General features: G+C 43.1%; 156 protein-coding genes and 1 riboswitch. Of the genes, 78 read left to right on the top strand and 78 right to left on the bottom strand.

Translation table 11 applies throughout. From position 1 onward, the window contains the following. Window positions 1-104: 104 nt before the first annotated feature. From AC0J2F_RS12265 to AC0J2F_RS12310, 10 genes are all read right to left on the bottom strand, one after another. Window positions 105-968, bottom strand: a complete 864-nt coding sequence (locus tag AC0J2F_RS12265; protein ID WP_374960112.1) for a TolB family protein — start codon at window positions 966-968, stop codon at window positions 105-107. Window positions 969-1,058: 90 nt separating this feature from the next. Further along, complete coding sequence (locus AC0J2F_RS12270) at window positions 1,059-2,870, bottom strand: acyl-CoA dehydrogenase family protein (RefSeq protein WP_473007898.1); 1,812 nt, start codon at window positions 2,868-2,870, stop codon at window positions 1,059-1,061. Between the two features lie 7 nt (window positions 2,871-2,877). Further along, the gene (locus tag AC0J2F_RS12275) at window positions 2,878-4,068 is read right to left on the bottom strand and encodes an acetyl-CoA C-acyltransferase (protein ID WP_473007899.1); all 1,191 of its coding nucleotides are present in this window, start codon (window positions 4,066-4,068) and stop codon (window positions 2,878-2,880) included. Window positions 4,069-4,112: 44 nt separating this feature from the next. Beyond that, complete coding sequence (locus tag AC0J2F_RS12280) at window positions 4,113-4,460, bottom strand: four helix bundle protein (RefSeq protein WP_473007900.1); 348 nt, start codon at window positions 4,458-4,460, stop codon at window positions 4,113-4,115. A 38-nt stretch (window positions 4,461-4,498) separates the two neighbouring features. Next, entirely contained in the window at window positions 4,499-6,907 is a 2,409-nt protein-coding gene (locus AC0J2F_RS12285; RefSeq protein WP_473007901.1) for a 3-hydroxyacyl-CoA dehydrogenase/enoyl-CoA hydratase family protein, read from the bottom strand. A gap of 1 nt (window position 6,908) precedes the next feature. Beyond that, a complete protein-coding gene (locus tag AC0J2F_RS12290; protein WP_473007902.1) occupies window positions 6,909-7,361 on the bottom strand; it encodes a MarR family winged helix-turn-helix transcriptional regulator in 453 nt (150 codons plus the stop codon). 93 nt (window positions 7,362-7,454) lie between these two features. Further along, a complete protein-coding gene (locus tag AC0J2F_RS12295) occupies window positions 7,455-9,230 on the bottom strand; it encodes an AMP-dependent synthetase/ligase (RefSeq protein ID WP_473007903.1) in 1,776 nt (591 codons plus the stop codon). A gap of 118 nt (window positions 9,231-9,348) precedes the next feature. Next, window positions 9,349-13,020, bottom strand: coding sequence for a phosphoribosylformylglycinamidine synthase (purL, locus tag AC0J2F_RS12300; protein WP_473007904.1), 3,672 nt, complete (start codon window positions 13,018-13,020; stop codon window positions 9,349-9,351). Between the two features lie 80 nt (window positions 13,021-13,100). After that, complete coding sequence (locus AC0J2F_RS12305; RefSeq protein WP_473007905.1) at window positions 13,101-14,141, bottom strand: endonuclease; 1,041 nt, start codon at window positions 14,139-14,141, stop codon at window positions 13,101-13,103. 1 nt (window position 14,142) lies between these two features. Next, the gene (locus AC0J2F_RS12310) at window positions 14,143-15,354 is read right to left on the bottom strand and encodes an RsmB/NOP family class I SAM-dependent RNA methyltransferase (protein ID WP_473009391.1); all 1,212 of its coding nucleotides are present in this window, start codon (window positions 15,352-15,354) and stop codon (window positions 14,143-14,145) included. A 125-nt stretch (window positions 15,355-15,479) separates the two neighbouring features. Between AC0J2F_RS12310 and AC0J2F_RS12315 the strand changes: the two genes are divergently transcribed. Beyond that, window positions 15,480-16,526: a WD40/YVTN/BNR-like repeat-containing protein gene (locus AC0J2F_RS12315; RefSeq protein WP_473007906.1), complete on the top strand. Its 1,047-nt coding sequence runs from the start codon at window positions 15,480-15,482 to the stop codon at window positions 16,524-16,526. 27 nt (window positions 16,527-16,553) lie between these two features. Here AC0J2F_RS12315 and AC0J2F_RS12320 read toward each other — a convergent pair whose 3' ends face one another. The 5 genes from AC0J2F_RS12320 to AC0J2F_RS12340 all read right to left on the bottom strand — a co-directional run bounded on the left by AC0J2F_RS12320 (window position 16,554) and on the right by AC0J2F_RS12340 (window position 22,267). After that, window positions 16,554-17,000, bottom strand: a complete 447-nt coding sequence (locus AC0J2F_RS12320) for a Spy/CpxP family protein refolding chaperone (RefSeq protein ID WP_087522845.1) — start codon at window positions 16,998-17,000, stop codon at window positions 16,554-16,556. A gap of 24 nt (window positions 17,001-17,024) precedes the next feature. Continuing rightward, window positions 17,025-17,573: a hypothetical protein gene (locus AC0J2F_RS12325; protein ID WP_473007907.1), complete on the bottom strand. Its 549-nt coding sequence runs from the start codon at window positions 17,571-17,573 to the stop codon at window positions 17,025-17,027. 15 nt (window positions 17,574-17,588) lie between these two features. Continuing rightward, window positions 17,589-18,131 (bottom strand): RNA polymerase sigma factor, encoded by a 543-nt coding sequence (locus tag AC0J2F_RS12330; RefSeq protein WP_087522843.1) that lies wholly within the window; start codon window positions 18,129-18,131, stop codon window positions 17,589-17,591. Between the two features lie 573 nt (window positions 18,132-18,704). After that, window positions 18,705-20,546, bottom strand: coding sequence for an ABC transporter ATP-binding protein (locus AC0J2F_RS12335; RefSeq protein ID WP_374958185.1), 1,842 nt, complete (start codon window positions 20,544-20,546; stop codon window positions 18,705-18,707). Further along, a complete protein-coding gene (locus AC0J2F_RS12340) occupies window positions 20,546-22,267 on the bottom strand; it encodes a phospho-sugar mutase (protein ID WP_473007908.1) in 1,722 nt (573 codons plus the stop codon). Before AC0J2F_RS12340 ends, AC0J2F_RS12335 begins: the two co-directional genes overlap by 1 nt. A gap of 170 nt (window positions 22,268-22,437) precedes the next feature. Between AC0J2F_RS12340 and AC0J2F_RS12345 the strand changes: the two genes are divergently transcribed. Together AC0J2F_RS12345 and AC0J2F_RS12350 are read left to right on the top strand one after the other, a co-directional pair. Then, complete coding sequence (locus AC0J2F_RS12345; RefSeq protein WP_473007909.1) at window positions 22,438-23,406, top strand: hypothetical protein; 969 nt, start codon at window positions 22,438-22,440, stop codon at window positions 23,404-23,406. A 40-nt stretch (window positions 23,407-23,446) separates the two neighbouring features. Next, window positions 23,447-26,080, top strand: a complete 2,634-nt coding sequence (locus AC0J2F_RS12350) for a T9SS type B sorting domain-containing protein (RefSeq protein WP_473007910.1) — start codon at window positions 23,447-23,449, stop codon at window positions 26,078-26,080. Here AC0J2F_RS12350 and AC0J2F_RS12355 read toward each other — a convergent pair. Both AC0J2F_RS12355 and AC0J2F_RS12360 read right to left on the bottom strand, forming a co-directional pair. After that, the gene (locus AC0J2F_RS12355; RefSeq protein ID WP_473007911.1) at window positions 26,077-27,018 is read right to left on the bottom strand and encodes a glycosyltransferase family 2 protein; all 942 of its coding nucleotides are present in this window, start codon (window positions 27,016-27,018) and stop codon (window positions 26,077-26,079) included. The two genes, AC0J2F_RS12350 and AC0J2F_RS12355, sit on opposite strands and share 4 nt — an antisense overlap. Window positions 27,019-27,027: 9 nt before the next feature. Then, window positions 27,028-27,555 (bottom strand): DUF4199 domain-containing protein, encoded by a 528-nt coding sequence (locus AC0J2F_RS12360; protein ID WP_087522838.1) that lies wholly within the window; start codon window positions 27,553-27,555, stop codon window positions 27,028-27,030. 164 nt (window positions 27,556-27,719) lie between these two features. Between AC0J2F_RS12360 and AC0J2F_RS12365 the strand changes: the two genes are divergently transcribed. Beyond that, a complete protein-coding gene (locus AC0J2F_RS12365) occupies window positions 27,720-27,971 on the top strand; it encodes a type B 50S ribosomal protein L31 (protein WP_374958180.1) in 252 nt (83 codons plus the stop codon). An 81-nt stretch (window positions 27,972-28,052) separates the two neighbouring features. Further along, window positions 28,053-29,231 carry a GlmU family protein gene (locus AC0J2F_RS12370; RefSeq protein WP_473007912.1) on the top strand — a complete coding sequence of 393 codons (1,179 nt, stop codon included), beginning with the start codon at window positions 28,053-28,055 and terminating at the stop codon, window positions 29,229-29,231. Window positions 29,232-29,472: 241 nt separating this feature from the next. On the opposite strand, the gene AC0J2F_RS12375 is transcribed toward AC0J2F_RS12370, so the two are convergent. Further along, the gene (locus AC0J2F_RS12375) at window positions 29,473-31,089 is read right to left on the bottom strand and encodes an ABC transporter substrate-binding protein (protein WP_473007913.1); all 1,617 of its coding nucleotides are present in this window, start codon (window positions 31,087-31,089) and stop codon (window positions 29,473-29,475) included. Window positions 31,090-31,179: 90 nt separating this feature from the next. Here AC0J2F_RS12375 and mtaB point away from each other — a divergent pair, with 90 nt between their 5' ends. Next, a complete protein-coding gene (gene mtaB / locus AC0J2F_RS12380) occupies window positions 31,180-32,532 on the top strand; it encodes a tRNA (N(6)-L-threonylcarbamoyladenosine(37)-C(2))-methylthiotransferase MtaB (protein WP_473007914.1) in 1,353 nt (450 codons plus the stop codon). Here mtaB and AC0J2F_RS12385 read toward each other — a convergent pair. Continuing rightward, on the bottom strand, window positions 32,529-32,828 hold the full coding sequence (locus AC0J2F_RS12385) for a GNAT family N-acetyltransferase (RefSeq protein WP_087522833.1): 300 nt from the start codon (window positions 32,826-32,828) through the stop codon (window positions 32,529-32,531). The two genes, mtaB and AC0J2F_RS12385, sit on opposite strands and share 4 nt — an antisense overlap. Window positions 32,829-33,087: 259 nt before the next feature. Between AC0J2F_RS12385 and AC0J2F_RS12390 the strand changes: the two genes are divergently transcribed. Then, window positions 33,088-33,753, top strand: a complete 666-nt coding sequence (locus AC0J2F_RS12390; RefSeq protein WP_473007915.1) for an alpha/beta hydrolase — start codon at window positions 33,088-33,090, stop codon at window positions 33,751-33,753. A 57-nt stretch (window positions 33,754-33,810) separates the two neighbouring features. Continuing rightward, a complete protein-coding gene (locus AC0J2F_RS12395; RefSeq protein ID WP_473007916.1) occupies window positions 33,811-34,743 on the top strand; it encodes a lytic transglycosylase domain-containing protein in 933 nt (310 codons plus the stop codon). On the opposite strand, the gene AC0J2F_RS12400 is transcribed toward AC0J2F_RS12395, so the two are convergent. From AC0J2F_RS12400 to AC0J2F_RS12410, 3 genes are all read right to left on the bottom strand, one after another. Beyond that, on the bottom strand, window positions 34,744-35,445 hold the full coding sequence (locus AC0J2F_RS12400; protein WP_473007917.1) for a TlpA family protein disulfide reductase: 702 nt from the start codon (window positions 35,443-35,445) through the stop codon (window positions 34,744-34,746). A gap of 91 nt (window positions 35,446-35,536) precedes the next feature. Continuing rightward, window positions 35,537-36,094 carry a DUF2892 domain-containing protein gene (locus tag AC0J2F_RS12405; protein WP_374960121.1) on the bottom strand — a complete coding sequence of 186 codons (558 nt, stop codon included), beginning with the start codon at window positions 36,092-36,094 and terminating at the stop codon, window positions 35,537-35,539. Further along, a complete protein-coding gene (locus AC0J2F_RS12410; protein WP_473007918.1) occupies window positions 36,094-36,981 on the bottom strand; it encodes a DUF6263 family protein in 888 nt (295 codons plus the stop codon). The genes AC0J2F_RS12405 and AC0J2F_RS12410 overlap by 1 nt, the downstream gene beginning before the upstream one ends. 155 nt (window positions 36,982-37,136) lie before the next feature. On the opposite strand from AC0J2F_RS12410, the gene rpmH reads away from it, so the two are divergent. The 7 genes from rpmH (at window position 37,137) to AC0J2F_RS12445 (ending at window position 43,349) form a co-directional block, all read left to right on the top strand. Next, complete coding sequence (rpmH, locus tag AC0J2F_RS12415; RefSeq protein WP_087522827.1) at window positions 37,137-37,295, top strand: 50S ribosomal protein L34; 159 nt, start codon at window positions 37,137-37,139, stop codon at window positions 37,293-37,295. A gap of 105 nt (window positions 37,296-37,400) precedes the next feature. Then, window positions 37,401-40,253, top strand: coding sequence for a carbamoyl-phosphate synthase large subunit (carB, locus tag AC0J2F_RS12420; RefSeq protein ID WP_473007919.1), 2,853 nt, complete (start codon window positions 37,401-37,403; stop codon window positions 40,251-40,253). Window positions 40,254-40,567: 314 nt separating this feature from the next. After that, a complete protein-coding gene (locus tag AC0J2F_RS12425; protein WP_473007920.1) occupies window positions 40,568-41,134 on the top strand; it encodes a T9SS type A sorting domain-containing protein in 567 nt (188 codons plus the stop codon). Between the two features lie 19 nt (window positions 41,135-41,153). After that, window positions 41,154-41,522, top strand: coding sequence for a hypothetical protein (locus tag AC0J2F_RS12430; RefSeq protein WP_473007921.1), 369 nt, complete (start codon window positions 41,154-41,156; stop codon window positions 41,520-41,522). 6 nt (window positions 41,523-41,528) lie between these two features. Next, complete coding sequence (locus AC0J2F_RS12435; RefSeq protein ID WP_473007922.1) at window positions 41,529-42,080, top strand: YceI family protein; 552 nt, start codon at window positions 41,529-41,531, stop codon at window positions 42,078-42,080. 2 nt (window positions 42,081-42,082) lie between these two features. Continuing rightward, the gene (locus tag AC0J2F_RS12440) at window positions 42,083-42,454 is read left to right on the top strand and encodes an OB-fold protein (protein ID WP_473007923.1); all 372 of its coding nucleotides are present in this window, start codon (window positions 42,083-42,085) and stop codon (window positions 42,452-42,454) included. A 1-nt stretch (window position 42,455) separates the two neighbouring features. Next, complete coding sequence (locus AC0J2F_RS12445) at window positions 42,456-43,349, top strand: DUF5777 family beta-barrel protein (RefSeq protein ID WP_473007924.1); 894 nt, start codon at window positions 42,456-42,458, stop codon at window positions 43,347-43,349. A 12-nt stretch (window positions 43,350-43,361) separates the two neighbouring features. Here AC0J2F_RS12445 and AC0J2F_RS12450 read toward each other — a convergent pair whose 3' ends face one another. From AC0J2F_RS12450 to AC0J2F_RS12470, 5 genes are all read right to left on the bottom strand, one after another. Next, window positions 43,362-43,586 carry a hypothetical protein gene (locus tag AC0J2F_RS12450; protein ID WP_473007925.1) on the bottom strand — a complete coding sequence of 75 codons (225 nt, stop codon included), beginning with the start codon at window positions 43,584-43,586 and terminating at the stop codon, window positions 43,362-43,364. After that, complete coding sequence (locus AC0J2F_RS12455; RefSeq protein ID WP_473007926.1) at window positions 43,573-44,901, bottom strand: DNA recombination protein RmuC; 1,329 nt, start codon at window positions 44,899-44,901, stop codon at window positions 43,573-43,575. Before AC0J2F_RS12455 ends, AC0J2F_RS12450 begins: the two co-directional genes overlap by 14 nt. A 75-nt stretch (window positions 44,902-44,976) precedes the next feature. Next, entirely contained in the window at window positions 44,977-45,759 is a 783-nt protein-coding gene (locus tag AC0J2F_RS12460) for an ABC transporter ATP-binding protein (protein ID WP_473007927.1), read from the bottom strand. After that, complete coding sequence (locus tag AC0J2F_RS12465) at window positions 45,759-46,787, bottom strand: FecCD family ABC transporter permease (RefSeq protein ID WP_473007928.1); 1,029 nt, start codon at window positions 46,785-46,787, stop codon at window positions 45,759-45,761. The genes AC0J2F_RS12460 and AC0J2F_RS12465 overlap by 1 nt, the downstream gene beginning before the upstream one ends. A 1-nt stretch (window position 46,788) precedes the next feature. Continuing rightward, window positions 46,789-47,940: an ABC transporter substrate-binding protein gene (locus AC0J2F_RS12470; protein ID WP_473007929.1), complete on the bottom strand. Its 1,152-nt coding sequence runs from the start codon at window positions 47,938-47,940 to the stop codon at window positions 46,789-46,791. Between the two features lie 54 nt (window positions 47,941-47,994). After that, window positions 47,995-48,195, top strand: a riboswitch (cobalamin riboswitch). A gap of 96 nt (window positions 48,196-48,291) precedes the next feature. Here AC0J2F_RS12470 and AC0J2F_RS12475 point away from each other — a divergent pair. Continuing rightward, window positions 48,292-50,220 (top strand): TonB-dependent receptor plug domain-containing protein, encoded by a 1,929-nt coding sequence (locus AC0J2F_RS12475; protein ID WP_473007930.1) that lies wholly within the window; start codon window positions 48,292-48,294, stop codon window positions 50,218-50,220. Window position 50,221: 1 nt separating this feature from the next. Here AC0J2F_RS12475 and AC0J2F_RS12480 read toward each other — a convergent pair whose 3' ends face one another. After that, window positions 50,222-51,691, bottom strand: a complete 1,470-nt coding sequence (locus AC0J2F_RS12480; protein ID WP_473007931.1) for a S41 family peptidase — start codon at window positions 51,689-51,691, stop codon at window positions 50,222-50,224. A gap of 179 nt (window positions 51,692-51,870) precedes the next feature. Between AC0J2F_RS12480 and AC0J2F_RS12485 the strand changes: the two genes are divergently transcribed. From AC0J2F_RS12485 to AC0J2F_RS12500, 4 genes are read left to right on the top strand one after another with little or no spacing between them, the layout of a single operon-like run. Then, window positions 51,871-52,380 (top strand): RNA polymerase sigma factor, encoded by a 510-nt coding sequence (locus AC0J2F_RS12485; protein WP_374958396.1) that lies wholly within the window; start codon window positions 51,871-51,873, stop codon window positions 52,378-52,380. After that, the gene (locus tag AC0J2F_RS12490; RefSeq protein ID WP_473007932.1) at window positions 52,367-52,813 is read left to right on the top strand and encodes a hypothetical protein; all 447 of its coding nucleotides are present in this window, start codon (window positions 52,367-52,369) and stop codon (window positions 52,811-52,813) included. Before AC0J2F_RS12485 ends, AC0J2F_RS12490 begins: the two co-directional genes overlap by 14 nt. Window positions 52,814-52,837: 24 nt before the next feature. Continuing rightward, window positions 52,838-53,371, top strand: coding sequence for a DUF4252 domain-containing protein (locus tag AC0J2F_RS12495; protein WP_473007933.1), 534 nt, complete (start codon window positions 52,838-52,840; stop codon window positions 53,369-53,371). A gap of 5 nt (window positions 53,372-53,376) precedes the next feature. Further along, window positions 53,377-54,030, top strand: coding sequence for a DUF4252 domain-containing protein (locus AC0J2F_RS12500; RefSeq protein ID WP_473007934.1), 654 nt, complete (start codon window positions 53,377-53,379; stop codon window positions 54,028-54,030). A 24-nt stretch (window positions 54,031-54,054) separates the two neighbouring features. Here AC0J2F_RS12500 and purB read toward each other — a convergent pair whose 3' ends face one another. Both purB and AC0J2F_RS12510 read right to left on the bottom strand, forming a co-directional pair. Then, window positions 54,055-55,398, bottom strand: coding sequence for an adenylosuccinate lyase (gene purB, locus AC0J2F_RS12505; protein WP_473007935.1), 1,344 nt, complete (start codon window positions 55,396-55,398; stop codon window positions 54,055-54,057). A gap of 52 nt (window positions 55,399-55,450) precedes the next feature. Continuing rightward, window positions 55,451-56,032, bottom strand: a complete 582-nt coding sequence (locus tag AC0J2F_RS12510) for an adenylosuccinate lyase (protein WP_374959632.1) — start codon at window positions 56,030-56,032, stop codon at window positions 55,451-55,453. 33 nt (window positions 56,033-56,065) lie between these two features. On the opposite strand from AC0J2F_RS12510, the gene AC0J2F_RS12515 reads away from it, so the two are divergent. Next, window positions 56,066-56,539: a heme-binding domain-containing protein gene (locus AC0J2F_RS12515; protein WP_473007936.1), complete on the top strand. Its 474-nt coding sequence runs from the start codon at window positions 56,066-56,068 to the stop codon at window positions 56,537-56,539. Here the strand turns inward: AC0J2F_RS12515 and AC0J2F_RS12520 are convergent. Next, window positions 56,514-57,185 carry an SIR2 family NAD-dependent protein deacylase gene (locus AC0J2F_RS12520; RefSeq protein ID WP_473007937.1) on the bottom strand — a complete coding sequence of 224 codons (672 nt, stop codon included), beginning with the start codon at window positions 57,183-57,185 and terminating at the stop codon, window positions 56,514-56,516. The two genes, AC0J2F_RS12515 and AC0J2F_RS12520, sit on opposite strands and share 26 nt — an antisense overlap. Window positions 57,186-57,225: 40 nt before the next feature. On the opposite strand from AC0J2F_RS12520, the gene AC0J2F_RS12525 reads away from it, so the two are divergent. The 3 genes from AC0J2F_RS12525 to AC0J2F_RS12535 are packed head-to-tail and all read left to right on the top strand — an operon-like array spanning window position 57,226 to window position 58,438. Then, window positions 57,226-57,888, top strand: a complete 663-nt coding sequence (locus tag AC0J2F_RS12525; RefSeq protein WP_473007938.1) for a TrmH family RNA methyltransferase — start codon at window positions 57,226-57,228, stop codon at window positions 57,886-57,888. 29 nt (window positions 57,889-57,917) lie between these two features. Continuing rightward, window positions 57,918-58,070 (top strand): hypothetical protein, encoded by a 153-nt coding sequence (locus tag AC0J2F_RS12530; RefSeq protein WP_374959628.1) that lies wholly within the window; start codon window positions 57,918-57,920, stop codon window positions 58,068-58,070. Then, window positions 58,067-58,438 (top strand): VOC family protein, encoded by a 372-nt coding sequence (locus AC0J2F_RS12535; protein ID WP_374959627.1) that lies wholly within the window; start codon window positions 58,067-58,069, stop codon window positions 58,436-58,438. Before AC0J2F_RS12530 ends, AC0J2F_RS12535 begins: the two co-directional genes overlap by 4 nt. Before the next feature lie 59 nt (window positions 58,439-58,497). Here AC0J2F_RS12535 and AC0J2F_RS12540 read toward each other — a convergent pair whose 3' ends face one another. From AC0J2F_RS12540 to AC0J2F_RS12595, 12 genes are all read right to left on the bottom strand, one after another. After that, window positions 58,498-58,689 carry a cold-shock protein gene (locus tag AC0J2F_RS12540; protein ID WP_087522800.1) on the bottom strand — a complete coding sequence of 64 codons (192 nt, stop codon included), beginning with the start codon at window positions 58,687-58,689 and terminating at the stop codon, window positions 58,498-58,500. Between the two features lie 113 nt (window positions 58,690-58,802). Beyond that, window positions 58,803-59,465, bottom strand: coding sequence for a PAQR family membrane homeostasis protein TrhA (gene trhA / locus AC0J2F_RS12545; protein WP_473007939.1), 663 nt, complete (start codon window positions 59,463-59,465; stop codon window positions 58,803-58,805). Window position 59,466: 1 nt separating this feature from the next. Further along, the gene (locus AC0J2F_RS12550) at window positions 59,467-60,963 is read right to left on the bottom strand and encodes a S10 family peptidase (RefSeq protein ID WP_473007940.1); all 1,497 of its coding nucleotides are present in this window, start codon (window positions 60,961-60,963) and stop codon (window positions 59,467-59,469) included. 10 nt (window positions 60,964-60,973) lie between these two features. Next, the gene (gene acs / locus AC0J2F_RS12555; protein WP_473009393.1) at window positions 60,974-62,911 is read right to left on the bottom strand and encodes an acetate--CoA ligase; all 1,938 of its coding nucleotides are present in this window, start codon (window positions 62,909-62,911) and stop codon (window positions 60,974-60,976) included. A 33-nt stretch (window positions 62,912-62,944) separates the two neighbouring features. Further along, window positions 62,945-64,720, bottom strand: a complete 1,776-nt coding sequence (locus AC0J2F_RS12560) for a sodium:solute symporter family protein (protein ID WP_374959623.1) — start codon at window positions 64,718-64,720, stop codon at window positions 62,945-62,947. 3 nt (window positions 64,721-64,723) lie between these two features. Further along, window positions 64,724-64,981, bottom strand: a complete 258-nt coding sequence (locus AC0J2F_RS12565; protein ID WP_473007941.1) for a DUF4212 domain-containing protein — start codon at window positions 64,979-64,981, stop codon at window positions 64,724-64,726. A gap of 36 nt (window positions 64,982-65,017) precedes the next feature. After that, window positions 65,018-65,566 carry a YfiT family bacillithiol transferase gene (locus AC0J2F_RS12570; protein ID WP_473007942.1) on the bottom strand — a complete coding sequence of 183 codons (549 nt, stop codon included), beginning with the start codon at window positions 65,564-65,566 and terminating at the stop codon, window positions 65,018-65,020. A gap of 4 nt (window positions 65,567-65,570) precedes the next feature. Beyond that, window positions 65,571-66,860 (bottom strand): cryptochrome/photolyase family protein, encoded by a 1,290-nt coding sequence (locus AC0J2F_RS12575; RefSeq protein ID WP_374959620.1) that lies wholly within the window; start codon window positions 66,858-66,860, stop codon window positions 65,571-65,573. Window positions 66,861-66,866: 6 nt separating this feature from the next. Next, window positions 66,867-67,655, bottom strand: coding sequence for a class I SAM-dependent methyltransferase (locus tag AC0J2F_RS12580; RefSeq protein ID WP_374959619.1), 789 nt, complete (start codon window positions 67,653-67,655; stop codon window positions 66,867-66,869). Window position 67,656: 1 nt separating this feature from the next. After that, window positions 67,657-68,562: an aldo/keto reductase gene (locus AC0J2F_RS12585; RefSeq protein WP_473007943.1), complete on the bottom strand. Its 906-nt coding sequence runs from the start codon at window positions 68,560-68,562 to the stop codon at window positions 67,657-67,659. 62 nt (window positions 68,563-68,624) lie between these two features. Beyond that, entirely contained in the window at window positions 68,625-69,542 is a 918-nt protein-coding gene (locus AC0J2F_RS12590; RefSeq protein ID WP_473007944.1) for a septum formation inhibitor Maf, read from the bottom strand. A gap of 46 nt (window positions 69,543-69,588) precedes the next feature. Beyond that, complete coding sequence (locus AC0J2F_RS12595; RefSeq protein ID WP_473007945.1) at window positions 69,589-70,236, bottom strand: alpha/beta hydrolase; 648 nt, start codon at window positions 70,234-70,236, stop codon at window positions 69,589-69,591. 40 nt (window positions 70,237-70,276) lie between these two features. Between AC0J2F_RS12595 and AC0J2F_RS12600 the strand changes: the two genes are divergently transcribed. From AC0J2F_RS12600 to menD, 3 genes are all read left to right on the top strand, one after another. Then, on the top strand, window positions 70,277-70,699 hold the full coding sequence (locus AC0J2F_RS12600; RefSeq protein WP_087522787.1) for a PaaI family thioesterase: 423 nt from the start codon (window positions 70,277-70,279) through the stop codon (window positions 70,697-70,699). 92 nt (window positions 70,700-70,791) lie between these two features. After that, window positions 70,792-71,778, top strand: coding sequence for a chorismate-binding protein (locus tag AC0J2F_RS12605; protein WP_473007946.1), 987 nt, complete (start codon window positions 70,792-70,794; stop codon window positions 71,776-71,778). 1 nt (window position 71,779) lies between these two features. Beyond that, complete coding sequence (gene menD, locus AC0J2F_RS12610) at window positions 71,780-73,477, top strand: 2-succinyl-5-enolpyruvyl-6-hydroxy-3-cyclohexene-1-carboxylic-acid synthase (RefSeq protein ID WP_473007948.1); 1,698 nt, start codon at window positions 71,780-71,782, stop codon at window positions 73,475-73,477. On the opposite strand, the gene AC0J2F_RS12615 is transcribed toward menD, so the two are convergent. Further along, window positions 73,438-73,866 carry a hypothetical protein gene (locus AC0J2F_RS12615; RefSeq protein ID WP_473007949.1) on the bottom strand — a complete coding sequence of 143 codons (429 nt, stop codon included), beginning with the start codon at window positions 73,864-73,866 and terminating at the stop codon, window positions 73,438-73,440. The genes menD and AC0J2F_RS12615 overlap by 40 nt on opposite strands. 90 nt (window positions 73,867-73,956) lie before the next feature. Between AC0J2F_RS12615 and AC0J2F_RS12620 the strand changes: the two genes are divergently transcribed. Next, window positions 73,957-74,784: a CvfB family protein gene (locus AC0J2F_RS12620; protein WP_473007950.1), complete on the top strand. Its 828-nt coding sequence runs from the start codon at window positions 73,957-73,959 to the stop codon at window positions 74,782-74,784. Here AC0J2F_RS12620 and AC0J2F_RS12625 read toward each other — a convergent pair. The 3 genes from AC0J2F_RS12625 to AC0J2F_RS12635 form a co-directional block, all read right to left on the bottom strand. Then, entirely contained in the window at window positions 74,777-75,187 is a 411-nt protein-coding gene (locus AC0J2F_RS12625) for a hypothetical protein (RefSeq protein WP_157663386.1), read from the bottom strand. The genes AC0J2F_RS12620 and AC0J2F_RS12625 overlap by 8 nt on opposite strands. Before the next feature lie 100 nt (window positions 75,188-75,287). Beyond that, window positions 75,288-75,713, bottom strand: coding sequence for a hypothetical protein (locus tag AC0J2F_RS12630; RefSeq protein WP_473007951.1), 426 nt, complete (start codon window positions 75,711-75,713; stop codon window positions 75,288-75,290). Between the two features lie 113 nt (window positions 75,714-75,826). Continuing rightward, complete coding sequence (locus AC0J2F_RS12635) at window positions 75,827-76,951, bottom strand: C1 family peptidase (protein ID WP_473007952.1); 1,125 nt, start codon at window positions 76,949-76,951, stop codon at window positions 75,827-75,829. 63 nt (window positions 76,952-77,014) lie between these two features. Between AC0J2F_RS12635 and AC0J2F_RS12640 the strand changes: the two genes are divergently transcribed. The 3 genes from AC0J2F_RS12640 (at window position 77,015) to AC0J2F_RS12650 (ending at window position 79,911) form a co-directional block, all read left to right on the top strand. After that, the gene (locus AC0J2F_RS12640) at window positions 77,015-77,854 is read left to right on the top strand and encodes a 1,4-dihydroxy-2-naphthoyl-CoA synthase (RefSeq protein WP_087522779.1); all 840 of its coding nucleotides are present in this window, start codon (window positions 77,015-77,017) and stop codon (window positions 77,852-77,854) included. 252 nt (window positions 77,855-78,106) lie between these two features. Further along, window positions 78,107-79,075 (top strand): 3-oxoacyl-ACP synthase III family protein, encoded by a 969-nt coding sequence (locus AC0J2F_RS12645; RefSeq protein WP_473007953.1) that lies wholly within the window; start codon window positions 78,107-78,109, stop codon window positions 79,073-79,075. A gap of 11 nt (window positions 79,076-79,086) precedes the next feature. Then, window positions 79,087-79,911, top strand: coding sequence for an SDR family oxidoreductase (locus AC0J2F_RS12650; protein WP_473007954.1), 825 nt, complete (start codon window positions 79,087-79,089; stop codon window positions 79,909-79,911). Here AC0J2F_RS12650 and asnB read toward each other — a convergent pair. From asnB to AC0J2F_RS12695, 9 genes are all read right to left on the bottom strand, one after another. Continuing rightward, window positions 79,908-81,572, bottom strand: a complete 1,665-nt coding sequence (asnB, locus tag AC0J2F_RS12655; protein WP_473007955.1) for an asparagine synthase B — start codon at window positions 81,570-81,572, stop codon at window positions 79,908-79,910. The two genes, AC0J2F_RS12650 and asnB, sit on opposite strands and share 4 nt — an antisense overlap. A gap of 232 nt (window positions 81,573-81,804) precedes the next feature. After that, entirely contained in the window at window positions 81,805-84,216 is a 2,412-nt protein-coding gene (locus tag AC0J2F_RS12660; RefSeq protein WP_473007956.1) for an alpha-ketoacid dehydrogenase subunit alpha/beta, read from the bottom strand. A 173-nt stretch (window positions 84,217-84,389) separates the two neighbouring features. Beyond that, window positions 84,390-87,209 (bottom strand): gluzincin family metallopeptidase, encoded by a 2,820-nt coding sequence (locus tag AC0J2F_RS12665; protein ID WP_473007957.1) that lies wholly within the window; start codon window positions 87,207-87,209, stop codon window positions 84,390-84,392. Continuing rightward, window positions 87,209-88,444: a hypothetical protein gene (locus tag AC0J2F_RS12670; protein WP_473007958.1), complete on the bottom strand. Its 1,236-nt coding sequence runs from the start codon at window positions 88,442-88,444 to the stop codon at window positions 87,209-87,211. Before AC0J2F_RS12670 ends, AC0J2F_RS12665 begins: the two co-directional genes overlap by 1 nt. A gap of 30 nt (window positions 88,445-88,474) precedes the next feature. Beyond that, the gene (locus AC0J2F_RS12675; RefSeq protein ID WP_473007959.1) at window positions 88,475-89,164 is read right to left on the bottom strand and encodes an LOG family protein; all 690 of its coding nucleotides are present in this window, start codon (window positions 89,162-89,164) and stop codon (window positions 88,475-88,477) included. Between the two features lie 14 nt (window positions 89,165-89,178). After that, window positions 89,179-92,022, bottom strand: coding sequence for an excinuclease ABC subunit UvrA (uvrA, locus tag AC0J2F_RS12680; protein WP_473007960.1), 2,844 nt, complete (start codon window positions 92,020-92,022; stop codon window positions 89,179-89,181). Between the two features lie 56 nt (window positions 92,023-92,078). Continuing rightward, window positions 92,079-93,098 (bottom strand): hypothetical protein, encoded by a 1,020-nt coding sequence (locus AC0J2F_RS12685; protein WP_473007961.1) that lies wholly within the window; start codon window positions 93,096-93,098, stop codon window positions 92,079-92,081. A gap of 281 nt (window positions 93,099-93,379) precedes the next feature. Next, window positions 93,380-95,089 carry a gamma-glutamyltransferase gene (gene ggt / locus AC0J2F_RS12690; protein ID WP_473007962.1) on the bottom strand — a complete coding sequence of 570 codons (1,710 nt, stop codon included), beginning with the start codon at window positions 95,087-95,089 and terminating at the stop codon, window positions 93,380-93,382. Then, window positions 95,086-95,670: an acyl carrier protein phosphodiesterase gene (locus AC0J2F_RS12695; RefSeq protein WP_374959356.1), complete on the bottom strand. Its 585-nt coding sequence runs from the start codon at window positions 95,668-95,670 to the stop codon at window positions 95,086-95,088. The genes ggt and AC0J2F_RS12695 overlap by 4 nt, the downstream gene beginning before the upstream one ends. A 70-nt stretch (window positions 95,671-95,740) precedes the next feature. Here AC0J2F_RS12695 and glmM point away from each other — a divergent pair, with 70 nt between their 5' ends. Beyond that, on the top strand, window positions 95,741-97,129 hold the full coding sequence (gene glmM, locus AC0J2F_RS12700; RefSeq protein WP_374958121.1) for a phosphoglucosamine mutase: 1,389 nt from the start codon (window positions 95,741-95,743) through the stop codon (window positions 97,127-97,129). On the opposite strand, the gene AC0J2F_RS12705 is transcribed toward glmM, so the two are convergent. Further along, window positions 97,126-97,995: a lysophospholipid acyltransferase family protein gene (locus tag AC0J2F_RS12705; protein WP_374959355.1), complete on the bottom strand. Its 870-nt coding sequence runs from the start codon at window positions 97,993-97,995 to the stop codon at window positions 97,126-97,128. The genes glmM and AC0J2F_RS12705 overlap by 4 nt on opposite strands. Before the next feature lie 62 nt (window positions 97,996-98,057). On the opposite strand from AC0J2F_RS12705, the gene AC0J2F_RS12710 reads away from it, so the two are divergent. After that, window positions 98,058-98,705 (top strand): rhomboid family intramembrane serine protease, encoded by a 648-nt coding sequence (locus tag AC0J2F_RS12710; RefSeq protein WP_087522766.1) that lies wholly within the window; start codon window positions 98,058-98,060, stop codon window positions 98,703-98,705. Between the two features lie 32 nt (window positions 98,706-98,737). Then, window positions 98,738-99,394 (top strand): SIMPL domain-containing protein, encoded by a 657-nt coding sequence (locus AC0J2F_RS12715; RefSeq protein ID WP_473007963.1) that lies wholly within the window; start codon window positions 98,738-98,740, stop codon window positions 99,392-99,394. Here AC0J2F_RS12715 and AC0J2F_RS12720 read toward each other — a convergent pair. After that, window positions 99,391-100,506: a redoxin domain-containing protein gene (locus AC0J2F_RS12720; RefSeq protein WP_473007964.1), complete on the bottom strand. Its 1,116-nt coding sequence runs from the start codon at window positions 100,504-100,506 to the stop codon at window positions 99,391-99,393. The two genes, AC0J2F_RS12715 and AC0J2F_RS12720, sit on opposite strands and share 4 nt — an antisense overlap. Before the next feature lie 123 nt (window positions 100,507-100,629). Here AC0J2F_RS12720 and AC0J2F_RS12725 point away from each other — a divergent pair, with 123 nt between their 5' ends. Next, a complete protein-coding gene (locus AC0J2F_RS12725; RefSeq protein ID WP_473007965.1) occupies window positions 100,630-103,002 on the top strand; it encodes a GAF domain-containing protein in 2,373 nt (790 codons plus the stop codon). Here the strand turns inward: AC0J2F_RS12725 and AC0J2F_RS12730 are convergent. Next, window positions 102,999-104,207, bottom strand: a complete 1,209-nt coding sequence (locus AC0J2F_RS12730) for a Pycsar system effector family protein (RefSeq protein ID WP_473007966.1) — start codon at window positions 104,205-104,207, stop codon at window positions 102,999-103,001. The two genes, AC0J2F_RS12725 and AC0J2F_RS12730, sit on opposite strands and share 4 nt — an antisense overlap. 44 nt (window positions 104,208-104,251) lie before the next feature. Between AC0J2F_RS12730 and AC0J2F_RS12735 the strand changes: the two genes are divergently transcribed. After that, entirely contained in the window at window positions 104,252-107,953 is a 3,702-nt protein-coding gene (locus AC0J2F_RS12735; RefSeq protein ID WP_473007967.1) for a metallophosphoesterase, read from the top strand. 8 nt (window positions 107,954-107,961) lie between these two features. On the opposite strand, the gene AC0J2F_RS12740 is transcribed toward AC0J2F_RS12735, so the two are convergent. Further along, complete coding sequence (locus AC0J2F_RS12740; RefSeq protein WP_473007968.1) at window positions 107,962-108,798, bottom strand: hypothetical protein; 837 nt, start codon at window positions 108,796-108,798, stop codon at window positions 107,962-107,964. Window positions 108,799-108,953: 155 nt separating this feature from the next. On the opposite strand from AC0J2F_RS12740, the gene AC0J2F_RS12745 reads away from it, so the two are divergent. The 32 genes from AC0J2F_RS12745 to AC0J2F_RS12900 all read left to right on the top strand — a co-directional run bounded on the left by AC0J2F_RS12745 (window position 108,954) and on the right by AC0J2F_RS12900 (window position 142,964). Further along, on the top strand, window positions 108,954-111,395 hold the full coding sequence (locus AC0J2F_RS12745) for an SLBB domain-containing protein (protein WP_473007969.1): 2,442 nt from the start codon (window positions 108,954-108,956) through the stop codon (window positions 111,393-111,395). 10 nt (window positions 111,396-111,405) lie between these two features. Next, window positions 111,406-112,491: a Wzz/FepE/Etk N-terminal domain-containing protein gene (locus AC0J2F_RS12750; RefSeq protein ID WP_473007970.1), complete on the top strand. Its 1,086-nt coding sequence runs from the start codon at window positions 111,406-111,408 to the stop codon at window positions 112,489-112,491. Window positions 112,492-112,499: 8 nt separating this feature from the next. After that, entirely contained in the window at window positions 112,500-113,294 is a 795-nt protein-coding gene (cysQ, locus tag AC0J2F_RS12755; RefSeq protein WP_473007971.1) for a 3'(2'),5'-bisphosphate nucleotidase CysQ, read from the top strand. Window positions 113,295-113,297: 3 nt separating this feature from the next. Continuing rightward, window positions 113,298-113,753: a DUF2061 domain-containing protein gene (locus tag AC0J2F_RS12760; protein ID WP_087522756.1), complete on the top strand. Its 456-nt coding sequence runs from the start codon at window positions 113,298-113,300 to the stop codon at window positions 113,751-113,753. A 2-nt stretch (window positions 113,754-113,755) separates the two neighbouring features. After that, on the top strand, window positions 113,756-114,355 hold the full coding sequence (cysC, locus tag AC0J2F_RS12765) for an adenylyl-sulfate kinase (RefSeq protein ID WP_473007972.1): 600 nt from the start codon (window positions 113,756-113,758) through the stop codon (window positions 114,353-114,355). Window position 114,356: 1 nt separating this feature from the next. Further along, window positions 114,357-115,262 (top strand): sulfate adenylyltransferase subunit CysD, encoded by a 906-nt coding sequence (gene cysD / locus AC0J2F_RS12770; protein ID WP_473007973.1) that lies wholly within the window; start codon window positions 114,357-114,359, stop codon window positions 115,260-115,262. A gap of 11 nt (window positions 115,263-115,273) precedes the next feature. Beyond that, the gene (gene cysN, locus AC0J2F_RS12775) at window positions 115,274-116,530 is read left to right on the top strand and encodes a sulfate adenylyltransferase subunit CysN (RefSeq protein ID WP_473007974.1); all 1,257 of its coding nucleotides are present in this window, start codon (window positions 115,274-115,276) and stop codon (window positions 116,528-116,530) included. 167 nt (window positions 116,531-116,697) lie between these two features. Then, entirely contained in the window at window positions 116,698-117,888 is a 1,191-nt protein-coding gene (locus AC0J2F_RS12780; RefSeq protein WP_473007975.1) for an MATE family efflux transporter, read from the top strand. Window positions 117,889-118,367: 479 nt separating this feature from the next. Then, window positions 118,368-119,663: an oligosaccharide repeat unit polymerase gene (locus tag AC0J2F_RS12785; protein WP_473007976.1), complete on the top strand. Its 1,296-nt coding sequence runs from the start codon at window positions 118,368-118,370 to the stop codon at window positions 119,661-119,663. A gap of 330 nt (window positions 119,664-119,993) precedes the next feature. Continuing rightward, window positions 119,994-120,932 (top strand): hypothetical protein, encoded by a 939-nt coding sequence (locus AC0J2F_RS12790; protein ID WP_473007977.1) that lies wholly within the window; start codon window positions 119,994-119,996, stop codon window positions 120,930-120,932. A gap of 158 nt (window positions 120,933-121,090) precedes the next feature. After that, window positions 121,091-121,858 carry a polysaccharide deacetylase family protein gene (locus tag AC0J2F_RS12795; RefSeq protein ID WP_473007978.1) on the top strand — a complete coding sequence of 256 codons (768 nt, stop codon included), beginning with the start codon at window positions 121,091-121,093 and terminating at the stop codon, window positions 121,856-121,858. Between the two features lie 93 nt (window positions 121,859-121,951). Further along, the gene (locus AC0J2F_RS12800) at window positions 121,952-122,974 is read left to right on the top strand and encodes a glycosyltransferase (protein WP_473007979.1); all 1,023 of its coding nucleotides are present in this window, start codon (window positions 121,952-121,954) and stop codon (window positions 122,972-122,974) included. Beyond that, the gene (locus tag AC0J2F_RS12805) at window positions 122,971-123,717 is read left to right on the top strand and encodes a sulfotransferase (RefSeq protein ID WP_473007980.1); all 747 of its coding nucleotides are present in this window, start codon (window positions 122,971-122,973) and stop codon (window positions 123,715-123,717) included. Before AC0J2F_RS12800 ends, AC0J2F_RS12805 begins: the two co-directional genes overlap by 4 nt. Further along, window positions 123,707-124,354: a sulfotransferase family 2 domain-containing protein gene (locus AC0J2F_RS12810; RefSeq protein ID WP_473007981.1), complete on the top strand. Its 648-nt coding sequence runs from the start codon at window positions 123,707-123,709 to the stop codon at window positions 124,352-124,354. The genes AC0J2F_RS12805 and AC0J2F_RS12810 overlap by 11 nt, the downstream gene beginning before the upstream one ends. After that, window positions 124,351-125,055, top strand: coding sequence for a sulfotransferase family 2 domain-containing protein (locus AC0J2F_RS12815; RefSeq protein ID WP_473007982.1), 705 nt, complete (start codon window positions 124,351-124,353; stop codon window positions 125,053-125,055). Before AC0J2F_RS12810 ends, AC0J2F_RS12815 begins: the two co-directional genes overlap by 4 nt. A gap of 9 nt (window positions 125,056-125,064) precedes the next feature. Next, entirely contained in the window at window positions 125,065-125,754 is a 690-nt protein-coding gene (locus AC0J2F_RS12820; RefSeq protein ID WP_473007983.1) for a sulfotransferase family 2 domain-containing protein, read from the top strand. 105 nt (window positions 125,755-125,859) lie between these two features. Continuing rightward, window positions 125,860-127,350: a lipopolysaccharide biosynthesis protein gene (locus AC0J2F_RS12825; RefSeq protein WP_473007984.1), complete on the top strand. Its 1,491-nt coding sequence runs from the start codon at window positions 125,860-125,862 to the stop codon at window positions 127,348-127,350. Window positions 127,351-127,353: 3 nt separating this feature from the next. After that, complete coding sequence (locus tag AC0J2F_RS12830) at window positions 127,354-128,370, top strand: glycosyltransferase (protein WP_473007985.1); 1,017 nt, start codon at window positions 127,354-127,356, stop codon at window positions 128,368-128,370. A gap of 77 nt (window positions 128,371-128,447) precedes the next feature. Then, window positions 128,448-129,536 (top strand): glycosyltransferase, encoded by a 1,089-nt coding sequence (locus AC0J2F_RS12835; protein ID WP_473007986.1) that lies wholly within the window; start codon window positions 128,448-128,450, stop codon window positions 129,534-129,536. 2 nt (window positions 129,537-129,538) lie between these two features. Beyond that, on the top strand, window positions 129,539-130,555 hold the full coding sequence (locus tag AC0J2F_RS12840; RefSeq protein WP_473007987.1) for a polysaccharide biosynthesis protein: 1,017 nt from the start codon (window positions 129,539-129,541) through the stop codon (window positions 130,553-130,555). Then, window positions 130,552-131,673, top strand: a complete 1,122-nt coding sequence (locus AC0J2F_RS12845; RefSeq protein ID WP_473007988.1) for a polysaccharide biosynthesis C-terminal domain-containing protein — start codon at window positions 130,552-130,554, stop codon at window positions 131,671-131,673. The genes AC0J2F_RS12840 and AC0J2F_RS12845 overlap by 4 nt, the downstream gene beginning before the upstream one ends. Before the next feature lie 54 nt (window positions 131,674-131,727). Then, a complete protein-coding gene (wecB, locus tag AC0J2F_RS12850; protein WP_473007989.1) occupies window positions 131,728-132,870 on the top strand; it encodes a non-hydrolyzing UDP-N-acetylglucosamine 2-epimerase in 1,143 nt (380 codons plus the stop codon). Then, window positions 132,871-134,085 (top strand): glycosyltransferase family 4 protein, encoded by a 1,215-nt coding sequence (locus AC0J2F_RS12855; RefSeq protein ID WP_473007990.1) that lies wholly within the window; start codon window positions 132,871-132,873, stop codon window positions 134,083-134,085. It begins immediately after the preceding gene. After that, window positions 134,072-134,683: a sugar transferase gene (locus AC0J2F_RS12860; RefSeq protein WP_473007991.1), complete on the top strand. Its 612-nt coding sequence runs from the start codon at window positions 134,072-134,074 to the stop codon at window positions 134,681-134,683. Before AC0J2F_RS12855 ends, AC0J2F_RS12860 begins: the two co-directional genes overlap by 14 nt. A 47-nt stretch (window positions 134,684-134,730) precedes the next feature. Then, window positions 134,731-135,735, top strand: coding sequence for a 3-oxoacyl-ACP synthase III family protein (locus AC0J2F_RS12865; RefSeq protein WP_473007992.1), 1,005 nt, complete (start codon window positions 134,731-134,733; stop codon window positions 135,733-135,735). 14 nt (window positions 135,736-135,749) lie between these two features. After that, complete coding sequence (locus tag AC0J2F_RS12870; protein WP_473007993.1) at window positions 135,750-135,980, top strand: acyl carrier protein; 231 nt, start codon at window positions 135,750-135,752, stop codon at window positions 135,978-135,980. A 2-nt stretch (window positions 135,981-135,982) separates the two neighbouring features. Continuing rightward, on the top strand, window positions 135,983-137,029 hold the full coding sequence (locus tag AC0J2F_RS12875; RefSeq protein ID WP_473007994.1) for a ketoacyl-ACP synthase III: 1,047 nt from the start codon (window positions 135,983-135,985) through the stop codon (window positions 137,027-137,029). Further along, on the top strand, window positions 137,029-137,778 hold the full coding sequence (locus tag AC0J2F_RS12880) for an SDR family NAD(P)-dependent oxidoreductase (protein ID WP_473007995.1): 750 nt from the start codon (window positions 137,029-137,031) through the stop codon (window positions 137,776-137,778). Before AC0J2F_RS12875 ends, AC0J2F_RS12880 begins: the two co-directional genes overlap by 1 nt. Next, window positions 137,759-138,406 (top strand): PglD-related sugar-binding protein, encoded by a 648-nt coding sequence (locus AC0J2F_RS12885; protein WP_473007996.1) that lies wholly within the window; start codon window positions 137,759-137,761, stop codon window positions 138,404-138,406. The genes AC0J2F_RS12880 and AC0J2F_RS12885 overlap by 20 nt, the downstream gene beginning before the upstream one ends. Before the next feature lie 2 nt (window positions 138,407-138,408). Beyond that, window positions 138,409-139,542: a DegT/DnrJ/EryC1/StrS family aminotransferase gene (locus AC0J2F_RS12890; RefSeq protein ID WP_473007997.1), complete on the top strand. Its 1,134-nt coding sequence runs from the start codon at window positions 138,409-138,411 to the stop codon at window positions 139,540-139,542. Window positions 139,543-139,558: 16 nt separating this feature from the next. Beyond that, on the top strand, window positions 139,559-141,595 hold the full coding sequence (locus AC0J2F_RS12895; protein WP_473007998.1) for a polysaccharide biosynthesis protein: 2,037 nt from the start codon (window positions 139,559-139,561) through the stop codon (window positions 141,593-141,595). A 10-nt stretch (window positions 141,596-141,605) separates the two neighbouring features. Then, window positions 141,606-142,964 (top strand): hypothetical protein, encoded by a 1,359-nt coding sequence (locus AC0J2F_RS12900; RefSeq protein WP_473007999.1) that lies wholly within the window; start codon window positions 141,606-141,608, stop codon window positions 142,962-142,964. A gap of 105 nt (window positions 142,965-143,069) precedes the next feature. Here the strand turns inward: AC0J2F_RS12900 and AC0J2F_RS12905 are convergent, their stop codons facing one another. Both AC0J2F_RS12905 and AC0J2F_RS12910 read right to left on the bottom strand, forming a co-directional pair. Then, the gene (locus AC0J2F_RS12905; protein WP_473008000.1) at window positions 143,070-143,561 is read right to left on the bottom strand and encodes a hypothetical protein; all 492 of its coding nucleotides are present in this window, start codon (window positions 143,559-143,561) and stop codon (window positions 143,070-143,072) included. Window positions 143,562-143,596: 35 nt separating this feature from the next. Next, complete coding sequence (locus AC0J2F_RS12910) at window positions 143,597-145,381, bottom strand: hypothetical protein (protein WP_473008001.1); 1,785 nt, start codon at window positions 145,379-145,381, stop codon at window positions 143,597-143,599. 128 nt (window positions 145,382-145,509) lie between these two features. Between AC0J2F_RS12910 and AC0J2F_RS12915 the strand changes: the two genes are divergently transcribed. The 3 genes from AC0J2F_RS12915 to AC0J2F_RS12925 are packed head-to-tail and all read left to right on the top strand — an operon-like array spanning window position 145,510 to window position 149,466. Continuing rightward, window positions 145,510-146,034 carry an RNA polymerase sigma factor gene (locus AC0J2F_RS12915; protein WP_198356495.1) on the top strand — a complete coding sequence of 175 codons (525 nt, stop codon included), beginning with the start codon at window positions 145,510-145,512 and terminating at the stop codon, window positions 146,032-146,034. A 50-nt stretch (window positions 146,035-146,084) separates the two neighbouring features. Then, window positions 146,085-146,975, top strand: coding sequence for a FecR family protein (locus AC0J2F_RS12920; RefSeq protein ID WP_473008002.1), 891 nt, complete (start codon window positions 146,085-146,087; stop codon window positions 146,973-146,975). Continuing rightward, window positions 146,968-149,466, top strand: a complete 2,499-nt coding sequence (locus AC0J2F_RS12925) for a TonB-dependent receptor (RefSeq protein ID WP_473008003.1) — start codon at window positions 146,968-146,970, stop codon at window positions 149,464-149,466. Before AC0J2F_RS12920 ends, AC0J2F_RS12925 begins: the two co-directional genes overlap by 8 nt. On the opposite strand, the gene AC0J2F_RS12930 is transcribed toward AC0J2F_RS12925, so the two are convergent. Next, entirely contained in the window at window positions 149,463-150,200 is a 738-nt protein-coding gene (locus AC0J2F_RS12930; protein ID WP_473008004.1) for an energy transducer TonB, read from the bottom strand. The two genes, AC0J2F_RS12925 and AC0J2F_RS12930, sit on opposite strands and share 4 nt — an antisense overlap. 703 nt (window positions 150,201-150,903) lie before the next feature. Between AC0J2F_RS12930 and AC0J2F_RS12935 the strand changes: the two genes are divergently transcribed. Beyond that, complete coding sequence (locus tag AC0J2F_RS12935; RefSeq protein WP_473008005.1) at window positions 150,904-151,698, top strand: type IV toxin-antitoxin system AbiEi family antitoxin domain-containing protein; 795 nt, start codon at window positions 150,904-150,906, stop codon at window positions 151,696-151,698. Next, on the top strand, window positions 151,695-152,486 hold the full coding sequence (locus AC0J2F_RS12940) for a nucleotidyl transferase AbiEii/AbiGii toxin family protein (protein ID WP_473008006.1): 792 nt from the start codon (window positions 151,695-151,697) through the stop codon (window positions 152,484-152,486). Before AC0J2F_RS12935 ends, AC0J2F_RS12940 begins: the two co-directional genes overlap by 4 nt. Here AC0J2F_RS12940 and AC0J2F_RS12945 read toward each other — a convergent pair. From AC0J2F_RS12945 to mnmE, 5 genes are all read right to left on the bottom strand, one after another. Continuing rightward, the gene (locus AC0J2F_RS12945) at window positions 152,479-153,258 is read right to left on the bottom strand and encodes a DUF3987 domain-containing protein (RefSeq protein ID WP_473008007.1); all 780 of its coding nucleotides are present in this window, start codon (window positions 153,256-153,258) and stop codon (window positions 152,479-152,481) included. The genes AC0J2F_RS12940 and AC0J2F_RS12945 overlap by 8 nt on opposite strands. After that, window positions 153,255-153,605: a helix-turn-helix domain-containing protein gene (locus AC0J2F_RS12950; protein WP_473008008.1), complete on the bottom strand. Its 351-nt coding sequence runs from the start codon at window positions 153,603-153,605 to the stop codon at window positions 153,255-153,257. Before AC0J2F_RS12950 ends, AC0J2F_RS12945 begins: the two co-directional genes overlap by 4 nt. A 279-nt stretch (window positions 153,606-153,884) precedes the next feature. After that, window positions 153,885-154,844 carry a tyrosine-type recombinase/integrase gene (locus AC0J2F_RS12955; protein WP_473008009.1) on the bottom strand — a complete coding sequence of 320 codons (960 nt, stop codon included), beginning with the start codon at window positions 154,842-154,844 and terminating at the stop codon, window positions 153,885-153,887. 184 nt (window positions 154,845-155,028) lie between these two features. After that, on the bottom strand, window positions 155,029-155,226 hold the full coding sequence (locus AC0J2F_RS12960; RefSeq protein WP_473008010.1) for a helix-turn-helix domain-containing protein: 198 nt from the start codon (window positions 155,224-155,226) through the stop codon (window positions 155,029-155,031). Window positions 155,227-155,646: 420 nt separating this feature from the next. Then, complete coding sequence (gene mnmE / locus AC0J2F_RS12965) at window positions 155,647-157,062, bottom strand: tRNA uridine-5-carboxymethylaminomethyl(34) synthesis GTPase MnmE (protein WP_473008011.1); 1,416 nt, start codon at window positions 157,060-157,062, stop codon at window positions 155,647-155,649. 206 nt (window positions 157,063-157,268) lie between these two features. Between mnmE and AC0J2F_RS12970 the strand changes: the two genes are divergently transcribed. Then, window positions 157,269-157,631, top strand: a complete 363-nt coding sequence (locus tag AC0J2F_RS12970) for a DUF4870 domain-containing protein (RefSeq protein WP_473008012.1) — start codon at window positions 157,269-157,271, stop codon at window positions 157,629-157,631. Between the two features lie 70 nt (window positions 157,632-157,701). Here the strand turns inward: AC0J2F_RS12970 and dnaN are convergent, their stop codons facing one another. From dnaN to AC0J2F_RS12985, 3 genes are all read right to left on the bottom strand, one after another. Then, the gene (gene dnaN, locus AC0J2F_RS12975; RefSeq protein WP_473008013.1) at window positions 157,702-158,820 is read right to left on the bottom strand and encodes a DNA polymerase III subunit beta; all 1,119 of its coding nucleotides are present in this window, start codon (window positions 158,818-158,820) and stop codon (window positions 157,702-157,704) included. A 97-nt stretch (window positions 158,821-158,917) separates the two neighbouring features. Continuing rightward, entirely contained in the window at window positions 158,918-161,323 is a 2,406-nt protein-coding gene (gldG, locus tag AC0J2F_RS12980) for a gliding motility-associated ABC transporter substrate-binding protein GldG (protein WP_473008014.1), read from the bottom strand. 3 nt (window positions 161,324-161,326) lie between these two features. Further along, on the bottom strand, window positions 161,327-162,157 hold the full coding sequence (locus AC0J2F_RS12985) for an SAM hydrolase/SAM-dependent halogenase family protein (RefSeq protein ID WP_473008015.1): 831 nt from the start codon (window positions 162,155-162,157) through the stop codon (window positions 161,327-161,329). Window positions 162,158-162,268: 111 nt separating this feature from the next. Here AC0J2F_RS12985 and AC0J2F_RS12990 point away from each other — a divergent pair, with 111 nt between their 5' ends. Together AC0J2F_RS12990 and AC0J2F_RS12995 are read left to right on the top strand one after the other, a co-directional pair. Further along, entirely contained in the window at window positions 162,269-163,222 is a 954-nt protein-coding gene (locus AC0J2F_RS12990; RefSeq protein ID WP_473008016.1) for a PhoH family protein, read from the top strand. A gap of 1 nt (window position 163,223) precedes the next feature. Next, a complete protein-coding gene (locus AC0J2F_RS12995) occupies window positions 163,224-164,174 on the top strand; it encodes a phosphoribosylaminoimidazolesuccinocarboxamide synthase (protein ID WP_473008017.1) in 951 nt (316 codons plus the stop codon). Here AC0J2F_RS12995 and AC0J2F_RS13000 read toward each other — a convergent pair. Together AC0J2F_RS13000 and AC0J2F_RS13005 are read right to left on the bottom strand one after the other, a co-directional pair. Beyond that, window positions 164,171-164,542 (bottom strand): DUF1304 domain-containing protein, encoded by a 372-nt coding sequence (locus tag AC0J2F_RS13000; protein ID WP_473008018.1) that lies wholly within the window; start codon window positions 164,540-164,542, stop codon window positions 164,171-164,173. The genes AC0J2F_RS12995 and AC0J2F_RS13000 overlap by 4 nt on opposite strands. A gap of 1 nt (window position 164,543) precedes the next feature. Continuing rightward, complete coding sequence (locus AC0J2F_RS13005; protein ID WP_473008019.1) at window positions 164,544-165,809, bottom strand: acyloxyacyl hydrolase; 1,266 nt, start codon at window positions 165,807-165,809, stop codon at window positions 164,544-164,546. A 112-nt stretch (window positions 165,810-165,921) separates the two neighbouring features. Here AC0J2F_RS13005 and AC0J2F_RS13010 point away from each other — a divergent pair, with 112 nt between their 5' ends. Next, on the top strand, window positions 165,922-167,292 hold the full coding sequence (locus AC0J2F_RS13010) for an alanine/glycine:cation symporter family protein (RefSeq protein ID WP_473008020.1): 1,371 nt from the start codon (window positions 165,922-165,924) through the stop codon (window positions 167,290-167,292). On the opposite strand, the gene AC0J2F_RS13015 is transcribed toward AC0J2F_RS13010, so the two are convergent. From AC0J2F_RS13015 to AC0J2F_RS13035, 5 genes are all read right to left on the bottom strand, one after another. Continuing rightward, window positions 167,289-168,167, bottom strand: coding sequence for a hypothetical protein (locus AC0J2F_RS13015; RefSeq protein WP_473008021.1), 879 nt, complete (start codon window positions 168,165-168,167; stop codon window positions 167,289-167,291). The genes AC0J2F_RS13010 and AC0J2F_RS13015 overlap by 4 nt on opposite strands. Window positions 168,168-168,219: 52 nt before the next feature. Further along, entirely contained in the window at window positions 168,220-169,026 is an 807-nt protein-coding gene (locus tag AC0J2F_RS13020) for an MBOAT family O-acyltransferase (protein ID WP_473008022.1), read from the bottom strand. 21 nt (window positions 169,027-169,047) lie between these two features. After that, complete coding sequence (locus tag AC0J2F_RS13025; RefSeq protein WP_473008023.1) at window positions 169,048-169,650, bottom strand: MBOAT family O-acyltransferase; 603 nt, start codon at window positions 169,648-169,650, stop codon at window positions 169,048-169,050. 222 nt (window positions 169,651-169,872) lie between these two features. After that, window positions 169,873-171,249, bottom strand: a complete 1,377-nt coding sequence (locus AC0J2F_RS13030; protein WP_473008024.1) for a hypothetical protein — start codon at window positions 171,247-171,249, stop codon at window positions 169,873-169,875. A gap of 154 nt (window positions 171,250-171,403) precedes the next feature. Continuing rightward, window positions 171,404-172,489, bottom strand: a complete 1,086-nt coding sequence (locus AC0J2F_RS13035; RefSeq protein WP_473008025.1) for a M42 family metallopeptidase — start codon at window positions 172,487-172,489, stop codon at window positions 171,404-171,406. A 98-nt stretch (window positions 172,490-172,587) separates the two neighbouring features. On the opposite strand from AC0J2F_RS13035, the gene AC0J2F_RS13040 reads away from it, so the two are divergent. Continuing rightward, window positions 172,588-173,280: a DUF4294 domain-containing protein gene (locus AC0J2F_RS13040; protein WP_473008026.1), complete on the top strand. Its 693-nt coding sequence runs from the start codon at window positions 172,588-172,590 to the stop codon at window positions 173,278-173,280. Window positions 173,281-173,615 lie beyond the last annotated feature (335 nt).

The raw sequence follows: 173,615 nt of genomic DNA on the forward strand, positions 1-173,615 counted from the left end.
TAGTACTATTGAAAGCAATTTTTGGCACATAGCTAGTCTGATCGATGTCTACATCAAAAGTGTATCAATCCATCAGAAGCAAAGTAAACGGTGATAATTATTTACTAATTAGGAATTCCTACCAAGGCTATTTTATTGCCCGAAGGATTTACGGCAATACGACTAATATCAGTTATTACGCTAGCATCGAGATCTGCTAATTTCACCCAATCCTTTTTGTCAAAGGTGTCATAGACGAACAAACTGCTCTTAGAGCCGACTACTATTCTAGAATCGTCTAGCCAGGCGTAGTCATTCACGCCTATAGGCAATTGGGTTACAAAGAAACTCTCTAAGGTCTCCATGTCTAACAGATAGACATCTTGCTGATCTTGTTCGTTGGTCACCGTGTAACTCACAGAGTTTTGTCCAGGAACTTTATGAAAACTGCGCCCTACATCTTTGAGTAGGGTGTAGGTCTTGGCTTCGTCCAGCTTGTGTACAAAGAGGTTGAGCGACTCGTCTTCTATATAACAGCCAACGATCTGATTGGCATCAAAAAAGGTGTAATAGGCGACCATTAGATCTGGGATCAGTACTGTAGAATCGCCCATCTTATCATAGATATACAAACGCTGCAAGCCTGTAGTATCTAGGCGAACAGCTGCTATCCCACGCCCGTCTGGGGTGAGTTGCGGGGAATATTCTCCCCCGGCACGAGAACCGCCGGCTAGCATTTTTCTGCCTGTGCGCGAGTGCATCTGAAAGATGTCTGTTTGCCCGTCATTGTTGCCTGCAAATAGTAGCAAATGATCGGTGCCAAAACTCGGCTGATTGTCATAACCAGGGTCATTGGACAGATTGGTCAGTCCGCTGATAGTGGTTTTTTCTTCGTCGGAGTCGATATTGGCAATAAATACGTCTGGGTTGGTCTGGGAAAAAGCAACAGTAGTGCTTAGAATGGCCAGTAGGTTTAGTATGCGATTCATAAGTGTTGTTTGGATAAAGATAGCAAAAACAAGGCCAAAAAAAAGCCGCCCGGACAGGGGCGGCTTACTTACAATAATTAAAACCCTAATTTAAAAACTGTAATCGTTTGCTTTAGATACTGTAGCGGCGATCTGCTTGCGCAGGGCAACTACATTCGGGTTGTTCTGGTATTTGGTAAAACGCTTGAGTCCCATAAGCATCATGCGTTGTTCGTCACCTTCGGCAAAGGAGATGATTCCTTCTTTAGCCTTGTCATTAACCACATTAACTGCATCGTAAAGATACAATTGGGTCATCGCGATCTGATCTTTTTGAGCGTCTGCTCCAAAGCGAGCGATATTCTTTTCGGTGCGCAATACTGCGGATTCTGCCATATAGATCTCGATCAAGATATCTGCAGCAGCCATTAGTAGTTGCTGATGCTCTTCTAGCTGCGGTCCGAATTTCTGTACGGCTGCTCCGGCAACCATAAGGAATACCTTTTTAAGTTTAACGATCATAGCCTTTTCTTCGCTCATAGGAGCGCTGAAGTCTGGTGTTTCGAACGAGGGAATGCCAGTCAATTCGTCGGCAACAGCCATGGCTGGGTTCAAAAGGTCTACATGGCCTTTCATAGCCTTTTTAACCAACATACCCACAGCCAACATACGGTTGATCTCGTTAGTACCCTCATAGATACGAGAAATACGCGCATCTCGCCAAGCAGATTCCATTGGTGTATCGGCGCTAAAGCCCATCCCTCCAAAGACTTGAATACCTTCATCGGTACAATTTTGAACATCTTCAGAAACAGCTACTTTTAAGATAGAACACTCAATAGCGAATTCTTCTACTCCTTTAAGCTCTGCCTCTTGATGGGTATTGCCATCTTCCAAGCGGATGTTGATACGGTTCTCGATATCTTTAGCAGCACGGTAGCAGGCAGATTCGCCTACATAGCAGCTAGTTGCCATATTGGCGATCTTTGCCTGAATAGCTCCGAAGTTGATAATAGGAGTCTTGAACTGAACACGCTCGTTGGCATATTTAACAGCTTCTCCAATAACGCGGCGCTGCGCATCCAAACAAGCAGCGGCTAATTTGATTCGGCCCACATTCAAGGCGTTCATAGCGATCTTGAAACCGTCTCCACGCTTAGACAACATATTCTCTACAGGCACTTTGGTCTCGTTAAAGAATACCTGACGGGTAGAGGAGGAGTGGATTCCGAGCTTGTGCTCTTCTTCACCTAGTGTCATTCCGTTTGGATTCTCCGGATCGTATTCTACGATAAAACCGGTGATGTTCTTATCGTCTTCAATACGTGCAAAAACAATGAAAGTAGAAGCAAAACCGGCATTAGAGATCCACATTTTCTGACCCGAGATTAGGTAATGGGTGCCGTCTTCTGACAATACGGCTTTGGTTTTACCAGAGTTGGCATCAGAACCGGCTCCTGGCTCTGTCAAACAGTAGGCGCCAAAAACTTCTCCCATGGCCAACTGAGGCACGTATTTTTGTTTTTGCTCTTCGGTTCCGTATAAAGTGATCGGCATGGTGCCAATACCTGTATGGGCTCCAAAGGCCGTAGCTATAGAGCCTGTAGCACCAGAAATATAATCACATACCAACATGGTAGATACAAAGCCCATCCCGAGACCACCGTATTCTTCCGGTACGGCTACCCCTAAGAAACCAAGTTCTCCTGCTTTACGCATGATCTCTTCGGTTAAGGCGTAGTCTTTCTTTTCAAACTTTTCTTTATGTGGCCAGATCTCGCGATCTACAAATTCCTTTACAGATTCTTTCATCATCTGTTGCTCCTCAGAAAAATCTTCTGGAGTGAACACATCCTGGCTAGCGGTCTCTTTTACGATAAACTGACCTCCGCGGATAATATCTTTCTTGTCAACTGTTTCCATGCCTTTTTTAGTTTAAAAATTCGTAAATACCTGCAGCACCTTGGCCAGTTCCCACACACATGGTCACCATGCCGTACTTGCCTTTCATATCGCGTTTGCGCATTTCATCAAAGAGTTGCACGCTGAGTTTTGCTCCTGTACATCCTAGTGGGTGTCCTAGCGATATAGCACCACCGTTCACATTGATGATCTCTTGATTCAAGCCCAGTTCGCGAATTACCGCTAAGGACTGAGAAGCAAAGGCTTCATTGAGTTCAATAAGATCAATGTCTTCTTGCTTTAAGCCCGCTTGCTTTAAGGCCTTTGGAATAGCCTTAACCGGGCCGATACCCATAATTCTAGGCTCAACACCAGCAGCGGCGAAATTCACCATGCGGGCAATAGGTTCCAGATTTAGTTCTTTAACCATTTCCTCGCTCATAACCATCACAAAAGCGGCACCGTCACTCATTTGAGAAGAGTTACCGGCTGTCACGCTTCCGCCATCCGCAAATACAGGACGTAGTTTGCTTAAAACTGCTAAAGAAGTATCGGCTCGCGGCCCTTCATCTTTGCTAACCGTATAGGTCTTGGTCTCTTTCTTGCCTGCAGCGTTTACAAAAGTGTGGTTCACTTCTATAGGAACTATTTGATCGTCAAAGCGACCTTCTGCCTGTGCTTTCAATGCCTTTTGGTGCGAGTTGTATGCAAATTCATCTTGGTCTTCGCGAGATACTTTAAACTGATCGGCCACAGCTTCTGCAGTTAATCCCATGCCCCAATAATAATCTTCATTGCCACTCTTGGCCAAGTTGTAGTCTGGGGTAGGTTTGTAACCACCCATCGGAATATAACTCATGCTCTCAGCACCTCCGGCTATGATACAATCTGCCATTCCACTTTGGATCTTGGCTGTTGCCATAGCGATGGTTTCAATCCCAGATGCACAGTAACGGTTTACAGTCACTCCAGGAACATCTTCAATCTTTAATCCCATCAAAGAGATCAAACGCGCCATGTTCAAGCCTTGTTCTGCCTCAGGCATCGCGTTCCCAACGATCACGTCGTCAATGCGGGTTTTGTCAAGTTCTGGCAGCTCCTTGATCATGTATGCAATCGTCTCTGCTGCCAGCTCGTCCGGACGCTTAAATCGGAACAATCCGCGAGGCGCTTTCCCCACGGCTGTTCTATATGCTTTTACTATATATGCTGTTTTCATCTTAATTAAGTATCTAGTAAGAGGTAATTAGTATTTAGATCAACTCAAAGTTTGCTTTGTAACTTATAATTCATCTTTTGAATTTCACTAATCCGCTCCTTTAATTGATCCGTTGTTTCTGTATTAATTAACTTTAGGTTTTTTACAATTTCAAGCTGAGTTTGTAGTTCGTATGATGAACCATGGGCCATGCTCAAAAAGTGCTTAAATTCCTTATTTGAATTTCTGCCAGCTCCTTCGGCTATATTTGATGCAATCGATACTGCGGATCGCTTCATTTGAGCACTTAGGCCATATTGTTCGTCTTTCGGTAAATTAAACATCATGTCATAGACTTGCGTAGCAAGCTCTAAAGCTTTCCTCCATATTTTTAAATTCTCAAGACTGTTCATCAATTTGCTACTTTAGACTGAGTACTAAATACCAAGTACTAATTTCTAAGCGGTTTACCCTTTTTCAACATATGCTCAATGCGCTCTAAGGTCTTGCGCTCTGTACATAGAGATAGGAAAGCTTCGCGCTCCAAATCGAGTAGGTATTGCTCACTCACATGTTGTGGTTCTGATAGGTCACCTCCGGCCATAACGTAGGCCAGTTTGTTGGCTATCTTCTTGTCGTGTTCGCTGATGTAGCGTCCAGCTTCCATAGAATCTGTACCAACTAAGAACATACCTAGGGCTTGTTTACCGAGTACTTTTATGTCTGTGCGTTGGATAGGTTTAGTGTAACCGCGGTCTGCCATCAAGCGTGCGTAGGCCTTAGCTGTAGCCAGTTGACGGTCTTTGTTCACCACAACAATATCTTTTCCTTTTTGAAGGATACCAGTGTCATAGGCTTCGTAAGCAGAAGTTGCTACCTTGGCCATTCCAATGGTCAAGAAGTACTCCTGAAGTACGTTGAGTTCCACATCATTCTTGTGGAAGGTATCTGCGGCGCGCAAGGTCATTTCCTTACTTCCACCACCACCAGGGATCACTCCAACACCAAACTCTACAAGTCCAATGTAGGTCTCTGCGGCTGCAACCACCATATCGGCGTGTAGCGAAAGTTCACAACCTCCACCCAGGGTCATTCCGTGAGGAGCAACTACCGTTGGAATAGAAGAGTAGCGCATGCGCATTACTGTATCTTGAAAGTATTTTATGGCGGCGTTAAGTTCGTCGTATTCTTGCTCCACAGCCATCATAAAGATCATTCCAATGTTGGCGCCTACAGAGAAATTCGCGGCTTGGTTTCCTACTACCAATCCGTCAAAATCCTTTTCCGCTAGGTCTACAGCCTTGTTAAGTCCGGCTAAAACATCGCCACCAATGGTGTTCATCTTGCTTTGGAATTCTACATTAAGGATTCCATCGCCCAGATCTTCTACAACAACGCCGCTGTTTTTAAAGACCTCTTTAGATTTTCTGATGTTATCCAGAATGATAAAGGCATCTTGTCCAGGGATCTTTTCTTGTCCTTTTTTATCACGATCGTAGCAGTAAGTAGCTCCATCTACTACAGTGTAAAAGGATTTGCTTCCGCTGTCACGCATTTCCTGAACCCAGGCAGCAGCCTCTAATCCTTCTGCTGCTATGAATTCTAAGCCTTTGTCAACGCCTATGGCATCCCAGATCTGGAAAGGACCGTGTTCCCAACCAAAACCGGCTTTCATGGCGTCATCAATATTATAAAGCTGATCGGTGATCTCTGGAATACGGTGAGATACGTAAGCAAAAAGCGCAGCCAAGGTCTTGCGATAGAATTCGCCAGCCTTGTCCTTTCCGCCTACTAATACTGGCCAGCGATCGATAACTTTGTCTATACTTTTGGTAAGTTCTAGCGTGCCAAAGGCAGCGCGTTTTTTAGCGCGGTATTCCAAACTGTCTAGATCTAAAGATAAGATCTCACTAGAGCCGTCCTCTTTCTTTACTTTTTTGTAGAAACCTTGTCCCGACTTGCTTCCCAACCACTGGTTTTCCATCATAGTGTTGATGAAATCCGGTAAAACGAAAAGCGACTTGCGCTCATCCTCTGGGCAGTTTTCGGCAATTCCGTTAGCTACATGAACTAAGGTGTCTAGTCCAACAACGTCAACCGTTCTGAAGGTTGCAGATTTTGGGCGACCAATTACGGGGCCACTCAATTTGTCTACTTCTTCTATGGTCAAGCCCATTTCTTTAACCATATGGAACAAGCTCATAATGCTAAAGATCCCAATACGGTTACCAATAAAGGCTGGCGTGTCCTTGGCTACAACGGAGGTTTTCCCCAAGAATTGCTCACCATAACCGTTCAAGAAATCTAAGACCTCTGGTTTGGTCTTTGGTCCAGGGATGATTTCGAATAGCTTTAAGTATCGCGCCGGGTTAAAGAAGTGCGTTCCGCAGAAATGCGCTTGAAAATCCTCACTGCGCCCTTCGCTCATGAATTTAATTGGAATACCAGAAGTATTGGAAGTAATAAGCGTTCCTGGCTTTCTGTGTTTTTCCAGATTCTCAAAGACTTGCTTTTTAATATCTAAGCGTTCTACCACCACTTCGATGATCCAGTCTACCTGGCCTACTTTAGCAATATCATCTTCTAGGTTTCCTGTGGTAATGCGGCTTGCAAAGTCTTTGTGGTAAAGTGGTGCTGGCTTAGATTTAATAGCCTTGGTCAGAGCATCATTTACCATGCGGTTTCTAACCACTTTGTCTTCTAAGGTCAAACCTTTGGCTTGTTCCTTTTCGCTCAGTTCTCTGGGAACTATGTCTAAAAGCAATACTTCAACTCCAATGTTGGCAAAATGACAAGCGATGCCGCTTCCCATGATCCCGGAGCCTATGACTGCTACTTTATTAATGGTTCGTTTTGCCATTTTAGGATACAATTTTTTTCTCGTTGTATATTTTTTTTGATTGAATGAGTTCCAAAATATTATTTGCGACTCTCATAAAGGTTGCAAAATCTTCCTTGCTTACCGTCTCTTTGACAGCCTCGTCAAAAGTGATAACAACTTGCTTGGAATATTCACGCATTTCTCGCCCGAATTCGGTAAGGTGTATCAATACGCCGCGTCCGTCCAGAGGGTTAGGTCTGCGTTCAATTAGGCCCTTTTCTTCCATGGTCTTTAAGGTGCGAGATAAACTCGTTGCTTCCATACCCATTTTAGGCCCTAAGGCGGTAGATGGAGTGCCTTCTTCCGGATCTATGCTGATGAGTGCAAAACCTGTAGCCATGGTTGATCCTTTTTTACTTGCTTCTTCGTTATACATTTTTGCAACTGCCATCCAAGTAGCGCGCAAAATATAGTCTATGGTTTTTTCCTTCATAGTGGAGGGTTAACTCCTCCAAAGATATATAAATTTATTATGCATGCATAATAAATTTATAAAAAAGTGCTCCCGTTAAGGGAGCGCTCTTTTTTAGTGTCCGTAGATCTTGTTATACAGATCCATGTATTTCTCTTTGATGATCTTGCGACGCATTTTCATAGTAGGAGTGAGGTGACCGTCTTCGATGCTCCAAACGTCTGGAGTCAATTCGAATTTCTTGATCATTTCCCACTTCCCGAAACGCTCGTTGTATCTGTCCACCTCTTTTTGAATGCGTTTGATCAAAACTTCTTCTTTGATCAAGGTAGCACGGTCAGATGGTAAGCCTTTTTCTTTGCGCTCATTCCAGTCTGCAATAAACTCAAAGTTAGGCTGAATCAGTGCCGCTGGCATTTTTTCACCATCTCCAATAACCATGATCTGCTCAATAAAGCGCGATTGCTTCATCACGTTTTCAATTAACTGCGGAGCTATGTATTTTCCACCCGAAGTTTTGAACATCTCTTTCTTGCGATCGGTGATCTTTAAGAATCCATCTGCATCTATCTCTCCAATATCTCCAGTGTGGAAATACCCATCTTTTAAAACTTCTGCACTTTTCTCAGGATCTTTGTAATAACCCATCATTACCTGAGGGCCTTTAACTAAGATCTCTCCATCTTCTGCGATCTTCACTTCGGTATCTGGAAGCATTTTTCCTACTGTTCCGATTCTGAGTCCGCCATTACGCATATCGTTTACAGATACTACCGGAGAGGTCTCTGTTAAGCCATAACCCTCAAAAACAGGACAACCCGCTGCGTTGAATACACGCGCCAAACGCGGCTGTAGTGCAGCAGAACCAGAGGCGATAGCCTGGAGGTTTCCTCCTAAAGCTTCTTGCCATTTACTGAAGATCAATTTTCTGGCGATCTTGAGTTTAAATTCGTAAAAGGCTCCATTTTGACCGTAAGGTTTCCATTTAAGTCCTAAAGAAACTGCCCAGAAGAATAACTTCTTTTTAATTCCGGTCAGGTCTGTTCCTTTGGCGATGATCTTGTCGTATACTTTTTCTAGCAGTCGAGGAACCGCGGTCATTACTTGCGGCTTAACTTCTTTTAAGTTGTCGCTGATGGTTTCTAAGGATTCTGCAAAGTAGATCCCCGTACCTGTATATTGGTACATATACATCAGCATTCGTTCGTAAATATGGCAGACTGGTAAAAAGCTCAACGCTTTGGCAGATCCTTCTATGATAGGTAGTCGCGTTGCACTGTTAATGGCATTGCTCACTATATTGCTGTGACTTAGCATAACTCCTTTAGGCCTTCCTGTGGTACCAGAGGTGTATATTAAGGTGGCTAGGTCAGATTCTTTAACGGCGTCCATACGTTTTTGAACTTCGTTTTGGTTGGAGTCCTCTGCTCCGAGCTCCAAAACCTTGGTCCAATTGTCGCAGCCATCAATGCTGTCGAAAGAATATACCCCTTGCAGTGAAGGAACCTGATCTTTGATCTTGTTGATCTTATCTAAGACCTCTTGACAAGAAACAAAACAGTATTTGGATTCACTGTGATTTAAAACATAAGCGTAATCATCCTCAGAAATGGTTGGATAAATAGGTACATCTTGTGCTCCAAGTTGTAATATGCCTATATCGCAGATATTCCATTCGGTGCGGTTGGTCATGGAGATCAAGGCTACTTTATCTCCGGTGTCTACGCCCAACCGCAACAAGCCTCGGCTAATGGCATTGGCTTTATCTATATATTCTTGAGTAGATGTACTAGTCCAGGTGCCTGCGTATTTGGTTACTAGCGCATCCTCACGCGGCAGGTTTTCTAATTGATAATAGGGGAAGTCAAAGAGTCGTTTAATTTCTGTCATAGTTCGATTCTGCTAGATTTTTTGCAAAATACGAAAAAATACACCCATTTTTTGTCAATCGTATAAATGAGGTATTCGCTACTATGTCTTAATTGACGATCTCCTAAAAACTAGGGAATTAGCCCTCCATATTTTGTTCTAACCACAGACGAGCATTGACAAAGGCCTGTAACCAAGGCGTTACTTTGTCGTCCCGATATGCTGGGTAATGACCCCAGTTCCACGGAAAAGTAGAACGCTCCAAGTGTGGCATCATGACCAAGTGACGACCGCTGTCGTCACACATCATAGCTGTGTTGTAGTCTGAACCGTTCGGGTTTGCAGGCAAACCTTCATAACCGTATTTGGCTACAATATTATAGGCAGATTCTGCTTTGGGTAAAGAGAACTTTCCTTCGCCGTGCGCAGCCCAGATTCCCAGTGTGCTGCCCGCGAGTCCGGCAAGCATTACCGACGGATTCTCTTGAATGGTTACCGAGGTAAAACTGCATTCGAATTTCCCGGTCTCGTTATGAAGCATTTTTGGTTTTTCGTCGTGATCTGGATTAATCACTCCCAACTCAACAAACAACTGACAGCCGTTACAAACACCTAACGACAGGGTGTCTTTGCGGGCAAAGAAGTTATCTAGTGCAGATTTGGCCTTTTCATTGTACAAGAAGGCTCCCGCCCAACCTTTGGCAGAACCAAGTACATCACTGTTGGAGAATCCTCCCACAGCACCGATGAATTGAATATCTTCTAAGGTTTCGCGTCCGCTGATCAGGTCGGTCATATGAACGTCCTTAACGTCAAAACCAGCCAAATACATGGCATTGGCCATTTCGCGCTCACTGTTAGAACCTTTTTCTCTGATGATGGCTGCTTTGATACGAGGCTTCGCCGGATCGATCTCCGGAATCGCTCCGGTAAAATCCGTCGGAAACTCAAAGCGCAAGGGTTGATTCTTGTAGTTGTCAAAGCGCGCTTTGGCATTATCTGTACCACTTTGCTGTCTGTCTAACAAATATGAAGTCTCATACCAAGCGTCGCGTAGCTCATCAATATCAAAAAGCAGTGAATCACCTTTGAAATTTAAAGTTAGTGCAGCGGTTTGATTAACCGCTCCGAGATTTACAAATGAAACACCAGCGGCGTTCAGGGCGTTTTCCACAGTAGCGTCTTGTACCGCTTGAATGACCACGCCGCAGTTCTCAGCGAACAAGGCCGTGGTAAAATCAGCAGCGTTCAAACTGCTTAGGTCTAGCGCAGCTCCTAAGTCACGATCGGCAAAACACATTTCTGCCAGTGTAGTTATAAGCCCTCCGGAGCCAATATCGTGCCCGGCTGCGATCTGATTCGCTCTGATAAGTTCTTGTAGGGTATTGAAAGCTGTTTTTACATAATTGGCATCGGAGACATCAGCTGGAGTCTTGCCTAAGGCAGAACGCGTTTGTGCAAAAGAGGAACCGCCCAAAGCCGCTGCATTTTTAGAAAAGTCTATATAGTAAATACTTCCTGCATTTTTCTGCAATACGGGCTCCACCACTTTAGTGATATCATCACAATGTCCCGCAGCAGAGATGATCACCGTACCTGGTGACAAAACTTCACGATCCTTGTATTTCTGCTTCATAGAAAGCGAATCCTTACCAGTAGGCACGTTGATCCCTAATTCGATGGCAAAGTCAGAGACGGCCTTCACGGCCTCATACAAGCGTGCATCTTCACCCGGATTGTTACAGGGCCACATCCAGTTGGCGGAGAGTGAAACCCCACTCAAGCCATCCTTAATTGGTGCCCAGAGTATGTTGGTAAGAGACTCTGTAATAGCATTACGACTGCCTGCAGCCGGATCAAGTAAACCGCTAACGGGGGAATGTCCTATGGCTGTTGCCACACCTTCCTTGCCTTTGTAATCTAAGGCCATTACACCACAGTTGTTCAACGGCAATTGCAATGGGCCAGCACATTGTTGCTTGGCAACACGTCCGCTTACACAGCGGTCCACTTTGTTGGTCAACCAATCTTTACAGGCTACCGCTTCTAGGCGCATCAATTCAAAGACATATTGTTTAAGGGTGGCCGGGTCGTATTTGATTGCGTCAAAATCTTGGGCAATACGCTGGTCCTCCATGATAGTTTTTGGCGAGCTACCAAACATATCACTCAACATGAAGTCCATTGGTTTTTCTCCGGATTTGCTCCCTTCGAATTTAAAGCGATGGTCATCTGTGACCTTTCCTACCTTATACATTGGAGAACGCTCACGATCTGCTACTTGCTTTAAGATCTCTGCATCTTCACTGCCAATGACCAAGCCCATACGTTCTTGAGACTCATTCCCAATAAGTTCTTTGGCCGACAGCGTAGGATCTCCAACAGGCAAGGCGTCCAAGTCGATATGACCTCCTGTTTCTTCAACCAATTCAGAAAGACAGTTCAAGTGACCTCCAGCACCGTGATCGTGAATTGAGATTATAGGGTTGTTCTTACTTTCTATCATACCGCGAATAGCATTTGCTGCTCGCTTTTGCATCTCAGGATTAGAGCGCTGAATGGCGTTGAGTTCTATCCCACTGCTAAATGCTCCTGTATCTGCGGAAGAAACCGCTGCACCACCCATTCCAATGCGGTAATTCTCTCCACCTAGTATTACAATCTCATCGTCTTTAGCCGGAGTTGCCTTGATGGCTTGTGATCTTTTACCATAACCAATACCTCCGGCAAGCATGATCACCTTGTCAAAACCCAGAGTACGAGCATCTTCTTCATGCTCAAACGTCAGGACAGACCCGGCAATAAGGGGTTGTCCAAATTTGTTTCCAAAGTCCGAAGCTCCGTTGGAAGCTTTTATAAGAATGTCTAGCGGAGTTTGGTAAAGCCAATCTCTGGCGTCTATTTTTTGTTCCCAGGGACGAGTTTCGTTTAGACGAGAATAAGCTGTCATATATACAGCGGTCCCAGCCAGAGGCAAAGAACCTTGTCCACCTGCTAAACGGTCGCGGATCTCTCCGCCGCTACCTGTTGCAGCTCCGTTAAAAGGCTCTACAGTAGTTGGAAAGTTATGTGTCTCTGCTTTGAGCGAGATCACGGATTCAAAATCTTCTTGTTGGTAGTAGGAAGGAACCTCCGGACGCTCTGGTGCGAACTGCGTTACTTCAGGCCCTTCTATAAAAGCCACATTGTCTTTGTAGGCCGATACAATTTTGTTAGGATGCGTTTCTGAGGTCTTCTTGATAAGTTTAAAGAGACTGCTGTCTTGTTCTACTCCGTCGATAACGAAAGTCCCGTTAAAGATCTTGTGGCGGCAGTGTTCACTGTTTACTTGAGAAAAACCAAAGACCTCACTATCTGTTAGGGGTCTACCCAAGCGTTCGGCCAGTTGCTCCAAGTATTCAATCTCATCATCGCTTAAGGCCAAGCCCTCACTGGCATTAAAGCCCGCAATGTCAGTTATGTTCATTATTGGTTCCGGCGCAATATCAATGGTGAAAAGCTCTTGGTTTAGACCGCTGAACTTTTGGCTCAGCATAGGGTCGAAGTCGGCGAAATCTGCACTAACAGCTTCGTATTGCTCAATACGAATTATTCCACTAATGCCCATGTTTTGGGTGATCTCTACAGCGTTGGTACTCCACGGACTTACCATGGCTGCTCTAGGACCAATAAAAATTCCAGAAACAGATTCGCCCTCGATCGGTGATCGGTTGCCAAAAAGCCAGGTTAATTTTTGCAGGTCAGATTCTTGAAAGTCAGAAGTAGCTTGGACGGCGAAAACGGTGGTAGCATCGCCAAAAAAATGAATCATAATACGGCCGGATTAACGTACAATTGCAATGCAAAGGTACGTCAATTCCAGAAAATTTTTCCCCTCTAAATCAAGAAGATTTAGCGAATAATTAACCGTTTTACTAACTGTTTTTCGGCTTCGGTGATCTGTACCAAATAAAGTCCAGAACTTAGTTTAGAAACATCCAGTATTTCTCCTTGAAATTGATGTGCTTCTAGCAGTAGTTGACCGGTCACGCTGTAGATCTTAACACTATCTATATCTAGGCTTGTGCTGATGTTGAGTTGTCCGTTAACGTTTGGGTTAGGGTAGAGGGCAAAGGCATCCGCAGTAAAAGAAGCTGTAGCCAATAGGCCCCAACGGTCTTCTGCAGTATCACCACCCCAAATTATGGTAGCCAGCACTGGGTTGTCTATAAATGGATTTCTGTTTCCGTAGGCTGTTTCTAGATAATCGTTGCGCTGATCTTCATAAAAACTTACCGGATCTTCTACATTCCACTGTAAAAAGAGTTGCAGCATATCTGTGCTGCCTTGCGTGGGGCCAGTTCCCATCAGAGCAGGCAAACAACGATTTCCGTAACGGGTATACATATACATCATCATACGAGCAACATCACCTTTCCACTCGTCTCCAGGGTACCAGTTGCCTCCGCCAATAACTCCAGCGTTTCCGCTACTATCTCCGAACCTGCGATTGCCTTTGTTGTTATTCATTTGCTGATCTGATGCGCGTAGATTATGCGGATCGGCTCCGATCCCAGTTGTGGAATTATCAACAGATCCCATGGTTGGGTCGGCGTTAGATCGAGCAAATACGTGTTCTCTGTTATATTCACATTCCATTCCGCCGAACAAGCTCTTGGAACGAGTTCTGTCGGTAGTACAGCTTCCGTCGCTATCGTTATAACCGTAGATCAGTAAAACTTGGCTGCTATTAGATGGATTTTCGTCTGTGAACAGTAGGGCATCTCTAGCATCGGCATAATCGAAAGTGCTACTGGCATTACTTATCTTGTCTTGTAACTCCGTGTAAAGTGCCTCTCCGGTCAAGGTGAGATTGACATCGTCATAATACGGTTGTTGCCCAAGAACAAGTTGAGTAAGACTAAAAAATAATAGGCTTAAGTAAAACTTCATTTTAATTAGATTTGCTAAGTAGACACATATAGAAACCATCATATCCGGTTTCACTAGGCCATAGCGTTCGTTCTTCTTCTTTTTTAAAAACAGCTCCAGCCTCTGAGGCCAGGAATTTTTCTACTTGTAGTCCATTCTCTGCAGGTAAAATAGAACAGGTCGCGTAGACCAATTTACCACCGTCTTTTACCATGCGCGAATAGCGGGCCAAGATATCGGCTTGTAGTTCCTGGATCTCTTCCATAAACTGCGGACTTAGTTTCCACTTGCTGTCGGGATTGCGTCTTAAAACACCCAAACCACTACACGGAGCGTCAATGAGCACGCGATCTGCAGTGCCGTAAAGCTTCTTAATGACCTTAGGTGAGTCAATGAATCTGGTTTCAACATTGTGAGCTCCGGCTCGTTTTGCTCGACGCTTGCATTCGGCTAATTTAAAATCGTAAATGTCGGTGGCAATGATCTGACCTTTATTTTCCATGAGCGCCGCCAAGTGTAAAGTCTTGCCTCCAGCGCCAGCACAGGCGTCAACTACGCGCATCCCAGGTTTTACATCCAATAATGGGGCTACTTGCTGCGATGAAATATCTTGTACTTCGAACCATCCTTCTTTAAAAATAGGTAATGAGAAAACATTGGTACGCTCTGCTAAGATGAGCGCATCTGGACAAACTTTGCTGCTTTTGCTGCTTATCTCAGCATCTTCTAAGGCATCTTTAAGCCTAGTTTTATTGGTCTTAAGGGTGTTTGCTCTAAGGACTACCTCGGCTTGCTCATTTAAAGCGTGAATTTCCTTTTCCCACTTGCCGCCGAGCTGTTCAAGCCCCATGGCATCTAGCCAATCAGGGATGGACTCTCTGTAAGCGCGTTGGCTTTTGAGTTCGTCGAATTTTCCTCGGATGCGTCTAACCGGAGTTCCTTCAAATTGAGGCCAGTTGGGTAAAGTGTGTCCTTTATGTACAGTCCAAACCGCGAAAAGCCTGTAGAGATCTTCTCTGGAATAAGGTCCTTTTACATCGGCCGCTTTGGCATAAAGCCTTTGCCAGCGTACTATGTCATATGTGGTTTCGGCGATAAAACCTCTATCTCTAGCACCCCAGCGCTTGTCGCGTTTAAGGGTTTGCTTAAGGACTTTATCGGCTTGTTTTTGCTCGTTAAAGATCAGTTTCAAACTGTCTAAGGTGGCAAAAACCAGGTTTCTATGGAATCGAATGGGTGTATTCATTATCGCTGCAAAAGTAGCCTTATTTGTTTAGAACCAACTAAAGCCAAGGCTAAATTATCATTATGCTTCTTGCCGTTGCTTTCTTTTATATTTGTAGGCAAATTAAATCACGTATGTTACGCTCTTGGCTGTTTACTTGCTCCCTAATTTTAGGATTTTATTCTTGTACCGATTCTCTTGCTCCTGAATTCACAGAAATCGAGGCCACTGCCGTATTTAGGGATAGTATCAGTATCCGAGCCATCGCTGCTGTAAACGATTCTACAGTCTGGTTTGCAGCCAATAATGGTAAGATAGGTGTGATAGAAGGACAGATCCCAAAATTGGCCAGTGTGAGCTATCAGGATTCTCTTTTGGCCTTTAGATCTATAGCAAGAACCAAGGATGCTGTTTTTGTACTTTCTATTGGCAACCCGGCTGTTTTATATAAAATTGGAGTAGAGGGGACCAATCCTACTTTTATAGAAGATGTTTACACAGAGACTCATCCCAATGTGTTTTATGACGCTATGGCCTTTTGGGACGATCAGAATGGTATCGCTATGGGCGACCCTACTGATGGCTGCCTTTCGGTAATTCTAACCACAGACGGCGGTGATAGTTGGACCAAGGTTCCTTGCGATCGTCTGCCAGCGACAGAAGAAGGAGAAGCGGCATTCGCGGCTAGCAATTCCAATATTGCCGTTTTTGGGAATTCGGCCTGGTTGGTCTCCGGAGGAAAACGCGCCCGAGTTTTCAAAACCACAGATCGTGGGCAAACTTGGAAAGTCTATGAAACGCCTATTATAGAAGGCCAGGCGATGACAGGCATCTATTCCGTCGCATTTCAAGACGCCAAGAACGGGATCATCTTTGGTGGAAATTGGGACGCAAAGGAAGACAATGGTGGTAATAAGGCAATAACCACAGATGGCGGCAAGACCTGGAACTTGATCAGTGATCAGGCTGGTCCAGGATATCGTTCCTGCGTTCGTTATTTGCCAAATACCAAAGGGCAGGGGATAGTGGCAGTTGGAATTCCCGGGGTTTCCTATTCTAATGATGGAGGTGAATCTTGGGTAGAACTAACTAAGGAGTCTTATTACAACATCCAATTTGTTAACGATAGTACAGCCTTTGCCAGCGGTTATGGCAAGATAGATAAACTCGTCTTTAAATAAAAAAGCGAACCCGAAGGCTCGCTCATCTTAATTCTTTCTGCGTCTTTGCATGGCTTGCAGGAGTCTGCGTTTGAATTCCTCTTCGGCTCGTTTTAGCTTTAGTATTTGCTGCGGAGTTACCACTCCTTTGAGTTGCGCGACCAGGTTCTTGCGCTCGTCCAGCATGCTTTGCTCCCAAGACATTAGATTTTCTATTAGATCCCAAGCCTCGGAATCTGAAACTGCACCTCCGTTAAGACGCACTTTCATAAGCGCCTCTCTTTGCTGCCGTCTGATGCTTTCCATACGCTTCTCTGAGGCGTTATAGATGGGCCAGAACTTTTGTGCCTGCTCTGGGGTCAAGTCCAGATTGTTGGTTATAAAAGCTGTTTTTTGAGCCTCAATTTCCCCGGGGTTTGGCCGTTGCCGTTGGGCATCCGCAGAAAACCCTATAAGCATAAAGCTCAATAATAATATGTAGTAGAATTTTTTCATGTTTGTCTGTTTTGGCTCAAGGGCTTATTCCTCGTAAGTCGTAATTAAATCAATATCGTCTAGATTTTCCAATAAATAGGTCTCAATAGATTCGTCAGAAAGTTGTTGTTCGCTGAACAAGCTGGTCTCTAGATCTTCTTCTGAGACAAAATCCATTAATTCTGCATCTGTAAAGGCAATGGCGTCACTATTGGCATAGGCTACCAATAACTGGGGATCCACTTGATCTAAGGCCAAAGTGTTTTCGTTATTCCCATTACCGTTGCCAATCAAATTGACTACTAAAACTACCACTGCGGCAACAGAGGCCACCGCGTAAAGTGTTCTTTTACCAAAAAGCGAAATGACTTTAGTCTGCTTTTCTGACAGCTGTTGCTTGATACTAGGTTCAAGTTGGTCAAAATACCCATCCGGAGCAATAAAGCCAGCAGTCGGGATTAGTGCTCGCAGCTCCTCTTCGGCTATACGAGCTTGCACAGCAGCTTCAAAGCCTTCAAAGTAGCCTTCTGGTACACCAAAATTTGGTTCGATATTTTTATTGTCCAAGTTCATGTTCTTATTGCTATGACTCAACAGCGTATTAAAGGTTTAATCGCTTTTAAGCTCAGCGGTAATTTTTTTAACGGCGATATGATAAGAGCTTTTCAAGGCTCCCACGGAGGTGCCTAATATCTCGGACATATCGTCGTATTTCATATCGTCAAAATACTTCATATTAAAAACCAACTGCTGCTTTTGCGGCAGCTTGGCAATTGCTTCCTGTAATTTAAGCTGAATTTCGTTGCCTTCAAAATACGGGTCGGCGGCTAAATTAGCCACCGCCAATTGCTGTACCTCTTCGTTGCCAATTTCCATCCGACGGGCTTTCTTATTTATAAAGGTAATCGCCTCGTTAGTCGCTATGCGATACATCCAAGTGTAGAGCTTACTCTCGCCTTTAAAATTCTCTATACTGCGGTATACTTTAATAAAAGTGTTTTGTAGTACATCGTCTGCGTCGTCATGAGAATATACCATCTTTCTAATATGCCAGTACAACCTTTCTTTATAGGTAGACATCAGTGTACTGAAAGCGGCTTCCCGAGTCTCGGGAGCTTTCAACTGATCAACTAAACTAGATTCGGCTATCAATGGTAGTGGTTTTTCCTTAAGACCATAAGGTATCAAAAAGGTTTAATCTGCTCCTCAAATTTTTCTTTTTAAGGTCAAATATGCTGCTAAATTGGGTTAATGCTTCAGTTGGAATTAAGGGATTCACATAAAAAATCAGATAAAACGTTAAAAAATATCGATAAAAAGCGATAAAAATTTTTTTGTAGGAAAAATATGTATACATTAGCGCTCAAGAACATTCTTCTGTTCACTAAATGTAGCCCCAACTACTTTAGTTATTTTACGAAAACGGGCTTACCGCGGGGGTTTGCCCGTTTTTATTTGTGGTTGTTACATCTTCATTGTGTGGCTCAAGCATCGAATGTAATTGTAGGAAAAATTAGTTTATACAAATTATAATATCGATGAAATGCATAAAAAACAGATAAAAAGCATATTTTTTTTGGAAATGTCATTTCAGTAATATACTTTTACTTCGTTGTTAATTAAATCATACTGCTGCTGTGAGCCCCAAATACGGCAGTAGTCAAAAAAAAGCAGATCAGTCGATCTGCTTTTTTTTGCCTGAATATTTAGAAGTTGAATATCATTTTAGGCATTCAACGATTGCATACTCACTAAGCTATGGTAAATACCTTTTTTGGCTAGTAGTGTTTCGTGCGTGCCTTGTTCTGCAATTTCTCCTTTCTGCATTACCACAATAAGGTCTGCATTCTGTATGGTTGATAATCGGTGTGCAATGACGATAGAGGTTCGATTCTTCATCATGTTTTCTAAAGCATCTTGCACCAGACGTTCAGATTCGGTATCTAAGGCTGAGGTGGCCTCGTCCAATACCATAATTGGAGGATTCTTAAGAACCGCTCTGGCTATGCTCAGGCGTTGTTTTTGCCCTCCGGAGAGTTTGTTGCCAGAATCTCCAATATTGGTTTCTATGCCCTGTGGTAGGTCTTTGACAAATTCCCATGCATTGGCAACCTCTAAAGCTTTGAGAACTTCCTGTTCGGTTGCATCTGGTTTCCCAAGTAGAAGGTTGTTCTTAATGGTATCATTAAAGAGGATGGAATCTTGCGTAACTAGTCCCATAAGCCCTCGGAGTGAAGACTTTGTAATGTCTCGAATATCACTGCCATCTACGCTGATACTGCCTTTGTTTACGTCGTAAAAACGAGTTACCAAATTCGCAATGGTGGATTTTCCACTCCCTGATTGCCCTACCAAGGCAACACTTTGGCCTTTTTTAACCTGCAGGGAGAAATCTTTTAAGACATATTCATCTTCGTATTTAAAGGAGACCTTGTCTATATTGATCTCGGAATCAAAGTTTTCTTTCTGCCTTGCGTTGGGTTTGTCCTCCAGACTAGAATCGGTATTGAGTATTTCTAAGACGCGTTGTGCAGCAGCATTACCGCGTTTCACACTATAACTTGCCTTGCTGATAGCTTTTGCAGGGGTCAAAATATTATAGGCCAATCCCATATAGGCAATAAAGGAGCTGCCGTCTAGGGTCCCATCTACCAAAACCATACGCCCACCAAACCACAACAAAATTGCGATCACAAAGATCCCCAAGAACTCCGAAGTAGGAGAGGCGAAATTCTGACGGTTTAGCAGTTTGTTGGAAAAGTTGTAAAAACGCAGAGTAGAGGCTTGGAATTTCTTGTTAAAAGCGCCTTCGCCATTAAATCCTTTGATAACTTTTAAGCCGCCCAAGGTTTCTTCTATAATGGAAAGAAAGGTTCCTTGTTCTGCCTGTACACGGTCGGATTTGCGTTTTAAGGACTTCCCGATTCTAGAAATGATGAATCCTGAAATAGGAATAAAGACAAATACAAAAATGGTAAGCTTGCCGCTTATGAGCAGCATAGTGATAATAGTGAATACTATGGTCAATGGTTCTCGTACTATCAATTCCAATATAGATAGGAACGAATGCTGTATCTCTTGGACATCGTTAGAGATACGCGCAATAGTGTCTCCTTTGCGTTTTTCCGAATAAAAGGCTATTGGTAAACGCGTGATCTTATCGAAGAGCGCATTTCGCAAATCTTTCAGCACCCCGTTTCTCAAAAAAGTGATGAAGTACATGGCCAAATAGTTGAAAATGTTCTTAAAGAAGAACATCACGATCACCAGACCGATCACCAAGATCAGTGCCTTAGAGGCGTCATCTTGGGCGTATTGATCAACCTGAAAGGCCATATACTGTTTAAAGTAATCCATAGTGTCTGGCAAGCCAGTCCACTCAGGTGCTTTAACTGCACCCGCTTCCCCTTCGATTACCTCGTTTTTAAAAAGGACATCGAGCATAGGGATCAGGGTCACAAAAGAAAGGGCGCTGAATAGGGCGTAAAAGACATTACAAACTATGTTCCCAAGAGCGTAACGCTTGTAGGGACGCGCAAAAGAAATGATCTGTTTAAAATAATGCACTAGCGCAGGTTGAATTGTTCTGCAATGCGGTCCATTTTATTAAGCAGGGCCGCCTGCGTTTTTCTGTAATCTCCTTCCCAAGGTGCATTGGCACTTAGGTAGAATTTAATTTTTGGTTCGGTGCCACTTGGGCGAGCAGCCACTTTAGTGCCTTGTTTGGTCCAATAGATAAGCACATTGGATTTTGGCATGTTTATCGCGGTTTGCGATCCGTCTGGGTGGGTGCTGATGCTGTTTTGGTAGTCGTCAATGCGAACCACAGCCTCTCCCACTATCTCTTTAAGCGGAGTCTCTCTTAGTGATCTCATCATGGCTTGGATCTCTTCTGCTCCCGACTTGCCTGGTTTTACAAACGATATAAGTTCTTCCTGATACACACCGTATTTCTTGTAGAGTTCTACAGCGTAGTCGAGCAGTGTTTCTCCCTTGGCTTTTTGTTGCGCTGCAATCTCGCAGGCCAACAAACTGGCGGTAACGGCATCCTTATCGCGAACAAAATCCCCAACCATGAATCCAAAACTCTCTTCGCCACCACCGATCAGGTTTTTCTCGGGCATATCTTTGACCATTTTGGCTATCCATTTAAAACCGGTCAGTCCCAACTGGCAAGAAAGCCCAAAGTCGTCTGCCAAAACACCCATCATTGGTGTTGACACTATGGTAGATGCGATATAATCTTCTGATTGGATCCCACTGTTTGCTGCTTTTTGTGCTAACAAGAAATGTGTTTTTATGACCATGGCCTGATTTCCATTCAGTATGGTCATTTTTCCATGCTCATCTCTAACTGCAATTCCCAAACGGTCGGAGTCTGGGTCCGTCCCGATGACCATGTCAGCACCGGTATCTTCTGCAATTTGTATAGCCATAGAAAGTGCCTCAGGCTCTTCCGGATTAGGAGAGACCACAGTAGGGAAGTCTCCGTCTGGTGTTGCCTGCGCCTCTACAATTTGCGTTTGTGAATAGCCAGCACGCTTCAGCACTTCTGGGATCACGGTAACCGAGGTTCCGTGTAAAGGTGTAAAGACCACTTTCAATGCTGCACGCTGCTCCGGATTTGTATCTTTCATTCCGTTAGCTAGGGAAGCTTTTATAAAGGCTTCGTCCAGCTCGGAATCTATTTTATGGATCAGCGCTGAATTTCCATCGAACTGAATGTCTGTGTAGGCTAGTTGGTTGATCACTGCTATGATCTCTTTATCTTGAGGAGGCACCAGTTGACCGCCGTCTTGCCAGTACACTTTGTAACCGTTGTATTCCGGTGGATTGTGGGAAGCGGTTAGTACAATTCCGCAGTGACAATTCAGATGCTTAACAGCGAAAGAAAGCTCCGGAGTAGGGCGTAGATCAGAAAACAGATAAACTGTTATACCGTTGGCCGAAAAGACATTTGCTACTTCTGCAGCCAGGCTTTTACTATTATGACGGCAATCATAGGCAATGGCAACTTTCAGATCTTCACCTGGGAAAACCTGCTTTAAATATTGTGATAGGCCTTGGGTGTTCTTTCCCAAGGTATATTTGTTGATCCGATTATCTCCAGGACCCATAATGCCGCGCATGCCTCCGGTTCCGAATTCGAGATTCTTGTAAAAGGAATCTTCCACACCTTTCGGATCGTTGGCGATCATGTCCTTGATCTCTTGTTGGGTGCTCTGGTCAAAAAATGGAACCAACCATTGGTTTACGCGCTCTAAAATTTCTGGTGCTATATAAATCATCAGTCTGAATTATTGACAAAGGTACATATTTCGCCTTCTCAGGCCTGCTTTTTTAGAAAAGCTTATAAGTCTTTTCAGATCGTTTATAAGGGGTAAATAGAGTAAACGTCTATCGGATTTACCAAAAATAATACAATCGCGGCTTATTTTCGAATACCAACTTCTGATCAATGAAAAAATTGCTATTTCTTTTCCTTAGTGGTCTGCTTTGTGTGCAATGTTCTGACGACGACAAGGCTATAGACCGAGTTTTTGAAGGCGTCACCTACGGTTCCTTTTTACGTACGGTAGATTTTGTCCAAGCGGTTTTTAATATAGACAAGCCAGAAAGTCGTTTCACAGCTATTGTAGAACAGCAGGATTTTGAAGACGGCGGCCTGCTTAAGGAGATCGAGGTCTATGCTCAGTATACCGACCGGGATTCTGACAATGGAAGCATAGCCGATTCCGAAGTATTTCTAGATCTTATCAAGAAAGAAGACATAGACAGTGGCCCTGTGGGTTTACCCAGATTCAATCTGGAATACAGTCTTAACGAGGTTTTGGAGGCTTTATCGGTTCCTGTATCGGCTACTAGTTGCGGAGATCAGATAGTACTGCGCCTATTGATCCGTCTGCAAGACGACAGAACCTTTACCGTAGGTAGTGGGGCTTCTTGTATCATTGCGTTTGAAACTTATTTCAGTTCTCCATATCGCTATGCCATTCCTTTGGTAAGACCTATAGCCGATGATCTTTTTACAGGAACGTATTGGTATTCCAGCGTCAAGGACGGACCTTTTGGCCCGACATTTGGCCCACCACACTTGGTAGAGATCACAGCCGGACCTAGTCAAAATGTGCGCAAGATCCAGTTTCCCGGACCGCCGGAATCGCCTACCAATGGCCGTCCGAGGAGTTTTTACTTCACTGTGGGTTGCAATGAATCTTTTTTCTGGGAGAATCAGCTCAGAAAGCTCAATGCCAATTGCAGTGAATTGGCCAATGACATTCTATTGGGTCCAGATGTGGATTACGCTCCCTTGAGTCCTTTAGAAGATGCGGTATTTGAACTCTGGCTTGTTGAAGGTTATTTGGGCTTTGACGGCAGTACGGGCGTGGGGACAGTTCCGGCTAGAATCCGACTAGACAAACAATAAAAACGAATCTGATCCTTATCTTTAACCAAAAATTGCACCCTTGAGACAACTGCTATACCTCATTCTGTTACTGCTGATGGGTACTGCTTACGGACAACGTGAAGCGGCCAATTGGTTCTTTGGCAGTAATGCAGGTTTAGACTTTAACAGCGGTTCTCCTGTCCCGCGATTGGACGGAGTTTTGAATACTGTTGAGGGCTGTGAGACCATCTCAACTCCAGAGGGAACTTTGTTGTTCTACACTGAGGGTCGCAATGTATGGAACCGTTTACACGAGGTCATGCCCAATGGAGAAGATCTCGATGGCAGTTTCTCTGCTACGCAGTCGGCGCTCGTGATTCCGCAGCCGGGATCCACAGAGATCTATTATGTATTTACCTCTGATGTTGTACAGGCCTATCAAGACGGCGGAAATGGAAACGGATTCAACTACTCCATAGTAGATATGAGCCTCTCTGGAGGTTTGGGCGACGTGACCGATAAGAATGTGAATCTTTTGCCGCAGGGCTCTGAAAAGATAACAGGTGTACGGGCAGCAGATGGTGAGAATTATTGGGTTATTACTCATTATGAGAATAGGTTTTACGCCTATTTTGTAGACGATACCGGCTTGAATCCAACCCCAGTAATCTCTACTATAGGGCCTAATATAAACGATTTCAATAACATCCGCGGAGCTATGAAAAGCTCTCCAGACGGGAAGCAACTGGCCATTGCTCACGCCATATTTCAACCTGCCTTTACCGGGCAATTCTTGCTTTACGACTTTGATACCGAAACTGGGGTGGTGAGTAATGAGGTGGTTTTAGGGACTGATCTGGTCTTTTACGGGGTAGAGTTTTCTGCGGATTCTTCCAAGCTATATGCGAGTGGAAAGACAATCAATTCAGATACAGGAGCCACGGAGAATATCAATATCATCCAATTCGACCTGACCGATCCTGACGTTTTGGGTTCCCGCTTTCTGATAGCTGATATTCCAAATCCTTTTATCAGTGATCTGGCTGGTACCTTGCAGATCGCCATCGATAAAAAGATCTACCATTCAATACCTAACAACAACCTTTCGGTTATCCGTACGCCAAATTTTCCGCGTTTGGACAGTGATTTTAGACTATTTGATACCGATCTGGGCGGACGTTCTACCAAATTTGGTCTGCCGCCATTTATTCAATCGTTCTTTGAAAGTATTGTTGAGATCGAGAATTTCTGCTTGGGCGATGCCACTGAGTTCACCATAACGGCAGACGATCCAATAGTCGCAGTGAACTGGGATTTCGGAGATCCGGCTAGTGGTGCAGACAACACATCTACCTTACTTAACCCTACACACGTTTTTACTGGTCCTGGAGTTTATACAGTGACTTTAGATGTCGAATACGAGACCAGACCCACCCAGCGCTATATTGAATTTGTCGAGATAGGGGATGCTCCCATCGTGAACTCAGGAGTGCAATTGGTACAATGTGATATCGATGGGGTGGACGACGGCATCTCACAATTCAATCTCAATGAGGCTTTAATGGAGCTCGTCGGGGACCCTAGAGGATTTACCGTGAACTTCTTTAGAACATTAGCAGATGCCGAGAACAATGAGAATGCACTGCCAGAAATTGGCTATGAGAATGAATTCAATGGGCAAGTAGTCTACGTACGAGTATTTGAGAATGCGCTTTGTTTCGCCATTGCAGAAGTAACACTTATTGTAGAGCCCATGGCTTATGCGGGCGATATTACTTTAGTGGCATGTAACCGTAGCGACAATCCAGATTTTGAGGCGATTGTTGACCTGGTAGATTTTGAGGCCCAATTGTTAGCGCTTTATCCCGGAGCAGACATTAGTTTTTACGATACCAGAGATGATGCGCTTTTGGAGCTTAATCCACTGGTAGATCAGGTCCAATTTACGGCCTTTGATACCGAACTAGCCGTTTATTACCGCATAGAATACAATAATGACTGCGCCTTTATTGGTCGAATACTACCCGATATTAGACCCGTGCCAGAAGCTCAAGATATTAGCTTAGAGATCTGCCCAGATGAAGATGAGGTGATCTTGGATCCTGGAGATTACGCAGCTTATTTGTGGGAAAACGGAGAGACCACAAGAACCATTGCGGTGAGTGAACCAGGACCTTATGTGGTCGATGTTTTCAATGGGGTAGGATGCAATACGACCATTACGATTAATGTAGTGGCTATTCCTGTTCCTTCGGAGATCAATGTCGTTGTGGTTGATTTTCAAGACTCGAACACTATAACTATAGAGATCATAGAAGAAGGTCCTTGGCAATATCAGTTAGATGGAAGTCTGTTGCAGTCAGGCAATGTATTTACTAATGTTTTGGCAGGGCCAAGACGTATAGCTGTCTATGCGGAAGATTGTCTTATCTACGAAGAAGAAATCTTTGTCGGAGGTGCACCGAACTACTTTACTCCAAATGGCGATGGTTTCCACGATTCTTGGCATATCTTCAATGCCTTAGAGTTTCCAGGGGCCAATATCAAGATATACGACCGTTACGGTAAGATCCTTAGAAATTTAAGACACGATCAAGCTGGTTGGGACGGCACCTATCGAGGTAATCCTATGCCGTCTAGTGATTATTGGTATATGATTGAATTGCCAGATGGACGTAATGCCAGAGGACACTTTTCGTTAATACGCCGTTAGAGTGTTTCGCTTATGTAGTAGCGTTCGCGTTTGTCGCGGTTACGCAGCACCATTTCTCCAATAAAACCAGCCATAAAGAACTGGGTTCCCATGATCATGGCTGTCAGGGCTAAATAAAACTGAGGTCGCTCGGTGATCAGTCTCCCCGTTTTATTTAAAAACAATTTGTCAATTCCCAAGTAGAGGCTAAACAAAAAACCAATCAGCAGCATTAAAGCTCCGATAGCGCCAAAGAAATGCATCGGGCGTTTCCCGAAGCGCGAGAGAAACCAAATGGTTATTAGGTCTAAAAAGCCGTAAATAAAGCGCTCTATACCAAACTTAGTGGTTCCGTATTTGCGAGCTTGATGCTTCACTACTTTCTCTCCGATCTTTTTAAAGCCTGCATTTTTTGCCAGAACCGGAATATAGCGATGCATTTCTCCCGTGACTTCTATGGTCTTGGTTACCGTGTTTCGGTAAGCTTTTAATCCGCAGTTAAAATCATGCAGTTTAACCCCAGAGGTCTTGCGAGCAGCAAAATTGAAAAGTTTAGAAGGTAGATTTTTGGTTACGGTATTGTCATAGCGCTTTTTTTTCCAACCAGAGACCAGGTCATAGCCTTCGTCTTTTATCATGGCTACGAGTTCCGGGATCTCTTCTGGATTGTCTTGCAGGTCTGCATCCATAGTAATGACAATGTCTCCTACAGCAGCTTTAAAACCTGCATGCAAGGCCTGTGATTTCCCGTAATTTTGCAAGAAGCGGATCCCTTTTACATTGGGATCTTTTTGCTGAAGTTCTCTTATAGTGTCCCAAGAGCCGTCTGTGCTTCCGTCGTCTATAAAGAGAATTTCATAAGAAAAACGATTGGACTGCATCACTGATGCAATCCAATCGTGTAATTCTGGTAACGATTCTTTCTCGTTAAGTAAAGGTATTACTACCGATAAGGTCATATGCTGTACTTATGCCATTGGGTTGTTGCGCTTCATAATCAATCCTGCGATCAGCGAAGTAATGAATCCCATGAAAAGTGTACCAACCAAGCTTATGGTCACCATGATCCATGGCTGCGTAAAGTTTCTGGTCATTTCCATGGCTGCATCCATTTGATCCTGTGGCATGTCTGGTTGACGCTCTAGCATTTGCGTTTGCGCATTTTCAACAACTTTATTAATGAAATCCGGTTCAACAACCGTGATAAAGACATACATCCAAATTGCCCCGATAATGGCCGCAATCAAAGTAACGCCCATACCGCTTTTTAATGCTTCTCCTAGGCTCATGTAGCCTTCATTTTGTTTTAGGAAAGCCTTGAGGCCAAGCACAATAGCTGCGATCATCACCGCAAAGCCCAATACAGTAGACCACCAAGGGCGATCCATATAGGTATTGGTGACATAGGTCAATACGCCGATAACAATAGAACCAAGACCCCATAGGGCACCGTAGTTCAAGGCAATGTTTTTAACCGAAGGTTGTGGATTTTCCATACGTAGAAGTGTTTAGTTTGGTTGGTTAGTACACAAAGATAAGAATTCGTTACATTTATAAATCTTTTCTTGAGGGCATTAAAAAATAAAAAAGAATGCTTGTACATTGATAAAAGATGATTAAATTTGCAACCTCAAAAATGTGAAGTTTTAAGAAGATTAAGATGAAAAAAGGAGTTCACCCAGAAAATTACAGATTTGTCGCTTTTAAGGACATGTCAAACGACGATGTTTTTATTACCAAATCTACAGCCAATACCAAAGAGACTATCGAGGTAGACGGAAAAGAGTACCCATTGGTGAAGTTGGAGATTTCTAGAACTTCACACCCTTACTATACTGGTAAGTCTAAATTGGTAGATACCGCTGGTCGTATTGACAAGTTCAAGAACAAATACGCCAAGTTCAAAAAATAAGTATACGTTATTATTTTGCAGAGAGCCTTCGAGAGATCGGAGGCTTTTTTTTTGTTAGTTTTACGACTATAAACAAGCACTATGAACTACATTCTCTTTGACGGTTCCGTTCGCGAGCAATTGTTGCCTTTTACCTATACGCGTCCTGTGGCGGATATCCGAGTTGGGATACTCACTATACGGGAAAAGTGGGAGCTTCTATTGGGCTACACTACTACAACGGTTACAGAAGATTATCTCTCGGATAAGTTCCCGATGGTAGAGATGGAAGAGAATATTCTGATCAATGGTTCTTTCTTGCCGTCAGATAATTTAGCGTTGATCGTTAAAGGCCTAGAGCCTGGTCAAGCTTTGTTTTATGAGGATGAACCCTTAGCTTTTTATGCTAAAGAGGGTGAAGAAGTGGATTTTAATGCTGCGGAGGTGATCCAATACAGTTATGACGATGTGATCCGCATTGCGAATACTTGGGATATCTTCAAATATAATGGAGAGGCAATTGCCCGAGATTTCATCTGGCTTACTAAAGACAAGGTTTCTGCGCCAATAGAAGCAGGAGTTCATGTCATTGGAGAAAAAGATCAAGTTTTTATTGAGCCTGGAGCCAAAGTATATCTCGCTTCGTTAAACACTACGGCAGGGCCAATTTACATTGGTAAAGATGCTGAGGTTATGGAAGCCTGCGCGATCCGAGGTCCTTTTGCGCTATGTGAACAAGCAACTTTAAAAATGGGCGCTAAGATTTACGGAGGAACAACTGTAGGACCTCATTGCAAGGTAGGAGGCGAGGTGAATAATTCTGTGATTTTTGCTTACAGTAATAAAGGGCATGACGGCTTTTTGGGCAACTCTGTGTTAGGTGAATGGTGTAATATGGGCGCAGATTCAAACAACTCCAATTTAAAGAACAACTACGCGCCAGTGCGCCTTTGGGATTACAGCACAGAGGGATTTGCCAAAACTGGTTTGCAGTTTTGCGGTCTTATGATGGGCGACCATTCCAAATGCGGAATTAACACTATGTTCAATACCGGAACAGTAATAGGTGTGAGTGCCAATATTTACGGGGGTGGCTTTCCGAGAAACTTTATACCCAGTTACAGTTGGGGTGGAGCTTCGGGTATGGTGACCTACAAGACCACTAAAGCCTTTGAAACGGCCAAAGCTATGATGGGACGGCGTGATGTGGAATTTACCCAAGAAGATCAAAAGATCATGGAGCATGTCTTTGAGCAGTCAGCTAAATGGCGCCGCGATTAGTCTAAATTAGCTTAGAATTTTACATCTGGTCATTTGCTGCTTAGGAAGTGTTTGCCTAAAGGGTATGCTATTGTGCAAATTAATTGCAGTGTAAATTCATAAAGCTGTGGCAGACCAATTTTTTTGATGCTTTTAGATGTCTTAATTTTAATTGGGGCGGGGATGGAATCCCCCTAAATTTTCACTATACCAGGAGATTTCGAGAATTAAAATTTATGCTCGTTCAGAGGTTAGAAATCCCTCATTCGGATTTTTTCTTCACTCTTTTCAACACCAAGAAATTCTGTGGATTAATCCCAAGACCTTCTACATCCTTACTCACAAATCGCAGTGCCATATCATAATACAGTGGGACAACGGGCGCTTCTTGCATTATTATAGCGTCTAGTTGTTTGTAGAGGAGCTTGCGCTCTGCAATGTCAGAAACATTTAAAGCAGCCTGGTAAATGCTGTCAAAAGCCTCACTTTTAAAGTGTGTGTAATTGGGGCCGTTTGGAGTGAAATTCTTACTGTAAAAAAGCGAGAGGTAGTTCTCAGCATCCGGATAGTCAGCTATCCAGCTAGCTCTAAAGATATCGAGTTCTCCGCTGGACTTCATCTGCCTCAAGGTGGAGGGAGTCATTACCTCTATAGCTACTGAGATCCCGATCTTTTCCAATTCGCGCTGAATGTATTCGCAAAAGTCTAAGTACTGACTGTTAGTGCCAATACTTATCTTCGGCTGACTGTCTCCGCTTTCTTTTTTATATTGTTTCAGCAGTTCAAGGGCCTTTTCAGGGTTGTAAGAATAGCCAATACTATCATTATAACCTGGTAATCCTTGTGGAATAAAGCCATGTTCTGCTGGTATACCCACACCATTGCGCAAATAGGTGATCATCTTTTGGCGGTCAAAACCGTAATTAATGGCTTGGCGCAGGCTTTTGTATTGCAGAATACTAGTAGTATCTCCCAAGAAAAGACCCAAATATTCTGTATTTAGAAATGGGCTCTTTAAAAGTTTTACTTCGGATTGATATTTCTCTCTTAGTTTCCCATCCGCAGTGAGAATCTCATCCTTATACGAATTGTCTAAACTGTTCACCATATCTAATTTCCCTTGAACGAATTGAAGGAATTCACTTTGCTTATCAGGTAAGAATGTAATTGCAACAGCCTCAAGATAAGGCAGTTTCTCTCCTTGCTCATCGGTTTCAAAATACCTAGGATTCTTTCTGAGCACAAGTTTCACATTCTCTTCCCAAAGCTTAAAGGCAAAAGGGCCAGTGCCAATAGGATGCTTTCTAAAATCATTCTGATAGCGTTTTATCGCCTCCTTAGGAACTACAGAAAAATAGCGCATCCCCAACATGCCTAAAAAAGGAGGGAAGGCTTCTTTGAGCTTAATGGTCAAGGTGGAATCGTTGACCGCCTTCACTTCCTCGACAGGATTCATAACCCAGCGACCAGGAGAAGCGATCTTAGGGTCGATCAATCGATTAAAACTATATACAAAATCCGCCGCAACCACCGCTCTGGTCCCTTGTACTCCAAAGGCCTCGTCTTCATGAAAATACACATCCTTACGCAGCTTAAAACTGTAAGTGTATGTACTGTCGTTATAGGTCCAAGACGCTGCAATATCGGGTTGTACATTAAGCGCATCGTCTAGTTGAACCAGGCCGTTAAAGAGTTGGTTGGCGGGCCAGATATTGGCTGGGTTTCGAGCAAAAGCAGGATCTAAGGAAGAAACATTGCTATGCTCATTGTATCGAAAGACCAGGTGATCACGTGCTGCATCGGTTTCGTTGGAGCAGCTCAATGTGCTTATAATCAGCAATAAAAACCCAAAAACATATAGTGACGATACCCTCGCCATAAATTTTAAGTTCCTGTAATTAAGTTGTAATTTTGCCCGCTGAATGTGCTTATGCATATACTGGTAAAGATAATAAAATAGCCTGTTGATTTGTCCTTAAAAGTCGCACATAAAAACAAACCGAAAGTCGCTTTCCACACCTTGGGGTGCAAACTGAATTTTTCAGAAACCTCCACCATTGCTCGTGGATTTGTTCAAGAAGGCTTTGAGCGCGTGGAGTTCGATCAGCCGGCAGACATCTATGTTATCAATACCTGTTCGGTCACAGAGAATGCAGACAAGCGCTTTAAGACCATTGTAAAGCAGGCCCAAAAGGTCAACCCTGATGCTTTTGTTGCTGCAATTGGGTGTTACGCTCAGTTGAAACCGCAAGAATTGGCGGATGTCAATGGGGTAGATCTCGTATTAGGTGCTACAGAGAAGTTCAAATTGCTCGATTACATCAATGACCTGAGTAAAAATGATTATGGACAAGTACATTCTTGTGAGATAAACGAGGCCGACTTTTATGTGGGTTCTTATGCTATAGGTGACAGAACCCGTGCTTTTTTAAAGGTGCAAGACGGTTGCGACTATAAGTGTACCTATTGTACCATTCCACTGGCTCGTGGGATTTCTCGTAGTGACACTTTAGAGAATGTGTTAAAGAATGCTGCGGAGATCGCTGCCAAAGGGATCAAAGAGATAGTACTTACTGGAGTGAACGTAGGCGATTACGGCAAGGGCGAGTTTGGTAATAAAAAGCACGAGCACACTTTTTTGGAGTTGGTTCAGGCCTTAGATAAAGTGCCTGGAATACACCGTTTGCGAATTTCATCTATTGAGCCAAATCTGCTTAAAAACGAGACCATAGATTTTGTGGCCAGTTCCAATAGCTTTGTTCCGCATTTTCACATTCCTCTACAGAGCGGAAGCGATGCCTTGCTCAAGCGCATGAAACGCCGTTATTTAACTGCACTTTACTGCGAACGCATTGCTAGAATTCGTTCGGTTATGCCCGATGCTTGTATAGGAGTAGATGTCATTGTAGGCTTTCCTGGGGAAACCGAGGAGCATTTTTTAGAGACCTACAATTATCTGAATGCTTTAGACATATCTTATTTACACGTTTTTACTTATTCAGAACGCGATAATACAGAAGCAGCTGCTATGGCCGATCCAGTACCTCAAAAGGTTCGAGCTAAGCGTTCAAGAATGCTCAGAGGACTCTCGGTAAAAAAGCGCAGAGCCTTTTACGAATCACAGCTCGGTACAGCGCGTACAGTGTTGTTTGAAGGAGAAAACAAGTCAGGATATATACATGGCTTTACAGAGAACTACGTAAAGGTTCGTATGCCTTGGGACCCTGCTTTGGTCAATACCTTGCATCAGGTCACCTTGACCGAAATAGACGAGGAGGGCTTTGTTCGTTTTGAAAAATTACAGGCCGCGGGTGCACTCTAAATAGAGATACCAACCGGTAGCAAGTCTTTGTATATTCTTCTGTTCTTACGCATAAAAGCCGCAATTTCTGGACTGGTAGGTACTAGGCGGATATTGCGATCTTCTACTTCTTGAAAAACAGCTTTGATGAAAATATCGCGAAAGCCTTGTTCTTCCATATCTTCAGGCATGAAGTATTTGGTAAGGAATATCTTTCTTTCTTGCAGAGAGTATTCGATTCGCGCCATATTGTCGCCAACCTGTAGTTCGAATTGTCTTAGGAATTCATTATCGTTGATCTCTACGTCTTCTATCATCTTTCAATTTTTTTAGTTACCAGATGCTTTCACTGAATGCCTTGAGGCTCAGTACAGAACAACATAAGTAAGTCTGGATTGGGTGCAGCTTGGACTCCTAGTTCGTTTTCTCCTGATTGTTAATTAGTTAACTTGCAATCCAGAAGGTGCCAAATCTGTTGCAAAAGCAAGCAAATCTCAACAGAAATATTGCTAATTTTACCTCGCAAAGTTACGAAATTTCTTTATTTCTAGCTTGATTTTTAACGAGAAACATCGCATGTCGCAACCTCCAATTAGCTTGTATTTCATTCCGGGAATGGCAGCCGGCCCAGAAATCTTTGAACGAATACATTTACCCGGAGATCAATTCCAAACCACAATATTGGAGTGGATGATTCCCGATGAGGAGGAAAGCTTGCAGCAGTATGCCAAAAGAATGGCCCAGCGGGTCACAACCCCTAAGTGCTATTTAGTTGGGGTGTCCTTTGGAGGTGTGGTGGCGCAGGAAATGAAAGCCTTTTTGCCTGAGGCTAAAGTGATTGTTATTTCGAGTGTCAAGACTAAAGGCGAAATGCCAACCCGATTCCTCTTTGCTAAAAAAAGTCGGTTATATCAAATGCTGCCCACAGGTTTGGTGGTAAACACAAAGAATCTAACACGTTTTGCCATTGGGCCGCGTTCTAAAAAGCGTCTGCAACTTTACGACATCTATCTTTCGGTCAGAAATAAAAAATACCTGGATTGGGCCATTAAGATGATGATCTGCTGGCCACGGGTAGAAGCGGATCCAGAAGTGCTACACATACACGGAGACAAGGATATTGTTTTTCCAATAAAGAACATTAATCAGGCCTTTGTTATTAAAGGCGGAACCCACGCAATGATCATCTATAAAGCCAAGGCTGTTACTGCTGCTTTGCTCAAGCTGTTAAAGCCGTTGTAAATATTGCGCTAGCCGGCTGTATTTGCTATATTTAATGTGGGATTAAAAGAGTGAACCATGAAGAAGTATTACAAAGTATTAACCCTGATTCTAGTGGTCTGCTGTGCAGGCCTAATGATCAATGCGGTGCAAAATGCCCCAACAGATGAAAATCTGGAGGTTAAGATCGTTAACGATTACAATATCTACGCCCTGCCTTTACCGGATGAAATGAGTTTTGCAGGAGAAACTGTGCCTTTAAATGATCCGGATATACGAGAACGCATGGATAGAGAACTCTTAGTCAATACCTATTGGCAATCCAATGGACTTTTGATCATGAAACGGGCACGCCGATATTTTCCGATCATTGAACCCTTATTGGCCAAATATGGCCTGCCAGACGATTTTAAATACTTAGCTGTAGCAGAGAGTGCTTTGCAGAATAACAGTTCTCCCGCAGGAGCAGCTGGTTTTTGGCACTTTTTAAAGAGCACTGGGCGCGAATACGGCCTGGAGATTAACGATTATGTAGACGAGCGATACAATCTGGAGTTGGCGACTAAAGTGGCCGCAGAATATCTTATAAAGTCCAAAGAGCGTTTTGGCAGCTGGACCCTTGCCGCTGCAGCATACAACGCCGGTAATGCCGGAATAAGCAAACAACAGAAACGACAAGAGGCTTTTGGAAGTTATTACGACCTCTTGCTCAACGACGAAACCAGCCGGTATCTGTTCAGAATATTAGCCTTTAAAGAGATAATGAGCAATCCGAAGAAATACGGTTTCAACTTTAGAGAGCAAGATCTGTATCAGCCCATACCAACCTATGAGGTAGAGGTTGATACCGCCATTACTGATATGCCCGCTTTTGCTAAAAAGTTCAACATCAACTACAAGATTCTCAAATTGCACAACCCTTGGCTGCGTGATACTTATTTAAAAAATGCTTCGGGTAAAAAATACAACATAACGATTCCTAAAGAAGGGGTGTACAGTATGGGGCAATAATCAGTTTTGACCTAGTAAATACTTGAGGTAAGGCGCTTCTTCTTCGGTGAACAGCAAAGAGATTCCCTCTAAGAAGGCATCGTAGTTCAACGAATAAGAAACCTCGTATTCTTCAGCATAAGGATGTAACACGCCACGCCGAACATCTAAGATCTGTTTTGACGAGGAAATAAAGAAAGAGGTGGGAAACCCAAGACTGTGTTTCATGCTAATGATAACGTGGTCATGGATGTTTTCGGTCTCGTCAATATAGACCACGTCTATCTTGGAGTGGTACCCTTTGGCCACTGTTTTCACCTGGTCTTTCGAATTCCAAAACAAGATTACAAAATCTATATATGGATGATAAGCCTCTACTACCTTGTTCAAGGCAGGAATCTCTCCAGCCCCTGGAGTACACCAAGAAGCATAGGTCATTAAAAAAACTGGTTTTTTATACTCGTGAAAGGACACCGTTTTGCCAGAGAGCTTCTTGAACTTAAAGTTGTCCATATAGCTCTTGTTGACCACATTGCGTACTAAAGAATCAAATAGGAACTCTCCGCGTTCGTAGTCTTTCACGGCATAGGCATTATCTGCATTATTGGCGTATTGTTTGAGGTGTTCTTTGACCTTGTAAGAAAAGAGGCGTCTGGGGTCTATCCCTTGCGAGAAGGCCTGTACACAACACAATAAGAGCACTAGGTGTAGTAGTTTCACCATAGGCAGATAGGGGTAGATTCAGCAGGGAAATTAAACAAAAATGCTTGATTTCCAAATTTTTAGCTGAATAAAAGTAGTAATTTTCTTACACCTATCGGCGTCTGCCGCCACGCTGAAACTGCTGTCTGGGTTGTCCCCCCTTCTTCATTTGTTGCTGCATCATCTTAAGTTGATCGGACAACATATTGTGCTTGTCGAGCTTTTTTGCTTCGGACAAAAGGGCTTGTGCTTCACGTCTGCGGTTCTTGGCCATCGCGATTCCTGCAAGATTCATCTTAGCTACAGCCAGATCGGTATTCAGATTCAGGCCAAGACTTACGGCCTTTTTAAAGTATTTCTCAGCCTCGTTCATATTGGTCTGAGAAACCATCATACCATTGAGGTAGTTGTAGTACCCCTGTTGTTTGCGCACCAAGGCACTTTCGGGGTTCTTTATACGATCTAACCACTTCTTGGCCCCAGGGAAGTCTTGCTTACGCAATCTTAAAAAGGCAAGAAGGATCAACTCGTTCTTAAAGTAAAGGAATACAAAAACTCCGGCTAGCAGGATCAACATGATCCCGTTACCGATGTAATCTTCTGTGATCTGCCAAACGGCTAGGGCCACTAGAGCTGTGGCCAGTACTAATTTGATATACTTATTAAACATTAGTTTATGGTATAGTCAGTAATGGTTGTAATCGTTGTCGGAATCGATTGATCTCCAAGAGCTGTAGCAAAAGATTCTCCATCTGCTACAGATTCTGAATGGTAGCTGGTCATAAAGCCGTGAGCCGAATCCACAACAACGGTTGTATTTTGGGTTCCCTCACATTGGATTTTAGTGGTTCCTGAATCAATATTCATTTGAATATCAGCCTTACCCACAATATTGGCAATATTACGATTGAAGGATTCCAAAGTCCAAACGTGCTGCGCTTTTAGGTCGCCATCGATTTCTGTTTCCCAGGTATCTCCTTTGCTTTTTTTGCTTTCTGGATAGATATAAGTGAATTGTTCAAATCCGGCAGCGATCTTTTGACCACCGTATTCTTTTTCCATGCCTTCACGCATCGCGGCCAATTGCGATTCATCTGTGATGCCCGATTTCTTCAACATATTATCGATCAAGGCATCACCACCAGTGATGTCAATGATACGTCCAGTCTTAAGCATCTCAAAAGTCATTGGAACCTTGAGTAATCCTCTAAAGATGGATTGCGTTAAATCGTTTTCATCATAATCCTCAGAAGAAGTGTCTACCGATAGCATAGGTCCCATGGTCTCGGAACGCATTTCATAAGCAAAATTGATAAACTCAAACTCGATCATGTAGGAATTCTTATTTACTTCCACAACGGTGAGTAGGAATTCTGCACTTATATCATTAACAAGCTCAACTTCCATACCTGTGATGCTCTGCTTAATGGTTTGAATGGATTTCTGGGTCAGGTTGAATTGATCCCCTTTCTTAAGATTGTATCCCAATTTTTGTTGTCCAAATGCCGTGGCAGCCGAAATAAGTAACAAGAACAGGGATGTTTTAAAGAATTTCATTACACGAGGTATTAGGGTGCAAAGAAACTAATTTTTTAAGGAAAAAAAGTTTTTCAACTAGCCTTTGTGAAAGAAAAAAATGATTGTATATTTGCAGCCGACTTTGAAACAGGTCACAAAAACACATTTCAAGAAGATACTAAAGGAAACAGACGATGAAAAGAACTTTTCAGCCATCGAAACGTAAAAGAAGAAACAAGCACGGGTTTAGAGAGCGCATGGCGTCTGTAAATGGCCGTAAGGTATTGGCCTCAAGACGTGCAAAGGGCCGTAAGAAATTGACCGTGTCTTCTGAACCACGTCACAAAAAATAATGTTGATAATCTGTATATAAAAAGGTGTTGTTTCTTTAAACAGCACCTTTTTTTTGTGCCTATATAGCTGTAATTTTATACGATTTTTAAACCCGCCGAGAATCCATGCCAAAAAACGAAAAAATCAAATCCATTCTTATCATAGGTTCCGGGCCGATCATCATCGGACAGGCCTGTGAATTTGACTATTCAGGATCCCAAGCGCTTCGTTCACTACGCGAAGACGGAATCGAAACTATTCTTATCAATTCCAATCCGGCAACCATCATGACCGACCCTTCTATGGCGGATCATGTTTATCTATTGCCGCTTAACACCAAATCCATTGTAAAAATCTTAAAGGAGCATCCGCAGATCGATGCTGTTTTGCCAACTATGGGAGGACAGACAGCTTTGAACTTGTGTATAGAGGCCGACGAAAAGGGGATATGGGAAGACTTCGATGTGGACATCATTGGGGTGAATATAGACGCGATCAATATTACAGAAGATCGTGAGAAGTTCCGCAACCTGATGGAAGAGATTGGTGTTGGTATGGCACCGCAAGAAACAGCAACCTCGTATCTGAGAGGAAAGGAGATCGCCCAAGAATTCGGATTCCCTCTGTGTATCAGAGCGTCCTTTACTTTAGGAGGAGCAGGGGCGTCTATCGTATACAACGAGGACGAATTTGACGAAGCCTTAACGCGAGGGCTAGAGATATCACCCATCCACGAAGTGATGATAGACAAAGCCATGATGGGTTGGAAGGAATACGAATTGGAGTTGCTTAGAGACAGCAACGACAACGTGGTGATTATTTGTACCATAGAGAACATGGACCCGATGGGAATCCATACAGGAGACTCGATAACTGTGGCGCCGGCCATGACGCTTTCTGACAGAACATACCAAAAGATGCGTGATATGGCTATCCATATGATGCGTTCTATCGGTGATTTTGCCGGAGGTTGTAATGTGCAGTTTGCCGTTAGTCCAGACGATGAAGAAGAGATCATTGCCATTGAGATCAACCCAAGGGTATCGCGCTCTTCTGCTTTGGCATCTAAAGCAACAGGATATCCTATTGCAAAGATCGCGGCGAAGTTGGCCATGGGTTATCATTTGGATGAATTAGAGAACCAGATCACCAAAACTACCTCGGCATTATTTGAGCCAACCTTGGATTATGTGATCGTAAAGATCCCACGTTGGAATTTTGATAAGTTCGAAGGATCTGACCGTACACTAGGTCTACAGATGAAGGCTGTAGGTGAGGTGATGGGCATTGGGCGTTCTTTCCAAGAAGCGTTGCACAAGGCCACGCAGTCGCTCGAGATCAAAAGAAATGGTTTAGGAGCAGACGGAAAGGGCTATACCAATTATGATCAGATAATTGACAAATTGACCCATGCCAGTTGGGACCGTGTCTTTGTGATCTACGATGCCATCCAATTGGGAATCCCTCTTAAACGGATTCACGAGATCACTAAGATCGATATGTGGTTCTTAAAGCAATACGAGGAATTATATCACTTAGAGAAGGAGATATCCAATTACACCATAGACACGCTGAGCCGAGACTTGCTGTTAGAGGCCAAGCAAAAAGGTTACGGAGACCGTCAGATAGCGCATATGTTGGGCTGTTTGGAAAGCGAGGTTTATAACAAGCGCGAAGAGCTCAATGTACGTCGCGTGTATAAGTTGGTAGATACTTGTGCTGCGGAATTCCAAGCCCAAACGCCTTATTATTATTCGACCTTCGAGAATACAATGACCTCGCCAGACGGGGAGACCTATGTAGAGAATGACAGTCCGGCCACCGATAGAAAGAAGATCATCGTATTGGGTTCTGGACCTAACCGTATCGGGCAAGGGATTGAGTTCGATTACTGCTGTGTACACGGAGTGCTTGCGGCTTCTGAGGCCGGTTATGAGACGATCATGATCAACTGTAACCCAGAGACCGTATCTACGGATTTCGATGTTGCAGACAAGCTTTATTTTGAGCCGGTATTCTGGGAACACATCTACGATATAATCCGTCACGAGAAGCCAGAAGGTGTGATCGTGCAGCTCGGAGGACAAACAGCCTTGAAGCTAGCCGAAAAGCTAGATCGATACGGGGTAAAGATCATGGGAACCAGTTATCAATCTCTAGATCTAGCCGAAGATCGCGGAAGCTTCTCCACTTTATTAAAAGAGAACAATATTCCTTATCCGAAATTTGGTGTTGCTGAGACTGCAGATGAAGCACTAGACCTGGCAGATGAGTTAGATTTCCCATTATTGGTGCGTCCGTCTTATGTATTAGGAGGGCAAGGAATGAAGATCGTTATCAACAAGCAAGATCTGGAAGCCCACGTGGTAGATTTGTTGCGTAAGATCCCAAACAACAAACTACTACTGGATCATTATCTGGATGGAGCGATAGAGGCAGAAGCTGATGCCATTTGCGACGGAGAGAACGTCTACATCATTGGTATTATGGAGCATATTGAGCCTTGCGGGATTCACTCCGGAGACTCCAATGCGACATTGCCACCGTTCAATTTGGGCGAGTTTGTGATGCAGCAGATCAAAGACCACACGAAAAAAATCGCTTTGGCGCTTAACACTGTAGGTTTGATCAACATTCAATTCGCCATTAAGGACGACCAAGTGTATATCATTGAAGCGAATCCACGTGCATCTAGAACGGTTCCTTTTATCGCCAAAGCTTATGGTGAGCCCTATGTGAACTATGCAACCAAGATCATGTTGGGCGATAAGAAGGTGACCGATTTTGAGTTCAATCCGCAGTTAGAAGGTTATGCCATAAAGCAACCAGTATTCTCATTCAACAAATTCCCGAATGTGAACAAACAACTCGGACCAGAGATGAAGAGTACGGGAGAATCAATCTTGTTCATTGAGAGTCTTAAAGACGATGAGTTCTACGAGCTTTACTCCAGACGCAAAATGTACTTGAGTAAGTAGGTAGTATTAACACAGAACAACAAGGTGTGGTCTAAAGATCACACCTTTTTTGTTTAACTATTTTTTGTCTGAGTAAAACGAAAAATTCGGCCATTGAGACAAGTAAAACCTCATCTTTAAAATTATTTTCATTTTTTTTAGATCTAACATTGTAGTTGTAAAATATTGATAATCAATTTTATGTGTTGTATTTAATTGATTGTTCCATGAGCTGTTTTTAGTAGTCCTTGTCTTTTTAGGTAGGAATTTATAGGATGCGGGTGTTGTATTAACGACAACTAAAACGTTAAACAATTTTCTAAAAAAGACTACCTATGAAAACTATTTTACTTGCCTTTATTACCTTTTTGACTTTTAATCTTCAAGCGCAAACCACGCACAATATCAATTGGTTTATTGGAGCTGATCCAGGGACACTCGTGATCGAAGCTGGAGATACCGTCAATTGGATCTGGACCGATGGTGCTCCTCACACAGTAACCTCTATGCCAGGAAGTACAGACACCTTTGACAGTGGCGTGCTTCCGAGTGGTTCTACCTTTTCTCGTGAGTTTCCAAATGTCGGGACAAACCCGTATCAATGTGATGTTCACCCCAGTATGAACGGTGTTATCGAGGTTGGAGCCTTAAGCGTGGACGACAATGAGATCATCAATCTTGAGTTCTATCCAAACCCTGTTAAGGATTGGCTTTTTATTGACTCGCCAGTAGGGATGGAGCGTGCTCAACTCTTTGATATTAACGGGAAACTGCTCATGGATGCACCGCTAAACAACCATAACCGGACCAGCATTTTTATGGGGGTGTTCAAATCTGGGTTGTATTTTGTACGTATTCAAACTGAGGAGGGTTCTCAGTCCTTGCGAATCGTTCTTCAGTAAAAAAAAGCAATCTGAAGTGATGACTAAATTAATTCCAATATTCGTCTTGGGTGTTTTGCTTTGGGGATGCAGCAACAACACTCAGGACGATTTGGAACCCATTATTCCGGAGGTAGAAGCAGAAGAGCAAGTCACCTATAGCGATGTCAAATTTATTCTCGACAACAGCTGCGTGGTTTGTCACAGCAATCCCCCTCAGAATGGAGCACCAATGTCCCTAGATTCTTATTTGGCTGCTCGAGATGCTGTCCTGAACCGCGGCCTCTTAGACAGAGTGAGCAGGGAAGAAGGAGCCGATGGCTTGATGCCCCTTGGAGGGCCTCGCTTGCCACAGCAGACCATAGACCTATTGATCCAATGGAGCGAGGACGGCTTGCTCGAAAACTAACACCCGATGAGTCATAGAAATTATTTGGCAGCAACCTTGTTCCTGCTATGTAGCAGTATTGGTATCGCTCAAAAGTTTGGAACTAAAGCAGGAAGCATTGCCTTTGAGGCCTCTGTGCCTTCTTTTGAGCCTGTTGCAGCTACGCACAGTAGCGTGAGCGCTGTATTGAACTCAGACAACGGTCAATTGGCCGTATTGGCCTTAGTAACAGGCTTTCGATTCGATATTGCCCTGATGGAAGAACACTTCAACGAGAACTATATGGAATCCGAAGTATATCCTAAAGCTATCCTTAGAGGTCAGATCAAAGACTTTGATGTTAAGGCTATTGGTATTGGTAATACGGCCTTTCAATTCAGCGGTTCTTTAGAGATCCACGGAGTGGTGCAGCCTTTTGAAACAGAACTACAGTTTTCCAAAACAGACCAAGACCTGCTATTGTCGGCTCGTTTTGCCTTAAAACCAGAAGATTTTAACATAGAAATCCCAAAGATCGTTGCCAAAAAAATAGCCGACGAGGTCTGGGTGGCTGTGCAACTGCAACTTAAATCCATTTAATCATGAAGCGTAAATTATGGATCATTGCGGCTTTGGTCTTGGCTGTAGTCGCTGTATTAGGATATAATTATCTCTATCAGGATCACCGAGATATTCAACAAGAGGCAGCTATATTTAAGGGAACCGCTTCTGAATTAAAGACCTTATTGACAGGCAGCGAAGATACCTTGACCAACACTACGGTAGAACTGCGAGGCTATGTGACCGCTGTAGAACTAGACGGTTTGGTTTTGTCCAATTCCGTGTATTGTAAGCTGGACAGTATTCCTGAGCTTACGCTACAAGAAAATTTAATCATTAAAGGGCGTGTCTTAGGTTACGATTCCCTTTTCGAGCTGGTCAGTATGGATCAGTGTAAAATCATCAACGACTAAAATGAAAAACTTTCTCAACGTATTCTTAGCCCTATTGGTTTGCTGCGGATCTGCCTTTGCACAAGACGATCTTCTTGCAGAGCTAGAGGCCGAAATAGACAGTAGACAAGCTGTCACCGCTGCATTTAAAGGTTTGAAGATCGTCAACTTCGAATCGACTAAACTGGCAGGGCACAAGGACTTTTATTTTATTGTTTCACACCGTTTCGGAACGGTCAAAAATGGGATCGACGATCTTTTTGGCTTGGATCAGGCGGTGACGCAGCTCAAGTTCATATACGGTTTAAGGCCTTGGCTAAATTTGGGCTTTGCACGTAGTTCCTTGCAAAAGACTTACGGACTGCATGCCAAATATAGATTGCTTCAGCAAGAGCAAAATGGCCTGCCGTTCACTTTGGTGGGATACAACTTGGTCACTGTGAACACTGCTTTAGATAAAGATCTGTTCAATAATTTAGAGTTTTCAGATCGACTGACATATACCTCACAATTGTTGCTCTCTTCCAAACTCAACGAACGACTTTCTGTGCTTTTGGCTCCCACCTATTTGCACGAGAACTTAGCGACTCGCAGCACTGCCATTAGTGGTAATGGAACTCCTCAGTTCTTTGATGAAGATAACGACCAGTTCGCCCTCGGCTTTGGAGCCCGCTATAAATTGAGCCCCCGATGGAGTCTGAATGCAGATTATGGTTGGCATTTGAATAGAAACTCAAATTCAAGTTTTAGGAATCCACTTTCTATAGGAGTTGATTTGGAAACTGGTGGCCATGTGTTCCAGCTGCATTTTACCAATGCGCAAGCCATGTTCGAAGACGGCTTTCTAATACGTGGTGCGGGAGATTGGTCCGACGGTGATTTTTTCTTCGGATTTAATTTGAGTCGGGTGTTTTAAAAAGCTTGGCCCTTATTTGAAGTTACCTGCCCTGTACTCGCTCCATTTTCGGTAGACCACATAGCTCAAGCAGGCGGCAATGATTAAAGACAAAATACCAAAAAAGGTCACTGCCCCGGAATAAGAGTCGATCACGGACTGTTTGGGCTTTTCAAAGAAAGCACTAATGCCTGCCCACCAGGTTACTATAGAGAATACACCATAGCCAATAATCTCCATTAACTTAATCAGTTTCATCAGTGTCGGCGCGTTTCAGTAGATTTTCGTTCAGGTGCTTGGTCTGTTTTATTCCGAGTTTTTTGAGTTTTTCTACTCGGGTGATCAAATTGCCGCGGCCCGTTAATTTTTTCATGCTGGTCTCGTAGGTTCCAGTGGCGGTTTGCAATTGTTTTCCAACCTTGAGCAGATCGTCTGTTAGGTTGACAAACTGATCGTACAGCGCTCCAGCTTGTTTAGCGATCTCCAAAGCATTTTGCTGCTGCTTTTCATTATTCCACATGCTATCTATAGTGCGTAGCGTAGCCAATAGGGTAGTTGGAGTTACTATTACGATATTCTTTTCGAAAGCCCAATTGTAGAGTTGTGGCTCGGCTTGCGTGGCTATGGCAAAAGCGGGCTCGATAGGCACAAATAACAAGACAAAATCAGGACTTTCTATCTGATACAAATTCTGATAGTTCTTCTCACTTAGTTGGTCTACATGTCGTTTTAAAGAGGCAATATGCTCTTTAAGTAAAGCAGGTCGCTGAGCTTCATCGTCTTCGCTGGCGAATCGCTCATAGGCGGTAAGGGTTACCTTAGAATCTATGATCATTTTTTTACCTTCTGGCAGGTGAATGATCACATCCGGTAAGACGCGCTTCCCGTCTTCTGTGGTAAAACTCGATTGTACGGAATATTCTCTGTCTTTTTCTAAACCTGATTTTTCCAAGACGCGCTCCAAGACCAATTCTCCCCAATTTCCTTGTATTTTACTGTCTCCTTTAAGGGCTTTGGTAAGGTTGGTCGCCTCTTTACTCATTTGCTCGTTGAGTTCCATCAGGCCTTTGATCTGCTGCTTTAGCTCCGTGTGCTTAACTATATTCTCTTTGTTGGAATCTTCTACTTTCTTTTCAAAGGTTTTGAGCTTTTCTTGCAGCGGATTCAAAATATTCTCAATGCTCTCTTTATTTCTATGGGTGAGCTTTTTAGAGCTTTCATCAAAGATCTTGTTGGCCAAATTCTCAAATTCCTTGGTGAATTTTTCTTGCAATTTGGTCATTTCTTCTTGCTGCTCCTGACTGCGCTGTTTGAGGTGATCATAGGCCGCATTCTGTTTGGTGAGTTCCCGCCCTAAGAATTCCTTTTCTTCGCGGAGGGCTTCTTTTTCGTTCAAGGCGCGTTTAAATTGCTCATCGAGTTTTTCGATCTGCAAGTGCTCCTGATGCAAACGCTCTTGCAAGGCGGAAGAGCGAGCTTTGAACTTGAGTCGAGCCAATAAATTGCCTATAAATGCACCAAAAAACATGCACAAAATGGCTAAGAATACAAATAAGAGTACTTCGCTTGTCATAATTAGGTTAAAGATAGGGAAGCCAACGGAACTATCTGAATTTTTATGCTTCGGAATCCGACAATTTATGAATCCTTATTTGTTGAGGAAAAAACGCTTGGACTCCACATCGAATCGGACCGTCTCCTTAGGGAATAGGGACTCCAATACCCCCGAGGTCAACACTTTTTCTCGGCTATAGGACGCTATGCGCTTGTCTTTTACCAACAAGATACTATCGCAAAGATCCAAGGCCTGCTCTAAATCGTGAGTGGCGTATAGTACTGTTTTGCCTTCTCTTGCCAACTGGAGCATCAGTTTTAACATATTGAACTTATGATGCAAGTCCAAATGGGTGGTGGGTTCATCCAGAATTATGATAGGAGTGTCTTGAGCAATAGCTCGTGCCAGTAGTGCGCGTTGCAATTGGCCGTCGCTAAGCTGATAACACTTTTTGTCTTTTAAGGCTATCAGGTCTGTTTTCTCTAAGCCATCGGCTATAGCTTCTTTGTCTAATGCCGTCAGTTTGCCTAGCCAATTGGTGTACGGATGCCTACCCAATGCCACCAGTTCATAACAACTCAAATTAAGCGAAACTGGAGATTTGGTAAGCACAACACTCAGCATTTTTGCCCGGGCTTCCATAGTCAGCTTATGCGCCGATTCACCCTGAATTTTGAATTCGCCGCTTAAGGGATTTAAGGCTCCGCTCAAAGTTTTTATCAGTGTTGATTTTCCTGAACCATTAATGCCTATTAATCCATAAAGTGAAGCAGGCTCAAGCTTTAAAGTGATGGAATCGGCTACCACTAGAGCCTTATTCCCTTTCCCATAGCCTATGCTAAGATCTTCTATTTCTATCGCTAGTTGTTTTGCCATTAGAAGAGAAGTTTACGTTTTCGAACCAATAACCAGATTACCACCGGAGCACCAAATAAGGAGGTTACTGCATTGATCGGTAAGGTAAGTTCGCTATATGGCAATTGCGCAATGGAATCGCAGATCAGCATTAATATTGCTCCAGAGAGACCCACTGCCGGCAGCAGTATTCTATGATCCGAAGTATTTAAAAAGAGCCTGGTCAAATGTGGAACGGCCAAGCCGACAAAGGCGATGGGACCTGCAAAAGCGGTTATAGCTCCAGCCAAGATACAGGTCGCCAAAATGATCCAAAGCGTAGCTCGCTTTAAATGAACTCCAATACTTTGCGCATACTGAGGCCCTAGTAAAAGTGCGTTTAGGGCTTTGATGTTCGCTACACTCAAGAGACTCCCAAGTCCAAAGAATAAAGCGAGTATTCCTATGCTATTCCAAGAGTTTCCGCCTAAACTCCCAAAAGACCAAAACACATAGCGTTGTAGGTCTTCTGCCGGACTAAAATAGGCCATAACAGCCACGACAGCCGCTGTTAAACTGCCAAACATAAGTCCAATGATCAATATGGCCATTGTGTCCTTAACCCGCGTACTTACCGCCATAACTGCTAACAGCACCAAGAAGCTTCCCAAACTGGCAGCTGCTACAACTCCCCAACTTTTAAAAGCTAGTCCTGCTATAGATCCTCCGAAGACACCAGCTCCTAAAACCAAAAGGGCAACTCCTAAACTCGCTCCACTAGAGATCCCTAGAACAAACGGTCCTGCTAAAGGGTTGCGAAATAGCGTTTGCATGAGCAAGCCAGCAATAGCTAAACCACTGCCTACCATTAGTGCTGTTAAGGCTTTAGGTAAACGATAGTTTAAAACGATATAATCCCAACTGCTGGCGGCCGTCTCACCACCGCTCAATATCTGTAAAGTGTCCTTAAATGGGATAGCCACAGAACCCAGACTTACATTGAGTACAAGACAAAGCAGACACAACAAAGCGCCTAGAAAAAAGAACCTAAAAGCTGGCTTTGTATTCATTCTATTCGAGCTTGCTAAAAAAATACAATTCGTGCTCAGGCAGTAATTCCGGATGTAAAATCCGTATCAGATCTTTCAGAACCAGGTCGGGTCTATTAGGCGCTAGTTCATAATAGATAACCCCTCCGGTGGGACCTTTATTGGTGGTAAAACTATAGACCTTACTAGCTTTGAAAGCAGTAAACTCGGCATAAACTGCATTGGCCTCGGCCATTTGAGTTAACGAGGTGAATTGGCCCGGTCCTATCCAAAAAGCTGCGTCTTGTGATTTTTCTAAAACCGATTCTATACTCAGCGATAAACTCCCTTTCCCTTTGGTGTCTGCGTAGCGGTAATCTGCTTTGGCATCTCTTAGAAATTGCGCGGCCCAACTCTGTCCATTGGGCAGATACCAAACGTCTTTATACATGGCTCCGCTTAAAACAGATGGCGCATCCGATTGATGCTGCGCCAGGGCTTTAACACGGGTGTATTCTTCGGCTATTTTGTTGAAGGCAGTTGTGGCCTGCTCATTCTTATCTAGCAATGCGCCAAAGAATTTAAGCCATTCAGCTTTTCCTAACGGATCTTGCTCTACCCAATCTCCGTTGTATACCACTGGGATTCCGGCCTCCTGAACACGATCTAGCGTTTTGTTATCTCCATCCACACCAAAACCAACAACCACATCTGGTGCGGCTTCGATAAGAAGTTCTAGATTGAGCTGCTGTGTTCCACCCAATTCCTTAACCTTACCGGCGTCTATTAAGGCTCTAGTCTTTGGGCTAGAGACATAATCTGTTTGCGGAAACCCTAATAGTAGTTCTTCTGCATTTAATGCTTCTAGAGACGGAATATGCGTAGTAGAGGTCACCACCAAACTTTTCACGGGAACTTTTATGATGGCGTCAAAATCGGCTGCTGCGTCTTCCAAAGGTCTGGCCTGCTCAGAGTAGAGTAAGTATCTAAAAGTTTTATCGGCTTCAGGCCAGGGGTTATCTACTTCTAAAATACTGTAGTCGGAATAGTGATATAGACGAAAACCCGTGGCATGAGTCACGCTGTTCTCAATTTGCTGCCTGTTAGTGATCTCTTCCGATTGCTCAGAAGAGGATTCGTTTTTACAGGCTAAAAGAAAACATACTGCCAGCAGCAGGGTAAGGGTTTTGCGCATGCTCAAAAATAATATTATTTGGCCTTTTGACCGCTTGCAGGATTTAATTTGTTTAATTTCGCCCCCGTATTGGGTGAACATATTCGTTAGCGAATTGTTCTTAAAAGGGAATCTTGTGAAAGTCAAGAACTGTTCCCGCAACTGTAAGCGATGCCTTTGGCATTAGGAGGTTGATAAAAAGCCACTGTCTTTTAAGAGATGGGAAGGCCAACATCCGCAGCAAGTCAGGAGACCTGCCCGAGACAATCAAATAACGTTAAACTTTCGGGATAAAAGTTTTGCATGCAGTATCGGCTTGTTCGAGGCCGAACTAACTTGCCACATCTTTTATTCCAGTAAACATCTTTAAAAATGAAGAAGATTCTTTGTATTACTGGAATGGTGTTGGGATTGTCTACCCTTGGATTCTCACAGTCTACGGGCCGACAAAATTCTCTGGACACTGTTTATTTAGATTCAAAAACCCCTTTGGTCTCTGCCAATAGCGGAAAAATCATCAGTAGCATTACTGCGGAGCAGATCGCGCTAACTCCCAACAGCTCGGTTGCACAAATACTCAACCGCATATCGGGTATTGAGATCAACGGTAGTAGATCCAATGGTGGGCAAAACCTCGGTTATTTTGTACGCGGTGGCAGGAACCGCCAGGTCGTAGTGCTTATAGATGGGGTACAGGTCAATGATCCATCTCAGATTGCCAATGATTTTGACTTGCGGCTGCTTCCCGCCTCCGGATTTGAAAAAATAGAAGTGCTCAAAGGGGCTTCCAGTGTTTTATATGGCTCCGGAGCAGCTACTGCAGTTATATCCTTGACCTCTAAGAAGAACAGCGACAAGGTATTCGGTTTACAAGCCAGCACGAGTTTGGCCACTGAGAATTCTAGTGAGCGCAGCGGTTTTGGAGTTCAGGCTTTTAACAATTCCGCTCGTATGGGTGGAACATACAAAGGGTGGTCATACCAAATGCAGCTTGATCATCAATCGCGCACAGGACTTTCTGCAGTTGCAGCACCAGAAGGCGAACCGGCCTTTGATAACGACCCGTTCAATTCTTATTCGGCAACAGCAAGCCTTGGCTATGACTTTAATAATGGATTGCGCATTTCTAGAAGTTTTAGCCAGGCACGATTTAAGGCAGCTTTTGACAATTTTGACTATACCGACGCAAACAATTTAAGTACGACCGAACTGCAGCAGCTCCGCGGAAATTTAACTTATAGTTACCCAAAGGGACGCGTAGTGGTCAACGATGCCTATAGCTGGACAGATCGTGAGATAGCGTCATCGTTCCCGTCGCGATTTGACAGTCGTTTCTTTGCAGTAGATGGTTATTGGAATCACCGGTGGAACAAACAGTTCAGCACAGTAGTGGGGGGCAACGGGCAATTCAGTGATTTCAATTCTTTTTCTATTCCTTTTGGCGCTTCGGACTTTAACCAGGATTTCGACGGTCAAACGGCCGATTTCGATATCATTGATCCGTATTTAAATGTGGTCTATCAAAGTGATTTTGGCTTGAATATCAACGCAGGAGTGCGTTTAAATACACACAGCAATTACGACAATGCTGTGGTGTATCACATCAATCCGTCGTTTACAAAGAAATTGGGAGACCTAGATGCCAAAGTTATGGCCAGCTACAGTACTGCTTATATCACCCCAAGCTTATTCCAGCTGTTCGATCCAAGTTTCGGAAATCTGGAATTGGACCCTGAGAACAACCGAACCCTTGAAGCAGGTCTAGCTGTTGGAAAAACAGATTCCTTTAATCTCAGTGTAGTTTATTTCAACCGCTTGGAAGAAGACTTTATTGACTTTGTTACGGTGGACCCGGATCTGTTTATTTTCCAATATCAGAATATCACAGAAGGCTTTAGCGCCAGTGGAATAGAGGTAGAAGGACAGTTCCAGACCGGGAAAGTTCGCTTTAATGCCAATTATACTTACACTAAACCCGACGAACGCTTTAGTCTGCGTATTCCGGAGCATAAATTAAATGCCAATTTAAACGTGCAATGGACTCAGACGTTTAACTCCGGATTGCAATATCAGTACAATGCAGCTCGTGAAGATGCATTTTTCAATTCCGTGAGTTTTGAGAACGAGGCTGTGACCCTTGACGCCTTTGGAATTCTAGATTGGTATGGACAAATTCGTCTAAATGAAGCTATTGGATTCATCGCGCGAGTAAACAACCTACTCAACCAGGAGTATGAAGAACTCTTCCGCTTTCAGACCTTGGGCAGAAATTTTAGCTTGGGTATGAATATAAACTTATAGCCTATCGAAAGTTACCTGTGGCCCCCGGTAAGGGCAGGTCATAGATCAACTCGTCGAAATGAGGCAATTGTTCTTTGCGGCCTGAAACTTCTTGAAGTTCTGGGCCGCTTGTTTTTGGTGCTGCCCCAAATCCTGCTCCAGTGATCTGAAACAATGCTTCTGCCAATAAGGGTTCGTTGACATCACCTAGGGTGCCGAGATTGGTGTAATCTTCTGGCAATAAGGTATCTGGAGCCAAGCCGTCGAAATAATCGGTAACTCCATTGGCGTTAACAGATTTCAAGATCAAGGGCTGCATGGCATAAGTGTGATCTGGATTAGCTCCGGCACGACCAAAGTTCTCTGAATCGTAAAGGGTAGTGGACGCCGTAAATTTCCCAGTAGTGGTTCCTCCAATCTGCACTACATTGATCCATGGGTCTAAGCCGTTGATGACCAATTCACTTGCGGAAGCCGAGCGTCTTGTAGTCAAGACATAGACTTGGTTTAAATTCAAACTATTCAGCGCCGATCCATTGCGAGTCTCGTTGATAAAACGGTTGATCAAACGTTCTGGGTCATTGGCATCAAAAAAGGCTTGATTGTCGCTGTTCCATTCTTCTGTGGTAAAGATCTCCCCTGTAAATTGGCCCGTAATCAGGCTCGAAAGTGTAATGGCCGTTAGCACAGAACCACCGGGGTTATAGCGCAGATCCAGCACCAAGTCCGTGATCCCATCCGCAGCAAACTGTCCAAAGGCATCGTTAAGCTGTTCATCGAAATTGGAGGTAAAGCCGTTATACATCAAATAGCCAATATTCTGTCCACTTACGTTAAGCGTCTCTGCAATTAAGATTGGATTTTCGGTGTATTCTACCTTGGTAAGGTCAACGCTTTCTCCTGTTGGCGTAACGGTATCTCCGTCAAAAGTGGCTAAACCTATGGTATAGCTGTCTGGAGCCAGCAATGTTCTGAAATTGTCGTTATTGAGCTGTTGGCCATCTACTGTATTAAAGATAACGCCTCGGGTCAAACCTGCTGCTTCCGCACTAGTGCCTGGCAAAACGTAGCGCACATAGCCAAACACCTCAAATTCACTCCCTGGATAGAACACCAGACCATATTCCATACCGTTGTTTTTGGTAACACCTTGGAACTGCTGCTCCAGTGTGATATAATCGTCTACCAAGAAACTGAACCTATCTATAACCCCTGGTTGATAGATCAGATCGTCAAAAATGGCTTCAGGACTCGGATACGAACCCGTAAATGCGGATTTTTCTTCGACCGTTGCAAAACGATCGTTGGCCAGATTGGGAACATCGTCTTTATATAGATAGAAGGCGTTAAGGCCGTTCCAAATAAAATCATTGATGGTAAAGGCAACATTGCCGTTGTTATTTCCGGTCAGGTTGTCGTCCTGATCCTCGAAACAGGCGGCTGTGGCAAACAGAAGGGCTGTCGCCACAGTAAGTAGGAATATTTTTCGCATAGCTTTTTATATAAAGGCAACATGAATTATGCCATGATACTTTTAAGTTGGGAAAAAATCTTTTCCCTTGCAAAAACGCATAAAACATGGGTTCATTGCGAATTTAAACTTTTTTTGTAACAAAAAATTGTCTGGTTCGTCCTAACTTCAGAAGCGCATCATTGCCAACCATCAGAAAAATGAAACAAGAGGAGTTCTTACAAGTTGTAATGCCATTCAAAGATAAGATGTATCGTTTGGCGAGAAGAATCTTGGTTTCTACGGATGAGGCAGAGGATGCAGTTCAAGAAGTTCTTTTAAAGTTGTGGAAGGGAAAGGAGCGCATGAGCAACTATAACAACCCAGAGGCTTTTGCAATGACCATGACCAAAAACTATTGTTTGGACCGATTAAAATCCAAACAAGCAGGTCACCTTAAGATAGTACACAGTAACTATCAGTCGCCACATGCTAGATTGCAAGATCAAGTAGAGGCGAATGACGGAGTGCGTATGGTTTTTGAGATCATGGAAACCCTACCGGAACAACAACGTATGATAATTCAATTACGCGATGTAGAGCAATATGATTTTGACGAGATCGCAGCAATAGTAGATATGAAACCCACGGCTATACGAGTGGCTTTGAGCCGCGCACGTAAAACCATAAGGGAAGCATTGATAAAACAATACAATTATGGAGTTAGCTAAAATAGAATCCTTATTGGAGCAGTATTTCGAGGGGAACACCACCTTAGAGCAAGAAGCTCAATTAGCGCAGTACTTTGCTACTGCGGATCTGCCGGACCATTTGGCCCCGTACAAAGATCTCTTTGCAGGTTTTGGGTATATGCGTCAGCAGAAATCTGAAAAAACATTTGTGGTGCCACAAGAAAAGAGACGAAATCCAATTTGGGGCTATGCAGCCGCCGCTGTGATTGGAGTGTTATTGAGTGTTGGAATCTTTATGAACAACAGCGCAGACGACAGCCCAACCTTGACCGCAGAGCAACAAGAAGCAGTAGAAGCTTTTGAGCAAGCGAAGAAAGCGTTAGAAATGATCTCTGGCAATCTTAATGACGGCATTGAAGGCATGGCCTACCTCATTGAATTTGACAAGGCCGCAGAACAAATTTTTAAATAAGCAATTCATTTATTCAATAAACGTATGAAAAGAGCAGTAATTTTAATCTTGGCTTTGGTAGTAACCGCAACCGGTTTTGCACAAGATGTATTTGATAAATATGAGACTAACGGGAAAGTAACTTCCTTTGTAGCTACCGCAAAGATGTTCAAGTTGATCCGCGACATCGATTTTGAAACCGACGATCCGGAGGCACAAGCTTACAAAGACCTTATTGACAATATCGACAATATCCGTGTTTTTGTGACAGAAGATGAGTCAACCCGTAACGATATGAACACTACGGTGACTAATTACCTAAAGAGCAATCCTAAACTGGAAGAGTTGATGCGAGTAAGCAGTGAAGGTAAGCGCGTGCGCTTTTATTCACAGGACGGCGAAAGCGAAGGCTTTGTAAAAGAGTTGTTGATGCATGTTACCGGCGATATTGACGGCAAGCAGATGTCAGTGATCATGAGCCTTACCGGCGATCTAAACTTAAGTCAGATCTCGCAATTGACCAAAGATCTAAAGTTGCCAGGAAGCGAAGAGCTCAAGAACATCGATAAGAAAAACTAAGGCGATTGAAACATTTATTAGCAATAATTAGCTTAGGGATATTCCTCGCTGCAATTTTGGTTAGTTGCAACGAGGAACCCACTTTACAGTCCTATTTTGTAGACAAACAAGAAGACAACCGTTTTGTCAAGTTTGACGTACCTTCTAGTTTGATCACAGAAGACAGCGATCTGCTCAATGCAGAGCAAAAAGAAGTGATGCAGTCTGTGCGTAAGCTTAACATTATGGCTTATCCTATTAAAGATGGAGATTCTCTTAAGACAGAATACCAACAAGAGAAGCAGAACGTGATAGACATTTTGGCCCGAGAGCAGTATCAGACCCTGATCAGTTTTGGTTCTCCAACACAAGGGGCATCTTTGAAGTTCGTAGGAGAGACCGATGCCATTGATGAGTTGGTGATTTTTGCCAGCGACGAGGAGCGAGGTTTCGCGATCTTTAGGCTGACAGGAAACGATATGGATCCGGAGAAATTCGTGAACATGATGCGCTCTATAGAGACAGGAGATCTGGACGTGAGCCAAATGAACGGATTGGGTCAACTTTTTGATACGAGCGACGAAGACTATGACGATTCCTGGGAAGACCAAGAAGGATGGGTAGACGACGAGGTCTCTGAGACCAAGCTCGATTCCATCATCGACGAGATCGAGGACTAAATTGAAAAAATAAAACTAGGGAATTTATATTCCCGTGTAGGATGCTGGTGTAATAGCCAGCATTTCTTGTTTTAGGCCGTCTGAAACATCTAAGGACGCAATGAACGCTGCCATGGTTTGCTGGGTAATAGCCTCATTGGTGCGTGTAAGACCTTTTAAGGCTTCGTACGGATTCGGATAGCCCTCACGGCGTAATATGGTTTGAATGGCCTCTGCCACTACGGCCCAATTGTTTTCCAAGTCTTTGGCTAAGGCCTGCTCGTTGAGCAATAGTTTGCCCAGGCCTTTTAGCGTTGCTTTTATGGCGATAACCGTATGGGCAATAGGCACCCCAATATTTCGCATTACCGTAGAATCTGTAAGGTCGCGTTGCAGACGAGATACGGGAAGTTTTGCAGCTAGGTGTTCAAAGACCGCATTGGCAATACCGAGGTTTCCTTCGGAGTTCTCAAAGTCGATAGGGTTAACCTTATGCGGCATGGCCGACGAACCTACTTCACCTTTTTTAATTTTTTGCTTAAAGTAATCCATAGAGATATAGGTCCAAAAATCACGATCCATATCCAAAATTACGGTGTTGATTCGCTTTAAGCCATCGAACAAAGCAGCCATATGGTCGTAATGCTCTATCTGCGTGGTTGGGAACGAATGGTGCAGGCCTAGCTTTTCTTGAACAAAATGGGTTGCAAAACCTTTCCAGTCTATCTCCGGATAGGCAACTTTATGCGCGTTGAAGTTTCCTGTTGCGCCTCCAAATTTCGCGGCGCTTTTAATATCGTTAAGCAGATCCAATTGCTCGCGCAAACGCACCACATAAACAGCGATCTCTTTACCCAAACGGGTAGGAGAGGCAGGCTGTCCGTGTGTACGAGCCAACATTGGAATGTCTTTCCATTGCTCCACAAGGCCTTCTAGTTTTTCTATCAGCTCTAAAAAAAGCGGGATGTAGACATCGTTTACAGCTTCTTTGAGCGATAAGGGTACAGCGGTATTGTTGATGTCTTGGGAGGTCAATCCAAAGTGAATGAACTCTTTGTCTTCTCCAATACCCAAACGATCAAAACCTTCTTTAATGAAGTATTCCACGGCTTTTACGTCGTGGTTGGTAATTCCCTCAATTTCTTTTACACGTTTAGCGTCTACTGCACTGAATTCCGTGTATAGCTTTCTAATGGCCTCAAATTGTCCGTGATCAAAATCTTTGAGCTGTGGCAAGGGCAACTCACAAAGCGCAATAAAGTATTCTATCTCTACTTGAATGCGGTATTTAATCAGCGCTTCTTCTGAAAAATAATCTGCTAAAGCACCAGTTTTACTAGCGTAGCGTCCATCTATTGGAGAAATTGCACGGAGGGCCGTATTGCTCATTTGGGCTAATTTTTAAGAAAGGGCTAAGATACGGTTTATAACCAAATTTCCACTACTGCTTTTCGGCCTGATATTTCTCCATCATGGCTAAGAATGTCCGAGTTCTTGCCTTATATCCGGCAGAGTGTTTGGCATAACCTTCTTGCAGTATCAATTTGAGTTCCGGATGCACCCAATCGAACTCCGTACCTAGCCAATACAAACTTTGAATACTATAAGCTTTACAAGCTACTTTTTCCTCATTGATGACCCAGTCAAAGCAAGCTGCAGTAAACGCCTGGCGATGTTCCTGCTTTAAAGCAGTCTGGATTTTTTTATCTCCTTGCTTGTAGTAACCCAAACACAAGAGTTCGGTGATCTTAGCCATAGGCCTTTTTGTCTGGTCCTTTTTGACCTTTTGGATCAGTTCGCAAAATATATCCAAATGCGGAAGCAAAAGTTCCATCTTAGCCTTACAAACAAATTCTAAAACCCAAGCCGCTTTATGCGAACGGTCGCTGCCCTCATCTGCGCAGAAAAGTAAAAGATCTTTAAAGCACTGAGGATGCTCCAAAACCCAATTGGCAGCTTCTTGTCTGCTGGCCCTGTAGGCCTTTGCATAATTTAACGTTTCTTCAAGAGCTTGGCGTGACAAAATAACTTAATTTAAATCATCAACTAACTGCAGATGAAGATACTTAAAAAACTGCTGATCCTCGCTTTGATCGCCTTTGTGGTGATGCAATTCTTCCGGGTGGAAAAGAACAGGGTAGCGGGTGATTATCGGGCTGCCTTTGTTGCAGAGACCAATCCTCCGGATGAGGTGATGCAGACCCTTAAAACAGCCTGTTTAGATTGTCATAGTAACAACACGCGATATCCATGGTATGCAGAGGTCGCGCCCATCTCTTATTGGTTGGCCGATCATATCGACCACGGTAAAGGCGAATTGAATTTTTCTGAGTGGGATTCCTATTCTAAAAGGCGCAAAGACCACAAAATGGAAGAGCTCATAGAAGAGGTCAAGAAAAAACATATGCCCCTGGACTCCTACACTTGGGTGCATAAAGATGCTGTACTCAGCGATGCGCAGATCACTGCAATGGTGAATTGGGCCGAGAGCTACAGAGCATTACTCAACTTAGGAGATCGACCACAGTAGGGATGCCTTGGGTAGCACTTGAGGCGATCACATTTACTCGGCCTCCCGAAGTTATTGCAGGATTAGGATCTACAAAATATATGGGCGTGTCTAGCGGTGCGTAGTTCAACAAGCCTGCGGCAGGATAGACCTGCATAGAAGTTCCAACTATGATCAATACTTCGCATTGGCTTACAATTTCTGCAGCTTTCGCAATTAGGGGAACGTCTTCCCCAAACCAAACAATATGTGGTCTTAGTTGATGCCCATTCTTACTCAGATCGCCAAGGTTCAAGTCTTTTTTCCAAAGGCGGATATCATCGTGGTATCTACTGCAGCGTACTTTGAACAATTCCCCGTGTAGATGAAGCACCTCAGAGCTACCGCTGCGTTCGTGCAGATCGTCCACATTTTGTGTCACTATGTTTACTTGGTGTTCTTGCTCTAGGTTTGCTAAGGCCGTGTGAGCGTTGTTAGGCCCTACCTCCAAGAGCTGTCTTCTGCGTTGGTTGTAAAAGTCTAGTACGAGTTCTGGATTGGCCCGCCAACCTTGTGGTGAAGCAACTTCCATTACATCGTGACCTTCCCAAAGTCCGTTGGAATCTCTAAAGGTCTTTAGACCACTTTCTGCGCTAACGCCTGCGCCACTGAGTACTGTTATTTTCATTCGATTGCAGCCCTTAAGATTATTTACTAATTTACAAATTATGGATGCCCAATTATTTACTTATCTAGAAGACTTTTTAACCGAGCGTCGCCGGGAACTGTTCAAGGAAGTGCTTGCCCAGCGTACCAAACACATTACAGTGGTTACCGAAGGAGTTTATCAATTGCACAATACTTCTGCAGTGGTGCGCAGTTGCGATATCTTCGGGATCCAAGAACTTCACGTTATAGAAGAGATAGAAGGGCGTCGCATAGACAAAGAGATCGCGATGGGGGCCCAGAAGTGGGTTGATGTTATCCGTTATGACTCCGTAGCATCCTGCATTGCAACCCTGAGAGCTCAAGGATACAAGATCATAGCTACTACACCGCATGGTGAAGCTGTTGGACCAAAGGCCTTAAACCTTACTGAAAAGATCGCACTCTTTTTTGGTAAGGAAGGCGACGGCCTAAGCGATTACGTAATGCAAGAAGCAGATGCACATTTGACCATCCCGATGTATGGCTTTACAGAAAGTTTGAATATCTCGGTAGCCGCTGCTATTAGTTTATACGAGCTAGTTGGTAGGCTGCGGAGCGAGAACATCCCTTGGCAACTCAATGAGGCCGAAATACTCGACAAAAGGATCGACTGGACCTTGAAGAGTATTAAGAATGCAGATCAGATCATTGAACGGTTTTTAGAAGACAACAATATTGACTAACTTTAATAGACTAACTAAACTTTTTAATCATGATCGTTCTTTATATTTTGGGCGGACTTCTCGCCCTTATTGCCTTGTTGGCCTTGATCGATACAATAAAATTGTTCTTTAATATGGATAAAGCTGTAGGTAAGGACTTTGAAGAAGGCCTGTCCAAGCTTAAAACCATAATGGAGTCATGAATAAGGTAGTTGTCAATTGGTTTGAGATCCCTACAGCGGATATCAAACGCGCAAAAATATTCTACGAACAGATCCTTGACTGCCAGATGCAGCTAGTAGATATCGGGGGTTTTGATATGTGTTTCTTTCCAGGTGATCCTTCAGAAGGCGCAACAGGAGCTTTGATAGCCCACGAAACCTATTCGCCAAGTCATGCTGGTACTCTTGTGTATCTAATGACAGACGATGTTGCTGTCCCTTTGGCTAAAGTAGCCGCGGCGGGAGGCAAAGTATTAAGAGAGAAAACACAGATATCGCCGGAACATGGGTATATGGGTGTTTTTGAAGATACTGAAGGCAATCGGGTTGCACTTCACTCCAACGCATAAAAAAAACCGCGCTGTGAGCGCGGTTTGTCTTAAAAGTGTATGTCTTAGATCAATTTGAATTAAGCCAATTGAACATTTACTGCGTTCATACCTTTTTTTCCTTCTTTTAATTCAAATGATACTTTATCGCCTTCTTTAACTTCTGTAGTCAATCCGGAAATGTGAACAAAGTAATCCGTGTTTGAATCATCTTCGGTGATAAAGCCGTAGCCTTTGTCTTCAACGAAGAATTTAACGGTTCCGTGTAACATAAAAAATAATTAATAATACTTCTACAAAGTTACGGTTAAAACCAAGGCGGATTCCAATAAATTCAAAATAAAAGTCAAATTCCTCTAAAAATAACCTATCGGTAACACTGGAATTAGGTTTTTATGGAGAGATAGACCGCAAAAAAATGACAGATCGTACCTCCTAAAACAAAGACGTGAAAAATCGCATGATTAAAGCGCAAGCGCGGCAGGCTGTACAATACAGCGCCTACGGTATAGGAGATCCCGCCTGCAAGTAAGTACCAAAGAGAAACCGTATCCAGGTTGTTTACCATGGGTTTTACTGCAAAGATCACCATCCATCCCATTGCGATATAAAGTACCGTAGAAAGTCGAACATAGCGTCCTGTAAAGAAGAGTTTTAAGATCACACCACCTAAAGCAAGGCCCCAAGTGATCCCAAAAAGCACCCATCCGATAGCCCCGTTAAGGGTAGTGAGCGTAAAAGGGGTGTAGGTCCCTGCAATCAGTAAATATATAGCCGCATGATCAAAGATTCGGAAGCGTTTTCTAAGCTTTGGTTTCTTACTCCAGTGATAAACCGTTGAGGCTGCATATAGCACGACCATACTCGCTCCGAAGATACTCCAACTAACAATGTGCCAAGCCGAACCTTTAATACTTGCCTTGATAATAAGTAAAGGTAAGGCCGCAACGGCAAGGAGAAATCCGATGCCGTGCGACCAAATATTTAATTTTTCTTCAAGTGCAGAATAAGTAACCAGATCGTGGTGTTGGGGCGCCTTTTCTTCCATTTTAATACTTAGCGGATTTTCCTTTATTCGTTGTCTTTAAAATAAAGGCGCGTAGGTCATTATTGGCAGCCTCTAGATCCTGTCTGCGCAAATACATCATATGCCCAGAGCGATAACCCTTGAACTCAAAACGATCTTTCATTCGACCACTTGGGTCTACCTGCCACATGGTGTATTTCGCATTAAAATAAGTAGTAGCACCGTCATAATAACCAGATTGTACCAAGACGTTCAGATATGGATTTTCTGCCATGGCCTGACGCAACTGATCGCGAACATTATTGTTGCGATTGTCCCAAGGACGCACAGGGCCGAACATATTGTATTTTATATCGGTCTTAAAGTTCAAATGCTCTCTAATGTAATAATTGATAGCCGGGGTAAAGGAATGCAGCCAAGACTGTATCTCCGAGTTATAATCTGGGCGTTCTCCGGCTATGGTCTTGTCCAAACCTAAATAACGTGAATCCAAGCGCCCAACGGTATAACCGCTTTTGTCGCGCAGCAGATCTTTCCAGAAATAGCTGGTTGGAACATCCAGGTTGAGTTCTAATATGGTCTTTTTGCTCAAGCCTGAATAGTAACTCATCTTGGTAGCAATGGCATCTTTTTCTGCCTCGGAGATAAACCCACCTTTGGCCAAGGCTGGCATTAGTTCATCGATAGCAAAGGCTTCTGCTTCTGGCAACACCTCCATTAGATCCTTACTCTGTAATGCAGCAGGCAGTACTTTATGATGCCATGCCGTTGCCGTATAGTAGGGTAAGTTTAATGCTGATTCTACCGGGACATCACTATTGAACACCAAGTAATCTGCAGGAGAGACCATAATTACGCCATTGAGATACATCCATTGTGCACCTTGCAGTTCCTTGGCCAATCCCATCACGCGAGTACCTCCATAACTTTCTCCAATGATGTATTTTGGAGAACGCCAGCGATTGTTGCGGGTTACAAAGGTGTTTAACCAGCCTGCCAAGTATTCTATATCTGCATTGATGCCAAAGAACTTGGATTTATCAACCTCTTTTCCCATCATGGGTATAGTTCTAGAATAGCCTGTATTGGCAGGGTTTACAAAGACAATGTCTGCCACATCCAAAATGGAGAAAGGATTGTCCTGAACGCCATAAGGTTGTACCGGATAGCCTTCTTCGTCGATCTTTAAGGTTTTGGGCCCGGTATAAGCCACGTGCATCCATACTGAGGCCGAACCGGGTCCTCCGTTAAAGGACATAATCAGCGGGCGGGATTCGTTACTACCCACATCGGTACGTTGGTAATAGGTGTAAAATAAACTAGCAATAGGATTTCCGTTCTCGTCCCAAACAGGTTGGGTTCCGGTGGTGGCAGAATAACTTACAGCTTTGCCCATAATGGTGGTCTTGTGATTGGTCACCACCGTGGTGTCAATAGGCAATTCTATTTGCTGCGCACTCAGCTCTGTTATAAAAAAGAGGGTGCAAATTGCTACTAAGAGTTGTTTGGTTGTTTGCATAGTGTTGGAATTAAAGTCGATTTTCAATTAGGTGTTCTACTATATCTGGGTTAAGCAGGGTAGAAGTGTCGCCTAAATTATCTAGTTCGTTATAAGCGATTTTGCGCAGTATGCGCCTCATGATCTTTCCAGACCTTGTTTTGGGCAGCCCTGGAGTAAACTGGATCTTGTCCAATTTAGCAATTGGACCGATATGTTCTGTAATGATCTGATTGATCTCTTTTTTAAGATTCTCTGTATTGCGATCTGCCCCGGTCTCTTTGAGTATCACGTAGCCGTATAGGGCATTTCCTTTTACATCATGCGGAAATCCGACTATGGCCGATTCTGCCACTGCCGGGTGCTCGTTAATGGCGTCTTCTATCGGTGCTGTCCCTAAATTGTGGCCAGAAACTATGATCACATCGTCCACCCTTCCGGTGATTCGGTAGTAGCCTACTTCGTCTCTCAAGGCGCCATCCCCCGTAAAATAATAGCCGGGAAACGCAGAAAAATAAGTGTCTTTATAACGCTGATGATCGCCCCAAATACTGCGCGCTATAGAAGGCCAGGGCTGAGCAATGCAAAGCCGTCCTTGGGCGCTGTTGTTTTCTATAGGGTTGCCAGTTTCGTCCATAAGTACTGGGCGGATCCCTGGCAATGGCAAGGTGGCGTAGGTGGGTTTGGTTGGAGTCAAAAACGGAATGGGCGAGATAAGTATGCCACCAGTCTCGGTTTGCCACCAAGTGTCTACAATAGGGCAGCTTTTGTCTCCAATATTATCGTTATACCAATGCCAAGCTTCTTCGTTTATGGGCTCTCCTACAGTTCCTAAAACCTTAAGAGAACTCAGGTCGTGTTTTTTAGTGTGCTCTAAACTTTCTTTGGCCAATGCGCGTATGGCCGTTGGCGCTGTGTAGAACTGATTCACGCGGTGTTTCGCAACTACCTCCCAAAAACGGTCGTAGTCTGGATAAGAGGGAACGCCTTCAAACATAACTGTTGTAGCACCATTGGCCAGTGGGCCATAAACGATATAGCTGTGGCCTGTTATCCAACCAATATCCGCAGTACACCAATACACATCGCCATTTTTATATTGAAAAACGTTCTTAAAGGTATAGGCGGTATAGACCATATATCCACCACAACTGTGCAACATACCTTTGGGTTTTCCGGTAGAACCAGAGGTGTAGAGTATGAATAGCGGATCTTCCGCATCCATGATCTCTGGCTTGCAGTCGGAAGCTGCTTTTTCCATAAGAGGTGCAAGCCAATAATCTCTACCTGCTTCCATATGAACAGGATTCTCCGTACGCTTGGCCACTAGCACACTTTTAATGCTCGGACACTGCTGTAGCGCCTCATCTACGATAGCCTTCAGGTCTAAGGTCTTTTGTCCTCGATAGCTTCCATCCGAAGTAACAACTATATTGCACGAACAGTCGTTGATACGGGTCGCCAAGGCTGTCGATGAAAACCCGGCAAATACCACCGAATGAATGGCGCCAATACGTGCACAGGCCAAAACCGCATAGGTCAATTCGGGTATCATGGGCATGTAGATACAAACTCTATCACCTTTTTTAACACCTTGATTTTTGAGTACATTTGCCAGCTTGCATACCTTTTCGTGCAATTGGTTGTAAGTGATATGTGCTGCGGATTCTTGAGGGTCGTTGGGTTCAAAGATAATGGCCGTCTGCTCGCCTCTGGTAAGCAAATGTCTATCGATGCAATTCTCGGTTATATTGAGTTGCGCCCCTTGAAACCATTTAATCTCGGGTTTGTCAAAATCCCACTCACAAACGCTAGTCCAGGGTTTGCGCCACAAAAAATGCTCTTCTGCAATCTCACCCCAAAACACTTCGGGCTTACTTATGGATTTACGGTAATTGACAAAGTATTCTTCTAAAGACTTGAGATGATAAGTACTCATGTGCTGTTTAAATTGGACGCGTTTGCAAATAGCTGTTTAAAAATACAAACTAATTGCCAAATTCTAGTGTTTCTGAGCGGCAGTTGCGTCGGATGGAATTCGTATGTCACTAACCAATTTGCGGATAGCTTGAGGTGGGGCCGGTGTTAGCCTAGATACCACCAAAGAGACTATAATATTCACACCCATTGCAATAGATCCAAAACCTTCTGGAGAAATTCCCCACCACCAGGCACTGGTGGGTAAGGGGTCAAAGGTCCAAATGAGTCCCGTCTTGTATCGGATCATATAGAAAAGCATTAGACTCACCCCAATGATCATACCTGCAAGGGCACCTTCTTTGTTCATGCGCTTATCAAATATACCCAGCACTATGGCCGGGAAGAATGAGGCTGCAGCCAGGCCAAAGGCCAGGGCAACCACCGCAGCTACGAACCCTGGTGGATAGATCCCAAATAGCCCTGCAATAAGAACTGCTACTAACATACTAGCTCGGGCTAGTAACAATTCGCCCTTATCGGTTAAGTTTGGTCTGAGCTGCTTTTTTACTAGATCATGAGAGACAGAAGTACTGATCACTAGAAGTAAGCCTGCTGCTGTACTTAAAGCTGCTGCGAGTCCTCCGGCAGCCACAAGAGCCACCACCCAGTTGGGTAAATTTGCAATCTCCGGATTGGCCAAGACCATGATGTCTCTATCTACATAGAGTTCGTTCTCGTTAGTGGAAGCATTGCTAATAAGTCTTTCTCCATAACTGCCTCTAGCTTCTGTAAACTCTGGAGACTTAGTTGTTAAGGCGTTTCCAGCACGATATTGTATAAGCCCGTCTTGATTCTTGTCGCTCCAGGCAATGAGCCCGGTATTCTCCCAATTCGTAAACCAATCTGGAACTGTTGTGTAAGGCTGTTCGTTCACGGTCTGTATCATATTGGTACGCGCAAAAACTGCAACCGCAGGAGCTGTGGTGTAAAGGATAGCTATAAACAAAAGGGCTAATCCTGCAGATTTGCGTGCATCCTTTACTTTGGGTACGGTAAAGAATCGCACAATAACATGAGGCAAGCCTGCAGTACCGGCCATTAAGGCTAAGGTGATCAGAAAGACATCGGCCTTAGATTTGCTGCCGTCTGTATATTCTTTAAAACCCAATTGAGTGTGGAGTTCGTCCAATTGATGCAACAGATAAGTGCCGTCTGGGAGCTGGCTACCCATACCTATTTGCGGTATAGGAGAACCTGTCATCTGAAAGGAGATAAAAAAGGCAGGCACCATAAAGGCGAAGATCAGGACGCAATATTGAGCCACCTGCGTATACGTTATTCCTTTCATACCTCCTAAAAAGGCAAACACCAATACTACGGCCATTCCAATTACGACTCCCCATACTATATCGACCTGAAGGAACTGTGAAAAAACGATACCCACACCCCGCATTTGTCCAGCGACATAGGTAAAAGAGACCAACAACGCACAGATTACGGCAACTGTTCTCGCCGCATTGGAGTAATAGCGGTCTCCAATAAAATCTGGAACTGTGAATTTGCCAAACTTTCTCAGGTAGGGCGCCAAAAGGAGTGCGAGCAATACATAACCTCCTGTCCAGCCCATAAGGTAGACCGAGCCGTCATATCCCATAAAAGAGATGATGCCAGCCATAGAAATGAAAGAGGCTGCGCTCATCCAATCCGCAGCTGTGGCCATGCCATTGGCCAAAGGAGAAACTCCCCCGCCAGCTACATAGAACTCTTTGGTAGATCCTGCTCTTGCCCAAATGGCAATGCCAAAATAAAGCGCAAAGCTAACTCCAACCAATATCCAAGTCCAGGTTTGTACACTCATGGTTTAATCGTCAAATCCGTATTTCTTATCCAAACGATTCATAAGGGCTACGTACACAAAGATCAGGATCACAAATACGTAGATAGACCCTTGTTGGGCAAACCAAAAACCGAGTTTAAACCCGCCAATCTGATATTGATCTAAAAAGTCCTTAAAGAGAATTCCACAACCATAAGAAACTATAAACCAGATCAGCAGTAAGATGCTGAGGTACTTGAGGTTGGTGCGCCAATAGCGCTGTTTTTGGGTTGGTTGTGGCATAATTAGCAGTCCAAAAGGTACTAATTCTGCGCCGACCTACAAGTTGGAAAAATCATTTTTGTAGTCCAAGGCCTGCTGAATGTGTGCCAGGTGATGTCGGCAATGCCAATCATAATGCCCTAAAGCTTCTCCAAGCGGGACCAAGGCTTGCTGTTCCGGATGAAAATAAGAACGTTCAAAATCTCGAGGGGTCAGCTTACTGAGGCAGCTGTACCAGCGCGCATGGATTCCTTCTAGCATCTTCATGCTTGCGCTAAGGTCGTCGTCGGTGGCATCCGCAAATGTTGCCCAAAGTGCTTCTTTATAAGGTTTTATAACAGGATTGTCCTCGGTCAAGGCCAGTTTAAAACGCGTCAGGGCATTCATGTGAGAATCTGCACAGTGATGCACCACCTGTTTTATGTTCCAGCCTTCTGGTCTATAGATATAGGCTAGTTCCGCAGGCGACAGCTCTTTGACCAGATCGTTCACATGCCAGGCAAAGTCTCTAATGGTCACGATCCAATCCGCATAATTGACCATATTGATCTTTTCTGGTAACTGGTCCTGACCAATAGGGTATCGCAATTGTTCCAAGGTATTCATAGGCTTAGTTTAAAGCTTCTTTATAAGTTTCAATGGCGCGTTCTCGGGCCATTTTATGTTCTACCATAGGCTGCGGATAGTCGTCCGATTTATATTCTGGCACCCAGGTTTCAATATATTCTCGTTGCTTGTCGAACTTATCGATCTGCGTAGTCGGGTTAAAGACTCTAAAATAGGGAGCGGCATCGCAACCGGTTCCGGCTGCCCATTGCCAGTTTCCATTGTTACTCGCCAGTTCATAGTCCAATAGTTTTTCTGCAAAATAAGCCTCGCCCCAACGCCAATCAATAAGTAAATGTTTACACAAGAAGCCTGCAGTGATCATACGGACTCGATTGTGCATATAGCCCGTATTGTTCAATTCGCGCATGCCCGCATCTACCATGGGGTAACCTGTATTGCCTTCGCACCACTTTTTGAATTCCTCTTTATTGTTGCGCCAAGGTACAGCATCGTATTTCTCTCTAAAGTTATTGTTGACCACCTTGGGAAAGTGATACAGGATCTGCATAAAGAACTCCCGCCATATAAGTTCACTTAAAAAGGTCTCTTCTTCATCTTTAACGTCTTGCACCAAGGTTCTAATACCGACAGTTCCAAAGCGCAGATGAGGTCCGAGGCGGCTAGTCCCGTCTTTGGCTGGGAAGTTTCTAGTGTCCTTGTAGTTAGGAACCACATCCAGATCGTAGTCTGGGACTTCAATATTAGAAGGCTTAATATTCAAGGATTCCTTAGTTGGGAACTCCTGCTCAAAGACAACAAAGCTGCTAGCTTCCACTTCTGGGTAGGCCTGATGATCTGCCGGTTTGAACTGTTCCAACCATTTGTTCTTAAAAGGCGTGTAAACCACATATGGGTCTCCGTCGTCTTTTAGTACCTCTTGTGGTTCAAAGATCACCTGGTCTTTGTATCTATGGAATTCAATTCCGGTTTCTTTGGCCCAATCTGCTACGGCTTTGTCGCGTTTTCTGGCATAGGGCTCGTAATCTCGATTGGTGTGAATAGTGGTTATATTGAATTCTTTGCTTAGTTCTTTGAGAACGTCCAAGGGATTCCCTTTGCGAATACAGAACCCGGCATCATTACTGCGGAGTTTGTAATGCAGTCTTTTAAGAGAATCGTAGATAAAGTTAACCCGTGCATCATCTTCTGGGAGTTCTTCCAAGATGTTCTCGTCAAATATAAAAAGGGGTAAAATTTTCAGTTCTCCCTCCGCAGCTGCGTATAGACCTGCATTGTCGGTCAATCGCAGATCTCTCCGAAACCAGAATACAGCAATTTTTTCGTTCTTCATAACAACTTATTTTTTAATGCACTTAAGGGCGTACACAAGCGGAATTTTATTCTCAAAAGGTTTCAATTGAAACTTTCCTGGAGCAATTTCTTTGGTGTGGGCAAAACAGTCATAAGGCGAATAGTCGAACTCTTGAAAACATTCCAGCGTTAAATTTTGGTTCAAAAGTGCTGTCAAAACATCGCTTATGGGGTGGTTCCAGGTCACATAATCTGCTGCAAAGTCGTCGGCGCCGTCGGTATAGGTTCCGGTAGCGAATTCTGTTATTGGGCCGTCATTGAAATAGTTGTACTTTACCCCAGTAAAATCATCATCGTACATCCAAACGACCGGATGAAACTCCGCCATAACAAAAGAGCCTCCAGGTTTTAAGAATTGTCCGACCACCGCCGCCCATTTGTCCATATCTGGTAGCCAACCTATGGTGCCGTAACTGGTAAAGACCATATCGAATGCTCGATCTAAATGTTTTGGCAGCTCATATACATCGCAGCAGATAAATTCAGCGTCCAATTGGAGTTTTGTATTAAGCTCCTCGGCTTTGGCTATAGCGGCATCAGAAAGATCCACTCCCGTAACCTTAGCGCCCATACGGGCTAAGGAAAGACTGTCTTGTCCAAAATGACACTGCAAATGCAATATTGATTTGCCATTTAGCTCGCCCAACAAGTCCAGCTCAATGGAATTCAAGGAGTTCTTGCCCTTGAGAAATGCAGGCAGGTCGTAAAAATCCGATGTTATATGAACAGCGGTGCGTTTATTCCAACTGATCTTATTTATGTCTTTATAATCCATTTTATGGTACCTCGTGGCCTAAGGTTGCTTGGTAGATCTTAAACCACTCTTGGTCTGTTAATTGGATCGATTGTGCGTGAACAGCATCTTTAATTCGGGCTATTTTTCCGCTCCCAACTATAGGCATTATCCCCACTGGATGCTTTAGCAACCAAGCATACATAATAGTCGCGATGTCTGTCTCTCTTTGATTGGCTAAAGCGTGGATCACTTCTAGCAACGGCATACGATCTTTGTTTGCTGCAGAGAAGAGTTTTCCTCCTGCCAAGGGCGACCACGCCATAGGATGCATACGCTTTTCTAATTGGTAGTCAATATTGCCATTGTCAAAATGTTCCAAACAGTTAACAGAGATCTCTATTTGATTGGTCACTAAGGGCTGTTCCAGATAGGACTGCAGGGTAGCGGTTTGCTGCGGCGTAAAATTCGAGACTCCAAAATAACGAACCTTCCCACTCTGGTGCAGCGAGCTAAAGGCCCTTGCTACTTCACTAGGGTCATAGAGTGGAGATGGCCTATGCAAGAGCAATACATCCAAATAGTCTGTTTGTAGATTCTTTAAGGACTGTTCTGCACTACGCACAATATGGTCATAGCTTAGGTCGTAATATTTTACTTCGCGATCGGGGTATTTTTCAGAAAGGAGTTTGATGCCGCATTTGCTCACCAATTCTATCTGCTCACGCAGGCTAGAACGCCCTTCCAAGGCCTTTCCAAAAATCGCCTCACACTCGTAATCTCCGTAAATGTCCGCGTGGTCAATGGTGGTAACGCCAAGGTCTAATCCTTCTTGGATCAGGGATATGATCTGCTCGTTACCATAGTCCCAGTCGGTAAGTCTCCAATAGCCGTGAACAAAGGTAGAGAAGCTGAGGTCTGGCGTGAGTTGTATTCTGCTTGATTGCATTTTAATGATTTTATTTTTCCAATGTTGGAGTCCGGTTCAATAGATATTAATTCTTGATGTACTTACTTAAGTCCTAAGGTATCTCTAAGGCCACTATCATTGTTGCTATTGCGGCGCCAGTAGTCAGAGCGTATGCTTTTGATAAGCCTAGCGCTGGTAGTAATTAATTCGTTGCTGCCAAATCCTTTCGGATGTGTCTCTTCCCAGTTCATTATGCGATGTGGAAAGGTAGTTTGATAGTTGATGGTTAAACTTCTCTTGAGTTCCGGATAATTAAGGGTATAGGTGCTTAAGCTGTCGGTAGTGGTCACCGTGGCATTTGCCTTATAGGCTCCAGCTTTTACATGCTTTAAACGCAAATAGAAAAAACTGGGGATGATATCAAGCTCTCCTGTAGGCAGATTGTCTGGCTGTAAACGGATCTTGGCCCAGATATCATCTTCCAAGAGTGTCTTGGGTAATTCAAGCCCTGAAACACTTTCGCCTTCAAAGTAAGAGTTTACATTTACCTCAAAGCTGTCGTTATTGCGAAGTTCCATATAGACATGACCGCACCATTCCTGCACCGATGTAGCGATCTTTAAGGCGTGTTGTCCGTCTTCAAAAGGAAAAAAGCTGCTATTTATCATCGAATAAGGATAGATCCCTGTATTGAAGTTCTTGGTGAAATTTAGTTTGAGCACGGTGGGATCTGCTGCGGATGGGTTATCGGCTTTGGTAAAACTGCTTTTAGAGAATGGCTCTGTCACGAATATCATGGCCGCTTGGCCTTCTCTGAGTTCCCCATATCGCGCCTGCGAGAGTGCGTAGCTCGATATTTCTGCTGTGCCGTTAAACCAATATTCCTTGTATTCCTGAGAGGGAGTATATTTAAATGCTGCGGATGGCGCAGGTGTATTGTCGTTGGTAATACTTGCTTGCTCTTCTGTACAAGCGGCCAATAAAAAACAGCTGAAAAGGAAAATAAAAAACAGTCTCATAGGGCAAATGGTTTTGTCCAGAGCTGCATGGAAATCCGTCTAGTCTCTAGCTCTTATTGGCTAAATCGTTCAGTATTCCGGTATGCACCTCGTGGGTTCCTTCAAAGGTACGAATGCGCAAGCGGTTGTCAAAGAGACTTTCTCCTCTTTGTTTCTGATCTAAAAGTTTTTCCGGAGTGATATATTGGTCTTTGTCGCCATAGATATAGTATACCGGTGTACTGGGATCCAGATAGACAAAATCCACTGCTTTTAACTCAATAGGGATTCCCCCAGAATGGAGCACCAACATTTTGGGCTGTATCTTTCTGCTAGCCATCCAACGGCAAACAATAGAGACACCTTGGGAGTAACCCATCAGGATCAATCGAGCAGGGTCCAATGCCTCTGCCTCAAATACTGCGTCGATATACTGCAAAACATTTTGTGTCTCTGCCGCTGTGTCTTCTCTGGTAAGCCAACTGGCACCTACATGTTTAAAGTCTGGGCCTTGATAGTATTTACTAGGAGCCTGAGGGGCTACGATATAATTGGACTGCTGGTCCATTGTTTTGAAATACTTTAAAAAATAGCGGCTCAAATAGCCCATGCCATGAAAGGCAAACCAGTGATTTAAGGTGTTTTCGCTCTTGTTATTAAGGGTTTCGTAACTGTTGGAATTTTGGTAAATAACGCGCTTGGTTGCGGTGTTCATCTGCGTCCTATTTTATATCTTTACAAAGAAAACGATTCGTATGCAGTATACCAAAGAAGAACTTTTAGCGCGTTGCAATCAAATGTGCAAGAACACGCTTATGGAGACTTTGGATATTGAGTTCGTGGACTATGACGAGCATTCTATAACCGCCAAAATGCCAGTGAATCCGAGAGTACATCAGCCAGATGGTGTCTTGCATGGTGGCGCCACAGTAGCTTTAGCAGAAAGTGTAGGTAGCGCTGCTGCCTTTATTTTCTTGGCTGCGGAGAATGTCCAGGTGCGCGGAATCGAGATAGCTGCCAATCACGTCAAATCGATTCGAGAAGGGGAGGTCTTTGCCAAGGCAGAGATCATGCATAAGGGAAGAACCACACAATTGTGGCAGATTCGAATTACAGACCATTTAAATAATTTAATCTCACTTGTAAAACTAACAACGCTAACCCTATACCAGGACTAACCATGGATTTTTCAGATTTTACTCCCCAAGTTGAATCGCATTTTAAAAACAACCTTCCTTTTGTAATATATAACCAACCCAATAGTCTCCAGGTGCACGCGCTGCTCCAGCAAACGCCTACGCAACACTTGGTGAAGAATCTCAGCCGAACAGGTTTTATCTTTATTCCATTTAACTCCAAGAATCGAGCACTGTTGATTCCAGATGAGCATTCGGTGCAATTAGAAACAAACCTCTCAGAAGATTATTTTGAAACGCTAGCAACGGCTACCGATACGCAAGAAGTTCCTGTCGTTACTACTAACTACGAAAGTATGATAGGGGAAGCTATCGCAACCATTGAGAAGGGCAATATGCTTAAGGTTGTTTGTAGTAGGAAGGAGATTGTCTCTGGGACTTTTGATCCGATCGCTCTATTTCTAGGAACACTCAAGCATTATAAAGATGCTTTTGTATATGCCTTTTATCACCCGAAAGTGGGCTTTTGGATTGGCGCCACACCAGAAACCTTTATCAAGGTAGACGGAACCACATTTAAGACTATGGCCTTGGCCGGTACCCAGAAGGTCTTTCCAGACACCCATCCGCAGTGGACACCAAAAGAGATCAACGAACAGAGCCTTGTAACGCAGGCCATAACTGAAAGTCTAGAATCGCTCGCCAAAGTTATTGTAGTGTCTAAGACCTATAACAAACAAGCTGGCTTGCTCTGGCATATCTGCAACGACATATCCGGAACCCTAAAGAACAAAAAAGAAATGCTGCATCGGGTTTTGGATGCTTTGCATCCTACGCCTGCTGTTTGTGGCTTGCCTCGTAACAAGGCCAAGAATTTTATAAATAAATACGAAGATTACGACCGGGAATATTATACCGGTTATTTAGGTCGGGTTACTTCTGGTTTAAATACCCAACTATACGTAAATTTGCGGTGTATGAAAATTACGGACCAGGCGGCCGAAATTTTTGTGGGAGGAGGTATCACAGAAGACTCCAATATCTTTGATGAATGGGTAGAAACTGTGAACAAGGCCGAGACCATGAAACAGATTTTGCGTTTGCCGGTTGCCTCCCAATGAGATGAGCCAAAAACCTGAAACCGAAATATACCCTGAGATTCCACTAGCACAGTTGACTGTTGCAGCTTGTAAAGGGCATGGTATTTCGAGAATAGTCATCTCTCCTGGTTCCAGAAATGCACCTTTAACACTCGGGTTTACACGAGATTCCTTTTTTGACTGCTATTCTATAGTCGATGAGCGAGTTGCGGCCTTTTTTGCCTTGGGAATGGCTCAGCAAACTGGAACTCCTGTGGCTATAGTTTGTACTTCGGGTTCTGCAGTACTCAATTATTTTCCTGCTGTAGCAGAGGCCTATTACAGTCAGATTCCCTTGGTGGTACTTTCTGCAGATAGACCACCGCATAAGATAGATATTGGCGATGGACAGACCATAAAGCAAGCCGGTGTATTTGGGCAACATGTTGGATATGCAGCAAATTGTATCGCTGACTGCGGAGCCGACTCACCGAATTTTGATTTTTTTGATCAGGCCTTGAATACGGCTTGGTCTCAGCGCTTGCCGGTGCATTTGAATCTGCCTTTCGAAGAGCCTTTGTATAACTTGAGCTCCCAGGCTCAAATACAATATACCAAACCGAATACCACAACAAAGCCTGCTGAGCTGGCCTTAAGCGCAGCGCAATTGGAAGTTTTTAATACTGCGGAGCGCATTATGGTGCTCAGTGGTGTTATGGATCCCGATGTTATAGAATCAGGTTTGTTGGATACTTTCTTGGAAGATCCAAGGGTATTGATGCTTACGGAGACCACCTCTAATTTGCATCATCCTAAACTGATCACGGGAATAGATCAGCTTATCGCGGCCATGACACCAGAAGAGTTTGAAAGTTTACAGCCCGATCTGCTGATAAGTTTTGGTGGTATGGTGGTTTCTAAGAAGATCAAAGCATTTTTGCGACAGTATGCTCCAAAAACTCATTGGCATGTGGATCCTTTGCGCGCCTATGACACTTTCTTTGTGCTTAGCGAGCATATAGCTCATTCAGTGAATGATTTTTTAAAGGCCTTGCCTAAATCCGAAGTAAAAAAGGCCAACTATCAAACGCATTGGCTGAGGGAGCGAGATGCCCGTAGAGCAGGGCATAGGAGCTATTTAGAGCGAATAGCCTTTTCCGATCTAACCGTCTACGATGCTGTTTTTAAAGCATTGCCTGAGTCGTGTATACTGCATATTGCCAATAGTGCAGCCATTAGATATGCGCAACTTTTTGAGCTACCATCAGCTGTTGCCGTTTATTGCAATCGTGGAACTAGCGGTATAGACGGATCTACCAGCACGGCAATTGGAGCGGCAGTTGTGGCAGATAAGGCGGTGACTTTTATAAGCGGAGATCTGAGCTTTTTCTACGACAGCAACGCCCTGTGGAACGCCTATACTCCAAACAATTTTAAAGTTGTTTTGGTGAACAATCAAGGGGGTGGGATCTTTAGGATCTTGCCGGGTGATAAGCATCATCCAGATTTTAGTACCTATTTTGAGACTGTTCACGGTTTGAGCGCAGAAAAATTGTGTGCACTTTATGGTTGGGAGTATTATGCTGCGAACGATCAGGAAAGTTTAGAAAGACAATTAGCGGGCGAGTTTTCTCGAGATGATAAACCTGCACTCCTGGAGGTAACTACCCCAAGAACCTTAAATGATGAACTATTGTTGGATTATTTTAAGTCGGTCAAATCGCCTTCCAAAATCCGTTGACCCCACTCACAAGCAGTTTTTACACTATCAAAAACGGCAAATGCCTTGGAGTAGAATTTAGACTCTAACATAGCATTGGCCGCACTTACCGCATCTGTGGTCACTATGGCGATTCCTTTAAGATTTGGTACGCGTTCTAAGTATTTGTAGTCGTTAGGCTGAACAGAGTAAGAATTTACGCGATTAGAGATCAGTGTAAATGGATTGGTTCCAATGTGCTTCATGCATTCCATTAGCAATTGTATGCCTGTAACATAAGACACGTTAACGCCTTCGTTAAACTCAGTGATTACGACGCCGTCATAAAAATAGACGTTGCCTATAGCGGAGTACTGGACGTGATTAGGAGAACGTCCATCCTCGAAATGTTGGGGAGGGGTGAGATTCATATTGTGGTCTAAAAATAAATAAAGCTAAGCATCGGTACAAATTAAGTTTCATTGTTTTTGGCATTGGTCTAAATTGTACCTTTGCCGCCTATGGAATTAGGCAGATACAACACCCTGGAAATCATACGAGAAACGGACCCTGGTCTCTATTTGGCAGACCAAGAGGGCAACGAAGTTCTCTTGCCCCACAAATACAAGCCAGAGACCTACAAGGAAGGCGATGCAATCGAAGTCTTTGTGTATCGTGATAATGAGGCTCGATTGATAGCGACTACGCTTAAGCCCAAGGCTGAGGTTGGAGAATTCGCTTACCTGCGATGCAGTCAGCAAACCAATCACGGAGCTTTTATGGAGTGGGGTATAGAAAAGGATCTCTTTGTGCCTTTTAAAGAACAAGCCAGAAAGATGACTCCAGGGAGCTGGTATACGGTCTATATCTACATCGACCCGAAGACAGAGCGCTTGGTGGGCTCCTCTAAGACTAAGAAGTATTTGTCTAACGATAATGTCGAGCTTAATAAATACGATAAGGTGGATATTTTAATTACCCACATCACCGAGCGCGGAGCCAATGCGATTGTAAATGGCAAGCACGATGGTCTTATCTATATCGAGAATATCTTTGAGGATATTAGAAGCGGCGATAGGTTACCGGCTTATGTAAAAAAGATACGTCCAGACAATAAGATAGACCTGCTCTTACAGCCAGAAGGTTTTCGTAGTATTGCTCCAAATGCAGATTATCTCTTAGAAGAACTTGAAATGGCCGGAGGCTTTCTCGCTTTAACGGACAAGAGTGATCCGGAGCAGATCAAGGAATTGCTCGGTATGAGTAAAAAGAGTTTTAAAAAGGCTCTTGGTACCTTGTACAAGGCTCGAAAAGTTAAGATAGAAGAAGACGGAATAAGTCTTATCTAAAAATTCGACTAGAACGGTAAGGCGCACATCGCCAACAAATACCCACTGGAGGACAAGGACTCAAGAACTGTAAACCGCGCATGTCCTTATAAGCAATATTTCTAACCTTAGATTGTCCGTCGTCTGCATAAGGACTTTGCACTGTGAACCCGTATGATTTTACCCGAATTGGGCGCAGCTCCATGGCTCGCTTTTGCTGTTGGTTCGACTTGTCTATGGCCGCAGACATATCCACAGGTTCCCAAAATGAACCCACACTAGTGTCAAAATTCAAGGGGGTTAACGGATAAGAGCCAGTATAGACAAAATTGTATTCTTCTGAAAATATATCTGGTTGATCTGCCAAGACCAAAGCACCAAAATCTATGGTAAAGCTGTCCTTTTCTTGAGCCTGCAGTTGCATGCTCAAAAGGCTTAGTAGAAAGATAATATAGGTTCTTTTCAATAGCATTTTACGCTAGCTAAAATAGCAAAAATCGAACCAAAAATTACTTAGCACTATGTTAAGGCCTGTATTTGACTAGGGCTTGGTCCTGTAGCAAAAGCGCATCCAGCGCATGAAGCAATTGCTTATGAGCAACAATTGGAATAGGGGCGAAAAGCGACTCTAGTTCTAAATGGCTTTTGCTCGGACTATCATAAAACACAACATGGTAAGACCTCATGGTAGGTAAAAGCTCCAAGAACCATTTGAGGTCAATAGGGCTAATGCTGTAGTCGTGAATTCTATTGGAAATATAATGGAAACGCTGATTTTCAGTGTAGAACTGAGAAATTGCAAAGACTATCTCATCCGCAGCCTCTCTATTGCACAAAGAGCCTTCGTGCATTTGAGATATGACGAATTCGTCAAAGAAGTATAGATCGGTACAATTTAAATTGACCTCACATTTACAAAATTTGTATATAACTGATCTTTCAACCCGCATCCTTAGGAATTTTGGGCAAAATTACGCTCATTTACTATGCTTGCATAATAAATTAAGTCTCAGAATCAAGGTTTTAGATAAACGGTAAAAATTAACGCTGAACTACATAAGTGTTAGAGCATCAGCTTTTTAGCAATGCTTTTCGGTAAGGCATCACGGTGAATCATAACACTAATGGATTTTAGTCGCATATAAGATTCCGAGAAGTAAACATAACCTCCAAAGGCGGTTCGGTCTTCTGCGGTTCCCCAACTGTTCTTAACCTTGTAATAGCGATTCCCTTGTTGATCTTTGACCAGACCCGTTATATGCATCAGGTGATCGTCTGTGGTACTGTAGCTTTCAAATCGTGCCTGTCGTAGGTCTTGATCTATCTCGAGTTCCGGGTAAATAGCGGTCCAGGCCTTCGGTGTAAGACTGCTGTCTTCTGGTACAATCGCAACTCCATTTTTTGAAGAAAATCCACGTTCACTCACATCGCAATCTAAAGAGATGGTATAGCCCTTTGCAAGGGCTTGGTCAATTACTTCCATAAATTCATCCAAGGGTAGATTGTAAAAACTTCCGTTGGAGAAATTATCTGGTATGTTCAGAATGCCTTGTTTGTAATAAGGTAGGTGGGTAAAAGATGTAATACTCACATAATCTTCGGGAATTAAGCCTGTCATTGCTAAAAATGACTGCGGATTGTAACTCTTCCCTTCGTAGTTGAACTGTTGAGGGATCTCACCGAGATATACATCCAAGACCTTGCTAACAGCCAACTGCCAATTTGGGCTTAGTTCGCGCCCTGGGTTTTCAATATAGGTATCTAACATGGCCTTTACCACAGCAACCATTTCGGCATGATTGTGTTTGTCTGCTCCAGCTTCAAGACCTGTATAGACTTGATTCGGAACCAAACCGTGATCTCTCATGGAATTGATCACGTCATGCGCTAAGCCGCCTTCACTGAATTGCGCTTTGCCTTGTCGCATCACGTAATTCCAAGCTTTTTTAGGATAGGTGTTTCGCACATTGTACATCTCTGACAGATCGATGTTCATGCCGCTTATTCTCATAATCTCAGACTCTAGAAAGGAAGAGGTAGAGAAACTCCAACAAGTTCCTGTGATGCCTTGGCTAATAACCGGAGTCGTCTCCAGGTCGATTACGGTAGTGAATTTATAAGGTTCTTGAGAGTGTCCTTTAAAAAGGAAACTACAGGCAAAAACAATAGCTAAAAATATACGGTTCATAGCAGTGGATGATTTAGAAAAGCTCCCATAAAAAAGCCTTATTTTTACACGAAAATAGTGAATATGTCTAAAGCAAATTGGATCACAGCTAAAACCTATACCGATATCACCTATAAAAAGTGTGATGGCGTCGCGCGAATTGCCTTTAACCGTCCTGAAGTTCGCAATGCGTTCCGCCCAAAAACAACCAGCGAGCTGCTGGATGCCTTTCACGATGCGCAAGAAGACACATCTATTGGAGTGGTATTGCTCAGTGCAGAAGGTCCCTCTCCTAAAGATGGTGTTTACAGTTTTTGTAGTGGGGGAGATCAGAAAGCTAGAGGCCATCAGGGATATGTAGGAGAAGATGGCTATCATCGTTTGAATATACTAGAGGTTCAGCGTCTTATCCGCTTTATGCCTAAGGCGGTAATTGCCGTTGTTCCCGGTTGGGCTGTTGGTGGTGGTCACAGCCTACATGTGGTGTGTGATATGACCTTGGCCAGCAAAGAACACGCTATTTTTAAACAAACTGATGCAGATGTGACCAGCTTTGACGGTGGCTACGGATCGGCGTATTTAGCTAAGATGGTCGGGCAGAAAAAAGCAAGGGAGATCTTTTTCTTGGGTCGAAATTATTCTGCGGACGAGGCCTTTCAAATGGGAATGGTCAATGCTGTTGTTCCTCATGATGAATTAGAGGACACCGCCTTTGAGTGGGCACAAGAGATCTTGGCCAAATCGCCAACCTCAATTAAGATGCTCAAATTTGCGATGAACCTTACAGACGACGGTATGGTTGGGCAACAAGTATTTGCTGGCGAAGCCACGCGTTTGGCCTATATGACAGAAGAGGCTAAAGAAGGTCGTGATGCTTTCTTAGAAAAACGCAAGCCTAACTTTGATAAAAAATGGTTACCGTAAGCTTGTTTTGAGCTTTTCTTTAAAGAATTAACATCGAAATTGCGAATTCTTTACCTACTAAAACGATTTCGTTGCGAATATTGCATTGAAAGATTTTCAATTTATTGGCTTAATTCTTCTTTTTCATAACATATTTTTTAAAAACTCACAGTCTTATTGCAAGATTGATAATCCTTTGCATTTTCTTGGCAATTGCCCTTGCCGCATGTTCTAAAATGCCCACTTTTAGAGCTTATAATTTTTTCAGATTTTATGCGAGCTTATATCAAGGGTACTGGATCATACACACCGGCCAAGGTGGTCCCCAACAGTTTTTTTGAAGCAGTAGGTTCTTCGGACGAATGGATCTACAAACGTTTAGGAATTAAAGAACGTCGTGTTGTAAGCGATGAAACCACGAGCGATCTGGCAACTGAGGCAGCCAAGCGGGCATTAGCAGATGCTGGTTTGGTTCCAATGGATCTGGATCTAATAGTAGTAGCAACAGCAACTCCAGACAGGCCCGCGCCTTCTTGTGCGTGCTTTGTACAAGAAAAATTAGGGGCTTTTGGTGCCGTGGCCTTCGATATCTCCGCAGTATGCTCCGGAGCACTTTTTGCCATGGCAACTGGTGCGCAATACATTAACTCTGGAATGTTCAAGCGTGTTATGGTTATCGGTGCAGATACCTTTTCTAACATCACCGATTGGAACCGCCGCGACTCCGTCTTCTTTGGCGACGGAGCTGGAGCTATTATTCTAGAGGCTACAGAAGAAGACAAAGGCTTTGTGGACTTTTTGTTACATACTGACGGACGAGGAAAGGACGGGTTCACGGTTTATGCTGGCGGATCAGAACAACCTTCTTCTCAAGAAACACTTTCCAGTGGTGGGCACTACTTTACTATGGATGGCAAGGCAGTCTATGAGACGGCCACTGCTGTTGTGCCACAAAGTATAGAGACCTTGCTCAATCGCAATAAAATAAAGGTGAATGAGCTGCGCTATATGTTACCGCATCAGCCTAGTATTGGAATCCTCAAGACTATCGCACAAAAAATAGGATTGCCTTTTGAAAAGGTAAAGACCAATATGGATAAATACGCCAACACTTCTGGCGGTACCATACCTATTGTATTGGACGAAACACTCAAGAGTGACCCACCCGCAACTGGCGATTATTTACTTTTCGCGGCAGTGGGTGCTGGCTGGACTTGGGGTACAGCTTTATATAAATGGTAAACCGAATGAATATGTTAGCAGGAAAGACTTTTTTAATTACAGGAATTGCAGACGAGCAGTCCTTGGCCATGTATACGGCCAAAGAAATCATTAAGAACGGAGGTAAGGTTATATGTACGGCCCTGGGTGTAAGTAAGCACCATAGTGAACTTTCTGAACGAGCTAAGGCTTATTTGAACAAGAATTTCTCAGATTTTCAAGACTCCGTACACAGCGCTTTGGGGCAAGATGTAATGACCGCTGTGCTCGATGTAACACTAGAGGAGAACGTGGCCGATTTTGCTGCGGAGCTTAAGGCTAAAGGCATAGCTCTGGACGGTTTGTTACACGCCATTGCCATGGATAAGACCATCAGGAACAAACAAGTAAAACCACTTTTAGAGGTGACACGTGATGAATTTTGCGATACCATAGACGTTTCTGCCTACTCGCTTATTCGGTTGACACATTACCTTTTACATGCTGATGTCTTGCAGCGCGGCGCTTCAATTTGTTCTATCAGTTATATTGCCGCTGAGAAAGTGACCTTCCATCCCTACAGAAATATGAGTATCGCTAAGGCGGCGCTAGAAAGAATCACCGTTGAATTGGCAGATGAGCTAGGCCGTAGCCACGCCATGCGTGTCAATGCCGTCCGTTTCTCTCCCTACATGGGAAGTAAGGCCGGCACGGCTACTTTGATGCCTGAGGATGTTTCCACTTCAGATAGAATGAGCCCCCTGGGGAATGCTACTCCAGAGGACTTGGCTAAAGAGATTGTGCATTTGTTCCGTCCAGATGTCCGCATCACCGGAGAGATCAGACATGTAGATGGCGGGTATCACGTTACTGGCTAGTAAGCCTGTTCGTGCACATTGGCTACGGCACGGCCACTAGGGTCATTCTGGTTTTTAAAGCTTTCATCCCACTCAAGAGCAACAGGTGAACTGCAGGCCACAGAAGGTACAGATGGCACGCTCCAAGCTGCCGTTTCACTGGGGAAGTGCTCTTCAAAAATACTGCGGTAATAGAATTCTTCTTTAGAGGTTGGAGGTTGTACCGGGAATCTAAAGTGAGCATTCTCTAACTGTTCATCGCTCACCAGTTCTTCCACTTGTGCCTTTAATGTATCTATCCAGTTATAACCCACGCCATCGCTGAACTGTTCTTTCTGCCTCCAAGCCACTTCTTGCGGTAGCATGTCTTCAAAAGCCTTGCGCAGGATCCATTTTTCAATGCGTCCTTCTTTGATCATTTTGTCTTCTGGGTTTAAGCGCATGGCCACATCCATAAACTCTTTGTCTAAGAAAGGAACCCGGCCTTCAATTCCCCAAGCAGCTAAGGATTTGTTTGCACGCAGGCAATCGTATTGGTGTAGGGTACTTAATTTTCTAACGGTCTCTTTGTGGAATTCCTCTGCGTTAGGTGCTTTATGGAAATACAAATAACCCCCAAAGATCTCGTCACTACCTTCTCCAGAGAGCACCATTTTTATCCCCATAGCTTTGATTGCTCGCGCCATCAAATACATCGGCGTTGATGCACGTACTGTGGTGATATCATAGGTCTCTAAATGGTAGATCACATCGCGAATAGCATCTAAACCTTCTTGTATGGTGAACTTTATTTCGTGATGTACGGTATCTAGATGATCTGCCACTTTCTGCGCGGCAGTCAGATCCGGAGATCCTTCTAGGCCAATGGCAAAAGAGTGCAATTGTGGCCACCAGGCAGCCTCTTGGTCACCAGATTCTATGCGCTTGTCTGCATAGCGTTTCGCTAGGGCAGAGGTTATAGAAGAATCCAAACCTCCAGAAAGTAGCACTCCGTAAGGAACATCAGACATCAGTTGGCGGTGAACTGCGGCGTCTAATGCTTCGCGCAATTCCGTTATGCTACTTTGGTTGTCGTTCACTGCTTGGTAGTCCATCCAATCTCTGGTGTACCACTTTTTGAGTTCTCCGTCCTTGCTGTAGAGATAATGTCCGGGAGGGAACAATTCGATCTTGGTACAAACCCCTTCTAAGGCTTTAAGTTCTGAGGCGACATAGAATGTTCCGTCCTTGTCCCAGCCCATATAAAGCGGGATAATTCCCATATGATCTCTGGCAATCAGGTAAGCATCCTGCTCCACATCATACAGTGCAAAACCAAACATTCCGTTCAGATCGTCAATGAAATCAGCTCCTTTCTCCTTATACAAGGCCAAGATCACTTCACAGTCCGATTTGGTCTGAAAATTATAGCTGTCTTGGAATTGTGTGCGCCAATACTGATGATTATAGATCTCTCCGTTTGCAGCTAATACTAATTTCTTGTCTTCGCTAAATAGCGGTTGTTTTCCAGAGGTTGGGTCAACGATTGCCAGACGTTCGTGGGCCATGATAGCCTTTGGATGATCGTAGATACCGCTCCAGTCTGGGCCGCGATGCCTAAGGCATTTGGCCATGGTTAATAGTTGAGGCCGCAGTTGTTCTGCTGGCTGCTTAAGGTCGAAGGCGCATACAATTCCACACATGATTTCTAAAGTTTAGTTTAATTCATAAAAAAAGCCCGTCAAGTACAAAAACCTGACGGGCAATATCTTAGCGACAAGTTTCTGCTAGGGCATCCTGTTATTGTTATTATTATTGAAATTGAAAGTTGCCATATGGTCTAACTTAACCTGTCTGTGATTTACTGATGTAAATGTTTGAATAATTTTTTTAAAATCAAAATCTGAGGTCCAAATTTCCTCACAGGAAAAACCCTTAAAGTTTTGGAAACTCCTCTGGATTCGCCTCATGCATGATGCTGTAAACTTTTTCAAAAATATCTTCTGCGGATGGTTTTGAGAAGTAATCACCGTCAGATCCATAGGCGGGTCTGTGGGCTTGAGCTGCCAAAGTTTGCGGTTTACTGTCTAGGTATTGCCAAACATCTTGCTTTTCTAAGATCTCTTGTAATAAATAAGCGGAAGTTCCCCCTGGCATATCTTCATCTACCACCAGTAAGCGATTGGTTTTAGCTACACTTTTGGCCACGTCTTGGTTCAGATCGAACGGCAAGAGCGATTGCGCGTCGATCACCTCAGCATCAATACCAACTTGTAAGAGTGATTTTGCTGCCTGCTCCACCAAGCGCAGCGTTGAGCCGTAAGAGACCAAGGTTATGTCATTACCTTCTTTTACCGTTTCCACAACACCGATCGGAGTTCTGAATTCGCCTAAATTGCTTGGCATTTTCTCTTTTAAACGATAGCCGTTCAGGCATTCTACAATAAGACCTGGTTCGTCACTTTCTAAGAGGGTATTATAAAAACCAGCTGCTTTGGTCATGTTACGTGGCACCAAAATGTACATGCCTCGTAAGAGATGGATCAAGGCAGCCATTTGAGATCCACTGTGCCAGATCCCTTCCAAGCGGTGTCCGCGTGTTCTAACAATGAGCGGAGCTTTCTGGGTTCCGTGTGTGCGGTATCGCACTGTTGCCAGATCGTCACTCATAATTTGGATACAATACAAGATATAATCCAGATATTGGATCTCCGCTATAGGGCGCAAGCCACGCATGGCCATCCCGATTCCTTGCCCCAGAATGGTAGCCTCGCGGATTCCCGCATCAGCAACTCGCAAAGCGCCAAATTTCTCCTGCAATCCTTCTAGACCCTGGTTCACATCGCCAATTTGGCCACTGTCTTCTCCAAAGATCAAGGTCTCCGGTTTGGTCTTAAAAATGTGTTCAAAGTTGTCTCTAAGCACGACACGACCATCCACTTCTTCCGGAGTGTTGTCATAAACAGGAAGTACTTCTTTAATGGCAGTAGCCTTGCCTTCGTGTTCGCTGTATAGGTGTGAACTGTATTTGGGCTGGATGCGAGCCTTATAATGGCTGATCCATTGCTGCAGTTTTGTTTTTGCTTCGGATTGCTCTCCGACCAAGTACGGCAAAACACTACGTGTTGCCTTTAAAATGTCGCTTCTAAAAGGCTCGGTATTGGCTGCTAATTGCTCACGGATAGGCTTAATAAAACTGCCATTAGCACTAGCGGCTTCAACAGCAGCTAATAGATCAAGCGCCTCTTTTTGTTCTTGAAGCTGGCCTTGCAGATAAGCATTCCAGGCAGCCTTTTTGCCGTCTCGAACCTCTTTTTTAATTGTCTTTTCTAGGGTGTCCAGATCTTCTTCTGTGGCTATGTTGTTGGCCAACATCCACTCGCGCATTTTCAGATTACAGTCGTGTTCTTGTTCCCATTGAAGGCGCTCTGGAGATTTATAACGTTCGTGCGATCCGCTGGTGGAGTGTCCTTGAGGTTGAGTCAATTCCTGTACGTGGATAAGCACAGGTACATGCTCTTCTTTGGCGAGCTTTGCTGCTTGTTGGTAGGTATTGATCAGTTCGGCATAATCCCATCCTTTAACGGTCATGATCTCATAACCGTCTTCTTCGCTATTGCGCTGGAACCCGCTCAATACGGCCGATATGTTTTCTTTAGTGGTCTGGTCTTTAGCGTGTACCGAAATTCCGTATTCGTCATCCCACACACTTACAACCATGGGTACTTGCAGCACTCCTGCAGCATTGATGGTCTCCCAAAAGTGTCCTTCGCTGGTAGAGGCATTACCTATGGTTCCCCAGGCGACTTCATCGCCACCTTTGGAGAATTGCGTGTGTCCGGAGAGTTCTGGTACATTTCTAAATATCTTTGAAGCCTGTGCTAGACCTAGCAGTCTTGGCATTTGACTGGCCGTTGGAGAAACGTCAGAGCTACTGTTCTTTTGATCTGTTAGTCGTTTCCACTGACCATTAGCGTCTACACTGTGGGTAGCAAAGTGACCGCCCATTTGCCTACCGGCAGACATTGGGTCATGTTCCAGATCGGTATGTGCATAAAGGCCTGCAAAGAATTGTTGGATACTCAAAGCGCCAATTGCCATCATAAAAGTTTGGTCACGGTAGTAACCACTGCGCCAATCGCCGTTCTTAAAGGCCTTTGCCCAAGCCAGCTGTGGAACTTCTTTTCCGTCTCCAAATATGCCGAATTTGGCCTTTCCGGTAAGCACCTCTCTACGTCCTAACAAACTGCATTCGCGACTGGTTACGGCAATGCGATAGTCATTAAGTACCTGGGCCTTAAAATCTTCAAAGCTGATCTCGGTTTCTGATTGCGGATGTGTTTGCATAAAGGGAATCGGTTTTCGCAGTGACAAAATTAGCGAAAATAGCTCGATTTGGCAATAGCTGAAGATAGTCAAATATTAACAAATTCACATTATAAATCTAATATCATTACGAATAATTAAAAATTCTTCAGATATGAGCTATTCTGTTAAATATTTGTCAATGAAATTTAGGTTTAGTACCACTCTCGGGTGAACAACCTAAACAGGGTTTGTGGACTAAGCGTCACTATAAAACGAATCCGTTGATCGTAGTTGCCTAAACTCGGTTCCCAACCTAAACTAGAATACAGTGGTAAGAACACCTCGAAGTAATCGGCCACCAAACTAAGGCGGATCCCGGAGTCAAAAACAGCTTGGGTCCCGCGATCGCGATTGTGAATAACTCCTGCATCGCCATAGGCAAAGATCCATTTCCAGATGTTGGTACTCGCATTGACCGTGGCAATCCAATTGTCAGAAAAGGCAGGTTGTAGTTGCGACTTAAAACCTCCCTCCGCAATAATGATCTGCTGCGAAAAGATACCGGCATCGTCGCTGCGTCCGTAGTAATCATAATCAAAGAGATAATCCGTAGGCCTGTCTAAGGCAAAACTAAAGAAGTCGTCATCTCTTGGGGTGTCATTAAAAAGAAAGACTCCGGCAAAGAAACGCAGATTCAACTGTCGGTTGCTCAAAAACAGTTTGCGGTATTCTAAAGTAGTCGAGATCTTGCTGAACTGATCAGAAAGTTCATAACTGAAAGTTCCTTTATAAAAATCGATCAGGTTGTTATCCGAATAAGTGTATTGCAGATTAAACACACTGTAATTAGGCGTTTCTAAAGGAATATTCGGATCCTCATCTCTGTCTATATTGATGTTTCTCAGGCTGATGGTCTGGCGCATATTACTGCGCAAATTGTCAGAATCTCTAAAGGAGAAGGTGATAAAAGGCGTGTAGCGTCTAAAGTTCAGGCCTTCGTTGTACGAACTTGTGGCTCCAGACAGCCCATAGCGCATCGCAAAGAGCGAGCTGTTCTGAATATAGTCCGTATACACCACAGAGGCACTACCGACTATTTGCTTGGACTTAAGTCCATAGCGCGGCTGAATACGGTAGTTCCAATTCTTTGGCAGTACTGTTTTGTTGTAGAGTTTTGGCCCTATAGAAAGTCCGTCGTAAACGTTGAAGTCAAAAACAGGCATTACAAAACTCTGATTGTATTTAGGGTCTTCTACGTCTAAGAAAAGTCTAAACTCCAGCGGTTTGTTAAATAGTCCTTTCAGGTTCTTGTAATTGTTTCTGTTATTGATCTCTGGCACTACACGGTTGTAGTTTACCGCCAACTTTCTGATGCCTTCGCGCGGGATGGTCACGCGAGTGATGCTGTCAGAAGGAGCTATCCAAGTCTGGTAGACTATAGAATCTCGATCTAAACCAAAAAGCGGCACAGGCACTTTTACACCCGTCTTATTCTTAACCGTTACCTGCAAGGAATCGCCCATGCGACGTACCCTTTTGATCTTAAAATCTATGGGAACATTGGTCTGTACGTATTCGTCAAAGAACCAAGAGACCGGAAGAGCTGCTCGCTCCTCTACGATATCAGCAAAGGCTTGAGAGGTGGTCGGCTTAAGTAGGTTTTGCTGGTAAAAGCTGCGGATGGATTCTGCCAAGGCATCTGAGTCTAAATAATCCTCCAAAAACTTAAAGCCCACTCCGGCCTTATAACTACTTGCAATGTTCTTATTGAATTTAACCAAGGAATCCCTCGAAGTCGTTAGGGCTTGGTCCAAATTATTGCGTACCATATTCATGTATAGCAATTCGTACTGATCGTTGAATTCCAGATCACTTGCATGAGACCACTTGATCACCCACAGGTTACTCAAACTCCCAATGATCTTCATGTCCGGATAATACAGATCGGTGTATTTCATCATCAGATACACCTGTATACCACCATAGAGCCAATGGTCCTTGCGCGGATCTAACATCAAAGTATTCTTGAGATATTTGGCTGTGATGGTTTTGAGTTGTTCCATATCGTACTGGAACCCATCAGGGAAAGGACTTATAAAATCTGGAAGCTGATTCAATCCATACACAGGACTCAATTTGTAATCCTCTCTGGAGATGATCATTTTTTCCAGGGGATATGGCCCTAGTTCTTTTTTCAAAAATTGAATGATGCGATCAATATTGAAGGCCTTTAAAGGAGGACTGATCTTGTTGTCGTCTAGGTTGGTCAGCACCTCAAATTCATCGGTGATCACAGACTCAAAATCAAAATCTCGAGTAACGTAAAGCGGAATTTCTGTTCGATTATCGCCAGTAAGTACTGTGGTTGTAAGTTCTGTAGTGTTTCTTTCGGTAACTGTCACTAAGTTGCTAATTACCTTATAGTTAGTCGGGGCTGTAAAATTTACTTTAACGTGAAAGGGATCCGTGTAGAAGTCATTCAGGTTCTTGTTGCTGTAAGCTTTCCATTGCCCATCGTAAACTGCCGGTGCCATGTACCAGTAGCGCAGTTTTAAATTGTTTCTGCCATCATAACCAAAGCGGGTAAACCGATCATCGGGTAAGATGATACGATAATTCATTTTGAGTATTTGACTAGCTCCCGGAGCTAAGCTTTGCGGTAATTCAACGCGGATCAGATCTACCTCCGGACGGCTGTATGACAAACTCTTATCGGCCTCATCGGTTAGGGTTTGCAATTGGGTCCGACCTCTGTTCTTGTCCTTTTCAAAATAGAATCGATTGTTAAAATTCTCTGCAAAACGCTCTCCTAGAGCCGAGGTCTTATCAGAGAAACTATTGGCCCAATCCAACAGGATAATTTCGTCAAGGTGATCAGTACTGGAGTTGTAATAGACGATCTCTTGTGTTACCTCTATATAATGTCCAACAGGATCGGCCTCTGCTGTGATTAACAACTGATTTGTTTGCCCCAATCCGGAGTAACTCAGTCCAAAAAAGAGTCCTATCAGTATAAGCGTGAATCTGCCCATTAACGCTTAATGAATTTTAAAACAGGCCCCGAATCTGGAATTATGTAGTAAACGCCGCTGGGGTAAGTAGCTGTATTGATTTCCAACTCGGTGCTGTTGTCAAAGCTTTTAAAGTCGAGTTGTTGGCCTAGGGTGTTGAATATGCGAAAATCTTGAACTTCGGATTCAGCTTCTAAGGCAATGGTTATGCTAGTCGCTGCTATATTGCCATAAGGAAAATACAGGCCTTGTGTAGCGGTAAAATCAGTAAGACCCAACAAGGGCTCATCGGACTCTAGAGTAATGCTCACCGGAAGGTGGTCGCTTATGTTCCAAAGAGCGTCGCGCAGTTCCAAACTGTAAGGACCATCACACAGACTATTGTTTACACTGCGATTATAGCAGTTGCCGTTGTTGCCTATGGTAAAATAACTCCCTTCTACATAACGCAGCGGGCTATCTTCTAGTAAATTCTCAGAAACTAGAATGTGGTCAAACCTATCGTCCATTCCGCCTCCGGCACCAACGCCTCCAAAAGGCGCTGAACTGCTTCGGGTACTTTGTGTAAAGAGGTCTTCGTAATCGGTGTTGTTGCTCCAGTTTCCGCTGCGGTTCAAAGGATCTTTAAAGACAATGGGGTTAGATACTGCGGTCAATTCCAGATATGCCAATTCTGCCCCGGTATACAGGTTTAGATCTCCTGTAAACACTACATATGAATTGGGGTCAAGATCGTCTAAAGTATCTGTAAAGGCCTGAATCATCTCAAAGCGTTTGATCTCGTTGGATGAACCTGTGCTCGCCTTTAAATGGGAGGCATAAACCAACAGTTTTATGGGATCTGTGTCTTGGTTGGCTGTTTTAAGTTCGAGTTCATAGCCGTTGATGTCACGAATCGTTGTCGGGATCACCGTAAAGTCGATAAGATCGAATTTATCTGCTCTGTAGTAAACCAACTGCTGTAAATTGGCAGTGCTCGAAGTGTTAAATACAAATTCTGCCGCTTCGTATAAATCATCATCGACATTTAAAACATTGTTTAACAATTGGTCGGCCCCGCTGGGCGATTGCATTTCACAGACCAACAAGATATCCGGAGGATAGGTATCAAAAACGGTCTTTAAATGCATGTCTCTATCTGCCGGAGGTGCTGAAGGGTATAACAAGAGGTTATAGAACATCACAGTAAAGTCGTTCTGTCCAAACGCGAATACGTTCAGTAACAATAGCAATAGGGTGCACAGTTGTTTTAACATAGGGGTAGGGGTCGTATGTAAAGCCAGAATTTAAAAATTCGGGCTCAAGTTGTATTTCGAATAGAAGTTATTTAAAATTTCTAATACTTCGTCTTCTGTGTCAACGATATGCCATAAGTCTACGTCTTCTGGGCTGATGTTGCCATTTTCTTCTAGAAGGGTCTGTTTTACCCAATCAATAAGGCCTGTCCAAAAACTAGTACCAACCAAAATGATAGGGAAACGTTCAATTTTATGCGTTTGGATGAGTGTCATCGCTTCAAAAAGCTCATCCAGTGTTCCAAATCCCCCCGGCATCACTACAAAACCTTGTGAATATTTTACGAACATCACCTTGCGAACAAAGAAATAATCAAAGTTAATGCTCTTGTCGCTGTCTATATAGGGGTTGTCGTGTTGCTCAAAGGGTAGGTCGATGTTCAAACCAACCGAAGTTCCGCCAGCCAAGTGAGCCCCTTTGTTTCCAGCTTCCATGATACCAGGGCCACCACCAGTTATGACGCCATAACCGTGTTCAGTGATCTTTTTGGCGATGCGTTCTGCCAATTGATAATAGGGTTGTTCGGGTTTGGTTCTGGCCGATCCGAAGATAGAGACACAGGGTCCAATAAGACTCAGTTTCTCATATCCGTTTACAAACTCTCCCATGATCTTAAAGATCGCCCAAGAGTCGTTGGTCTTTACTTCGTTCCAACCTTTTGGATTGTTGTTAGCTTTCATTTACTTGATACTTTTTATTTCTTCACCGATTCCAACTCGCGCTTTAAGAAAGCTGCGGTATGGCTCGATTTTACTTTCACAATTTCTTCTGGGGTGCCTTGTGCAACGACCTTACCGCCGCCTTTACCTCCTTCTGGTCCTATATCTATCAAATAGTCTACCATTTTTACAACGTCTAAGTTGTGTTCTATGATAAGGACCGTATTTCCTTTGTCTACCAATTTGTTTAAAACCAACATCAACACGCGAATATCTTCGAAATGCAAACCGGTAGTGGGTTCGTCTAAGATATAAAAAGTGTTACCAGTATCGCGTTTAGAAAGTTCTGTCGCTAGTTTAATACGCTGTGCTTCTCCTCCTGAAAGCGTGGTAGACTGCTGACCTAGTGTGATATAACCCAAGCCAACATCTCGAATTGTTTTGAGTTTTCTGTAGATCTTAGGAATGTGCTCAAAAAACTCACAGGCTTCGTCTATGGTCATTTCCAAAACATCGAAGATAGACTTGCCTTTATAACGGATCTCTAAGGTCTCTCTATTAAAACGCTTGCCTTGGCAGGTTTCGCATTCCACGTATACATCTGGTAGAAAGTTCATCTCTATCACTTTCAAGCCGCCACCTTTACAGGTTTCGCAACGTCCGCCAGCTACATTAAAACTAAAGCGTCCGGGTTTGTATCCGCGGATAGCAGCCTCAGGAACTTTAGCAAACAAGGATCGGATCTCTGAAAATACTCCTGTGTAGGTTGCCGGGTTGGAACGCGGTGTACGCCCAATCGGGCTTTGGTTAATGTCGATCACCTTGTCTATATGTTCCAAACCGCTGATCTTTTTATACGGTAAAGGTTTCTTTACCCCATTAAAAAAATGTGCATTGAGTATAGGGTAGAGCGTTTCGTTGATCAAAGTCGATTTTCCACTTCCTGAAACACCGGTAACACCGATCATTTTGCCCAAGGGTAAGTCTACACTCACGTTCTTGAGGTTGTGTCCTGTGGCGCCGCTTAAGGTCAACACTTTTCCGTTGCCCTCACGTCTTTTTGCGGGAACTTCAATATTCTTGGTGCCTTTAAGATATTCTGCCGTCAAGGTAGGATGCTCCAAGATTTCTTTAGGAGCTCCTTTGGAGACGATCTCGCCACCGTGTTTTCCGGCTGCCGGGCCTATATCGATCACATAGTCGGCATGCTCTATCATGTCCTTGTCGTGCTCTACCACCAAAACAGAGTTCCCCAGTTCTTTGAGTTTAACCAAAGAGTCTATGAGTTTTGCATTATCTCGCTGGTGCAAGCCAATACTCGGCTCATCCAAAATATAAAGTACGCCGACCAATTGAGATCCTATCTGTGTGGCCAGACGGATCCGCTGGGCCTCTCCACCAGACAAGGACTTGGAGCTTCTATTTAGCGAAAGGTAGGTCAGACCAACGTCTACCAAGAACTGGAGGCGTGCTCTAATTTCTTTGATCACCTCGCTGGCGATCTTTTGTTGAGACTCACTGAGTTTATCGGTTATATTATCAAACCACTCCATAAGCTCAACCACGTCCATCTTGGCCAGATCGGCTATGCTCTTTTCGGCAACTTTAAAGTAAAGCGATTCCTTTCTCAGGCGCGAACCGCCGCATTCAGGGCATTCAACGCGATCCATAAAGTCCTTGGCCCAACGTTGCAGCGAAGCCGAATCGTTGTTGTGGTAAGTGTTCTCGATAAAATTGGCGATTCCTTCAAAATCGATCTTGTAGGTGCGGGTAATTCCCAGGGTCTTAGAGGCGACCTCGAATTTTTCGTTTCCGCCGTAAAGAATAATGTCTACGGCTTCTTGTGGAATATCTTTAAAAGGATCACTCAGCTTGAAATTGTAGCGCTCCGCAATGAGTTCCAATTGTTTGAATATCCAGTTGGATTTCTGCGGACCTTGTGGCGCTAGCGCCCCTTGTTTTATAGACATTGTTTTGTCTGGAACGATCTTGTCCACATTGATCTCGTGCTTATGTCCTAAACCTTTACAACTCGGACACATCCCTTTGGGAGAATTGAACGAGAAGTTATTGGGCTCCGGATTCGGATAAGAGATACCACTGCTAGGACACATCAAGGTTCTACTGAAATATCGCGTATTACCTGTTTCGTTATCTATGACCATGAGCACGTCGTCTCCGTGATACATGGCAGTTTTGATGGTCTCAGCCAATCGATTGTCCAAAAGGGCAGAGGCATCGACCAAGAGTCTGTCTATTACGATCTCAATGTCGTGTATCTTGTAACGATCTACCTTCATGCCGCTCACTAGATCGACAATTTCGCCATCTACACGAACTTTTATAAAGCCCTGTTTTCCGATCTGTTCAAACAACTCTCGGTAATGTCCTTTTCGAGAACGGATCACCGGAGCCAAAACAGATACCTTACGGCCTTCAAATTCTTTTAAAATCAGTTCCTGGATCTGCTCATCGCTGTAAGAGACCATTTTCTCGCCGGTCTCATAACTGTAAGCGTCACTTGCACGAGCGTAGAGCAGGCGTAAGAAGTCGTAGATCTCTGTAATGGTACCTACAGTAGAACGCGGGCTTTTACTGGTGGTTTTCTGTTCTATAGCAATTACAGGAGATAGCCCATCGATCTTGTCTACATCAGGGCGTTCCAATCCGCCTAAAAACTGACGCGCATAGGCCGAGAATGTCTCAATGTAGCGGCGCTGGCCTTCTGCATAGATGGTATCGAAAGCAAGTGATGACTTTCCACTGCCAGAAAGTCCTGTGATCACTACCAAATTCTCTCTGGGAATGCGCACATCTATATTCTTGAGGTTGTGCACACGAGCCCCTAAAACTTCAATAAAATCCTCCTGATTTGCCATAGTTTGCAAAGGTACTGATTTGACTGCTAAAAACTCAGGGAGTTATAAAGCTTTTATCAACCTTGCATACGGGTAGATTCGCTGGCTAAGAACTGGTAAAAGGAAGTAGCGATAAAAAACACCAAGGCGATGATCACCGACACGCTGACTATGCTAAAAATCATAGATAGTTGCAGCAAGGAAGCTACTAAAGGTAGTAGCACTCCAAAGATGATTAGCACGGCAAAAATTGCGTAGAGGTAACGAACCATCCTCGGCAGTTTTTTATCGAATCCTTCCTGAAATTGGTACAGTTTGGGCAGTATCTCATTAGACATATACTCCCCGAGTTTAGAGAGGAAAACCTCGTTGAATGAGGAATCCTCAAAAGCTTCGTTGTCAATAGACAATGCAAGCTTCATGATCTTATCCTGATGGCGCTCGTAAACGTTATTCAGATTGAGCGCTTCTTTGTAAATGCTGTATTTGTATCCGAAGTAATACCAAAGTCCGCTACCGCATTTGTGCTCTAACCACTTTTCTAGCAAGCGCTTGTCGTATATCTTCGGATGCGATATGTTTTCGTTGATGCGTTTGTCTCTGGCCGAATTATAGAGCAGGGATTTCAATTCCAGATAAAGGTTTTCTGTGTCTTCGTAGTTGTGCGATTCCTGCAAGAACTCAATGGCCAATTTGGATTTTCCTTTGTAAAACTCCTTGACCTCAAAAAAGGTAAGCCCTTCGTATTCATCGTCGATATACTCCTTAAGTCCAGGTAGCCACATTTTAGAGCGTAAGAGTAATTCCACAATGTCTCTAAAACTGTTCATCTGGTCTGTCACTCGGCGCAATTGCGATAGGAGTTGATCTCGGTTAGTCTTGACAGTAAGTACGTTGGCAGCCAGATACACCATGATCACCGCACCAAAAATGGCACTGATATAGGTAATGGTGGTATTTATATTTTGCAGCAGGGGAGCGAACTCCGGATCGGTCTGGCTTTTTTGCCACAGCAAGAAAAATAGGCCAATACAGAGCAGGCCGCTAAAAATTAGCGGGACTATAGTCAGTATATCCTTTTTATAGGATTTGGCCATAATTTGCACTTTTGGCAAGCATATGGCAGCAGGGTCAAGCAGTTTTAAGGCCAAAGCACAGCAAAGTATGCATCGGTCTTAGAACGACGTTGTAGGTTAGTTTTAAAGTAATTTTAAACTATAAGCTTCTAAAAATCAATTTGTTATAAATAGCCCCAAGTGTAAAATTGAGTAGCTCCTGCTGCAACATAGAGTTACCTAATATGCTCCAAAAATAGAAAAATATCTTAAAATGTAGTATAAATCTTACTTTTTGTAAGAAAATACATCTAGATTACAGCCTAATATCCTACAGCCGTATCGTCTCCTCGGCGGTCCGCGCCACCCTCTAAACGACCATCTGGAAGTACCATGATCCCGTCTACCTTGCCAATAATAGGACTGTTGTTCGTATTGGGCATATAACCTTTGGTTTTAAGACTGTCTAAAATAGCCTGCTCAAAGCCCTCAGGTTCAAACAAGATCACATCGGGTAGCCATTGGTGGTGAAAACGTGGGGCATTCACTGCTTCTTGCATACTCATATCGAATTCGTATACATTGAGTACAGTTTGTAGTACAGAAGTAATAATGGTAGAACCTCCCGGAGTTCCAACGGTCATCCAGAATTTCCCGTCCTTTTCAATAAGAGTTGGGGTCATGGAGCTTAGCATGCGTTTTTGCGGAGCGATCGAATTGGCCTCGGCCCCAATTAAACCAAACATATTAGGCACGCCTGGCTTGGCGCTAAAGTCATCCATTTCGTTGTTGAGAAAGAATCCCAGTTCCGGTACATAGAGTTTAGAACCATATGCTCCGTTGAGCGTAGTGGTCACTGCTATGGCATTGCCAAAGGCGTCCACAATAGAGTAGTGGGTGGTCTCCATACTTTCTACAACTTCCACTTCGCCATAATTAATGGCTGACGAAGGTGTTGCAGCATCAAAGCTAAAATCGCTCATGCGCCCGCTTAAATAAGCCTCACTGGTCAAGATTTCTGTTGGAATATCAACAAAATCGGGATCCCCCAAATAATAGCTGCGGTCTGCATAGGCGCGTCTTTCTGCCTCTGTGATAAGCTGAATTGCCTTTAAACTGTTATGTCCATAGCTTTTTATGTCATAGGGTTCTATCATTTTCATGATCTGCGCTAAGCAAATTCCTCCAGAAGAGGGTGGTGCCATAGAGATCACGCGTAGGTCTTTGTAATTGAATATCACTGGCTCTCGCCATTGGGCTTCGTAGGCCTTTAGGTCTTCTAAGGTGATAATACCGTCGTGCTGGCTTAAATAATTGACCAGCTCCTTGCCCAAACTTCCGCCGTAGAATGCAGATCGGCCTTCCGTTTGTAGTGCTTTTAAACTGTTTGCCAAAGCGGGGTTCTTCACAGTATCACCTGCTTTGAAACCTTGACTATACAGTGTTTTTTGTCTATTGATAGAATCAAAGATCGCAGCGTAATTGTCAAAACGCGCTTGTTGCTTTTCGGTGACCACATAACCGCGCTCTGCCAACTGGATCACAGGCTCTAAAAGGGTCTCCATTGGCAGGGATCCCAGTTTTTCGTGCACTGCAAATATTCCGGCAACCGTTCCTGGCACTCCTACAGCTAAGCCGCCAACTTTACTTTTGTCGGAGATCACCTCGCCGTTCTCGTCCAAATACATATCCTTATAAGCTGCCATTGGCGCTTTTTCTCGGTAGTCCAAGGCTCCGAGTTCTCCGTACTGAGTTCGGTATACCATAAATCCACCGCCACCTAGATTTCCGGCAAAAGGATAGGTAACGGCCAGCGCCATTTCTGTAGCGATCATCGCATCGAAAGCATTTCCACCCATCTTAAGGATCTCGGTTCCTATTCGAGAAGCCTCTTCTCGGGCAGAAACTACCATGGCCTTTTCGGTGATCAGGCCTTGAACTGACTCTTGGGATTCTACTACTGCAAGTTCCGGACTGTTCTTACAGCTTACAAGGAGCATCAGGCTCAGCAGGGTGGCGATTGTCTTAGTCATAAAGATTTTAGTTTGTTTTTGCTAAAAGCGGTGAGTTCGGCAAAGAAATCGGTGAATTCTTCTCGAAACTCATCGTAATGCGCTTCGAGCTCTAAGATAGCGAAATTCATCTTGGAGCGGTTCTTTGTTCGCTTGTTCATCTGATACAATATCTTGCCAATTCCCTCTACAGTGGCATAGCTGAGTAGCCAATTGTCTGCTATCATATAAGGCATTAAGTTCTGTATCCTTTTAGGCAGTATGCTGTAATAGCTATTGAGCAGCTGGTAAAAATCCTGCACGTAGATATCCAAGGGGATATCTGAATAATCTTTCCAATTAGCAGCCAAGAAATGATCGTATAAGATGTCTACAATTACTCCGCTATAGTGTCCGTATTTCTTGTGGAGGCGTTTGCTGCTTTGCTTGACAATAGGATGACTGTCGGTATAGGTGTCTATGGCCCGGTGCAGCATGATGCCCTTCTGTATGCCCTCTGGAAATTCCAGATATTTCTTGCCTTTTACAGCATCGGCAATAAAGTTGCCCACAGTTACCTCAGGATCTCCACTAGACAAGTAAATATGGGCCAAATAATTCATGTTTCGAATTTACGAAAACTAAATACTAAGGCCCCGGAGAAATCTTATCTTTGCCAAAATTTATTACCAGATGACACTTATCAAATCCATTTCCGGAATTCGAGGAACCATAGGCGGAGGCGCCGGCGACAATCTAACCCCTATAGACGCTGTAACTTATGCGGCAGCTTATGGCAGTTGGATCAAGCAACAACGCGAAAAGACCAATTACAAAGTGGTCGTAGGGCGCGATGCGCGTATTTCTGGGCCTATGATCCAGCAGTTGGTCATGCAAACTTTGATAGGAATGGGAATCGATGTTGTAGATCTGGAACTGTCTACCACGCCTACGGTAGAAATGGCAGTTCCTATGGAACATGCCGATGGTGGTATCATACTTACCGCCAGTCATAATCCGAAGCAATGGAATGCCTTAAAACTACTCAATGCCAAAGGTGAGTTTCTGGATGCTGCTGCCGGACAGCAAATTTTAGATATCGCAGGGAATCAGGATTTTGATTTTGCCGAGGTTGACGATTTAGGAAAGATCACCAAGAATCAAGCCTATATGGATCTACATATAGATGAGATAATGGATCTAGACTTAGTAGATGCGGATTCGATAAAGAAAGCTGGTTTTAAAGTGGTTGTAGATGGTGTGAATTCTAGTGGAGGAGTAGCTGTTCCGCTACTTTTAGATCGCTTAGGCGTGCAGACGGTAAAGCTTTTCTGCGAGCCTACGGGGCATTTTCCGCACAATCCGGAACCGCTCAAAGAACATCTGGGAGCTATTATGGAAGCTGTTGTTAAAGAAGGAGCTGATTTTGGAATCGTAGTAGATCCGGATGTTGATCGTTTGGCTTTTATTTCTGAGGACGGTAGTATGTTCGGAGAAGAATACACCTTAGTTGCAGTGGCCGATTATATTTTGAGTAAAGTGCCTGGAAATACGGTTTCTAACCTTTCTTCATCTAGAGCCCTTCGAGACATCACCGAAAAGCATGGCGGGCAGTATTTTGCCAGTGCAGTAGGCGAGGTCAATGTGGTGACTATGATGAAAGACAAGAACGCTGTTATCGGAGGTGAAGGTAATGGCGGAATCATTTATCCTGAGCTTCACTACGGACGAGATTCCTTGGTTGGAATTGCGTTATTCCTAAGTCATTTGGCCAATCAGACCAAAACGGTGAGCGAGCTGCGCGCCAGCTATCCGAATTACTTTATGAGTAAGAAAAAGATACAATTGACTCCAGAATTGGACGTGGATGGTATCTTGGCTGGAATCCGCAGTAAATACGCTTCAGAGCATCCATCGACCATAGATGGTGTAAAGATCGACTTTGCGGATTCTTGGGTTCACTTGCGTAAATCCAACACCGAACCCATTATTAGAATCTATACGGAAGCTCCTACAGCAGAGGCCGCAGATTCTTTAGCAGATCGATTTATCGGCGAATTGAGCGAGCTGGCCGGGCTTTAATCCTGTTTTCTGTACTTCCAGCGTTTGTGTGACCACAGATAGTATTCTGGCGCCTCTTGGATCTGCCCTTCTAAGGCGTCTAAGAAACTTCGAGTTACTGGATAAGGATTGTCAGCCTTAGGGTGTAGCGGCACCAATCTCGCCTCATAGTGTCCGCGTTTTACTTTTTCAACATGCAAATAGAGGTGCACGAGGTCTAGCCTGCGGCCGAGTTCTTCTCCGCCGGTGAACACAGGTACTTCAACGCCCATAAAGGGTTCCCAGTGTTTGGCAACCGTAGGTCTTGGGGTTTGATCGCTCAGCATTAAAGTTATAGAAGGAACTCCTTCTTTTTTATTGCGAAACAGTGTAGAGACGATCTGTTTATTGTTTACAATGATTCCGCCAAAGCGTCCACGGATTTTACGAACCATGGCATCAAAAGAAGGATCTTCTAACTTCTTATAGACAGCATAACCCTGAACCGGTATGTGTTTTTGCATAATCCCGGCCCATTCCCAAGAAGCGTAATGCCCACACCAAAGTAAAATAGATCGGTTGCTGTTAAAGACCGGTTTTAAGACCTCAAGGTTTGTATACACAAAGCGTTTCTCCGCTTCTTTCTGGCTGATGGTATAACTCTTTATGGTCTCCAGTACAAAATCACAAAAGTGCCGGTAAAAGGCCTTGCGGGTCTTTTTGAGTTGTTTTTCGTCCCAGTTGGGAAAAGCGAGCTTTAGATTGTCATAGACCACTTTTTTTCGATATCCGAAGATGTAAAAGGTCAGCAGGAAAAGTAAATCTGCCAAAGCGTAAAGGGCCCAAAACGGCAGTTTGGAAATGATCCAAACCAAAGATTTAACCAGAATATACAACGCTTTGCGCATGGAGAAATTTTAGGCAAAACTAACTAAAATTAATTCATTAATTTGGCCCTTAAACTGCAATTATGTTAGACATCGCACCGATTACCCTATTGTTGATAGGAGCCAACATTCTCTTTTCTTCCAAAGGGTTTCAGGACTTTTCATTCTTTGAGAAATACAAGTTCAATGTAGGAGCGATTCGCCGTGGTGAGTACATCAGGTATTTGTCTTCCGGTTTTTTACATGCAGATTGGACCCACTTACTGGTCAATATGCTGACCCTCTACTTTTTTGCAGGAGCCATCATAGCTCGACTGGGTTTACTGCCCTTTCTGGTGATCTATTTTGCGAGTTTACTGGTGGGGAACTTTTTGTCTTTTGCCTTTCATAAGGACGAATACCACTACAGTGCGATTGGTGCCAGTGGTGCCGTGTCTGGTGTGGTGTTTGCCTTTGTATTGCTCTATCCGGATCAGAATCTCTACTTGTTCTTCGCTATCCCTATTAAAGCTTGGTTGTTCGGTATATTGTATTTAGTGTATTCCATATATGGGATGCGGAATCAATTGGGGAATATTGGTCATGATGCGCACTTTGGAGGTGCGGTGGCCGGTTATGGACTCACCTTGCTCTTTGAACCTTATTTGTTGGAGGCACGCACCGAATTGGTGTTGTTGATGGCGGTTCCGATTGTGGCACTATTTGTGCTTATCAAACAAAAACGAATATGAAAACATTTTATCTATTTATCTGTATTTTGATTATGAGTACGAACATGCAGGCCCAAACGGAGGCCTTTCCATCTCGTGTGGATGTAAGCGGCACGGGCACTGTAAAAATTACTCCAGACCAAGTGCTAATTGGCCTTCGTGTGGAGAACACAGGCAATGACGCAGCCACTGTAAAACGAGAGAACGATCAGATTGTGGCTGCTGTGCTGCGCTTTTTAAAGGATGCCGGTGTACCGGATTCCGATGTGCAGACCGAATACATCAGACTCAATAAAAACTACAATTACAATTCCAAGACCTACAACTATGTGGCCAATCAGTCGATCAATGTACTGCTCAAGGATCTGAGTAAGTACGAATCGGTGATGAACGGGCTTATTAGCTCCGGAGTGAATCGGATAGATAATATCAACTTTGGTAGTTCGGAAAGAGAGCGACTCGAGGTGGAGGCTCGTAAAAAGGCAGTATTGAACGCCAAACAAAAAGCTGGCGAATACGCAGCAGCTTTAGGGCAGCAGATAGGCAGTGCTGTTCGCATTAGTGAACAGACCGCTAGTGTGTCACCGGGAGTGAATTTGCGCTCTTTTGCAGTAGCTGATGCCGCCGAAAGCGAGGCTACCATTGCACCCGGAGAGCTTGAGATCCGTGTGAATGTTCAAGTGAGCTTTATACTACTAGGGAACGACTAGTTGTCGAAAAGTTGGGCCAATTTAGCTTCTAGCTGCGGACCGCGGAGGTTCTTGGCAATGATCACCCCATTCTCATCGAGTAAAAAGGAAGCAGGAATTGCATGTACATTGTACATACGCGCAATAGGATCTTGCCAGAACTGCAGGTTAGAGATCTGCGGCCAAGGCAGGCCGTCGTCTGCTATGGCTTTTATCCATCGTGCCTTGCCATTGGGTTGATCCAAAGAAACACCGATGATGTTAAAACCTTTATCGTGATAAGCTTCATAAGCCTTAACTAGGTTTGGGTTCTCAATACGACAGGGTTTGCACCAAGACGCCCAAAAATCAATTAGGGTTACTTTGCCTTTCACGCTTTCTAAAGAGACCACTTCTCCTGCTGGGTTAGGTGCTTCAAAGGTCGGAGCCACTCCGCCGATCTCCACGTTTTTCATGGCGTCTAACGATTCTTTTACGGTCTTGCCGATAAGGGTGTTGAGTACTTCCGGATCTGTTTGCTCTACGATCTCTCTGGCTTCGTCTGCGGTAATGTCCTTTTTATTGATCAGCTCAGAAAGAATGATCATAGTAAAGAGCGAGTTCGGATTATCTTGAACAAATTGTTTTTTAAAGGCACGTTCTGCAGAGAGCAACTCCTTGTTTTCTTCTTGCAAGATGTTGATCATCACCCCGTCTTGCTCCAAACGAGCTTGTTTGTAGGCTTCTCCTTTTTCTTTTTTGAGTTTGGCGTACTGTAAAAGGGTATTGTTGTATTCACCGTAAAGGGCATTGCTACGCCCTCCGGTTGCTCGTGAGGCTTGCATGCTGTCTTTGTACATGGTCACCTTTATGGATTGATTTTCGTTAAAGACGATCATATTCTTGCGGCTCACAGGTTCACTGAGAAGTCGCAGCTCGGCTCCACTCACATTTTCTAGCTCCATGCTCACCTTACCACCTTGTACAACAAGCGTGTCCAAAACCACAGGCTGGTTGTTCTCGTTGATCTTCTGCCAGTAAAATTTGGTTCCGTCTTCAAAGCCTAAGGCAGTTCCGCTTAAAGTAAGTTTATCTGAATCTCCTTGGCAGGCTGTTAAAATTGTGGCGATCGCCGTAACGATTAATATCCTCATACGTCTAAATCAATATAAAGCGCAAAAATAACGATTAGCAGCAACAAATTTTGTTAAGATTATAATATTGTATCTTTGTTCTTTATTAGGGTATTAGGCTATCTAAGTAATTGATTTCTAGGCATGCAACTGAGCGACGACAACTTTCCCTTAAACATTAAGATCGGTTTTGGGAAACTCTTTGAACAATACAAAGAGCATATTAACAGCGAGGACCCCTTGGTGCAAGAGCGCGCAAAGGCGGTATTGGAGCTTTCTAAAAAGCATCCAGAACTGGTTAGTGGCTTAGAGACTCCAGAAGAAGTGGAGCGTTTAAAGCCGCAGATCGACTTTATTTTGAGTGATCTCTTTGCGCCTGTTTTACAGCAAAACGAGATCAAAGTTGCGACCATCCCCTTTAGAAATTACATTTTTAAGTCCACCAAGCGTTTTGAGAATATCCTCAAGAACGCAGAAGGCAATTACGATCTGAGTTTTACCAATTTTACTGCGGATGAGTTCTATGTCATGGCCTGTAGCGTGATCTTGGGTGCTCATTACGGCAAGCGCATGGATTCAAGGCGTCCGTTTCACTTCGCGATTCCAGACGCCAATAAGATCACCAGAAATTACCGCGTGCTCTACAATGGGGATTTCATAGAGATGAAACCAACCGACCGGGCCGTGGACCTAACAGAGGACGATATTGCAGAATTGATAGACAATTTCGACGATATTGACTTGTGGAAGTCTAAATTCCCGCCCCAGAGCTGGGAATTCAATGGTTTTGTAATTGGTAATATGTACGATTCTACCGTTGATGTAGCCTTGTCTGACCTTAAAGCAACACTGCTGCGACAAAACGACGAGAAAGCAGACGAAGACATCGAGGAGTTTGAGAAGATCCTTCAGGCGATATTCAATTTGCCAGAGATCAAAATGGGCTTTGCCGTCTACAATGAAGAAGAGCATCAGTTCGAACCGATTCCGCAGAGTAAGAACATCAATAGTTTCTTGCTCAATGGAGAAATGAGCGCATCTTGCGACAAGGCCTTATGTCCGCATTCGTACGAATCACTTTTTGTGACCAACGAATATTATTGCGTGTCTGACGTGGATAAATTCCACAAATTATATCCTAAGAATCCGCTTTACAAGAAGTTGAAACAACAACACGCTGGCAGTGCCATACTGGCGGCTGTTCGTGACGAAGGTAAGGTGCTCGGGGTATTGGAGCTGGTTTCGCCGAATCCGCAAGAACTCAATACGGTAAATGCCAATAAGCTTAACGACATTATGCCTTATGTCATAGATTCCGTTCGCAGTTCCAAAAGAAGAGAAGAGAACGAGATCGAACTTTTGATCCAACACGAATGTACCTCCATACATCCGAGTGTACATTGGAAATTTGTTCAGGAATCCAAGCGCGTTTTGGCAAAACGCTATGCAGGAGAAGAAGTTGGCTTTAGACAGATCGTTTTTGAGAACGTTTATCCGCTCTTTGGACAGATCGATATCAAAAGTTCATCGACCGCTAGAAATCACGCTATACAAGCAGATCTGATTTTGCAATTAGCCGCCATTAAAGATGTTATCAAGCTGGGCTTTGAGGCAGAACCCTTGCCAGTTTACGAGCAATTCATTCATCGAATCGACACCTATTTGGAGCTCATCCATAAAGATCTAAAAGTAGATAGCGAACAACGTATCCGTGCTTTTATTCAAGATGATATCAAACCGCTGTTCGAACATTTTGATAAGCTATCGCCAAGTCTGAGCAAAGCCATTGCCAATTATCGCGAGCAATTGGATCCGAACTTAAAATTGATCTACAAGCACCGTAAAGACTACGATGATTCCATCACCTTGATCAATAAAAAGATGTCGGAACTGCTCGACAAGAAGCAGCAAAAGGCTCAGGCGATGTACCCACACTACTTTGAACGCTTTAAGACCGATGGGGTAGAGCACAATATGTATATCGGGGAATCGATCACCAAAAGAGATAGTTTTAATAAAGTCTATTTGTACAATCTGCGTTTGTGGCAACTCCAGGTGATGTGTGAGATGGAGAACGCCTATTACAACATGAAGCCCAAATTGCCATTGGATCTAGACGTAACCTCTATGATCTTGGTGTTCAATGCGGCGCTTTCGGTTCGGTTTAGAATGGACGAAAAACGCTTTGACGTAGATGGAACCTACAATGCCCGATACGAAGTGGTCAAGAAACGTGTTGACAAGGCCTACATAAAGGGTACCGATCAGCGCGTAACTGAAAAGGGAAAGATCACCATAGTATACTCCCAAAAGAGTGACGAGCGCGAATACTTGCGCTATATCCAATTCTTGCAATCTAAGAATGTATTGAGCAATCAGGTAGAGATAGTACAGCTAGAAGATCTTCAAGGGGTTACAGGGCTTAAGGCCATTCGGGTAGATGTGCTCTACAAGACCAAAAAGAACGACAAGCAGTTCTACACCTATCAAGATCTTATGAAAGAGATCGGAAATTAGGCACCCATTGCTTCGCGTATGCCTGCAGACCATTGAAATGCAATGGCAAAGGCTATCACTGAAATAATTATCCCAACAATGAATACGGTATAGGTGAGACGTAGGATCTTGTATTTCCTATCTAGAACAATTCCTAAGAAATAAAGGTCTTTGGTCATGGCCGAATAGATATAATCCTTGTCGTTGAGCATTTGATTAATCGCCCAATCGAATTCTTGGTATTCCATTTTGTGGAAATTCCCAAAAAACAACAGATTGACGCGTTTTTGTTCCACGTCTTCTCGGGTGAATTTACCTCGTGTCACATTAGGCCTGGTAGCCAAGACCGATAAGATCATAGCCGCCACACTGAAAATGACAAAAACTACCGTTGGCACGATCAGATAGGCATTAGACGGGTTATCCAATTTGGGGATCAAATTAGATAAGGCCAAAGAAATGATAATAGCGTTTACTGAAAGTAAAATATTAGCCTTGGTATCGGCAATGTCGCTTAGTTTAATATGATTTCTCAGGGTTACGCGATACATGGACTGAATAGCCTTTTCAGGGCTTTCGTCCTTAAGCTTGGCCTTGAGTTTGGCCAATTTGGCCTTCTTTTTCTTTTCTTTCTGAGCAGAGCTTTCCTCTTTGAGCATTTTTAGATTCAGCTTCTTTTGAGGCTCCCATTGCTCTTTGGCGTAATCGGTATACCACTGGTGTTTGTTGCTGAACAGATCGATATTGATCAGTGTCCATTTTCTGAGCGAATAATCGTGTATCCCTAAATTTTTGAGTTCTTCTCGCAAATACTCAGAGGCCTGTAAATAGTAATTTTTCGCAAAGTGAGAAGCATCTGCATCGCGGATAATGTTTTCCAGTTCATTCTGAGGCTCATGCTCCATTTTAGTTGCCAAAATGCATTTCACTACCTTGTCAATTAACTCTTGGTCTGCGCCTTCGCCTTTTAAGAACTCCTGAGCCATTTCGGCACTGATCTCTTCGTGACCATCCCATTGGCTGATATAACCAACATCGTGCAAGAGAGAAGCTAATTGAAGGGCCTCCGCATCTTTCTCGCTGACCGAACTGTGTTCCAAAATTTCTTTCGTACTTTTAAATACGCGTTTGGTATGGAGTAGATTGTGGTAGACGATCTCGGGAGCGAGTTTCTCTTCTAGAAGCTGAGATACGTGTTCGTGAGTTTTTTGGATAAGGGAATTCATCTGTTCGATTATTACGCCAAATTACTAAAATATCATTACTTCTTATGTCGAAAATTAAACTCGTCCTTTCTTTGGCATTGGTATTTGTTGTGCTGAGCTGTGCAACTTACTCCACTAAAACTGCGTCAGATGTATCTTCTACCTCGCCTGCTAGCACTGCTAAAAAAACACATTCCATTTACCTTATTGGCGATGCCGGATTATCAAGTCAAGAGCCCGATAAATACTCTATTAATGGCTTTAAAAAGATGTTGGAACAAGAGGGGACAGCCAATGATATCGCTATTTTCTTAGGAGATAACATCTATCCCAAAGGATTACCTCCCAAAGGCGATAAACGTCGAGCGGCGGCAGAGGGTTTCTTAGATGCGCAAGTAGCAGCCATGGCAAATTTTAAAGGCAGTGCCTACTTTATTCCCGGCAACCACGATTGGTATAGCAAAGGCTTGCCTGGTCTTAAGCGGCAAGAGGAATATTTAGAAAAGGCAACCGATAATAACGAGGTATTTCAACCGGAAAAAGGTTGTCCTATACGAACCAAATCCATCAACGACGATCTGGAGATCATATTTATTGATACCCAATGGTATTTGGTAGATTGGGACAAGCACCCTACAATTAATGACGACTGTGATATAAAATCCAGGAATGCCTTTTTTCTGGAGTTAGAAGGAGAGCTTAAAAAGAACAATGAGAAAACGGTTATTATCGCTACCCATCACCCGGCGATGACCTATGGCCCACACGGGGGCTATTTTGCGGCACGTCAGCATTTGTTTCCTTCTGGCAGCAAAGTACCCTTACCAATCTTAGGGTCCTTTGTCGCTTTTGCCAGAGCTCAGGGTGGTGTGACCAATCAAGACAGATACAATCAACGCTACGATGAACTTATGGACCGATTGACTACTATGGCCATAGCTTCAGATAGAGCGATCATTGTATCCGGACACGAGCACACCTTGCAGTATATCGATTTCAATAATATCAAGCAGATCGTCTCTGGAGCAGGCTCTAAGAACAGTCCAGTGGCTTTAGGGCCGGGAGCCCAGTTCGTTTCTAGTTCAAGAGGCTTTGCAGTTTTGGATCTTTACGACGACCGATCCAGCAAGGTGCGTTTTTATACCATGGATGGTTCCGAGGCCAGTTTAGCTTTTACTTCGGATGTGCATCCGGCCGAAAAACCCTATGATACCTCCGGACTTTCCTCGGATTTTGAACCTACCACCTTGGCCAAGGCCTATAAAGAAGGTACAGATAAATCCGACGGATATCGCTGGTTTTGGGGAGACCATTATCGCTATATCTACGGTACCGATGTAAAAGTGCCTGTGATCACCTTAGATGAATTTATGGGCGGCTTTACCATAGAACGCAAAGGTGGAGGGCATCAGACACGCTCGTTGCGTCTAATCGACAAAGACGGCCGTAATTTTGCCTTAAGAGCGGTAAAGAAAAGTGCGGTACAATTTTTACAGACCGTTGCTTTTAAGGATCATTATGTAGAAAAGGATTTTAAAGAAACCCTGACAGAAGACGTATTATTAGACTTCTACACTTCTAGCCATCCCTTTGCCAGTTTTACCGTTGGACCACTTTCTGATGCCATTGGCTTGTTCCATACCAATCCGCAGCTGGTCTATATGCCCAAACATCCTGCCTTGGGCAAATACAACGAGGAATTTGGCGATGAACTCTACATCATAGAAGAACGTCCAGACGACGGCTTTTTAGATGTGTCTTCATTCGGAACGCCAGATGATATTGAGAGCACGGCAGATATGCTTGCCAATCTGCGAGCAGACGAAAAATACAAGGTCGATGAGGCCAGTTACATCAAGGCCCGACTTTTCGATATGCTCGTTGGAGACTGGGACAGACACCAAGATCAATGGCGTTGGTCACGATTCGATATTTCGGACGATAAAAAGATCTACAGGCCTATACCGAGAGACCGTGATCAGGTCTATTCGAATTACGACGGGGCCTTATTGGACTTCTTAAAGGTGATCATACCATCGACCAAACAGTTTCAGGAATTCGATTACGAACAAAAAGACATTAAATGGCTCAACTCCGCAGGGATCAAGCTAGATAGAGCCTTGACCCAAGACAGCAATATGAACGTCTGGATAGAACAGGCGCAGTATATTCAGCAGCAACTTACCGATGAGGTAATCGCAAACGCATTTGCTCAATTGCCTCCGGAGATTCAAGACGAAACGGCAGATGAGATCATGGCCAAGTTGAAAGCCCGATTACAGGACCTGGACGAGCTGGCCAAGCGCTATTATGTTCACCTGAGCAAGTTGGTCATTATAACTGCAACCGATAAGGATGATCAGATCAACATAGAACGCGGCAGAGGGGAGACCCGTATAACGGTGAGCCGAATTAAAGACGGTAAGGTGCAACCACCATTCAAGACCCGAACCGTTAAAACAGACGAAACCAAGGAAGTTTGGATCTACGCCTTGGACGATGATGATCGTATAACCGCCAGTGGTGGCGGGAACAAGCCTGTGTTTATTAGAGTGATTGGCGGTCAGAATAACGATGTGTATGACCTGGAAGACGGAAGACGATTAAAGATTTACGATCATGCCAGTAAACCAAACACCATAGTGAACACAGCAGGGGCAGAACTACGCCTCAAGGACATTTACTCAAACAATGTTTACGATTTTAACAAGTATATAGACCGGATCAATATGATAGTGCCTACCATTGGGTTCAATCCGGATGATGGTATTAAAATAGGCGCCACAAATACCTATACCGTAAAAGGATTTAAGAATGACCCATATCACCGCAAACACCTACTCAGTGCGGGTTACTTCTTTGCTACAGACGGCTTTGATTTTAAGTATCAAGGCAATTTTGCCAATACCTTCGGCAATTGGGATATGGTGGCAGGCTTGCGGGTTACCTCTGAGAATTTTGCCTTGAATTTCTTTGGCTTCGGAAACGAAACCGCCAATTTTGACGATGACCTAGGGCTGGACTTCAACCGAGTAAGGACTGGCATTCTGATGGGGTCGTTAGGGGTGCAGAAGAACGGTGATGCGGGTAGTTCCTTCGGTGCGAATGTGCAATTGGAACGCATTGAGGTGGAGCCCAATGCCGATCGATTTGTGACGCAGTTTTTTGCGGCAGACGATCCCATACTTACCGATGCCAAGACTTTTGGGACTATATTGTTCCGATATAACTATGTGGGCGCAGACAACAAGGTTTATCCCACAAGAGGTTTGTTCTTTAATCTGGATGTTGGTGCTACTGCAAATCTGAAGGAATCTGACAGGAACTATGCCTTTATTAAGCCAAACTTGGAATTCTTCAGTGCCATAATTGGTGCTAGGACCCTTGTTTTGCGGACTCAGGTTCAAGGCCATTTTAATATTGGAGACACCTTTGAGTTCTACCAAGGAGCGGTCTTAGGGGCTAATACAGGTTTAAGAGGCTATAGATTACAACGTTTTACAGGAGAGAGTGCATTGGCCTTAAGTGCAGATCTGCGGTTGCAACTCGCAAAATTCAAAACAGGATTCTTACCCTTAAAACTCGGGGTTTTTGGAGGCTATGACATTGGGCGTGTTTGGTTGGATGGCGAAGACTCGAATATTTGGCACGACAGTGTTGGCGGCGGATTACTACTCACAGCTGTAGATGCAATATCCGGGCAATTTGGTCTCTTTACTAGCGATGACGGCCTGCGATTTTCATTTGGTTTTGGATTCTCGCTATAAATGACTTTCTAGCGGATTTGTAGCAAGAAAAGGCGTTGTTCACCCTTGTTGCGTTCTTCGCTGATGTAGATATTGTTTGGATCTCTAAAAGTAACACCCTCTTTCTGAGATTCATCCTCGAATTCATAGCGACGCAAGCTAATTTTATCTAGTCGATCAGGGTCAAAATCTTCAATGAGCCATAAGTTCTTGTGACTCAAAAGGGCGAGTTGGCCGCTACTGTGTTCAAAGGCTGCTCCGGTAATTTTACAATTCTTTTCTTTCCCACAAAGTGGAATCTTGCCACAATAGTGCGCTAGCTGCTGGCCTGACACTGCATTAACCTCAAACACTTCGGTGTAGTCCTTGAACTTGTTTCTATAGGTCTTGGTAAATAAATAGAACTTCCCCTCAATATGAACCAAGGCTTCAATATCAAAACGGATCTTACCTTTTTTAGAGCAATACTCCTCTGGAAACCTAATGGTAGTAACAGTGCTCGTCTCCACTTGCTGATCTGTCAATCTCAGCCCGTATACTTTGAGCGTTTTTCTGCTAAAATCATTGTTCCCTATATCTGCAATGTAGAGTGTTCCATCACTGCTTATGGCAAGATCTTCCCAATCTTCATTATAAATATCTTTAGGAAATAGCTTAACCGTAATCTGTCCCTTATCAGGGTCTAATCCATAGAGAATATCATGGTTACCGCTGTCATTATGAGTAAAAAGTTGGCCTTGGATATATGCCAATCCGCTGGATTCTTCTACCTCCTGAGGGAGTTCCGAAATGATGGTTAATTGAGACCAAGACAGGCTCGGCAATAAAAATAGCGCTAAGGGTAGTAATTTAAAAGTTTTCAACACTCGGTAAAGTTACGAAGAAGCTCGGTAAATCCACAATCGACCAATGTCATTAGGAAGCTAAAGACTTCTCTTTATTGCTAGGGTTCTAACCTATATTTTATATATTTGCCGCATACTTTAAACCATGTGTTTAGAGATTATTCGGATAATAAAAGATGATTAGAATTCCAATTATTTCCAGCGGCACCAAATTACTTGTTCTAGCCCTTCTTTTTACCCTTGGAACGGGAGTACCTCAAATTTTAGCTCAAAGCAACCCAATTACAGATCAAACCAGTTTGGCCAGTATGTCTGATAGTGAGCTGATGGAGTACTGGGAACAAGCCCAAAAACAAGGTTATACAATTGAACAGATCAAGGCCATGGCTTTGGTCAGAGGATTGACAGATCAACAGATCGGGCTTTTAGAACAGCGCTTGCATGGTCTAGTAGGTGAAAATTCAAGCGGGAACACTTCTTCTGCAAACCCTTTAGCGATCGTAGATGAGCCACCTGCCTATCTAGACGGTTTTAATGCACCAGTTGGGACGGTAAAAGACGCTTTGTTCGGATTTTCCTTTTTTATGAACAGTACCATATCCTTTAGCCCAAATTTGAATTTGGCGACTCCAGAAACTTATGTTTTAGGCCCCGGAGACGAATTGGCAATTGGGGTTTGGGGAGCAGCAGAGAACACCTATTATGTACCTGTTGATAGAGAAGGGGCAGTCCGTATTCCGAATCTTGGCCCTATCTATGTCAGTGGTGTCACCATATCCGATGCTACGAAAAAGATAAAGAGTTCGTTACGCAGGATTTACGCTGGTATCGGAGCTCCTAGTTCGAGTCCGTATTACGTTGGAGTAGACGTAGCTATTGTAAAAGTTCGAACCGTACAAGTGAATATAATTGGCGAGGTAAAGGTTCCGGGAACCTATTCCTTAAGTGCCTTGTCTACAGTTCTTAATGGCCTATACGCCAGTGGAGGTCCAACTCGTGAAGGAACTTTTAGAAACATACAATTGATCCGTTCCGGAAAACCTCTGGCTACCTTTGATGTGTACGGCTATTTGCTCAACGGTTCCGAAGAAGGTAATCTCAACCTACGAGATGGGGATATAATTTTGGTAGCCCCTTACGAAAGTCAAGTCACTGTTCAAGGACCTGTTAAGAGAAGCGGTATTTTTGAACTGAGATCTGGAGAGACGTTTGCAGACCTGTTCCGATTCACATCAGGGTTCAAAAGCACGGCTTATAAGGACATGGTCTTAGTGAATCGCATAGAGGATGACCGCCGCAAGGTTGTTGAAGTCACTAAGGCTGCATTCACCTCCGAGCAACCTAAGGACGGTGATCTGATAAGGGTGAAAGAAGTAATTGACAAATTTGAAAATGCGGTGAGCATTAGTGGTGCTGTATATCGTCCAGGTATGTATCCGTATAGCAAAGATCTGCAGTTGTCTGGTCTCATTGAAAAAGCTAGTGGTTTGAGCGATCAAGCCTTTTTAGATAGAGCCATTATTATCAGTTCCGAAGATGGGATAGAAAAAAGCTCACGTTCTTTTTCCTTGCGTGAGATTATAAGTGGGGCTCAAGACATTGCGCTACAACCTTACGACGAAATCTATATTTATAACAAATACGATCTTCAAGAGCAGTCTATCCTTACCATAGAGGGAGCGGTTAACAATCCGATCAGTATTCCTTTCATTGAAAACCTTTCGTTAGAGGATTTTATTCTGATGGCAGATGGTTTTAGTCCGAGCGCAAACCCAAAAATTGTAGATGTGTTTAGAAGGATAAAAGACGATTCGTTTGAAACCTTGGCCGAGAGTATTTCGGTTTCTACAGAAGGGGATTTATTATTGAGCGGAGACTCAAATTTTATTCTAGAGCCTAACGATAGGGTATCGGTTCGTTATCTCAGAGGCTATAATGACCAAAAGCGAGTTGAGGTCAATGGAGAGATCAATCTGGCTGGCACTTATTTGTTAACAGAAAAGAATCAGCGTATTTCTGATCTTATAGACCGCGCTGGTGGAATTTCAGATTACGCTTATGTTGCAGGAGCCTCATTGGTTCGCAAGAATCCTTACTACAAGGCAGACATTCAAAACACAGTGATCAATAATTTGAACGACTCAACAGCCGTGGCTACCGATTCAAATCTAAATAATCAGGAAGCATTTAAAGTTGGAATTGACCTAAGTCGAATTCTCCAAGAGGGTGGACGTGGTTCTAAATACGACCTTATTCTCGAAGATGGTGATGTTTTGATAATTCCTTCTACCAAAGAAACCATAAAAATAGAAGGGGAGGTATTGGTGCCATCCATGGTGCGCTTTGACGATAATTACACGGTCTTAGACTACATTAACAAATCCGGAGGTTTTTCAAATAATGCTAAAAAAGGTAAGACCTATGTTATTTATGCCAACGGTGATATAGCCTCTACTAAGAATTTCTTATTCTTTAGATCTTATCCTAAAATCAGACCAGGAGCTGTTATATTGGTTCCAACACGCCCTCAGCGAAGTTCATTAAGCGTTCAAGAAGGAGTTGGAATCACAACAGGGCTCGTGTCTTTAGCACTTCTTATTCAAAACTTGACAAGGTAATTCAATAACAATGAGTCAAACTCCGATCATAGAAGAATTATTTTCAATATTGTTAAAGCGCAAACGCTTTTTACTCACTGTTGTACTGGTATTTGTCTTATTGGGAGCGGTGGTAGCTATATTCTCTCCTAAAGAGTACGTGTCTAAGACCATAATTTTGCCACAAATTAGTTCCAGTCAAGGATTAGGTAAGAAGTTGGGTGGTTTCGCAAAACTCGTTGGATTGAATTTTGCTGAGAATAGCAAAAACGAAATATTCCCAACCCTTTATCCAGTAATTGCGAATAGTATACCGTTTCAAAAAGAAGTATTGAGTTCACATGTTGTTGACGCTGTGACAGGTGATTCGCTTCGTGTCACGGAATACCTGAGCGATATCAATTTAAAAGGGCCAACAGATTACCTCAAGGAGTATACAATAGGTTTACCAGGAAAAGTTGTTGGAATTTTCAAAAGTGAGCAAGAAGAGACTCCATTGAATTTGACAGACACAACAATTGTGAAGCTTTCAGAGATTGAAAAAGAACAAATTGAGTATTTGGAAGAGAATATATCTGTGACCTTCAATGAAGTAGAAGGATATATTGAAATCTACTCCATGCTTCCGGATGCAGCTTTCTCAGCTCAGTTGACCAAAAATGTACAGGTTCTATTGCAGAATTATATAATTGAATTCAATATATCTAAAGCAAAAGATGAGTTGGATTACCTGGAAAAACGACACGAAGAAGCAAAAACAAATTATGATGAGAAACGAAATGCTCTAGGCCGTTTTAGAGATCAAAACAAAAATTATATCCGATCTGCAATTGAGAATCGATATGAACAACTAAAAACCGAAAATGATTTGGCATTCAGCGTTTACTCACAGTTGTCGAGTGAACTCGAAACAGCAAAACTTCAGGTAAAAAGAGATACACCAATCTTTACTATATTAAAGCCAGTTTCAATTCCTCCAGAACCAACTGGCCCGAATAAAGCATTGATTCTTTTTGGATATGCGCTTCTTGGCTTCTTTTTAGGTTCCGGTTTTACTTTATTCAAGACATATTGGCCTTCGATCAAATCCAATTTAAGCCAAAGTAATCCCAAATAATCCAGACCATGAATAATCTTTTAGAAGTGGCATTGAAAGCTTCACTGGATGCCGGAGGGGTGATCATGGAAGTTTATGATGCTGATTTTGAAGTTGCCATTAAATCCGATAATTCACCACTGACAATTGCAGATGAAAAGGCGAATTCGGTTATAAATTTTTATTTAGAAAAGACACAGATCCCAATAATCAGTGAAGAGAATAAGCAGACCGATTATGAAATTCGGAAGAATTGGGAGCAGTGTTGGATTGTAGATCCTCTCGACGGTACCAAAGAGTTCATCAAACGCAATGGTGAGTTCACTGTTAATATTGCACTGATACATTTAGGTGTACCTAAATTGGGTGTGATCTATGCGCCATATACTCGGGAACTATATTTTGCGGCTACTGATGCTGAAACTGCTTTCAAAATCCTTGTGCCAGAAACCTATGAATCTGTCGATGAGCTTATGGAAATGGCAGAACAGATTCAGCCTAAATCAGATGAACTCCAGATGCGTATTGTGGGGTCGCGTTCTCATTTGAATGACGAAACACGCGAGTATATAGACGGCCTATCCACTTTAAAAGAAAAAGAAATTGTCTCTAAAGGGAGTTCATTGAAGTTTTGTTTGGTTGCCGAAGGTAAAGCAGATGTTTATCCAAGATTTGCCCCGACCATGGAATGGGATACAGCGGCTGGCCAAGCCATTTGTGAAGCGGTGGGGGTGCATGTTGTAGCCCTCCCTGCGAATAGCCCTTTGCGATACAATAGAGAAGACTTGCTTAATCCATGGTTTTTGGTGACCAAGGAAATATAGGTCATGACCAACTACAAACAGGAATCACATTATCGTAGCCTTTTAAAAGGCATTACTTGGCGTATCATAGCCACAACCGACACGATTTTGGTGGTTTTGTTGGTTACTTGTTTAGCTGGTGAATGCAGTCTGGAAGATGGATTAAAGATCGGCTTTATAGAGTTTTTCTTAAAGCTAGGTATCTTTTATGTTCACGAGCGTATCTGGCAAAAGATCCTCTTTGGGCAGCGTATTACCAAAAAACGCACCCTGATGAAGACCATATCGTGGCGTGTGGTAGCCACGACCACTACTTTTATCATTGCTGGTGCTGTTTTAAATGAATTCGACACTATAGCCTTGTATATTGCACTCACTGAGTTGTTTACTAAATTTGTGCTTTATTATTTCCACGAAAGACTTTGGTTAAAATTGCCTTTGGGAAGAATACGTCAGTATCTACAAAAACGCATTAAATAATTATGCAAGAGAATATCGTTCCACATAATTTCGGGATTGGCCAAAAAGAGCGCGAAGCACTTAAAGGGCATAAAGGTATGCTGCTTTGGTTTACAGGTCTTTCGGGTTCTGGTAAATCTACGGTAGCTAATGCCGTAGAAGAAGAGTTACACCGCATGGGCGTTCACACCTACACTTTAGATGGAGATAACATCCGAAGCGGTATCAATAAAGACCTCAGTTTTGCCCCAGAAGATCGCAGTGAGAACATCAGGCGCATTGCAGAGATCGCCAACCTTTTTGTAGATTCCGGAACTGTGGTCTTGGCAGCCTTTGTATCTCCTTATAAAAAGGACCGAGAAATGGTGAAAAGTGTGGTTAAAGATTTTAACTTTGTTGAGATTTTTGTAGACACCCCTTTGGAGGCGTGTGAACGTCGTGACGTTAAAGGTCTTTACGCTAAAGCGAGACAAGGTTTGATCAAGGATTTCACTGGAATCAACGCCCCTTACGAGGCTCCGGAGCAACCGGACATCCGAATTGACACGATCCAATCAAATATAGAAGAATCTACGGCACAGATTGTAACTGCAATTCGTGCCAAGTTAGAACTTAAGAACTAGCATGAGCAAGTACTATTTAAACTACCTCGACGAATTAGAATCTGAGGCCATCTTTATCTTAAGAGAAGTTTGGGCACAGTTTCAAAATCCGGTCATCCTTTTTTCTGGAGGAAAAGACTCCATAGTGGTGACCCATTTGGCTAAAAAGGCCTTTTATCCAGCACCTGTACCGTTTCCTTTAATGCACGTGGACACCGGTCATAATTTTCCAGAGACCATTCAGTTTAGAGATGATCTGGTAAAAGAGATCGGAGCCCAACTTTTGGTCGGTTCTGTGCAGGAATCTATCGATCAGGGTAGAGTGGTAGAGGAGCGCGGTAAGAACGCAACGCGTAATGCCTTGCAGATCACAACGCTATTAGACGCTATTGAATCTCATAAAGTTGACTGCGCTATCGGCGGAGGGCGACGCGACGAGGAAAAAGCTAGAGCAAAAGAACGTTTCTTTTCACACCGCGATGACTTTGGCCAATGGGACCCAAAGAACCAACGTCCGGAATTGTGGAATATCCTCAACGGAAGACATTTTGAAGGGGAGCATTTTAGAGCCTTCCCTATCAGTAACTGGACAGAAATGGACGTTTGGAACTATATCCAACGCGAGAACATCAAGATCCCATCCTTGTATTTTGCGCATGAGCGTAAAGTAGTGCGGCGCAGTGATTCCTGGATACCTGTTTCTGAATTCCTGAAACTTGAGGAGAATGAAGAAGTGTTCACTAAAAAGATACGTTTTAGAACCCTTGGTGATATTACCATCACTGGTGGGATAGAGTCTGACGCCGATACCGTGGAAAAGATAGCCTTGGAGGTTTCTGCAATGAAGCAGACCGAGCGCGGTAACAGAAGTGACGATAAAAGAAGTGAAACAGCCATGGAAGACCGTAAGCGCCAGGGTTACTTTTAATTTGAATATTTATGGAGATCTCTAATAATCAATTACTAAGATTTACAACTGCAGGCAGTGTAGATGATGGTAAAAGTACCCTGATAGGTAGACTATTATACGATAGCAAATCAATTTTCGAGGACCAGCTAGAGGCTGTCTCTAACACCAGTAAACGCAAAGGGCATGAAGGGGTAGACCTGGCTCTTTTTACGGATGGTCTGCGCGATGAGCGCGAGCAAGGTATTACCATAGATGTTGCCTACAGATATTTTACCACTCCTAAGCGTAAATTTATAATTGCCGATACCCCAGGGCACATACAATATACCCGTAATATGGTTACCGGGGCCTCAACTGCGAACGCTGCGCTTATACTAATAGATGCCCGCCATGGGGTGATCGAACAGACCAAAAGGCACTCTTTTATTGCCTCACTGCTGCAGATACCACATGTTATAGTCTGTATAAATAAAATGGACCTGGTGGATTACTCTGAGCAGGTCTACAATGATATCATTACACAGTTCGAGGAATTTTCATCTAAATTGCTGGTAAAGGATATCCGGTTTATTCCTATCAGCGCTTTGAATGGCGATAACGTAGTGAATCGCTCTGAGCACATGGATTGGTACCAGGGTGCAACACTTTTAAGCGTTTTGGAGAATCTGCATATTTCTTCTGATCTTAATAAAATAGATGCTCGTTTCCCGGTGCAGACCGTATTACGCCCGCAGCGAGAAGGGTTCATTGATTACCGCGGTTATGCCGGGCGATTGGCAAGTGGAATTCTAAGACCCGGAGATGATATCACCGTAATGCCATCTGGGTTCACCTCAAAGATAAAGGGTATAGACACTTACGATGGCCCTGTAGATGAGGCTTTTGCCCCTATGTCTGTTAGTGTTACCCTAGAAGACGATATCGATATATCGAGAGGAGATATGATCGTTAAGACCAATAACCAGCCCGAACCCAGGCAGGAATTTGATGCGATGATCTGCTGGTTACACAACAACCCTGCCCGCCCCAGAGCAAAGTACACCCTGATGCACACTTCCAATGAGCCTAAGGCTATGATAAAGAACGTGCTATATAAAATCGATATCAATACATACAATCGCAACGAGGAGGACAAAGACCTTAAAATGAATGATATAGGGAGGATTTCTGTGCGTACCACGCGTCCTATTATGATGGATGAATACAGGGATAACCGAATAACAGGCAGTTTTATCCTGATAGACGATGCTACTCATGAAACGGTGGCTGCGGGAATGATTCTATAATTGCGGACTGCAAATTCCGTTGATCAACTTGAGAGATGCTTAGATTAAGATCGCTGATAAACAGGGGTTTACAAGATACGATTGTGAGACAGGCGTCCCTTGGTATCCTGTTCAACTTTTTCAGCGTACTATTTTCAGTAATTACTATTAGCTACTTGTTTAGGTACATGGGCAAATCAGATTATGGTATATGGTTGACCATTTTCTCTATTTGCAACTGGATAAGTTATTTAGATGGGGGATTTGGTAATGGTTTGCGTAATGAGCTTACCTTTCACTTGGTTAAAGATCAGCGTAAGAATGCGCAACAGGTAATTTCTACAGCCTATATTTCGATCTTCATCTTTCTTTTAGGGCTCTATCTTATCCTAGTACTTTTACACGGTCTATTTGACTGGAATGTTGTAGTGAACAGTAGCCAGATCAATTTCAATATACTCGCACTATTTGTCTTTGGGTTCTTCATGTTGCAAATGGTTTTGAAGATCATAGGAAAGATCTATTTCTCGTTCAATCGCTCTTACATGACCTTTTTGATTCCCATGCTAAGCAATGCGACCATTCTGGGTTTGGTAATGCTCTGTTTTTATTTGAATATTGATGGTAAGTTCTGGAATGTGGCCTATGTCTACACATTCAGCCCATTGCTCATCCTGATCTTCGTCTCCTTGCATTTTTTCAGGATCGTTAGACCAGAATTTGCTCCAACCTTGTCAGGGTTTGACAAAAAGTATATCGCGATAATCTTAAAGAACGGAGCACTCTTTTTTCTTATTCAAATGAGCTCGGGGCTTTTGCAAGCCATCACTCCCATTTTCATTACCCAGTGGTTCTCATCAGATCTCACGGCAGAATATCAAGTAGCAGTTAAATACTATAGTTTTACCGTGATACTGCTCAACATTATTTTGCAAACGATGTGGACCAGTATCAGCCAGTATTACATCAATAAAAAAGGGCAAAAATTAAAGCTACTGTTTAAAAGAAAGCTCATGATAGCTGCCGCCTTGATAGTGATCTTGGTACTGATGTACCTGGTTTCTACCTTTGTTTACAAGATCTGGATTTCGAACGATTTTGAGATATCTCCCGAGATCAATTTGGCGGCTTTTTTATTTATTTTTGCCGTTATTGTCTCGAGTATTTTTACCAATTTTCTCAACGCGACCAACAACATTCGGATACAGGGGTTCCTTTCTGCTTTGATTATTTTATGCTATTTCCCAGTAGCTTATCTTTTGGTTAAGGTGCTTGATCTGGGAGTAACCAGTTTAATTTTCGCACCGGCTTTATTCTTTGGGGTTCAAATGGTAGTGGCTCTAGTCGAATTGCGAAAAATAATTTTTCTTCAGAAGTAAGTCAAAAACATTTATGTAAGATAAATAATCAAACATGGAATTTAACTATTTTGTTATGGTGCTTGATTAAGATTTTCAATTTATCGAGATTATGCAAACTTTTTGCCCATCCTAAAAATGTTCGTAGAAAGAATTATTTAAAGCTTCTTTCTTTACTTAAGTTTTCCTGGTCTAATGATTTTTAAAGCTTGATCGAACGAAATTTGATCGAATTAAACATTAATTGATTTCATAAAGTCTTATTTTAGTTTTAAAATTTTATTTAAGCTGTAAGTTATCAATGCTCCAAAAATGGTAAGACTAGTCCCTTACTATCAACATGATTTTCGGGATATCGCCGGCGCGGAGTTAATAGCTATTCAAAGGTTTAGAAAAAAAGCATTCGATTCTCTTAAATCTTACACTTTAAACTTTCGTATTCATACTTATTAAAGACCAAATAGATAAGAGCTAGATTTTCAATATGGATTATTGTTTTAGTGCTCAGTATTTACACATTGCTAGAGCATGATTACCTGCGTCTGGGACATGTATATTTTTACTTTTTGTCTACTTTCCTTGTTGTCGATTTCATTCGTGTCGGTAAAATAAATCTACTCCATGTTTGGTTAGCGGCTTTCCAGTTTATTATTATTTCAGAGATAAATACCTCACACTACCTAACCTTTTTAGAGAATATACTTCCCACAGTGAAGTACTTTATGGTAGCCAACAACCTTGTAATTCTAGGTTATTATAGTAATACTATGGCGGTTATGTCAACCAACGACCCAAATGATGATTCCCGAAGCCGCAGAGGGCTAAAAAAGTCATCTCTAGTCTTCATGATTGCGCTTACGGCTATCTATTTTGCGTATACCTTACCATTTGCTTTGAAATCTTATGTATTTGGTCGAGGATTTGCAATAAATGAATCTAGTACCGGTTTTGTTGGTTCAGTTATAGATTCATTTGCTTATGTCTTACCAGCAGCGTATGCTTATTATTTTATGACCCTGAAAAAATCGAGAATTGTTTGGGCAATAATACTATCCACTCCTATTTGGTTTCTATTATTTCTTATTGGCACACGTTTTCCACTACTTTTTTCAGTCCTTGGACTCGCTATTGTCAGTTTAAGCCTAAAAAAGAATAAGCTTACACTGCGAAATTACATTTTCCTTGGATTGGGTGTGATACTGCTTTTCTTTTCTTCAATTATTATGAAACAGGTCCGTGATGGGTTCGAGCCAGAGTTAATCACAATGACTCAGATCGATAACCCACATAGAACACTCCCGCAGAAAGTAGGCGCCTTCGGAAGTAATGAACGAGTTGTGGATATAACCACTAAATTGATTACTTATTACGAACATCCTGATAACCATCATGAATTGGGCAAGGCAAGTAGCTTTATATTCTACTTTTGGGTACCACGAATTATTTGGCCAGAAAAACCTACTATGTTGGGCTATTGGTTTATACGAAAAGTTGAAAAAGTAAGTGAGCATCATAGTGCGGCCCTTGGCTTCACTGGAGAATTGTTCGTGGATTTTGGGTATTACAGCCTTATTGCAGTATTTTTCATAGGTTGGGGTCTAAAGGCCAGCGAGAATTTTTTCATCAAGTGCACCCGTTCCCGGTCATTGGATTTGGTTATTGGGGCTATGTTCTATCCCATGCTCTTCTTCTTTGTTCGTTCTCCAATTACATCACTGATGTCTTTTGTTGGGATTATTCTAATTTACTTAATACTGAAGAATTTCTTCTACCATCGAATTGAACGTGACTTTTAGTTTACTTTAAGTTTGTAAAGTATTAAATTAATTGAGGTCTTGGATATTTGAAGTACATAGCGTTCAATTAAAATCATCTCTAAAATTAAACTCACATGGACCTATTTATTTATTTATGTTAGATATTAGTTGATAGGAATCCATCTTGTTCTACTTTTGACTTTTCTTTTAGGGATTACATCTTTTTCCAATTTATCTATTTTTAGGTTTTGTCCTATTCTATTCTTAAAATATTGTTTTTATCAGAATTAACTTGACTTTGAAGACTAATTATAAAAACCTTACTTAAAAGAATACTTAAATTCGAGTAAGATTGAGAATTTATTATTTATGGAAATATATCAAGACAATAGTCTAAAGAGCATAAAGGACTTAGCTGAATTGCAGACAGCGATCTGGAAGAATCCATCGGATGGGGTGTTCAACAAGACCAAATGGGCCTTTTTAAATGACCACAGTTATCTATTGACTTGCAGGGATGATGATTTGTTTGTAGGTGCTAGAGGTGCTATTATATGGCCTTTGTATAATGTCAATTGCAATTCCTGGCAGTTTCATGGTACCTGTATCAATCCAAAGTACCAAAGAAGAGGGATTTTCTCAAAGTTGAATTTGGTTTTTTTGGATGAGCACCCGAATGATCTAATCTATAATGTTTCTGTTGAGAAGTCCATGTTGGGATACAAGAAGTTAGGATGGCATTACCGGCATGATGCCTACAGATTGACCAAAATTTATAAGCCCGCTAAGGTAATAAGGCGCATAAAAGAGTCGTTCGTCATTCGACGCCCTGAGCCTACCCCAAACCAGGAGTTTGATTTCTCTATATTTGAAGATCTTTTTGAAAAGAGAAGGGAATTCTTAGGAGATAATGTGATTCAAACCGCATATGATCAAGATTTCATTACATGGAGATTGTCTAGTGTAGATGAGGGTTATAAATTCTTCGAATTCGAGGGGTCGATAATAGTTTTTAAATTAATAGACAATCAGGTTAAACACGCGGTGATCGGTGAGGTTTTTTTAAAGAACTACAATTATGCTACTTTCAGACTTTTGTTAAAACGATTCAGAAGAGATGTCCGCCCTGATTTGATTTCTACCTATCTATCAGAGGATCACGGATTATTTCGGTTTTACAAAAGATCATTGTTCATGAAGATAGGTAAAGGAATAAACTGGGGTATCATGTCTAAAAATGACGAAACACTGCAGAATTATGCAAGTTCGAAATGGGCATTGAGTTATTTGGATATTGACACTTTTTAGACCTTGTTCACTTATATTATTGCTACACCCAATCCAGTAGGGTGCCTTTTTTAGAACGAAGAAGCTCCCGATCCAGAAGATAAAAAGAAAGCTGGAGTTGCTTTAGAAACACCTATGATTGTTTATTTTTGTCTTATCCGATAAGGTTATACCGTTTAATGAGACAAACAGTACGAGACATTTACCTAAGGATCTTCGGGAATCTGAGAAGACCCATCAGTGGGGTTCATATCATAAATAGCCATCATGTTACTCCAAATGTGCCTAGTTCAGAAGACAAGAAAGTAATGCATGATTTTATGGCATACCTGAATAATTTTGCCACCTTTATCACTTTGCCTGAGGCTGTCGAACGAATAGAGAAAAATGAGATTGATGACCGCATATACATGACCTTTACTTATGACGATGGCTTTGAAGAATGTTATTCCGTGATTGCGCCTGTATTAGAGGAATTTGGAACGCGTGGAACCTTTTTTATCAATGCAAATTACCCAGAATCTGATTTGGAATATCAAGCAGGATTCAATGAGCGTGTAGTTACCTTTAACAAAAGCCCCATGAACTGGGATCAGATTAAAGATCTGCACGATCGTGGTCATCTTATCGGATCGCACACTTTAGACCATTATAATCTTGCCGATCTGGATGAAGAAGAGATCGATTATCAATTGCGAGAGAATAAAGAGATCCTCGAGCAAAAACTCAATTATCATTGCACGCATTTTGCATGGACCTATGGCGGTATGCAACACTTCCCTGATAAAGCCTTGGAGATTAGTAATAAATATTACAAGTATATCTACAGTGGCACTGATTTTAAGCATTATTACAGCAGGGGTGGACAAGTAATCAACAGAAGACATCTTGAGGCCAATTGGCCAAAATCTCACCTCCGGTATTTTTTATCACACTCAAGGAGTTAGGGACACATTAATTCTGGCTTTAAAACTGTGTTTTGAGAGCTAATTGGTTATTTTTGCTATTCTAATAATCAGTCCAAAACATCTCACTATACCATGGTTCTTTTAGACGCGCTGTACATAAATCAAAGTGGAGGAAAAGTACTGCTAGATTATCTTATTGAAACCTTTGAGGCTAAAGGTCTTAATTGTTATTACCTGCTGGATGCTCGTCTTATTGATAATTATACAGAGATTCCTAAAGATAGAGTAGAATACATGCCGGCCAGTCTTTTTAAACGCCATAGGTTCTACAAAAAGAACAAGGACCGTTTCGACAGAATATTGTGTTTTGGTAATCTGCCCCCATCAGTTAAATGCAAGGGTAGCGTGTACACCTTTTTTCATCAATCACTTTATTTAGAAGTGCCTAAGAATATTGGTTTTATACAAAAATATACACTTAAGTTGAAATCGGGTATCTTAGGTGCTCTGATTAAAAATACCAATAACTTTCTGGTACAAACACCAACCATAAAGAAAGGTCTCATAAAACGATATAGTTTAGCCCAAGATATGGTTTGGGTAATGCCCTTTTATCCTTCCTTACCCGATCCTGACAAGACCATAACAACCGTTGAGAATTCATTCATATATGTTAGTAGTGGGGCAGAGCACAAGAACCACCCAAGACTTCTGGTTGCATTCGAAAAATTTTATAAAGAGCATGGTAAGGGTGAACTCGTCGTTACAGTGCCTGAATTTTTTCAAGAGACCTTTGCACTAATCAAAAAGTTGCAAGAGCAGGGAATACCTATCAAAAATATCGGCTATATAGCTCATGGTGATTTAAGCAGTTACTACGCCGCGGCAGAATATATGATCTTTCCATCTTTGGCCGAATGCTTACCGCTTGGTTTGGTTGAATCCATGCAATTCGACCTAAAAGTACTGGGTGCAGATCTGGATTATACCTACGAAGTACTTGAACCCTCTGTTAGTTTTAACCCCTTGGATATAGAGGAGATCTACGCTGCATTCTGTAAGACACTCAACAACGATATCCCCCAGACCAAACCTGTTGTCTCAAATCAGATCGACAAGATCGTTGAGCTCATGCAAACAGTCGGGGTGCAATGAATAAAGTATTAATTACCTCGCAAGGCAGAACCGCAACCCTGAGTTTAAGCCAAAGTTTGGATAAGCTAGGGGGAGTCCGCAGTTTTCATGAAAGATCTGCCATTGATAGCCCCCACTTTTTATTTAGAAGTCAATCTTCTGATAATAGGGAGGAGGTACTTACTTATTTAAAAAGCGAGGACCAGTTTGCCACAACCTTAAACACGGCACATTACGTTGCCGTAAATCCATATTACAGGTTTACCGGAGACCTCTTGCGGCAGCATTTTGGCTGGAAGGTTGCTCATATAGTTAGACACCCTAAGACCTACCTAGAAAGTGTTTATGTAAGAAACACCGTTACACCAACTGATAAAGGTGAGTATCGTTTGCCGGTTGAAGAAGATCCCTTCTACTCTCAATGGGGCTCGGCCACTCGTTTTGAGCGGCTTTGTTGGTATTATGCCAAGACTTTGGTGTACTTTGCCAACTCAGATATTAATTGGTACAAATTTGAGGAGATAATTGCCGATGTAATTGCTTTGAACAAGATGCAAGAAGACTTGGGTCTGCCTGTATTCCCCGATGACTTTAAACTTCCGCAGACAAATTCCAGACCCGGCTACAGACAGCGTCTTAAATACCATCTGGGTCTGTCAATTAAACCCAAACCCTTAAATTGGGGGCAGCTTAAGGAGCATGAATTAAAGACCTATCACCAATTTTTCGATCCTTTGGCCAAGCATTTTAATTATGATCTATAAAGACTGGTATTTATATAAGAAGGTCTATTTAAGCTGGATCCGTTCCAAGCAACTGAACAGCTACTTGCAGCAGATACAAAGTGGTGCCAAGCCTCTGTTCATTCATATAAACCGTACTGGGGGTACATCCATTACTGAAGGCTTGGGAATAACCGCCATTCATTATACTTTGGCGCAATACGAGCAATTCTGGCAACAGAAGTTCGGCCGCCCTCTCCCGCTTGAAACACCTGTTATCACTGCAGTGAGAAATCCTCTGGAGCGGGCTGTGTCCCAATATTTTTACCGGCTAAAGCACAACCAGAACAAAATAGCTTCCCAATCCATATCCTTTAGCGATTGGTTGGCCGAGGTGCATGTTGAAAAGAACCCTGTTTACAGGGATCGCGAGATCATGTTCATGCCACAGGCGCATTGGATAAAAGGGAGCCAGGATTACCCCAAGAAAATTATCCGCTTTGAGGAGCTAATGCAAGATTACAACCGGCTTTTAAAAGATTATCACCCCGGTGAGCTGCCCTGGAAGAAGCCTTCTGGCCGGCCCCCGGTCAGTGAAGTGCTTAGCCAGGCTGATAGAGAACTTCTTTTAAAGGTGTATGCTGTTGATTTTAAGTCTTTTAATTATCCTGCTGAATGATCATTAAAAGTTGCAATACAGTCTTTGTGCATGTACCAAAAACAGCGGGGCAAAGCATGGAAAATGCCCTTTTGAAACATTTGGGAAAGGATAGAACAACAGCCGGGGCAGCATTTTTGTTGCGCAAAAACGAGGATCCGGCCATAGGCCCGCCGCGGCTGGCGCATCTTACTGCTATGCAATATGTGAGTTGTGGTCATTTGACCCCCGAGGTATATGCCGATAGTTTTAGTTTTGGCTTTGTGCGCGATCCCTGGGCGAGGACAGTATCCCTTTATCGGTATAGTGGCTTAGCCTCTTTGATAGATTTCACAACTTTTGTCAATGAATATTTGGAATTGCTGATAAGGGACAGGCATTGGTTTTACAGACCACAGACCGATTTCTTATTCGATAAAGATGATAAGCAGGCGGTGAGTTTTATTGGCAGGTTAGAAAATGTACAATCCGATTGGAAATACTGCTGTCAGCAAATGGGGTTGCCTGTATTACCATTGCGCAAGGATAATGCCACCAAACCCAGTGCTCTTTTATCACCCAAAAGCCTGAAGTGGTTGGCCATTTACCCACGGCTCCTGTGCCAAATAAGCATTAAAACTACCGGCCAGAAGTACTATAAAGACTATTATAGTGCAAACACCCAAGTTGTAGTAAGCCAATTATACCAGCGCGATTGCCGTCTTTTAAACTACAATTTCTGACCAAGCGGTATGATCATCTCTCACCATCATAAATTCATCTTCATTAAGACTCGTAAAACGGCCAGTACGTCTGTTGAAATAGCATTGAGTACTATCTGCCAAGATGGTGATGTTTTAACGCCAATGGATAAGACAGATGAGAAACTAAGAGCGAAGATCTCCGGCAGGACTGCTCAGAATTATCACATCCCCTGGTCAGATCAGAAACCTGCAGATCTTCTGCGAAGTATAAAGCATTTAAAACAAAGCAGCTATACCAATCATATTTCAGCCGAAAAAATGATAAAGAGTCTTGGCAGATCAACCTGGGATGCCTATTTCACCTTTTGTTTCGAGCGTGAACCCCTGGCCAAACTAATCTCTCATTATCAATGGCAAAAGCTCAAAGGATATATAGCAACTCCCCAACAGTACATAGCTAAAAAGGCATATTTAAAGATCACAGCCTCAAAGCTCTACCTGGGCGCTGATGGAAAACCCCTGGTAGACAAAGTATATAAAATGGAAGAAATGAACAGTGCCCTGGCCGATATCGATGTGCGTTTAGGTTTACAGGGAAAACTTAGCAAAATGCCTGCGATAAGTTCAAAAAAGAGTGCCCCCGCCACAGAGAATGAGATTGAATATCTTAAAGGTGAATTCCAAGATAAATTATCCGATGCGTTTAAGTTCGAGACCAGATTGTATGACGGTTATTGAGGGAGTCCTGCCTGTTATTCAGCTTAATTCTGCACTTTAAGCAGAATTTGCTGCCATGTTCTAAAGAATTGTTTTAAATTTTCAACAAACATCCCATAACAACTTTTGACTAATAAACTAAGCAAATCATTTGTATATAAAGGGCTGCAGACAGGGGGTTTTACCTTGTATTCCCTTTTACTTATTCCTTTGCTGATCCGCTATTGGGATGCCGCTACCTACGGTAGCTGGATAGCAATTTACGCCCTGTATAACCTGATACAGGTGGTGGAGTTTGGGCATAATACCTACGTAGGTAATGCCTTCAATACCCTTGTTAACCTGGATAAGGAAAAGGCCAAAGATACACTTGGCGCGGCCTTTCGAGTGAATATACTGTCCGGTCTTGCCCAAATGCTCATCCTTTGGGTAATATACAGGATAGGGGCTTTTAATTTTTTTATCGATAGCAAGATGACCTATGATGAGGTCGCTATTATACTCTTCTTGTTGTTCCTTTATCGTATTACAATTGGCTCATACCGAGGTTTACTGGTCAAGATCCTAAACCCTTTCGGCTATATATACAAGTCTTATCAGTTCTCCATTATAGAACGTCTTATTGAGTTTGTAGTGCTCACTTCGGCCGCTTTTACCGGTATTTCACTGATTAAAATGACGCTGATCTGGTTTATCACCAAAAGCCTTTATTCGTTGGGTATTTTGGTCTACATAAAAAAACTCCTCCCCGAGTATTTTCCCTGGTGGAAGCACGGAAGTTTCAAACTGGGGTTAAAGAACTTCAGGCGTTCAGTCGCCTATATGGTAAGTACCTTTATGGAGCGGTTTGTTAGTGATGGGGTGCTTCTTGTGATCTCTCCGCTTTTAGGCACAGAATTCTTACCGGCTTTTGTAGCAACCCGCTCTATTGTGAATTTCAGCGTTAAGGTAGGGGACATAATCTTAAGCCCTTTAGGCCCCGAGATGATAAACCTTTACGCCAACAAGATGCGAGAAAGACTGATGCGTATCTTTAGTTATTATTGGTCCATAACCGGTAGTTTATTGGTTGTCGGGTTTACGGCATCTATTTTTCTGATAGAACCGGTCTTCGAGATCTGGACCAGTGGTAAGATAAGATTCAGACCGATGCTTTTCTATGGCCTGGCAGTTGCAGCAGTACTAAAGAATTACGGTGCGGTCTTGTATACCTTTCTAATGGGTATCAATAAAGCAAGGACCATAGTATTTACCGCCTTCTTGCGCTCTGCTGCGCTGATGCTGGGTATTTATCTATTATATCCCATGGGGGTCAAGGGAATTGTGATCTCTTTCATTGTGGCCGAGTTGCTATCCAGTATCTTATGGCTTCCTTTCTGCTACTCAAGAGCTATGGAGTACAAAGTGAACAATGCCTCTTCTTTTCTTATTAATCCTTTGGTGACAATGTCATTGGCCGCTACTTTTTACATAGATTACCGCGGGTTAAACGGGCTTTGGACAGGTCTTATGTTCTTAATAAGTACCCTTTTACTTTATATACAGTTCAGGAGTATTCAAACTACAGCTCAAGCCAGGTTGAATGGGCTCTGGGGCCGGGTAAAAAAGCTTATTTAGACCATGAGAAGGCAGAAAGTTCATTTTGTCTATCGCAAACCCAACCCGGGTAATTATAGCATTGAGCATGTTTTCGACCAGTTGACTGCGTATTGGGAATCATCAAAGGATACAATAATACTCCCTAAGAAGATCCGGCTAAAACGCACTTATGATCTCCTTACTTTTCTGGCTTGCTTTTTACGCAGTCTGTTAGTAATCTACAGGGTGGTGCATATAACCGGGGGTTGTAATTATATGGTCATGGCATTTCCATTTACTAAGCGCATATTGACTGTCCATGATCTGTTCTACCTCGATAAAGGCAAGATCAGATACAGAAAACTTTATACCTATCTGTTTTATACCCTACCCGTACGGTATGCCAGCATCATAACCGTGGTATCCGAGCAGACCAAAAATGAACTGCTTTGTTATTTCCCCAGAGCCGCTAAAAAAGTGGTGGTAATTGCAAACCCGCTGGATGCGTCGCTAGAACAGCTAAGTAAAGATGTTCAAAAGGCAGCCAGGCCCAAGGGTCCTATCAACATATTGCAGTTGGGCAGCAAATCGCTTAAGAACTATAAGAACCTGATTTTAGCAGCAAAGGATCTAGATGTTAATTTCACTTTTGTACATGGAGAAACTGCTGCTGTCAATGCTCTCTTAGCTCAGCATCAATTATCTGATAGGGCAAAAGTGCTATCAGGGCTTAGCTTTTCTGAACTCACAGCAGTATATCTGGCAGCTGATGTGCTGTTTTTCGCATCTTATGCTGAGGGTTTTGGGTTACCGCTTATAGAAGCCCAAGCCATCAATTTACCGGTAATAACCTCAGATCTAGAGCCGATGCGGTCTTTGGCTCCTTTCTCGATCTTGGTTGCTCCCGATGATATTGAACAGATAAGAGAAGCGATAGCAAGCATAATTTCTACAGGGGTAAATGCGGAATCTTTAAAGGCCGCTTCACAATTTACAGGGCAATTCAAGGTGGCAAAGATCGCTACACAATACCAGAAGCTTTATTTGCCTGCCGGGTAATTTTATAAGTCGTACTTTCTTTGTTTCTTTGCGTGGTTGCCTCAGGGGGCTTTCTCAAGGCTGTAAAACCTTAGCGATTGATTACGATACTCACACCAAGTTTTCCACCCATTTCTGATTTCGGAGGCCCTAATAAATCATTGGCTGGTGTCTGCCATTTGTTACACAAAGAAGGGATTAAATATCAGGTTATCGCTAAGAACATAAAAGGCCCCGTGGTCAATGATGTAGGTGATTATGACAATCCCAATGTGCATTTTGAAAGCCGTATAACTTTAGGTAAGCTTATCAAGGCCTTTAGAGCATCTGATCTTATCTGGATAAATACCCTTTACAGTTTTTCTTTTTCTGTTATTCCGGTTCTGGCTTTGCTTTTTGTTTCTAAAAAAAAGGTGCTTGTAAGCCCCAGAGGGCAACTTCTCAAAGGGGCCATGAATACTAAAAAACGATTATATCTACAGGTATTTGAATTAGTGCTGCGCTTATCGAGAAATGAAATTTGGGTACATTATTCAAACCTACCAGAGGCCCAAGATTCATATACCATATTCAACCGTTACCCCAAGGTGCAATTCAATAATGTGATCTCTGGGCAGATCGCTGAGCAAGAAATTGACACAGAACCCCGAACAATTTTTACACTAGGCTATTTTGGCCGGGTTTCACCAATAAAGAATATTGAATTTCTCTTAGAATTGCTAGCCGGGCTTCCTACAGATGTTTGCCTTGAGATACACGGTTCCAGAAACGACGAAAAATATAACAAACGCCTCGATGAACTTGTTAACTCCCTGGGAATTTCCGCACGAGTTAAGTTTTGCGGTAGTTACAATAGGCTTACATTTGCAGAGCGCCTGGCAAAGGTTGATCTGGTGGTCATTTCATCGATATCAGAGAGTTTTTGCCATGTTTTCTTTGAAGCTATTGAGTATAGGAAATTGGTTTTGGCAAGTACCGGTTTGCCCTGGGCAGAAGCTAATACCAGGGTAGACCAAACCCTGTTGCCTTTAGATCTGGATTTGTGGAAGAGCAGGGTCTTGGCAATAAAGAGTTTTGATAAACAAACCTACAAAGCCCAGCAGGATAAACTGGTAGATTATTATAAAAAGGTGTTCTTAGCTACAAATAAGGATACATTAAAGGGCTTAAAAGAGATTTTAGAATAACTATGGAATTAAAGAATAAGAAATTATTGATCACGGGTGGTACAGGTTCTTTCGGTAATGCTGTACTGTCGCGTTTTTTAGATACGGATCATTTCTCTGAGATCCGCATTTTCTCTCGTGATGAAAAAAAGCAAGACGATCTAAGACGCAAACTGTCAGACCCTAAGGTGAAATTCTATATAGGCGATGTACGCGATTACAAGGCTGTAGACATTGCCATGCGTGGGGTTGATTACGTTTTTCACGCCGCAGCCCTTAAGCAAGTGCCTTCTTGTGAGTTCTTCCCTGTGGAGGCCGTAAAGACCAATGTGTTGGGTACCGAGAATGTGTTAGAGGCCGCCATTAAGAACAATGTGGCCAATGTGGTGGTACTAAGCACCGATAAAGCGGTGTACCCCATCAACGCTATGGGTATCTCTAAGGCCATGATGGAGAAAGTACTGGTAGCCAAATCCAGAAATTCCGGCAACACGGTAATTAGTGGTACCCGCTACGGTAATGTTATGGCTTCGCGTGGTTCTGTTATCCCATTATTTGTCGAGCAAATGCAAGCCGGCAATGATCTTACCATTACAGACCCTAATATGACCCGCTTTATGATGACATTAGAAGATGCAGTAGACCTGGTCTTATTCGCCTTTAACAATGCCCGCCCCGGGGATATGTTCGTACAAAAGGCGCCTGCTGCTACCATTGAGGTATTGGCAAAGGCCCTCAAGGAGCTTTACAAGAGCGATGCTGGTATTAAAGTCATTGGAACCAGACACGGGGAAAAATTATACGAATCCCTTCTTACCCGAGAGGAGGTTATAAAGGCTGAGGACCTGGGTGATTATTATCGAATACCTGCGGACAACCGCGATCTTAACTACGCCAATTACTATTCCAAAGGAGAAGTGGATATGAGTGCTATAGAAGATTACCACTCCCACAATACCCACAGGTTGGATGTAGCAGGAATGAAAGAATTGCTCTTAAAGCTCGATTTCATTCGGGAAGACATAAATAACCAGGTATGATAAAAGTTGGAATTACCGGGCAGGAAGGCTTTATGGGCCACCATTTGTTCAACTTTTTGGGCACAAAAACTGAGACCGTACAGCGCGTGGCCTATGACCGCAGTGTTTTTGATGACCAAGAGCTGCTCAAGCAGTGGGTGAGCCAATGCGATGTCATTGTGCACATAGCTGCGATGAATCGTCATGAGGACCAACAAGTCATCTACGATACCAATGTAGGTCTTGTCAATAAGCTTATAAGTGCTTGTGAGGAAGCTGCAGTTACCCCCAAAATCATCTTCAGTTCATCTACCCAGGAGGAGCGCGATAACCTCTATGGAAAATCCAAGCGCGATGGGCGCAAAGCCTTAGAAGATTGGGCAGCAAAAAACAAGGCTACTGTTGCCTCTATGGTGATTCCCAATGTATTTGGGCCTTTTGGTGTGCCATTCTACAACTCTTTTATCGCCACTTTCTGCCACCAGTTGAATCACGGTGAGCAACCCAGTATTCATCAGGATGCCGAGGTTTCTCTCATTTATATCAATGAGTTACTGGAAGCATTTTACCTAAACATCATCAATGAGCGCGAAGGAGCTTATATCGATAGTGTAGCCCCAACCTCAAAACACAAGGTGTCTGAGATCCTAGAGAAATTGGAAAACTTTAAAGAGACCTATGTAGACAAAGGCGCCGTTCCGGATATCAACGATCCCTTCAGTCTTAATCTTTTCAACACTTTTACCTCTTTTATCCCTAAGGACTACTTTCCGCGTAAGTTCACCAAACACACCGATGATAGGGGAGCCTTTGTTGAGATCATGCGTGCCGCTACGGCCGGGCAATCGTCTTATTCTACCACTGTGCCGGGAATAACCCGGGGCAACCATTACCATACCCGTAAAGTAGAGCGTTTTGCAGTTATCAGTGGTAAGGCATCCATAAAACTAAGAAAGATCAACACCGATAAGGTCTATGAATATATCCTGGATGGTGATACCCCTGCCTATGTGGATATGCCCATCTGGTATACCCATAACATCACCAATATTGGTTATACCGAGCTCATTACACTCTTCTGGATCAATGAACCCTATGACCCCGCAGACCCCGATACTTACTTTGAAACAGTAGACTAAAGGGTAGTTTTTGTGAATTTTTAAACCTATTTTTGTCTGCAGAAAAACCTACCGATGAAACAACTAAAAGTGGTTACGGTTGTTGGGACAAGACCAGAGATCATTCGCCTTGCCTGTGTGATGAAGGCCCTGGATGCCAACCCGGCCATTGAGCACATTTTAGTGCATACCGGCCAAAATTACGATTACGAACTTAACGAGATCTTTTTTGAGGACCTGGGCATTAGAAGACCCGATCACTTTCTAGAAGCTGCAGGGAAGAATGCTACAGAGACCGTAGGCCGTATTTTGATCGCTATAGACCCCATTTTAGAAGAAGTTAAGCCCGATGCCTTCCTTGTGCTGGGCGATACCAATTCCTGCCTTTGCGCCATCCCGGCCAAAAAACGCAAGATACCCGTATTCCATATGGAGGCGGGCAACCGTTGTTTCGATCAGCGCGTACCGGAGGAGACCAACCGTAAGATAGTGGATCATGTTTCTGATATAAACCTCACTTACAGCGATATAGCCAGGGAATACCTGTTGCGCGAGGGTTTATCACCCGACCGCGTGATAAAGACCGGTAGCCCTATGTTCGAGGTACTTAACCAGTTCAAAGATAAAATTGAGACCTCGGATGTGCTTGAGCGGCTAAAGCTAAACAAGCACGAGTATTTTGTGGTTTCTGCACACCGCGAGGAGAATATCAGTGACCCTGATAACTTTAACGGGCTCATTGAATCCCTTAATACCATAGCAGATAGGTACGATTACCCCGTTATAGTATCTACCCATCCCAGAACGCGCAATATGCTTGCGGCTAAAGAGGTTAAGACACACAATAACGTTCAATTCTTAAAACCTCTTGGCTTTAGTGATTACAATGCCCTGCAGGCCAATGCTTTCGCAGTATTGTCCGATAGCGGCACCATCAGCGAGGAGTCTTCTATTTTAAATTTTCACGCACTCAATATTCGCCAGGCCCACGAGCGCCCTGAGGCCATGGAAGAAGCCTCGGTAATGATGGTAGGGCTGCAGCAGGAGCGAATTTTGCAGGGTTTGCAGGCTCTATCTGTACAGCAGCGAAACCCCGGGCGCAATTTCAGGCCGGTAGCCGATTACAGCATGCCCAATGTCTCAGAAAAAGTAGTGCGTATCATCATATCCTATACCGATTATGTGAATCGGGTGGTGTGGTCAAAAAATAACAGCTAAATGAAACCTAAAGTTCTTTACTTAGCTTTGACCTTTGCTAAATTAGGACAGGCTAATAGTCTGTACTCGGATTTGATGGAAGAGTTCAGTGATAGAGGGCATGAGGTCTATATACTTGCGTCGACTTCAGACCAAAAGAATGTTGGGTATTCAAAAGAAGGAAAGTTGCATGTTATTAGAGCTAAAGTCCCAAAACATCAGAATGTTGGTAATATTCAGAAGGGAATTTCTAATATGTTACTTCCTATAGCTTACAAAAGAGCATTAAAGAAATATTTGCCTAAATCGGTGGATTTTGATTTGGTTATAACACCAACTCCTCCAATAACTTTGGCAAAACTGGCCTGTTACATTAAAAAAAAATTTAACGCAGAATACTATTTGATTCTTAGAGATATATTTCCACAAAATGCGGTGGATTTAGGCTTTATGAGAAAACAAGGGGCGATACATACCTTTTTTAGAAAAATGGAAAAGAAGATGTATTCGTATGCAGACCATATCGGATGCATGTCACCAGCTAATGTATCTTATGTTAAACAGAACAACCCTGAGGTATTAGAACAAAAACTTCACATATTACGGAACTGGCAACGCAAAATAACGGTTTCGGAAAAAACTAAAGAACAACTAAAGGAGAAGTTTAAAGTTAGCGGTAAGTTCGTGTTGTTCTTTGGAGGTAATATTGGCAAGCCTCAAAAGATCGAGAATTTACTTCACCTTGCGGAAAACTATAGGCACGATTCAGAATTAAGTATGGTCATTGTTGGTTCCGGGACTGAGGCAAAAAGACTAGAAACTGAGATTTCTAAAAGAAAGCTATATAACATTAAGTTGATTGATGCCCTTCCAAGAGATCGATATTTTGAGGTTATGCAAATGGCCGATATTGGTTTGATAAGTCTTGATGAGCGCTTTACGATTCCGAATCTTCCATCCAAAGTGCTCTCATATTTTAACGCTAAGTTGCCGGTCGTAGCTATTGTCGATCGCAGTACAGACTTCGGTAGTTGGGTACAGGACGAAATTAAAGCGGGTTTTTGGAACACCTTTGACAACATGGAAGAGATTGTACAGCGAATTAATCAAATTCGTAATGACAAAAAATTGCACGAGCAGTTAGGAATGAACGGATACAATTATTTTTGTAAGAATTTATTGGTTGCTAATGCTTATGAGGTTATAATGGATAGAATGTCGAATGAGCCTATATAAAAACATATTAAAACCAATTTTGGATTGGGTAACGGCATTAGTTATGATTTTGCTATTGCTGCCGGTTTTTGTCTTTTTGACGATCTTGCTGATTTTCAATAACAATGGACGCCCTTTCTTTTTTCAAGTTCGTCCAGGTAAGAATGCCAAATTATTCAAGATCATTAAGTTCAAAACTATGACTGATAAAAGGGACATCAATGGAAACCTGCTCCCTGACGATAAACGTTTGACAAAATTAGGTGCATTCATCAGAAAAACCTCTTTAGATGAAATACCACAACTGATAAATGTGATCTTAGGCCATATGAGCTTAGTTGGACCGAGGCCTTTATTACCAGAATATTTGGAGTTATATTCTGCGGAGCATCGTAAGCGGCACCATGTAATACCCGGTATAACTGGTTGGGCTCAAGTAAACGGTCGCAATGCGATCTCGTGGAAACGCAAACTTGATTTTGATGTGTATTACGTTAATAATCAAAGTTTTTATTTAGATCTTAGGATATTGTTTTTAACAGTAAAAAAGGTATTTATTAGTGAAGGAATTACAAATTCTGAAGGAATTACGATGAATAGGTTTGAAGGTTATCAATAAAATATTTTAGTGCAATAGGAACTTGCATTATTTTTACCAATGTTTATATGATGGGATCTAAAATACGAGCAATTGAGTACGCCCTGCCAGATAAGGAGGTTGATAACATGCAACTTCAGGAAGAGTTTCCGCATTACGATTTTGACAAGTTTGCTCGGAAGGTTGGTATTCATTCGCGGCGTGTTGTTACCGACGAAACCGCCTTAGATCTTGCAGTATTGGCTTGCGAGAAGCTGAGAACTCGTGGTTGTGATTTAAATACGGTGGACTATATTCTATATTGCACACAGAGTCCAGAGTATTTTTTACCAACTACTGCTTGTATTCTGCAAGATAGATTGGGCCTGTCGAATAATGTAGGTGCTTTTGATTTTAATTTAGGTTGTTCAGGATTTACCTATGGTCTAAGTATGGCCAAAGCGTTTATACAGTCCAATCAAGCAAAAAACGTTCTATTAGTTACCGCAGAAACTTATAGTCGTTATATCCATCCTAAGGACAGAACTAATCGATCAATTTTTGGTGATGCGGCTGCCGCTACACTGATCGGTCATAGTGAGGATAGTTTAATAGGATCATTTAAAGTTGGTAGCGATGGTTCTGGTTACGACAAGTTAATAGTAAAAAATGGAGCTTGTAAGTATCCAAGGGACGAATCAAGTGTTGAGAAAGAATTTGGCACAAGCATTTATTCGGACAACCATCTGTTTATGAACGGTCCTGAAATATTTAATTTTACTTCTAAAGAAATACCTCGCTTTACACAAGAAGTTCTAAGATTAAATAATAAAACAATAGAAAGTGTAGATCAGTTTATTTTTCATCAGGCAAATTCTTATATGTTGGAATATCTTAGAAAGAGGATAAAGATCCCAAAAGAAAAGTTTTATAACAACATGAAAATGATTGGAAATACAGTTTCTAGCACTATACCTATCGCACTAAAGCAATACAGCTCGTCAATTAATAAGAGTGAAGATATTGTTGTAATAGGTTTCGGAGTAGGGCTTTCCTGGAGCGGTGGTTTAATAACAATTAATACAAATTTGTAACTCAATATTAAAAGATGACTAAAGAAGATTTTTATAAAGAATTAATTGAAGAATTAGAGATTGAAGAGACAGTCGATAAGGACACTAATATTAAGGATCTTGATGAGTGGGATTCCATGACAGCAATGGTCTTAATTGGATTCGTTTCCGATAATTTCGATGTAATTCTAAACGCAGATGATATTGCAGCATTGAGCACCTTGGAGTCTATTGCCGATCGTATTGGCAACGAAAAGTTTGACTGATCATGATCCAATCTTTCAGTAATATCATAATTAAAGCGATAACAGCTAGTGTACCAAAGAAAACAGTTACAAGAGAGGAATTCGCTGATACTTTTACCGAGAAAGAACTAAACAAGTTCGAAAAGACAACCGGAATAAAAGAAAGAAGATTTGCGGACCAAAATGTTACTGCGTCAGATCTTGGTTTTGATGCGGCGAATCGGTTACTGAAGGAGGAGAATTGTAAAGACGAGATTAGAGCGCTGATTTTTTTAAGTCAAACACCAGATTATAAAATACCATTTACTTCTAATCTTCTTCAAAAACGTTTAGGACTCGAACCTGAAGTGCTCTGTATTGACATTAATGCCGGCTGTGCAGGCTTCGTGCAAGGTCTTGGTGTATGTTATTCTATGGCTCAGTCAATCAATGGTAAGATACTATTCGTTGTGGCCGAGACACTTTCTAAGCTGTTGTCATTAAAGGACAAGTCTACTGCAGCTATCTTCGGTGATGGAGCGGCAGCTTTAATAATAGAAAAAGACGAATCGTCCTCCGCAAGTGCCTATTTTAACTATTTTTCAGATGGGGACAATGCGGATGCAATTATGGTGCCCGAAGGCGGAGCACGTGAACCTTTTAATGACAGTTCTTTAGATGATTTGATTGACGATAACGGCAGTGTTAGGAATAACACAAATCTTTATATGGATGGTCCGCGTGTATTTGATTTTACATTGAGAGAAATACCAAAAAGTATCACTATTTTATTCGAAGATACAGGTAAGAAAGCAGCAAACATAGATGTGTTTTGTTTCCATCAATCCAATCGATTCATAATTAAGCAGATTTCTAGGATCTTAGGTATTCCCCAAGAAAAAATTGTGTTAAACATAGAACGTTTTGGAAATACCAGCGGGGTGTCAATTCCGTTGTTGATCGTTTCCGAATTAGAGAGTAACAAGGAGCGTGAAGTTCTGTTTTGTGGTTATGGCGCCGGATTGAACTGGGCTAATTGTATAACTAAACTCACAGAGAATACTACGATCTACGAACTAAATGAGATTTAATGATTTTTAAGGAAACAGAAGGCCGAAATTATTTGGTTACTGGTGCAACCTCAGGAATTGGTTTAGGCGTTACAAAAGAACTTTTGTCGCAAGGAGCAAACGTTTTTGGTGTCGGAAGAAATTTGAATAAAGTTCCTGATGAAGTCAGCTCGAATGAAAGATTTACGTTTATTAGTTTTGATTTGACCAATATTGAAGGTATCAAAATTGCCATTGCGAGTGCTTTAGGTAATAACACTAAATTGGATGGATTCGTTTCGTCGGCTGGCCGAGAAGAAACAATACCCCTAAGTATTTACAACGCAGAGAAGATTAAGGAACTTTTTAATTTGAACTTTTTTTCGAATTTTGAGCTATTGCGAATGTTTGGAAAAAAGAAATTGATAAATACTGGGGCCTCTATCGTGTTGGTTAGCTCTGTTATGGGTGAATTAGGACAACCAGGAATAGCCGGGTATTGCTCAACAAAATCAGCACTTTTAGGTCTTGTTAGGAGCGCAGCTTTAGAGTTTGCCCCTAGAAAGATTAGGGTGAATGCTATTTCTCCGGGTGTGGTTAATACACCCATGTCAGCTAAGTTTTTTGCTTCGTTGGCTGACGAGAATGTTGAACGTATAAAATCTATGCATCCCTTAGGTATTGGTGAGGTTTCACAAGTTGTACCTTCTATCATATTTCTTTTATCTGACCAATCCACTTGGATGACGGGTCAAAACATAAAAATAGACGGTGGATACTCTATTCAATAAATCTGAAGTGGCAATCATAGGAGGTGGTGGCCTTGGTAGAGAGATTGAAAGCTGGTTTGACCGCTCAAATCTTTCTAAAGAATTTAAATTGTCTGGATTTGTGGATGATAATCCGAATGTAACTAATGGAAAATCAACGCTGCCGGTTTTAGGAGGCCTGAATATTGATGTTCTTCGAGAAGCTAAGAATTTAATAATAGGCATTGCCGATTCTAAAATAAAACGTAAAGTTCTAGATATATACTATCAGTATGGTGGGTTCGAAATATTAAATTTTGAACATGATCTTGCTTTATCCGGTAAACATTCGACTAATGGTTTAGGTCTTGTGCGCACACCATTTACAGTTGTTTCTTGTAATTGTGATATTGGAGATGCAGTGCTAATCAATAGTGGGTCTCAAATTGGTCATGATGTCAAAATTGGAAATTACTGTAATATAATGGCAAATGTTGATATTGGTGGTAACGCCGTTATTGAAGACGACGTATTTATTGGTTCAAGATCAGTCGTTCTTCCTGGCATTAGAGTTGTCAAAGGCACTAAAATCGGAGCAGGATCAGTCATAGTAAGGAATATTAATGTACCTGGGACTTATTTTGGAAATCCTGGAAAGCGAATTTTTTAGGTTTGGAAAAAAAAATATGGTTATCCTCACCCCATATGGGAGGTACCGAACAGCAATATGTAAACGAGGCCTTCGCGCAAAACTGGATAGCACCTCTGGGGCCTAATGTGACCGGTTTTGAAAAGGCTCTGGAGGATTATCTGGGCGGTAATGATCATGTAGCATGTTTGTCATCTGGTACAGCTGCCATTCACCTTGCGTTATTGCATGCAGGAGTAGGCCCGGGTGATGAGGTGCTTTGCCAAAGTTTCACCTTTTGCGGTACTTCAAACCCCATAATCTACCAAGGAGCAACTCCTGTTTTTGTGGATAGCGAAACCAGTACCTGGAACATGTGTCCCAACCATTTGGAGAATGCCATAAAAAGTCGTTTGGCGGCAGGGGTTAAACCCAAAGCTGTTATGGTGGTTCATTTATATGGTATGCCGGCGCAAATAGATAAAATAGAGGCCATTTGTAAGCAGTATGGGATCTTTCTAATAGAGGATGCAGCCGAGGCCTTGGGATCCAGCTATAAGGGAAGAAAGTGTGGTACTTTCGGGGATCTTTCCATATTATCATTCAACGGTAATAAGATAATCACCACTTCTGGTGGTGGCGCCTTGGTTTGCCGTACCGAGGCCCAAAAAGAAAAGACCATATTCTGGGCAACCCAGGCCAGAGATAATGCGCCTCATTATCAGCACTCAGAGATCGGTTATAATTATCGGATGAGCAATATTGTGGCAGGTATAGGCAGGGGGCAGATGGAGGTGCTGGATAAACACGTAGAACTACGTAGAAAGAATCATGAGTTCTATCGCGAACTTTTTGCCGATTTTGATCTTGTTGAGGTTTTTAGCGAGCCTGATAATGACTCCTACAGCAATCATTGGCTATCGGCTGTAACATTTAAAATGTCCGATGAACGGCATAATAATGAAAATTTGCGTATATTTTTGCATGAATTTAACATAGAAAGCAGACCTTTGTGGAAGCCGATGCACCTGCAGCCTGTGTTTAAAGACACCATGTTCTACGGGGATGGCACGGCAGAAAAATTGTTTGAAAAAGGCTTGTGTTTGCCTTCTGGATCGAATATGACCGACGATGATCGGCATCGAATAAAGGAGGCATTACTTCAGTTTATGAAGTAGCACAAAGCAATCGCTTATGTCAGGAAAATTACAGAGCGCACTTAGAATAATACTATCTTCTAAGGACAATACATTAGACGTACGTAGTTTAAAGTATCTGCCCAGGTGGTGTGTATTACTTATAGATACCTTTTTGTTGGTATGTTCTATCGTATTGACAGCGATAGTCATGCAAGATCTACAGATTCAATATTTAAAATTACTCAATGCAACTCAACAGGTCTTAATGATCATAGGGGTTCATTTTGGGTTTATGTTGCTTTTTAAGACCTATGCAGGACTTATTAGACACAGCTCCTATATGGACGCCTTGAAGTTGCTTTTTGCTTCTGCGAGTACCTTTGGGGTATTGTTGGTATTCAACTATTCCATGCTTGCTATTAAGGGGGAAAAGATCTTCTTGAACTCTTCATTAGTACTTTACCTTTTCTTCTCTTTCACATTCTTATTCCTTTTCAGGCTAGCTGTTAAGCAGTTGTTCGAATACTTTAAGATCGCTCAGGTGGGCGAAGAAATGGAAAAAGCGGTTATTATTGGTATAGATGAAAATGCGATCTCTATTGCCGCTGCTTTAGACATTGAGCATCCGCAGCGATTCCAAATACAAGGTTTTGTGGCCACGCGAAACATTAATAAGCGTTTACAGATCTTGGGTAAACCGGTGATCAAGTTAGAGAGCAAGTTAAGCGATCAGATCAAAGAACTCAATGCAACCGCTGTTATCATGTCTGGAAGTGAACTTTCTGCTAATCAGAAATTCGCTATAGTGGAAGACTGTTTAGAACACGATATGAAGGTGTATAATTCACCACTTGTTCTAGACTGGAGTGAGAACAAATCCGTAGCCAACCAGTTAAAGAACCTACAGATCGAGGACTTGTTAGAAAGAGATCCTATCGTTCTACACAACGATGAAAAGATAAAGCAACTCAGCAATAAAACCATATTGGTGACGGGCGGTGCCGGATCCATCGGAAGCGAGATCGTGAGACAATTGGCCAATTTCAACCCTAAGTTGGTGTTGGTATTGGATCAGGCGGAGACGCCATTGCACAACTTAAGACTCGAACTGAAGAACAATCATCCAGATCTGAATATCAAATGTTTGATCTGTGACGTGGCCAATCGCAACCGATTGGGAATATTCTTTAAGAAGTACAATATTGACGTGATCTATCATGCGGCGGCTTATAAGCACGTTCCCCTTATGGAGGACAACTCTCCGGAGGCGGTGATCACAAACATTTATGGAACTAAGAACCTTGCAGACCTAGCGGTATTAAACAAAGTAAATCGTTTTGTGATGGTTTCTACCGATAAGGCAGTGAATCCGAGTAATGTGATGGGAGCCTCTAAAAGGGCTGCCGAGATGTATGTGCAGTCGCGAAACTACTACGTGAACGGTGAAGGAACTGCCTCTGAGACTAAGTTCATAACTACGCGTTTTGGTAACGTATTAGGATCTAACGGAAGTGTGGTGCCGCTCTTTAAGAAACAAATTGAGAAAGGTGGCCCCGTAACTATTACGCACCCAGATATTATCCGCTATTTCATGACCATCCCAGAAGCTTGCCAGCTCGTTTTGGAAGCTGGAGCCATGGGTAAAGGGGGAGAGATCTATATCTTCGATATGGGAGAGCCTGTTAAGATCATGGATCTAGCTAAAAAAATGATAAAACTGGCAGGTTATGAACCAGATAAGGACATCGCCATAAAAATTACTGGTCTACGTCCGGGCGAGAAGCTTTACGAAGAGCTTATTAGTGATTCCAGCCATGCTTTGCCAACGCATCATGAGAAAATCTTAATTGCTCGCGATGTGATCAAAGACTTTGATTTTGTCAGCAAAAAGATAAATAAGATCATAGAAGCAGCCTTGCATCACGACGACCACAGTGTTGTGACCAAAATGAAATCTCTTATTCCAGAATTCATCAGTAAGAACTCTGATTTCGAATGTTTGGACCTGAGCGAAGAAGAAATTTCCAAGGCTAAGGAGCAAGATGTTGATCATCCAGAGGTGGTCACACCTGAAATTCTTCAGAAAAAATAATTCAGCTAACATGCGTAGTCCCAAATTGTATTTACTACTCCTCTTGACTTTAGTGGGGAGTTTATCCATGCTTCATGCACAAGAATTAGATTATAAAGCAGAAGCTGGTCTTTCCTTACTAAGAAGTAGCCAGCGCAACCTGCCATTTTGGATGCAGGCAAATACCAATGGCGCAATTGGCAGTGAATCCAATTTCTTGATCCATGGAGGGTTGGAAGGTCATTATGTGTTAAGTAACGGCTGGAGACTATCTGGGAAAGCGAGTTTGTTCTATCGCGATGAGGTGCCAACCGAGTTGCAACGTGATGAGTTCTTTGGGCAATTGGATACCCCTTGGCTTTCTTTGGTTGTGGGCGCAAAACGTAATCGAGATCGCTTTGAAGGTTTAAGCACGGTACAAGACAACTTTTTATTAGCTGGAAATGCAAGGGCTATTCCTGGTGTTCTTGTGGAGGCTCCGCAAGCTTTAAAAATCTTTAAAGGCGTAGCTCTAGACTATGGGCTTGGTCATTATTGGCTTAACGACGATCGTTTTGTGGAAGATACTCGACTGCATTACAAGCGATTGGCTGCCATAATCAATATCAGCCCCAGAAGTACCGTCAGAGCTGGAATTCAGCATTATGCACAATGGGGAGGAAATTCACCAGAACGCGGGGAGCAACCTACTGGCTTTTCAGATTTTATCGATGTCTTTTTTGCCAGGCGCGGAGGAGATGCTGCTGCAGATACTGATCAGGCCAACGCCTTAGGAAATCATCTCGGAATCTACGAACTGGAAGTAAACCACAGAACGGCTTACGGAAACTTTCGTTTTTATCATCACCACCCTTTTGAAGACGGTTCCGGTACGCGATTAAAAAATGTACCAGATGGAATCTGGGGTTTTTATTTTGACCCGAACACTATCGATTATACCAGTTTCTTCAAGGGAATGGTCTTAGAATATTTCCAAACCACCGACCAAAGCGGGGAATTCGGAGATTCTGGTCGTGACAATTACTTCAGAAGTGGTGTTTATCGCTCCGGTTGGACCTACGATGGCAACATTTTAGGTTTACCTTTTATCTCTATGGATGCAACTGGCCTGGAGATAGGAAATAACCGCGTTAGAGGCGTCCATCTGGGTTTAAGCGCAGGGCGCAATGCTTGGCTGGTAAAGACCAAGCTTACTGCTTGGGAGAATTTTGGTTCCTTTCGTATGGACAATCGAATAGACCCTCCGCAGCAGATCCTCAATACCTTTGTAAGCTTTCAATATGATTTTGGTACCTACGGTATCTTAGAACTGCAAACCGCCGCAGATTGGGGCGATGGTTTTAGAGACACCTATGGAGTTAATCTGGGTTACCGTATAAGTATTCAATAAAAAAAGCCACCTCTTTTAAAGAGGTGACTTTCTCTAGACCGCAACTTTTGGCTCATGGGGCTGAGAAGTAGTTTTCGCGGTCTTGCATCAACCAAACAAGTAGGTTTAGTTCTTCACAAAGGTCAAGTAGTCTATGCTGCCGTCACCTCCGCTAATATCGATCAGTTCGATGCGTGTGTCTGTTCTTGAAACAATATCCCAATCGTCCGATAGCTCTTCGAAATCAGGTGGCGAAGCAAAGAAGATATTGAAGTCAACATCATCCGAGTCGTCAGATCCGTCATCGTCAGAAGAATCGCTAGAAGAACTGTCCACAGATACAGACCAAGTTCCGGTTACGGTATTGGTGCCGTTGGTAGCTGTTAGCATCCCATCCGCAGCAAAGGTGAACGCATAACCGTTGTAATCGCTGGTTTCGTTCTGGCCGTCGTCTTCGTAGAGCGCTACTCGCCAAGTACCGGAGGCTGCTGTGTTTCTCAATTCTTCTGCCAATAAGTTGGCAGCAGCATTGTTATTATTGTTGTTGTTGTCGTCTTCGCTGCAACTCATTGTAGTAAATGCTACTACGGTCAACATTGCAAGAAGTAAGGATTTCATTGTTTTCATGTCTGTTAAATTGTTTAGTGAGATATTTATAATTTTTCAAAAACTAGTACGTCTAGTTCGCCGTCGCCACCACTGATGTCACGAAGCTCAACGCGGTCTGCTTCTACAGAGAATACATCCCAATCGTCTTCTAATTCATCGAATGGGAAAACTGCTCCAAAATTGAGAACCAGTACAGTGTCAGCTCCAACAACCTCCCAAGTGCCGTCTATGGTATCGGTATCACTTTCAGCGATCAAGGTGCCATCTGCATTAAATGCTAGCTGATATGCTGCAAATGTAGCAGTTTCGTTGGCAGGTCCGTCCATATAAAGGGCAACTACCCAGGTGCCATCGGTAAGAATACCTTCCAATACTGGATCATCACAGCTTACAGGTTCGCGTCCAAAGGTCAGTAGATCTTCTGTTCCGTCGCCTCCGCTAATGTCTCTTAGACGAATGATAGTTTCAGAAAACTCGATCACGTCCCAATCGTCAAATAATTCATCAAAAGGAACAGCTTCACCAAAGTTCAGCACTAGATCAAGACCAGTATCATCGCTAGTTACAGCCCATGTACCGGGTACGGTCTCATCTCCGCTTACTGCTACAGCACTTCCGTCTGCGCCAAACTCAAAGGTGTATCCGCAGAACAGGTCTGTTTGATCTATATCGTCAAAATAGTTGGTTATAAACCAGGCTCCTGTGGCTAGTGCAGCTTCTAGAGCTTCGGCATCCGGATCCGGATCGCCACCACCAGAACCTTCACAATTGCTTTCAAAACGCAGGCGGTCGTCTCCTAATCTAAGGTCTACTTTGAACTCGCCAGGAACCTCTTCAATCTCGTGTAAGATCCAGTTAGCGTTAAAGTCTGGTAGATCCGGAATGTCGATCTCTACCGTTATAGCTGTTCCGGTACCAGAACTAGTCCAGGTTCCAGTGAACTCATCTGTAGCAGTTTCAGCGATGATGATTCCATCTTCTGTGAAAGAGAACAGGTATCCAACATAAGCGTCTTCTAGGTCTTCGTCGTCCAATTCTAGTTTGTCAACAAACCAAGGAGAACATCCTGTCAAAAGATCACCCAGATCATCAGTGGTACAATCGTCGCAATCATCGTCATCATAGTCGTAGTCGTCGTCTTCGTCACAGCTGTCTTCAGCTTCTTCGATAACGGCTTCGAGCTCTTCGAGGTCTTCGATAACCACAGTGCTGCCATCGGCAAGTACTACGCTGATTGGGAACTCAACAGTAACTACATCGCTGTCTTCAATCATTTCAAGGAAAGCGTACATCTGTTCGTCATTCTCAATAACAATTGTTTCTAGCTCCTCTGTTACGGGATTAAAAATGGTCGCGGTAATAGGATATACAAAGTCTAAACATTCAATATCGTCATCGTCTTCTCCTTCATCAGGACAAGTGATAGCCAAGGCCAAGAATTCTTCAATGGAATTCAAGGTCACTTCTGTGTAGTCGGCAAGGGTAACAGTGATCGGGAATACGATCTCTACGGTGTCGGTGTCGTCGTCAGACTCATCGAGTATGTCTTCGATCAGGTCATAGTCCGCTTCTGTATTCACAGTTACTTCTATTCCATTTACAATAACGGTAACGGGAAGGTTTACAGTAAAACAGTTAGCGCTGTCGATAATATTGTCTAAAGAACCGTCGCTAAGACTCACACGTTGCATTAAACCAGCAATGGTGCTGTTAGCTTCTAAGGTTTCTTCTATCGAGGGGTTAATGATCTCAGATTCTTCTGTACGGCAGGAGGTAAAGAAAATCCCGCTCAAAAGAATCAAGGAAAGGGTAAGCTTAAGTAGTTTCATTTTAATTCGTTTAAAGGCCTTTTTAGGCGCGATTCGTAAAGTAAACAACTGTGCCGGAAAAAATCCTGACAATTGTCCTATTTTTTTTGCTATTTATTTTTCTACCTTTATCTAAACACCAGATTTTATTGGAAAAGAATCTTCATAAAGACGTTTGCCAACCCAGTGTATATGAAAAACTATACCGCAGTTTGAGTAAAGACGTACACAATTTCCTCTATTATAAGTTTGGAGCAGATGCAGAGCCAGCAGATAAAACGCAGGAGGCTTTCATTAAGCTATGGGAAAATTGTAAAAAAGTGAGTCCTGAAAAGGCAAAGGCCTTTTTATTTACAACAGCTTCTAATTTGATGTTAAACAGCCTAAAGCACAAAAAGGTAGTCTTAAAGCATCAGCAACAAAATCCAATCAGTCATACTGGCGAGGATCCGGAATTTATAATGCGTACCAAAGAATATTACCAACAATACCAAGAAGCGCTGGCCAGTCTCACCGAAGAACAACGCGTCGCTTTTACCCTGAGTAAGATAGAAGGGAAGAAGCAAGCAGAAATAGCTGAAATGCTCGGGGTCACCAAGAAAGTGGTCGAATACAGAATATACTCGGCTTTTGCGGTGCTTAAAGAACGCTTGGAAAATTTTAGAACCAAATAATCAGGATTTTTTGCATTTGGGTTGTTTATAGAACAGATGAGCATAAAAATATGGATGAAAAATTACTACATAAATGGTTGAATGACGATCTGAGTCCGGCAGAACGCAGGGCGGTGGAACAAGATCCTGATTTCGGATTCTACCAAGCCATACTGCAGGATGCAGCCAGTTTTAAGGCCAGTCAATTCTCGGCCCCTCATTTGTTTGAAAGCCTGGAGAAAGCCGTCGCTGCACCTAAAACCACTAAGCTCCGCTATCTGCAACCCCTATTGCGAATTGCTGCCGTTTTGGTAATCGCTTTGGGTGTATACTTTACCTTATTTAATAATGGTGTCACTACTGTAGAAACCGCAATGACCGAGCAGCGTACCCTTTTTCTGCCGGATGCCTCCGAGGTCATCCTCAATGCAGCTTCTAGTTTGAGCTTTGACCAGGACAGTTGGGACAAGGCCCGTCAGGTCAACTTAGAAGGAGAAGCCTATTTCAAGGTGGCTAAGGGTCAAAAATTTGATGTAATGAGCAGCCAAGGAAAAGTATCGGTACTTGGCACGCAGTTCAAAGTGATCGATCGCGGATCGTTCTTTGAGGTTGTTTGTTATGAGGGGCGTGTGGCAGTTACCTATGGAGATGCCTTACAACCTTTAAACCCAGGAGATGCTATACGCTTTTTAGATGGGGAGGCCAGATTGTACAATGTGAACAATACTGCTCCAAGTTGGTTGGCAGAAAAATCGGATTTCGATGCCGTACCATTAGCAATGGTGCTGCGTGAATTAGAACGCCAATACAATATCACTGTTAAGACCAAGTTAGCAATAAGCGAACGTCAATTCAGCGGAACATTTACCCACAAAGACCTAGAACAAGCCCTAAACCAGATCACTGCCCCTTTACAACTTACCTACAACATTAACGGAAAAGAGGTAACCATAGGTGAATAATTGGAAAATCAGACTTGTAAGCTTTTTGTTATTTGGACTTGTATTCCAGGCCCAAGCTCAAGAGCAGCTTCCTTTGGAGCAAGTATTGGATAGTTTAGAGACTATTCACAAGGTCGATTTCAATTACGATCCTGAGTTAATAAGTGGTAAATCCTTACAACCGATCGATGCCGATCTGCCTTTAGAAACGGCTCTGACCATACTGCGTCAACGCACCCGTTTAGATTTCGAAAGACTTGACCAGACCACTATTAGCATTGTAGGAGTTGTTAATCGATTTACTTTATGCGGATACTTATTGGATAAAGATGATCAATCTCCGCTTGCCTTTGCAAGTGTGCAGGCCGGAGGTCGGGCAACAATTTCCGACGATCAGGGTTACTTTGAGCTGATAGATACCAACCCAGAGGCTCTAGTACAGATACAATACTTGGGTTACAGAACAATAAAGCGACAGGCTAAATTCTTTAAATCCAGTTGTGAGCCAATTTATATGGTTGCCAATCAGCAGCAATTGGCCGCGGTTTATTTGCAGCAATATTTGGTCAAAGGAGTGGACAAGCTCAATTCTGGGGAATACCGTATTGATTTTGACAAATTCAGCACCCTGCCGGGTTTGATCGAGGCCGATGTATTGCAAGCCGTGCAAGCCTTTCCAGGAATACAAAGTGTCAATGAGACAGTCTCTAACATCAACATAAGAGGTGGTACCCACGATCAGAATCTAATTCTCTGGGATGGTATAAAAATGTATCAATCCGGACATTTTTTTGGGCTTATCTCGGTGTTCAATCCGCAAATGAATCAACAAGTGGTATTGACTCAAAATGGTACGCAATCCCAATGGACGGATGGCGTCTCCGGTACCATAGCCATGAAGACTGCCGGACATGTAAACGCTAAGTTCAAAGCCAATTTAGGTGTGAATTTGATCAATGCAGACTTGTTCTTAGATCTACCGATCACGCAGCAGAGTAGTTTGCAAGTAGCTGGGCGAAAATCCTTGAGTGATCTTTTTACGACGCCGACCTTTGATGCCTATTTTGATCGAATCGCCCAAAATACAGAAGTTACGCAGCAGCAGGCCAATACTGTAAATACAGATCAGAGCTTTGACTTCTACGACACTTCATTGCGCTATTTACATCGCATTTCGGACAAGGACAGACTGCGAGCCAATTTTTTACTGATCAATAATAAATTGGTATTTACGGAGAATGCCGTATTGTCCTCCGCAGTAGAATCACGCCAAAGCCAAGTGACCCAAAATAGCATAGCCGCCGGCCTGCAGTACATTCGCGATTGGTCTCCTAATTTCCAAACGGAGCTTCAGGCTTACAATACCGACTATATATTAGAGGCTATCAATGCCAACGTACAATTCTCACAGCGGTTTTTACAGGAGAATTCAGTGTCCGAGACAGGAGCCAAGGCTTTAGCGCATTGGCAATTCAATGAGCGATTTAAATTTTCTGGAGGATATCAATTCATTGAGACCAAGGTGCGCAATTTGGACGATGTTGATAATCCGGTGGTTAGAACCCTAAGTGGAGAAGTATTGCGTATTCACAGTGGTTTTGCTGGTGTGGCCTTGGCCGATCAGAATTCCAACTGGAGCGGTAATCTGGGAGGTCGGTATAGCTATATTCCGAAGTTTAGAGAACATATTATTGAACCGCGATTGCGTTTGGCTTATGCCTTCACACCAGAACTGTCCGCAGAATTGATGGGTGAATTCAAACACCAAGTGACCACTCAGGTGATCAATTTCCAGAACGACTTCTTAGGGGTGGAGAAAAGACGTTGGCGTTTGGCCAACGACAGTACCATTCCTATTTTAAGGAGCAAACAGGCTTCCTTTGGGCTGAATTATAAGAAGGGTGATTTCTTAGTAGGGGCAACCGCATTTATTAAAGATGTAAACGGCATTACAGCCAGAAGTCAAGGATTCTTGAATCAATTCGAGTTCAGCGAGGCCAATGGAGACTATCAGGCTTACGGATTGGACCTATTGATCAGACAGAATCTCTGGCGATTGCAGTTGTGGTCCAGCTATTCCTATTTAGACAATACCTATAACTTTCCCAGCTTACTGGCAGAGGAATTTCCATCAAATTTCGATATAACGCATACGGTAAGTGCGGGTATTGCCTATGATCACAAAGGATTCAAAGCCTCCATAGGTGCTAATTGGAGAACAGGTAGACCTTTTACCTTACCAGTTCCAGGTTCGGAAATAGTGGGAGGAAACGTGAATTACGGTTTCCCGAATCAAAACAATTTGGACGAATTTCTGCGGATAGATGCCTCCGCAGCATATCGTTTCCAGACAGGTCGTATGCGCTTTCAAGTAGCGGCTTCCGTTTGGAACTTGACCAATAGAAAAAATGTATTGAATCGCTTTTACAGTGTGGTCTCTGAACAACTAACCCAAGTAAATCAAAGTTCACTTGGGCTAGTTCCTAATGTTGCGCTGCGGATGTTCTACTAATGCGGATTCTCTACTTGGAATAAGATAGGCAGCATATAGAGTACCCCAACAGGCTTGCCGCGTTGCTTACCTGGGGTCATCAATGGAAGTTTACTCACCACGCTAATTGCTTCTTTTTCTAGTCTCGGGTGCGGAGCACGAGCCTTTACGTCGACTACTTGGCCTTTTTCGTTTATTCTAAACTGCACACTGATACGTTGACGACCTTCTAAACCGAGTTCTGCAGCAAGACCGGTGTCGAAGTTCTTCTGTACAAAAGCCATCACCTGTTGTGACAGACAGTCCTTCTTAGCGTCTTTACCACTCAAGGATTCACATCCCGGATAAATAGGTACATCTTCTATCACGTGAAATGGAACCGTTATAATCTCTTCTTCCTCCTCAACTTCTTCAACTTCTTCTATCTCAACTACCACGCCTTCGTCTTGACTGGTTTCTGTAGATTCTATAACCGTTTCTTCTATGTCTAGGTCATCTTCTACGATCTCAATAGAAGTTTGGACTATAGCTGGCGGAGGCGGAGGCGGGGGTGCATTCTCTGTAATTTCCGTTATTGGGATATCGTCTTGAAATTCAGCTTCCAGATCTATCTCTGCAAAGCTCAGATCTATTTTCTCTGCGGTTTCCCACTCTAAGGCACGCCAAGAAATGAACAACATCAGGGCGAGGCCAAATAGGAAAAAGGTGTGGCTCCATCCGCTGATCTTTACTTTAGGGTTCTTTTTAACTTCCATAATTACCGATTTGATGGTAAAAAGGTAATTGTCTCCCTAGGGCAATAAAATGATATATATCAGTTGGTTGTGTAGTCGCCCGTAACTAGCGGCATTTATTTACCGTTGCACGTCCCAACCTCTTCGGTCGGAGCCGCAACACACTTATTATCTGTCGTTTACGTGCTAAACACACGCAACAAAAAAGCAACAAGTGTCTAAAATGGCCTTTTTGCTTGCGACAAATAAGCAACAACAAAGAATGGTAAAACGAAGGTAACTCTTTTTTGGAAATAGCCGTTTTTGGTGGTCGATTTTTGATTGGGGCGGTGGGGATAGGTTTTGTGTGGGGAGAGTGAGATTCACCTGGTTTGATGGTATGTTAGGAGGGTTTCTCCAGTTATTCGAATTTTTCGAAAAACTGGATTTGGTAAGGTGAGCTGTCCGAATTTTCGGATGCTTCGGCTTGATCGTTATGGATGCCCGAACAATCCCCCGAACTTTTTCCCGAACAATTAACGGTATGATTGAGCCTTAGTCGCTATGGATGAACTGTGGATGAACTGTGTGGAAGACAGAACAAGTAACCGCGTGTCTGTGATAGGTTCACCCCGCAAGTCAAAGCTGATAATAATTGGCTTCAGTACCTTGAATTCGAAATAGTTTTAGTAATAATTCGCGTAAGTAGCCAAAAAATGGTATATTGCGCGAAATAATACTAAAGATGACTGTCTCTGAGTTTATAAGAAACATTCAAGGATACGAGGAATATTCATTCTCATGGGAGGAATTAGTGCAAGACACTCAAGGGTCGACTTCTACCATCCGAAAAGAACTTGACAGGCTTGCAAATTCTCGAGAAATTATCAAACTCAGAACGGGTTACTACCTTATCATACCACCTAGGTATCAAGACTTTAACCGCATCCCTACTCAACTTTATGTCGATAAGCTATTTAAATCTATAAATAAAAAATATTATTTGGGGTTGTATTCTGCAGCAGGATTTCATGGTGCATCTCATCAAAAAATACAACAAGACTACGTAATCACAGAGGCGCCATCTATTCTGGATATAAAAAAGGGTAATATTCAGATTAAATTTTTTACAGTTCAGAATTGGCCAGAAAGTAATATTGTGAAAATGAAATCGGATGCCGGACTTTTTAACGTTTCATCACCAGCTTTAACCTTTATAGATTTGGTGCATTTCCATTCGAAAATTGGAGGACTCAATAGAATGTTGGCAATCTTGGAAGAACTATTGCCAGAGATCACTTTAGACGATTTAACCTCGTTGCTTGCCTGGTATCCATATAGGAGTTCCATTCAAAGATTGGGGTATTTGATGGACTATTTGAATTCGCCTAAGGAATTAACAGAAGTAGTAAGTAAACACTTGGAAAGGCGAACGTACTTCCCTGTACTGCTGAGTCCTAGAGTGAAGGAAAAAGCGGGGGCAGCGCCGAACCATTGGAAGGTAGATGTCAATGTAGAATTACAATCTGATTTAGCATGATTCCAAAACCATATATCGCCAAATGGAAAAAGGTTGCACCATGGAAATCCTTTGACCAGGTCGAACAGGATTTGGTTATCAGTAGGATATTGGTTGAACTATTTTCGGATGAGTTTATAAGTGAACATTTAGCATTTCGAGGTGGTACCGCATTGCATAAACTATACCTTCATCCAGCACCTCGCTATTCGGAGGATATCGACTTAGTGCAAATCAAAGAAGGTCCAATCAAACCGATTTTAAAAAGAATAAAAGATATAATTAGTTTTTTTGAAGAACCCAGGCAGACAAAAGTTGGAGGTCACGGGGCAAAAGCGTTTTACAGATTTGTATCAGAATACGAAGGGGTAAGATTAAAAATTAAGCTTGAAATTAACAGTAAGGAACATTTTAATGTACTAGATTGGGTTGAGTTTCCATTCACTGTCGAAAACGATTGGTACAGTGGAACTGCAAATATCCGAACCTATAGTATTAATGAGTTACTAGGGACTAAATTTCGAGCTTTATACCAACGGAAAAAAGGTCGAGATTTGTTTGATTTAGACTATGCTCGTTTGCATCAATCCTTGGATTTTGACCAGATTATTTCTGTATTCAATGAGTACATGATGTTTTCCATTGGTAACATTCCAACTGCAAGACAATTTGAGTTGAACCTTCAAGAAAAGAAAGAATCACCTGATTTTACCGGGGATATGGAAGCTCTATTAAGACCAGGAATAGAATATGACCAAGATAAAGCATTTGAATGGGTACAAAATGAACTGATCACAAAACTTAGATAGCACCAACCGATATGTCCTTCAACGAAAATAGTAGAGTTAAAATCCCGGCGATCTTGCATTTGTGCAGGTTGGGGTACGAGTATTTGCCCTTGTCAAAGGCGAAATGGAATTCAATAGGAAACAACGCAGATTGATGTCTATTAAACCTTCGTTGCATTTCAACCGATTCATGATGGAACGCACAGCGGAGTACGTCGCTGAAATTGCCCCAATCTTGGGTTAAGGAATTGGCCAGCGTATCGGCTTCTGTGCTAAACAAGATTCCCATTTCGTCATTTTCAGTCAGCGTATTGATAAATGAACTGGCCGAACTGTTGGCAGGAATAAACAAGAGTTTCTGTTTCGGGATAGGAAGGGAGGACGGATCCTCATTTTTGGATTTCATTTCACTCTTGCGTTCTTCAAATCCTTCCATCGCTGCTCGTGTAGCCTCAATCCGACTCATATGAATGGGCTTGCCGAGCAATCGTAAATGATTCAAGACTCCTTTACCTGCGCCTGCGGGAGCGTCAATAAATGCAAAGAGGTTGGGGTACACCTTACGGTTGTCATACAACCCATAAATATTGGGTAGGCATCCAGAAATCACCGTGATGGCACCAATTAGAAGCACATCGCGCTCTTGTCTATTGATTCCAATGTCAACGATAGGTTTCAAACATTCGGGTATCATATCAAAAACAGAATCATCGATAAGACCGTCTACCGAATGAACGTAATTTGGTACATAGAACGCATCGTCCTTTTCTGATTCAGTATTAGCCCTACTCATCGCTTAAGGGGATTCTTCTTGGTATAGAGTTGACCTTCTTTACTGATATGGCGGATTTCTTTCTGCTTGCCTCGATTTAACCAATAATCTAGGTCGCCACGTCTAAACAAAATTTTCTTACCATTTTTATAAAAAGGCACCTTTCGTTTGCTCGTGAGGGTGTAGAGGGTTTGTTTGGCAATGTGCAGGTATGCAGCTGCCTGTTCAGAATTAAGGACCTCTTCGCGATGGTCAATCTTAATTTGTTCTTGCGAACGTTGTTCGTGCTGCTGCTCTAGCGCATTTTGAATGGCATCATTGACAATGTCTGCAATAAATGCTTCGAGATGGGAAAATGTTTTATCCATATGTATTTATTTTCCCTAACCCTATCAAACAAATTGCCATGCCAATTTTTACTGATAGCTTGTCATATTTATCGAAGTTTACAAGAGGGAATCGAACCTTCGAAGACTGTCTAAATTGCTCATAATCTGCACATTATGGTACGCTCTGTTACACTTTCTGCGCAGCATATTCTCCCAAATACAGTTTATTACGCAGTTAAAAAAAAGTTTAGGTTCGTTTCCCTTTTTAAGTAAAAATCTCCATTAATCCGACATGTTGTCATGACAGATTTGGCAAAATCACTTTAAATCGTTGTCAGTTTTTAGTCCAAGATGGATTCGACCCATGGCCTCGGTTTTCGTTTTATCCATCACCTTACCGTATATCTGTGTGGTATGGATATTTTTATGTCCTAGGAGCTTTGACACGGTATAGATATCGGTTCCTTCCGCCAGTTGCAATGTGGCAAAGGTGTGACGGAAATTGTGGAAGGTGATTTTCTTGGTGATTTTGGCCTTTTTAAGCCATCGTTGTAACTCAGCGTAGTGGGCACTGAATTTATAGTCTGGGAAAACCGAAGATTCCAGAGATTCACTAGGTGCACCTAACAAGGCAATAGCTTCATCCGAAAGGGGAAGCGTTTCCTCAGACTTAGTCTTGTTCATGCTAAAACGAACGAAATAGCCCATCGATTCCGAGTGTTGAATCTTGGACCATGTCAAACTCATGATATCACCCATGCGCATACCGGTCAAAGCAGAGAACAAACATGAATTTTTCATGGCCTCGGTAGGGGTAGAGGTATTGGCCAGACGGATGAGTTCCTCCTTGGTCAAAAACTCTCTGTAGGTTTCAGGCTGTGAAATGCCTTTAACCAAATCAAAGGGATTTTGCATAACATGACCCATTGCCGTGGCTTCCCGAACGCATGCACGCAGCTTATTATAATAGCAATATGCTGAACTATCGCTGATGCGCATCTGAGGTGAATTGATTCGCGTAGCCTTTGTCAATAAGAAGTCCTTATAATCATTAATAAGTTGGGGCTTGAGATCACCAAAAGTGCAATGCCCTTTAACAAACTTATCGAATGTCTTGTACGAAGCTACCCAGCCACCATGGTTACTGGTCTCCTTACTTTTCTTCTCCATCTGCTGACGATAGAATTCCAAGAAATCATCGTATTCTGCAGAACGAGCGAAGCCATACCGTCCTGCAATTCGGTCTATTTGGCGCTGTGAAGCGACGGATCTTGCCATCAATTCAACCTCACGGTTATGTCTTCGTTCAAATTCATCTCTTGGAGGATTGTACAAGAACATCTCTAAGAATTCCCACCGAGTGGATTTCCCAGTCTTGGGTGAAATGATAGGTGGGTAATAGTCCAGGTATAAAGAAATTTTACCGTTGGATTATGCTCGTTTGCGTAATGTGACTTTCATTTTATTGATTATTTAAAAATTGATTAAAAGATTTCTGCGGTATGATGCGACGCCCTAAGATTTTTAAGGTTTGAATCCTTCCCTGTTTGATGGCCCGTTGAATGGTCCATCGGGACACACCTAATAGAAGAGCTGCTTCCTCCACACTGAGGTATTCACGGGCTTGAAGTTCCTTGAGCGGAGCAGACAATTTCTCCAAACTTTCTTGGTTGGCGTTAGCGATCTTCTCTTGTCGCTTACGGTCTTTGTACGCTCTGCTCGCACATTTATGTGAGCAGTACTGGGTTGTGGATTTGCGTGCCTCAAATAGATTTTGGCAAAACATGCAAATCTTGGGGATTGGGTCTTTACTCGCTGTCATTGTCATTTCTCCGCGTTGGTGCACAATGGTGCAGGTTGGTGCTCCATGGTGCACATTGGTGCAACTTTTTTTACTCTGCTCTTAAATCGTTGCTCATTTGTTGCTGGCCTCGATTGTTGCGACAAATGAGCAACAAAAAGGATACAAAACGCGAAAAGAGCCAAAAATGACATACGTCAAAATTTGACTGTAAACGACTGAAAATAAGCGCGTTGAATTTGTTTTTAGCTATCGATGATTATCGATGCTTACCCGGGTTTACTTCCCTATGCAGAAGTTGGCAAAGATGTTCCCCAAGAGCTCGTCATTGGTGATCTCACCAGTGATCTCTCCGAGGTGATATAAGGCCTGCCTAATGTCTATAGCCAAGAGATCACCGCTCAAATTGGCCTCCATGCCTTCGCGTACTTTAGTGATCTCTTCTAGGGCTTTAAGCAAGGCATCGTAGTGGCGGCTGTTGGTCACTATAGATTGGTCGTTCTTTAAAGCGCCTGTATTCACAAATTCCAACAAGCCGTTTTGTAAGGCTTCTACGCCCGCCTTTTCTTTCGCAGACATGACGATCTCTTGGGTTTGCGGTAAGTCTGCGGTTGCTTCTCTTAACAGCTGAATTACTGCGGACTGCTTTTGGGATGGCAGTAGATCGAGTTTGTTTGCTACCACTAATAAAGGTTTCTGCGGATGTTTCTCTTTGAGTTCTCGCAATTGCTGCTTGAGCTCTTGAGACTCGTCGAGCACGGCACTAGCTTCTATCAGGTATATGATCACCTGTGCCTGATTGATCTTTTCGAAGGTTCGGGCTATACCGATCTGTTCTATGGTATCTTCAGTAGCGCGTATGCCGGCAGTATCGATGAATCTAAAATTAAGGCCACCAACACTGATCTCATCTTCTACAGTATCTCTTGTGGTTCCGGCTATATCAGAAACTATAGCGCGTTCTTCGTTCAGTAAGGCATTCAGCAGTGTAGATTTCCCAACATTGGGAGCTCCAACAATGGCTACGGGAATGCCGTGTTTAATAACATTTCCTATAGCGAAACTATCTACCAAGCGTTTAAGTACAGCCTGTAAGCGCTCTAATAAGGACTCAAAGGCCGTCCGATCTGCAAATTCCACATCCTCTTCACTAAAATCGAGCTCCAATTCTATAAGCGAAGCAAAGTTCAGTAATTCTTGACGCAGGTTTTTGATCTCTTCTGAGAAGCCACCGCGCATCTGTTGCATAGCCACCTGATGGGCCGCTTCGCTATCTGAAGCAATAAGATCTGCCACTGCTTCTGCCTGGCTCAAATCCATCTTGCCATTTACAAAAGCGCGCAAGGTAAATTCTCCCGGTTTTGCAGCCCGACAACCATTAGCTAGAGCCAAGTTGATGATCTTTTGTTGTATATAAGGCGATCCGTGACAAGAAAACTCAACCACATCTTCTCCAGTATACGAGGTAGGGCCTTTATAGAGTAAGGCCAGTACTTCGTCGACAGTCTTACCGTCTGCTACTATATGGCCTAGGTGAGCGGTATGTGTCTTCTGTTTTTGCAACTGTTTGCCATGAACAGAAACAAAGAGTTTGTCTGCGATAGCTATTGCATCGGCTCCAGATAGGCGAATAACAGCTATAGCTCCTGTTCCAGGCGGAGTTGCTAGGGCAACAATGGTTTCTTGTGGTATCACAGGGCAAAAATAGCCATTTAGCCCAACAGTACAGATACGGACACGTGTAACATTTTTTCTCCCTCACGACTAATAAAGCAAAATCCAACTCATGAAAACAGAGCATCCAACTTCCAAACTCAAGCAATTGGGCCTCATTGTGGCGCTTTTTGCTCTCGGGTTTTTGTTCGGGCACTATGTTTTATTAAACTTATTTCTATAACCCCATGGAAGTTTTAAACGACAGCAACACCAAATCTAACAGTCAATTAGTAGTTATTATGCACTTATCTCAGCTGCTGAATTTAGTTTCAGGATTGGGAGGTGTTATCGTGCCGCTAGTTATCTGGCTTTCACAACGCGATCGCGATACAGCGATAGACAGACACGGGAAACAGATCATGAACTTTCAGATCACCATGTTCTTGGCGGCCATAGTGGCTATTCCGTGTATCTTCTTATTCGGACTGGGTATCTTGATGTTACTCGGTATCGGGCTACTTACTCTAGTACTTCCAATAATTGGAGGAATCAAAGCCAGTAATGGAGAATACTTTGAATATCCATTCACCCTACAATTGATCAAATAGATCAACGTATACAAATAGTAAAAAGCCGCTTCTGTTAGGAAGCGGCTTTTTTAATTAACACTGAAAACGGTTAGTTATTCAACATAACCGGCATGACAAGCATAGTTACCTGCTCGCCCTCATCCAAACCATCCACAGGGGTTAGAATTCCCGCGCGGTTCGGAAGCGACATTTCCAAGGAAACGTCTGTACTGTTTAGGTTGCCCAGCATTTCGGTTAGAAATCTGGAATTGAAGCCAATTTGCATATCATCTCCCTGGTAATCGCAGGTAAGGCGCTCTTCGGCTTTGTTGCTGTAATCGATATCTTCCGCAGAGATATTGAGCTCTGCACCCGCTATCTTTAAGCGAATTTGATGGGTTGTTTTGTTACTGAAAATAGACACACGTTTCACCGAGTTAAGGAATTGGTTGCGGTCTATGGTCAATTTATTCGGATTCTCCTTAGGGATCACCGCTTCGTAGTTTGGATATTTCCCGTCTATCAAACGACAGATCAAGGCGGTGTTATCGAAACTAAATTTAGCGTTGGACTCGTTGTATTCTACCTTTACCATTTCTTCGCTGCCTGCCAAAATACTCTTGAGCAGATTAAGCGGCTTTTTAGGCATGATAAATTCTGCAGCAGCGGCGGCGGCAACATCAGCGCGTTCGTATTTTACGAGCTTGTGCGCATCCGTAGCTACGAAAGTCAATTTATCGGTATCGAACTGAAAGAAAACACCGCTCATTACTGGTCGCAGATCATCGTTACCACTGGCAAAGATGGTCTTTGCTATAGCTGTAGCCAATACATCGCCCATGATCTCCGTAGTGTTTGGATCACTCAGCGCAATGGCCGATGGGAATTCTGCACCATCAGCATAGGCTAGTGCGTATTTACCGTGGTTAGAACTGATCTCTACAGTGTTGTTATCTTCTACAGTAAAAGTTAGTGGCTGCTCCGGAAAGGTCTTTAAGGTATCTAAGAGCAAACGTGCAGGAATACAAACCTGTCCGCTTTCACTGCTTTCTACTTCCAATTGCGCACTGATGGTCGTTTCCAGATCGGATGCAGAAACGGTAAGTGCATTACCGTCCAGATCGAATAAAAAGTTATCTAAGATTGGAAGGGTATTGTTGTTATTAATGATACCGCCCAATACTTGTAATTGCTTTAGTAAATAGGTGCTTGATACTATGAATTTCATTCGTTGTAACTATCGTGATTGACTGCGCGAAGTCGAATTCGCTCTATTTACAAATATATCGCATCACTGCCGATTGCGGAAACTAATTTATTAACAACTAGCGGGCGTATTTTCGGCGTCTGTTCCAGCGGTAGACGAATCCTATCAAGGCTAGCAAAGTGAGTGGTAACAAGATGTTTAGCGCCTGCCATAGTGTGGCATCTCTTGCAATTTTCTGCTGATCCAAAAAGGCCAGCTTGATTTCTTTGGATCGAATGTTTATAAGTCCGCTATCGTCCAAGAGATAATTGACCGTATTCAGCAAGAATTCCTTGTTCCCGTAGAAGTTTCCGGTAAGTCGGTCGTAACCTAATTCTAAGGGTCTGTTGGCTTGTAAATCGTTTCTGATGAGATCTCCATCGCTTATCACTACCATCTTGGAGGCTACTCCTTGATCCTTATGGCCGGCGTAATTATATGGCTTCTGTCTGTTCATGAAAACAGAGGTGAATTCGCCCTCTAAGAGCACCGCCATCGGTATCTCGCCCGCATTGAAAACGGCAGGGTCCGGGCCTTCGCCAACGGTCTTTAAAAACCCTTCAATTTCTTCTAAACGTATTAGATTCGGCACTCCGCGAATAGTAGAGAGTGGAGAGCTACTCAACAATACAGTCTTGGAAATGCCATTTTCTAAGGTATCTATTCCAGAAGGATATTGCAATTTAACCGCCTCTATATTGGTAGTAATTGGGTGTTCGATGCCACTAGCGGTAAGCGGGTTATAAAACCAAGGATAACGCTCATATTGCGATTCTTGACCATTTCCTGTAGCCAAGACCAAAGGTGCAGCATAAACATCTAACACCAAGTTAGGGTTTATACGCACGCCATATTTAAAAAAGAAATCAGTCAAGTTCAGATCCTTGGGCGTCGCTAAATACTCTCCAGTAAGTTGAAGGCTGTCTGTTTCCATGGTAATAGCATCTACCAGCCACAAGCTTTTTCCACCTAGCATTTGATACTGATCTAGGATATACTTCTCCGCAGTATTGAAACGTTGCGTTGGCTTTGCAGATACTATAAGGTCAAATTCGTTGAGTTTCGATAGGGTTCCACCAGGATTACTCGCCACAGAATCCAATGTGAATTCAGCGATGAAGTAGTAGTCACGCAGGCTTCTAAAGAAATCGGCTATATAAGCATCCTGCAATTGACCATTGCCTTTTAGCACTGCAACCTTGCGTTTTTTTGGCTCGATAACCTTTGAAAAGCCATCGGCGAAAGCGTATTCCAAATTTTGAATGGAATTCAGCACGCGTTCTTCCATGCTGGTGCCCAATTGATTCTTAAGCAGCGGCACAGCGACCGTTTTATCCTGATAATTGGCAAGTGCCCAAGGATAGATCAATTCTTGTTTGGTCTGTCCTGCTTGCCGAACAGTGGCGCGGGCAGGTAAGATTCCCATATTGGCCAATTGCTGTTGTACCTGCTCCGGATTCTCTTCGTCTTCCAACACATTGACAAACTCAAAGTTTACCCGTCTGTTTACACTTTTAAACCCTTGCAACAATTGTTTGGTCTCCGCTTGAAGCTTGCGAAACTCAGCAGGGAATTCCCCCTCTAAAAAGACTGTTACATTCAAAGGGGCTTCGGCTTTTTCAAGTAGCTTCTCCGTAGCTTCGTTGAGGCTGTAGCGTTTGTCTGCAGTGAGGTCAAAACGTTTGCTCGGTAAAATAAAAGAGGCAGCGACCAGCACGATAAACAGCAGGCTTGGTTTTATAAACTGCTTGGGTTGAATCCGTTTTCTCCCTTGAATTAGAGCCATTTCTGTACCGGTCAACATAAAGAGTATAAATGCAAGAAAGTAGAATAGATGTTTGATGTCTACCACGCCGCGGCCCAGATCTTCATAACGCCACTGCATGCCCAGGTCGTTGAGAACGCCAGAGCCCCTACCTAAGCTCTCTGCTATACCCTGCAGGCCAAAATAAGCTCCGAAGCAACCAATCACGCCAAACAGGAAAGCAACGATCTGATTGCTGGTCAAACTACTGGCAAGTACCCCTATGCTCGCAAAGGCAGCCATGAGTAGAAAGAGACCTAAATACGAGCCAAAGATGCTGCCGTAATCCAACAGGTCTGCGTCTATCTTTAAGCTCTCTAAACTCAATAAATACAATAGTGTAGGTAGGAGGCTGATGATCAGCAGCACAAGTATCCCTAGGTATTTTGCTAATACCAGACCACTTGTACTAATGGGTTTGGTGAGTAAAAGTTCTAGTGTGCCACTTCTTTTTTCCTCACTAAAACTGCGCATGCTCACGGCTGGAATCAAAAATACCAATATCCAAGGAGCGAGCTGAAAAAAGCTGGCCAGATCTGCAAATCCTGCGTACAGTATGTTGAATGGGCCGTCAAAGACCCAAAGGAATAAACCGTTGACCACTAAAAAAACACCGATCACTAAATAGCCTACTGCCGAGGAAAAGAAGGATGCGATTTCACGTTTAATAATGGCGATCATAAGTTATATGAATTTTACGGTTACGGTATCGCGATAGCCCAACCCAAAGAGGGTCGACGCACTACCTACGGTACTGGGGTTGCTTTTGTAAATGGCGAGTTCCAGATAGCCAGAAGAGTTCCAAACGGCTAATTTCTTGCCATCCTCTTCACGGCGGTCTGGATGCACATCAAAGTTTATGGCGTCGCTATAACGTTCAAAAACCTTATTGAATCTTACGGTACGCGCCGAAATATTGAACCCTCGTCCTTTTCGCGTATTCTCAAAGAGCGTCCTGTTTATATTGGTGATCACATTGCCGTAATTGTCAATATAGATTACGTTTCCGATGATCTGGCTCGCATCTGTGTTTATCACAGGAGTTATTCCTTTGAGTTGTTTGATCTGTTGAATGTCTTTTCCAATGACATCCAAAGTGCCTCCTCGGGCAATATGGCAAGCCACTTCTACAAAAACATCTAAAACCGGGAAATTGCTTTTGAGTCTGTCGTGGATATTGATGGCTACCATTTTCTCCGGACGGAATTCCTGAGTGATCATAGAGATGATGCCGTTATCTGCGCAAACAAAATAATGCCCGTCCAAATAGACCGCGATATGCTTGTTCTCTGGATTGAGCTCCGAATCTATCCCGATGATATGTATCGTGCCTAACGGAAAGCTCTTGTAGGCATTCTGTATGATGTAGGCTGCTTCGCTGATGTGGAAAGGCGAAATGGAGTGGGAGATATCGACAATACGCACATCTTCTAAAGCGCTGTAGATGCCGCCTTTAACCGCTCCTGCAAAGTGATCTTTCTCTCCAAAATCAGTTGTTAAGGTGATAATTGGCATCCCTTGGATTGTTGATATTTTGTTAATTCTTTGAGGTAAAAATAACCTACTTTTGTTTCAAACAAAACTAAGTATTTCTAAGTTTATTGCAATCTTAAAAACACCTCGCTTTTGAACGAGCTCATTATTGAAATCACCGAGATCAATCCTCGGGAATTATTTGGCCAACACAACGCCAATATCGAACTGCTAAAAAAATACTTTCCAAAGTTAAAGATCGTAGCACGCGGCAGTAAAATCAAAGTTTACGGAGACGAAGAACTCTTGGAAGAGTTTGATATGAGATTCAACATGATCTTGGAGCAATTCGGCAAGTATAACAAGTTAGACGAGAACGTCATAGAACGCGTACTGACCAGTGCAAGTCGTGCCGATTATGAGACCGATCAAAGCAGTGGTGAGGTTATCGTACACGGCGTAAACGGTAGGTTGATCAAACCTCAGACGGTCAACCAACGCAAGCTGGTCGAGACCATGCGCAAGAACGATATGGTATTTGCCATAGGCCCTGCTGGTACCGGTAAAACCTATACGGGAGTAGCTCTAGCTGTAAAAGCATTGAAAGATAAAGAAGTACGTAGAATTATCTTGACACGCCCGGCAGTTGAGGCAGGAGAGAACCTCGGATTCTTACCAGGAGATCTTAAAGAAAAGCTCGATCCGTATATGCAGCCTTTATACGATGCGCTACGCGATATGATCCCGGCAGAAAAATTGGCATCTCATATAGAAAAAGGAGTTATTCAGATCGCTCCTATGGCTTTTATGCGCGGTCGTACCTTAGACAATGCCTTTGTCATTTTAGATGAGGCGCAGAATACCACCCATGCACAAATGAAAATGTTCTTAACTCGTATGGGCAAGAACGCCAAGTTCATGATCACCGGAGACCCGGGCCAAATTGACCTGCCACGTCGTGTGATCTCAGGACTTAAAGAAGCTTTATTGGTACTTAAGGATATTAATGGAGTCGGAATAGTACATTTGGACGATAAGGATGTGATTCGTCACCGTTTGGTGAAAAAGGTGATCGCCGCTTATAACGAAATTGAAAATCGCAACTGAAATGAAGGGAACACTGATGTCCACTGATTTTAACTTCCCTGGGCAAAAACAGGTTTACCGGGGGAAGGTAAGAGAGGTTTATACTTTAGATAACGATATGCTACTCATGGTAGCTACTGACAGATTAAGTGCTTTCGATGTTGTTATGCCTAAGGGCATTCCTTATAAAGGCCAAATTCTAAATCAGATCGCCACACAAATGATGCGTGATACCGAAGATTTAGTTCCCAATTGGCTCTTAGCTACTCCAGACCCTAATGTGGCTATAGGAAAGGCTTGTGAGCCTTTTAAAGTTGAAATGGTAATTAGAGGTTATATGAGTGGACATGCTGCTCGTGAATACAAAGCTGGTAAGCGCTTGCTTTGTGGTGTACCTATGCCAGAAGGGATGCAGGAGAACGATAAGTTTCCAGAGCCGATAATTACTCCGGCTACCAAGGCAGAAAAAGGGGATCATGACGAGGACATCTCCAGAGAAGATATTATTAAGCGCGGAATCGTATCAGAAGCAGATTACTCAGTGCTAGAAGATTATACCCGAAAGCTATTTCAGCGCGGTACAGAACTAGCAGCCAAGCGCGGTTTGATTCTGGTTGATACCAAATACGAATTTGGTAAGACAAAAACTGGAGAGATCGTTCTTATAGACGAGATACACACTCCGGATTCTTCGCGTTATTTTTATGCGGATGGATACCAAGAGCGCCAAGCCAAGGGGGAGAAGCAGAAACAACTTTCCAAAGAGTTTGTGCGACAATGGTTAATTGCCAACGGTTTTCAAGGTCTGGAAGGGCAGACAGTTCCTCAAATGAGCGATGAATATATCGAGAGTGTATCGGAGCGTTATATTGAACTTTTTGAGCACATTACAGGAACTTCTTTTGAGCGTGCTGATATTTCCGACATTGAGCAACGCATAGAAACGAACGTACTTAACTACTTGAAGACTTAGAGGTAAACCTTAAGGAGTTGCAGCACTATGCCTATTAAGGCCGGGACGCCCTGTACATAAAAGATCTTTTTACTAACTGTCGCAGCGCCGTATATAGCCGCAATTAATACGCAAGCCAAAAAGAAATGGGACACCTTGGTTGCCCAAAGCGGATCTGTAATAAAAAGCGACCAAATTAAACCGGCTGCTAGAAAACCATTATATAACCCCTGATTGGCTGCCATACTTTTGGTTGGTTTGAACAGTTCCTTTTTAAAGCCGCGAAAAACCTGCGGGCCACGGGTTTCCCAGGCAAACATTTCAAAGTACATGAAGTAGAGGTGTAAGAGCGCCACCAGAACTACGGTGATCTTTATTGCGATATCCATATTATTTGGATTTATTGGGTTTCCATTGGTAAACATAGCCAATGCTGAATTCTGTAAAATCTGCCTGTCCCAGATTAGCACTTAGGTGTGCTCCCAAGAAGACATTGTGCTTTGGAGCTTTTTCATTCCCGATCAGATAGTATTTAAGACCTAGCCGTGAAGAAATGAGCTTCTTTATCTCGTATTTGGTGTCAAATTCACCGAGCATCCACCAAGTAGGAACCTCGCGAGGGGTGTTGTCCCAGCCTTCGTTCAATCGCCAGTCTATTTGATATCCGGGTTTGTGGAGGTTTAGGCCCAGTTGCAAGTCCAGCCCAATGTGATTCAGCAGAAATTCTCCATTAAAGGTAATGGCAAAATTACTGCCATAACGCCAGGGGTCTTCTTTAAAATAGTCAAATTCGCGCCCGTCTTGCACCAGAGATTCATTGTTTCTGATGTAATCGTAATAATGCTGATACAGTCTGTAAGCAAAGCCAAGCCCCAATTTAAAAGTATTGTTGTAAACCCGTCCAAATTCGCCAGCGACTGTATATACTGGTCTTTGGTCGTTGATGGCCAAGGCTAAGACATTAAAGCCTTGCCCGTAGCGCAGGCTAAAATAATTAAGTCGACTGCCTTGGTAATTAGGTAGGCTACCTTCTGGTAAAACTTCAAACTCTTCTTCGTGAAAGGACACAGACAAACTCGCCAAAAACGAGTTGTAACCCTGATTCAGTAAACGAGTGTGTCCGTTTGAGTGATGCGCATAATTAATGCCCACTCGCCAATCGCTGTTTTGGGTCTGTAAAAACCGATAGTAGAATGCCGTTCTAAAAGCCCAAGTGAGATCTGTGGTGGTGACTTGGTTGTTCGGATTGTTGATCGCATCAAAGCCTTCTGTGTGATAAGAACCTCCCAGACCTACTAAGGCGCTGAGCTTTTCTTTCTTAAAAATGTTGAAATGAATATAAGGTATTACCGAAATGGCTAAGCCCAAACTATCTCGGTTCCCAAAGTTGGTTAAACCCAGAGAAAGGCCTGTTACGGGAGCTTTTAACCGCTGGGCCCATTGCTGCAGATTGTTGGCATTGTCCATCCCAAAATTCATTACCACTTGATATTGCAGCCCTGTATCTGGGAAATTGCTGTTAGACTCAAAGGTTTGGCCTAAGAGTATTTCTGGATTAAGTACGCGAGCATTTGTGCGCCAGTTGTTTTGGGATTCTTGGGCGTGAACAGCCAAAGTAAACAGGAATAAAAATAGGATAGCCCCTACGTACCTCATAGTCATAGCTTAGTTAGCGAAGTCAAAATAGGGCAAGTTTTGCAATTGACAAAATATGCTCGAGGTCAAAAATAATAATGGTATTTTAGGCCATTAATTAGTTCTGCACACTATGGAAGTACTCGATAAGATCGTCGCCGATTTTGCCTCATTTGTCTGGGGTTTACCACTTTTAATATTAATTATTGGAGGCGGATTGTATTTATTGATCCGTTCGCGATTTCTTCCTTTTAGATATTTAGGACATGCCATCAATGTGCTCCGAGGAAAGTACGACGATCCTGACGACCCTGGGCAGATCAATCATTTCGAAGCCCTTACCACTGCGCTGTCGGCTACCGTGGGAATGGGAAATATAGCTGGAGTAGCAGTCGCTATTGCTCTGGGTGGCCCCGGAGCTGTTTTTTGGATGTGGGTCTCTGCTGTGGTGGGTATGTCTACCAAGTTCTTTACTGCAACCTTAGCAATTCTTTATCGCGGAAAGGACAGTGCTGGAGAAGTGCAAGGTGGTCCTATGTATTTTATAGAGGAAGGCTTGGGTAAGAAATGGAAGTTTCTGGCTGTTTTCTTTAGTATGGCTGGAATGATAGGAGCCTTACCTGTCTTTAATGTGAATCAACTTACGCAGGCCATTAACGATATACTGTTGGTGCCAAACAACATCGAAGTGGGTCTACAATCCAACCTGATCATAGGCCTTATTCTGGTAGGTATTACCACTGTGGTTATAGTTGGGCAGCTGTCGCGAATCAGTAAGACAGCAGCAAAGTTGGTTCCGTCAATGGTCATGCTGTACTTTATAGCAGTACTTTACATCTTAGGAGTGAATTTCGATCAAGTTCCAAAGTATATAAGCCTTATTATTACAGACGCCTTTAGTGCCGACCTCTATTCTGGCGAACCGCTCTTTGGAGGTTTGGTAGGAGGGCTGATCCTTTTGGGGATAAGGCGTGGTGCTTTCTCTAACGAAGCCGGTATAGGTACAGCACCTATGGCCCACGGAGCAGCAAAGACCAGCGAGCCAACTCGAGAAGGACTCGTAGCCATGTTAGGGCCAGCTATAGATACGCTTATCGTTTGTACGTTAACGGCACTAGCCATATTGGTTACCGGAGTTTGGGAAACCACAAATGCCAATGGAGTGTCGCTTACGGCCTCAGCCTTTGAGTCTAGTTTGCCAGGTATAGGAAGCTATGTGCTTTTAGTTTGCATCGCTGTGTTCAGTATATCTTCTTTGTTCTCGTACTCTTACTACGGTAGTAAGTGTATGAGTTATCTCTTTGGAGCTCATAATAAAAGGTACTACAACATCTTCTATATCGGAAGTATTATTCTAGGAGCAACTACCTCGCTGAGTTTAATGATCAACTTAATTGATGGTGTATTTGCTTTAATGGCCATACCGACTATGTTGGCAACGCTAATCATGGCGCCAAGGGTACTTAAAGAAGCCCGCAGGTATTTTAAGCAATTGAAATCTTAGTTGGCCTTGAGCAGACTGTCGAGTTGTTTGCTGAATTTCTCTGCCCCATCAGGATTGAGGTGATTGCCGTTTCTAAAGTCGGTCACCTTGTATCGCGAGTCAGTTTCGGCTATCAGCAGCTTTAAGTTTGGATATTGTGCTGGGAATATCGCTAAGATACTATCACGTCGGCGCAGCACAGCTGCATCACGTTTGTAGTTATAGTTAGTAAATGTAGGAGGCGAAATGATAACTACCTCTAGACCGCGTTGGTGGCAAAATTCCAACATCTCCTTAAAATAAGCAGCATTGTATTTGAGGATTACTGCGGATTCTCTTCTGCTGATGTTTATTGGATCTTTCATAATTGTATCCAGATCAAATCCCAAGCGTTTAAAGCGTCCGTCGTAATTGCCTGTATCGAATCCGAAGCGATTAAAAGTAGGCATACTGTCACGAACAAATTTATCAAAGAGTTGGGTGGTGAAAAATCCAGGGTGAGACATATACAAAAGGCTGTCTGTGGGATATACAGCGCGCTCAAAAGTATTTATGCCATAGTATTTCAGAAAAACGGGATTTTTCCAATAGTACTTGGTGTTATGCGGAATCTCAAAATGGCCGTAAGAGACCTCGAACACCACAGTCTTTAAAGCTGGAAGTCTGTCTACCAAGCCTTTTAAGAGTTGAAAATCTGAGTTATGGTGTTGCGCGCTAGAACTTATGTTGAGGGTTCTCTTTTCAATGTGCTCCGGGTTCACGCTGTTCTTTATCTGAGAAGACCCAAAGATAGCTACCTTAATTTGAGCGCTTTCGCTTTCCAATTGCTCACCAACCAAACTATAAGTACTAGGGATAGTACCAACAAGCAGTTCCAAAGCTATGGCTATAAGCACTACTGGGGTTAAAAAAAGTGCTAGCCTTTTTAGAAACCGCAGTTGTACGGGGCTAAAATTGGAAGTATATGAACTCTTCTTTTGGTCCGGCATAGCGTAATATAAAGAATATAAACAGATAGTATACTGCCCATCGAGCTACTCGCCCGGTTTTGGCTTCTAGCTTTACAAACGGATGGTCTTGATCTCTTGTAAAGTATTCCATTAAGATCAGCAGTGGAATAAAGAGCACCCGATAACCGATCTCAAAGGAGAAGGGCTCCGAATGTACTCCCTCTAGAATACGCCCGATGATATAAAAGGCCATATCTAGATTTTCAGATCTAAAAAAGATACAGGAGGTCATAATGAGCGCAAAGATGTAGATCACCGTTAACCCTAAAGGCATTTTGGTGAGGTAATAATTGATGTTGACCACCTTGCCCTTAATTTTGATAGGAATACGCTCTATAGAAATGGTCAAGGCCTGAAACAACCCAAAAACGATAAAGGTCCAATTTGCGCCGTGCCATAGTCCAATGAGTCCCATAGACACAAAGAGCGCTCCGGTGCGAACCACATAATTCTTGCTGTTCTTTGCAAGAGGGCCGTTAACATAGTCTGTAAACCATTTGGTCAAGGTAATGTGCCAACGTTGCCAAAACTCTGCAACCGACCTTGATAAATACGGAATGTTGAAGTTTTTGCTCAGTCTAAAGCCAAACAACCTAGCCGTTCCAATGGCAATGTCGGAATAGCCGGCAAAATTACAGTATATCTGGAAAAAGAATAGGGCAGAGGCGTAAAGCAGCGATAAACTCCCGTGATCTTCAGGGCTGGCGTAAATAGTATTTACCACCACAGCGGCATTGTCTGCCACGACTACTTTTTTGAACAATCCTCAGAGTATCTGGCGCAGCCCGTCTTTGGCCAATTCCAGATCGAACTTGCGCTCCTTGTCGAACTGTGGCAAAAGATTACGCGCCCGCTCTATGGACCCTGCTACCAATTGCGGAAAAAAGCTAACAAAGCACAAAAAGTTAAGTAGATTGGTGCTGGGTTTAAAACGACCGCGGTACACATCTATACTATAACTCAAGGTCTGAAAGGTGTAAAAGCTCAGTCCTACAGGCAATATAACTCGCAAGGAGCTGAATACGTAGTCTTCTGTGTTTAAAGCGAAAAGCTCAGAAAAGCCTGCTATGAAGAAGTTGTAATATTTAAAGAGAAAAAGCACCCCCAGATTCCAGAGCACACTAAAGGCCAAGATGCTGTTCTTGCGGAATTGATCTTTAGCCTTCGGGAGGTAGATCCCAACGTAAAAGTCTACTAAGGAGCTAGCAAAGATCAGCGAGAGAAAACGCCAATCCCACATGCCGTAAAAAATATAACTGGCAACTAAGAGTACAACATTCTGACGCTTGAAATGCTGCCTACCCACCGCCCAATACACCAAAAAGGCGATTGGAAGAAACAGACCAAAACTGAATGAATTAAATAGCAAGGGCTACTACAATTTAAGGCAAAGATAAAAAAAATGAGGCCCTGGACTAATCCTTAAATAAAGAAGGAAAAGCCCTTTTTATTTAATTAAGACTAATAAAAAAACCCAAGCAAGAAACTTGGGTTTTTAGTATGGTAAATATAGAAATTAATCGTTGTCTATGGTAATAGCGTCAATTCCTATCTCATCGCGAGAACCGCTTCCTGAAACATCGTCAGTGCTTCATCTGATATACAAATAATCACCATTTGCCAGAGTAATACCACCTAAAGCACCGAGAAGAGAGATGCCTGAGCGATTCTCAGAGATGAAACCTTCTCCTGCCGCAGCAGCTTCAACAGTTGCAAAATCTGCCGCAGGTATGTCCGTATACGAAACACCATCCGCAGAAACTGAAAGAGTCAATGAATTCGATCGGGCCTGGTCGTTGTTAGACCAAATGGTATAACTCACAAACAGCTGATCTTTATCACCACCAGAGGTGTTCTGGTATCGATACTCGATAAATCCTGGTGTAAAGTCGCTACCGCCTGGTTGGATACCTAAAAATCGGTTGCTTGTTGCGCTTAGTTCGAAAGCGTGGATCCCGCCTGTACCCACACCGCCATCAACATCAAGACCACGGGCACCATCTCCGCTTGTGGGAGTGCCTCCGTAGGCCAAGGTGCTATCTGAAGCTCCGTCATAACGAAAGAAGTCAGAGTCTAGTTGTCCAGCTGCAGGGCTTGGCGCAAAGCCAGATCCATCAATGGTTTGGAATCCTTCGGCAACACGGAAAAAACAATCGTTGTCAGATTGGAAGGTTCCTGTCAACATACCAAAGGCAGAATCAAAGCTCCAAGTTCCGGTCACACCTTCACAGCCAAAGGCACTGGCCGCGCGATAAGCGCCTTCCCAGTTCAAGCCAGGTACACTTCCTGCACCTTCTAGCTTTGCTGTATTAAGAACTGTGCCGCTATTAGTAGCAAAAGATTGGGCTTCTTTAGCTTCGTTACCGGTAGGCGATCCGTAGTTGTTACCACCAAGAAGGATCTGTGTGGTAAGATTCGTCGCATTCCCATAACCGTCAGGGAAGACAACATTAAAGGTCTGAGTCACACCTGTCCCAAGTGTTGGGTGGGTACCACAGTCAACACAAACATAGGTTCCTGTAAGACTTAAAGGTACAGAACCACCTTTATGAGCTACTACAAGAATATCCGATTCCTTATCTCCAAAAAGAGCGTTGGTCACAACAAGATTGTCACCAGTAGTGTCCACCGTAAAGTCAAAGCTCATTTTATCGTTGTAGAAATGCAGGTTTTCAATCGCGCTACCAACATCCACAGTTTCTTCTGCAGTAAGGGTGTATTCTTCACCGTTAGTTAGTGTAAGGGTGGCCTTTGCCACTGTGTTCATAGAATTCACTGACGGAAACTCAATGCTAACTGTAGCTCGAGTCTCAGAATCCATAGTAGTAAATACTCCAGAATAATTGGTCACTATAGCTTCAGAAAGACTGGCTTTAGTATTGGCTTCTTGACTTTCAACAGCAATTTGATCTTCGCTACAAGAGGATAACAATAATGCAGCAAAGAAGGGTAATAATAGTTTTTTCATGAGGTTAATTTTTCTTTGGTTAAAAGTACACGTATTCACAAGTTTAACCAAGGGCTTTACAATTCGATAATCAACAATTTATGAATAAATTATATTCAATAAAAAACCCGGGAACTTAGCCCGGGCTTTTCAATAGTACAGATTCATAAAACCATTAATCAAAATAGCTGAAGCTCTCGCCATCTTTGATCTTAAGTACAGATTCATAAATTAGTTTAATGACATTTTCCACATCTTCTCGGTGTACCATCTCAACGGTGGTGTGCATATATCTTAACGGTAAAGAGATAAGGGCAGAGGCAACCCCGCTATTGCTATAGGCAAAGGCGTCGGTGTCTGTACCTGTGGCTCTAGACAGTGCAGATCGTTGGAACGGAATGTCATGTTCTTCTGCAGCTTCTATGATCAAGTCGCGCAACTTTTGCTGCACAGCCGGAGCATAAGCGATCACTGGACCTTCACCGATCTTCTGATGCCCTTGCTTTTTCTTATCGATCATTGGGGTGGTGGTGTCGTGAGTCACATCGGTCACAATGGCTACATTGGGTTGAATACGCTCAGCGATCATCTGAGCTCCGCGCAAACCAATTTCTTCCTGAACCGAATTGGTAACATACAGTCCGAAAGCTAATTTCTTTTTGTTCTCTTTAATAAGGCGGGCAACCTCGGCCACCATAAAACCACCCATGCGGTTGTCTAAAGCACGGCAAACAAATTTGTCCTTATTCAATACATGGAACTCATCTGGGTAGGTGATCACACATCCAACGTGCACACCCATCTTTTCCACTTCCTTTTTGTCTTTGGCTCCAATGTCAATAAAGATGTTTTCCGGTTTCGGCGCTTCTTCTTTAGCCCGATTGCGAGTGTGTATAGCAGGCCAACCAAATACACCCTTTACGATTCCTTTTTTTGTATGGATGTTCACCACCTTAGAAGGCGCTATCTGGTGGTCGCTTCCTCCATTGCGAATCACGTATAATAAACCGTTGTCCGTAATATAATTGACATACCAAGAGATCTCATCAGCATGCCCTTCTATAACAACCTTGTAGGGAGCATCAGGATTGATCACTCCAACCGCAGACCCGTAAGTGTCTGTAATAAAGGTATCAACATAAGGTTTTAGGTACTCCATCCAGAGTTTTTGACCGTCCCACTCGTATCCTGTGGGGGCCGCATTATTGAGGTAGGCCTCCAAAAAGGCCATAGATTTTTTGTTTAATATGGATTTTGCCATGGTGGTTAAAATTTAAGTACTCAAATTTACGAATTTATACTAGGCCTATTGGAGTGGCTTTTATTAATTTTGGAATGGTTTTAGCAGCATAGCCATTGATGAAAAAGAACTTACTCCTATATATATGTATTGCTCTGTTGGCTTACAGTGCTAATACTCAGGCGCAGGACGAGCGGGAAAACGCTACTATAGAAATAGATAGTACGGAACGCTTCTTCTATTTTGTAGAAGGGGACACCATCCCCAGAGAGTTTATAGATCTTGATGAGGTAGTGTTGCTCAATAAGCTCGAGTTCAATTCTAAAGAAGATCGCAGACGCTATTTGATCCTCAGACGTAAAACCCGCAAAGTGTATCCCTATGCCAAGCTCGCTTCTGAACGTTTGACCTCTTTGCAGCAGCGCTTAGACAGTATAGAAGATAAGAGCCAGCGCAAGAAATACACCAAGCGCATTCAGAAATATATAGAAGGTGAGTTTTCAGATCGCCTCAAGAAGCTCACCCGGACCGAAGGGCAGATTCTGGTCAAACTCATATACAGACAAACCGGCCGCACGGCTTTTGATCTGGTCAAAGAACTTCGCACCGGCTGGCGTGCCTTTTGGTACAACACCACGGCGAGTATGTTCGATATTTCGCTCAAAGAAGAATACAAACCTTTTGAGATCAAAGAGGATTATCTGATAGAGGACATCTTGGAGCGATCATTCCAAGCCAATCTGCTAGAGCGTCAAAAGCCTGCCTTCGACATTGATTTTCTGGACCTTACCGATCATTGGGACAACCAATAGTTGTTAATAACTCCACAAATTTTATTTTGTCAGTCTTCGTAGAGGTTGTATCTTAGTATTTCGCCTCTAGCCGTACCTGGCTTTGTGCGATCATCGTTCTTAAATGTATTATGGGGTTACCGCGCCACGCTACTACTGGGCTTGCAGCCTGTAGCAGCCGTTTTGCGGTCGGGCGTTACGCTGCAATTCCTCGGTTCACCTTTGGTGTACCTGTGGGATTTTCGCTACACTCCCTAACCCAGAAAATCCTAAACCGTAACAAATCAAGGTGTTAGAAAGTGTTTAAAAAAAACTTCTATTTTTTTTTGATTTTGGTTTGGTTTAAAGAAAAACGG

The organism is Gilvibacter sp. CC01 (assembly GCF_055755295.1).

What these genes read in the sequence shown, in the direction of transcription:
- AC0J2F_RS12265 (WP_374960112.1), bottom strand. Translation starts at nt 968, where the DNA reads ATGAATCGCATACTAAACCTACTGGCCATTCTAAGCACTACTGTTGCT.
- AC0J2F_RS12270 (WP_473007898.1), bottom strand. Translation starts at nt 2,870, where the DNA reads ATGGAAACAGTTGACAAGAAAGATATTATCCGCGGAGGTCAGTTTATC.
- AC0J2F_RS12275 (WP_473007899.1), bottom strand. Translation starts at nt 4,068, where the DNA reads ATGAAAACAGCATATATAGTAAAAGCATATAGAACAGCCGTGGGGAAA.
- AC0J2F_RS12280 (WP_473007900.1), bottom strand. Translation starts at nt 4,460, where the DNA reads ATGAACAGTCTTGAGAATTTAAAAATATGGAGGAAAGCTTTAGAGCTT.
- AC0J2F_RS12285 (WP_473007901.1), bottom strand. Translation starts at nt 6,907, where the DNA reads ATGGCAAAACGAACCATTAATAAAGTAGCAGTCATAGGCTCCGGGATC.
- AC0J2F_RS12290 (WP_473007902.1), bottom strand. Translation starts at nt 7,361, where the DNA reads ATGAAGGAAAAAACCATAGACTATATTTTGCGCGCTACTTGGATGGCA.
- AC0J2F_RS12295 (WP_473007903.1), bottom strand. Translation starts at nt 9,230, where the DNA reads ATGACAGAAATTAAACGACTCTTTGACTTCCCCTATTATCAATTAGAA.
- purL (WP_473007904.1), bottom strand. Translation starts at nt 13,020, where the DNA reads ATGATTCATTTTTTTGGCGATGCTACCACCGTTTTCGCCGTCCAAGCT.
- AC0J2F_RS12305 (WP_473007905.1), bottom strand. Translation starts at nt 14,141, where the DNA reads ATGAAGTTTTACTTAAGCCTATTATTTTTTAGTCTTACTCAACTTGTT.
- AC0J2F_RS12315 (WP_473007906.1), top strand. Translation starts at nt 15,480, where the DNA reads ATGTTACGCTCTTGGCTGTTTACTTGCTCCCTAATTTTAGGATTTTAT.
- AC0J2F_RS12320 (WP_087522845.1), bottom strand. Translation starts at nt 17,000, where the DNA reads ATGAAAAAATTCTACTACATATTATTATTGAGCTTTATGCTTATAGGG.
- AC0J2F_RS12340 (WP_473007908.1), bottom strand. Translation starts at nt 22,267, where the DNA reads ATGATTTATATAGCACCAGAAATTTTAGAGCGCGTAAACCAATGGTTG.
- AC0J2F_RS12345 (WP_473007909.1), top strand. Translation starts at nt 22,438, where the DNA reads ATGAAAAAATTGCTATTTCTTTTCCTTAGTGGTCTGCTTTGTGTGCAA.
- AC0J2F_RS12355 (WP_473007911.1), bottom strand. Translation starts at nt 27,018, where the DNA reads ATGACCTTATCGGTAGTAATACCTTTACTTAACGAGAAAGAATCGTTA.
- AC0J2F_RS12360 (WP_087522838.1), bottom strand. Translation starts at nt 27,555, where the DNA reads ATGGAAAATCCACAACCTTCGGTTAAAAACATTGCCTTGAACTACGGT.
- AC0J2F_RS12365 (WP_374958180.1), top strand. Translation starts at nt 27,720, where the DNA reads ATGAAAAAAGGAGTTCACCCAGAAAATTACAGATTTGTCGCTTTTAAG.
- AC0J2F_RS12370 (WP_473007912.1), top strand. Translation starts at nt 28,053, where the DNA reads ATGAACTACATTCTCTTTGACGGTTCCGTTCGCGAGCAATTGTTGCCT.
- AC0J2F_RS12375 (WP_473007913.1), bottom strand. Translation starts at nt 31,089, where the DNA reads ATGGCGAGGGTATCGTCACTATATGTTTTTGGGTTTTTATTGCTGATT.
- AC0J2F_RS12385 (WP_087522833.1), bottom strand. Translation starts at nt 32,828, where the DNA reads ATGATAGAAGACGTAGAGATCAACGATAATGAATTCCTAAGACAATTC.
- AC0J2F_RS12390 (WP_473007915.1), top strand. Translation starts at nt 33,088, where the DNA reads ATGTCGCAACCTCCAATTAGCTTGTATTTCATTCCGGGAATGGCAGCC.
- AC0J2F_RS12395 (WP_473007916.1), top strand. Translation starts at nt 33,811, where the DNA reads ATGAAGAAGTATTACAAAGTATTAACCCTGATTCTAGTGGTCTGCTGT.
- AC0J2F_RS12400 (WP_473007917.1), bottom strand. Translation starts at nt 35,445, where the DNA reads ATGGTGAAACTACTACACCTAGTGCTCTTATTGTGTTGTGTACAGGCC.
- AC0J2F_RS12405 (WP_374960121.1), bottom strand. Translation starts at nt 36,094, where the DNA reads ATGTTTAATAAGTATATCAAATTAGTACTGGCCACAGCTCTAGTGGCC.
- AC0J2F_RS12410 (WP_473007918.1), bottom strand. Translation starts at nt 36,981, where the DNA reads ATGAAATTCTTTAAAACATCCCTGTTCTTGTTACTTATTTCGGCTGCC.
- rpmH (WP_087522827.1), top strand. Translation starts at nt 37,137, where the DNA reads ATGAAAAGAACTTTTCAGCCATCGAAACGTAAAAGAAGAAACAAGCAC.
- carB (WP_473007919.1), top strand. Translation starts at nt 37,401, where the DNA reads ATGCCAAAAAACGAAAAAATCAAATCCATTCTTATCATAGGTTCCGGG.
- AC0J2F_RS12425 (WP_473007920.1), top strand. Translation starts at nt 40,568, where the DNA reads ATGAAAACTATTTTACTTGCCTTTATTACCTTTTTGACTTTTAATCTT.
- AC0J2F_RS12430 (WP_473007921.1), top strand. Translation starts at nt 41,154, where the DNA reads ATGACTAAATTAATTCCAATATTCGTCTTGGGTGTTTTGCTTTGGGGA.
- AC0J2F_RS12435 (WP_473007922.1), top strand. Translation starts at nt 41,529, where the DNA reads ATGAGTCATAGAAATTATTTGGCAGCAACCTTGTTCCTGCTATGTAGC.
- AC0J2F_RS12440 (WP_473007923.1), top strand. Translation starts at nt 42,083, where the DNA reads ATGAAGCGTAAATTATGGATCATTGCGGCTTTGGTCTTGGCTGTAGTC.
- AC0J2F_RS12445 (WP_473007924.1), top strand. Translation starts at nt 42,456, where the DNA reads ATGAAAAACTTTCTCAACGTATTCTTAGCCCTATTGGTTTGCTGCGGA.
- AC0J2F_RS12450 (WP_473007925.1), bottom strand. Translation starts at nt 43,586, where the DNA reads ATGAAACTGATTAAGTTAATGGAGATTATTGGCTATGGTGTATTCTCT.
- AC0J2F_RS12455 (WP_473007926.1), bottom strand. Translation starts at nt 44,901, where the DNA reads ATGACAAGCGAAGTACTCTTATTTGTATTCTTAGCCATTTTGTGCATG.
- AC0J2F_RS12460 (WP_473007927.1), bottom strand. Translation starts at nt 45,759, where the DNA reads ATGGCAAAACAACTAGCGATAGAAATAGAAGATCTTAGCATAGGCTAT.
- AC0J2F_RS12465 (WP_473007928.1), bottom strand. Translation starts at nt 46,787, where the DNA reads ATGAATACAAAGCCAGCTTTTAGGTTCTTTTTTCTAGGCGCTTTGTTG.
- AC0J2F_RS12470 (WP_473007929.1), bottom strand. Translation starts at nt 47,940, where the DNA reads ATGCGCAAAACCCTTACCCTGCTGCTGGCAGTATGTTTTCTTTTAGCC.
- AC0J2F_RS12475 (WP_473007930.1), top strand. Translation starts at nt 48,292, where the DNA reads ATGAAGAAGATTCTTTGTATTACTGGAATGGTGTTGGGATTGTCTACC.
- AC0J2F_RS12480 (WP_473007931.1), bottom strand. Translation starts at nt 51,691, where the DNA reads ATGCGAAAAATATTCCTACTTACTGTGGCGACAGCCCTTCTGTTTGCC.
- AC0J2F_RS12485 (WP_374958396.1), top strand. Translation starts at nt 51,871, where the DNA reads ATGAAACAAGAGGAGTTCTTACAAGTTGTAATGCCATTCAAAGATAAG.
- AC0J2F_RS12490 (WP_473007932.1), top strand. Translation starts at nt 52,367, where the DNA reads ATGGAGTTAGCTAAAATAGAATCCTTATTGGAGCAGTATTTCGAGGGG.
- AC0J2F_RS12495 (WP_473007933.1), top strand. Translation starts at nt 52,838, where the DNA reads ATGAAAAGAGCAGTAATTTTAATCTTGGCTTTGGTAGTAACCGCAACC.
- purB (WP_473007935.1), bottom strand. Translation starts at nt 55,398, where the DNA reads ATGAGCAATACGGCCCTCCGTGCAATTTCTCCAATAGATGGACGCTAC.
- AC0J2F_RS12515 (WP_473007936.1), top strand. Translation starts at nt 56,066, where the DNA reads ATGAAGATACTTAAAAAACTGCTGATCCTCGCTTTGATCGCCTTTGTG.
- AC0J2F_RS12520 (WP_473007937.1), bottom strand. Translation starts at nt 57,185, where the DNA reads ATGAAAATAACAGTACTCAGTGGCGCAGGCGTTAGCGCAGAAAGTGGT.
- AC0J2F_RS12525 (WP_473007938.1), top strand. Translation starts at nt 57,226, where the DNA reads ATGGATGCCCAATTATTTACTTATCTAGAAGACTTTTTAACCGAGCGT.
- AC0J2F_RS12530 (WP_374959628.1), top strand. Translation starts at nt 57,918, where the DNA reads ATGATCGTTCTTTATATTTTGGGCGGACTTCTCGCCCTTATTGCCTTG.
- AC0J2F_RS12535 (WP_374959627.1), top strand. Translation starts at nt 58,067, where the DNA reads ATGAATAAGGTAGTTGTCAATTGGTTTGAGATCCCTACAGCGGATATC.
- AC0J2F_RS12540 (WP_087522800.1), bottom strand. Translation starts at nt 58,689, where the DNA reads ATGTTACACGGAACCGTTAAATTCTTCGTTGAAGACAAAGGCTACGGC.
- trhA (WP_473007939.1), bottom strand. Translation starts at nt 59,465, where the DNA reads ATGGAAGAAAAGGCGCCCCAACACCACGATCTGGTTACTTATTCTGCA.
- AC0J2F_RS12550 (WP_473007940.1), bottom strand. Translation starts at nt 60,963, where the DNA reads ATGCAAACAACCAAACAACTCTTAGTAGCAATTTGCACCCTCTTTTTT.
- AC0J2F_RS12560 (WP_374959623.1), bottom strand. Translation starts at nt 64,720, where the DNA reads ATGAGTGTACAAACCTGGACTTGGATATTGGTTGGAGTTAGCTTTGCG.
- AC0J2F_RS12565 (WP_473007941.1), bottom strand. Translation starts at nt 64,981, where the DNA reads ATGCCACAACCAACCCAAAAACAGCGCTATTGGCGCACCAACCTCAAG.
- AC0J2F_RS12570 (WP_473007942.1), bottom strand. Translation starts at nt 65,566, where the DNA reads ATGAATACCTTGGAACAATTGCGATACCCTATTGGTCAGGACCAGTTA.
- AC0J2F_RS12575 (WP_374959620.1), bottom strand. Translation starts at nt 66,860, where the DNA reads ATGAAGAACGAAAAAATTGCTGTATTCTGGTTTCGGAGAGATCTGCGA.
- AC0J2F_RS12580 (WP_374959619.1), bottom strand. Translation starts at nt 67,655, where the DNA reads ATGGATTATAAAGACATAAATAAGATCAGTTGGAATAAACGCACCGCT.
- AC0J2F_RS12585 (WP_473007943.1), bottom strand. Translation starts at nt 68,562, where the DNA reads ATGCAATCAAGCAGAATACAACTCACGCCAGACCTCAGCTTCTCTACC.
- AC0J2F_RS12590 (WP_473007944.1), bottom strand. Translation starts at nt 69,542, where the DNA reads ATGAGACTGTTTTTTATTTTCCTTTTCAGCTGTTTTTTATTGGCCGCT.
- AC0J2F_RS12595 (WP_473007945.1), bottom strand. Translation starts at nt 70,236, where the DNA reads ATGAACACCGCAACCAAGCGCGTTATTTACCAAAATTCCAACAGTTAC.
- AC0J2F_RS12600 (WP_087522787.1), top strand. Translation starts at nt 70,277, where the DNA reads ATGCAGTATACCAAAGAAGAACTTTTAGCGCGTTGCAATCAAATGTGC.
- menD (WP_473007948.1), top strand. Translation starts at nt 71,780, where the DNA reads ATGAGCCAAAAACCTGAAACCGAAATATACCCTGAGATTCCACTAGCA.
- AC0J2F_RS12615 (WP_473007949.1), bottom strand. Translation starts at nt 73,866, where the DNA reads ATGAATCTCACCCCTCCCCAACATTTCGAGGATGGACGTTCTCCTAAT.
- AC0J2F_RS12620 (WP_473007950.1), top strand. Translation starts at nt 73,957, where the DNA reads ATGGAATTAGGCAGATACAACACCCTGGAAATCATACGAGAAACGGAC.
- AC0J2F_RS12625 (WP_157663386.1), bottom strand. Translation starts at nt 75,187, where the DNA reads ATGCAACTGCAGGCTCAAGAAAAGGACAGCTTTACCATAGATTTTGGT.
- AC0J2F_RS12630 (WP_473007951.1), bottom strand. Translation starts at nt 75,713, where the DNA reads ATGCGGGTTGAAAGATCAGTTATATACAAATTTTGTAAATGTGAGGTC.
- AC0J2F_RS12635 (WP_473007952.1), bottom strand. Translation starts at nt 76,951, where the DNA reads ATGAACCGTATATTTTTAGCTATTGTTTTTGCCTGTAGTTTCCTTTTT.
- AC0J2F_RS12640 (WP_087522779.1), top strand. Translation starts at nt 77,015, where the DNA reads ATGTCTAAAGCAAATTGGATCACAGCTAAAACCTATACCGATATCACC.
- AC0J2F_RS12645 (WP_473007953.1), top strand. Translation starts at nt 78,107, where the DNA reads ATGCGAGCTTATATCAAGGGTACTGGATCATACACACCGGCCAAGGTG.
- AC0J2F_RS12650 (WP_473007954.1), top strand. Translation starts at nt 79,087, where the DNA reads ATGTTAGCAGGAAAGACTTTTTTAATTACAGGAATTGCAGACGAGCAG.
- asnB (WP_473007955.1), bottom strand. Translation starts at nt 81,572, where the DNA reads ATGTGTGGAATTGTATGCGCCTTCGACCTTAAGCAGCCAGCAGAACAA.
- AC0J2F_RS12660 (WP_473007956.1), bottom strand. Translation starts at nt 84,216, where the DNA reads ATGCAAACACATCCGCAATCAGAAACCGAGATCAGCTTTGAAGATTTT.
- AC0J2F_RS12665 (WP_473007957.1), bottom strand. Translation starts at nt 87,209, where the DNA reads ATGGGCAGATTCACGCTTATACTGATAGGACTCTTTTTTGGACTGAGT.
- AC0J2F_RS12670 (WP_473007958.1), bottom strand. Translation starts at nt 88,444, where the DNA reads ATGTTAAAACAACTGTGCACCCTATTGCTATTGTTACTGAACGTATTC.
- AC0J2F_RS12675 (WP_473007959.1), bottom strand. Translation starts at nt 89,164, where the DNA reads ATGAAAGCTAACAACAATCCAAAAGGTTGGAACGAAGTAAAGACCAAC.
- uvrA (WP_473007960.1), bottom strand. Translation starts at nt 92,022, where the DNA reads ATGGCAAATCAGGAGGATTTTATTGAAGTTTTAGGGGCTCGTGTGCAC.
- AC0J2F_RS12685 (WP_473007961.1), bottom strand. Translation starts at nt 93,098, where the DNA reads ATGGCCAAATCCTATAAAAAGGATATACTGACTATAGTCCCGCTAATT.
- ggt (WP_473007962.1), bottom strand. Translation starts at nt 95,089, where the DNA reads ATGACTAAGACAATCGCCACCCTGCTGAGCCTGATGCTCCTTGTAAGC.
- AC0J2F_RS12695 (WP_374959356.1), bottom strand. Translation starts at nt 95,670, where the DNA reads ATGAATTATTTGGCCCATATTTACTTGTCTAGTGGAGATCCTGAGGTA.
- glmM (WP_374958121.1), top strand. Translation starts at nt 95,741, where the DNA reads ATGACACTTATCAAATCCATTTCCGGAATTCGAGGAACCATAGGCGGA.
- AC0J2F_RS12705 (WP_374959355.1), bottom strand. Translation starts at nt 97,995, where the DNA reads ATGCGCAAAGCGTTGTATATTCTGGTTAAATCTTTGGTTTGGATCATT.
- AC0J2F_RS12710 (WP_087522766.1), top strand. Translation starts at nt 98,058, where the DNA reads ATGTTAGACATCGCACCGATTACCCTATTGTTGATAGGAGCCAACATT.
- AC0J2F_RS12715 (WP_473007963.1), top strand. Translation starts at nt 98,738, where the DNA reads ATGAGTACGAACATGCAGGCCCAAACGGAGGCCTTTCCATCTCGTGTG.
- AC0J2F_RS12720 (WP_473007964.1), bottom strand. Translation starts at nt 100,506, where the DNA reads ATGAGGATATTAATCGTTACGGCGATCGCCACAATTTTAACAGCCTGC.
- AC0J2F_RS12725 (WP_473007965.1), top strand. Translation starts at nt 100,630, where the DNA reads ATGCAACTGAGCGACGACAACTTTCCCTTAAACATTAAGATCGGTTTT.
- AC0J2F_RS12730 (WP_473007966.1), bottom strand. Translation starts at nt 104,207, where the DNA reads ATGAATTCCCTTATCCAAAAAACTCACGAACACGTATCTCAGCTTCTA.
- AC0J2F_RS12735 (WP_473007967.1), top strand. Translation starts at nt 104,252, where the DNA reads ATGTCGAAAATTAAACTCGTCCTTTCTTTGGCATTGGTATTTGTTGTG.
- AC0J2F_RS12745 (WP_473007969.1), top strand. Translation starts at nt 108,954, where the DNA reads ATGATTAGAATTCCAATTATTTCCAGCGGCACCAAATTACTTGTTCTA.
- AC0J2F_RS12750 (WP_473007970.1), top strand. Translation starts at nt 111,406, where the DNA reads ATGAGTCAAACTCCGATCATAGAAGAATTATTTTCAATATTGTTAAAG.
- cysQ (WP_473007971.1), top strand. Translation starts at nt 112,500, where the DNA reads ATGAATAATCTTTTAGAAGTGGCATTGAAAGCTTCACTGGATGCCGGA.
- AC0J2F_RS12760 (WP_087522756.1), top strand. Translation starts at nt 113,298, where the DNA reads ATGACCAACTACAAACAGGAATCACATTATCGTAGCCTTTTAAAAGGC.
- cysC (WP_473007972.1), top strand. Translation starts at nt 113,756, where the DNA reads ATGCAAGAGAATATCGTTCCACATAATTTCGGGATTGGCCAAAAAGAG.
- cysD (WP_473007973.1), top strand. Translation starts at nt 114,357, where the DNA reads ATGAGCAAGTACTATTTAAACTACCTCGACGAATTAGAATCTGAGGCC.
- cysN (WP_473007974.1), top strand. Translation starts at nt 115,274, where the DNA reads ATGGAGATCTCTAATAATCAATTACTAAGATTTACAACTGCAGGCAGT.
- AC0J2F_RS12780 (WP_473007975.1), top strand. Translation starts at nt 116,698, where the DNA reads ATGGGCAAATCAGATTATGGTATATGGTTGACCATTTTCTCTATTTGC.
- AC0J2F_RS12790 (WP_473007977.1), top strand. Translation starts at nt 119,994, where the DNA reads ATGGAAATATATCAAGACAATAGTCTAAAGAGCATAAAGGACTTAGCT.
- AC0J2F_RS12795 (WP_473007978.1), top strand. Translation starts at nt 121,091, where the DNA reads ATGAGACAAACAGTACGAGACATTTACCTAAGGATCTTCGGGAATCTG.
- AC0J2F_RS12800 (WP_473007979.1), top strand. Translation starts at nt 121,952, where the DNA reads ATGGTTCTTTTAGACGCGCTGTACATAAATCAAAGTGGAGGAAAAGTA.
- AC0J2F_RS12805 (WP_473007980.1), top strand. Translation starts at nt 122,971, where the DNA reads ATGAATAAAGTATTAATTACCTCGCAAGGCAGAACCGCAACCCTGAGT.
- AC0J2F_RS12810 (WP_473007981.1), top strand. Translation starts at nt 123,707, where the DNA reads ATGATCTATAAAGACTGGTATTTATATAAGAAGGTCTATTTAAGCTGG.
- AC0J2F_RS12815 (WP_473007982.1), top strand. Translation starts at nt 124,351, where the DNA reads ATGATCATTAAAAGTTGCAATACAGTCTTTGTGCATGTACCAAAAACA.
- AC0J2F_RS12820 (WP_473007983.1), top strand. Translation starts at nt 125,065, where the DNA reads ATGATCATCTCTCACCATCATAAATTCATCTTCATTAAGACTCGTAAA.
- AC0J2F_RS12830 (WP_473007985.1), top strand. Translation starts at nt 127,354, where the DNA reads ATGAGAAGGCAGAAAGTTCATTTTGTCTATCGCAAACCCAACCCGGGT.
- AC0J2F_RS12840 (WP_473007987.1), top strand. Translation starts at nt 129,539, where the DNA reads ATGGAATTAAAGAATAAGAAATTATTGATCACGGGTGGTACAGGTTCT.
- AC0J2F_RS12845 (WP_473007988.1), top strand. Translation starts at nt 130,552, where the DNA reads ATGATAAAAGTTGGAATTACCGGGCAGGAAGGCTTTATGGGCCACCAT.
- wecB (WP_473007989.1), top strand. Translation starts at nt 131,728, where the DNA reads ATGAAACAACTAAAAGTGGTTACGGTTGTTGGGACAAGACCAGAGATC.
- AC0J2F_RS12855 (WP_473007990.1), top strand. Translation starts at nt 132,871, where the DNA reads ATGAAACCTAAAGTTCTTTACTTAGCTTTGACCTTTGCTAAATTAGGA.
- AC0J2F_RS12860 (WP_473007991.1), top strand. Translation starts at nt 134,072, where the DNA reads ATGAGCCTATATAAAAACATATTAAAACCAATTTTGGATTGGGTAACG.
- AC0J2F_RS12865 (WP_473007992.1), top strand. Translation starts at nt 134,731, where the DNA reads ATGATGGGATCTAAAATACGAGCAATTGAGTACGCCCTGCCAGATAAG.
- AC0J2F_RS12870 (WP_473007993.1), top strand. Translation starts at nt 135,750, where the DNA reads ATGACTAAAGAAGATTTTTATAAAGAATTAATTGAAGAATTAGAGATT.
- AC0J2F_RS12875 (WP_473007994.1), top strand. Translation starts at nt 135,983, where the DNA reads ATGATCCAATCTTTCAGTAATATCATAATTAAAGCGATAACAGCTAGT.
- AC0J2F_RS12880 (WP_473007995.1), top strand. Translation starts at nt 137,029, where the DNA reads ATGATTTTTAAGGAAACAGAAGGCCGAAATTATTTGGTTACTGGTGCA.
- AC0J2F_RS12895 (WP_473007998.1), top strand. Translation starts at nt 139,559, where the DNA reads ATGTCAGGAAAATTACAGAGCGCACTTAGAATAATACTATCTTCTAAG.
- AC0J2F_RS12900 (WP_473007999.1), top strand. Translation starts at nt 141,606, where the DNA reads ATGCGTAGTCCCAAATTGTATTTACTACTCCTCTTGACTTTAGTGGGG.
- AC0J2F_RS12905 (WP_473008000.1), bottom strand. Translation starts at nt 143,561, where the DNA reads ATGAAATCCTTACTTCTTGCAATGTTGACCGTAGTAGCATTTACTACA.
- AC0J2F_RS12910 (WP_473008001.1), bottom strand. Translation starts at nt 145,381, where the DNA reads ATGAAACTACTTAAGCTTACCCTTTCCTTGATTCTTTTGAGCGGGATT.
- AC0J2F_RS12920 (WP_473008002.1), top strand. Translation starts at nt 146,085, where the DNA reads ATGGATGAAAAATTACTACATAAATGGTTGAATGACGATCTGAGTCCG.
- AC0J2F_RS12930 (WP_473008004.1), bottom strand. Translation starts at nt 150,200, where the DNA reads ATGGAAGTTAAAAAGAACCCTAAAGTAAAGATCAGCGGATGGAGCCAC.
- AC0J2F_RS12935 (WP_473008005.1), top strand. Translation starts at nt 150,904, where the DNA reads ATGACTGTCTCTGAGTTTATAAGAAACATTCAAGGATACGAGGAATAT.
- AC0J2F_RS12940 (WP_473008006.1), top strand. Translation starts at nt 151,695, where the DNA reads ATGATTCCAAAACCATATATCGCCAAATGGAAAAAGGTTGCACCATGG.
- AC0J2F_RS12945 (WP_473008007.1), bottom strand. Translation starts at nt 153,258, where the DNA reads ATGAGTAGGGCTAATACTGAATCAGAAAAGGACGATGCGTTCTATGTA.
- AC0J2F_RS12950 (WP_473008008.1), bottom strand. Translation starts at nt 153,605, where the DNA reads ATGGATAAAACATTTTCCCATCTCGAAGCATTTATTGCAGACATTGTC.
- AC0J2F_RS12955 (WP_473008009.1), bottom strand. Translation starts at nt 154,844, where the DNA reads ATGGCAAGATCCGTCGCTTCACAGCGCCAAATAGACCGAATTGCAGGA.
- AC0J2F_RS12970 (WP_473008012.1), top strand. Translation starts at nt 157,269, where the DNA reads ATGGAAGTTTTAAACGACAGCAACACCAAATCTAACAGTCAATTAGTA.
- dnaN (WP_473008013.1), bottom strand. Translation starts at nt 158,820, where the DNA reads ATGAAATTCATAGTATCAAGCACCTATTTACTAAAGCAATTACAAGTA.
- gldG (WP_473008014.1), bottom strand. Translation starts at nt 161,323, where the DNA reads ATGATCGCCATTATTAAACGTGAAATCGCATCCTTCTTTTCCTCGGCA.
- AC0J2F_RS12985 (WP_473008015.1), bottom strand. Translation starts at nt 162,157, where the DNA reads ATGCCAATTATCACCTTAACAACTGATTTTGGAGAGAAAGATCACTTT.
- AC0J2F_RS12995 (WP_473008017.1), top strand. Translation starts at nt 163,224, where the DNA reads ATGAAGGGAACACTGATGTCCACTGATTTTAACTTCCCTGGGCAAAAA.
- AC0J2F_RS13000 (WP_473008018.1), bottom strand. Translation starts at nt 164,542, where the DNA reads ATGGATATCGCAATAAAGATCACCGTAGTTCTGGTGGCGCTCTTACAC.
- AC0J2F_RS13005 (WP_473008019.1), bottom strand. Translation starts at nt 165,809, where the DNA reads ATGAGGTACGTAGGGGCTATCCTATTTTTATTCCTGTTTACTTTGGCT.
- AC0J2F_RS13010 (WP_473008020.1), top strand. Translation starts at nt 165,922, where the DNA reads ATGGAAGTACTCGATAAGATCGTCGCCGATTTTGCCTCATTTGTCTGG.
- AC0J2F_RS13030 (WP_473008024.1), bottom strand. Translation starts at nt 171,249, where the DNA reads ATGAAAAAACTATTATTACCCTTCTTTGCTGCATTATTGTTATCCTCT.
- AC0J2F_RS13035 (WP_473008025.1), bottom strand. Translation starts at nt 172,489, where the DNA reads ATGGCAAAATCCATATTAAACAAAAAATCTATGGCCTTTTTGGAGGCC.
- AC0J2F_RS13040 (WP_473008026.1), top strand. Translation starts at nt 172,588, where the DNA reads ATGAAAAAGAACTTACTCCTATATATATGTATTGCTCTGTTGGCTTAC.